Annotated in this window: 197 protein-coding genes, 10 tRNA genes, 12 rRNA genes, 1 other RNA gene, 1 pseudogene and 5 other annotated features (1 of these 226 cut by a window edge); of the genes and pseudogenes, 49 read left to right on the top strand and 172 right to left on the bottom strand. The window is 32.3% G+C overall.

What is annotated here, in order from left to right; translation table 11 throughout:
* From DMR38_RS01115 to DMR38_RS01015, 21 genes are all read right to left on the bottom strand, one after another.
* Positions 1 to 284, bottom strand: partial view of a F0F1 ATP synthase subunit epsilon gene (locus DMR38_RS01115; protein WP_127719612.1) — the 5' portion only. 115 nt of this gene lie to the left of the window's left edge; 284 of the gene's 399 nt are visible here — the first part of the coding sequence; it begins with the start codon at positions 282 to 284; its stop codon lies off the left edge, out of view.
* Positions 285 to 350: 66 nt separating this feature from the next.
* Positions 351 to 1,745 carry a F0F1 ATP synthase subunit beta gene (gene atpD / locus DMR38_RS01110; protein ID WP_127719611.1) on the bottom strand — a complete coding sequence of 465 codons (1,395 nt, stop codon included), beginning with the start codon at positions 1,743 to 1,745 and terminating at the stop codon, positions 351 to 353.
* A 12-nt stretch (positions 1,746 to 1,757) separates the two neighbouring features.
* Positions 1,758 to 2,609, bottom strand: coding sequence for an ATP synthase F1 subunit gamma (gene atpG / locus DMR38_RS01105; protein WP_127719610.1), 852 nt, complete (start codon positions 2,607 to 2,609; stop codon positions 1,758 to 1,760).
* A 22-nt stretch (positions 2,610 to 2,631) separates the two neighbouring features.
* Entirely contained in the window at positions 2,632 to 4,146 is a 1,515-nt protein-coding gene (atpA, locus tag DMR38_RS01100) for a F0F1 ATP synthase subunit alpha (protein ID WP_127719609.1), read from the bottom strand.
* Between the two features lie 4 nt (positions 4,147 to 4,150).
* Entirely contained in the window at positions 4,151 to 4,696 is a 546-nt protein-coding gene (locus DMR38_RS01095; protein ID WP_127719608.1) for a F0F1 ATP synthase subunit delta, read from the bottom strand.
* A 2-nt stretch (positions 4,697 to 4,698) separates the two neighbouring features.
* A complete protein-coding gene (locus DMR38_RS01090; protein WP_175412890.1) occupies positions 4,699 to 5,190 on the bottom strand; it encodes a F0F1 ATP synthase subunit B in 492 nt (163 codons plus the stop codon).
* Between the two features lie 46 nt (positions 5,191 to 5,236).
* On the bottom strand, positions 5,237 to 5,482 hold the full coding sequence (atpE, locus tag DMR38_RS01085) for an ATP synthase F0 subunit C (protein ID WP_127719606.1): 246 nt from the start codon (positions 5,480 to 5,482) through the stop codon (positions 5,237 to 5,239).
* A 42-nt stretch (positions 5,483 to 5,524) separates the two neighbouring features.
* The gene (locus tag DMR38_RS01080) at positions 5,525 to 6,208 is read right to left on the bottom strand and encodes a F0F1 ATP synthase subunit A (RefSeq protein ID WP_127719605.1); all 684 of its coding nucleotides are present in this window, start codon (positions 6,206 to 6,208) and stop codon (positions 5,525 to 5,527) included.
* 28 nt (positions 6,209 to 6,236) lie between these two features.
* Positions 6,237 to 6,599 (bottom strand): ATP synthase subunit I, encoded by a 363-nt coding sequence (locus tag DMR38_RS01075; RefSeq protein ID WP_127719604.1) that lies wholly within the window; start codon positions 6,597 to 6,599, stop codon positions 6,237 to 6,239.
* A gap of 394 nt (positions 6,600 to 6,993) precedes the next feature.
* Positions 6,994 to 8,148 (bottom strand): UDP-N-acetylglucosamine 2-epimerase (non-hydrolyzing), encoded by a 1,155-nt coding sequence (gene wecB / locus DMR38_RS01070; RefSeq protein WP_127719603.1) that lies wholly within the window; start codon positions 8,146 to 8,148, stop codon positions 6,994 to 6,996.
* Between the two features lie 16 nt (positions 8,149 to 8,164).
* On the bottom strand, positions 8,165 to 9,193 hold the full coding sequence (locus tag DMR38_RS01065; RefSeq protein ID WP_127719602.1) for an MraY family glycosyltransferase: 1,029 nt from the start codon (positions 9,191 to 9,193) through the stop codon (positions 8,165 to 8,167).
* Positions 9,194 to 9,242: 49 nt separating this feature from the next.
* A complete protein-coding gene (locus DMR38_RS01060; RefSeq protein ID WP_063555556.1) occupies positions 9,243 to 9,653 on the bottom strand; it encodes a cytidine/deoxycytidylate deaminase family protein in 411 nt (136 codons plus the stop codon).
* A gap of 144 nt (positions 9,654 to 9,797) precedes the next feature.
* A complete protein-coding gene (gene upp, locus DMR38_RS01055) occupies positions 9,798 to 10,427 on the bottom strand; it encodes a uracil phosphoribosyltransferase (RefSeq protein ID WP_127719600.1) in 630 nt (209 codons plus the stop codon).
* 79 nt (positions 10,428 to 10,506) lie between these two features.
* Positions 10,507 to 10,956, bottom strand: coding sequence for a ribose 5-phosphate isomerase B (gene rpiB, locus DMR38_RS01050; protein ID WP_127719599.1), 450 nt, complete (start codon positions 10,954 to 10,956; stop codon positions 10,507 to 10,509).
* A 101-nt stretch (positions 10,957 to 11,057) separates the two neighbouring features.
* Complete coding sequence (locus tag DMR38_RS01045) at positions 11,058 to 11,516, bottom strand: low molecular weight protein arginine phosphatase (protein WP_127719598.1); 459 nt, start codon at positions 11,514 to 11,516, stop codon at positions 11,058 to 11,060.
* A 52-nt stretch (positions 11,517 to 11,568) separates the two neighbouring features.
* Complete coding sequence (locus tag DMR38_RS01040) at positions 11,569 to 12,621, bottom strand: L-threonylcarbamoyladenylate synthase (RefSeq protein WP_127719597.1); 1,053 nt, start codon at positions 12,619 to 12,621, stop codon at positions 11,569 to 11,571.
* A gap of 114 nt (positions 12,622 to 12,735) precedes the next feature.
* Positions 12,736 to 13,458: a ZIP family metal transporter gene (locus DMR38_RS01035; RefSeq protein ID WP_127719596.1), complete on the bottom strand. Its 723-nt coding sequence runs from the start codon at positions 13,456 to 13,458 to the stop codon at positions 12,736 to 12,738.
* Between the two features lie 68 nt (positions 13,459 to 13,526).
* On the bottom strand, positions 13,527 to 14,153 hold the full coding sequence (locus tag DMR38_RS01030) for a hypothetical protein (protein WP_127719595.1): 627 nt from the start codon (positions 14,151 to 14,153) through the stop codon (positions 13,527 to 13,529).
* Positions 14,154 to 14,217: 64 nt separating this feature from the next.
* The gene (gene prfA, locus DMR38_RS01025; RefSeq protein WP_065078960.1) at positions 14,218 to 15,291 is read right to left on the bottom strand and encodes a peptide chain release factor 1; all 1,074 of its coding nucleotides are present in this window, start codon (positions 15,289 to 15,291) and stop codon (positions 14,218 to 14,220) included.
* A 60-nt stretch (positions 15,292 to 15,351) separates the two neighbouring features.
* Complete coding sequence (gene prmC, locus DMR38_RS01020; protein WP_127719594.1) at positions 15,352 to 16,215, bottom strand: peptide chain release factor N(5)-glutamine methyltransferase; 864 nt, start codon at positions 16,213 to 16,215, stop codon at positions 15,352 to 15,354.
* A complete protein-coding gene (locus DMR38_RS01015; RefSeq protein ID WP_127719593.1) occupies positions 16,205 to 17,257 on the bottom strand; it encodes a DUF1385 domain-containing protein in 1,053 nt (350 codons plus the stop codon). Before DMR38_RS01015 ends, prmC begins: the two co-directional genes overlap by 11 nt.
* Positions 17,258 to 17,426: 169 nt before the next feature.
* Between DMR38_RS01015 and rpmE the strand changes: the two genes are divergently transcribed.
* Positions 17,427 to 17,639, top strand: a complete 213-nt coding sequence (gene rpmE, locus DMR38_RS01010; protein ID WP_013236913.1) for a 50S ribosomal protein L31 — start codon at positions 17,427 to 17,429, stop codon at positions 17,637 to 17,639.
* Between the two features lie 64 nt (positions 17,640 to 17,703).
* Here rpmE and rho read toward each other — a convergent pair whose 3' ends face one another.
* The 6 genes from rho to ypeB all read right to left on the bottom strand — a co-directional run bounded on the left by rho (position 17,704) and on the right by ypeB (position 24,158).
* Entirely contained in the window at positions 17,704 to 19,158 is a 1,455-nt protein-coding gene (gene rho / locus DMR38_RS01005; RefSeq protein ID WP_127719592.1) for a transcription termination factor Rho, read from the bottom strand.
* 181 nt (positions 19,159 to 19,339) lie between these two features.
* Positions 19,340 to 19,684, bottom strand: coding sequence for a hypothetical protein (locus tag DMR38_RS01000; RefSeq protein ID WP_127719591.1), 345 nt, complete (start codon positions 19,682 to 19,684; stop codon positions 19,340 to 19,342).
* A gap of 190 nt (positions 19,685 to 19,874) precedes the next feature.
* Positions 19,875 to 21,479 carry a CTP synthase gene (locus DMR38_RS00995; RefSeq protein ID WP_127719590.1) on the bottom strand — a complete coding sequence of 535 codons (1,605 nt, stop codon included), beginning with the start codon at positions 21,477 to 21,479 and terminating at the stop codon, positions 19,875 to 19,877.
* Between the two features lie 278 nt (positions 21,480 to 21,757).
* A complete protein-coding gene (locus DMR38_RS00990) occupies positions 21,758 to 22,063 on the bottom strand; it encodes a ribose-5-phosphate isomerase (protein ID WP_127719589.1) in 306 nt (101 codons plus the stop codon).
* Between the two features lie 81 nt (positions 22,064 to 22,144).
* Entirely contained in the window at positions 22,145 to 22,561 is a 417-nt protein-coding gene (locus tag DMR38_RS00985; protein WP_127719588.1) for a DUF1934 domain-containing protein, read from the bottom strand.
* A gap of 226 nt (positions 22,562 to 22,787) precedes the next feature.
* Positions 22,788 to 24,158, bottom strand: a complete 1,371-nt coding sequence (gene ypeB / locus DMR38_RS00980; protein WP_127719587.1) for a germination protein YpeB — start codon at positions 24,156 to 24,158, stop codon at positions 22,788 to 22,790.
* A 246-nt stretch (positions 24,159 to 24,404) separates the two neighbouring features.
* Here ypeB and DMR38_RS00975 point away from each other — a divergent pair, with 246 nt between their 5' ends.
* Positions 24,405 to 25,640: a glycosyltransferase gene (locus tag DMR38_RS00975; protein WP_127719586.1), complete on the top strand. Its 1,236-nt coding sequence runs from the start codon at positions 24,405 to 24,407 to the stop codon at positions 25,638 to 25,640.
* Positions 25,641 to 25,754: 114 nt separating this feature from the next.
* Here DMR38_RS00975 and spoIIR read toward each other — a convergent pair whose 3' ends face one another.
* The 11 genes from spoIIR to DMR38_RS00920 form a co-directional block, all read right to left on the bottom strand.
* Positions 25,755 to 26,399, bottom strand: coding sequence for a stage II sporulation protein R (gene spoIIR / locus DMR38_RS00970; protein ID WP_127719585.1), 645 nt, complete (start codon positions 26,397 to 26,399; stop codon positions 25,755 to 25,757).
* Positions 26,400 to 26,483: 84 nt separating this feature from the next.
* Positions 26,484 to 28,742, bottom strand: a complete 2,259-nt coding sequence (locus DMR38_RS00965; RefSeq protein WP_127719584.1) for a Ger(x)C family spore germination protein — start codon at positions 28,740 to 28,742, stop codon at positions 26,484 to 26,486.
* A 207-nt stretch (positions 28,743 to 28,949) separates the two neighbouring features.
* Positions 28,950 to 30,407, bottom strand: a complete 1,458-nt coding sequence (locus DMR38_RS00960; RefSeq protein WP_127719583.1) for a spore germination protein — start codon at positions 30,405 to 30,407, stop codon at positions 28,950 to 28,952.
* A 13-nt stretch (positions 30,408 to 30,420) separates the two neighbouring features.
* Positions 30,421 to 30,615 carry a CLC_0170 family protein gene (locus DMR38_RS22610; protein ID WP_127719582.1) on the bottom strand — a complete coding sequence of 65 codons (195 nt, stop codon included), beginning with the start codon at positions 30,613 to 30,615 and terminating at the stop codon, positions 30,421 to 30,423.
* Between the two features lie 396 nt (positions 30,616 to 31,011).
* The gene (gene ispE / locus DMR38_RS00950; protein WP_127719581.1) at positions 31,012 to 31,854 is read right to left on the bottom strand and encodes a 4-(cytidine 5'-diphospho)-2-C-methyl-D-erythritol kinase; all 843 of its coding nucleotides are present in this window, start codon (positions 31,852 to 31,854) and stop codon (positions 31,012 to 31,014) included.
* A 104-nt stretch (positions 31,855 to 31,958) separates the two neighbouring features.
* A complete protein-coding gene (cphA, locus tag DMR38_RS00945) occupies positions 31,959 to 34,583 on the bottom strand; it encodes a cyanophycin synthetase (protein ID WP_127719580.1) in 2,625 nt (874 codons plus the stop codon).
* Positions 34,584 to 34,921: 338 nt separating this feature from the next.
* The gene (locus tag DMR38_RS00940; protein ID WP_127723838.1) at positions 34,922 to 35,728 is read right to left on the bottom strand and encodes a cyanophycinase; all 807 of its coding nucleotides are present in this window, start codon (positions 35,726 to 35,728) and stop codon (positions 34,922 to 34,924) included.
* Between the two features lie 388 nt (positions 35,729 to 36,116).
* Complete coding sequence (locus tag DMR38_RS00935; protein WP_127719579.1) at positions 36,117 to 37,670, bottom strand: SPOCS domain-containing protein; 1,554 nt, start codon at positions 37,668 to 37,670, stop codon at positions 36,117 to 36,119.
* A gap of 394 nt (positions 37,671 to 38,064) precedes the next feature.
* Positions 38,065 to 38,301: a Veg family protein gene (locus DMR38_RS00930; RefSeq protein WP_029170030.1), complete on the bottom strand. Its 237-nt coding sequence runs from the start codon at positions 38,299 to 38,301 to the stop codon at positions 38,065 to 38,067.
* A 208-nt stretch (positions 38,302 to 38,509) separates the two neighbouring features.
* On the bottom strand, positions 38,510 to 39,379 hold the full coding sequence (yabG, locus tag DMR38_RS00925; protein ID WP_127719578.1) for a sporulation peptidase YabG: 870 nt from the start codon (positions 39,377 to 39,379) through the stop codon (positions 38,510 to 38,512).
* Positions 39,380 to 39,511: 132 nt separating this feature from the next.
* Positions 39,512 to 40,513 carry a CotS family spore coat protein gene (locus DMR38_RS00920; RefSeq protein WP_127719577.1) on the bottom strand — a complete coding sequence of 334 codons (1,002 nt, stop codon included), beginning with the start codon at positions 40,511 to 40,513 and terminating at the stop codon, positions 39,512 to 39,514.
* Positions 40,514 to 40,626: 113 nt separating this feature from the next.
* Between DMR38_RS00920 and DMR38_RS00915 the strand changes: the two genes are divergently transcribed.
* Complete coding sequence (locus DMR38_RS00915) at positions 40,627 to 41,751, top strand: glycosyltransferase family 1 protein (RefSeq protein WP_127719576.1); 1,125 nt, start codon at positions 40,627 to 40,629, stop codon at positions 41,749 to 41,751.
* Between the two features lie 108 nt (positions 41,752 to 41,859).
* Here DMR38_RS00915 and DMR38_RS00910 read toward each other — a convergent pair whose 3' ends face one another.
* Genes DMR38_RS00910 through DMR38_RS00895 form a run of 4 tightly spaced genes read right to left on the bottom strand, consistent with a single transcriptional unit; the run spans position 41,860 to position 44,936 of the window.
* Complete coding sequence (locus DMR38_RS00910; RefSeq protein WP_127719575.1) at positions 41,860 to 42,882, bottom strand: CotS family spore coat protein; 1,023 nt, start codon at positions 42,880 to 42,882, stop codon at positions 41,860 to 41,862.
* A 20-nt stretch (positions 42,883 to 42,902) separates the two neighbouring features.
* Positions 42,903 to 43,670: a spore coat protein gene (locus DMR38_RS00905; protein ID WP_127719574.1), complete on the bottom strand. Its 768-nt coding sequence runs from the start codon at positions 43,668 to 43,670 to the stop codon at positions 42,903 to 42,905.
* Positions 43,671 to 43,707: 37 nt separating this feature from the next.
* A complete protein-coding gene (locus tag DMR38_RS00900; protein ID WP_127719573.1) occupies positions 43,708 to 43,905 on the bottom strand; it encodes a hypothetical protein in 198 nt (65 codons plus the stop codon).
* Positions 43,906 to 43,928: 23 nt separating this feature from the next.
* Complete coding sequence (locus tag DMR38_RS00895) at positions 43,929 to 44,936, bottom strand: CotS family spore coat protein (protein WP_127719572.1); 1,008 nt, start codon at positions 44,934 to 44,936, stop codon at positions 43,929 to 43,931.
* Between the two features lie 187 nt (positions 44,937 to 45,123).
* On the opposite strand from DMR38_RS00895, the gene DMR38_RS00890 reads away from it, so the two are divergent.
* Positions 45,124 to 46,242 carry a glycosyltransferase family 1 protein gene (locus tag DMR38_RS00890; RefSeq protein ID WP_127719571.1) on the top strand — a complete coding sequence of 373 codons (1,119 nt, stop codon included), beginning with the start codon at positions 45,124 to 45,126 and terminating at the stop codon, positions 46,240 to 46,242.
* Positions 46,243 to 46,390: 148 nt separating this feature from the next.
* On the opposite strand, the gene DMR38_RS00885 is transcribed toward DMR38_RS00890, so the two are convergent.
* The 3 genes from DMR38_RS00885 to larC all read right to left on the bottom strand — a co-directional run bounded on the left by DMR38_RS00885 (position 46,391) and on the right by larC (position 50,789).
* Positions 46,391 to 47,656 carry an ABC transporter substrate-binding protein gene (locus DMR38_RS00885; RefSeq protein WP_127719570.1) on the bottom strand — a complete coding sequence of 422 codons (1,266 nt, stop codon included), beginning with the start codon at positions 47,654 to 47,656 and terminating at the stop codon, positions 46,391 to 46,393.
* A 139-nt stretch (positions 47,657 to 47,795) separates the two neighbouring features.
* Positions 47,796 to 49,178: a radical SAM protein gene (locus DMR38_RS00880; protein ID WP_127719569.1), complete on the bottom strand. Its 1,383-nt coding sequence runs from the start codon at positions 49,176 to 49,178 to the stop codon at positions 47,796 to 47,798.
* Between the two features lie 330 nt (positions 49,179 to 49,508).
* Positions 49,509 to 50,789, bottom strand: coding sequence for a nickel pincer cofactor biosynthesis protein LarC (gene larC, locus DMR38_RS00875; RefSeq protein ID WP_175413096.1), 1,281 nt, complete (start codon positions 50,787 to 50,789; stop codon positions 49,509 to 49,511).
* A 108-nt stretch (positions 50,790 to 50,897) separates the two neighbouring features.
* Here larC and DMR38_RS00870 point away from each other — a divergent pair, with 108 nt between their 5' ends.
* Positions 50,898 to 51,512 carry a DNA-3-methyladenine glycosylase gene (locus DMR38_RS00870; RefSeq protein ID WP_127719567.1) on the top strand — a complete coding sequence of 205 codons (615 nt, stop codon included), beginning with the start codon at positions 50,898 to 50,900 and terminating at the stop codon, positions 51,510 to 51,512.
* Positions 51,513 to 51,532: 20 nt separating this feature from the next.
* Complete coding sequence (locus DMR38_RS00865; RefSeq protein ID WP_127719566.1) at positions 51,533 to 51,784, top strand: GIY-YIG nuclease family protein; 252 nt, start codon at positions 51,533 to 51,535, stop codon at positions 51,782 to 51,784.
* Between the two features lie 72 nt (positions 51,785 to 51,856).
* On the opposite strand, the gene DMR38_RS00860 is transcribed toward DMR38_RS00865, so the two are convergent.
* The 6 genes from DMR38_RS00860 to DMR38_RS00835 all read right to left on the bottom strand — a co-directional run bounded on the left by DMR38_RS00860 (position 51,857) and on the right by DMR38_RS00835 (position 64,782).
* Complete coding sequence (locus DMR38_RS00860; RefSeq protein WP_127719565.1) at positions 51,857 to 52,924, bottom strand: mannose-1-phosphate guanylyltransferase; 1,068 nt, start codon at positions 52,922 to 52,924, stop codon at positions 51,857 to 51,859.
* A 188-nt stretch (positions 52,925 to 53,112) separates the two neighbouring features.
* Positions 53,113 to 57,198 carry an AAA domain-containing protein gene (locus DMR38_RS00855; RefSeq protein ID WP_127719564.1) on the bottom strand — a complete coding sequence of 1,362 codons (4,086 nt, stop codon included), beginning with the start codon at positions 57,196 to 57,198 and terminating at the stop codon, positions 53,113 to 53,115.
* A gap of 399 nt (positions 57,199 to 57,597) precedes the next feature.
* On the bottom strand, positions 57,598 to 58,206 hold the full coding sequence (locus DMR38_RS00850) for a DedA family protein (protein ID WP_127719563.1): 609 nt from the start codon (positions 58,204 to 58,206) through the stop codon (positions 57,598 to 57,600).
* 106 nt (positions 58,207 to 58,312) lie between these two features.
* Entirely contained in the window at positions 58,313 to 59,311 is a 999-nt protein-coding gene (locus DMR38_RS00845; protein ID WP_127719562.1) for a LacI family DNA-binding transcriptional regulator, read from the bottom strand.
* 157 nt (positions 59,312 to 59,468) lie between these two features.
* Positions 59,469 to 62,576, bottom strand: a complete 3,108-nt coding sequence (ileS, locus tag DMR38_RS00840) for an isoleucine--tRNA ligase (protein WP_127719561.1) — start codon at positions 62,574 to 62,576, stop codon at positions 59,469 to 59,471.
* Between the two features lie 106 nt (positions 62,577 to 62,682).
* Positions 62,683 to 62,917 (bottom strand) — a binding site (T-box leader).
* Between the two features lie 77 nt (positions 62,918 to 62,994).
* A complete protein-coding gene (locus tag DMR38_RS00835) occupies positions 62,995 to 64,782 on the bottom strand; it encodes an N-acetylmuramoyl-L-alanine amidase (RefSeq protein WP_243124406.1) in 1,788 nt (595 codons plus the stop codon).
* Positions 64,783 to 64,959: 177 nt separating this feature from the next.
* Here DMR38_RS00835 and DMR38_RS00830 point away from each other — a divergent pair, with 177 nt between their 5' ends.
* A complete protein-coding gene (locus DMR38_RS00830) occupies positions 64,960 to 65,592 on the top strand; it encodes an MBL fold metallo-hydrolase (RefSeq protein ID WP_127719559.1) in 633 nt (210 codons plus the stop codon).
* A gap of 299 nt (positions 65,593 to 65,891) precedes the next feature.
* Here the strand turns inward: DMR38_RS00830 and DMR38_RS00825 are convergent, their stop codons facing one another.
* From DMR38_RS00825 to DMR38_RS00815, 3 genes are all read right to left on the bottom strand, one after another.
* Positions 65,892 to 66,257, bottom strand: a complete 366-nt coding sequence (locus DMR38_RS00825) for a metalloregulator ArsR/SmtB family transcription factor (RefSeq protein ID WP_127719558.1) — start codon at positions 66,255 to 66,257, stop codon at positions 65,892 to 65,894.
* Positions 66,258 to 66,307: 50 nt separating this feature from the next.
* Positions 66,308 to 66,817 (bottom strand): anaerobic ribonucleoside-triphosphate reductase activating protein, encoded by a 510-nt coding sequence (gene nrdG, locus DMR38_RS00820; RefSeq protein WP_127719557.1) that lies wholly within the window; start codon positions 66,815 to 66,817, stop codon positions 66,308 to 66,310.
* Between the two features lie 254 nt (positions 66,818 to 67,071).
* Positions 67,072 to 69,177 (bottom strand): anaerobic ribonucleoside triphosphate reductase, encoded by a 2,106-nt coding sequence (locus DMR38_RS00815; RefSeq protein WP_127719556.1) that lies wholly within the window; start codon positions 69,175 to 69,177, stop codon positions 67,072 to 67,074.
* Positions 69,178 to 69,412: 235 nt separating this feature from the next.
* On the opposite strand from DMR38_RS00815, the gene DMR38_RS00810 reads away from it, so the two are divergent.
* Positions 69,413 to 69,598 (top strand): hypothetical protein, encoded by a 186-nt coding sequence (locus DMR38_RS00810; RefSeq protein ID WP_127719555.1) that lies wholly within the window; start codon positions 69,413 to 69,415, stop codon positions 69,596 to 69,598.
* Positions 69,599 to 69,701: 103 nt separating this feature from the next.
* Here the strand turns inward: DMR38_RS00810 and DMR38_RS00805 are convergent, their stop codons facing one another.
* From DMR38_RS00805 to DMR38_RS00745, 13 genes are all read right to left on the bottom strand, one after another.
* Positions 69,702 to 69,890: a ferredoxin gene (locus tag DMR38_RS00805; RefSeq protein WP_127719554.1), complete on the bottom strand. Its 189-nt coding sequence runs from the start codon at positions 69,888 to 69,890 to the stop codon at positions 69,702 to 69,704.
* A gap of 111 nt (positions 69,891 to 70,001) precedes the next feature.
* Positions 70,002 to 70,850 carry an Mrp/NBP35 family ATP-binding protein gene (locus DMR38_RS00800; RefSeq protein ID WP_127719553.1) on the bottom strand — a complete coding sequence of 283 codons (849 nt, stop codon included), beginning with the start codon at positions 70,848 to 70,850 and terminating at the stop codon, positions 70,002 to 70,004.
* A 63-nt stretch (positions 70,851 to 70,913) separates the two neighbouring features.
* Positions 70,914 to 71,771 carry a hypothetical protein gene (locus DMR38_RS00795; protein WP_243124404.1) on the bottom strand — a complete coding sequence of 286 codons (858 nt, stop codon included), beginning with the start codon at positions 71,769 to 71,771 and terminating at the stop codon, positions 70,914 to 70,916.
* A 180-nt stretch (positions 71,772 to 71,951) separates the two neighbouring features.
* Positions 71,952 to 72,536, bottom strand: coding sequence for a hypothetical protein (locus DMR38_RS00790; protein ID WP_127719551.1), 585 nt, complete (start codon positions 72,534 to 72,536; stop codon positions 71,952 to 71,954).
* Positions 72,537 to 72,551: 15 nt separating this feature from the next.
* On the bottom strand, positions 72,552 to 73,865 hold the full coding sequence (locus DMR38_RS00785; RefSeq protein WP_127719550.1) for a hypothetical protein: 1,314 nt from the start codon (positions 73,863 to 73,865) through the stop codon (positions 72,552 to 72,554).
* A 98-nt stretch (positions 73,866 to 73,963) separates the two neighbouring features.
* Entirely contained in the window at positions 73,964 to 74,806 is an 843-nt protein-coding gene (gene rsmA, locus DMR38_RS00780) for a 16S rRNA (adenine(1518)-N(6)/adenine(1519)-N(6))-dimethyltransferase RsmA (RefSeq protein ID WP_127719549.1), read from the bottom strand.
* The gene (rnmV, locus tag DMR38_RS00775) at positions 74,799 to 75,362 is read right to left on the bottom strand and encodes a ribonuclease M5 (RefSeq protein WP_127719548.1); all 564 of its coding nucleotides are present in this window, start codon (positions 75,360 to 75,362) and stop codon (positions 74,799 to 74,801) included. The genes rsmA and rnmV overlap by 8 nt, the downstream gene beginning before the upstream one ends.
* A gap of 270 nt (positions 75,363 to 75,632) precedes the next feature.
* Complete coding sequence (locus DMR38_RS00770) at positions 75,633 to 76,673, bottom strand: 3D domain-containing protein (protein ID WP_127719547.1); 1,041 nt, start codon at positions 76,671 to 76,673, stop codon at positions 75,633 to 75,635.
* A 328-nt stretch (positions 76,674 to 77,001) separates the two neighbouring features.
* Positions 77,002 to 77,778, bottom strand: a complete 777-nt coding sequence (locus tag DMR38_RS00765; RefSeq protein ID WP_127719546.1) for a TatD family hydrolase — start codon at positions 77,776 to 77,778, stop codon at positions 77,002 to 77,004.
* A gap of 281 nt (positions 77,779 to 78,059) precedes the next feature.
* Positions 78,060 to 79,994, bottom strand: coding sequence for a methionine--tRNA ligase (gene metG / locus DMR38_RS00760; RefSeq protein ID WP_127719545.1), 1,935 nt, complete (start codon positions 79,992 to 79,994; stop codon positions 78,060 to 78,062).
* 88 nt (positions 79,995 to 80,082) lie between these two features.
* Positions 80,083 to 80,321, bottom strand: a binding site (T-box leader).
* Between the two features lie 22 nt (positions 80,322 to 80,343).
* Positions 80,344 to 80,922 carry a uracil-DNA glycosylase gene (locus DMR38_RS00755; protein ID WP_127719544.1) on the bottom strand — a complete coding sequence of 193 codons (579 nt, stop codon included), beginning with the start codon at positions 80,920 to 80,922 and terminating at the stop codon, positions 80,344 to 80,346.
* 93 nt (positions 80,923 to 81,015) lie between these two features.
* Positions 81,016 to 81,534, bottom strand: coding sequence for a spore maturation protein (locus tag DMR38_RS00750; protein ID WP_127719543.1), 519 nt, complete (start codon positions 81,532 to 81,534; stop codon positions 81,016 to 81,018).
* 26 nt (positions 81,535 to 81,560) lie between these two features.
* Entirely contained in the window at positions 81,561 to 82,136 is a 576-nt protein-coding gene (locus DMR38_RS00745) for a nucleoside recognition domain-containing protein (RefSeq protein WP_127719542.1), read from the bottom strand.
* A 180-nt stretch (positions 82,137 to 82,316) separates the two neighbouring features.
* On the opposite strand from DMR38_RS00745, the gene DMR38_RS00740 reads away from it, so the two are divergent.
* Entirely contained in the window at positions 82,317 to 82,559 is a 243-nt protein-coding gene (locus DMR38_RS00740; protein WP_127719541.1) for a metal-binding protein, read from the top strand.
* A gap of 12 nt (positions 82,560 to 82,571) precedes the next feature.
* The gene (locus DMR38_RS00735; RefSeq protein WP_063555495.1) at positions 82,572 to 82,757 is read left to right on the top strand and encodes a hypothetical protein; all 186 of its coding nucleotides are present in this window, start codon (positions 82,572 to 82,574) and stop codon (positions 82,755 to 82,757) included.
* A gap of 55 nt (positions 82,758 to 82,812) precedes the next feature.
* Here DMR38_RS00735 and DMR38_RS00730 read toward each other — a convergent pair whose 3' ends face one another.
* From DMR38_RS00730 to DMR38_RS00720, 3 genes are all read right to left on the bottom strand, one after another.
* The gene (locus DMR38_RS00730) at positions 82,813 to 84,309 is read right to left on the bottom strand and encodes a glucosaminidase domain-containing protein (protein WP_127719540.1); all 1,497 of its coding nucleotides are present in this window, start codon (positions 84,307 to 84,309) and stop codon (positions 82,813 to 82,815) included.
* 71 nt (positions 84,310 to 84,380) lie between these two features.
* The gene (locus tag DMR38_RS00725) at positions 84,381 to 85,286 is read right to left on the bottom strand and encodes a polysaccharide deacetylase family protein (RefSeq protein ID WP_127719539.1); all 906 of its coding nucleotides are present in this window, start codon (positions 85,284 to 85,286) and stop codon (positions 84,381 to 84,383) included.
* A 169-nt stretch (positions 85,287 to 85,455) separates the two neighbouring features.
* Positions 85,456 to 86,409 carry a polysaccharide deacetylase family protein gene (locus DMR38_RS00720; RefSeq protein WP_127719538.1) on the bottom strand — a complete coding sequence of 318 codons (954 nt, stop codon included), beginning with the start codon at positions 86,407 to 86,409 and terminating at the stop codon, positions 85,456 to 85,458.
* Positions 86,410 to 87,193: 784 nt separating this feature from the next.
* Here DMR38_RS00720 and DMR38_RS21645 point away from each other — a divergent pair.
* On the top strand, positions 87,194 to 87,370 hold the full coding sequence (locus DMR38_RS21645) for a hypothetical protein (protein ID WP_175412889.1): 177 nt from the start codon (positions 87,194 to 87,196) through the stop codon (positions 87,368 to 87,370).
* 67 nt (positions 87,371 to 87,437) lie between these two features.
* A complete protein-coding gene (ispF, locus tag DMR38_RS00715) occupies positions 87,438 to 87,917 on the top strand; it encodes a 2-C-methyl-D-erythritol 2,4-cyclodiphosphate synthase (protein WP_127719537.1) in 480 nt (159 codons plus the stop codon).
* 173 nt (positions 87,918 to 88,090) lie between these two features.
* Here the strand turns inward: ispF and DMR38_RS00710 are convergent, their stop codons facing one another.
* Positions 88,091 to 88,684: a DUF1836 domain-containing protein gene (locus DMR38_RS00710; RefSeq protein ID WP_127719536.1), complete on the bottom strand. Its 594-nt coding sequence runs from the start codon at positions 88,682 to 88,684 to the stop codon at positions 88,091 to 88,093.
* A gap of 325 nt (positions 88,685 to 89,009) precedes the next feature.
* Between DMR38_RS00710 and DMR38_RS00705 the strand changes: the two genes are divergently transcribed.
* From DMR38_RS00705 to DMR38_RS00695, 3 genes are read left to right on the top strand one after another with little or no spacing between them, the layout of a single operon-like run.
* Entirely contained in the window at positions 89,010 to 89,594 is a 585-nt protein-coding gene (locus tag DMR38_RS00705; protein WP_127719535.1) for a hypothetical protein, read from the top strand.
* Positions 89,595 to 89,609: 15 nt separating this feature from the next.
* Positions 89,610 to 90,260, top strand: coding sequence for a PspA/IM30 family protein (locus DMR38_RS00700; protein ID WP_127719534.1), 651 nt, complete (start codon positions 89,610 to 89,612; stop codon positions 90,258 to 90,260).
* Positions 90,261 to 90,268: 8 nt separating this feature from the next.
* Entirely contained in the window at positions 90,269 to 90,922 is a 654-nt protein-coding gene (locus tag DMR38_RS00695) for a DUF1292 domain-containing protein (RefSeq protein WP_127719533.1), read from the top strand.
* 203 nt (positions 90,923 to 91,125) lie between these two features.
* Here the strand turns inward: DMR38_RS00695 and DMR38_RS00690 are convergent, their stop codons facing one another.
* Positions 91,126 to 92,517, bottom strand: a complete 1,392-nt coding sequence (locus DMR38_RS00690) for an HDIG domain-containing metalloprotein (RefSeq protein ID WP_243124554.1) — start codon at positions 92,515 to 92,517, stop codon at positions 91,126 to 91,128.
* Positions 92,518 to 93,069: 552 nt separating this feature from the next.
* On the opposite strand from DMR38_RS00690, the gene DMR38_RS00685 reads away from it, so the two are divergent.
* Entirely contained in the window at positions 93,070 to 93,315 is a 246-nt protein-coding gene (locus tag DMR38_RS00685; protein WP_065078899.1) for an AbrB/MazE/SpoVT family DNA-binding domain-containing protein, read from the top strand.
* Positions 93,316 to 93,495: 180 nt separating this feature from the next.
* On the opposite strand, the gene DMR38_RS00680 is transcribed toward DMR38_RS00685, so the two are convergent.
* The 14 genes from DMR38_RS00680 to DMR38_RS00610 form a co-directional block, all read right to left on the bottom strand.
* The gene (locus DMR38_RS00680) at positions 93,496 to 94,542 is read right to left on the bottom strand and encodes a C40 family peptidase (RefSeq protein ID WP_127719531.1); all 1,047 of its coding nucleotides are present in this window, start codon (positions 94,540 to 94,542) and stop codon (positions 93,496 to 93,498) included.
* 423 nt (positions 94,543 to 94,965) lie between these two features.
* Positions 94,966 to 96,003: a C40 family peptidase gene (locus DMR38_RS00675; RefSeq protein ID WP_127719530.1), complete on the bottom strand. Its 1,038-nt coding sequence runs from the start codon at positions 96,001 to 96,003 to the stop codon at positions 94,966 to 94,968.
* Between the two features lie 263 nt (positions 96,004 to 96,266).
* Positions 96,267 to 97,106 (bottom strand): 16S rRNA (cytidine(1402)-2'-O)-methyltransferase, encoded by an 840-nt coding sequence (rsmI, locus tag DMR38_RS00670; RefSeq protein ID WP_127719529.1) that lies wholly within the window; start codon positions 97,104 to 97,106, stop codon positions 96,267 to 96,269.
* A gap of 15 nt (positions 97,107 to 97,121) precedes the next feature.
* On the bottom strand, positions 97,122 to 97,865 hold the full coding sequence (locus tag DMR38_RS00665; RefSeq protein ID WP_127719528.1) for a tRNA1(Val) (adenine(37)-N6)-methyltransferase: 744 nt from the start codon (positions 97,863 to 97,865) through the stop codon (positions 97,122 to 97,124).
* A gap of 174 nt (positions 97,866 to 98,039) precedes the next feature.
* Positions 98,040 to 98,891 (bottom strand): flagellar motor protein MotB, encoded by an 852-nt coding sequence (locus tag DMR38_RS00660; protein ID WP_127719527.1) that lies wholly within the window; start codon positions 98,889 to 98,891, stop codon positions 98,040 to 98,042.
* Positions 98,888 to 99,682 carry a flagellar motor protein gene (locus DMR38_RS00655; protein ID WP_127719526.1) on the bottom strand — a complete coding sequence of 265 codons (795 nt, stop codon included), beginning with the start codon at positions 99,680 to 99,682 and terminating at the stop codon, positions 98,888 to 98,890. The genes DMR38_RS00660 and DMR38_RS00655 overlap by 4 nt, the downstream gene beginning before the upstream one ends.
* 326 nt (positions 99,683 to 100,008) lie before the next feature.
* Entirely contained in the window at positions 100,009 to 100,182 is a 174-nt protein-coding gene (locus DMR38_RS00645; RefSeq protein ID WP_127719525.1) for a 4Fe-4S binding protein, read from the bottom strand.
* A gap of 245 nt (positions 100,183 to 100,427) precedes the next feature.
* On the bottom strand, positions 100,428 to 100,631 hold the full coding sequence (locus DMR38_RS00640; protein WP_127719524.1) for a heavy-metal-associated domain-containing protein: 204 nt from the start codon (positions 100,629 to 100,631) through the stop codon (positions 100,428 to 100,430).
* 11 nt (positions 100,632 to 100,642) lie between these two features.
* Entirely contained in the window at positions 100,643 to 101,548 is a 906-nt protein-coding gene (locus DMR38_RS00635) for a stage 0 sporulation family protein (protein WP_127719523.1), read from the bottom strand.
* Between the two features lie 4 nt (positions 101,549 to 101,552).
* Positions 101,553 to 102,497 carry a DNA polymerase III subunit delta' gene (locus tag DMR38_RS00630; RefSeq protein ID WP_127719522.1) on the bottom strand — a complete coding sequence of 315 codons (945 nt, stop codon included), beginning with the start codon at positions 102,495 to 102,497 and terminating at the stop codon, positions 101,553 to 101,555.
* Between the two features lie 16 nt (positions 102,498 to 102,513).
* On the bottom strand, positions 102,514 to 102,843 hold the full coding sequence (locus DMR38_RS00625) for a cyclic-di-AMP receptor (protein ID WP_127719521.1): 330 nt from the start codon (positions 102,841 to 102,843) through the stop codon (positions 102,514 to 102,516).
* 132 nt (positions 102,844 to 102,975) lie between these two features.
* Positions 102,976 to 103,659: a deoxynucleoside kinase gene (locus tag DMR38_RS00620; protein ID WP_127719520.1), complete on the bottom strand. Its 684-nt coding sequence runs from the start codon at positions 103,657 to 103,659 to the stop codon at positions 102,976 to 102,978.
* A gap of 17 nt (positions 103,660 to 103,676) precedes the next feature.
* On the bottom strand, positions 103,677 to 105,125 hold the full coding sequence (locus DMR38_RS00615; RefSeq protein ID WP_127719519.1) for an aminotransferase class V-fold PLP-dependent enzyme: 1,449 nt from the start codon (positions 105,123 to 105,125) through the stop codon (positions 103,677 to 103,679).
* Complete coding sequence (locus DMR38_RS00610; protein ID WP_065078888.1) at positions 105,104 to 105,316, bottom strand: sigma factor G inhibitor Gin; 213 nt, start codon at positions 105,314 to 105,316, stop codon at positions 105,104 to 105,106. The genes DMR38_RS00615 and DMR38_RS00610 overlap by 22 nt, the downstream gene beginning before the upstream one ends.
* Positions 105,317 to 105,621: 305 nt before the next feature.
* Between DMR38_RS00610 and DMR38_RS00605 the strand changes: the two genes are divergently transcribed.
* The gene (locus tag DMR38_RS00605; protein ID WP_127719518.1) at positions 105,622 to 106,563 is read left to right on the top strand and encodes a magnesium transporter CorA family protein; all 942 of its coding nucleotides are present in this window, start codon (positions 105,622 to 105,624) and stop codon (positions 106,561 to 106,563) included.
* Positions 106,564 to 106,581: 18 nt separating this feature from the next.
* On the top strand, positions 106,582 to 107,496 hold the full coding sequence (locus DMR38_RS00600; RefSeq protein WP_175412888.1) for an LD-carboxypeptidase: 915 nt from the start codon (positions 106,582 to 106,584) through the stop codon (positions 107,494 to 107,496).
* A 128-nt stretch (positions 107,497 to 107,624) separates the two neighbouring features.
* On the opposite strand, the gene DMR38_RS00595 is transcribed toward DMR38_RS00600, so the two are convergent.
* From DMR38_RS00595 to DMR38_RS00585, 3 genes are all read right to left on the bottom strand, one after another.
* On the bottom strand, positions 107,625 to 108,062 hold the full coding sequence (locus DMR38_RS00595) for a DUF6442 family protein (RefSeq protein WP_127719516.1): 438 nt from the start codon (positions 108,060 to 108,062) through the stop codon (positions 107,625 to 107,627).
* A 297-nt stretch (positions 108,063 to 108,359) separates the two neighbouring features.
* A complete protein-coding gene (locus tag DMR38_RS00590; protein WP_127719515.1) occupies positions 108,360 to 108,671 on the bottom strand; it encodes a hypothetical protein in 312 nt (103 codons plus the stop codon).
* A 144-nt stretch (positions 108,672 to 108,815) separates the two neighbouring features.
* Positions 108,816 to 108,889, bottom strand: a tRNA-Cys gene (locus DMR38_RS00585).
* 176 nt (positions 108,890 to 109,065) lie between these two features.
* Between DMR38_RS00585 and DMR38_RS00580 the strand changes: the two genes are divergently transcribed.
* The gene (locus DMR38_RS00580; RefSeq protein WP_127719514.1) at positions 109,066 to 109,791 is read left to right on the top strand and encodes an NAD-dependent protein deacylase; all 726 of its coding nucleotides are present in this window, start codon (positions 109,066 to 109,068) and stop codon (positions 109,789 to 109,791) included.
* Between the two features lie 249 nt (positions 109,792 to 110,040).
* On the opposite strand, the gene rrf (DMR38_RS00575) is transcribed toward DMR38_RS00580, so the two are convergent.
* The 9 genes from rrf (DMR38_RS00575) to DMR38_RS00535 all read right to left on the bottom strand — a co-directional run bounded on the left by rrf (DMR38_RS00575) (position 110,041) and on the right by DMR38_RS00535 (position 124,117).
* Positions 110,041 to 110,157: ribosomal RNA gene (gene rrf, locus DMR38_RS00575) — 5S ribosomal RNA — on the bottom strand.
* A 241-nt stretch (positions 110,158 to 110,398) separates the two neighbouring features.
* Positions 110,399 to 113,288 (bottom strand): 23S ribosomal RNA (locus tag DMR38_RS00570).
* A 337-nt stretch (positions 113,289 to 113,625) separates the two neighbouring features.
* Positions 113,626 to 115,135: ribosomal RNA gene (locus DMR38_RS00565) — 16S ribosomal RNA — on the bottom strand.
* The 16S, 23S and 5S rRNA genes sit together here, the layout of an rRNA operon.
* 722 nt (positions 115,136 to 115,857) lie before the next feature.
* Positions 115,858 to 116,832, bottom strand: coding sequence for a ribose ABC transporter permease (locus DMR38_RS00560; RefSeq protein ID WP_207670768.1), 975 nt, complete (start codon positions 116,830 to 116,832; stop codon positions 115,858 to 115,860).
* Entirely contained in the window at positions 116,829 to 118,328 is a 1,500-nt protein-coding gene (locus DMR38_RS00555) for a sugar ABC transporter ATP-binding protein (RefSeq protein ID WP_127719513.1), read from the bottom strand. The genes DMR38_RS00560 and DMR38_RS00555 overlap by 4 nt, the downstream gene beginning before the upstream one ends.
* A gap of 90 nt (positions 118,329 to 118,418) precedes the next feature.
* Positions 118,419 to 119,405: a sugar ABC transporter substrate-binding protein gene (locus DMR38_RS00550; protein ID WP_175412887.1), complete on the bottom strand. Its 987-nt coding sequence runs from the start codon at positions 119,403 to 119,405 to the stop codon at positions 118,419 to 118,421.
* 444 nt (positions 119,406 to 119,849) lie between these two features.
* Positions 119,850 to 121,223 (bottom strand): MFS transporter, encoded by a 1,374-nt coding sequence (locus tag DMR38_RS00545; RefSeq protein ID WP_175412886.1) that lies wholly within the window; start codon positions 121,221 to 121,223, stop codon positions 119,850 to 119,852.
* A 39-nt stretch (positions 121,224 to 121,262) separates the two neighbouring features.
* Complete coding sequence (locus DMR38_RS00540; RefSeq protein WP_127719510.1) at positions 121,263 to 122,795, bottom strand: alpha-N-arabinofuranosidase; 1,533 nt, start codon at positions 122,793 to 122,795, stop codon at positions 121,263 to 121,265.
* Between the two features lie 236 nt (positions 122,796 to 123,031).
* Complete coding sequence (locus DMR38_RS00535; RefSeq protein ID WP_127719509.1) at positions 123,032 to 124,117, bottom strand: GntR family transcriptional regulator; 1,086 nt, start codon at positions 124,115 to 124,117, stop codon at positions 123,032 to 123,034.
* 376 nt (positions 124,118 to 124,493) lie between these two features.
* On the opposite strand from DMR38_RS00535, the gene DMR38_RS00530 reads away from it, so the two are divergent.
* From DMR38_RS00530 to DMR38_RS00515, 4 genes are all read left to right on the top strand, one after another.
* Positions 124,494 to 126,098, top strand: coding sequence for an FGGY-family carbohydrate kinase (locus DMR38_RS00530; protein ID WP_127719508.1), 1,605 nt, complete (start codon positions 124,494 to 124,496; stop codon positions 126,096 to 126,098).
* A 124-nt stretch (positions 126,099 to 126,222) separates the two neighbouring features.
* A complete protein-coding gene (locus DMR38_RS00525; RefSeq protein WP_127719507.1) occupies positions 126,223 to 126,924 on the top strand; it encodes an L-ribulose-5-phosphate 4-epimerase in 702 nt (233 codons plus the stop codon).
* A 20-nt stretch (positions 126,925 to 126,944) separates the two neighbouring features.
* Positions 126,945 to 128,411, top strand: a complete 1,467-nt coding sequence (gene araA / locus DMR38_RS00520; protein ID WP_127719506.1) for an L-arabinose isomerase — start codon at positions 126,945 to 126,947, stop codon at positions 128,409 to 128,411.
* A 107-nt stretch (positions 128,412 to 128,518) separates the two neighbouring features.
* Entirely contained in the window at positions 128,519 to 129,553 is a 1,035-nt protein-coding gene (locus DMR38_RS00515; protein ID WP_127719505.1) for an aldose epimerase family protein, read from the top strand.
* 114 nt (positions 129,554 to 129,667) lie between these two features.
* Here DMR38_RS00515 and DMR38_RS00510 read toward each other — a convergent pair whose 3' ends face one another.
* The 6 genes from DMR38_RS00510 to DMR38_RS00485 form a co-directional block, all read right to left on the bottom strand.
* A complete protein-coding gene (locus DMR38_RS00510; protein ID WP_127719504.1) occupies positions 129,668 to 130,411 on the bottom strand; it encodes a peptidylprolyl isomerase in 744 nt (247 codons plus the stop codon).
* A 105-nt stretch (positions 130,412 to 130,516) separates the two neighbouring features.
* Positions 130,517 to 130,592: transfer RNA gene (locus DMR38_RS00505), tRNA-Phe, on the bottom strand.
* 9 nt (positions 130,593 to 130,601) lie between these two features.
* A 5S ribosomal RNA gene (gene rrf / locus DMR38_RS00500) occupies positions 130,602 to 130,718 on the bottom strand.
* A gap of 241 nt (positions 130,719 to 130,959) precedes the next feature.
* Positions 130,960 to 133,849 (bottom strand): 23S ribosomal RNA (locus DMR38_RS00495).
* A 337-nt stretch (positions 133,850 to 134,186) separates the two neighbouring features.
* Positions 134,187 to 135,696, bottom strand: a 16S ribosomal RNA gene (locus DMR38_RS00490).
* Positions 135,697 to 136,261: 565 nt separating this feature from the next.
* The gene (locus DMR38_RS00485; RefSeq protein WP_127719503.1) at positions 136,262 to 137,407 is read right to left on the bottom strand and encodes an alanine--glyoxylate aminotransferase family protein; all 1,146 of its coding nucleotides are present in this window, start codon (positions 137,405 to 137,407) and stop codon (positions 136,262 to 136,264) included.
* A gap of 193 nt (positions 137,408 to 137,600) precedes the next feature.
* On the opposite strand from DMR38_RS00485, the gene DMR38_RS00480 reads away from it, so the two are divergent.
* Positions 137,601 to 138,197, top strand: coding sequence for a uracil-DNA glycosylase (locus tag DMR38_RS00480; RefSeq protein WP_127719502.1), 597 nt, complete (start codon positions 137,601 to 137,603; stop codon positions 138,195 to 138,197).
* Between the two features lie 118 nt (positions 138,198 to 138,315).
* Here the strand turns inward: DMR38_RS00480 and DMR38_RS00475 are convergent, their stop codons facing one another.
* The 7 genes from DMR38_RS00475 to DMR38_RS00445 all read right to left on the bottom strand — a co-directional run bounded on the left by DMR38_RS00475 (position 138,316) and on the right by DMR38_RS00445 (position 146,709).
* Positions 138,316 to 139,275: a M42 family peptidase gene (locus tag DMR38_RS00475; RefSeq protein WP_127719501.1), complete on the bottom strand. Its 960-nt coding sequence runs from the start codon at positions 139,273 to 139,275 to the stop codon at positions 138,316 to 138,318.
* A 34-nt stretch (positions 139,276 to 139,309) separates the two neighbouring features.
* Positions 139,310 to 140,317, bottom strand: coding sequence for a M42 family peptidase (locus DMR38_RS00470; RefSeq protein WP_127719500.1), 1,008 nt, complete (start codon positions 140,315 to 140,317; stop codon positions 139,310 to 139,312).
* Positions 140,308 to 141,339, bottom strand: coding sequence for a M20/M25/M40 family metallo-hydrolase (locus DMR38_RS00465; protein ID WP_127719499.1), 1,032 nt, complete (start codon positions 141,337 to 141,339; stop codon positions 140,308 to 140,310). Before DMR38_RS00465 ends, DMR38_RS00470 begins: the two co-directional genes overlap by 10 nt.
* A gap of 288 nt (positions 141,340 to 141,627) precedes the next feature.
* A complete protein-coding gene (locus DMR38_RS00460; protein ID WP_127719498.1) occupies positions 141,628 to 144,009 on the bottom strand; it encodes an ABC transporter permease in 2,382 nt (793 codons plus the stop codon).
* Positions 144,010 to 144,011: 2 nt separating this feature from the next.
* Positions 144,012 to 144,686 carry an ABC transporter ATP-binding protein gene (locus tag DMR38_RS00455; RefSeq protein ID WP_127719497.1) on the bottom strand — a complete coding sequence of 225 codons (675 nt, stop codon included), beginning with the start codon at positions 144,684 to 144,686 and terminating at the stop codon, positions 144,012 to 144,014.
* 74 nt (positions 144,687 to 144,760) lie between these two features.
* Positions 144,761 to 146,020, bottom strand: a complete 1,260-nt coding sequence (locus DMR38_RS00450) for a HAMP domain-containing sensor histidine kinase (RefSeq protein ID WP_243124402.1) — start codon at positions 146,018 to 146,020, stop codon at positions 144,761 to 144,763.
* Positions 146,017 to 146,709, bottom strand: a complete 693-nt coding sequence (locus DMR38_RS00445; RefSeq protein WP_127719495.1) for a response regulator transcription factor — start codon at positions 146,707 to 146,709, stop codon at positions 146,017 to 146,019. Before DMR38_RS00445 ends, DMR38_RS00450 begins: the two co-directional genes overlap by 4 nt.
* 118 nt (positions 146,710 to 146,827) lie before the next feature.
* Here DMR38_RS00445 and DMR38_RS00440 point away from each other — a divergent pair, with 118 nt between their 5' ends.
* Positions 146,828 to 147,322, top strand: a complete 495-nt coding sequence (locus tag DMR38_RS00440) for an HD domain-containing protein (protein ID WP_127719494.1) — start codon at positions 146,828 to 146,830, stop codon at positions 147,320 to 147,322.
* A 74-nt stretch (positions 147,323 to 147,396) separates the two neighbouring features.
* Here the strand turns inward: DMR38_RS00440 and DMR38_RS00435 are convergent.
* From DMR38_RS00435 to DMR38_RS00335, 21 genes are all read right to left on the bottom strand, one after another.
* A tRNA-Lys gene (locus DMR38_RS00435) sits at positions 147,397 to 147,472 on the bottom strand.
* Between the two features lie 5 nt (positions 147,473 to 147,477).
* Positions 147,478 to 147,594, bottom strand: a 5S ribosomal RNA gene (gene rrf / locus DMR38_RS00430).
* A 241-nt stretch (positions 147,595 to 147,835) separates the two neighbouring features.
* Positions 147,836 to 150,725, bottom strand: a 23S ribosomal RNA gene (locus DMR38_RS00425).
* A gap of 347 nt (positions 150,726 to 151,072) precedes the next feature.
* Positions 151,073 to 152,582: ribosomal RNA gene (locus DMR38_RS00420) — 16S ribosomal RNA — on the bottom strand.
* 423 nt (positions 152,583 to 153,005) lie between these two features.
* Positions 153,006 to 153,950, bottom strand: coding sequence for a GNAT family protein (locus DMR38_RS00415; RefSeq protein ID WP_127719493.1), 945 nt, complete (start codon positions 153,948 to 153,950; stop codon positions 153,006 to 153,008).
* A 227-nt stretch (positions 153,951 to 154,177) separates the two neighbouring features.
* Positions 154,178 to 155,428: a DUF1015 family protein gene (locus tag DMR38_RS00410; RefSeq protein WP_127719492.1), complete on the bottom strand. Its 1,251-nt coding sequence runs from the start codon at positions 155,426 to 155,428 to the stop codon at positions 154,178 to 154,180.
* An 11-nt stretch (positions 155,429 to 155,439) separates the two neighbouring features.
* Complete coding sequence (locus tag DMR38_RS00405; protein ID WP_127719491.1) at positions 155,440 to 156,366, bottom strand: D-2-hydroxyacid dehydrogenase; 927 nt, start codon at positions 156,364 to 156,366, stop codon at positions 155,440 to 155,442.
* A 20-nt stretch (positions 156,367 to 156,386) separates the two neighbouring features.
* Entirely contained in the window at positions 156,387 to 157,457 is a 1,071-nt protein-coding gene (locus DMR38_RS00400; protein ID WP_127719490.1) for an alanine--glyoxylate aminotransferase family protein, read from the bottom strand.
* 111 nt (positions 157,458 to 157,568) lie between these two features.
* Positions 157,569 to 157,764 (bottom strand) — a binding site (T-box leader).
* Between the two features lie 78 nt (positions 157,765 to 157,842).
* Positions 157,843 to 158,037 (bottom strand) — a binding site (T-box leader).
* A 101-nt stretch (positions 158,038 to 158,138) separates the two neighbouring features.
* Positions 158,139 to 158,327 carry a hypothetical protein gene (locus DMR38_RS00395; RefSeq protein WP_127719489.1) on the bottom strand — a complete coding sequence of 63 codons (189 nt, stop codon included), beginning with the start codon at positions 158,325 to 158,327 and terminating at the stop codon, positions 158,139 to 158,141.
* Positions 158,328 to 158,353: 26 nt separating this feature from the next.
* Positions 158,354 to 158,539, bottom strand: a complete 186-nt coding sequence (locus DMR38_RS00390) for a hypothetical protein (protein ID WP_013236796.1) — start codon at positions 158,537 to 158,539, stop codon at positions 158,354 to 158,356.
* Between the two features lie 119 nt (positions 158,540 to 158,658).
* Positions 158,659 to 159,441, bottom strand: coding sequence for an EFR1 family ferrodoxin (locus DMR38_RS00385; RefSeq protein WP_127719488.1), 783 nt, complete (start codon positions 159,439 to 159,441; stop codon positions 158,659 to 158,661).
* A 75-nt stretch (positions 159,442 to 159,516) separates the two neighbouring features.
* Positions 159,517 to 160,200, bottom strand: a complete 684-nt coding sequence (locus DMR38_RS00380) for a hydrolase (RefSeq protein WP_127719487.1) — start codon at positions 160,198 to 160,200, stop codon at positions 159,517 to 159,519.
* 19 nt (positions 160,201 to 160,219) lie between these two features.
* On the bottom strand, positions 160,220 to 160,771 hold the full coding sequence (locus tag DMR38_RS00375; RefSeq protein WP_127719486.1) for an NUDIX domain-containing protein: 552 nt from the start codon (positions 160,769 to 160,771) through the stop codon (positions 160,220 to 160,222).
* A 133-nt stretch (positions 160,772 to 160,904) separates the two neighbouring features.
* Positions 160,905 to 161,597 (bottom strand): DNA/RNA nuclease SfsA, encoded by a 693-nt coding sequence (gene sfsA, locus DMR38_RS00370; RefSeq protein ID WP_127719485.1) that lies wholly within the window; start codon positions 161,595 to 161,597, stop codon positions 160,905 to 160,907.
* An 87-nt stretch (positions 161,598 to 161,684) separates the two neighbouring features.
* Positions 161,685 to 161,942, bottom strand: a complete 258-nt coding sequence (locus DMR38_RS00365) for a pro-sigmaK processing inhibitor BofA family protein (protein ID WP_029170132.1) — start codon at positions 161,940 to 161,942, stop codon at positions 161,685 to 161,687.
* A gap of 124 nt (positions 161,943 to 162,066) precedes the next feature.
* Positions 162,067 to 162,354: a DUF2508 family protein gene (locus tag DMR38_RS00360; RefSeq protein ID WP_127719484.1), complete on the bottom strand. Its 288-nt coding sequence runs from the start codon at positions 162,352 to 162,354 to the stop codon at positions 162,067 to 162,069.
* A gap of 104 nt (positions 162,355 to 162,458) precedes the next feature.
* On the bottom strand, positions 162,459 to 163,055 hold the full coding sequence (gene recR, locus DMR38_RS00355) for a recombination mediator RecR (protein ID WP_013236789.1): 597 nt from the start codon (positions 163,053 to 163,055) through the stop codon (positions 162,459 to 162,461).
* 48 nt (positions 163,056 to 163,103) lie between these two features.
* On the bottom strand, positions 163,104 to 163,448 hold the full coding sequence (locus DMR38_RS00350) for a YbaB/EbfC family nucleoid-associated protein (RefSeq protein ID WP_127719483.1): 345 nt from the start codon (positions 163,446 to 163,448) through the stop codon (positions 163,104 to 163,106).
* Between the two features lie 81 nt (positions 163,449 to 163,529).
* Positions 163,530 to 165,182, bottom strand: coding sequence for a DNA polymerase III subunit gamma/tau (dnaX, locus tag DMR38_RS00345; RefSeq protein WP_127719482.1), 1,653 nt, complete (start codon positions 165,180 to 165,182; stop codon positions 163,530 to 163,532).
* Between the two features lie 94 nt (positions 165,183 to 165,276).
* Positions 165,277 to 165,542: signal recognition particle sRNA large type (ffs, locus tag DMR38_RS00340), an RNA gene on the bottom strand.
* 11 nt (positions 165,543 to 165,553) lie between these two features.
* A tRNA-Ser gene (locus tag DMR38_RS00335) sits at positions 165,554 to 165,643 on the bottom strand.
* A gap of 280 nt (positions 165,644 to 165,923) precedes the next feature.
* Between DMR38_RS00335 and DMR38_RS00330 the strand changes: the two genes are divergently transcribed.
* From DMR38_RS00330 to DMR38_RS00285, 10 genes are all read left to right on the top strand, one after another.
* Entirely contained in the window at positions 165,924 to 166,625 is a 702-nt protein-coding gene (locus tag DMR38_RS00330) for a response regulator transcription factor (protein WP_127719481.1), read from the top strand.
* 7 nt (positions 166,626 to 166,632) lie between these two features.
* Complete coding sequence (locus DMR38_RS00325; protein ID WP_347562544.1) at positions 166,633 to 167,550, top strand: HAMP domain-containing sensor histidine kinase; 918 nt, start codon at positions 166,633 to 166,635, stop codon at positions 167,548 to 167,550.
* 123 nt (positions 167,551 to 167,673) lie between these two features.
* Positions 167,674 to 168,597, top strand: coding sequence for an ABC transporter ATP-binding protein (locus tag DMR38_RS00320; protein WP_127719479.1), 924 nt, complete (start codon positions 167,674 to 167,676; stop codon positions 168,595 to 168,597).
* Positions 168,590 to 169,327 carry an ABC transporter permease gene (locus DMR38_RS00315; protein WP_127719478.1) on the top strand — a complete coding sequence of 246 codons (738 nt, stop codon included), beginning with the start codon at positions 168,590 to 168,592 and terminating at the stop codon, positions 169,325 to 169,327. The genes DMR38_RS00320 and DMR38_RS00315 overlap by 8 nt, the downstream gene beginning before the upstream one ends.
* A gap of 10 nt (positions 169,328 to 169,337) precedes the next feature.
* Complete coding sequence (locus DMR38_RS00310) at positions 169,338 to 170,072, top strand: ABC transporter permease (protein WP_127719477.1); 735 nt, start codon at positions 169,338 to 169,340, stop codon at positions 170,070 to 170,072.
* Between the two features lie 191 nt (positions 170,073 to 170,263).
* Positions 170,264 to 170,512, top strand: coding sequence for a transposase (locus tag DMR38_RS00305; RefSeq protein ID WP_347562536.1), 249 nt, complete (start codon positions 170,264 to 170,266; stop codon positions 170,510 to 170,512).
* A gap of 268 nt (positions 170,513 to 170,780) precedes the next feature.
* Complete coding sequence (locus tag DMR38_RS00300; protein WP_127719476.1) at positions 170,781 to 171,350, top strand: TetR/AcrR family transcriptional regulator; 570 nt, start codon at positions 170,781 to 170,783, stop codon at positions 171,348 to 171,350.
* 13 nt (positions 171,351 to 171,363) lie between these two features.
* Positions 171,364 to 171,564 (top strand): hypothetical protein, encoded by a 201-nt coding sequence (locus tag DMR38_RS00295; RefSeq protein WP_127719475.1) that lies wholly within the window; start codon positions 171,364 to 171,366, stop codon positions 171,562 to 171,564.
* Positions 171,565 to 171,567: 3 nt separating this feature from the next.
* Positions 171,568 to 172,011 (top strand): flavodoxin domain-containing protein, encoded by a 444-nt coding sequence (locus DMR38_RS00290; protein WP_243124398.1) that lies wholly within the window; start codon positions 171,568 to 171,570, stop codon positions 172,009 to 172,011.
* Between the two features lie 6 nt (positions 172,012 to 172,017).
* Entirely contained in the window at positions 172,018 to 172,173 is a 156-nt protein-coding gene (locus tag DMR38_RS00285) for a cysteine-rich KTR domain-containing protein (RefSeq protein ID WP_243124553.1), read from the top strand.
* A gap of 666 nt (positions 172,174 to 172,839) precedes the next feature.
* Here the strand turns inward: DMR38_RS00285 and DMR38_RS00270 are convergent.
* The 3 genes from DMR38_RS00270 to DMR38_RS00260 form a co-directional block, all read right to left on the bottom strand.
* Positions 172,840 to 172,932, bottom strand: a tRNA-Ser gene (locus DMR38_RS00270).
* 3 nt (positions 172,933 to 172,935) lie between these two features.
* Positions 172,936 to 173,373 carry a nucleoside deaminase gene (locus DMR38_RS00265; RefSeq protein ID WP_127719474.1) on the bottom strand — a complete coding sequence of 146 codons (438 nt, stop codon included), beginning with the start codon at positions 173,371 to 173,373 and terminating at the stop codon, positions 172,936 to 172,938.
* A 150-nt stretch (positions 173,374 to 173,523) separates the two neighbouring features.
* Positions 173,524 to 173,600 (bottom strand) — tRNA-Arg (locus DMR38_RS00260).
* 122 nt (positions 173,601 to 173,722) lie between these two features.
* Here DMR38_RS00260 and DMR38_RS00255 point away from each other — a divergent pair.
* A complete protein-coding gene (locus DMR38_RS00255) occupies positions 173,723 to 174,025 on the top strand; it encodes a hypothetical protein (protein ID WP_127719473.1) in 303 nt (100 codons plus the stop codon).
* A 37-nt stretch (positions 174,026 to 174,062) separates the two neighbouring features.
* Entirely contained in the window at positions 174,063 to 175,664 is a 1,602-nt protein-coding gene (locus DMR38_RS00250; RefSeq protein ID WP_127719472.1) for an AarF/ABC1/UbiB kinase family protein, read from the top strand.
* A gap of 8 nt (positions 175,665 to 175,672) precedes the next feature.
* On the opposite strand, the gene DMR38_RS00245 is transcribed toward DMR38_RS00250, so the two are convergent.
* A complete protein-coding gene (locus DMR38_RS00245) occupies positions 175,673 to 176,251 on the bottom strand; it encodes a TetR/AcrR family transcriptional regulator (RefSeq protein WP_127719471.1) in 579 nt (192 codons plus the stop codon).
* 187 nt (positions 176,252 to 176,438) lie between these two features.
* On the opposite strand from DMR38_RS00245, the gene DMR38_RS00240 reads away from it, so the two are divergent.
* The 6 genes from DMR38_RS00240 (at position 176,439) to DMR38_RS00215 (ending at position 182,690) form a co-directional block, all read left to right on the top strand.
* Complete coding sequence (locus DMR38_RS00240; protein ID WP_127719470.1) at positions 176,439 to 177,332, top strand: phosphatidylserine decarboxylase; 894 nt, start codon at positions 176,439 to 176,441, stop codon at positions 177,330 to 177,332.
* Between the two features lie 144 nt (positions 177,333 to 177,476).
* Positions 177,477 to 178,334 (top strand): MurR/RpiR family transcriptional regulator, encoded by an 858-nt coding sequence (locus DMR38_RS00235; RefSeq protein ID WP_127719469.1) that lies wholly within the window; start codon positions 177,477 to 177,479, stop codon positions 178,332 to 178,334.
* A 309-nt stretch (positions 178,335 to 178,643) separates the two neighbouring features.
* A complete protein-coding gene (garR, locus tag DMR38_RS00230; RefSeq protein ID WP_127719468.1) occupies positions 178,644 to 179,537 on the top strand; it encodes a 2-hydroxy-3-oxopropionate reductase in 894 nt (297 codons plus the stop codon).
* Between the two features lie 4 nt (positions 179,538 to 179,541).
* Positions 179,542 to 180,975, top strand: coding sequence for a four-carbon acid sugar kinase family protein (locus DMR38_RS00225; protein WP_127719467.1), 1,434 nt, complete (start codon positions 179,542 to 179,544; stop codon positions 180,973 to 180,975).
* A gap of 25 nt (positions 180,976 to 181,000) precedes the next feature.
* On the top strand, positions 181,001 to 181,837 hold the full coding sequence (locus DMR38_RS00220; protein ID WP_127719466.1) for a class II fructose-bisphosphate aldolase: 837 nt from the start codon (positions 181,001 to 181,003) through the stop codon (positions 181,835 to 181,837).
* Positions 181,838 to 181,865: 28 nt separating this feature from the next.
* The gene (locus DMR38_RS00215; RefSeq protein ID WP_127719465.1) at positions 181,866 to 182,690 is read left to right on the top strand and encodes a Cof-type HAD-IIB family hydrolase; all 825 of its coding nucleotides are present in this window, start codon (positions 181,866 to 181,868) and stop codon (positions 182,688 to 182,690) included.
* 72 nt (positions 182,691 to 182,762) lie between these two features.
* Here DMR38_RS00215 and DMR38_RS00210 read toward each other — a convergent pair whose 3' ends face one another.
* The 5 genes from DMR38_RS00210 to DMR38_RS00190 all read right to left on the bottom strand — a co-directional run bounded on the left by DMR38_RS00210 (position 182,763) and on the right by DMR38_RS00190 (position 188,995).
* A complete protein-coding gene (locus tag DMR38_RS00210) occupies positions 182,763 to 183,656 on the bottom strand; it encodes an AraC family transcriptional regulator (RefSeq protein ID WP_243124393.1) in 894 nt (297 codons plus the stop codon).
* Positions 183,657 to 183,866: 210 nt separating this feature from the next.
* Positions 183,867 to 184,469 (bottom strand): cupin domain-containing protein, encoded by a 603-nt coding sequence (locus tag DMR38_RS00205; protein WP_127719463.1) that lies wholly within the window; start codon positions 184,467 to 184,469, stop codon positions 183,867 to 183,869.
* A 169-nt stretch (positions 184,470 to 184,638) separates the two neighbouring features.
* Complete coding sequence (locus tag DMR38_RS00200) at positions 184,639 to 185,988, bottom strand: GntP family permease (protein ID WP_127719462.1); 1,350 nt, start codon at positions 185,986 to 185,988, stop codon at positions 184,639 to 184,641.
* Positions 185,989 to 186,034: 46 nt separating this feature from the next.
* On the bottom strand, positions 186,035 to 188,008 hold the full coding sequence (locus tag DMR38_RS00195; protein WP_127719461.1) for a YjhG/YagF family D-xylonate dehydratase: 1,974 nt from the start codon (positions 188,006 to 188,008) through the stop codon (positions 186,035 to 186,037).
* 81 nt (positions 188,009 to 188,089) lie between these two features.
* Positions 188,090 to 188,995: a dihydrodipicolinate synthase family protein gene (locus DMR38_RS00190; protein ID WP_127719460.1), complete on the bottom strand. Its 906-nt coding sequence runs from the start codon at positions 188,993 to 188,995 to the stop codon at positions 188,090 to 188,092.
* Between the two features lie 454 nt (positions 188,996 to 189,449).
* Here DMR38_RS00190 and DMR38_RS00185 point away from each other — a divergent pair, with 454 nt between their 5' ends.
* Positions 189,450 to 190,199, top strand: a complete 750-nt coding sequence (locus tag DMR38_RS00185; RefSeq protein WP_127719459.1) for an IclR family transcriptional regulator — start codon at positions 189,450 to 189,452, stop codon at positions 190,197 to 190,199.
* Positions 190,200 to 190,690: 491 nt separating this feature from the next.
* Here DMR38_RS00185 and DMR38_RS00180 read toward each other — a convergent pair whose 3' ends face one another.
* The 8 genes from DMR38_RS00180 to DMR38_RS00145 form a co-directional block, all read right to left on the bottom strand.
* The gene (locus DMR38_RS00180; RefSeq protein WP_127719458.1) at positions 190,691 to 193,279 is read right to left on the bottom strand and encodes an ABC transporter permease; all 2,589 of its coding nucleotides are present in this window, start codon (positions 193,277 to 193,279) and stop codon (positions 190,691 to 190,693) included.
* Positions 193,276 to 193,959 (bottom strand): ABC transporter ATP-binding protein, encoded by a 684-nt coding sequence (locus tag DMR38_RS00175; RefSeq protein ID WP_127719457.1) that lies wholly within the window; start codon positions 193,957 to 193,959, stop codon positions 193,276 to 193,278. Before DMR38_RS00175 ends, DMR38_RS00180 begins: the two co-directional genes overlap by 4 nt.
* Positions 193,960 to 194,041: 82 nt before the next feature.
* Entirely contained in the window at positions 194,042 to 195,031 is a 990-nt protein-coding gene (locus tag DMR38_RS00170; RefSeq protein ID WP_127719456.1) for a HAMP domain-containing sensor histidine kinase, read from the bottom strand.
* Positions 195,018 to 195,704 (bottom strand): response regulator transcription factor, encoded by a 687-nt coding sequence (locus DMR38_RS00165; protein WP_127719455.1) that lies wholly within the window; start codon positions 195,702 to 195,704, stop codon positions 195,018 to 195,020. The genes DMR38_RS00170 and DMR38_RS00165 overlap by 14 nt, the downstream gene beginning before the upstream one ends.
* On the bottom strand, positions 195,701 to 195,895 hold the full coding sequence (locus tag DMR38_RS00160; protein ID WP_127719454.1) for a DNA-binding protein: 195 nt from the start codon (positions 195,893 to 195,895) through the stop codon (positions 195,701 to 195,703). Before DMR38_RS00160 ends, DMR38_RS00165 begins: the two co-directional genes overlap by 4 nt.
* Before the next feature lie 181 nt (positions 195,896 to 196,076).
* Positions 196,077 to 196,811: a hypothetical protein gene (locus DMR38_RS00155; protein ID WP_127719453.1), complete on the bottom strand. Its 735-nt coding sequence runs from the start codon at positions 196,809 to 196,811 to the stop codon at positions 196,077 to 196,079.
* Complete coding sequence (locus DMR38_RS00150) at positions 196,802 to 199,054, bottom strand: hypothetical protein (protein WP_127719452.1); 2,253 nt, start codon at positions 199,052 to 199,054, stop codon at positions 196,802 to 196,804. Before DMR38_RS00150 ends, DMR38_RS00155 begins: the two co-directional genes overlap by 10 nt.
* Positions 199,055 to 199,933, bottom strand: a complete 879-nt coding sequence (locus DMR38_RS00145) for an ATP-binding cassette domain-containing protein (RefSeq protein ID WP_127719451.1) — start codon at positions 199,931 to 199,933, stop codon at positions 199,055 to 199,057.
* Between the two features lie 281 nt (positions 199,934 to 200,214).
* On the opposite strand from DMR38_RS00145, the gene DMR38_RS00140 reads away from it, so the two are divergent.
* The 5 genes from DMR38_RS00140 (at position 200,215) to DMR38_RS00120 (ending at position 205,526) form a co-directional block, all read left to right on the top strand.
* Positions 200,215 to 200,907 (top strand): response regulator transcription factor, encoded by a 693-nt coding sequence (locus DMR38_RS00140; RefSeq protein WP_127719450.1) that lies wholly within the window; start codon positions 200,215 to 200,217, stop codon positions 200,905 to 200,907.
* Between the two features lie 10 nt (positions 200,908 to 200,917).
* Positions 200,918 to 201,898 carry a sensor histidine kinase gene (locus DMR38_RS00135; RefSeq protein WP_127719449.1) on the top strand — a complete coding sequence of 327 codons (981 nt, stop codon included), beginning with the start codon at positions 200,918 to 200,920 and terminating at the stop codon, positions 201,896 to 201,898.
* A 155-nt stretch (positions 201,899 to 202,053) separates the two neighbouring features.
* Complete coding sequence (locus DMR38_RS00130; protein ID WP_127719448.1) at positions 202,054 to 202,905, top strand: undecaprenyl-diphosphate phosphatase; 852 nt, start codon at positions 202,054 to 202,056, stop codon at positions 202,903 to 202,905.
* Positions 202,906 to 202,920: 15 nt separating this feature from the next.
* Positions 202,921 to 203,667, top strand: a complete 747-nt coding sequence (locus DMR38_RS00125) for an ABC transporter ATP-binding protein (protein WP_127719447.1) — start codon at positions 202,921 to 202,923, stop codon at positions 203,665 to 203,667.
* Entirely contained in the window at positions 203,667 to 205,526 is a 1,860-nt protein-coding gene (locus DMR38_RS00120) for an ABC transporter permease (protein ID WP_127719446.1), read from the top strand. Before DMR38_RS00125 ends, DMR38_RS00120 begins: the two co-directional genes overlap by 1 nt.
* A 230-nt stretch (positions 205,527 to 205,756) precedes the next feature.
* Here DMR38_RS00120 and DMR38_RS00115 read toward each other — a convergent pair whose 3' ends face one another.
* From DMR38_RS00115 to dnaA, 23 genes and pseudogenes are all read right to left on the bottom strand, one after another.
* On the bottom strand, positions 205,757 to 206,740 hold the full coding sequence (locus DMR38_RS00115) for a YdcF family protein (protein WP_127719445.1): 984 nt from the start codon (positions 206,738 to 206,740) through the stop codon (positions 205,757 to 205,759).
* Positions 206,741 to 206,844: 104 nt separating this feature from the next.
* Complete coding sequence (locus DMR38_RS00110; RefSeq protein ID WP_175412885.1) at positions 206,845 to 206,991, bottom strand: hypothetical protein; 147 nt, start codon at positions 206,989 to 206,991, stop codon at positions 206,845 to 206,847.
* Positions 206,945 to 207,064 (bottom strand): annotated as a pseudogene (locus tag DMR38_RS22170) (ABC transporter ATP-binding protein); the annotation flags it as partial. The pseudogene DMR38_RS22170 and the gene DMR38_RS00110, both read right to left, overlap by 47 nt.
* 292 nt (positions 207,065 to 207,356) lie before the next feature.
* Positions 207,357 to 207,433: transfer RNA gene (locus DMR38_RS00100), tRNA-Arg, on the bottom strand.
* A gap of 163 nt (positions 207,434 to 207,596) precedes the next feature.
* Positions 207,597 to 207,687: transfer RNA gene (locus DMR38_RS00095), tRNA-Ser, on the bottom strand.
* Positions 207,688 to 207,716: 29 nt separating this feature from the next.
* Positions 207,717 to 207,807 (bottom strand) — tRNA-Ser (locus DMR38_RS00090).
* Between the two features lie 241 nt (positions 207,808 to 208,048).
* Positions 208,049 to 209,329: a serine--tRNA ligase gene (gene serS, locus DMR38_RS00085; protein WP_127719444.1), complete on the bottom strand. Its 1,281-nt coding sequence runs from the start codon at positions 209,327 to 209,329 to the stop codon at positions 208,049 to 208,051.
* A gap of 66 nt (positions 209,330 to 209,395) precedes the next feature.
* Positions 209,396 to 209,594, bottom strand: a binding site (T-box leader).
* 111 nt (positions 209,595 to 209,705) lie between these two features.
* The gene (locus DMR38_RS00080; RefSeq protein ID WP_175412884.1) at positions 209,706 to 210,056 is read right to left on the bottom strand and encodes a DUF1667 domain-containing protein; all 351 of its coding nucleotides are present in this window, start codon (positions 210,054 to 210,056) and stop codon (positions 209,706 to 209,708) included.
* Between the two features lie 15 nt (positions 210,057 to 210,071).
* Entirely contained in the window at positions 210,072 to 211,463 is a 1,392-nt protein-coding gene (locus DMR38_RS00075; RefSeq protein ID WP_127719443.1) for an FAD-dependent oxidoreductase, read from the bottom strand.
* A 76-nt stretch (positions 211,464 to 211,539) separates the two neighbouring features.
* The gene (locus DMR38_RS00070; protein ID WP_127719442.1) at positions 211,540 to 214,257 is read right to left on the bottom strand and encodes a UPF0182 family protein; all 2,718 of its coding nucleotides are present in this window, start codon (positions 214,255 to 214,257) and stop codon (positions 211,540 to 211,542) included.
* 45 nt (positions 214,258 to 214,302) lie between these two features.
* Positions 214,303 to 214,818 (bottom strand): transcription repressor NadR, encoded by a 516-nt coding sequence (locus DMR38_RS00065; RefSeq protein ID WP_127719441.1) that lies wholly within the window; start codon positions 214,816 to 214,818, stop codon positions 214,303 to 214,305.
* Between the two features lie 111 nt (positions 214,819 to 214,929).
* Positions 214,930 to 215,433 (bottom strand): HDIG domain-containing metalloprotein, encoded by a 504-nt coding sequence (locus DMR38_RS00060; protein WP_127719440.1) that lies wholly within the window; start codon positions 215,431 to 215,433, stop codon positions 214,930 to 214,932.
* Between the two features lie 92 nt (positions 215,434 to 215,525).
* Positions 215,526 to 215,602, bottom strand: a tRNA-Ile gene (locus DMR38_RS00055).
* A gap of 5 nt (positions 215,603 to 215,607) precedes the next feature.
* A 5S ribosomal RNA gene (gene rrf, locus DMR38_RS00050) occupies positions 215,608 to 215,724 on the bottom strand.
* Positions 215,725 to 215,932: 208 nt separating this feature from the next.
* Positions 215,933 to 218,822: ribosomal RNA gene (locus tag DMR38_RS00045) — 23S ribosomal RNA — on the bottom strand.
* Between the two features lie 405 nt (positions 218,823 to 219,227).
* Positions 219,228 to 220,737, bottom strand: a 16S ribosomal RNA gene (locus DMR38_RS00040).
* A 537-nt stretch (positions 220,738 to 221,274) separates the two neighbouring features.
* On the bottom strand, positions 221,275 to 223,758 hold the full coding sequence (gyrA, locus tag DMR38_RS00035; RefSeq protein ID WP_127719439.1) for a DNA gyrase subunit A: 2,484 nt from the start codon (positions 223,756 to 223,758) through the stop codon (positions 221,275 to 221,277).
* Between the two features lie 17 nt (positions 223,759 to 223,775).
* Positions 223,776 to 225,686: a DNA topoisomerase (ATP-hydrolyzing) subunit B gene (gyrB, locus tag DMR38_RS00030; protein ID WP_127723832.1), complete on the bottom strand. Its 1,911-nt coding sequence runs from the start codon at positions 225,684 to 225,686 to the stop codon at positions 223,776 to 223,778.
* Between the two features lie 20 nt (positions 225,687 to 225,706).
* Positions 225,707 to 225,970 (bottom strand): extracellular matrix/biofilm biosynthesis regulator RemA family protein, encoded by a 264-nt coding sequence (locus DMR38_RS00025; protein ID WP_013236719.1) that lies wholly within the window; start codon positions 225,968 to 225,970, stop codon positions 225,707 to 225,709.
* Positions 225,971 to 225,988: 18 nt separating this feature from the next.
* A complete protein-coding gene (gene recF, locus DMR38_RS00020) occupies positions 225,989 to 227,089 on the bottom strand; it encodes a DNA replication/repair protein RecF (RefSeq protein ID WP_127719438.1) in 1,101 nt (366 codons plus the stop codon).
* Between the two features lie 69 nt (positions 227,090 to 227,158).
* Entirely contained in the window at positions 227,159 to 227,365 is a 207-nt protein-coding gene (locus tag DMR38_RS00015) for an RNA-binding S4 domain-containing protein (protein WP_127719437.1), read from the bottom strand.
* A gap of 27 nt (positions 227,366 to 227,392) precedes the next feature.
* On the bottom strand, positions 227,393 to 228,496 hold the full coding sequence (gene dnaN / locus DMR38_RS00010; RefSeq protein ID WP_127719436.1) for a DNA polymerase III subunit beta: 1,104 nt from the start codon (positions 228,494 to 228,496) through the stop codon (positions 227,393 to 227,395).
* Between the two features lie 256 nt (positions 228,497 to 228,752).
* Positions 228,753 to 230,105 carry a chromosomal replication initiator protein DnaA gene (dnaA, locus tag DMR38_RS00005; RefSeq protein ID WP_127719435.1) on the bottom strand — a complete coding sequence of 451 codons (1,353 nt, stop codon included), beginning with the start codon at positions 230,103 to 230,105 and terminating at the stop codon, positions 228,753 to 228,755.
* Between the last annotated feature and the right edge of the window lie 581 nt (positions 230,106 to 230,686).

Raw genomic sequence — 230,686 nt, 5'->3', positions numbered from 1 at the left:
GCTCTCTCTATGTCTATTTCATCTGGCCATTCACAAGAATCACATAAAATCTTTAGCTCATTATTTATTACTTCCAGTACTCCGGTTGATGTAAATGCCTTTAATTTTTTGCCATCTTTTTGAACGATTTCGGTATCTGCAGGTTTTAAAGTGGTAACTAAAGGCATATGGTCTGGAAGAATTGCTATGTCGCCTTGAATACTTTCCGTTATTACTTCTACTACTTCTCCTTCATAGAATTCTCTATCGGGAGTAAGGATAGTTAATTTTAAAACTTCTGACATATTAATCTCCTTTAAAATTTACATTAAACAAAATTCTCTCAAACCAATTTTGCTTAATAAATCACTTTAATTTTTTCCCATATTTTTAGCTGCTTCAACCACTTCATCTATACTTCCTTTAAATAAGAAAGCAGTTTCTGGCAAATCATCATATTTACCTTCAAGAATTTCTTTAAAACCTCTTATAGTATCCTTTATTTGAACATATTTACCCTGATATCCTGTAAATTGTTCTGCAACAGAAAATGGTTGTGATAAAAATCTTTGAATTCTTCTAGCTCTAATAACTACTAATCTATCATCTTCTGAAAGCTCATCTACACCAAGTATTGCTATAATATCTTGAAGTTCACTGTATCTTTCAAGTATATGTTTAACATCTGACGCTACTTTATAATGATCCTCTCCTACAATCCTTGGATCCAATATTCTTGAAGTGGATGCCAGTGGATCAACAGCAGGATATATACCAATTTCTGATATAGATCTAGAAAGAACTGTAGTTGCATCAAGATGTGTAAATGTTGTAGCTGGTGCCGGGTCAGTCAAGTCATCTGCTGGAACATATACTGCCTGAACAGATGTAATAGACCCCTGCTTTGTGGATGTTATTCTTTCTTGAAGAGCACCCATTTCAGTTGCAAGAGTTGGCTGGTAACCAACGGCACTAGGTATTCTACCAAGTAACGCTGAAACTTCAGACCCTGCCTGAGTAAATCTGAATATATTATCTATAAATAAAAGTACATCCTGACCTTTATCTCTAAAATATTCTGCCATAGTAAGTCCTGTAAGTGCAACTCTCATTCTTGCTCCAGGTGGCTCATTCATCTGACCAAATACCAAAGCAGTTTTCTTTATAACTCCTGATTCCTGCATTTCATAATACAGGTCATTTCCTTCTCTTGTTCTTTCTCCAACACCCGTAAATACTGATAATCCACCGTGTTCCTTTGCTATATTGTTTATAAGTTCCTGTATAAGAACCGTTTTACCAACACCAGCTCCACCAAACAGTCCTATCTTTCCGCCTCTTTGGTATGGTGCAAGAAGATCTATAACTTTAATACCAGTTTCAAACATTTCAGGCTTAACAGATTGATCTTCAAAACTTGGCGCCGGTCTATGAATAGGATAGTATTGTTCTGCCTTTACTTCTCCATTTTCATCAATTGGCTGTCCTAGCATATTAAAAAGTCTTCCTAAAACTGGCTCACCTACAGGTACAGATATAGGAGCTCCTGTATCTACTGCATCCATACCTCTCACTAATCCATCTGTACTCTCCATGGATATAGTTCTTACTACATCATCGCCCAAATGTTGTGCAACTTCTGTAATAATTTTTTTATCACCTGATTTTATATCTATGGCATTATATATATTAGGAAGGTTTTCTGTATCAAACTTTATATCTACTACAGGTCCTATAACCTGAACAACTTTGCCTATATTTGGCATCAATGTCCCTCCTTACTTAAGAGCTTCTGCTCCTCCAACTATTTCAGTTATTTCCTGTGTAATAGCAGATTGTCTCTCTCTATTGTATTTAAGATTCAATTTATCCAGTAAATCATTTGCGTTTTTAGTCGCCCCATCCATTGCTGTCATTCTGGAAGCCTGTTCACTTACTTTTGAATTTATCATACAGTTAAGTACTTTTTGCTTTAAATGTAAAAGTACCACTTCATCCATCATTTCATCTATTGATGGTTCAAATTTAACAAGATAATTTGCTTTTTCTTTTTTCTCAGCTTCCAATGGAAGTAATTTTTCAACAACTACTCTTTGTCTAACTGTTGAAATAAACTTAGTATATACTATATTAACTTCTCCAACCTCGCCACTTCTATAAAGGTCTAGAGCCTTATATACTATGGTATCTGCTTCATTTATAGTAGGAACATCTGAAATATCTACGTATTCTGCTTCTGTACTATACTTAAGCCTTTTAAAATATGTTCCTCCTTTTTGTCCCACAGATATCAAAAGGCAATTTTCTTTATCTTTTGACATTGCAGCATCTGCTTCATTTACTACACTGCCATTAAAGCCTCCGCATAATCCTGTATCTGAATTTAAAGCTATGTAGAGTTTCTTATTGCTTTTATTACCATGTATATAAATGTTTCTTCCCTCTGCTCCTAAAACAAATTCATTCATAAGTGAACTAAATAGTTCACAATACTTATTATTTGCCTCAAGCTTTTTTCTAACTTTTCTAAGTTTAGAGGTGGCAATGAGTCCCATGGCATTTGTTATTTTTTGAGTACTGGTTATTGATCTAATTCTTCTTTTTATTGTAACAAGTCCTGCCCCTGCCATATTTCACCTCCCGCAGAAGAAACTATACCTCTGCTAAAAATATTTTTTTGAATTCCTCTATAGCATTTCCAAGTTTATCACTTAATTCATCGGATATAATTTTTTTATCTCTTATTTCATCACCTATTTCCTTATGATGAGTACTCATATAATCAAGGAATTCTCCTTCAAATTCTACAACTTTTTCAACCGGTACATCCATTATATACTCTCTACCAGCTGCAAACAGTATCATTACCTGATTTTCTACAGGCATTGGTTTGTATTGAGGTTGTTTTAATATTTCTGTTAACCTCTTACCTTTTTCAAGCCTTCTCATAGACTCTTTATCAAGGTCTGAGCCAAATTGAGCAAACGATGCAAGTTCTCTATATTGTGCTAAATCCAATCTAAGGGTACCTGCTACCTGCTTCATTGCTTTAATTTGTGCATTGCCACCAACTCTGGATACGGATATACCTGCATTTATAGCTGGTCTTTGTCCTGCATAGAAAAGTTCTGATTCAAGGAATATCTGACCATCTGTTATAGAAATAACATTTGTTGGTATATATGCAGTAACATCTCCTGCCATAGTTTCTATTATAGGGAGTGCTGTAAGTGAGCCTCCACCTAACTTATCAGAAAGTTTTGCTGCTCTTTCAAGTAATCTTGAATGCAAATAGAATACATCTCCAGGATATGCTTCTCTTCCTGGTGGTCTACGGAGTAATAATGACATTTCTCTATAAGCAACCGCATGCTTAGATAAGTCATCATACACTATAAGTACATCTTTTCCCTTATTCATAAAATATTCACCCATGGAACATCCTGCATAAGGAGCAATATACTGAAGTGGTGCTGACTCAGATGCTGATGCAGATACTATTATGCTATAGTCCATAGCACCTGCTTCTGTCAAGTCATTTACTATATGAGCTACGGTAGACTGTTTCTGACCTATAGCTACATATATGCATATCACATCTTTTCCTTTTTGATTTATTATAGTATCCATGGCAATTGCAGTCTTACCTGTTTGCCTGTCTCCTATTATTAATTCCCTTTGTCCTTTTCCAATTGGTATCATTGAATCTATAGCCTTTAACCCGGTTTGCAGTGGTTGTTTAACTGACTGTCTTGTTATAACTCCTGGAGCTACAAGATCTACAGGCCTAGTTTCTGATGTCTTTATAGAACCTTTTCCATCAATAGGCTGTCCAAGTGAATTTACAACTCTTCCAATAATAGCTTCACCTACTGGTACTTCTACAACTCTACCTGTTCTTTTAACTGTATCTCCTTCTTTTATTCCCTTCTGGGAACCCAAAAGAACACAACCTACATTATCCTGTTCAAGGTTTAAAGCCATACCATAAACATCATTTGGAAACTCTAAGAGTTCATTTGCCATACATTGATTAAGGCCATAAACTATAGCAATACCATCACCGATTTGAATTATTGTACCTGAATCAACTGTTTCTATTTTTTTTTCATATTTCTGTATTTCATCTTTTATAATTGAAGTTATTTCTTCAGGTTTTATGTTCATAGGCTCACCTCTGTTCTCCCTTAAGCATTATTTTTTTCATTTCAGAAAGCTTTGACCTTATACTACCATCAATAACTTCATTATTTACCTCAACATAAACCCCACCTATTATACTAGGATCTATTTCTTCTTCAATCAAAACTTTCTTATTAAATTTCTTTTCTAGCTTTTCAATTAAAGCGTTTCTCTCATCATCATTCAAAGCAACAACTGTTTTTACTTTTGCCTTAACAGTATTATTACTCTCAAGATATATATTTTCCATTTCTCTAAGTTTTCCATCAATTTCATTAATTCTATCTTTCTCTATAAGAACTAATAAGAATGAAAGTATGTCTTCATTCACCTTATCTTTAAAGATTTTAGTAAACATCTTTTTCTTCTCTGATGTACTTACTTCTGGATGTTCCATAATTTCCAAAAATTTAGAATTACCTTTTATAGCGGCTACAACCTGCCTTAATTCTTCTAGGTATTCTTTAACTTTTCCTTTTTCTTCTCCAATTTTATAGAGTGCAAGGGCATATCTTCTATCTAAATACTCATGCATAGTTAAATACCTACCTTAGCTATAAAGTCCTCAATAAGTTTCCTATGCTGCTGCTCATTAATAGATCCCTCTAAAGCTTTTGATGATACTAAAAGTGCTAAATCTACCACTTGATTTTTTATATCGTCTTTTGCTTTTTCTCTTTCTCTTTCAGCTTCAACTTTTGCCCTATTTAATATTAGTTGAGCTTCTTTCTGGGCATCATTTACTATGTTCTCGGAAACTTTATCAGCTTTATTTTTATAGTCTTCAACAATAGCTTTTCCTTCTTGTTTTGAATTCTTTAACAACTCTTGATGTTGAGTTACTAACTGTTTAGACTTCTTTTCATTTTCATCAGCAGTTCTTATTTTATTGTCAATTTCTTGCTGCCTACTTGTAATAGTATTATTGACAGGTTTAAAAAAGAAATGCTTCAGAATGAAATACAATATGATAAAATTTATTATCGTTATAACGACTGTAGTCCAATCAATTTGCATATTAAATTCCAATCCTCCCCTCTAAATGTATATGTAAATTAGTGAGGTATACATTAGATCAAACTTTAAATACTAAAATAAGAGCTATTAATAGAGAGTAAATAGCTGTTACCTCTGATAAAGCTGCACTTACAAAGAATGTACTTAGTATTTTACCACTTGCTTCTGGCTGTCTTGATACTCCTTCAACTGCCTTACCTGCAGCAGTACCAACTCCAATACCTCCTCCTAAACATCCTATAGCGGCTAAGCCTGCACCTATTGCTGCCATACCTTTTATAAATGATTGTGCATCTAAATTCATAATAAAAAACCTCCTTAAATAAATATTAAAAAGTAACTATTATTAGTCTTCAGCTATAACTTTTATATTCATTATTGTTAACATAACAAATACTATCATTTGGATTGAACCATCAAATAAATCAAAGAAAGCGTGTAAAGGAATTGGTATTAACAATTGAGAAAACCATGCCATATTACCTAATCCTTTATATACCATACTGATAATTACAGCTCCTGCTGTCACATTACCAAAAAGTCGCAGACTTAGCGAAACTGGGAGAACTATCCTTTCAATAATGTTAATTGGCAATAACGGTACTACTGGCTTAGTATATGCACCAAAATAGCGTCCTAAACCATTTTTCTTAATTGAATTAAATTGGACTAATACAAAAGTTATTAATGCCAATCCAACTGCAACACTTAGATCTTCCGTTGGTGCCCTTACTCCTATCATCACTGGAGCAATGTTCATTACTAAAATGTATATGGCAAGTGTTCCTACATATGGTATAAATGATACATACTCTTTTCCCATGTTTTCAGTAACTAAATTTCTTACTGCTTCAACAATAATTTCAATAACACTTTGTTTTTTATCCGGTATTTTCTTCATACTAGATGTAAAAAATTTTGCCAATATAGCTAAAATTATAATAATGGCCCATTGTACAATAACACTAGAAGTTATTGGAATTTGAAATGCTCCCAGATGTATTAAAAACAATGGTGAAAAAGCCTCCACTTCATCACATCCTTTCCTAAATTTATTGTTAATTATTTTCAATAAGTGAATATATATATATCCCTAATAAATGGGATGTATAGCCAATTAAATAAGCAACTACATTGTATTTACTACATACAAATACCCAATATCCTATTCCTGCTGCCATTGCAACTCGTATAATAAAACTTATTATATACAAAGATGCTGATGAATTTCTAAATCTTTCTGATATGAGGGCACCTACAATGGTATTTATAAAAAAATTAAATATTGCTATGGAAACACCTAATAATATAAATAATCCATAGCTCTTAAAAAAAAGCTGTGCTAAACAGGCCAAAATCATGCCAAATAATAAATTAATTACGGATACTTTCTTTACCATGTTCAGAATATGTTTATCCATCAAGTTCCCCCGATATAACTAAAATTATATACCTTAAATAAATAAAAAGATACAGCCAAAAAGTCTTAATTGGTCAATTTTTGCTCAATTTTTGCTCAACTTTAGCCTGTTTATATTACATCTTTTTATGATTTCTCGCTAAATCTATGTATTTCCTTAATAAGGATTCTGATAATTTACAATTTAAAATTTATTTAACTAACTAATTGTACCAAATATTTTTTAAATATACAATACACTCAATGTAATATTATAGTACAAATAATTAAAATGAGAAAAATATACTAATTTTTAATCATATATTATTATATTGTCCGTATAATTATGATAAAATGTGTAATAATTTCCTTTAAAAAGGATAAAGTTTTTAGGCAAAATTCAAAATTGTAACTTTCTAATTTGATTTAAATTCACTATATGTACCTTTTGCTAAATTAAAATATTGTAAAATAGCCTCTGTTATTCTATAAGCTGCATTACCATCTCCGTAAGGATTTATAGCTTTACTCATCACATCATATTCCTTAGAATTTCTTATAAGCTCATTAGCTAACTTTACTATTTTTTCTTCATCTGTTCCCACAAGTCTTACTGTACCTGCCTCTACAGCCTCTGGTCTTTCAGTCACATTTCTAAGCACCAATACAGGCTTTCCAAGATGGGGTGCTTCCTCCTGAAGTCCGCCAGAATCAGTCATAACCATAAAACATTTATTCATTAAATTGTGTGTTTCCTTAGTATCTAGTGGAGACAACAAATGAACTCTAGAAACATTTCCAAGTATCTTATATACCATATCCCTTACTACAGGATTCAAGTGTACTAGATAAACAATTTCTGTATCTTTATTTTCATCTATAATTCTTTTTAATGCATTACAAATATTCTCGATACCTTTTCCCCAATTTTCTCGCCTATGAGCAGTCACCATTATAACTTTTTTATTATCATAATCTATGGTATTTAATTCATCATTACTAAATTTATAATCTTCCTCTACTGTAAACCTCATAGCATCAATTACTGTATTTCCAGTTACAAATATTTGATTTTCAGACACACCTTCTTTTAATAAATTGGACTTTGAGCCAACGGTTGGTGCAAAATGAAGGTCAGCTATAGCACCTGTAAGCTTTCTATTCATTTCTTCTGGAAATGGAAAATATTTATCATATGTCCTAAGCCCTGCTTCCACATGTCCAACCTTTATTTTTTTATAGAAAGCAGCTAATGCTCCTGCAAAAGTAGTAGTCGTATCTCCATGAACAAGTACTAAATCAGGTTTTTCATCTTCAAATATTTCCTCAAGTCCTTGAAGTACCCTATTAGTTATACCTGTCAATGTCTGTTTAGTTTTCATTATATTTAAATCAAAATCGGGAACAATATTAAAAAGCTGCAAAACCTGATCAAGCATCTCCCTATGTTGAGCAGTAACACATATTTTATTATCTATTTCTTTTCTCTTCTCAAGTTCCTTAACTAAAGGAGCCATTTTTATTGCTTCTGGTCTTGTACCAAATATAGTAACACATTTAATTTTGTTCATATTAAAAACCTCCTTTTTACTCTCTATGTTTAAAAAATCCAGCCTTCCAAGCCATAAGAACCAAAATAACCATAACTATTATTAGAAGAAAGTATGATCTTTGTGTATTTATCTCCATGGCTATTATAGAAATACTCCCTAACACTGCACTTATACTATACATTATCATAACAACCTGTTTTTGTGTAAGCCCCATATCAAGAAGTCTATGATGCAAATGGCCTCTATCTGCTTGCATAATAGGTTTTCCATTTATTTTTCTTCTTATCATTGCAAATAAAGTATCATATATTGGTATTCCAAGTGCCAAAATAGGTACAGCTACAGAAAAAGCTGCAGCAGATTTTATTGCACCCTCCATAGATATAGCTGCAAGTAAAAAGCCAAGCAACTGTGCACCAGTATCTCCCATAAATATAGAGGCTGGATTAAAATTGTAAGGTAAAAATCCAAGTATAGCTCCAGATAATATACTGGTAAGCACCGCTGCCTCATATCTATTATTCAACAATGCTATAATAAAAATAGTTATAGAAGATATAAATGCAATACCTGCCGCCAACCCATCTAAACCATCAATTAAATTGAGTGCATTAGTAATTCCAATTACCCATATTATAGTTAAAGGAATGGACATTACTCCTATATTTATAAACTGGTATGCTCCATCAAATGGATTTGTAATTATTTCTATTTTTATTCCATAAATTATCAAAACCCATGCTGCTGCTAATTGAAACAATAGTTTGCACCAAGGCTTTATATCAAATTTATCATCTAAAAGCCCTCCTATTACTATAATAGTAGCTCCTAGTATAAGTCCCGTTTCAGATTCTGTAAGTTTACCCGTTTTCAAAAATAGAGTAATTATAAACGAAAAGTATATGGCCAATCCACCTATAAGTGGTATAGGCTTATTATGTATTCTTCTATTATCCTTAGGCACATCCATAATATCTAGTTTAATGGCGAGCTTTTTAACGAAGGGTGTAAGTATAACTGAAAATATTATTGAAACTATTGCAAATAAATACAAATTATTCATAATAACCTTCCTTAATCACATCTTATGTTTTCTACATATTCTGTTATTCTCATCTTTTTATGCATATCAATTCAATTCCCGATGCTTTTTCAAACCAATTAATTTCTGGAGTATACTCCTCACAATATACAACTCTTTTAATTCCACAGGTAATTATTAATTTTTGACATTCGGGACAAGGCATATGGGTAACATATAATGTTGAGCTTTCTCTATCATCAGGAGCTACCTCTAGTAGACAGTTTACTTCTGCATGAATTGTTCTTACACAATGATTATTCTTCATGTAACACCCTACATCCTCGCAATGCTCTAATCCCCTGGGGCTTCCATTATATCCAGTTCCCTTTATCCTTCTATTTTTAACAAGGACTGCCCCTACATGCAGCCTAGGACATGTGCTTCTTTCTGCAACTTTAAATGCGATGTCTATAAAATAATTATCCCAATCTTTTCTCATAATAAGTATCTCCTTGATATATAATTATTACAACCTATATTATAAACTATTAATCAAAGTTTTAAAACAATTGACAAAGGTTTTAATTCTAAAGTAAAGAGTTCACTTAAATTATAAGTGAACTCACTCCTACTCTTAGTGGTATTATTTTGTTCCGTATAACCTGTCTCCAGCATCTCCAAGTCCTGGTACTATATATCCATTTTCATTTAATTTTTCATCAATTGATGCTATGTATACATCTACATCTGGATGAATTTCTGTTACTGTTTTTATTCCTCCTGGTGCAGCTATTAAACACATAAGTCTTATGTTCTTAGCACCTTTTTTCTTCAATATAGTTATTGCATCGGATGCAGATCCTCCTGTAGCAAGCATTGGATCTGTAACAATTACTTCTCTTTCTCCTATATCCTGTGGTAACTTGCAGAAATATTCTACTGGCTTTAATGTAGCTTCATCTCTATATAACCCTATATGTCCTACTTTTGCTGCAGGAATAAGTTTTATCATTCCTCCTACCATTCCAAGGCCTGCTCTTAGTATAGGTATTATAGCAACTTTTTTACCTGAAAGCATTTTACAAGTTGTTTTACATATAGGTGTCTCTATTTCTACATCCTCTGTTTGAAGATTTCTGGTAACTTCATATGCCATAAGCATGGCTACCTCTTCTACAAGTTCTCTAAAATCCTTAGATCCTGTATGCTTATCCCTTATTAAAGCTAATTTATGCAATATAAGTGGATGTGTTATTTGTGTTACTTTACTCATAAGTATTCCTCCTATTTTTCATTTCATAACGCATTTGAAAGAAAATGCCTTATATCAATTTTAATTATATAATATTCACTTATTTACTATATTTTTTCTCTATTTCTGTAATTTTATCTATCCTTCTTTGATGCCTGTCTCCTTGAAATTTAGCAGATAGAAAAGTATCAACTATATCAATAGCAAGTCCTGCTCCCACAACTCTCTGTCCCATAGTTAATATATTAGCATTATTATGTTCTCTACACGCATGGGCACTGAAAGTATCACTGCAAAGTGCTGCCCTTACACCAGGTATCTTGTTTGCAGCTATACTTATACCAATACCTGTTCCACATATAAGTATCCCAAAATCATAATTCTTGCTTGCAACCTGTTCCCCAACTTTTAATGCATAATCAGGATAATCACAGGAGGATTCTGAAAAAGTTCCAAAATCTTTGAATTCTATATTCTTATCCTGTAAGTGCTCCATCACTTCTTTTTTTAAAGGGAATCCAGCATGGTCACTACCTAAAGCAATTTTCATAAAAAATACCTCCAAAGTTATATTATTTTATTTAAAGCATATATTATTAGGTTAAATTAATTTTTCAAAGGCAATTCCGCAAAAAAAGAAGATACTAACATTTAATTAATGTCTCTATCTTCCTTTAATTTGTTAATTAATAATAAAATACCATTTTTTAATTGTTTATAAGTATATCTGTATTCTTCTATATCTTTTCCAAAAGGATCTGTTATATCCTGCTCTAAAGAAACAAATTCATTTAAAATATATACCCTATTCTTAAATTCAGGGAAATTCTTTTTTATGATATCTCTTATACAACCTGTCATAGTTAAAACAAGCATTGATTTTCTTATCATATTTTCATTTATCTGAACGGCTTTCCTGCTGCTTATATCCAAGTTAATATTTTGTTTGACTACCGCTGCAGAATTTTTAGAAGTTACGCTGTCCTCTACTACTGCAACTCCTGCTGAAATAGCTTTTATATATTCTATATCACACAAATAATTAAATATTGCCTCTGCCATACAACTTCTACAGGTATTACCTGTACAAACAAATAATATATTTTTCATAGATTAAAAAGCCTCCTAAAAATTCTGCATTTAAACTTTCACATTTTAAAAATTACACCATTATAATATCAAACCCAGCAGATTTATTTAATCTATTCATCACAGCTGTCCCTATTCCATTTTCATCAAAAGCTTCAGCTATTATAATATCTACATTTTTGTCGTCAAAACTTCTTAATGTCTCAAATAAATTTTTAGATACACTAATCATATTATTTCTACTTCCCAGTGATATTACTAACCCCTTTTTATAAAAATCTTTTGTTTCATCTGTGGCAAGTATACCTACTACTTTATTTTCACCTATATAATTTTGCACCATTTCATTAATTTTTTCAATAGTTTTTTTTAAATCTCCCTTAACTATTTTTAGGGGTGCCTTTGGAGCATAGTGCCTATACTTCATCCCTGGAGCTTTAGGTCTTAAATTTTTATCCGGCTTTCTCATTACTGCAGGATCAATATATATACTATCATCTATCTCTTTTAATGCCTCTAGAGTTATTCCTCCTGGTCTAAGCACACAAGCAGGAGTTACAGTACAATCTATTATTGTTGATTCTACTCCAACTTCACACATATCCCCGCCTAATATGAAATCAACTTTTCCATTTAAATCTTCTATACATCTTTCTACATCCGTAGGACTAGGTCTTCCAGATATATTTGCAGAAGGTGCAGCAATTGGAACTTTTGATGCTCTTATTAGCTCTCTGGCTATTATATTAGATGGCATTCTAATTCCTATACTTGGAAGAGATGCGCTGGTGATATCCGGTATAACTTGTGATTTAGGAAGAATTATAGTCATGGGACCTGGCCAAAATTTCTTCATAAGTTTCTCAGCTATTTCAGGGACATCAAGTACCAGCTCTTTTATATCTTCCATATCAGATATATGTACAATCAAAGGATTATCCTGTGGTCTTCCCTTAGCTTCAAATATTTTCTTTACTGCAGCAGGATTTAGGGCATTTGCTCCAAGACCATATACAGTTTCAGTAGGGAAAGCCACAATTCCACCATCTTTTATGACTTTTCCTGCTTCTTCAACAATACCCCTATCTAAGTTTTCTTTATCTACGATTTTCACTTTTGTGTTCATCTAACATTCCACCTTTACATTAAGACATTTTCAAAAAATATCCGTCACATCTTTGACCTGCTATTTTCTTTCAAATACCTAAAAACAATAATTCATATTTTAAATTATACAAATCTAAAACACCTGTACTAAAACAAGTCCTAAAACAATTCCACATAAAGTTCCAAGTGTACTCGTAATACCATCCCATAGTTTTGAGGATTCTGGTATCATCTCGCCGCATACCACATACAGCATTATTCCAGATGCAGCAGATAAACATGCTCCCAATACATTTTTAGAAATATTAGCTATGTAAACACCTACAAAAGTACCTATAGCAGTAGGAAAAGCTGTAATGAAAGCATATAAAAGTATCCTTGAAATTTTTACCTTAGATGCCATAAGTGGTGCTGACACAGCAATTCCCTCTGGTATATCATGAATTGCAATTATGAGACTCATCTTTATTCCAAGAGTTCCTCCTGCCGCAAACCCACATCCCATTATTATGCCTTCTGGAAAATTGTGAATCATAAGTCCCAAAGAAGCCATAAATGCAATTTTTAGATGTTTGTTAGTACTGCCTATGTCTACCTTAGAATCAATTATGGCAATAATACCAGCTCCTAAAACTACAAATATTATAGTAAAAACAAAATTCCATTTATTCATAGATTCAGGAATTAAGTCAAATACTACTACGGACAGCATAATTCCACCTGCAAATCCTATTATAGTACCTAGCAGCTTATTAGAGGGCTCTCTCACTATTACGCCAAGTGAAGCTCCTATCATTGTTCCTACAAGTGACACTATGCTTCCTATTATAACTATACAAGTTATATTTGCATTCAAAAAAATCACCTTATATTATTATTTATATATCATGTTTATTTTAAGACTCTTTAATATATGAATACATTTTATTTTTTCTTATTGTCAATGTAATTTTCTGAGTTTTCTCTATAATATTTTATTTTTTCAATGGTTTCCTCAGTAAAGTGGGCATAAACACAACTCTTATAAATAGTGTCCAAAAGAGGATATTTGTTCAATTCCCCTCTTTTTATTATAGTATAGTAAAAGGTATTTTCAGGATGCAAAATTTTCATTTTATTGTACTGATGTGCTACATAAGAATGTCTTTTCAAAAATTCTTTATGTACCAATATCATCCTGTCACTTCTAAACTTGGAAGTTGATAAAATGATTATTCTAAAATTAGGGTTGTCTCTGTACTTTGAAATATAATTTTCTACATGTACCAAAACAATTTTATCACATATTATACTTAATTTAGTCCTTCTAATACCCATTTTTAATTTTAACTTATATCCATCATAAATAAATTTTAAAAATTCATTATTAATTCTAATAACAATAGCTAGAAAAATAAGCATTTCTAGAACTATTAAGTAAATTATGTAAAATATATTAAATTTTCTGGCTAAAATAAGAGCTGTAGGCATTACACAAAAAATAAAGCACATAGACAGCATAAATATCTTGTAAGATTTTTTTTGCTTTCTAATGGCTTTATCTATGTTCATACTTCCCCGTTAGATAGCACTTAACGGTTTTTCAACTCCTCTCCCATTTTCATTGCACTTACTATTAATCGTTTCCCATTTCTTTCATTTTTTCTGCCTGATCTGCAGTTATAAGTGCGTCTATTACTTCATCTATATTTCCATCTAAAAATGAATCTAATTTATATAAAGTTAATCCTATTCTATGATCTGTAACTCTACCCTGTGGATAGTTATAAGTCCTTATTCTTTCACTTCTATCTCCTGTTCCAACCTGACTTTTTCTATCCTCAGCTATGCTGGCACTTCTTTCTTTCTCTGCTCTTTCGTAAAGTCTGGATTTCAAAACTTTCATGCCTTTTTCCTTATTTTTAAGTTGGGACTTTTCGTCCTGACAGGATACTACAAGCCCTGTAGGTAAATGGGTAATTCTAACTGCCGAGTCAGTAGTATTTACACATTGTCCACCATGGCCTGACGCTCTAAATACATCTATTCTTATATCATTTGGATTTATAACTACATCTACATCATCAACTTCGGGAAGTACTGCTACTGTAGCCGTTGAAGTATGAATTCTTCCACTTGACTCAGTATCTGGCACTCTCTGTACTCTATGAGTCCCACTTTCATACTTTAATCTGCTATAGGCTCCCTTTCCCTTTACCATGAATACAATTTCTTTAAATCCACCTATATCTGTGGCATTTATACTCATAGTCTCTATATTCCATGCCTGTCGTTCTGCATATCTTGTATACATTCTAGTGAGATTTGCAGCAAATAAAGCCGCTTCTTCTCCTCCTGCTCCTGCTCTAATTTCCACAAATACATTTTTATCATCATTTGGGTCTTTAGGAAGAAGGAGGACTCTTAGATCATTTTCACTTTCTTCTATAACTTCTGTAAGCCTTTTTATTTCTTCTTGTTCCATTTCCTTCATTTCCCTATCTGTTTCTTCCTTAAGCATTTCTTTGTTGTCTTCCAGCTCCTGCTGAGCTTTTTTATATTCTCTGTATTTTGTGACTATCTCCTCTAACTCTGCATTTTCTTTGCATAACTTTTGCCACTCTTTTTGGTCTGCCATAACTTGCGGATCACTTATCTTAATAGATAACTCCTCATACTTATTTTCTATAAAATTAAGTCTTTCTAACATAATTTTTATCACTCCGTATAAATATTTTCACAATATATTATTATATCATAACATTTTTATTTATAACACTCCTTTAATCACCCTATCTTTCCCTGCTAAATCTTTTATACACATTATATTTTTAAATCCGTTTTGTGCTAATATGTCTGAAACTGACTTTCTTTGGTCATAACCTATTTCAAACATAATAATTCCACTGCTTTCTAAAACCTTCAAACTTTCTTTAGTTATTTCTCTATAAAATTCTAATCCATCTTTGCCTCCAGAAAGTGCTTCCCTAGGCTCATAGTTTTTCACATCTTCCATTAAAATAGGTATACTACTTTCTTTTATATATGGCGGATTAGATACAATCATATGAAATTTTACCTCGTTTTGAATATAATATTCCATTAAATTACTCTTAACTACCTGAACCTTTTCCTCTAAAGAAAGTCTTCTTATATTTTCTGCCGTAACTTCACAAGCTGTAGAGGATATATCACAGCATTTTACATTTATATCTTCTATAAGTTTAGCAATAGATATTCCAATAATCCCTGTTCCACAACATACATCACATATATTATGAAAATTATTACGCTCTACTTGAATCAACGCTTGCTCCACTAAAGTCTCAGTATCAGGCCTAGGGATTAGTACCCCAGGTTTCACTATAAAATCAATGCTCATAAATTCACAATGTCCTAATATATATTTTACAGGCATTTTATTCTCTCTTAATTTTAAGTACTTATAGTATTCTTCAGTTTCCTTTTCTGCGACCTCATAATCACCATTTATAAGCATAAATAATCTGTCCTTGTTTAGTACTTTTCCCAAAAGGAGTTGTGCATCCAAAGCATAGCTTTCTATTTCTCTATTTTTTAAAACTTCATACCCTTTTGTTAAAAGCTCTCTTATACTACTTCCTCTACTTTTCATAAGAATTCTCTGCTTTCATTAAGTTTTCTTCACAATCTGCATCGTGTTCGTTTTTTACGATTTCGTTCCCATCCTTATCCAATTCCATAACTCTCTTTATCTCTCCGCTTTCACTATATCTACTTTCTTCTATTTCTTTTTCAATTCCCTCCGCATACTTTAGAGCTATAATTGCCACTTCCAGTTGGCTATAATCCGGTTCTCTTGTAGTAAGTTTTTGCAGCATAAGTCCAGGATAGGCAAGCACCTTTGAAAAACAACTATTGCTTCTACCCATCCACCTTATAATTTCATAGGTGACCCCAGAAACCAGCGGCAGTAGAATTACTCTGTATAAAATTCTTTGCAAAATATTACCCCAGCCAGTTAAAGAAAAAAGTATTATACTGACTATCATAACTAAAAACAAAAAATTTGTGCCGCACCTTGGATGAAGCCTTTTAAATTTTTTAGCCTTCTCAGGTGTAAGCTCCTCTTCATTTTCATAACAGAAAATGGTCTTGTGTTCTGCACCATGGTACTGAAATACTCTGCTTATATCCGACATATTACCTATTAGGAATATATAACCTAAAAATATAATTACTCTAATTATGCCTTCAATCATATTGAGTTGTACACTTCCATGCACTCCAAACTTTTTAAATATATTTGCCGCAAAAGTAGGAAATATAAAAAACAAGAGTACAGCTATTCCAAGCGATATAAAAATAGTAACTCCCATAAGTACATTATCACTTTTTTCCTTAAATATACTTCTAAAACACCTATCAAACTTAGTAGGTTCCTCTTCATCATCAAAAAATGATGCAGAATAATTAAGTGTACTTATCCCAATTACCATAGCTTCTATCAAAGATACAAATCCCCTTATCACTGGCAGTCCTAAAAAGCTATTTCTTTTGGTATAAGATATACTGTCCTCTCTATTTACAACAATCTCGCCATCTGGTTTTCTAACAGCAGTAGCCATACCATGGCTTCCCCTCATCATAACACCTTCTATCACAGCCTGGCCTCCAACTGATGTTTTTCTTGACATTGTATCACCTCGTATTAAGTGGAATAAATACATTTTAACATAAGCTATACATTAAATCACATTCTATATTGTAACAAATCAGGCTTTATTGACTTACCCATATGCCTATGTTATAATACAGAAGTTATAATTAGAGTTTTGTTATTTAAATTTGAAAGAGGTGACTAATATGAAAAACGGCATACATCCAGAATACTATCATGATGCGGTAGTTAAGTGTGCATGTGGAAACACTTTTACAACTGGTTCAACACAAAAAGAGTTAAAAGTGGAAATATGTTCTAAGTGCCATCCATTCTACACTGGTAAGCAAAAAGCTATTGATGCTGGTGGAAGAGTAGATAAATTCTTAAAGAAATTTAATTTAAAAATCGAAGAGTAGACATATTTTTCTAAATTGTTATTATAAAACCTGTCTTTTATTTAAAAGACAGGTTTTTAATTTTTTACTTTTCGCCTAGTTTGTTCATATTCATCTTGCTTACAATATTCATAAATTCATAATTGTTCCTGGTTTTTGAAAGTAAATTTATCAATTGTTCTGTAACATTTTGATTATTATTTTCATCATACATAACTTTTCTTATATTGAAAGCTGCTTCTTTCTCTAACTGACTTTTAAACAGTAAATCATCTCTTCTTGTTCCAGACTTGTATACATCTATAGCAGGGAATATTCTTCTTTCTTGAAGTTTTCTATCCAAATGTATTTCCATATTTCCAGTGCCTTTAAATTCTTCAAATATCATGTCATCCATTCTGCTTCCAGTTTCAATAAGTGCAGTAGCAAGTATAGTAAGACTTCCACCTTCTTCTATATTTCTAGCCGCACCAAAGAACTTTTTAGGCATTACTAATGCTCCAGGATCTAGTCCTCCTGAAAGAGTCCTCCCTGTAGGAGTTATAGTCAAATTGTATGCTCTAGAAAGTCTAGTAATACTATCTAATAATATCACCACATCCTGTCCTTGTTCTACCATTCTCTTGGTACGTTCAAGTACCATATATGCAACTTTAGTATGATGTTCTGGTTCCTCATCAAAAGTTGAATAAATAACTTCTCCATTTATAGACCTTTGCATATCAGTAACTTCTTCCGGTCTTTCATCTATAAGCACCACTATTAATTTTATTTCTGGATGATTTCTTGAAATACTTTGGGCTATCTTTTTTAGAAGAGTAGTTTTACCTGCTTTAGGAGGAGCAACTATAATTCCTCTTTGTCCTTTTCCTATAGGTGAGATTATATCCATAAGTCTTGTAGATAAGTCCGCACTATTGGTTTCTAACTTTATTCTTTCGTTAGGATATACAGGAGTGAGTGTTTCAAAAGGTTTTCTTCCCACTGCTCTTTCTGGATTCTCTCCATTTACCTTTTCAACATACAATAATGCCTTAAATTTTTCCCCTTCTTTAGGGATCCTAACTTTACCGCAAACTTCATCTCCTGTTTTTAAATTGAATCTTCTTATCTGAGATGGAGACACGTATATATCGTCAGGTCCTGTTAAATAGTTCTTTCCTCTTAAAAATCCATAATTATTATTTTCTATTATTTCAAGTACTCCCCTTGCACTATCTGATTCACTTATCATTTCTTTAAGTTTTTCTCTTTTTTCGTTTCCATTTGTCTTTTGTTCTTCATTTCTATCTTCATGTGCTTTGTTCTCACTATGCCTTACAGTATGCTCTGATTCTTTATGTTTATTTGCAGCTTCATCTTTAGGGCTTATTTTTTCTCTAAGTATAACACCACCCTTTTTGATATGGGCAGGAGATACTTTTTTTATTTCCTCAATCAATTGGCTTTTTTTATATTTTGATATATTTTTTATTTCCAAAGTTTTTGCAATTTGTTTTAATTGCAAAACCGTCATACTATCTATATCTTTATCGTCCAAAAGGTAACACCTCACAATTGTCTAATTTTATATTACAATTAAATTTAGGGAAACATTTAAAATATAATTGAAAATATCATTACTAATTAAGAAAATTCCATATAGAAATGCTTATACACACATAACATTATACCCTTTTTCTATATTTTAATCTACATTATTTTTGATAATTATAAAAAATTTATATCATAGCATATATTTTTTTATTAGCCCGAGTATACCTTAATATTTTTTCTTCTACACTCTTACGATTTCCTATACAAAATATAGGGAACCCTAACAACTCGCATCCTCCAATTATAATATTTTTTTTAACTACTTTATTTATATTATATTTATAATAGTGAATGCTTCCACAAAGTCCACATTTTATTTTTAATGATAATACGCCATTATTTATATAACTTACCTTTAAAGAGGTGAAACTTTCATTAATTTTATTAGTGTCAAATATAGAGAAATCCTTCATACAATATTTTCCTTCCGGATTTATAATAGCAATACTTATATTCGTTTCAAATACCATAAACCTCACCCCCCATAAAATTGGTATTTCTTTAAATATCTTAATACTATATACATTAATATTTCTATAAATATTACTAAAATCCTTCATAAAAGTTGCTTATATTACTTTTATTTATATTATTTTTTCGACAAAAATTGGTATATGCAGTTTTCACTAACACATACCAATTTCTTAATTTAAAAATATACTAATTTTTATTATCCAAAGAAGCTTTTATGAAATCCCTAAACAATGGATGTGGTCTATTAGGTCTTGATTTAAGTTCTGGATGAAATTGTACGCCTACAAACCATGGGTGGTCTTTTATTTCTACAATTTCTACTAACCTTGAATCAGGACTCGTTCCTGAAAGAACAAGGCCTGCCTGTGATAAATTTTTTCTATAATAATTATTAAATTCATATCTATGTCTATGTCTCTCATATATAACTTCTTCTTCATAAGCTTTAAAACAATTACTATCCTTTAAAAGTTTACATGGATATATTCCAAGCCTCATAGTCCCACCTTTTTCATCTATATCCTTTTGATCTGGCATTAAATCTATAACAGGATATTTAGTATCTGGATCTATTTCTGAGCTATGAGCTCCATCATATCCAAGTACATTTCTGGCAAACTCTATTACAGCACACTGCATACCAAGACATATTCCGAAAAAAGGAATTTTATTCTTTCTAGCCCAACCTGCAGCTAATATTTTTCCTTCTATTCCTCTATCACCAAATCCTCCCGGAATCAACACTCCATCCATGTCTTTTAGGTGTTCTCCTACATTTTTACTAGTTACATCTTCAGAGTTTATCCACTTTATATTTACATTAGCATCGTTAGCATATCCTCCATGATTTAATGCCTCAACTACAGATATATATGCATCATGAAGTTCTACATATTTTCCAACTAAAGCTATATTTACATTCTTAGATAATTTCTTAATATCATTTACCATTTTAATCCATTCGGAATTATCTATTTCACTGCATTCCAATTTCAACTTCTTACATACTAATTCATCTAATCCCTCTTTATGAAGCATCAATGGAACTTCATACAAGTTTTCAGCATCTAAGTTTTGAATAACAGAATCTCTCTCTACATTACAAAATAAAGCTATTTTTTCCTTTAAATCATTAGATATAGATGCCTCCGAACGACATACTATTATATCTGGTTGTATTCCTATACCCCTAAGTTCCTTAACTGAATGTTGGGTAGGTTTTGTTTTCAATTCTCCTGACTTTTGTAAATAAGGTACTAAAGTAACATGTATAAAACATACATTTTCTATTCCAACATCATATTTTATCTGTCTTATGGCTTCTAGAAAAGGCTGGGATTCTATATCTCCTACAGTACCTCCTATTTCAGTTATAACTACATCAACATCTTGTTCTTTGGCAACCCTATATACTCTTGATTTTATTTCATTTGTTATGTGTGGAATTACTTGAACCGTACTTCCAAGGTATTCCCCTTTTCTCTCTTTTGATATTACTGACCAATATATTTTTCCTGTAGTAACATTATTATTTTTACTTAAATTTTCATCTATAAATCTTTCATAATGACCTAAATCCAAATCCGTCTCTGCTCCATCATCTGTAACAAAAACCTCACCATGCTGATATGGACTCATGGTTCCTGGATCTACATTTATGTATGGGTCAAATTTTTGAATTGAAACCTTTAATCCTCTATTCTTTAGAAGTCTTCCTAATGAAGCTGCAGTTATTCCTTTTCCTAGTGAAGATACTACTCCTCCGGTTACAAATATATATTTTGTATTCATAAAATTTCTGCTTTTAAAAGCAGTGTCACCCCCTGTTTTTTATCCTATAAAGTTTTAGTATTACAATTTTTAATTTAACTATTTAAAAATATAAATAACATTATAAAAAGGTTAATATAAACTATTTCAATTAATTATTGACAAACTAATTAATTAGTTTTATAATAACAATTACCTTCATAAATAGTAAAATGGTGTATTTTTGTTCAAAACATATTTACTATGATATCACACTTTCTATTTATATTCCATATTTTTTTATTCTTTTCTATAAATATTTATTTTACTTTATTTATTATATCTTCTGCTTCAAAATACATTTCTCTTATTTTTTTATCAAACAATAATTTTTCTTCTGCTCTTTTTATATTCCTTTTTACATTTTTACTGTTCACAGAGGGAAAATCTTTCTTCAATAATTCCATATCACAGCATTCATATTTTTTAATAAGCAAAAAAAATAAGTATCTACAAGATTCGTTTTTTAATATTTTAAACATGTGTTTCCTACTAAGTCCCTTGTATTCACATAATATTTTAATTATTTTAGTGTATACTTCTTCTTTATTTCTAAAATATTTCATTGGAATCAACCTTCTCTTTTCATTACTATATATTTAATTAATTCCCATATGTGAATACTTTAATCAAAACTACCCAAAAATTTATTCATTAATTTTTATATTTACTTTTAGCTTGGTATTTTTTAATGCTTGTCCTGCAGTACTAATCTTATAATTTATCATTATATCCCCACCTTGTTCGTCTACGTTTATATTCAAACTATTTGTTTCTATTCTTAGTTCTATAGTTCCATAAGGTGTTTTATACATGGACACATTTTTTTTATTCTCATCAAAATCCATTTTAGTACTAGTACTCCCCATTCTTATAAGAGAAAACTTATCCTGTTTTATCTTCAATGTAGTAGTAGTTCCTTCCATTCCAGATAATTCAGTTTCTTTATAAACAGCATAATAGGAATCATCTTTTTTATAAAAATTTCCTGGAGTAACAACTTCTATAGGTTCTTCCCCATCAGTTTGTTTACTGGATACAGATATAATAGCTTTTTTTTTCATAATTTCGTTATTAAAACTTTATCAAACCCTATGGATTTTAGTAAAGTTATAACGTGTTTCGCCTCCCTTTTAGTCTAAAATAACTAATATATACATTATATCAGACTAATTTTAATATTAAAATCTATTCCAATCCTGAAATACTTTTTCATGCTTTGGAAACCTCACCAAATAAGTAAGGTTTCCATCACTCTAAACTAGGTATTTAAAAGAAAATAACAATGATTTACACTGCAAGTTTACCATTAGGAGTGTCAATTATTTGAATTATTCTCTCCTCATATCCCGTATTTGTATTTACATAAACTTTAAAGTAATCACCTTTATAATTTCCAGAAAACTCATAACATAGTACTTCCTTATTAGTTTCCGTAGGAATTATAGTGAGCCTCTTACTTGTTACATTTAGTCTCTTGCTAACTCTCTTCTCAGCTTCCCCATAGGTTAACTTAGGAGTTTCTATTTTTCTATTCTCTTCATGGGATATTAAATACTTTTCTGCTTCCACACCTATAATTTCTCCATTATCTAAAGCTATCTTTAGTTTAATCTGATCAGGATAAACAAGTATACCATTTTGACTATACACATAGTTTATAACTGCCACATTATTATATCTTAAGGAATACGTAATGATCATATTTTTATAACCTAAATTATCTAAATATTTGAGTCCAATTTCAGAAGCCTTTTTAACGTCCATAGAACTGTTATTTATGCTCTTATCATTTATTAAGTAGTATACCTTCCCCCCATTTTTACTTATTTCACATACTACTCTACTGTCTTTTTTAGTTCTTCCCTTTAATGCTGCAGTAAATCTATATACACCTATGTTGGATTTTTCATTAACAGAAGATACATCCATATTTTCTATCTTATCTTTTCCAATAACCTGCCTAGCAGTTTTTTCTGCCTCACCTTGAGAAACTTCTTTTTGTAATTTTATTTTAGGGTTTATCTGAAGTGTATTATCTGAAAACGGTCCATCATAAATTAATGTAGGATATTGAAGAACCTGTTTTTGTATTCCCCTAAATTGTTCAGATATTGATATATCGTTACTTTTAGCAAAAACGCCTGTAATCTTTTTTCTTATTTCTCCCCATTTTACTTTCCCCTGATTTATATTGTTAGATACTAATTCTAACTGATTTTCCAGTACATTGGATTGCTTTTTTAATTTTTCTATATCATTATAATCTCTTTCGCTTAACTGTTTTCCTTCTGTAGATGATTTGCCTAAACTATAGCAGAAATCTCCTACCTGAGTTAAAAACTTACTGGTATCTGATATAGTAGATTGGGATACTGGAAGTGAATGCAATTTATCACTAGCTACAGCAGAATACCTAAATATTTCGTCAAAAACTACTATCTGTTGTTCTCTTGATCCAACTATAGCCGATTTGGTTAAATTAGTTCTTATATTTTGAACTGCATCTATTAATTCATACATACTTTTACCATACTCACCCTGCAAATAATTTCTATAATCATTTCTTTCAAGAGTCATTAATACAGCAAATGTGCTAGAAAACACTACAATTAAAGTTACTATGGCAGTATATATTATCCTTTTTTTAGAAAATTTCATAAATTTCCACCTCTTTTTTATGACTAATCTCACCATTTATCCGATCGCTACCATTCCATTTTGCCTCTTTTTATATTGTTTGCATTTACCTAATTGTTATGTATTATTTGTTTAATATAAAATTTAAAAGCCAATACTATATTTATTGCTTATTATTAATTTTTTCTTAAATGTTAGTTAAATGAGTTTATTATTTTCCGTACATTTTATATAATTAAATTACATACTTAACCAGAAGGTGATTAAATGAAAGTTTTAATTCTTTCAATTTCTGCAGGAGGCGGACATGGTAACGCTGCAGAAGCTATAAAAAGTTACATAGCCTTAAAAGCTCCAAAATCAGAAGTAAAGATTATTGATACCATTAAATATATAAATCCTATAATAGACAAAGTAGTAATTGGAAGTTATTTAAAATCTCTAAAAGTATCCCCTTATTTATATGGGAAATTATACACTTACTCAGAAGATGATTATACAATTACAAACACTATAAGTTCTAAGCTTATTGAAGCTATGACTTGTAAATTGATTCCACTTATTCGTGAATTTAGACCTGATATATTAATAGCCACCCATTCATTCTCTACAGAAATGCTGTCGGTGCTAAAGTCAAAATACAATATGAACATACCATGTATGTCCATAATCACTGATTATTACTCTCATAGTTCTTGGCTTCATCCTTATATTGACGCTTATGTGGTTTCTAACGAAGATATGATAAGCAAAATGATTTTTAAAGGGATATCCAAAGACACTATTTATAACTTAGGAATACCTGTTAAACCAGATTTTAATATGAATTATGATAGAAAAGACACATTAGAATCATTAGATTTATGTGAATCCAAATTTACCATACTAGTTATGGGTGGAAGTCTGGGGCTTGGAAAAATAGTTGATATATATAAACAGTTAACTAATATAAATGAAAATATCCAGGTAATCATCATAACAGGTAAAAATAAAAAACTTTATGCAGAGCTTTCAAAGATTAAAGATTCTTCTTCAAAGGAAACTCGAATTATAGGTTTTACTGACCATGTAAATAAGTATATGCAGGCTTGTGACCTTCTTTTAACAAAACCAGGAGGGCTTACTATTACTGAGGCCTTAATATGCAAAATACCCCTTGGTCTATTTTCTCCAATACCAGGTCAAGAAGAAAAAAATGCTCAATTTCTACTAAGGCATAATTTGGCTGTAAATTTAACTGACATAGAAAAATGTGGTGAAAACATAGAAAAACTTCTTCACTCTAAAGATGAACTAAAAAGCATGGTAGAAAATTGCAGTAAATTTTCTAAACCTTATGCTGGGAATGACATATTTAATTTAATAAATTGGCTTGTACAAAATAAATCAAATAAAAGTTCCTTTACAGAAGAGAAAATTTATGAAAAGAACAATCCTAAAACTTTTTTTAAATCTGCAGAAAAATATTTTTTGAAAACAGCTTTAAAATTATTTGAATTGTAAATTAACTTGTGTTAAATATAGATTTCTATTCATATATTACAAGTTAGGGCTAATTGAAGGTATAAAATTCTCAAATTTTGAGAACTTACCATATTCAGCCCACTTGTACTAGATTTATATTCCCAACTTATTTAACACCTCTATTATTTTGAATCTAACTTTTATATTATTTTTGTCACTTATATCAAATTCATTGTTGTTTACCATCTTGTACTCCTCCGGTGTCAAAACCTTTTTCATTTCTTGTTCTGTCTTTTTGTAGGATACTTGTCCTTTTGTAATATCTACGAAACATAATGGAGGAAACATAACACACCACCAGTTTTGGCCTCGTCCTTTTCCTATAATGACCCTATAAGCCTCATACCTTCCCTGAGGAAGAGTTATATTTCCATAAGTCTTTATAGGGAAATTTACTCTGGATAAGGTACTTTTAACTTCATAGTTATAACCCTGCTCACTTATTACTCTACGGGCTACTTTTAATACGTCCTTATCATTTTCCCTTAAAACTTTTCTTGATTCCTCTATATTTTTACAGTCCTTTAGTTTAGGTTGTATATATTTCAATATTTTATCTCTTACTTTTAGTTTAAGTGCCTGATCATTTTTTGAATCACTATTTGCTATAACATGAAATCTTATAATCCTAGATGCCATATCATCCTGCATATTGTTACTTTTTACTTTAAATAAATAGGAACATACAGTAAATATACTTAAAATACATATAATAAATACTAATAAAAATTTTTTCATGATCTCATCCCCACTTTTTAATAACTATTGATTATTTTATTAATAATTATTTACATATATTTCAATTATATTCACTGTATGCTATTATTTTACTACACCAATTCTCCTTATTTTAGTATCTACATTTACATTTACAACTGCATCTTTATAAGAACCCTCCCATTTATCTTTTACTTGCCTCCACATAAGCGGATGATATCTTTTTATATAATCCTTAAATCCTATAGGATCAATTTTAAGATCTCTTTGAGTAACTTTTATAGCATCCTTACATTCCTGTGCTATGGCCTTATTAAAGCTTTGTTCAATATAACTCAATTTACCTACTGATAAAACCTTATCGTTAGTATAATAATTTTTTATCTCACCTTCAATATTTAGTTTTATATTAAACACTAAATTTCCTTTTTCTTGGGAGACTTTTATTCTTCTATTACTCTCATTTATCCTTATATCTACAGGATGACCTTCCAAATATATCATTCTTTTGCCACTTTTCAATTTGCCTTGTAATAATTCTATATTAGAAGTCTGAACTTGATTTAAATCACCATCATATTTAAAACTTTTTATAGCTGCAGTACCTGCTATCTTTATATTCTTTTTGTCCTTATCCATTTCAATTTTTGGTATTATGCTATTTCCATTTTCACTCATACTAACTAAGAAATCATTTAAAGTTACAGTTTTAACTTCATTGTCCTTGGCATCTCCTTCAACTAATCCCAATATATAACCTTCTGTACTTTTTGCCATGGGCATTTTTATTTTTATATACTTATCTGAACTTCCACTAGATATAACTATATACATATTTCTATTTAGTGAAGGTTCTCTTTGCAAATAATCTACGACTTCTTTTACTACATCAGGATATTCCATTAAACTTTTACCTAAAACAAGCAACTTTGTTTGACTAAACTTCACAGTTCTACTGCTTTTAGACATTGCTGTATTTACAGCATCCTCCATTGAATATCCATCTACATCCACATATTTGTCTCCAGATATACCTCCTTTACCGGGTTCTAATTTACTCAAATCTGGTATTCCAAAAGTTACATGGATTTTTTTTAGGTTTATGGAGGTTAGAGGATCTGTTGACTTCACATTTTTTAATTCTTTAGTCTTACCTATATCCTCTCCTGCATCCACTCCTATTACAGATACTAATTGAGTTCTTTCTATCTCAACTTTATCCCAGCATCCAGTTAGCACAGTACAAGCTAAAAATATGCATATAAACTTGCTTGCATTTAAGTTCCTTTTAGGTTTTCTAAACAAAAATATAATTAAAGGAAGAAATATTAAACTGTACGCAGCTGCCCCAGGCATTACTGTGTTAATTATATGGTATAGATCTGCTATATTTTCAGGATACATAGCTGTCAAATATATAAATGGAGCTATTAAAGCTGAGGAAATCCTTATATCGCCTAATCTAAATACGTCTTTTACTATATCTGAAGACAGGTAATATACATTAGAAAAATTACAAAAGTAAAACATAATCCATATAGCCATTGCTATACCTTCCCATCTCTCTATAAAGGCTCCTCTTATATCCACAGATTTTATCATTGTTATAGTAGGCCATAATAAAGTTTTAGTTTGCTCTTCAGAAAAAATAGCTAGAGACAGTATAACTGTAACAACATAAAATAATGTTACAAACAGAATGCTTTTTAACGCTATTTTTTTTATACTTACTTTATTTTTTGCAAAAGGAGCAACTAAGTATATTATCTCTATGCCAACAAAACTATATATTGTATTTTTGAAGGCTTTTAAATAATCATAAACATTACTATTAATAAAGTTAGGTATACTGCTATTAAAGTTTGTTTTGTTTAAAGTAAACAAAAATATTAATCCCATTGATACGAACATTATCCAAAAAGAAACTTCATTAAACTTTATTAAATCTCCTAGTTCATTTCTTATAAGATAGATTCCTGTAAATATCATTACAATTATTAGAAATTCAGAAGGAGTTTTTTCCAGTAAATACATTTTTATAACTTCTATAAATATCCTCATACCCATGGATATAAAAAATATATTATATGCAACAAATATAAGTGCCAAAATACCTCCAAATATCTTTCCAAGGCTATTTTGTAGTATTATGCATAACTTGTTATATCCATTTAATTTTATAACTTTATAGGCAATGTAAATTAAGAAATAAGCTAATATTCCTTCTACTATTGTTCCAATCCATCCATTTGACCCTAAATAGTTTACCACTTCTCCCGGATATGAAAATGCTCCTACACCTATCATAGTTATTACTATAGTACTGAACATTCCAAATTCAGTTATAAAATTTTTTTGTGTCATGTAATAACCATCTCCTTACCAATTCACAGTTCGCAATTCATATAAATTTCAATCTTCAAGTCTATATTTATCCAATGGCTACCATCCGTAATCTCCCCATCGCACACAGTGAAAGCGACTGTCACCAAATCAAAGATTTGGGATATCTGCTTTTCTCATAAAGTGGGGGATAACGGCTGCTACGCCCCTGGATAACGATTTCTAAGTTTATCTTTGTCTTATTTTGTCTTGAGTTTTCATATATCGTGGCCTTCTTTTAAAAAAGCTAAAAGGCAATCTTAGGTACATATCCTTAAAGTCATTAATGTTTTCATTTACCATTGGAGACAGATATGGTACTCCAAAACTCTTAAGTTTAACTAAATGTATCAATGTTAATATAAGTCCAATCATAATTCCATAAAGTCCAGCAATTGCAGAGGCAATTATGAGTAAAAATCTAATCAACCTAAATGCAGCTGTCATCTCATAATTAGGCGTAGTAAAACTTGTTATAGCTGTGATTGCTACTATTATTATCATTATTGGGCTTACTATTCCAGCCTGAACTGCTGCCTGACCTATAATAAGGCCTCCCACTATACCAGTAGTTGCCCCTATGGCCTTTGGCAATCTGGCTATGGATTCTAAAAGCAGTGCCAAACTTATCTCCATAATTATGGCCTCTACAAAAGCTGGGAAAGGTACTCCTTCTCTTGAAGCTGCAATAAAATACGCCAATTTAGTAGGTATTATTCCCGTATGAAAAGAAGTAACAGCAACATAAAGAGCAGGCAATATAAGTGAAAGAATAATAGACATAAACCTTATTATTCTAATTGTGGATCCATATATCCACCTTTGATAATAATCATCTGGTGACTGAAATAAGTTAGGCATTGTAGCTGGAACTATAATTGCAAAAGGAGAATTATCTACTAAAACAGCAATTCTACCTTCATAGAGTGCAGCTGCTACTACATCTGGTTTTTCAGTACTCTGAATCTGAGGAAAAAGAGACCACTTATTGTCTTCTATAAGCTGTTCTACATATCCACTATCTAAAATGGCATCTATTTTAATGTTATCTAATCTTTTCTCAAGTTCCTTTAGAGCTTTAGCATTTACTATATCGTCTATATACATTATTACAACATCGGTTTTAGATCTTACCCCCAGTGGTTTGGGAACAATTTTAAACCTGGTATCCCTTACTCTTCTTCTAACAAGTGCTGTATTGAATCTTATAGTTTCTGTAAATCCATCTCTTGAACCTCTTAAAACAGTTTCCCCTGAAGGTTCCGTTACCCCTCTCGCAGGCCATAATCTAGTAGAAATTACATAAAAACTTTTCATTCCCTCAAGAAACATCAAAGTATCTCCTGATAAAACCAAATCCACCCCTTTTTTTAAATCGTCTAAATCCTTCATATCAGATACACTCATCATTCTATCTTTTATATCATCTACATATTTTACGTATCTTGCTCTAGCCATTAACCCTCTAAGTAGATCATTCAAAAGCATTTTGTCTCCCATTCCGTCTATGTATACTATTGCAGATTTCACAGGTCCTATATAAAATTCTCTAAAAACCACATCTGAATCATCCTTAAACAGATCTTTTAAATATTTTATATTCTCGTCTACACTAGGTAATATCTTACTTCTTACCTCTTCTTTCACTTTTATCACTTCCTTAAAAAGAATATATAGAAAAGGCGTATAACACAACTGAAAAGACTATTAAAATTACGCCAATTATCTTAGATTTAAAAGCAGTTTTTATTAATCTATTTCTTTTAAACTTTTTTGAATCAATGAATGTCAAAGTGATTCCTTCAATTACCATAAGTATAAAAAAATATTTGTCAAACAGATGAACTATTCTCACATTTTTTCCTCTTCCCTTTTGTCAACTTTGTATAAAGTAATTTTAAGTTATTTTTCACCTAATAAACCTTATTTATTCATAAAATTGTTTTTGTTAATTTCTTTAAGATTTATATAAAAAATCCTGTTTGGTTATATACTTTCTAACCAAACAGGATTTTTTTAGTTAAGAATTAATACTGAATAGTGAATAATTATTTTTGTCCAATAAGATTTGAAAAAACTTAAATTCAAAGCTTTAATAACACTATATTTTAGATTTTCTGGAATTTTAACGAAAGAAAATCATCCATAACTATTAATTCCTAACTCTCAATTTTTAATTATATTTTATCAATTATCAGTACAATATCTGGAATTATAAATCTAACTTTCAAATTATAGATTCTATATACCTTTAAATGGTTCTTGTAATAAACACCTCTCTATACCTAGCTTTCATATTATCATAACATTTCTGTGCTTTTAGCATATCATCAAAAAAAGCAAAAATGCTTGGACCGCTCCCACTCATAAGTGAACCTACTGCTCCGAAATTTATCAAATCAGTCTTTATTTTTCTAAGTATAGGATATTTTTTTAAGGTTACATTTTCCAAAACATTTTTCATATTTTTACTCAGCATCTCCAATTTTGATTTATTAACCGCATCTATTAAAATTTCTGTATTAGGATGCCTTTTTATTTTGCTTATGTCTAAATCTTTATATACCTCTGCTGTGCTCACTCCAAAAGGCGGTTTAATCAATATGAGTATATGGTTTCTAAACGGCATGAGTGGTGTAACCTTGTCTCCTATACCCTCACACAAGGCTGTACCTCCTATTATACAATAAGGAACATCTGCTCCTATATTTAAGCCTAATTCACTCAATTCTTTATCACTTACTTCAGGAACATAAATATTTCTCATAGTCTTCAGTATAGCTGCAGCATCTGAACTTCCACCAGCAAGTCCAGCTGATACAGGTATATTTTTACCTATGTTTATACTAATTCCATTCTTTATATTATATTTATCAATAAACAATTTTGCTGCCCTGTAAACCAAATTTCTCCTGTCACAGGGAATATATCTATTATTAGAGCATATATGTATTCCAGTTTTGATCTCATCTATTTTTAAAACATCATATAAGTCTATATTCTGCATTATCATTTTCAAAAGATGATACCCATCTTTTCTTTTTCCCACCACGTCTAATGAGAGATTTATTTTAGCATAAGCTTTTACTAACATTTCAATCCTCCAAAGTAACTTAATAATATTAAGGTATTTAAAATAGTATAATACTATTTTAAAATTAAAGCTATACTTTTAAAATTTAAAAGTATAGCTTTTTCCTATATCATAGCTAGTGAATTTAAATTTGATTTTTCTCTATTTAGCTTCTGATTTAACAGCTTCATTAGAGGATCTATTTTTTCAAAGAATATTATTATGAGGTCTCCTTGTTTTGCAGTATCTATTGCTTTTTCTAGTGCCTCTTTTTCGTCTAAAATAACTTCTACTTTGTTCATGTCAAAGCCTGACTTCGTGACGCCTACTTTTAGTATTTTTGCTATAGCTCCAATTTCTCTACCTCTTCTATCTTTATCTTCTTTAATATATACATAATCGAAGTTCTTTCCCGCAATACTTCCTATTTTTTCAACACTCTCATCTGTTCTATCACCTGGTACCCCAATTATTCCAACTAATCTATTATATTTTAAATTTTTAGCACCTCTTATAACAGCTTTATAACCTTCTATATTGTGTCCATAATCTAAAACTACTTTTACCCCATTTAAATCATAAATATTAAACCTACCTGGGTTAAAAGAAAAATCTCCATAAAAAGTTTTAAACCCTTTCCTTATAATAGAATAGTCTATATTAAGCCCTACTGCAGCCGCACAAGCAGCCATAGCATTTTCTACATTGTAGGTTAATTTTCCATCTAATGATATTCTTATATCTTCCACTTTAGCAATAGGTACTATTTTTTCTGTCTTTTCTACATACATAATATTACCTCTAATATATACTCCATACCCTCCACTATTTATGTTCTTTCTCAAAATTGGGTTATCCTTATTTTTTGAAAACATAATTATAGTACTTTTTATTCTATTAATTATACTTATACTTACTAAGTCATCTGCATTTAAAACTACATACCCATCTTTTTTTACAGCTTCTCCTACAAGAGATTTCACATAAGCTAAATCCTTCATGGTATGTATTCCATCTATACCTAGATGATCTTCCGTTATATTAGTTATAACTGCTACATCTGCTAGGTCATAAGCAAGACCCTTTTTTATTATACCTCCTCTTGCTGTTTCTAATACTGCTGCTTCTACATCTCTATTTGCCAAAACAGTTTGAGCACTATAATATCCTGTAGTATCACCTTTACATATACACTTATTATTTACATATATTCCACCTGTAGTAGTCATTCCAACATTATATCCAGATTTTCCTAAAATATGTGCTATAAGTCTCGTAGTTGTAGTTTTTCCATTAGTTCCTGTAACCGAAACTACAGGTATTGGTTTATATTTATTAAACATCATATCTACTATAGCACTTGCTACATTTCTGCTCTTACCTTGGCTAGGATAGTGGTGCATTCTAATACCTGGTGCTGCATTAACTTCTAATATAGCACCTCCACTTTTGTCTATAGGTTTACCTATGTCTTCACAGCATATATCTATACCACACACATCAAGTCCTATAGCCTTTGCTGCCCTTTCACAAATACTTATGTTATCTTCACATATTATATCAGTGCAATCTACTGCTTTCCCTCCTGTAGATAAATTCCCATTTTCTCTTATTATCAACTTTTTACCTTTAGGTAATATACTATCTAGCCTATAGCTGTGTTTACTTACACACGATTTTAATTCTTCATCTATTTTTATTGTTGTCAAAGGCTTCTCATGTCCATCTCCTCGCGCTGTGTCCTTATTTATATTTTTTATTAATTCAACTACAGTACTTACTCCATCTCCTACAACACAGGGAGGTATTTTTTCCGAAACAGCTATTACCTTTCCATTTATCACACATATTCTAAAATCTTTTCCTGTTATATTTTTTTCTATCATTATATTATCATATTTTTTTGATAGTATATTATAAGCATTTATAGCTTCCTTTTCACTTTTTATATTTATAAATACACCTTTTCCTTGATTACCATAACAGGGTTTTAAAACTATAGGATACCCTATCTCTTTAGCTTCTATAAGCAACTCTAAAGGGCTTCTTACAATTCCACCTTCTGCTACAGGAAGACATTGATTTTTAAGTATCTCTTTAGTCAATATTTTGTCACAGGATATATCTACAGCTACAGCTTTTGTGTTATAAGATATGGTTGCTTCTATAATTTTACTATACTTTCCATACCCCAGTTGAAATATACTGTTGTCTCCAATTCTAGTTACAGGTATTCCTCTCTTTTTAGCTTCCGATATTACAGCTAAAGTACTTGATCCTATTTCTTCTCGTTTTAATATTTTCTTTATATCTTCTATAGCTTCATTAAAATTATAATCTTTTCCTTTTATAAGAGAATTTATTAAGTTTACAGCTATCTTCCCCGCTGCTACTCCTGTATTTTTGTATAAATACTCATATATTATATAATATTTGTCACCACTTATTTCCCTAGCTTTTCCATAGGAAGCATCTACTCCCAGGATATTTTCAATGGAAAGTATAATATGTTCGCATACATGAGCTAAGTAAGTACCCCCTTCTAATCTTTTTCTAAAACCATGCTCTTCATCAATTCCACACCTGTGTTCATTTAGTTCAGGTATAATCTTTAACAATTTATTATTAAATCCAGGTATATCTTTAGTAGGAACTTCGCTGTATCCTTCTAAATCTACAGACATTTTTATGCATTTTTTATGAGCAAATATATTTCTTCCTTGAAAAATTCTAAAATTATCTATTCTCATCTTCGTATATATTGCCCGTTACGTAAGCATAGGCCTTTTAGATTTGTTTAAAAACTCTGCTTACCTCCCTATTCATAGTATCCGATTTTGCTTATTTGCTACTTTCGTTTGGTCCGATACTCCAAGGGCTTAAAATCCCGTTTAACTATAACGGTATCATCAGCACTTATCTTTACGTTAGGCATTTTCAAAAAAATAACTAGTCAGTATGCTAACCTATTTTCTTTCAAATGTCTTATTTACTGATTTAACGGTCTCTTCGGACTCCTCCCTTTATATCTATTTGACCTTTCATTGGTTTTTATTATTTCATTATGAATGACAAAAATCAAAATTTACTAGATATTATAGGCTGATTTATTTAGTAAATTAAAATTATCTCCACATTTAAGAACATGCAATTTTACGTCAAACATGGATAATACTTCATCTGGATGTTGTTCTGAAACATTACTGTAAGTTATATTAGAACCATCTATTATATATACTGCTCCAGAACCAACTACTGTAAATTCTCCATTTTCCTTAACTATAATAGCTGTATCCTCATCAATTCCTATGCCTAGACTCTGAGGATTTTCTGCTATTCCTACAAGCAATCTACCTATCCTGCCTCTCTGTGCAAAATGTTGGTCTATGATAACCCCTTTTATAAATCCAAGTCCCGGAGCCATTTTTAGGGTACACTTTTTAGGGGACTCTTCATCAGGACCTGTTACTATCATAGTATCACTCATAACAGAAGCACCTGCAGAAGTTCCCACAAAAGTACATCCGTTTTTATATAGTCCTTGAATTTTAGAATACAGTGGTGTTCCTCCTATTAAACTTGTTATTCTAAGTTGGTCACCTCCAGTAAAAAATATCATAGAAGCATCTTCTATTAGAGTTATATTGCTTATATTAAATGCATCCTTTCTATCTTTAATATTTAATATTTTTATATTATTTATACCTAATTCTCTAAATATTTTCTCATACTCACATCCTAATTCCTCCGGAATTTCAGAAGCGATAGTTGCAATTACAAGTATATCTTTACTTTTTTCCAACATTCCAGAAACTTTTTTTAATATTTTTTTATCGCCTTTTTTATCCTCTGCTCCTCCTATTATTATCAAGTTTCCCTCTACTTTTTCTTTCAAACTCATACACCTTCTCCTGTGGATATTTTATATTTTTTCCATATTTTTAATTATTATGCGTAAGACAAAAAACTTCAGTACTTTACTACTGAAGCATATAAATTAAGTTATTCATTTTTAACTTAGCTTTCACCTATACGGAACTTTGACTTAATATAAAAATATTGCGAAGCAAAGCTTCGCAAGTTAAGAATTAATAGTGAAAAATTAATAGTGAAGGATGATTTTTAGCTGTCGCAAAAAATCCTTAAATTTATATAAGTCAGTGCTTAGTAATGTTTTGCTTTAGCAAAACGAGCCTTCAAAAACTTAATTAAAGATTCTTTGTAGTGTAACGGAAAAAAATCTACATTAACTATTAATTCTTCATTCTTAACTATTAATTAAGTTATATAACAGCTCTTCCCGGTATAATAAGCTTTTCTCCGGCTTTTATACTATCGGGATCTTCTATACTGTTTAGTTTCACTAAGTTTTCCACTGTAGTATAGTACTTTTTAGCTATCTTCCACAGGGTGTCCCCTTGCTGGACTACATATATAGTTAGGCTAGATTTTTTATCCGGGAACTCTCCCTCTAAGGCATCTATATTTACTAAAAATTCTTTATGCGTAATATAGTTTACTCTAGCATAAACCTCTATAACCGCTTTTACTGCTATGGTATCTACCTCTATTTCTCCCTCTATACTTTCTAAGGACACTTTTGCTATACACTGCATATCAATTTTACTTTCAGGTATATCTACACCACAGTTAAAAGGTATCTCCTCATTAGACCTCCTTATTTGATTTTCTGAATCTTTATACAGTATCTTAGCATTTAAAACTCCTTCTACAATAACTTTATCCTCTACTATTTTCTTATCAGTTATGCACACATCTCCATAAGACATAATTACTTCTGTAGGTTTAATTCCTTCATTTATTTCTATATTGGATTTAACCATACTTTGAGTAGTATTTTGTCCATGCATAACATTCAATTCGTAATCTTCTTTTTCCATTTGCATAAGAGAAGATGGAGAATATGCATCTTCTATTATATCCATATCTTCTTTATACATAACTTTAGTATTGGATTTCACAAGCACTTCTAACTCAACTATTCTGTTTTCCCCTAAGTCATCTTCTCGTATAGTATGTTCTACTTCATCAATGTTAAAATCAGTGTGGCTTTCCATAGAAGGATTAACTCCCTGCATTGGAAGTTCCTTACTTACAAACACATCTTTTTCTATACATACAATATCTCTTGTGTCCTTTCCCCTATAGAGCATTCTAATAAGCACATAAGCTTCTACAGATATTTTATCTTCTAACACCTTTATATCTTTTTTATGAATATTTATATTATATTCTAGTACACTTCCAACCTGCGGTTTGTCCACAGATATCTGAATTTCAGTTTTAGCAACTAAATCTCCTGAAACTGTGCCAACTATTTTATCTACAGTAGCAGGATTTTTTAACATCTGTATGTCCTCAGATCCAGTTACATCTTTTATAACCTCAAATTCATATTTTTTATACACTTCTGCCTTTAATTTTATAATTCCCTCAATAACTATTTTTCTCTCATTTGCTATAGTACAATTCATATGTTCCACATAGCAATCTGAATCACATAACATCATATGTTCTGTGCCGGGCACCTCTACATAATTGGAAAATGTTCCTGTATAATTAACACTGTAAATACCCATGTTTTCGCTTTCTTCTGCTAAATAAAGCAAAGTATATTCTATTTTACCCTCCACAAATACTTTATCCTGCATCACTTCTTTATTAGTTATACTTGGCTTTGCATTAAGAATTAAAATTTCTTTAACATCCGGATTTGTATCAGGTATTACATATTCTGCTTTTATAACAGTATCCGAAAAATCTTCGGCTAGCAACTGTTCACATTCTATATTTTCTTTAATAAAATCTATGCTCATATTTATTACCTCCTCCATAAAAACCTACTATTTATTTATATAAATTTGAGATAAAAAATATGCTACTATTGTAAAGATTTTTATGATGTCTATTAATATTGACATTTAAAGAATTTTGACGTAATATTAAATTGGTTGTTAACCATATAACCTCTCATAAATTCTCAATACCCTTTTATACCATAGTTGAAAGATGGAGTTAGCCATCTTTCTTCTTACCCTATAGAATTAAAAATAGTATATAGAATGATAATCATTTAAAATTATTATTCTATATACTATCCTTAATTCTACTAATTACCACTTAGAAAAGAGTAAAGGTAATGGTTCCTGTAATTTGATTTGATTAATATTGCAAAAATAAATCGGCTATTTAATACCAATTTACGCCGTTTTATACTGGGAAAACTAACTGAACTGTCTTAGTTAAAACATCTGAATAGCTATATGTCACTTTCCTTTGGGTGTCACTTTCTAATCTAATCACAAATATACTAGGATAAGCTTTTTCTATCGTTCCCTTATTAACAAAAACTTTTCTCCTACCACCGTTTGCTTTTAGGGTTACCTTATCTCCCACATGATTTTCAATATTTTTTCTTATAGAAGCTAATACATTAGATCCTTCCATCATTTCAAACACCCTCTTTCAACATTTTATATTATACTCTCTATGTGCTATTATGTCAATTAAACTTTTTAGTATATCAGTTAATAAATCGCTTTGTCAATATTAATTTTTTGTAAACAGAACCAGGATACTTCTATTTATAGCATTTTATATTGTTATTTCTTTAAGTCACTCATATATACAATAATATTTACTATTTTTATGATTTTTATACATAGAGTGATTTTGGAAATCCTTCTCTATACTTTCCTCTTGTTTGTAATCCTCCAATGCCATTAGTTCTTGTTATAGTATTTTCTAATGCATCTTGAATGGATACAACTTTTTCTATATTGGTATATGCTATTTTTTCGCACAAAAATACTGGGTCCAAACAATGAATAAGTACTCTACTAGGTGAGCTTGCAAAATTAGCTCCTGAATCTAAAATTTTCTCGTAGCAGGACTGGCATGCCCCCGCAAATATTACTAAATCATCATAGTTAGATTTGTAATTTCTAAGCTCGGATACTGTTTTTACAAAATACTTGGAATTTTTGTAGTTGTTTAAATCTGTATAGTCCTTAGTACCTTTAACTATAGCATCATGTCCTGTAATCACAACTATATCAGGCTTAATTTCCTTTACTAACTCCACTACCTGACTAGGTTGATCTTTCTCTGGTATATTTTTCCCAACTACATCTAATAAAAGCTGCTTATATACTTTAAGACATACATCTAAATATTCCGAATCTCCATCTATGTGAAGTATCTTCCCTGGTCTTCCAAAAGTCAATTCCTTGCCTGATTTATGGGATAAAAATTTTGTTATATTGTATTCTTGCCTGAACCCTCCCCTGCTTGCTAAAATATCTTTAATAGATCTATTGACTTGTCTACTAAATACTTTTTCACTTTCTGTAAGAGAATCTTTAGATACAGGTTCTAAATCATCTTCAGCTGAATCTGCAATTATTCTCAAATTTATTCCCTTTAGAATATATAATTTTCCTTCTGCTTCTTCCTTCACATCTATTATTTTAAAAGTTATATCTCTATCGTAAGATTTCCTTACCACTACATCTCCTATTTTCATATTTTCATACATCCCCATATAAAAAGTCATGGTATATATTATGAATACAATGCCTTTTAAGTGCAAAAAATAAGGACTATACCGGATTTAATTTAAAATTCCAGGTATAGATCCTAACCTTCTTTGATAATTTTACTTCTGGTTATATATTTTTTTAAATTTCTCAATAAAATCAATATATTTACCCTGCTCAGAAATTAATTCCTGAAGTTTATTATTATAAGTCTTTAAAGGCCAATTGACTTCGTTATAGTAGTATCTATTAGCCAACCTCCAAAACCTTTGAGGAAATAGCAAAAAAGCAAATATCACCCTGTATTCTTCTTCTTTAATAGGGCTAACTTCATTATATGAATTAATTATAAGCTCTGCATTAGCTATATCCCAGTTGGATCTTTTTAAAACCTTACCCATAAAAGACGAAATATCATAAGCCCTAACTTCCCTTTTACAATAGTCGAAGTCTATTACATTTACTTTATTATTATTATCAATTACTATATTGTGATAGGTAAAATCATGATGACAAAAGCCTTCTTCCTTTTCTGTGATATTACATAACTCATCATATTTAGAATCATTCAATACCTCTATGGCCTTTCTTCCAAAATCTTTATAAAACTGAACTTCCTTAGTATAATTTAAGTCAAAATCTCCCTTGTTACTTTTTTTTCTACCCATGTCTCTCATTTTATCAAGAGCTTTAACCCTTTTTTCCATAAGATGGTGCCACCTGCCAAGATCTGTCTTCAATTTGCTGTTTTCCGGCGGCTCATATCCTTTGGAAGCTGCATGTAAATTTGCCAGGCACTTAGAAGCATTTATGACATCATCTCTATTTTTAAAATCACATTCCCTGCCGCTAATCCATTCGGAAAGAGTATATATATCTTCATTTACAAGTGCATATGGATTTCCATCTACATTATTGCAATACTTATCTACATATGGGAACCCATTTTTTATAAGATGCTCCTTTGCTCCATAAACAAACAGAAGTTTTTGAGTTCCATAGTTTACCTTTTTTAAACACTTCATTCCTTTGTCTGTTTTTAGAAGATATACTCCTTTGCTTGGTTTTATATTTTCAATTTTTACATCAAATTGTCTTTCTATTTCAAATTCTCGCATCATGTTAATCACCCCTATATATTTATATGAGGTCTTAAATTAATTTAGAAGAATATTAACATTTTGAGCTTTATTTTAATATAATGAAATATACTAATTTAGAGAGGAATAACTTTATGAAAATAGGCATTGATGGACGTGCCGCAAAATGGTATAGAGGTACTGGTATAGGTACTTATACTTACCAACTACTAAATTGTTTAAATAATATTGATAATATAAATAATTACTTACTTTTCATGCCGGAGGGATTTAGAGATAATATAAATTTTAAAAAAAACTTTAGACTAGATGCACTCCCTCAAGACAATATTCACAACTTTTGGCAAGAAGTCAATGTGCCGAATACAATAAAAGATACTAATATACAATTGTATCATGTTCCTCAAAATGGAGTTGGGCTTCCCATTCACAAAAATTGTAAATTTGTCATAACACTTCACGATGTAATTCCCTATAGAATGCCTTCAACCGTAAGTGATAGATATCTCAAGGTTTTTTCAGATTATATACCTAAAGCAATACCCCAATGTGATGGAATTATTACAGTTTCAAACTTTTCTAAAAAAGACATCATGAAGGCCTTTGATTTCCCTGAAGACAAAATATATGTCACTCATCTAGCCAGTGAAGAGATATATAAACCCATTGATAAAAGAATAAGTAAATATGTTGCTAAAAGATATTACTCTATAACTGGAGATTATATTCTATATGTAGGTGGATTCAGTCCAAGAAAAAATATACTTGGGCTTATTGAAAGCTTCAGCAAATTAGTGTCTTCATATAAAAGTCCTCTGAATTTAGTTATTGCTGGTAATAGAGGAATATCATATAAAATATATAAAAATCGTGCTGAAAAATTAAATATATCGGACAAAGTTATATTCCCAGGTTTTATCTCTATGGATCATCTTCCATATATATACAATGGGGCTGAATTATTTGTATATCCCTCTTTTTATGAAGGATTTGGTCTTCCTCCAATAGAGGCTATGTCCTGTGGAATACCTGTAATAGTATCAAATACAACTTCACTTCCTGAAGTAGTTGAAAATGGTGCTCTTCTCGTAGACCCTACAGACCAAACTAATTTATATGAATCCATGTTAGCCGTACTTTCAGATAATAACCTTAGAAATAAGTTAATATCCTCTGGTATGAAAAGAGCTTCTGAACTAAGTTGGGGTAAAACTACCCAAGATACCTTGGATGCATACAACAAAATTCTAAAAAAATAACCAATTTAAATTATAAGAAACCGCATATATCTTTGAAATACATAGATTCTAAGGATATATGCGGTTTCTTACATACTTTATTTATTTTTTTATAAATATATTATTCACCTAATGTAGAATTTTATCTGTAAATTCTTGTAAAAATTCTTTTCTGTCCTCTTTATATCTAGTTTTTCTCTTCAATCTATCTAGAAATACTTCTTCTTCCCACTCCTTACGCTTACTATAATAATCTCTGGCTATAGTGTAAAAATCATTAGGAAAACTTAACATAGCATATAGTACTTCAAGTTCCCTACGATTTAAAGTATTTTTATTGCAATAACTGTTTATTATAGAATTAGTTTTATCTATATCAAAGGCAAAATTTTTAATAACTTTGTTTATAAAGTTACAAAGATCATGCACTTTAAGGTCTATGATGGCATAATCAAAATCTATAAAATACGCTTGATTTTCATTTATTAATATATTATGATACGCTAAATCATGGTGGCATACTACTATTTTATCCTCTTCACTACACAATTTATAATAGTGAGATTGTTGAAGTAATATTATGCTTTTTTCTATTTCTTCTATATAGTAATTCCAATTTTTTATAAATATTTCGTCAAACTCTGTCTTCTTCTCATGAATATTCGCTATATTTTTAAAAAACTCCATTTCTTGAATTCTTCTCTTAAAAGCATCAATCAATCTTCCATTATTACTCTTATTATATATATCTGTCTTAAATCCTTCAGATGCAAGATGAAATTCGCCTAAGCCTTCTGCTGCAATATCCAATTCTATAGGATTACTAAAATTACATTCCGTTCCATTTACTGTATCCATTATACAGTACATATCTCCATCCCAAATAGTATATATTTCTCCTGCTTTATTTTTCACAAAATTTATTATTCTAGGGAATTTTGTTCTCACATAATTTAAAACATTATATATAAACTTCAGCTCATCTAAAGTATAATCTACTTTTTTTAATATTTTTTCTCCTTTGTCTGTAGAAATCATATATACACGTCTAACCGGTACAACATCATATACTTTTAAATCAAATCTATCAAAAAGCTTTGTACACAAATCATACTTGGTTAAATATTTTTTTTCACCATATCTGTCTACCAATTGTGCCTCCCCCTTACCATCTAAAATTTAATTAGACTCTCTCCATCTTCATCTATAGCTTTATTTAGTTTAAGTATATATTCTTTTTCCGTCCAATTTTTTGTACCATATATATATTTAATGCAGCATTTCATAACCTCATAAGGATAAGATATCATTGATAAAATAAACTGCACACTACTTTTTTTTAAATGTTCGTACTTACAAAATTCCATTATAATTTCATAAAAATTTGCACTCATACCTTTTCTTTTTATTCTACTTAAGAAATATACCGCATCCATTTCTACCATATTATAACAGCACCCTTGTATATCTATAACTTCTATATCTTCTTTTTTTCTCAGATTGTTAAAATATGTGTTTCTAAGACACATTTCCACCCTTTTCATGCTTCTAATTATTAAATTCTTATAACCATTTTTATCTAGATTGTCCATGCAACTTTCTGCTCTTATTAAATACTTTTTTCCTATTTGATTCAGTTTTTCCTGAAATAAAGTCTTGTTTTGTAACTTCTCTATTCTATCTAGATATTTTTTCAATTTCTTCGTATAAACCTTATACTGTTCTACTTCTTTTCCTATATTGTTATATAATCTTTTATTCATAATACCACTGTATTTTAAAGTTCTTCTATGAAATTCACTAATTATAGACATCTGTTCTTTTATGTTATCCAGAGATATATCCTTGTACTTTATTGTATTATCAAATTTTTTTACCTTAAATATTTTTTTTGATTCTAGATAATTAACAAAGCATGATTCAACATCCTCAAAGTACATTTTTAAACCACCTCTTTGCTTTGCCTGTGAGATTGCCCTATCTATGCATTTTTTTCATTTCCTTTAACATTTTTTTCCTCTTCTTTTCTAATTTCATAACTTCCTTTTTTCTTTTATTCATTTTTTCTAGCTGCTTTACAGTCTTCTTTAAACTATCCACTTTACTTTCATAATATCCTAAATCCTTATTTTCAAATTCATCTATATTTTTACTATGTGACTTCTTATGTGACATTAGATGTTCCTCCTTTTAAAATTTCAATTGTATTTGCTCTTCTTAAACTCATCTATGAATTCCAGTCTTTCTCTTGTGTCACCTAAAATTCTTTTTAACTTTCTCATAAACGCCTCTTCTCCCCAAGGCTGCTTTTCCCAATAATACTGTATTCCAAGTTGCCAATATCCTTGAGGGAACTCCATAAACGCCGACATAATAGGTATATGCTCTGTTTTTACAATATTTATAGCATTATATGCATCAATTATAAAAGACGCATTATTCATATTCCATTTGCCGTTTTTCATCCTTCTTATAAGCAAACTAGACAGGTCATGAAGATGGGTATCTAATATACAGTAATCAAAATCTATAATATTTATTTCTCCTTCAGTATCTATTAAAATATTATGATTAGCATAATCATGATGACAAAATCCATTACTTAAGATTTCTTGTTTCATTTCATCTAAATATCTGGTCTTTTTTAAATCTTCTATAGATTTTTCCGCAATACTTATTTCCTTTTCCATAGAATTTAGATACAATATATCAAATTCTTCCTTATGGTCTTTTTTTAATATTCTTTTTTTAAAATCTACTATTTCACTTTCTCTAGTTTTAAAAGTATCTATCCACTTAAACCATCCTATCCTAGGATTCATATTTTTTAGCACTTTAAAATTGCAGCTTTTTTTATGAAGTTCTGCTAACTTAGAAGTTGCAACTAAAACATCCAATGGATTTTCAAAATTACACTGTCTAGAGTCAACCCATCTACATAAATAGGCATAACTTCTTTCTATTTCTATATAATCTTTTCCCTGCTTAGTTTCTATTATTTCAGGTATGCTTTTAAAGTTTCTATTTTGGAGATGCTTTATGGCAGAAATTATAAATAAGAAATGTCCAAAATCGTAATTTATTACCTTTAAGCAATATTTATTGTATTTTGTGTGAACCTTATATATACTTTTAACTTTTTCTATAAATTCAATATGGAGATCATAAGCATCTTCAACATATTTTTTTACTTCTAATATATCCAAAAGCCTTTTCCTCCAAAAATTACTATATATGTAGTATATGAATAAATATATCCGTGTGTGATAAATTAAAATATACACCTAATTATTCATCTGCAATTTTTATTCACCTTTTTATATTAGTATTAATATTATATAATATAACATTTCAACCATTTTAGAATTACTAGAATGTGGAGGTATAAAATCAATGAAAATTGCCATTGACGGAAGAGGAATCAATTGGTATAAAGGTACCGGTATAGGCACTTATACAGCTAAGATCCTAAAATATATGCTTAAAAATCATACAGAGAATTTTTATAATATATACTGGTCTGGGAGCAATTATGAAAAATTTTTATATAAAAATACTAAAATATTGATGAGCTCTAAAAAACACCATAGATTCTTTGAAGAATATTATTTTCCAGAAAATTTAAAAAAAGAAGCTGTAGATATATACCATATTCCCCAAAACGGTATTGGCATATCAAAAAATATAACCTGCAAAAAGGTAGTTACAATTCACGATTTAATACCATATATACTTCCTAATACTGTAGGTAAGGGATATTTATCAAAATTTTTAAAAGAACTTCCTAATATTGTTGAACTGGCAGATGGAATAATAACTGTATCGAATTGTTCAAAAAAGGATATTCTAAAATTTTTTCCTATAGATGAAAATAAAATATTCGTAACTCCTTTAGCTGCAGATAAAAAATATAAACCTTTGGAAAAAGATAAATGCCAATACAATATAAAAGATAAATATAACATAAAAAATTCTTTTATTCTCTATATAGGTGGTTTTAGCTCCAGAAAAAATGTATCTTCACTAATTACTGCTTTTTCTAACATTCATAAAAATTTAGATAAGAATTATGATTTAGTTATTATAGGGTCCAATAAAGATGAATTATGCAAATTGAGAAACTTGAGTACAGATTTGAATATAGATAATAACATTAAGTTTACAGGATTTGTAGAAGAAAACATGCTTCCTATTTTTTATAATGCCTGTGACGTATTTATATATCCATCCTTATATGAAGGTTTTGGACTACCTCCTCTAGAAGCAATGAGCTGCGGTACCCCTGTAATAACCTCACGTATTTCATCTATTCCTGAAATAGTAGAAGATGGTGGTATACTTATAGATCCATTTGACTTAAAAAGCCTTATGTATTCCATGGAAGCATTACTTAATGATGAAAATATAAGAAATGAGTTGAGTACAAAAGCCTTAAAGCAATCCTCTAAATACTCCTGGGAAAAATCTTCTGAAAAAACTATTAAAGTTTATAAAAAAATTTTAGATATGTAAACACTCCTAAATTTTTTTATAAAATAAAACCTCTTAACTACTAACGCTCCTAGTTAAAAGGTTTTATTTATGTTAAAAAATCCCTATGATTAATCCCCTATATTCCTATTATACATCATTTTGCTAATTTTGTAAACGTTTCATGAATTTATTTTAAAATTGCTTCCATCCCTTCTATTATAGATTTGTAATTTTCACCTTTAATGTTTGTTTGATTTAAAACTCCTTTTATTTTTTCTCTTATATCAGGAAAATTTTTTGTATAATTTATACTAAATGATCCTTGTTCTACACTCTCAAAAAGATTCCATATTGTACTATCAAAATACGTTATGTTTTTATTTAAATCTACAAAATTATAAGCATCTGTGTTAACCGGGAATCTTCCATACTTATTTAATAAATCCATTTGAAGCTTTCCATCTGTAAGTGCAAATTTTACAAATTCCTCTGACAAATTTGATTCAGAAGTATTTTTATTTATAACTAAATTAACTCCACCTAAAGACACATCCCTATTACCTCCATCTTCAAAAGCAGGTAATTTCATTACTCCCCACTTACCTTTAGACTGTGGAAACTTGTTCATTAAAGTTACTACATAAGTAGGATCTGCTATAAAGGATACTATCTTGTTTAGCTGTGCCTTGTTTATAACTTCATCTTTAGAAGGAATTTCTTGTATAAGCCCTTCTCCATAAAGGATCTTTGATATTTCAACAACTCTAGCCCATTTTTGCGATTTAAAGTCTAATTTCCCAGATTGATTAAAATAAGATGTTCCCAATTGATTTGAGAGTAGTAGATAAATATCATTATTGTCTTCTGAAGAATTTGCAATAAATATCTTTGCTGTATCCTTACTTATTTTTCTTCCTACTTCTATATAATCGCTCCAGCTTTTAATTCTATTTACATCTATTCCTTCTTTATCAAATATATCTTTTCTATATAGCAAGGCTTTAGGATAGGTGTCCCAAGGTAAAGCATAAATTTTCCCTTTTATAGTATCATTATAAATTTTATTGGTTAATAATTTATCCTTATATCCCTTTACCGAATCTGTCATATTTAAAAATTTTTCTGGATTTCTGATTATAATGTGCTTGATACTGCTATCATCTATTGTAGTTATGTCTGCTTGATACTGCAGTCCATTAAATATCGCTTCAACATTATTATCTGTATCCTTTACTGTAATAACATTTATATTAACTTTCTTATGTAATTTTTCAAATGCCTCTGCTGCAAGTTCAAATTGAGGTCCATGTTCTACATCTGTAACAATTTTAATATTTCCTTTAAGTACTCTTTCATTGTTTTCGCTATCCTGCTTTTTATTACAGGAAACTACCATTAAACATAACGTTACTAACATTATTAAAAGTAATGTTTGTCTTATATATCTTTTCATAAATATTCTCCTATTGATCTCAATCTAATATGTATATTTTATAATAATACCAATCATCTTTCAACTTCAGTGATTAATCATAAATTTCTGATTAAAGTAAAATATCCAGAGAATAAATCTCTCTGGATATTTTAAAGGTTTAGCCTTTAGACATTTTATAATTTCCTTCGGAATTAAAATCTTTTTCCCAAGCCTTTTCTGCATAAGGCTTATATTCCTCTGATACTTTATCAAGTTGCTTTTGAAATTCTAGATTTTCAAGCATCATTCTTGCACCTTCATCTGTAGGCCTCGCACCTGTCTTTTTTGCAATTTCCCTAATTTCATTGGTATTGTCAATCATCATGCAAGGCAATAGCAAATTCTTATTATATGGTTGTCTATTTCTTAATTCCTTAAAAAGATCTGACTTAAATACATCTACAAGTTTTTTGCCTTTTAAATTATCTACTGCAAAATGTGCAAATATACAAGGCTCTACTTCTTCCTCGGAATTTATGTGACAATAGTATTTTCCTGCAATACATCCTCCAACATAAGGTGCATCATTAAAAAAGTCAATAGTAAAATATGGCTTCGTATTTCTTATTTCTCTTATTTTTTCTCCTAATCGTATTCTCTGCTCTGGCGTAAGCATCAAATTTACATCAGGTTCTTTACCTACAGGCATAAATAAGAAATACCACCCCATTTTTGCTCCCTTTTCAACAAGCATGTCTATAAATTCACTTGATGTAACTGTATCTATGTTATACCTACTGGTTGCAGTAGATACTCCAAATAAAACTCCTCTTTCCTTCAAAAGATCCATTGCATGCATAACTTTTTTGAATATACCTTTTCCTCTTCTTTTATCTGTCTCTTCTTCAAATCCCTCCACAGAAAACATAGGAATTACATTTCCCAGCTTTTTTATCTTATCTGCTAATTTTTCATCAAAAAGAGTGCCATTTGAAAATGGTGTAAATATACAATCATTATATTTTTTGTATATATCAAGCATATAGTCATTTATAAACGGTTCTCCACCAAGAATTATAAAATAATAAATTCCAAGTTTTCTAGCTTCACCAATAATTCTATCTACTTCCTCTTTGGGAATATCATCCTCTTTACTATAACTTGAAGCGTAACATCCTGTACACCTCAAATTACATCTCATAGATGGACTAATCAATATTGTAAATGGTGTCTTTATACCTGTATCTTGAAAAAACTGTTCTCTTTTTGGCATTCCATACCAAACTGCATTTGAGAAAAAATTGGTAAAAAGTTTATCCATACACTTTTTATTAGAATTTCTAATAATGCCTATAACAAGTTTATGAATTGCTTGATTAGTTTCGTATAATTCTTGAACCCTTTCTACTCTAGCTAAATTTTCTTCGTCTCTTTTTACTGTTTTCTTAATCAAAGCAAACAGCTTATCAAGGCTTTCTTCTGGGTCTCTATTGAGCAATTCTACACCGGCTTTAGCTAATGCATTCTTAGTTGCCTTTTCCAATATTCCAGTTACCTTCATCTGCTATTCCTCCTGATAAATAATAATATGAAAAACAAGTCTTTAAAAAATAGCCATCTCCTTCTCATTTATGGGAAAATACGCAATAATATAAAAAATGAATTTCTATTAAACAATATGAATTATTTAAACCATATACCATAATTATACCTTTTAGCAGTTATTTGTCAATAAAATAACATTAGATGCATTTATTAGCATAACAACATTTAATAAAATTAATATAATGTAAAATAATATTATATTAATTTTATATGCAAATATTCAATAATTTCCACTTAATATTGCACAATTCATTTTATCCCGCAATTTTTCATCTAAAACACTTTTTCATTTAAATGTTTTAGACATAACCTCCCTATATATTTCATCTATACTTATTTTATTTTTTAAAGCAAGTTTTTTACAATCCTCATATTCAATTTTGCTTTTTATTTTTTTGCCTTTGTAATAAGCATTTTTTACATTTACTTCACCATACTTTGTAACTACCTTTGTAAAATCTCTATATAACATATTCCTTTCTACTTTATATTTTCTAAATCCCAAGGTAGTAGTTTCTGTTAAAATAATATCTCTAATCTCTTTTTCTACTTCATCCTTATAAAGCACACTCAATTTTACTGCTGGCCTTCCCTTCTTCATTATTATGGGAGTCAAGTATGCATCTAAAGCTCCTATTTGTAACGATTTATCTATTATATATTGATATTTTTCAGGATTCATATCATCTATATTGCATTCTATAACCTGTGCTTCTTCTCTAATACATCCTAATTCATCTTTAGAGTTAGATTTATCCATGTTTCTTCTATCTAATATATATTCAGTTTTCTCATCTTTATTCCAATAACAATCTTTATGGCTATTCTTTTCATAAGATATAGGTTCTCCTATAAAAACCCTTAAAACATTTGGAATATCATCATTATCCTTACTTCCTATTCCATATCCTATTTTTGTTACTTTAAAATTTTTATCCGAAGTAAAATTTGAACATATATAAGATAAAATAGCTGCACCTGTTGGTGTAGTGGCTTCAAAATTTACTTTAGATTCTATAGGAACGTTTTTTAATATCTCTGCTGTAGCAGGTGCTGGCACAGGTAATATACCATGAGCACATTTTACAAACCCACTACCAACTTCCACCTTGGAAGCTTCCACTTTATCCACATTCAAATAATCAAAACATATAGCAGCTCCAACAATATCTACTATAGAATCTACTGCCCCAACTTCATGAAAGTGAACTTCATTTATAGGTTTACTGTGCACCTTTGCTTCAGCTTGCGCTACTTTTCTAAAAATTTCCTTACTTATTTCTTTAACTTTAGAACTTAAACAGCTTGAACTTATCATGTTTTCTATATATTCTAAATTTCTATGATGATGTGCACATACAGAATTATTTTTCAAAATTACGTCTACTTTAGTTCCTGATATTCCATTTTTTACATCCTTCTTAATATTAATCTCATAACCATCCACATTAAGCTTTGATAATTCAAAAGTTAAATAGTCCTTATCTACTCCAGCATCTATTAAAGCCCCTAAATTCATGTCTCCACTTATTCCAGAAAAACAATCATAATAAAGTATTTTCATAATTTTAATCTCCCACTCCATAAAGACTTTCTAGTTGAAAATCCCTATAACATAATTATTAGTTTTATATGATATAATAATATCATATAAGGCTAAGGGAGGCTGCATAATTTGTCTAACAAATTAGATAGAGATTTTTACGGAAAAGATACTTTATCCGTAGCAAAAAATCTCTTAGGTAAAATACTAGTTCATGAAATAAACGGTAAAAGATTGTCTGGAAAAATAGTAGAAACAGAAGCCTATAAAGGAATTATAGATAAAGCTGCTCATGCCTATGGAAATAGACGTACTAAACGAACAGAAGCCTTGTATGGTCCATGCGGTTTTTCATACGTATTTATGATATATGGCATGTACTATTGCTTCAATGTAGTAACTGAAAGTGAAGGTATTCCTGAAGGAGTCCTTATAAGAGCATTAGAACCTCTCACTTGTCTAGAAGATATGTCATTAAATAGATATGAAAAAGAATACAACCTATTAAATAAACGTCAAATTAAGAATTTAACCAACGGCCCTGGGAAACTATGCAAAGCATTTCTCATAGACAAAAGCCAAAATAGGAAAGATCTTTGTAAAAGTGACCTGTACATCGAAGGAACTGCTATTGAAAATATCAGCATAAAAAGTTCTAAACGTATAGGCGTAGATTATGCTGAGGAAGCTTCACATTATCTCTGGCGGTTTTATATAGAAAATAATCCTTACGTATCCGTAAAATAAACTATGAAAGAAATTATAAAATGAATTATGTATACATATTAGAATGTAGTGATGGAACGCTTTATACAGGTTACACCAATAATTTAGGCAAAAGAATATCCACTCATAACAAAGGAAAGGGCGCCAAATATACTAGAGGAAGGCTTCCCGTAAAGCTAATTTATTTTGAAGAGTATGTACTAAAAGGTGATGCCTTACATAGAGAGTTCATTATAAAAAAAATGAGTCGACAAAATAAGCTAAATTTAATAAAAAATTGTCAGCGACTTTGATATTTTACAAACTCACTGACATTATCTTTTAAATGGAAACTGGTTCTATATTCCGTAATTACAATCTCTTCATTAGATATATTTTTTTAAATTACTTTTATTTTTTAAAATATCTACTAAATATTTTACCTCCTGATCTCTATTTTTGTCCATAATTAAAAGTACATCTTCAGAGTCTATCACTATCAAATCCTTAACCCCAAATACTATTATAAGTTTATCACCTCCAAATACAGTGCAACTTTCGCTGGACTCTATTACAGTATTCCCCTTTACATTGTTACCCTTTTCGTCCTTAAGAAACCTTCCTAATGCAGTAAAAGTACCTATATCATCCCATAAAAATTCACATTTAATGACATAAGCTTTTCTGGTTTTTTGCATTATCCCAAAATCTACAGATATCCCATCTATACGTTTATATTGTTCCTGTATTACCTTCTCTTCCTGTTTTGTATCCAGACTTTTATATATAAGGTCCATACACTTATACATTTTAGGAAGGTATTTCTGCATTTCTCTTAAAAAAACATCCACCTTCCATACAAACATACCACTGTTCCATAAATAAGTTCCTTTTAATATTAAATCTTTTGCAACTTCTATGTTGGGCTTTTCTAAAAATCTTTCTACTTTAAAAGCATTAACTCCTATATTTATTTTTTCACCCATTTCAATATAACCATATCCTGTTTCAGGTCTTATAGGTTTAACTCCAATGGTTACAAGTCCTTTTTTCTTTTCTGCAATTTCCACCGCTTTATTTATGGTATCTATAAATAATTTTTCACTTTCTATATAATGATCTGAAGGCAAAATTATCATAGTAGCTAAAGGATCCTTTTTTAACAATTTCACCGCTGAAAATCCTATACAGGTGGCTGTTTCCTTATTTTCTGGTTCTGCAAATATATTATTTCTACTTATATCCGGAAGTTCTGCTTGAACTCTATCTATATATTCCTCATTAGTAACCACGTATATATTATTTGTATCAACTAAAGGCTTGATTCTATCTACAGTTTTTCTTAAAAAACTCTTATTATTTACAATTTTTAAAAATTGTTTTGGATTTTTAGCTCTAGATAATGGAAATAATCTTGTTCCTTTACCTCCTGCAAGAATTAGTGCATACAACAATAAATTCACTCCAAATACTACTTGCTATGCTTTATACTATGTATAAATTATTGTAATTGTGAAATACTGTTTAAAATATTGTTATCATTACAAAGTTAAGTAAAGAAGGCTTATACACTAAATAATTTTTTAGATTTTCTGAAGTATTAATGACATACTAATTAATTAGTGCAGCAAGCCTTCTTTTATTATACAACTTGAAGATTTTTATTCTGAATTTCTTCTAGCTTGTACTGTTCAATCCCTATATTATTTAGTTTATTCCAAAGTTTTTCCATAACCCTTTCAGGATTATAATAAAATTCACCTTCTCTTATCTTATAAAATATCCAACCCAATCTTTCTAAATCTAATTGCGTTTCCATAATTTCCTTAGAGCTGTAATTTTTCTGAGACAACTCACTATCACATATAATTGCAACCCTATTCCTCACATCTTCCACAACAAAGTCTATTTTGTACTTACCTATTTTTACCTCAGGCACAATTTTATATCCCTTGTTTTTTATAATGCCATACACATCTTTTTGAAATCTAGATTGAAATGCATATTCCATACTTTTATTTTTAACACTATACTTATTATAATTTAGGAAGTAATTTAACAGAGAATAACGCACACATTCCTCATTTAAATCTTCTAAGTCTATTGAATGGAATAGCCACATCTGATTTCTAGCTCTACTTGCTGCTACATTAAATCTCCTCATGTCATTTTCTTTAGTAAGTGGAGCAAATTTTACATTCTTTGAAATAACCATAGATAAAAACATTATATCCCGTTCGTCACCTTGAAAGGAGTAAGCATCTCCACATATAAGCTTTCTACTTATCATCTCTTCTACACCTATTTTTTCTCTAAGCATATTTTCTATAAGATGACCTTGAGGTTCCCCAAGTAAAGATATAACGCCCATAGACATATTAGAATATCTTTTATCCCTGCAGCAGGAAACCACTTTGTCTACTAAACATTCAGCTTCCTTAACATTTATAGGCTTAGATGCATCTCTAACCCCTCCATTTACTTTAACAGTGTTTATTGCCGGATAAAATTTTTCATATATTTTAGGATATCTAAGAGGCACTATTTCTCCTGAGTAACTTAAATCATTACTAAAATTTATTATTTGCGGTACGCATCTAAAATGTTCCTTCAACATTAATCTGCTTGGAAATACCCTAAGTGCTGTATCATATAAACTAACTTGGAGATCAAACCATTCCCTTTGAGGTATATTTTTCAAATACTTATCTATTAAATCATGCACCACATCCTGATCAATACCTATAGTTTCTGGACTTATTTGTTTGTCATCACCTACTATAACCGCTCTCTTAGCCCTCATAAGTGCACACAATGAGAATATATCGCTCTGACTACTCTCATCAAATATTATTACATCAAACATATTTTTAGATAACTTTATGTTTTCAATAACCCTATTTAAAGGCATAATCCATACAGGTATAACTTTTTTACATTTTTCCATTTCTTTTTGAGCTATCTTCCTATACTGAGGCACCATCTTACCTCTGCCTTTTCCAATTCTCTTTACTGCTTGAGCCCAAGAAAATAAGCTCCTTTTTTCACTTTCCTTAGTTTTAATTATCTGATTATACCAGGTCTTCTTTGACACTATGTCCTTTATAAGCACCTTCTCTCTATTTTTTTCATTTTCTATAAGGTCACCTATGTTATCATCATTGAAATCATACGTGTTCTGCAATAAACTATTCAATTTAGCCCATTTCCATGCTTGTCCCCAGCTGTTGAACTTTTCCTTATCATAAGTCCAATTATCCAATATATTCATGCAAGTTTTAGGGCATACCTTCTTCATTTTTCCTATTAACTCGTCTATCTTAAGTGATTTATTTTTTACACATTTAATTTCTTCAAATTCACTTAATATTTTCTTAACTTCATCTATATTCAAATTGTCCACAGCTTTATAGAGATTTCTCAACTTTTCCGTAGTTTTTATTAACTTTTTCAATATCTCTATATAGGCCTTGTCTTCATTATATTTATTCATATTTTTTATAAAATTCACGCATTTAATTAAATAATCATAAGTCTCTTTCTTATGCCAATCAATATTTTGCGGGACTGATATTTTCCCAAGAGCCCTTAAGATCTCCCTTTTATACTCTATATCCCAATTTATTATAACATCCAAGTAATTTAAATTTTGTTCAATAGCAATAAACTCACTTTCTCTTAAATTAGAGTTTATTGTCTCTCCACCGTAATCTTCCATTACATTGTTCCACATAGTTTTTAATGCAGCAAAAATCCTCTCTTGTTGGGTATAAAGTTTAACTATTAAGGCTTGATCCGTATTTTTTAATAAGTCTCCATTTACCTTACAATATTCCAGTATATATTTACATTCAGGATGAAAAATCATAAATATTTTTCCTACTTTTCCTTTTTCATTAAACGCATCAAATAAAATATCAAAGTCCTCTATAAATTTATTTTTGCTTACATTTTCAGGAATTTCTATTTTGCAATTTCTAATCTGATTATTAATCCTACTCAAGCTCAACATGTATTCACTACTTTTACACAACAAGTCTCTAAATGTTTGCTTTGATATCTTACTATTGTGATAATCCTGAAATACATTCCACCATACATTTTTTTCTTGAAGTTTAGTGATTTTACTTTTACATATATTTGCAAGCTCTAGAACTTTTTCATAATTACATTTATTATCATTAGGTATATGCCACCCTTCTACAGTTTTAATATAATTTTCATATTGACCATTTAATTTTTTGTACTCTGAAATTTTATTACATATTTCATTGAAGTCAGGTAATTTATTTATTATGTTTTTCATGCTATCAAATTTACATTTTTTATCCTTATCTAAATCTCCTAACAGATATATTAACAAGTTGAATTCCTTATCTGATAACGGCATTACTTGATCAATTTTTATTTTATCTTTCATCCAACAATATTTATCTTTATTGTCTTTGACCCACTTTGCTATATATACAATGTCATACTCCTTTCCCTCATAATTTATATTTCTCTTTTCCCTCTCTCGAATATTTTTTAATTTTTCATACAGAAGCTCCTCATTTCTCTTGCATAAGTTTAATTCTTTTTCCAAACTTTTAACTTCTTCATCCATAATTTCAGGATCCATAGAGAGGTTGTCCGTTATTTTTCTTACAGCCTTGTTAAGGTCATTTAAAGAATTGATATCGTTTCCCAAAACACTTATACACAGAGGTCTTATTTCTTCAGGTATTTTTTCTGTCAATACTTTAAGTGCCCTACTTGTCTGACTAGTCACAAGTATCCTTTTGCCATTTGACAGTAAGTGGCATATTAAATTCACTATAGTATGGCTTTTTCCTGTTCCTGGTGGTCCTTGTACAACTACTCCATAATTTTCACATATTTTTTTTACTATGCTTTTTTGTTCTGAATTTGCAGGAAGAGGGAATAACAAATTATCCGACACATCCTTCCATTCGCTTTTATCAGCTCCACTGTAATCTGACCCATCTTCATCCACTAAAGCTTTAATAGTGTCAGGTATTTCACATCCATTATCTATTTCATCAATTATATTAGCTATTTCAACCTGCCATAACTTCATACTATTCTTTCTTACCAATATAACAGAGGAATTGTAAATCACAGGGAACTGCTCGAAATTAATTTTCTTTTTTGAAAACTTACTTTGACTCAACTTACCCTTAACATCTATGTGGGAAATTAGATTTAAAAATACTGACTTAATTTTTTCTATATTTCTAGGATCTAAATTCACACGACTTACTTCATCTGCAAAAGAAATAATATCAGACATATTACATTCTTTCAGTCCTTCAAAAAGCGAAGTCTCTAGCCTAGTCTTGCCTGAAGGTATTAATATAAATGAACCCTTTGCCTTATTAAATTCTATCTTCATTCTAGTAGTCAAAACAGGGTGAAGTATTTTTTTCTTATCTATATTCCATACAATTAAGCCATGTCCAAAAACTATTTCAAAATTCTCTCCATTTTTTTCATTTTCCTGGTATAGATTAAAAAACTCCTGATACAGCTTTCCACACTTTTTGTTCACCTCAATCCAATTTTCACTGGTAACAGTTTTTCCAACAATACATCCAGCCATATGGGAAAATTCTTCTTCCCAGTACAACTTATCATAATCATAAACATTTCTTACGGATTTTTCATTTAGTTTTTTTAATCTTAGCAAATAAGAAAATATCTCTTTTATCTTTTCCCTGTATTCCATAATCCCCCTCCTAATAGTGGTTAACTAATTAATCTATTTACTTTTATGTTAAATTATACCATCATAAGGAAAATACTTCAAAAAAATCGTTAAACAAAATTCAAATATATGTGACGGCATTTTTTTCAATGATTTTATCCGATAAATAGCTGCTCTTTACTCCCACTTCTTTAAAAGTGTACGTTGCGAGCAGCTATGTCCCTAGATAACGATTTTTCCTAAAGGATAACGCCTTCTAAGTGCTAAAGCACTAAGAATCCTGTTAATAAGCATCAGTTGGAGTCAAAATTCCATCTGATGCCAATAACTCTGTTTATGTACCTCATGAAATGCAAATTTCAGCCAAAAAAATTCAGTGAAATATATTTTCACTGAATTTTTTTATCTTTTAAATTGCATCTAAGAGTTTTTCCTCTTTATTTTTTTATACACTAACTTATACAATATAAATAAAACTATAAAGATAACTAATGCTATATCTGCAAAATGGAACCACTGTCTTATAATTGTCCATTTTTCTCCCATTTTATAACCTGCGTATCCTAAAATAATACTCCATATAGAAGATCCAAGTAAAGTGTAAATTATAAATTTTTTAACTTCCATTTTACTTATCCCTGCAGGAAGAGAAATAAAAGTTCTAATTATAGGTAATAGTCGAGAAAAAAACACTATTTTTTCTCCATATTTGCTAAAATAATAATCACTTTTTTCAATATGGGATCTAGATAATCTGAGTTTTTCCGCATATTTTTCAACTAAAGGTCTTCCACCTATTTTTCCAATATAATATGCAGCTAAAGAACCTGCTGTACCTCCTAATGTACCAACTATTATAACAATAGGTAAACTTAACCTTCCCGTATAACTTAGGTATCCTCCAAATGGCAATATAGCTTCACTTGGAATAGGTATACAAGCGCTCTCAAAGGCCATAGCTACAAACGTGCCTATATATCCCGTTTTATCTAAGACAAAAATAACTATTTCAATTATTTTTTCTACCATTATGTTTCCCTTTCCCTATAATATATATTTTTTGATTATAATTATATATTATAATGTAATACTTTTGTGTTAACTTTTTATAAATAAATTTTTGTCCTAAATAAAATTACTTTTTGCAGGAATCCCTCTCAATCAATTTATGTGACAATACATAGTTCTTTTTTTCAAATTCTTGCTTATTTATTAATTTTATAAGCATCCTCATACCAACAGATCCCATATCATAAGTAGGTTGTGCTACAGTTGTTAACTTAGGATAAAATATGGAGGCAGAATATATATTACCAAATCCCATTACATCCACATCTTCAGGTACCCTAATATTATTATCTCTAAGTGCATTTATAGCACCCATAGCCACTTCATCACTGGTGCAAAACACTGAATCTATTGTAGTTTTACTGAGTATTTCACTCATTCCTTTATAACCATCTTTTGCTTTAACACTTCCAAAATAAACCTTACTTTTGTCCAATTTCAGATTATTTTCCTCAAGAGCCTTTCTATACCCCTTATACCTTACAGCACTAGCATTTGCCATATCTGTATTTTCGCCTATGTAAGCTATATTTTTATTCCCATTTTTTATCAAATAAGTTACACCTTCATATGCAGCTTTTTCATTGTCAATGGTTACGCTAGGTATACTTTCTTTTTCATTTGTAGTTTCTACTAAAACCATTGGAAGCTGAAGTTGTTTTATGAGATCCAATATTTTTGGTTCTAAGGAATTACTCATATATAAAACTCCATCTACCATCTTCTCTTTCAGAACCTTTAAATATTCCATTTCTTTTTCTATATCTAAATCAGTATTGCATAACATTATATTATAATCATATATATTTGCTACATCTTCAGCTCCTCTCACAATTTCAGGATAGAACTGATTAGATATATCCGGGATTATTATCCCTATAGTTCTTGTTCTTTGAGTTTTAAGACTTCTTGCTACTATATTTGGCCTATAACCTAGTTTTTCAATAGCTACTAAAACCTTTTTCTTAGTTTCTTCATTTACAACGTCTACATCATTAAGTACCCTAGATACTGTAGCTATTGAAACTCCTGCCTCTCTAGCAACGTCTTTAATTGATGCTGCCACCTTATCACCTACCAATTACTTTTTTAATAATTATACTTATAAAATTAACTTATTACAAGCTAATTTACAATATTTAATATATCCAATTAAAACTAATCACTAATTTAAAAATAAATATCTATTTAAAATCAGTGATTAGCCTATTTTACTAATTGCTCTATTTATTTACTACTTCCATTGCAATATCTAGTTTTTCTCCATTAATGTTACAATTATTATATTCTCTATTGGCATTATAAATAACATCCACAGAAAGAGTTTCCTTTTTTATTCTTTCATCAAATTTTTTCACTACAGCTTCAAGTTTTTCATTACCTGAAATATATAGATTTATCTTATCTGCAACTTCGAAACCACTTTCTTTTCTCATATTTTGAATTTTGCTTAAAATCTCTCTCAAATTTCCTTCTTCTCTAAGTTCTTCTGTAATTGTGGTTTCTAAAACAATTCCAGTACTTCCTTCTCCTGCAAAGGCAAATCCCTCTAAGCCTTCCATTGTAATAAGTAAATTATCTGAATTTAACTCTATTTCTGATTCTGATATATTTATTTTTACAGCTTCCTTGTCATTTATCTTTTGTGCTAATTCCATTTGATTCATGGATGATATTTCATTCTTTATTTTTGGTATTAATTTACCATACTTTTTACCTAGTACAGGTAAATTTGGTTTTATACTAAAGTTAACATACTTTGATAAATCTGCATTGAAAACTATCTTTTTAATATTTAATTCATCTCTTATTATATCTCCATAATATCCAGGAAGAGTATTTACGCTTATAAGCATTTCAGAAAGAGGCTGCCTATTTTTTATATTAGCACTGTTTCTAGCACTTCTTCCAAGTTTAACTATCTTATAAGCTTCCTCCATATCCTTCTCAAGTTTAGCGTCTACTATACTTGAATCATACTCCGGCCATTTACATAAATGGACACTTTCTACTGCATTTTTATCAAGATTTACTACAAGATTTTGATAAATTTCTTCTGTCATAAATGGTACAAATGGTGCAGCTACCAGACATAAAGTATTTAGTACTTTATATAAAGTTAAATATGCTCCTATTTTATCATCTGTTAACTTTTGACTCCAGAATCTTGACCTATTTCTTCTTACATACCAGTTTGAAAGCTCATCCACAAAGTTTCCTATATTCTGAGCAGCTTGAGTAATTCTATAATTATCTAAGTGATCTTCAGTTTGCTTTATAAGAGAATTCAATCTGGATATTATCCATTTATCCATTACATTTTCACTTACAAAATTTTTATAGTCCATAGGGTTAAAATTATCTAAATCAGCATAAAGTACATAAAAAGAATATACATTCCATAAGGTACCTAAGAATTTTCTCTGACTATCCTGTACTGCTTCTTCATAAAATCTAGATGGAAGCCATGGTGCACTTTCAGTATAGAAATACCATCTAGCTGCATCTGCACCTTCATTTTCCAAAATAGTTGAAGGACTTAAAACATTTCCTTTATGCTTTGACATTTTTAATCCATGTTTATCTAAAACGTGTCCTAAAACCACACAGTTTTCAAATGGACTTCTATCAAATAATACTGTAGATATAGCCATAAGAGTATAAAACCATCCTCTAGTCTGGTCTACTGCCTCAGATATAAATTGTGCAGGGAAATTTTTCTCAAAAACTTCTTTATTTTCAAAAGGATAATGATGCTGTGCAAAAGGCATTGAACCTGAATCAAACCAGCAATCAATTACTTCTGATACTCTCTTCATTTCTTTTCCACAATGAGGACACTTTAACTTAACTCTATCTATATACGGTTTATGAAGTTCTATATCCTCTGGTACATTTATTCCTTTTTCCTTTAATTCTTCAATACTTCCTATGCATTCTCTATGACCACACTCACATTCCCATATTGGAAGAGGTGTACCCCAATATCTTTCTCTGCTAAGTCCCCAATCTATTACTCCTTCAACAAAGTTTCCAAATCTACCAGTTCTTATATTATCAGGATACCAGTTTGTATCATTAGTATTTTTAACTAGTTTATCTCTCATTTGAGACATTCTTATAAACCAAGTATCTCTTGGATAATATAAAAGTGGAGTATCACATCTCCAGCAGAATGGATAGGAGTGAGTAAATTTTTCTGCCTTATAAAGTATTCCCTTTTCTTTTAAATATTCTATTATTTTAGGATCAGCATCTTTTACAAAAAGGCCTTTCCATGGAGTAACTTCTTCTTTATATTTTCCTTGAGTATCTACAGAATTTGTCATAGGAATATTATATTTTTTCCCTGTAATACTATCATCTTCACCAAAAGCAGGAGCTGTATGAACTATTCCAGTACCTTCTGTTAGTGTTACATAATCTGCATGAACAACATAATGTGCTCTTCCTTCAAAAGATGCAAAATTGAAAATTGGTTCATAATCAAGTCCAACTAATTCTTCTCCTTTGAACTTTCTTAAGACTTCATATTCGCCCTCTAGTTTTTCTAACATGGCTTCTGCTAGTATTAAATGCTGTTCTTGATTAAGAACTTCTACATAGTCATAGCTTTTATTTACAGCTAATGCCATATTATTAGGAAGTGTCCATGGTGTAGTTGTCCATGCTATCATGTATTTATCTTGATCTTTAATTTTGAATTTAACATATACTGATGTCTCTTTTACATCTTTATATCCTTGAGAAACTTCATGTGAAGAAAGAGCAGTTCCACATCTAGGACAATATGGCACTATTTTATGCCCTTTATATAAAAGACCTTTTTTCCATATTTTTTTCAGTGCCCACCATTCTGATTCTATATAATCATTGTGATATGTTACATATGGATTATCCATGTCTACCCAAAATCCTAATCTGTCAGACATTTCTTTCCACTGGCTTACATAAGTAAATACACTATTCTTACATTTTTTTATAAAATCTTCTACACCATATTTTTCAATTTGTGGTTTTCCAGAAATTCCAAGACTCTTTTCAACTTCTAGTTCAACAGGAAGTCCGTGTGTATCCCAACCTGCTTTTCTCAATACTTTATACCCTCTCATAACTTTATATCTTGGTATGAGGTCTTTCATAACTCTAGTTAGAACGTGTCCTATATGAGGTTTTCCATTTGCAGTTGGAGGCCCATCGTAAAAAGTAAAGTATTCACCATCCTCATTTTCCTTAAAACTTTTTTCAACTACTTTCTTATCTTCCCATAATTTTAAAACATCTTTTTCCATCTGTACAAAAGTTTTATCACTATCAATTTTTTTATACATGGATTTAACCCCTTTCTATTCCTATTGTTAAGTTTTTACTATTTTTCAATGTTTATACACCACATAATCTTTAAACTAAAAAATACGCAATAAAAAAACTTCATCCAAATAGGACGAAGTTTAACTCGCTGTACCACCTATGGTTAATAAATTTAAGCACTACCATACTCTATTCTGTAACGTAGAATTACGTAAGAATTTACTAAAGTGATTATAAAAATACTGTTCAATTCTTCAACTCCCAGGTGATTTTCTTCAAGCTTTTCTATGGGTTTTCAGCACTTCCCCACTCTCTGTAAATAAAAGCAAACTTAAATACTTTTCCTGTTCAATGTTTTTCAATTACTACCTATATAATTTCCTTTTATTATATTATATGAATTTTCTATTGTCAATTTTTTTAGACAATTTTTTTGTATTATATTCCTAAAACCTGTAATATAGCACTTGCTATAGCTTGTGCAGCTTTATTTCTACCCTGGTCAGTTCCTAATATTCCCGCATCATTTTTATTAGTAAGAAACCCTAATTCTGTTAAAACCATTGGTGCAATAGTATGTTTTGCTATATAAAGCCAGCTTCCATCTTTAAGTCCCCTGTTATAGGTTCCAAGAGTACTAGCCAAACTTTTTTGTATAGCCTCTGCCATTTTCTCTCCCTTTACACTTCCTGTATAATACAGTGTTTCAGTTCCTTCTGCAACTGGATCATTAAAAGCATTGGTATGAATTGAAATCATATAGGTTGCACCTGCATTGTTTACAGTATCACATCGTCTTTGAAGACTTTCCGTAACAGTTAAAGGAGTTGTTTTTCGTTCATCTGTAGTCCTGGTATAAATTACTTTGACTCCCTTGGATTCCAGTATCCTCCCAACCTTTAAGCCAACACTTAAAGTTACATCATCCTCTTGAAACCCATTTCCATTTGAACCTACATCACTACCTATACCATGTCCGGGATCTATAACTATTACAGGTGCACCTTCCGATGGTGTTACTGGTGTTGGATCTATTTGTTTTGCTTTCACAGTTAAAGTAAATGTTACATTTTTACTGTATCCTGCTGCAGTTCCTTTATACGTAAATACACCTGCTTTAGAAGTATCAACAGTGCTTGAATTCCATACAATACTTACTTTTTTACTAGTACCATCACTCATGGTAGCTTGTACACTAGTTGGTAAAGAATACTTACTTCCTACAATTATACTATCTGATAAGTTAGATATTGAACTTACGTTTACTGTACTTTGTTCCTGAAGAGATGGTAAAGATTTTAAAATTCCATTTGCAATAGCTGATGCACTTTTATTTTGGAAATCTTCACTTCCAATTAATTGACTTTCCTTAGGATTAGTCATGAATCCAAGTTCAACCATAACAGCTGGTGCTGTAGTCCCCATCAGTATTTTATGCTGGGATGTCCCTTCTTTAATCCCTCTGTTAGAGAGTCCTGTATAACTTATTAAGCTACTTTGAATATTATTTGCTGCATTTTTAGCAGAATCATTTGAAGCTCTATAATAAGTTTCTATTCCATTCACCAAGGCACTTCCCGTATAACAATTAACGTGTAGGCTGACAAATAAATTTGATTTTGCGTTATTTGCTATGTCAAAACGAGCTTGTAAATTTGTACTATCATTCCAGGTTACATTATCATCTTTCCTGGTATAAACCACGTTTACTCCATTTTGCTCTAATATTTTTCCAGTCCTTAGTGCCACATATAAATCTACATCTTTTTCTTTCAATCCTGAGCCACTTACATTTCCTGCATCAGTTCCTCCATGACCAGCATCAATTGTAACAGTATACTTGTTATTAGAACTTGGGTTAGATTTCACTCCAAATTGCACCTTAGCTTCGCTGGACAGATTTTTCCCATTTACAGCTTTTACTCCACTTTTTACAATTAAATTATAGGTTTTACCATATGCATACTGGCTTTTAGGGGTAACTACTACACCCATTCCATCCTTTTCAACCTGCAAAGATATGGGGATAGCATTTCCTGTACTATCTGTTACCACTATGTTTGAATCATTTACTGTACCCTGGTCTAATTTCATGTTGAACTTTATGTTCCATGATTTATTGGTTTCTACATCATTTCCTATAGTAATTCCGCTGTAATTAATTGCACGTACAGTATTTCCTTTTGCAAACACAATTAATAAGAATGTAAGACTTACTAATATCATTATACAAATTCTTGTAATCTTCAAATAATGACCCCCGTTCAACAGAATAATTGCCTTAGTGTAACATATACTATTATAATTATATTATAAAAAATGAGAATTTTGTACTTAAAAATTGTTATGTTAACATATTAATTCAAAATAATCAAAACATATTTTACAAAGGGGCGATATTCTATGAAAATAAAATGGTTTGGTCATTCAAGTTTCTTATTTGAAGATTCAAAAGGTAGAAAACTTTTAACAGATCCTTTTGACAAAACTGTAGGCTATAAAGTTTTTGAAGGAGATGTTGATGTAGTTACAATAAGTCACAATCATTTTGACCACTGTTATACGGAAAAAATAAATTACAAAAATATTATAAATAAAATAGGCGCTTTTAATCCATGCGACATACCTATTTATGGCATACCTTCTTATCACGATAAAGTTAAAGGTGCAAAACGAGGTGAAAATGTAATATTTATCATTGAAATGGATGATTATAGGATATGTCATCTTGGAGATGTTGGATATGTATTATCTCCAGAAGAGATAAAAAGTTTAGGGTCCATAGATGTGCTTTTGATTCCCATAGGAGGAAATTTCACTATAAATGGAAAAGAGGCTGCTGAACTTGCAAAATCCATCCATAGCCACATAGTAATTCCAATGCATTATAAAACTTCTCCGTTAACTTTTGAATTAGATGGATTAGAAAAATTTCTTAAATATATGAAAAATACAGAAAGAATTGAAAGCAATACATTAATTCTAGATCACAAACCTGAAGATTTTAATCTAGTTAAAATTCTTAACTTTAAGTAACTTATTAACATAAATTAACCTTTTGTTTTTACTTAGAAATACTCTAATATGCTTATATTTATCTACACTTGATTTTATATTAAGTTAGTATACTATACAAAGTTCTTAAATCTGTGTTTTTATTATAGTAGTTCATAACTAAAAAAATCAACTTATACGCAGAAATATTTTTACAATAAACAAGCACATTTAAATATTTTCTGTCTAGACTTATCAAAATATTTAACTGAGCTGAAGATTATAAAAGATATCCGGAGTATAAGTTGATTTTTTGTTTATAAACCTTATATAACTACACTCTAATTATGTTTTACATGCTCTAGCCCTGCATCAAACAACTTATTTATATGTTCATCATCTAGGGAATAATACACTGACTTTCCCTCTCTCCTGAATTTTACTAGCCTTGCAGTCTTTAAAATTCTAAGTTGATGAGATATTGCGGACTGACTCATTTGGAGTATTTCTGTAATATCGCAAACACATAATTCCTTTTTAAATAATGCATATATAATCTTAATTCTTGTATAATCCCCCAGCACTTTAAAAAGTGCTGATAAGTCCATAAAAGTCTTTTCATCCAACATACTTTTTCTGACACATTCTATGCAATCCTTATGAATTTCAGTACAAGAGCAAACTTCAATTTCCGAATTGTTATTCATATTATCAACTCCTCGTCATGAAGTATTATAATATATTTAGCTAAAGTTTTTCAACTAAAAGTCAATACTACTACATTATTGGAATCTAAACTTTTCTTTACATCAATAATTCTCTGATTACTAGATCCTTTAAATTTCAATTTTGTATCTTTTTTATTCTCTTGAAATTTTCCATCCACTAGCACATCTACATTATCTAAAAGACGTTTCTTTGCCGTATCTGAGCCTTTAATTATAAACTCAAAAGTGTACCCTGTATAACACCATATATTTAAATTTAATTCTTTAATTTTAGCAGCCATATATGCAAATTCTTCAGGTTGTTCAAATGGGTCACCACCTGAAAATGTAACTCCACTTAACATAGGATTATCTCTAATATCGCAAATCAGTTTATCTATATCTTTTAGCTGCCCGCCTTTTAAATCATGGGTAGATGGGTTAAAACATCCTTTACAATTATGTCTACATCCCTGAGCAAAAAATACCCGTCTCATTCCAGGGCCATTAACTAGGCTCTCATAAGCAATACCTGCCAATCTAATTTTTTTGCCACCCATTGATTTTTCCTCCTTCTTATATATGATCTAGCTACTCAAATTCGCAGTTTAAGAATATTGCGACCTAAATGAATTCACAATTCACAGTTCACAATTCACAATTTCGGTAGATTTTCTGAAGTTTTAACGGAAGAAAATCATCCTTAATTGTAAACTGTGCATCGTGCATTGTGAATTAATTGTTTCGCAAATTTTTTATATTAAGTCAAAATTTCATATGTGTAAAATTTAAGTTAACTACTATTACAGTTACTTTAGCAATATACATGTTTGTTACTTCCCTGGGATATTCTATCTCTTCTTTCTGCTGTCTTGCCTTCTCCAAATCTTTCATCCAAAGACAGATATCCTGTAACCCTTGATATACCCTGTATATTGTTGCTTCCACATTTAGGGCAGACATCTTCCCCATGCATATAGGTTCCACATTCTTTACAATATCTTATGTGAAAGTTTATCCCTATATAACTTATATTTGTATTATCATAGGCGTAGTCAATTATACTTTTAACAACTTCTTCTGATGGATAATCATCAACTTCTATATAACTTATATGACCTCCATTACAAAGTTTGTGATAAGGAGCCTCTATATCAATTTTGTCTTTTATAGATATTGGATATCCTACAGGTATGTGGTAAGAATTAGTATAGTACTCTTTGTCCGTAACCCCAGGTATTTCTCCAAATATCTTCTTATCATGCACTATAAACTTTCCACTTAATCCTTCAGCCGGTGTAGCATAGCAGCTCCAATTTAAATGCGTTTCTCTTATAAGCTTATCTGTATAATTCCTTATATATGTAATTATCTTTAACCCAAGTTCTCTTGAACTCTCATCCTCACCATGGTGTTTCCCAGTTAATGCAATTAATGTTTCCGCAAGTCCTATAAAGCCAATAGCCCAAGTACCTTGCTTCAATATTGGTTCTATTGAATCTTCTGACTTTAAGTTCTCCGCACCCTTCATAAGTTTCTGACCTGCTACAAAAGGTAAATCTTTAACTCGGAGTCTCTTTAAAATGCCATATCTATGCATTAAAGATTCCTTTGCTAACTCTAACTTCCCTTGTAATAATCCAAAAAATTTATTTACATTTCCCTTAGATAAAATTCCAAGCCTAGGTAAATTAATAGTAACAGGAGCTATATTACCTCTACCCTTTACCCCTGGTTCTCCATTTACATTTGAGCAGACATATGTACGGCATCCCATAGTTGCAGGTATTACACCTTTATCATAATATGCTTTATTAAAATCAGCATCTAAATTCATAAAAGTAGGATTCATTCTCTTTGAAGCTACCCTACATGCAATTTTAAATAAATAATAATAAGGATCTTCTTGATTTTTATTTACGCCTTTTTTAACCCTAAATATTATATTAGGAAATATAGGTTGTTCTCCTCTTCCAAGTCCTTTTTCATATTCTGCCAAAAATACTTCACATACAAGAGCTGCATCCTTTGAAGTTGGTATGCCTATATTTAGTGAACTAAAAGGGACCTGTGATCCTGCCCTAGAGTGCATGGTATTAAGATTGTAGATTATTCCCTGCATAGCCTGTTCTATACTTCTTCTTAATTTCTTTTCAGAAACATCTTCTATTTTTTCCTCTTCTACTCCCATTTCCTTGAGGTTCTTCAATATTTCTTTTCTTGTAGGTTCAACAAAAACAGCCATATCATTATCGAAATCCGGATGGGACTGTCCACCAAACATATCATTTTGTGCTGACTGCAGTAATATACAAGAAAGTTCTGCAGCAGATTCTATTCTCTTAGGAGTTCTTATGTTCCCATATCCTGTATTAAATCCACCTAAAAGCATTTCCTTTGTTGGTATGTGAAGGCAATTCACAGTTAAATTATAAGAATCTAAATCATGGTAATATATATCTCCATTTTCATGAGCCTTAGCTAAATGTTTAGGCATAGTAGCTAAATTATGCCACTTGTTAGACTCACTGGCAATTCTCAATAGCTTAGCACTAAAATTATTTCCAACATTTGCATTATCCCTGTCCGTTTGAACTCCTATTTTATCAATAGCCTTCATGAGATCAGACTTTATTTCCCTTATATCATTTCGTTCTCTTCTATAATTTGAATAAGCTAGCCCAATTTTAACATAGCCTTTCTTCATAAGTACTTCTTCAACTATATTCTGTATATCTTCTACATTTACTTCATTAAGATTAAGATTTTCTATATTTTCTGTGACCTTTTGAGTTAAATCAATAAATTCACTTTCTTTTAAATCAAAACCTATTTCATCACAAGATCCTTTTATGGCATTGGTTATCTTAATGGAATCAAAGGGAACCCTTCTACCATCTCTTTTCACAACATGTAGCATATACTTTCCTCCCAACTACTATATATTGTATAAACGACTTGATTATTATACCTTGCCATATATAAAAAAGCAATTTATAAATTGAGCTTTATTTTTACTTTAAACCTATAAAAACCTATAAAGCACACTTTTTAATTGAAATACATCAAATACCTATAAGATAAAATTTCTAGGAATAATATTTAAAAATACAGATAAAAATAACATATATAATCTTATCTTTAGGAGGACTTTCATGATAGGCAAAATAATTGATATGAATATTACAGACGCACTTGTAAGTTTTCAGGATGGTACTACTGCTAGCGTAGGGACTACTCATTTACCACCCGATTCTAGAATAGGTGATACAATAAACATTCATCCCATATCTGAAGTTACATTAAATGACAAGTATAAGCAGCATCAAGTTTTGTTTTAACACTAATTGATATGTTGTATAAAAAACTGTGGTAGACTTTTATCACAAATAGTTTTTGAAAGCTTAGGGTATTATGTAATTTTTTTACATAATACCCTTTTTCCTAACTTACCTTAATAGCACAAACAGGACAACTTTCCTCTGCTTCTTTCGCACCATCCTCTGCATCTTCTGGAACAGTATCTTCAATTACCTTAGCTTTTTCGTTATCATCCATTTCAAAAGCCTCTGGACATATACTTGGACATAACCCACATCCTATACAAATGTCTTTATCAACTACAGCTTTCATACTATTTTCTTGTTATTAATAACAAGTTTTCACTCCTCGCTATATAATTAGTTACTTTAAAGTACACTTTATATTATCCCAAAAATAATGCTTATTATAATAATTTAATTTCTATTTTAATTTTTTTATAAAGTTATTAAGTAAATCATTATATTCCAATGAGTTTGATATGTATTCTTCTGCTTTTTTAGCTTCCATATTTTTTACCAAGTCAGAATTTATTGGCATTTCAGCAAGAAGTTCTAATCCAAGATAATCAGCCTGTTCTTTCGCTGAATTTTCACTAAATAACCTTACTTTTTCACCACATTTTCCACATTTAACATAGGACATATTCTCCACTACACCTAATATATTTACCTTTAGGTCTTCTGCCATTATAACAACCTTTTTTACTATCATAGATACCATGTCCTGAGGAGTAGATACTATTATAACACCTTCCATTGGAATTTCCTGCATCACAGTGAGAGCTACATCTCCGGTACCTGGAGGCATATCTATAAGCAAATAATCTAATTCTCCCCAACTTGTATCCGAATACATCTGTTTTAACACTCCAGTTATCATAGGTGCTCTCCATATAACAGGTTGCTCTTCCTCTTCTGTCAAAAGATTTAAGGATATAACTTTTATTCCTAAAGAAGATTCAACTGGAGAAAACTTTATTTCTTCACTTTCCCCCACTTGTAGTATATCAGCCCTTTTATCGTTTATTCCAAAAAATCTAGGCATAGATGGACCTGTTATATCTCCATCAAGTACTCCCACCTTATATCCAGAATTTCTCAATTTTGATGCCAATATTCCCGTAACTGTAGACTTACCTACTCCACCTTTTCCACTCATAATACCTATTATATGCTTTATATTCCCATACTTAGGCAATATGTATTTGCATCCACCTTTATCCTCTTTACTGCACTTTGATTTACTTGAACAACCATCGCAATTACTCAAATCATTTCTCCTCCTTTTATGTAGTTAATCCACATTAAATTTTAAGCAACATTTCCTACATTTTTAAAAACCATTAGGCTTATTTTCCGATATGCTCTTGTTCCATCCACCACTACTGTACGTATCCTGTACATAATAAACCTTCTCACTTTGATTTTGTCTATCAAAAAATGTAACAGTCATTTTATACAATGTAGATTTATAACCTTCTGTCTTTATTGTTACCCACACATCATAATTATCTTCATCATTATTTCCAATATTTGCATTTTTAAATTTACTAGTAAGATCTGATTTAAATTCTTCTTGTTCAGTGGAAAGTATAAATCTTTGGGCATCTATATCATCTTTTAAATTTATTCCTATTTTCTTAGTTTTGTCTTTTTCACTAAAATATTTATTTAACGTATCCATTATGGACCCATAGTACACAGATTTAAAGTCACTTGGCGGCATCCTTGTGTTCCAAAAATTATTTATCATATCGTTGTCTATTCTATTTGATACTATATATACCTGACCTTTGCTATAGAGATTTCCTGAATCTTTCTTATCAAGTCCTGCTATATAACTAAACTTGTGAACTTTATTGTTTCCTTCATCTATTTCGAATACATAATCAGGATCCAATGATGATTTTTTTGATACTTTTTTAGCAGAAGATAGTATATCGTACAAATTTTTAATGGTACTTTGATCAGTAACTACAAATTTAAACCCCTGATCTCTTGTATTTTGAATAATTATCTGTTTAACTTTTCCCTGTTGTTTCATATATTCAAAATCCGAATTTTTTAAACCTGCTTTAACTTTTAATTGATCCAATTTACTACATCCACACAATAAGGTTACAGGTATTAAAATGCAGGATATTATAAATATATTTAATCTTCTTTTGATAGTCTTATCCAATGTTTTCACCCACTGTAGAATTTTTAAGGATTCAATATGCAAAAATTATATTTACAAGTGTATTCTAATCTACAGCAAAGGATTTTCACCCCTTTCTATATTAATGAAATCTATGATTATTATACCATAATTAGTATAAAAAAATCCCCTTTCATATAATAAACCTGAAGGGGATAAATCTTATATTTTCTAATTGTATTCTAAAGTTTTAACAATAACCTCAAAGATAGTAGGCATATTTTCTTTGAAGTTTGATTCTTTTACAAAAAAAGAAAATCTGCAAAATTGTTTTCCTTCTTCTGTAAAGTATTCTATACATTTATAACTATCTCCGATTTCCTTTGTAATTGTATACTTAAGTAAATATCCTTTCCTACCATTCATATAAATCTGTTTTATAGAATACTCTTTGTACAAATTTTGTTTTTCGGATATACTCCTGCTATTTTGTAAAAATAATTTTAAGTCACCTTTTAAATTCCATACTTCAACAAAACCATTTATGGTGTTATCGTCACTCTTAAAATCACTATGATATAATATTTCATCTCCAAATGTGTCCTGATTTCTACAAATCCATCGTGCTGGCAACTTATATAGCAGCCTGCCTTCCAGTCCTTTATATTGAGTAAGAGATTCCATGTTATTTTGAATAAGAGCTGTAAACTTTAGCCTCATATCAAAATTTTTTTCAAGTCCTAAAAGCACTATCATAAGTCCTATTATAATTATAGTAACGCCAATTTTTTTTTTATTTATCACTATTAATTTCATAATAAGTAACCAATACTACTTTCTAACAGGTATTACTATAGTATTTGCTCTAAAGTCATAAAACATAAGCCAATGACCCATCGTGTCTTTATCCTTTAGAGGTACCCATGTAACAAATCCAGATTTTCCTCCATAAGGCTGATCCGTTCTGCTTTTAGTTCCCGGAATTCCATATATCAAATATTTTACCCTGCCATTTTTATCACATTTATACCCTGCTAAATAATAATTATATTTTTTTATATATGGATAATACCCTACCATAGGATAATATATATAAGAATATTTATTATAATCAGCAATATTATACATGTCATCCATAGAACTTATAGGTACCTTATTCCATACACACCTTTTTAATTCCTTATTGATGTGTTTTACTTCCTTAAAGCCACTCATAAGCTGCATAAAAAATTTCCCTTCTGGACCTTTAGGATACCCTCTAGATACATTATCTTTTTCACATTCTCCCTGACATCTATTCAAGTTTAACTTTTTATGGCATCGTAGTCGGGATTCATCCACATATATTGAGCTATCATTATTTCTGTCTTCTTTAGAATTTATGTTTCTGTCTTCATTTTTTTCTGTAACATTAGATTTTGAGTTATCTTCGATAATCTCTTCTTCCATCACTTCAGTATCTACTTGAATTTCTTTATTTTCTTCTTCACTTTCCGATTCATTAACTTCCTCAGATTCCTCTTGCTCTTCTTTTTCTTCTTCTTGTTCTTCTCTATAAGAATCTTTTTCTTCCATTTCTATATTTTCTTTAACTTCTTCTTTGTGTTCTTTAGCTTTCTCTATAATATCCTCATACTGATCAAATACACTTTTTGCTTCAGTTTTTTCTGACTTTTTTACTTCACTTACTTTGGTTTCTTCTAACTCTTTGCTTTTATTTTGAGATACCGGAAATGCTTTCCACTCAGGTATTTCCGTGCTTGCGAACCCGCTCATTACAGATATTATGTTATCATCCACCATTCTTACTATAGCAGCTCCTGACACCTTATCCATAGCTATGCCACTTCCTGCCACATCATTTGCAGCATACTCATAGCTTATATCTGCCCTTCCATAATCATCTATGTTCATTTCACCAATTTTGATTATATTTTTTATATCTTTTTTATTACATATTAGCATCATGTAATAGGGTGTTTTTTCTTTTTTTAAATTTTGTACATAATAAGATATTTTACACTTATCATTTTTCATCTCCAACTTTGCATATCCTGAAGCAATTTTGTCAGAAGCTAAAGAGTATCCTTTTTCATCTTCTTGTAATATTATAAAATATCTACTATAACTCTTTTTTTGTGCCAACTTCTATACCTCCATATATTATATTCATTATAATATATGAGATAACTTTCAAAAAGTGAACAAATAGTTTTAACTTATCTTCAAAAACATGTCGCATTTTAATGTATACACATATCATATATGCAATCAGATAATCTTCCAAACTCTTCTATAGATAGGGTTTCACCCCTTCTCTTTTCATCAATTTCAGCTTTTTTAAAAGCAGCCTCCATATCTTCTTTAGGAACTTTTAAAGTCTTTACAGCATTCCAAAGGGTTTTTCTCCTCATATTAAATGAACACCTTACTACCTTAAAAAATAATTTTTCATCTTTCACCTTAACTCTAGGTTCATCAAGTTTGGTTAACTTTATAACTATAGATTCTACTTTCGGTCTTGGAATAAATGATAGAGGACTTACTTTTCTTATTACTTCAACATCACAATAATATTGCACTAGAATCGAAAGTGCTCCATATTGTTTGCAATTAGGTTCTGATGAGATCCTCTCACCCACTTCTTTTTGTATCATTATAGTAAGAGTTTTAAAATTGTAATTTCCATTCAACAATCGTGTAATAATAGGAGTTGTAACATAGTAAGGTAAATTTGCAACAATTTTCACATTTTTTTCATCATCTATTATTTTATTAAAGTCTATTTTAAGTGCATCTTTATGTATCAACTCAAAATTTTTAAAATTCTTTAGTTCTTCCTTTAAAATTGGGATTAAATCTGAATCCAATTCAATAGCACATACTTTACCTGCCTTTTTTAAAAGTTCTCTTGTTAAAGTTCCCACTCCAGGTCCTATTTCTATAATAAGATCCTCCTTACTTATGTCAGCACTATTTACTATGTCATCCAATACTGTATTATCCATTAAAAAATTTTGTCCTAAACTTTTTGAAAATTTAAATCCATATTTTTTCACTACATCTGCAGTAGATAAATCATTCATTGTGCTTCTCCTTGTCTATTATATTATTTACTTTACTTATAGCTTCTTTAAATTCCTCTTTTGTTATTCCATAATCATTTAATCTATTTAAAAACTGAGAAGTATTACAATATCCTATTCCAAGTTCTTTTCCCATCATGTCCCTTTTCGCCTTGGAATTTGATTTTCCTGTCAACCCAAAGAACACCATATCACTTATTTCAAATTCCTCTCTTTTTTTCTTTACCTCATACTTGGCATTTTTTAAAGCCTTTATTATAGTTTCTGGTGACGCATTTTCAACCCCAATATCTCCATTTTTTATACCATCTTTCTGAGATATATAAGCATGTTTTATTCCCTTTACCCTTTTAGATATAATTTGTCTTATTTTATTTCCTGCAAAATCTGGATCCGTAAATACTATAACGCCCTGTCTTTTTTGGGCTTCTTTTATTTTATCTATAACCTTTTTATTTATTCCAAAACCTCCTACAGCTATAAGTTGAGCATCAACTGCCCTTTTAACGGCAGTTATATCATCTCTTCCTTCAACCACTATTACTTCCTTAATCATAAATGTCCTCCTATTTTATTAAATCTATTAGGCATTTGAAAGAAAATAACAAGTCAAAGATGCGACGAATATTTTTTATCAGACAAGGAGGCAGGTTCCGCAGATAGTGAATCCTATCTAAGGGTTCTACCGACGCAGTATGATAAAAAATAGGCTAGCATACTGACTAGTTATTTCTTTAAAAATGCCTTATTATAGATAATAGATACCTTATACTTATACTCGAAAATATTCTTATAAAATTAAAAGAAAAAATAGGAGCATGTGCTCCTACCTAATTACATAAACATTAACCCATCTTACACCCCAGTTGTCTACTTCTGAGCTAGAATCAAAAAATAAATCTAATCTATTTCCCTTGATAGCTCCACCCGTATCTTCTGCTATAGCATAACCATAACCTTCTATATAAAGCTTCGTACCAAGTGGTATTACTCTAGGATCAACTGCTACTGAACTATAATCTCCATTATTTCTTCTGGCTACAGTGCCAGATGCAGTTATACCAAACGCTGGATCTCCAGGACTCTTACCTGTACTGGCATAATCTGCAGTATATGCAGTTGCCCTCATTTGCAGTGATTCAACATAATTAAGATTAGTTCCCCTAGACGGAGTATAATTGGTCAATGTTCCTATGGCTATGACTTTCTGTACCGGCTGCTTTTTTATGATTTCGCTAATTACTTTTTTCGAAACCTCTTTACCATTTTGGTATACAACCCTAGTCACAGTCTCCTTCTCTCCATTTTGTCCTTCTTGCACAACCTTTTTAGTTCCATTTTCAACCTGCTCGTCACTTTTCAAAATTGTGTCATAGTTTATAGGTCTGTCCTCTTTTATGTCTTTTGTTTTAACCCTAGTCACTACTACATTCATTCCTTTTTTCAATTCATGCTTTCTGGATGGATATACTATATCAAGTTTTGAAATTCCTATCTTTTCTGCCTTTAACATATCTTCAACATTATCCTCGGCAGACTCTAAATTCAACTTTTTATTGTCAGCTTCTACTTTGATTTTTACTACTCTTTTGATTTTCAACGTGGTGTTATTCTCCACCCTACTGTCTAGACTAGGCTTCACTTTATCCTTAGGCCCTATGCTAATTCCACTATTATCCAGAACTTTTCTATAGGTACTACAAAACGTGGTAATCTTCTTGCTTCTTCCATCTACTGAAACAACTATTGTCTTTCTTGTACTAAATACTACTCCGATTAAAACAGATAAAATTACAACTGCAATAATTTCTACTCTAAGGCCAATTGGAAAATATTTTTTCAAGTAAGTCTTAAACTTTTCCACCATAAAAATACCTCCTCTGGGCGCGAGAGCGACATACTCCATTATAAATGGAACCCAAAATCATGTCAAATATCACTCTGCATTAAGACTGTTATAAAATGTTAAATGCAGCCTTGTGCATAAAACTATAAATAAAATAATTATTTATGATTCCGATATTATACTTCATGAGTAAATAACTTGCATTAAATCTGCTAATTAGAGTTCTCTACTCAACCTACAGTCTATGTTATTTTTTTGGTGGTTTAAAGTGTCTATTATATAAACTATGCTGTTAAATATTTTTTTATTACTAAAAACAGACTTAATAAAACCTCTTTTTAATTTTACACTATTTTACCAAATTAAGCAACTGTTTCATGTTAAAAATTGTTAATTGACTTATTTTACTATCTTCTACACCTTTGATTTCAGCTATCTTAGCTATAATAAATTTTATATATTCAGATCTATTTCTCTTTCCTCTAAAAGGAACCGGAGCCATATAGGGACAATCTGTCTCAACTAAAATTCTATTAAAGGGAACTTCCCTTGCAACTTCAACAGCTTTCTTTGCATTTTTAAAAGTTACTACCCCTGTAAATCCTATGTAATATCCTAATTTTAAAAATTCCCTTGCAATCTCAACACTTCCAGAAAAACAATGTATTTCTCCAATAACATTCTTAAACTGTTTTACTATATTTAAAGTATCTTCATGAGCTTCCCTGTCATGTATAATTACCGGTAATTTCAATTCATCTGCTAATTTCATCTGCTTTATAAATACAGCTTTTTGCACTTCTTTCGCAGGATTTTCTTTGTAATAATAGTCAAGCCCTATCTCCCCAATTGCCTTTACTTTTTTATTTTTAGCTAAAATTTTTAATTCTTCCAATATATCATCAGTAAATATGTCTGAATATTCAGGATGCACTCCTACTGCTGCATAAAACATATCATATTTATCCGCTAATTTAACAGATGCTCTAGCTCCTTCAATAGAAGACCCACAATTTAATACTCCAACTATATTGTTTTTCTTCAACTCTTCTATTACTTTGTCCCTATCTTCGTCAAATTCTTCGTCGTCATAATGCGCATGGGCATCAAATATGTTTAGTTCCATATAACTTTCTCCTAACCTAATTTTAAATTCTTTCACAGTTTTAAAAAATTGCGAAGCAAAGCTTCGCAAGTTAAGAATTAATAATAAAAAATTAATAGTGAAGGATGATTTTTAGCTATCGCAAAAAATCTTTAAATTTATATAAATTAACGCTTATTAATGTTTTGCCTTAGCAAAACGAGTCTTCAAAAATTTAATTAAAGATTTTTTGTAGTGTAACGAAAAAAATCCACATTAACTATTAATTCTTCATTCTTAACTATTAACTAAAAAAATTCACATTATCTTACTGTGCTTCCGCTTGGAACTTCATCAGAAAGTGATAGTATGGATAATTTACTATCATCATCTGAAGCTGCAGATAATATCATTCCTTCTGAAATTTCACCTTTTAATTTTACAGGTTTTAAATTTGCTACAAATACTACATATTTGCCCACAAGCTCTTCTGGTTTATAATACTTTGCAATTCCTGAAACTACCTGTCTCTGTTCCTTTCCCATTTGAAGTTGGAATTTAAGTAGTTTATTGGACCCTTTTATGTTTTCACATTTTAAAACTTTAGCAACTCTTAAATCTATTTTATCAAAATCATCTATAGTTATTTGTTTTTTTAAAGATTTTTCATTAAAACTCTGTGCTGCTTTTTTTTCTTCCTTTAATTTATTTAATTCCTCTATTTTTTTATCTACATCTATTCTAGGAAATAATAATTCTCCCTTACTTATATTTGTTCCAGCCTTAGTTCCATTAAAAGAAGCTATACTGTCCCAGGAAACAACATTTGTGTTAAGTTGTTTATACATTTTAGTGCTTGTTTCAGGTAAATATGGAGAAACACATACAGATATTATTCTAAGTGACTCTAAAAGATTGTAAAGCACTGTTCCAAGCCTATCTTTTTTAGCTTCATCCTTAGCTAGTATCCATGGTGTAGTTTCATCTATATATTTATTTGATCTAGTTATAAGATCCCATATATTATCTAAAGCTTCTGGTATTCTTAAATCATTCATATTCTTTTCTACTTTTTTAGGAGTTTCTAGTGCTAGCTTTATAAGTTCATCATCAATTTGTTCTTTTTTTATTGGTTCTTGCACTACTCCACCAAAATATTTTTCAACCATAGCACAAGTTCTGGATAATAAATTTCCCAAATCATTGGCTAAATCTGAATTAATTCTTTTTATAAATATTTCATTATTAAACAATCCATCTGAACCAAATGGTATTTCTCGCAATAGATAATATCTAACAGCATCTGCACCAAAATTATCTACTAAAACTACAGGATCTACTACATTTCCCTTTGACTTTGACATCTTTCCCCCATCTACCAGAAGCCATCCATGTCCGAATACCTTTTTAGGAACAGGAAGTCCCAATGCCATAAGCATTATAGGCCAATAAATTGTATGAAACCTTAATATGTCTTTACCAACTAGATGTACATCTGCTGGCCAGTATTTATTATATAACTCTTCATTTTCACTACCATATCCAAGAGCTGTTATATAATTTGCAAGAGCATCTATCCAAACATATATCACGTGTTTTTCATCAAAAGTTACAGGTATTCCCCAGTTGAATGATGTTCTAGAAACACATAAATCCTGGAGTCCAGGCCTTAAGAAATTATTTAGCATCTCATTTTTTCTAGATTCAGGCTGTATAAAATCAGGATGATCCTCAATATACTTTATAAGTTTAGGGGCATATTTTGACATTTTAAAGAAATATGCTTCTTCCTTAGTTTTCTCTACTGATCTTCCACAGTCAGGACATTTACCGTCTGCTGCCTGGGTTTCTGTCCAAAAGGATTCACAAGGTGTACAGTATAATCCTTCATAACTTCCCTTATATATATCACCTTGGTCATACAATTTCTTAAATATTTTTTGGACTGCTTTAATATGGTAATCCTCTGTAGTTCGTATAAACTTGTCATAGCTTATATTCATCATATCCCACAGTTTTTTAATTCCAGCAACTATTTCATCTACATATTCTATAGGAGTAACACCCTTTGCCTCAGCTAATCGCTGAATTTTCTGTCCATGTTCATCTGTTCCTGTCAAAAACATAACATCATAGCCTGTAAGCCTTTTAAATCTTGCCAGAGCATCTGCTGCTACAGTAGTATAGGTATTTCCTATATGAAGATTTGCAGATGGATAATAAATTGGCGTAGTAATATAATAAGTTTTCTTGGTCATATCTTTCTCTCCCTTTTTCTTCTAGTTTTATTGTATTTTTAATTGTTTTTTCATATAAAAAAACCCCCATATGGAAAAATCCTTTCCACATAGAGGCGTAAATTACGCTTTACCACTCTACTTTACTTTTACTTCACAATAAAAGCATCATTAAGTAACTATTAATCACCTTGTAATATAACGGTTACTACCGTACCACCCTACTATTATTTCAAGCGATATACTCTAGAGCCATATTCATAAACTTTATTGCATTCGGCTCTCACCAAAATCTGCCGACTCTCTTTGTGCAAACTAATTTACTACTCTTTCCTTCACAGTATTTAACAATATAATATGTCATATAATTTTATGTGTCAACATTTTTTGTTTGAAAAATCTCTTCATTTTTCTCTTTTATACTTTTTAAATCTTCCCAAAATGCAGCTTTTTTATTCGCATCTCTCAAAACCGCTGAAGGATGAAAAGTTGCAGTCATATAAAAGCCTTTTCTTTCAACCCACTTTCCCCTATCTCTTGTAATTCTCCAGTCCTTTCCTAATATGCATCCCATAGCAGTTGCACCAAGGCAAACTATTATTTTAGGCCTTATAAGTGCTACTTGATTTCTCAGATATGGAATACAGGCTTCTTCTTCCTGCTCATAAGGAGTTCTGTTATTTTGGGGCCTGCACTTACAAATGTTACATATGTAATAATCCTTTTCCCTATATAAATCAAGTGCCTCAAGAGCTTTCGTCAAAAGCTGACCTGCCCTACCTACAAAAGGTATTCCCGTTCTATCCTCATCTGCTCCTGGTGCTTCTCCTATAAACATGATATGTGCCTTAGGATTTCCATCTCCAAAAACCATATTAGTTCTGTTATCTCCTAAACTACATTTATGACAATTTAAACATTCTTCATAGAGCTCTTTCCACCTTAACAACTTAACTCACATCCCAAATAATTATGAATTATACTATATATTATACAACTAATTATTATAAGGTAAAATATAAAATTTCATACCAATTTTCAATTAAAACATAATTCTAGTTACTATAACTGCTGTGATTATTGCAGTTATATCTGCCATTACTGCTGCCCAAAGGGTATGCCTTATTTTTTTTATACCAACCGCTCCAAAATAAACTGTAAGAGTATAAAATATAGTTTCCGTAGAGCCCATAATTATAGAGGAAATTCTACCTATGTAACTATCTGGTCCAAATTTGCTTAAGGTTTCAGCGAATATTCCAAGAGCCCCACTGCCTGATAATGGCTTTACAAGCACAAGAGGTACTACTTCAGGAGGAAGTCCTACAAATTTTACTACAGGTTTTACAAATCCTATAAAGTAATCTAAAGCTTTAGATTCTCTAAAAACCCCTACTGCTATTATCATGGCTAATAGGTACGGAAATATCTTAATACATATATCTATCCCTTCCCTGGCTCCTTCTACAAAACATTCATATACCCTAACTTTTTTCATTTGACCATAGGTAACCATAAATATAATAATTATTGGAATTATAGCTTTTATTATGTACTTCACCCTTACCCTACTCCTTTTAAATAAAGTTAAAAATATCTCTGGAGAATTTTACAACATACTACTCCTACTACTGCAGATATAGTAGTTGTAATTATAGCTGGTATTATTGTTTCTGCAGGATTTTTAGATCCCATTGCCGCTCTTATAGATATAACCGTAGTTGGTACAAGCTGTATACAAGCTGCATTTAAAACTAAAAAAAGCGCCATATCATCACTTGCTTCTTCTTTCTTTTTATTGAGATTACTAAGCTGATCCATAGCTTTTATTCCAAAAGGAGTGGCTGCATTAGATAATCCCATCATATTAGCAGTTAAGTTCATAACTATTGGCCCTATAGCTCTTTCATCTTTAGAGGCATCCTTAAACAAAACTTTCAAAACGGGTCTCATTAAGCTTGCGATTTTATTCATAAGCCCACTTTTCTCTGCTATTTTCATTACCCCACACCAGAGACACATTATCCCCAAAAGACTTATCATAAGTTTTACTGAAGCATCTGAAGAAGCTATAATGGACTTGGACACTGCCTCTCCCCTTCCAGATAATATTCCAAACCCTATTCCAAATGCTAAAATAGAAAACCATATAATGTTTATCACAATATAACCACTCCCCCTATAATCCAAAATATACAAATATTTATCATATAACTAATATATGATAATAAGAATATAAAATTACCTATAAGCAGGTGGATTTTATAGAGATTAAATGATTGAAAATCCCTTTTAATAGTGTTACCATTTATGTTGTGATAATTTTTAAATTGGAGGTTAATAATGACCATTAGAGATATAATGAAATATATAGAAAGTGAATATCTAGTTATAAATGATACTCCCTGTGAAATATGTGGAGGAGAATATTTAGCTGAAAATTCAAATGTATCCGTAGTTGATGGTATCCCCTACGATGTTTGTAATTGTGTATGTTCAGAATGCGGCCATGAAAAAACTTTTCAATTTTGTGCACCATTTGTGGAAGATGAAGATTTATCAAAAATAAAAAATATATTAAATTAAGGAGAATTATTAATGAAAGAAAACACTTTAAATTTGGCTCAACGAGATATCGACGAAGCTCTGTCAGTTATTGAAAGTTTGGAAAAGGCCATAGTAAGCGACAACTCACAGAATCAGGTATTGAAAGACAAATTTCATCTTCTTTACGACAAAGTAAACGAATTGGAAAATATATTAAAAAGTGAAGGAATTATTTAAATAAAAAAACACTATCTAATCATCATTGATTTTGATAGTGTTTTTACTATATTTATTATTTATATTTAGGTATTTCAAATTCTAATTCTAAATTGGAACCTGATGTTATATCCTGCATTTCCTTTATTATATTTGGTATTTGTTTATATGCCCAAGATATATCCGTAGCATATTCATGCTGTCCGGGATTCCCAGGATTCCACCTCATTTTATAAATAGTGTTTTGATTTGTTGATGGATTATTTATATACCACTTTCCTATCCACTGTGCTCCACCTGAAATAGCTCTCTCTACAGTAGTCCATCCATTCTCATATGCAGTTTTAGTTCCATTTAAAACAGCATTATCGTCTGTTGCATTTATTCCAAAGAAATTATATACAGGTACTCCATAAATATAATTTCCACTACTATCCGTTGCTCCACCATTTGCCAGCTTAGAAGTACCATTTCCTGTTTCAAGCATAGCATGTGAAACTAAATAAGCTACGCTTATATTATTATTTTTAGCTGCATCTAAAAATGCTTGTCCTTTCCCATCAAAAATTCCTTTTCCTTTTAGAAAATTATTTAGACTATCTGCTGTAACACCATCAGAATACGTAAGCTTTAAAAATTGATATTTACCATAACTGTCAAGAAAATTATTTGGATCAGAATAATATTTTATCTGATTTTTAGTTGCAGCATTGTCCATTACATTAGCTGCTACAAATACAGGTGTACTATCCGAATTTAACTGCGTATTTACCATATCATCTAAAGATATATCATAATTTATAAATTCACTAGACTTACTATCTACATTATCCACACATCTAAAATAATCTACATAATAGTTATCATATTCTGTATTCCCATCTTTATGGGCTCCAGTAACTCCTGTCCTTTTCACATAAATTACTGCTTTGTATTTTTCACCGTTAGTACCTGCACTCAACGTTTTTAAAGATGTTATTTTTCCGCTATCCTCATTAGTATATCCATTTGTAAGCTCAGTATAATTTCCATCCTTGTCATTTTGTCCATTTACAAAAATTCTATACTGTACATCTGATGAGCTATCACATTTTATAAAAAAGCCTTGTTTCTCGGATGACAGAAGTGGTGCATATTCAAATTTGTTGGAAGTTATCTTAGGAAGATCTGTATAACTTGTCCCATCTGAATATTTATTACTTGTAGTAAACTGCATACTTAAAGGGTTGGACAAATTTTTCCCTGAAGCTGATTTCAAGCCTTCCCCTATAACAAGATTATATTTTTCACTTGGATCATATCCTGATACTTTAGGACTTACCAGTACGGTACTTGGATCATTTCCCAAAGTTACTGCCACAGGAACCTGAACATTATTTTTATCAGTAACTTGTATGTTAGTACTATTTACAGTACTTGGTTCCAAATTGCTGCTGAATTTAACAGTCCACTCTTTATTGGTATCAATGTTTATCCTAGGAGCTCCCAGTGAAGAATTTGCAGATACCTTAAATTGAAAAGCAACTAGTGCAAAAGCTGCTGTTATTATAAGTGTCTTTACATTCTTATTCAATTTTTACCCCCCCCAAATATTTGAATTTTAATTATTTTATTACTTGAACGTATTACTCTAGGTAAAAGTTTTTACTTGTTGGTACTTTCATAATTTCCATTCGTAAGCCGTCTTTTAAATTCGTTCATTCCATACTTTTCACTTACATATACTCTGTGTAAAGTATATATTCCCTGGTCTTTATTAGTCCACCCCCCTGCTGTAGTAAAAGCCATACTATATCCTTCTGTCTTTAATGCCTTTATGGCACTTTCATTCCATTTGCCATAAGGATATGCAATATACTTTATTTTTTTATTAAGAAGTTTTTCTAAGAATTCCTTTGAATCTTTTAAAGTCTGTATTTGTTTGTCATAAGTTAACCTATCAAGTTTATCGTGATTTACTGTATGGCTTTCAATATCCATACCATAACTATCCATTTGCTTTAACTCACTGGAAGTTAAAAAATCTTTCTCGTTATTTACACTACTCGTAATCATAAACACGGTAGCTTTAAATCCAAACTCCTTTAAAATAGGAAACGCATTCTCATAGTTATCCTTATATCCATCATCAAGAGTTATCACTACAGATTTATTAGGAACCGGTTTATTATAAGCTAAAAAATTATAAAGTTCATTTAAAGTAAGAGTAGTATATCCATTGTCCTTTAAATACTTCATCTGTTCTCTAAATTTTTCCTTTGGCACCCTTAATTCATTTCCCTTTTCATAATCTATAGAATGATAATATAAAATAGGAATAGACTCAGAGTTATATTTCAAATTATTTCCTGTAAATTCTCTATCTTTAACACGTAGTACCTTTTTTATATTTGTTTGATTTTTTTTATCAGACTTTACATTTGATTTATTATCGACCTTTTTTTGGTCATTTGAAGATACAAGTTTAGTTTTGTAAACACTATGTACACCAATTATAAAGAAAATCAATAAACCTAGAGCAATTAAACCTTTTATATTTTTATTTTTCATATTATCTCTTCTTTCCAAACTAACCTGGATGATGCCTACAATTTTCTTATTAGTTATGTAAATTATAAACCTTCTAGTAAATAAAGTAGACTTTTTCCCAAATTTATTATATCAAACAATCATATACATAAAAAGTTTAATTTCAAAAGCCTATAAGTTGATTTTTGCTTTAAGCTATTGTTTTAAATTCATATCCCTGACCTTTTAGATATTCTATAATTTGAGGTAATGCTCTAGCTGTCTCTTCTTTACCATAAGTATCATGCATAAGTATAACAACTTTTTGTTGTGAACCCACACTCCTTTTTACGTGTTCTAAAAGCTGATCTGCATTTTTTCTTCTTCCTTCTGCATCACAATCATAGGCATTCCAATCTATGCTGTACATATCTTTTTCCTTTAGTCGTGCATTAAATTCATTTAAATTAGGATCATGATAGTATACCCTTGACATATACCCTCCTGGAAGTCTTAGTACCCTAGTATTAAAATCTTGTCCAACAATGTTCCTTATAGCTACATTATCCTGTTCAACTTCTGCCATAACAGTATCTACATCAAGTCTATTTCCAGGATATAGTTTTCTCATGCTGTGTGTATAAGTATGATTTCCAATAGCATGTCCCTCTTTAAATATTTCTTTTACTAGTTCCTTACTTTTTTCATTTTTTTCTACATTTTCTCCTAGCAAACAAAAAGTTGCTTTCACATTATAATTTTTCAAAGTATTCAATATTATTGGTGTCACAGTAGTAGAAGGTCCATCATCAAAAGTTAGAAATGCTATCTTCTTTCCGTCATTTGGAGCTTTATTGTCCAATATATCTTTTACTTTTTGTGCATCATAAGTATATTTCATTCCATCTTCAGATACATTATGTCTAATATTCTTGTCCTTATCTGAACCTTGTTTATTACTACTTTTTACGTTGCTTTTAGATACCTTCTTCTGACTAACTTCACTTCCAGTCTTTTTATCAGTAGATATTACCTTATTGGTTTTTGACTTATTCCCATGAAAATAATTATATCCCCCATAGAACAATCCAAAGACTACAATAAATCCGAGTAACATCAATCCACTATTTTTAAAAATCTTACTAAAGTTGTTCCTTGTTGTCATTATATATTATCTCCCATCCACTTTTATTAAATTAAACTCTGCATAAAAATCCTTTCTCTAACATATTAAAACATGTATCTTCATTTTTGTTAAACAAAATATTAATAAATTGTAAATTATTTTAGTCTTCGTTACATTTATAAGACCTATTGTATGTTTGATCTAAAATAAGAACTATATTCAACATTATCCACAACATTATTACATATTTTGTGGATAACATGTTATTTTTATATAATATAAATTATCCTTTCCCACTAATTTTCTGTCTGGGGTAAAGTTTAAAATCTAATATGTGTACCTTATTACTGTTATATTAGAAAAATATCTCTGAATAATAGTCATAAATACGGTATATCTAATAATATAATAGATACTACTAGTTATAGACTTTTCAACATTATCAACAGGTAATATGTTAATAAGTTGTGTTATTAACATATTATCTATAAAGCAAGATTTGATTATACATAATTTTTATACTATTTATCCACATTATCCACACTTTTGTGGACAACATGTGGATAACATATTATTTAGTAACACATTTAATCCTATATCCATATAATATTATTAACCACATAGTCACAAAGCTCATAAAACACAACTAACATTTTCCAATACAAAACAATATACCTTTTTATCTCATAAATTAAGGGGATTACCTTGTCCCCTTAATTTTATAATTGTGGTTCAATTAAATATTTTTTGTAATTTTCTTAACATACTTTTAAATTTATGTTATTATTATGGTAAGATCTTTTTATGGAGGGTGAGGTTATTTATGAAAGATAACGTTATCAAGGTAGATTTTTCAAGAAATAGAAAAAAAGATCCATTTTCACTTCTATTACTAATAAAGAAAACTTATAGAAAATTCTTTTACTCCATGTTTAAACCCTGCAAAACAAAGGATAAAAATAATAAAAATGTGATTCGAAGTTTTAAAGATATATCTTAAGGTGCCATTAAGTGCACCTTTTTATTATGTGTGTTAAAATATAATAAAAATTGAGGAGGAATTAAATGTGAAAATCGGGCTTGGTTATGATGTCCATAAATTAGGTTATAATAGACCTCTTATTTTAGGAGGCGTAAATATCCCTTTTGAAAAAGGCCTTATGGGACATTCAGATGCAGATGTACTTCTTCACGCAATAATGGATAGTCTTCTTGGAGCCTTATGTTTAGGTGATATTGGCAAACATTTCCCTGATAATGATGATAAATATAAGAACATATCTAGTCTTAGATTGCTCTCACATGTATCATCTTTAATTAGAGAAAAAGGATATAATATAGGAAACATAGATTCTATTATAATAGCCGAAAAACCTAAACTCTCTCCATACATACAAGATATGAGAATAAATATAGCTAAAACTCTAAATATAACTACATCTGTAATAAGTGTAAAAGCCACTACAGAGGAAGGTCTTGGCTTTACCGGCAAAGGAGAAGGTATAGCTGCTCAAAGCATCTGTTTGTTAACAGCTAATTCAAAATAAACTTTCTATGAACAGATTTCCCAAATTCTTTAATTTGGCAATAGTCGCTTTCACAGAATGCATGGGAGTATTGGAGCAGATAATCATCGAATAAAAATAACTTACCTAAATTTGATCTACATAAATCTAGGTAAGTTGCATAAAATATCACAATAAACTCATTTTTATCCCTTCTATTTTCCTTCATAGTTATTTACTATATTTTGAACTAGTTTCTTAATTGCACTCGCCTGGCAAATTAAAGATATTACCACAAAAAAGATACCTATCCTATCTTCATCATCAGATTTTAAGTCCATATCCTTTACCATATCTTGAAATTTTTTTTCATTAAAATGTTCTTTACTCATCAAATCATCAAGGCTATTGTTATGCAAATCCGAAAATATCTTATAGGCATTTTCCCATGATATTATATCATCTTCTCCATTGTTTATCTCATTAAAGGCAAGCCTGAAAACCTTTTTTATTTCCTCTGTGGTTAATATAGGTCTCATATAACTTAATAAAATGAGCTGTGTCAAATGAACTTTTGTATATCCTCTTTTTTTACCATCTTCGGGTTTAGATATGACTTCATTTTTAATATAATTCTGTATTATATTATTCGTATATTTTTCACCTTGAAACTTATCATTTAGATAGTCTGTAACCTGAGATAAAAATAAATCATACCTTGGCAAATCCTCATAAGGTACTATAGTATTATCTGATATATTCTTAGCAGCTTTGTTTATATATTCCATGCCAAATTTGTGTTCTTTCATTATTTACAACCTCCAAAATAACAGTTATTTTAACCTTAAAAAACCATATTAATATTATATGTTATATATATATTCTTTACAAACTAACTATTTATTAAATCAACGGAAATTTGTTACATTTTCTATATAAATCATGATAAACCATAATAAATCCTATTAAACCGTCTTAAATTGCCTAAAACAAGTTAATCTAATACTTGTTATAAGTTATATAATACTGTATAATGCTCTCATACTTAATGTTATAAAAATTTAATATTATTAACATCCACTAGCTATAAATATTATGTTACCATATAAGAAAAGATTCTTTTCTTTAAGGGGGGTGGCTAAAGTTAAATTAAATAAAAAATTCTTTATTATATCATTAGTGATGGCTTTTTTATTCTTATCGGTAGATTTGTTTACACCACAAGGAAATATTTTAAACATAAATAACAATACTGTATATGCAAGAAGCTCTGGTGGATTTAAATCAAGTGGATTTTCACACAGCACAAGTAGCTTTTCACATAGTAGTAGTTCCAAATCTTCCGGTGGTAGTTTTAAATCGGGTAGTTTTTCTTCCCCTAACTCTACCTATAAACAAAAAAATAGCACTAATAGTTCTGGAGGAGATTTTAAGTCAGGCAGTTTTTCTAATACACCTAATTCTTCTTCAAAATCTAGTAATCAAAATACTAATCAAAATAATTCTGGCTCCGGTCAAAATTATAGCAGTGGAAGTCATAGATCCTTTTTTCCTATACCTATACCCATCCCCTGGGGTCACAGCTCCAGTTATTATGGATATAGTGGAGGGCATAGCCTTTTAGCAAGCTTCTTTTGGGGTTTTGTTAAATTTGTAATATTAATTTTAATATTACTATTTATTATAAGAAAAATAAAAAAATTTAAAAACAGAAAATAACGAGGAGGATTTTTTATGGGAGTATTAAAAAGAGTATCAAATATTTTTAGGGCAAAAGTAAACAATACTTTAGATGATATTGAAAACCCTATTGAATTGCTTGATCAAAAACTAAGGGATATGGATGATAGCCTAAACAAAGCTAAATTATCATCAGCACAAATACTAGGTAATGTTCATGAAATTGAAAAGAAAATGGAAGAATCAAAAAGAGTATCTACTGAATTTGATGAGAAAGTAAAACTTGCAATGAGCAAAGGAAATGAAGAATTAGCTAAAAAAGCTCTAGCTAGGAAATTAGAAGCTGATAAAAGTTACAGTTCTTTAGAAGCCAGCTACAAAGATGCTTGTCAAAAAGCTGAAGCAGTTAAACATAAGTTAAAAGAACTAGAAGAAGAAATACACAAAACCAGAGTATATAGAGATGAAGCTGCAGCAAGATTTAATAATGCAGAAGCCACTAAAAAAGTAAATGAAATACTATCTAATGTAGAAACAGGAAGCAATAAAATAAATATTGATGACATCGAAAGAAAAATTCAAAAGAAAGAATCTTTAGCTGAAGGACTGGGAGATTTAAGAGAAGAGGATTCTTTAGAAAAGGAATTTAAAAAATTAGATGAAGTTGATCTTGATAAAGAATTGGAAAAATATAAACAAAATTAGGTGATATCATGAGTAAAGCTGACCAGTTCTTAAAACATGAAAAAGATAAATACGGCAAAATATTTGTAGCTATAAATTATGCTATAGATAACATTTCTCCTTTTTTAGATAAAGATATTTTAAATAGGAGAAAATATGTATCCAAAGTATCAACCTTAAAAAAATATATAGATTTAATTGAAGCTGCACAAGGTGAACTTAATACAGGAGGCTTTTTAAACAAGCTAAAAAGTGATAAATATATTTCTTTACTAGAAGATTATAAAAATGACAATTTAGAATCTTTATCCCAACTTGAGAAATGCAGTATCTGTCAGTGCCTTAACTGTACTTCAGATTGTAAATTTGACAGTTGCCTTGGATGTAAAAGTGGTTCTAAAATCGTAAATTGTGATAAAAAGAAAATAAACATTACAAGGCATGATAGCTTTTTTTTAAATCTTACTAACGACAAAACTGGTGAAAATGATAGGTATACAGTACTAGCCGTTCTTCAAGATGTAGAATTAGACAGAAAATATATAATAATAGAAAATATACACTCTAAAGAAAAGTTCATACTATATTATTATCCTGGAATTTCAGAAGACAGTTATGGAGAAATTTCCGATGCAGAAGAATTTGACTTTATAGTCTCAACTTTTCAAAGTCTAGAAGAATAAACAAAGTTCTTGATAACCGCTCTTTACATCCATTTAAAAAAGTGGATGGATTAGAGCGGCTAGCCATCGGATAAACGAATTTTCAGACACTTGTCCACAAAAATCATGAACTTATCAACATTTTCTGTGGATAAGTTCATGATTTTTGATATTAGTGCCATAAGCAAGAACTTACCCACATTGTGGATAAGTTCTTGCTTAATTTAAATATAGTTGTTATTTATTTTAACTTTTAAATAATTCAATGCTTCTTCTCTAGTTTGTATTTTTCCTAAATATCTAAATCTTGTCACATCTTCAAGAACATTTTTTACTTCAGGCCCCGATACATTTAAAATTTGAATAACATCATTTCCATTTAAAATTTTATATTTGTTTATACTACAATACAACTCATACTCTTTTAACATCTCTTCAATAAACATTTTAAATCTAACTTTTTCATTTTCAACATCCAAAAGCATTCTTGTAGCATAGTTATCACAATATGCAGCAGTTAGTATTTCTATTATATATCCATCATATTTTGAAAAAAACTTATAAAAATCATTCTTCCTATCTTTAGAATTTTGTTTAAAAATCTTCAGTGGATACATATGACCATCTACTATATTTTCTATATAGCTTTCTGCTTTTTGGGGAAATTTCATGTTCCTACAGAAATTCCTAGCTATGGCAGCTCCTTTCATTTCATGCCCCCAAAAACTTACCTTGTCTCCGTCCTTTCTATAAGCTTCATATTTACCTATATCATGCAAAAAACAAGCTAAAGACATATACTCTCTCAACTTAAATTCACCTATTTTATCTTCAAACACATGTAAATTTAATCCCTCAAGACTTACCTTACCATTTAAGATATCCTTAAATACACAATAAGTTAAATTCATATGAGTAAATACATCTTCTATATGATATGCACATTTCCCTATAGTTTTTAATTCTTCTATATAAGGTATAATATTTTTTAGTATTCCATAGTTATCTAAAACTTCAAAAGCCTTTCCCTGATTGTCCTTTTCTAATATAAGCATAAATTCTTTAAAGACTCTTTCCCTGGGCATATCCATTATCCTACAACCTAATTTTTCAATACATTTTTCCGTATCCAAATTAAAATGCATTCCATAAGATATATGAAACCTAACACCTCTAAGTATCCTGATAGGATCATTTTCTAAGCTCATATCAGTTACACTTTTAATTATTCTATTATCAATAGATCTTCTTCCATAAAAGGGATCAATAACTTTAACTTTATCTCCACTAAGCTTTATAGCTATAGCATTCATAGTAAAATCTCTATTCTTCAAATCCTCCTCAATAGAATCCCCCTCCATGAGAGATATATCTATTGAATTATTTCCTAGCATACATCTATATATACCTATTTCCTGCTTTATAGGGAAAAATTTATATTGTCTATTCTCAAGTTCCTCCATAAATTTTTCAATATTTCCATTAAATATAAAATCTATATCTTTAGGTTGAGCTGTTATACCAATCAACCTATCTCTTATATACCCACCAACTAAATAAACTTCTCCTCCTACTTTACTTACTACTTCTCTTGCGCTTTTAATAAAGTCTTTCACATAATCCAAATTAATCACCTACTTACTTATTATTTTATCACATAAAAATACTCTATTTCTATAAATAAAATTTCCTTTTTTTAAAATTATCAACATTATGTGTCTAAATTGCAGATATATTTTGGTAAAAATAATTCTAATACAACCTACTCTACTTCTATTTATTGAACTGTACATCTCTTATTTTAATATAAATGCCCTCTTATATCCATATAGATTATCAATATTAAAATTTCTTATCGAAAATTTCGACTTCAAATATTTAATTATCCATTTAGTTACTATTTTATAAAAAATATTTTTTGAAATTTCCTGATTTTGTACTTAATTCTAATATTAATTTCTTACATTTAAATCCTTGTTTATCATATATTATAAACTTTTATTAATATTGTTATTGACTTTTGAATATTATGGTAGTATATTAACTTTAGATGGAATTTGATTAGAAATTTGTAAAATATTTTATGAAATTATATTGACTTTTAATGTAATTTTTGCTATTATCTAATTGTAATCGTGTCGAATTATGGAATTAGAGGAGGAAAATTAATGAAATCAACAGGTGTTGTAAGAAGAGTAGACGAGCTAGGAAGAATTGTCATTCCTATAGAATTAAGGAGAACTTTAGACATTGCTGAAAAAGATGCCTTAGAAATATACGTAGATGGTGAACAGATTATATTAAAGAAGTATGAGCCTGCATGTATTTTCTGCGGTGACGCAAGAGACGTTGTAAATTATAGAGGTAAAAACATCTGCAAAAGTTGTTTAAATGCATTAAAAGAAGGCAAATAATCATTATTTAAAAGACCTGCATTATAATTATAATGCAGGTCTCTTTTTCTGTGTTGAACTTATCAATGAATCTAACCATTGACAATTTAAGATAAAAAAACATAGCTAAATTTCCTAAATACAAAATGAATTTAACTATGTATGTATGTTTAAACTTTAAAACAATATGTCATTAAATTATTATCTAACTCTTTTTCCACCCGTAAAATCTGATCTATTATCCAAAGATGCTATTTTAACTACATCTCCCGTTTTAGGTGCATTAATAAACTGTCCACCACCTACATATATTCCTACATGATACGCTGGAGAACCAAAGAAAACTAAGTCTCCTGGCTGAAGTTCATCTCTTGATACCGATGTACCTACCCTTTGCTGTTCCTGCGAAGTTCTTGGTAAATTAATTCCAAAGTGAGCATATACATATTGAACCAAACCTGAACAATCAAACCCTGAAGGAGATGTCCCTCCCCATACATACGGAACTCCTAAAAAGTTAGAAGCATATGCTACTACTGCATCAGATGATGCTATAGAACTTCCTCCTCTTGAAGCACTTTGCTGAACGTTACTTGCAGCTGAAGCAACTGCTTTTAAAGTTGCTTGATTGGCAATTTCTAAAGACTTTTCTTTCGCATCTAAGGATGCTATTACATTTTTTGCACTTTCTTTATCACTATTAAGCTTGGCCAACTTTTTTTCATTTTCTGACTTTAGTGCCAATAGCTTATTATTTTCATTATTTAATTTTTCTTTTCCATTAGCTAATTGCTCTTTTTTATCTTTTAAACTTCCTATAACATTCTTATCAAAACCCATTACTTTTTTAACATTATCTACCCTTGATATAAAATCATTTAAATTATCTGCATTCAATATTACTCCTAGGTAACTACTTATACCATTTATATACATAGCCTTTACTCTTTGATTGAACACTTGCTGCTGATTTTCCATATTTTTTTGGGCGGAATCTATATTAGCTTGAGTTTGTTTTATATTATTAGAAATTAAGGCAATACTCTTTTTATTATTTTCTAAGTCATTCATAGTCTGTGTTATCTGGTTGTCCATTTTTTCAGCTTTAACTTCTAATTCCTGCTTTTGTTGTTTAACCTGCTCTAATGAAGTAGATGAACTTGATGCACCTGGCGCGGCTAAAACATTTGCCCCTGTTGACAATGCTAAAGTTAATGCAATTGCAACAGATAAGGTTCTTTTATTCAAAACTTTTCTACCTCCTCATAAAATATTTAGTAGCTTACAAACTTGATCTTCTTATAACCCCAAAAAGCTGAGATTAGCAAGTAACGTATATCTATTATAACATTAAATTGACATATACCTCAACACATGCAAAAAATTTTCAGAAGAAATATTATAAATTTAAAATAAAATCAAATACTATTTTGTCAATTTATTAATCATATTCTATCTTTATTAACGATTTTTTATAAAAAATATGCAAATTTTAAACTTGCCTTTATTTTCTAACTATAGGCCTAAAAATTCTTATAAAATTCACATTTAAAAAGTTTCCTACTCTTTGTTTTTAAATCTGTAAATAAAAACATAGCTAAATCCCAAATCACAAAAATGAATTTAGCTATGTATGTATACTGAAATTTAAAATAATATGTCACTAAATTATTATCTAACTCTTCTTCCACCCGTAAAATCTGATCTGTTATCTAAAGCTGCTATTCTAACTGAAAGTCCAGTACGTGGTGCTTCAATAAACTTTCCATCACCTACATACATTCCTACATGATACGCCGGAGAACCAAAGAAAACTAAGTCTCCCGGTTGAAGCTCATTTCTTGATACAGGTGTACCCACATTTTGCTGTTCCTGTGAAGTTCTTGGCAAATTAATTCCAAAGTTTGCATATACGTATTGAACCAATCCAGAACAATCAAATCCTGAAGGAGATGTTCCTCCCCATACATAAGGAACTCCTAAAAAATTAGAAGCATATGCTACTACTGCATTAGATGATACTATAGTACCTCCTCTTGAAGCACTAACGTTACTTGCAGCTGAGGCAATTGCCTTTAAAGTTGCTTGATCAGCAATTTCTAAAGATTTTTGTTGTGCATCTAAAGATGCTATTACATTTTTTGCACTTTCTTTATCACTATTAAGCTTGGCCAATTTTTTTTCATTTTCTGATTTTAATGCCAACAGCTTATTATTTTCACTATTTAATTTTTCTTTTCCATTAACTAATTGCTCTTTTTTATTTTTTAAATCACCTACAATATTCTTGTCAAAACCCATTACTTTTCCAACATTATCTACTCTAGATATAAAATCGTTTAAATTACTTGCATTTAATATTACCCCCAAGTAACTACCCATGTTATTTGTATACATAGCCTTTGCTCTTTGATTAAATACCTTCTGCTGGCTTTCTATACTAGCTTGCACAGAATCTATGTTAGCTTGAGTTTGTTTTATACTATTAGAAACTGAGGCAATACTTTTTTTGTTATTTTCTAAGTCATTCATAGTTTGTGTTATTTGGTTGTCCGTTTTTTCAGCTTTAACTTCTAATTCCTGCTTTTGTTGTTTAACCTGCTCTAATGAAGTCGATGAACTTGATGCACCTGGCATGGCTAAAACATTTGCCCCTGTTGACAATGCCAAAGTTAATGCAATTGCAACAGATAAGGTTCTTTTATTCAAAACTTTTCTACCTCCTCGTAAAATACTTAACAGCTTACAAATTTCAGCCCTTTATAACCATAAAAAGTTCAAATTTGCAAATAACATGTTTCCATTATACCATTAAATTGGTATATACCTCAACACATATAAGAAATTTATATCAGAGATATTATAAGTTTTTAATAAAACTAGTTTCTTTTTTAAGAATTTATTATTTATATTCTGTATTTATTAACAATGTTTAATAAATGTTATACAAATTTTAAGCTTGCTGTTTTTTATTATAGGTTTAAAGAATGTTTATAAACTTCAGATTTTGAAAGTTTTCTATCTTTAGCTACTTTTTTTATAGCTTCTTTTTTATCTAATCCATCTTCCATATACATTTTTATATGTTTTTCTATAGACAAGTTTACCCATTTTTCACTTTCCTCTCTTAAAAGTTCTTTTTCATCCTTACCTTCTACTACCAGTACAAATTCCCCTTTTGCATCATTACTTTCATAATAATTCATAGCTTCTTCTAGTGTAAATCTCAATATTTCTTCATGAACCTTTGTAAGTTCTCTACAAATTCCTATATGTCTATTACCTAGAACGGTTGCTAATGCTTCTAAGGTATTTGTCAGTCTATGGGGTGCTTCATAAAATATCAATGTTTCAGTTCTATTTTTTACACCTTCTAGTATACTTCTCCTATCTTTATTTTCCCTAGGTAAAAATCCAATGAATATAAACTTTGAAGTATCCAGGCCTGAGTAAACTAAAGCTGTCGTTACTGCAGTGGCACCAGGTAGAACTTCAAATTCTATTCCCTGTTCTATACAATTCTTTACCATGATACTTCCCGGATCTGATATACCTGGTGTCCCAGCATCACTTACTAGAGCTATATCTTTACCATCTTTCAACTTTTGTATTAATAATTTACTTTTCTCATTTTCGTTGTACTTATGACAACTTATAAGTGGTTTTTTTATACTGAAATGATTTAATAGCTTTAAACTCTGTCTGGTATCTTCTGCTGCTATTAAATCTACATTTTTAAGGGTATGAAGAGCTCTTAAAGTTATATCACTCAAATTTCCTATAGGAGTTGCCACTAAAAAAAGTTTTCCCATTACACATTATCTCCTTTAACATCTTCCGTATATTCTATCAATTTCATCTGTATAGCTTCCATCTGATTTATGTACACATATAGGTGCTTCCCATTTTAAAAACGGTTTTCCATTATTTTGTCCCTCTATAAGTACCATATTAGGTGCCTTGTTAACACATGGCTGTACCATTGTCATCAATTTTGGCTCTATATTGTATTTCCTCATAGTACACATTATATCTACAAGCCTATCCGGTCTATGGATCATATATAGCTTTCCATTATCTTTTAATAAAATCTTTGCTGCCTTTATAACATCTTCTAATGTACAGCATATTTCATGCCTTGATATCGCATTTTCGTATTGGGCATTTGTAATTCCTGAATTTTTCAATTTATAAGGTGGATTTACCGTTACTACATCCACTTTTGGTAACTTCTTTAAAAATTCAAAATCTACTAAATTTCTGTGAACAAACTCAATTCTTTTCTCCATTCCATTAAAAATTGCAGAACGAATTGCCATATCTACCATACTCTTTTGAATTTCCATACCTGTTATATGCTGAGCCTTTGTTTTACCAGCTATTATAAACGGTACTATCCCTGTTCCGCTGCATAAATCAATTATATTCATTCTAGGTTTAACTTTGGCAAAATTTGCAAGTAAGACAGCATCCACTCCAAACCTAAAGGTGCTTTTTTTCTGTATAATACATATTCCGTTTATTTGCAAATCATCTAATGTTTCGTCACTTCTCACTAAATTCAATTTCACTTAAACGTCCTCACTTATAAAATTTATTTTACACAAGTTTACACATTAACTTAAATTGTAATTTAAATAAAATATGTTGTCAAATATTAGATACTTAACTATCATTAATTTTTGTAAAAAATAAAATCCCATTAAAATTAAGGGATTTAAAAAATAATATATTTCTAACTATGTTTAATGTTGTTCAGATTGCTTTACCTTTTGTTGATCTGTATTTATCGTGTGTGAAGTACTCTGTGAACTAGTAGTACTGCTGCTTGTACTATTTCCATGCTCAATACTGTTAAATTTATTGCTTTCTATAATTATATCTACTCTCCTATTTTTAGCTCTATTTGCATCTGTCGAGTTATCTGTAACTGGCCTATATTCTCCATAACCTACTGATGTAAGCTTTTCAGGTTTAATACCTACTTTATTTTGTAAAAATTGAGTGACATTAGCTGCTCTAGCACAAGATAACTGCCAATTAGATGCATACTCATTATTGCTAATAGGTACATTGTCTGTATGTCCTTCCACCCTTATGGAATTTCCCATTTGATTTACCATTTTTCCTATTCCTATTAATGTATTTTGGGTTTCAGGTTTTATTTCAGCTTTTCCTGTATCAAAAAACAAAGTATTACTTAAACTAACAACAAGACCTCTTTCATCTATCTGTGAACTTACACTTTGACTTAATCCGTTAGCTGAAAGATATGCGTCCACTTGTTTTTTTAATTGCTTTAATTTATTTGCTTCCATCTTAATCTGTTGGTCAGATTCATCACTTTGAGTTGGCTTATCTACTGTTTTAACACTGTCTTTGACACTAGAAGTATTATCGGCACCTATTATTGTTTTTCCTCCTCCCATTGCTATACTGAGAGATTGAGAAAGTTTATTATATTTAGTTTGGTCTACCTGGCTCATAGCGTACATAACTACAAAAAATATCATAAGAAGTGTCATAAAATCAGCATAACTAAGCATCCATCTTTCTGCACTTGGTCCTTCATCTGGTTTTTTATTTTTCTTCTTCATAATGCAGCCTTACCATCCATTCCTTCATATTTTGCCAATTCCTGCTTGTTCAAAAATCCTTTTAACTTTTCTGCTATGGTATTTGGATTTATACCTTCTTGAATATATAATATTGCTTCTATTATAAGCGTTTTTTCCTTAACTTCCTTTTCATCTTGCTGCTTTAGTCTATTACCTAATGGAAGCCATAATAAATTTGCAGATCCTATACCATATAATGTGGCCAAAAATGCACTTCCTATTTTACCTCCTAAACTAGCTGTATCTGTAAGGCTACCTAAAATATGAACCATTCCCATAACAGTACCTATAATACCCATAGTAGGTCCATATCCTCCTGCACTTTCAAATACACTTGCCCCTTGCTTATGTCTCTCAGATGTGGATTCAAGCTCCAATTCTAGTATATCTCTTACAGCTTGAGGATCTACTCCATCTACTACAAGCTGAAGGCCTTTTTTTATAAAAGGATCCAAATTAGGGTCATTGGATATTTCACCTTCCAAACTTAACAAACCATTTTTTCTAGTTTTATAGGATACATCTTTAAAATATAAAATTAAATCAACTAAACTTGTTTTTCTAGGATTAAAAATCACTTTAAATATTTTAGGTACTCTTTTTAATACGTCTAATGGGAATGATAAAGCTACAGCTCCAAACGTTCCACCAAAAACTATTACTGCTGCTGCACCACCAAAAAGCGCCGTAGGGTTTCCACCATCCATTACAAAACCAGCTGTTACTGCAGCAATTCCAAATATCGTAAATATCATAACAGATATATCCATTTTTACCTCCATCTAGTACATTTTCTGACTATAATTTATTTAATCTCCTATCTATATTAATTATTCGTGTAAAATAACTTACTCTTTATACAGAATTTGATATTTATATAAACAAAGTTCTTGGCATCAGATGGAGTTTTGACTCCACCTGATGCCAAGAAATCGTTATCCAGGGACGTATCTGCTCTTTACTCCCACTTGGAGAAAAGCAGATGTCCCAAATTCTTTGATTTGGTGACAGTCGCTTTCACAGAGTGCGTGGGAGTATTAGAGCAGGTAGTCATCGGATAAATTAAAAAGGCCACCTTATGGTGACCTCCTAACAATTAGTTTTCTTCAACTGGTGCTCCTACTGGACAAACATTAGCACAGTTTCCACATTCTATACATTTTTCTGGATCTATTACAAATTGAGTATCTCCTTGGCTTATAGCATCAGCTGGACATTCTGAAGCACATGAACCACAACTTACACAATCCTCTGTAATTTTATATGCCATCTTATGTAACACCTCCTTAATTTTTAGATAATGTTTTCATCCACTGTATTTTATCACATTTGTTGTAATTTTAAAAGATAATTTTAGGCATTTGAAAGAAAATAACAAGTCAAAGATGTGGCAAATATTTTTTATCAGATAAGGAGCCAGGTTCCGCAGATAGTAAATCCTATCTAAGGGTTATACCGACGCAGTATGATAAAAAATAGATTAGCATACTGACTAGCTATTTCTTTGAAAATACCTTATAATACTGCATAACCTAAATCTTCTATACACTGGATAATTTTACTCTCTGTTATAAAATAATTATCATATACTATGCTTACTTTTCCTTTTTCTTTGTTTATTTGGCAGGCTATTACCCCTTCACTACTGGAAATAACCTTTCTTATTTTATTAACATCCTCAGAAGTACGTATATTAGGAATTTTAAATACCGATTTCATATGTTACCTCCTTAATCCTCCTTAAACAATTGTTTGATCATATCTGCATCTTCTGTTTCTTCATCAATTTTTATCTCATTTTCATTTATACTACCTTCAAATCCTCCCGAAATTACTTTAACTCCACTTATAGGCACTTCTTCTACTATATCATCACCATCTTCAACTTTTATCTTTATTTTAATACTTTCCTTTACTACAGAATTATCTATAACTTCTCCCTTTCCTTCAGGTGTACTAACTACAGACCCTATCTTAGGCAACTTCTGTCTTATTTTTTCATAAGTATCTTGTTCATAATTCAAACAGCACATAAGTCTTCCACATATTCCTGATATTTTAGTAGGATTCAATGATAAATTTTGTTCTTTTGCCATTTTTATGGAAACGGGCACAAAATCTCCCAAAAATGTAGAACAACACATAGCTCTGCCGCAAGGTCCCAGACCCCCTATCATTTTTGCCTCATCTCTTACTCCTATCTGTCTAAGCTCTATTCTTGTTCTAAATATGGATGCAAGATCCTTTACTAATTCTCTAAAATCTACTCGTCCGTCAGCTATAAAATAGAATATAACCTTATTATTGTCAAAAGTATATTCTACATCTATAAGCTTCATATTTAATTCATGTTGTTGTATTTTTTCAATACATATATCAAAAGCCTTTTTTTCTTTTTCTTTATTTTCATTATATTTTTGTATATCTTCTTCCGTAGCTATTCTTAAAACACTTTTAAGCGGTGAAACTATATCACTCTCTCTTATATCTTTTGGTTCTATGACACACTCACCAAATTCTATTCCCCTTGCTGTTTCTACTATTACACTATTTTCTCTTTTTATATTTAAATTACCTGGTGAAAAATAATATATTTTACCGGCCTTTTTAAAACGTACTCCTATAACTGTTACCATATTTTTATACCTCCTGCATTTTCACCAACATAGAATTAAAAACTAAAGTTCTATTTACATTGCTTTCTAATTTTTCTCTAGCATCCTTTACTATATTAATAATATCATTCAACTTATTAAATGAAAACATTTCTCCTATAGTCTTTATATCCTCAAATTTATCAATGTTTATAATAAATTTTCTATTACCTGTTTCTTTGTATACAAGTACATCTCTTATATATGACAAAATACAAGTTAGTACTTCCTGCCATTCATACTTGTCTTTAGATATACAATTTGAAAGTTTTAAACAGGAACTAAAATTCTCATGGCATAATTCTTTAAATATATTTAAAATTATATTTCTCATTTCACTTAAAGATATATCTGAAATAAATTTTTCTGCTCTTCCTGGTATTCCATCACTAAATGCTAAGACAGATCTCAATTCTTCAGTAGATAAGTTAGGAAATTTGGCATTTAAAAAAATCTCCATTTCTTTTTGCCTTAACCTATTAAGTTTATATACTTGACATCTAGACTTTATGGTATCCAATATTCCATCTAGCTTTTCACATAAAAGTAACATAAAACTTCCACTGGGAGGTTCCTCTATAGTTTTTAATAATGCATTTTGAGCTGCTTCTGTCATTTTATCAGAATTATATAGTATTACTACTTTTTTGTCACCCTCATAAGGTTTTTTATTCATTTCTTCTATTATATTTTTTACTTCTTCTATTCCAACGGATTTTTTACCTTTTGCCATTTTAAATTCAATTATATCTACATACTGCTTCATTTGCTTTTTCCCCAATATATCTAAAGCTATTTCTTTAGCAAGAAGACTTTTACCTATCCCATCTTCTCCTACAAAAATATGGGCATGAGAAAATCTATTGGAAGCTATAGAATTTTTTATCTGGAGTTTTATATTCTCATGCCCTATTATATTGCAAAATTCCAACTCAGTATACCTCCTATTAAATCTTTACAAACTTATCTACATCTACTACAAATATATTTGCTCCTCCAACTTCTACCTCAACAGGATAAGGCATATATATCCCTGTAGAACTTGCTTCAGATGAAGGAGCTGTTATAATTTGATTTCTTGTTTTACATACATCTTCTATATGAGCTATTACTTCATCAACATCTTCTTCTTCCACTCCTATAAGCAAAGTTGTATTACCAGCTCTTAAAAATCCACCTGTAGTTGCAAGTTTAGTAACCCTAAATCCACCTTCTGTTAAAATTTCCAAGAGATCCGCAGCATCATCATCCTGAACAATGGCTATAATTAATTTCATAAAACATCACCTCTTGTAATTTATTTTACAAACAATTGCCTAAATTTCTCAAATTAGCTTATATTTATTATACCATAAGTACTTATTATCTCATATAACTGAAACTTAGGTAATTAATACATTAACTTTTTACTATAGTATTCTTTTTATCAAATCATATATATCTTCGTGGATTTTATTCACGGTCTTTATTTCACTACCTTCTATACATGAAATTTTATTCCAATCATATTTATCTACAATATGTATGGCATTTTTATAAGAATTAATCAAATACTCATAATCTCTCTCATGTATGTCCTTTTCTACATTACCCGTAAATTTATTATTTCTCTTAGCCATAAGTTTTTTACTATATTCAGGAGGCATATCCAAAAATATAACACAATCTGGTATAGGAAGTCCCAATATATCAAATTCAAAATTCCAGAGCCATTTTAAAAACTTATTTTTTTCTTCTAAATCATCAATTTTAGAAGCTTGATGTATCATATTAGCTGTCGTATATCTATCTGCAAGTATTATCCCACCATTTTCATAAAACTTTTTCCACTCCATCTTATAAGATGCATATCTATCTACTGCATAAAATGTTGATGCTGCATATGCACTTACATCTTCAGGTTTTTTGCCAAAATCTCCGTTTAAATACATTCTTACTAAAGCTGAAGATTCACTATTATAATTAGGATATTCTATTTTTTCTAAATTATAATTTTCATTTAAAAGCCTTTTATAAAGTTTTTCTGTCTGTGTAGCTTTTCCGCTGCCGTCACATCCTTCTATGACTATAAGTTTTCCTTTTTGTAAACTCATTTGCTTTCCTCCAAAATTCATTTTACAACTTTTATTTTATTGTCTTTTATTCCAATTAAATCCACACCATTTTTTATATAATATTTAATAACTTGAATGACATTTTTATCTATCAGTTCTCCTATAGCTAATATGGGAACTCCTGGTGGATATGGTATCACACTTGCTCCGCTTATCCTTCCACAGGAATCATCTAAATCTACCATTTCTTTTTCTACATCTATAACTTGAAATGGAATCATTTTGGATTGAGGTATTCCATATTCCATCCTATTTGCTTTTTTACATTTAATTTTTTCTAAATCACAATTCTTTAATACAGTATACAATCTTTCAAACTCCTCTTTTTCATTAAATGGAGAAAAAATCAATACTAAATTAGAATTGTCACTCATTTCACACTGTATGTTTAGTTTTCTTAAATAATTTAAAAGTAAATTGCCGCTGTATCCTGGTTCTAGATTTATAGTATATCTTGTTAAATCTATATCTGCTGCACTTGGTACTGCCTCTCTTTCTTTAGAATTAAATTGTATTATATCCTTTCTGCCAATTACCTGCAATCCTCTTATAGAGTTTATCTTATCTCTATAGAATTCAGCTATCTCTATAAGTTTTTCGTAATCACTGCTGCCATACTCCTCAAGGTAAAATCGAGCATAGTCCATAGAACAAAGTGCTATGTATGAAGGACTTGTACTTAAAAACGCATTATAATAAAAGTCTACTTTATTTATATATTTCTCATTATTTACGTGTAAATAAGCAGTTTGAGTTAAACTAGGCAGCGTTTTATGCGAACTAGTAACTACCATGTCTGCACCAAGTGTTACTGCACTTTCCGGTAAATTTTTGTTAACACCAAAATGTGCTCCATGAGCACAATCAACTAATACTTTTATGTTAAGCTTTCTTGCCTCCTTTATTATAAACTTGAGATTGCTGCATATTCCATAATAATTGGGATATGTAACTACTACCCCTTTTATATCCTTATTTCTCTTTAGTGCTTGTAAAAAATGCCCCAAATTTATGCAAATAGGAGCATTTATTTTTTCACTTATAATATTTTCTAAATATATAGGAATCAACTTCCTCATAATTATTCCATTTAGTATAGAGGTATGGCAATTTCTTTCTACTAAAATTTTATCCCCCTCATTAAAACTACTAAACAACATTATCATATTTCCAGATGTACTTCCATTAACTAAAAAATAAGACTTTTTACTTCCATAAAGCTTTGAAAGACGCTTACTTGCATCTAATATTATACTTTTTTGATTATGAAGATTATCTACACCATCTACTTCAGTAATATCAAATTTTAAAATATTAGATATAAATTCTCTTCCTATTGAAGTATTATAAAAACCTCTTCCATTTTTATGACCTGGCATACAAAATGATATATTATTTTCCTTAATGTATTTTAAAACTCCTTCTAAAAGTGGTAATTCTGACAATGAGTTATCTCTCCTCTTATAATAAAACGTGCTATAGTTTTACTTATTCTTTCTTTGTAGTATTCGTAAAAATCTAAATCATTTTCCAATTTTATTAGTCTTTCTTCACAATTTTTACATATTCCTCTACCATATATTATTATACCATCACTTAAAGGTTTTCCACATATGATACAATATTTTTTTTTCATCTACATCCTCCTAGCAGCACTACTTAAAAATTAATACTATTACTTTTGTTATTTAAATTTTTACCCTTAATACATAAAATATTCAATTTGAAAAACTCTTTTTCAGTTTTATATTCTATAATATATACTATTCAGTTTTAACCATAAACTTATTTTGTCCACATAAATAAATTTAAATAGTAGTTATTTATATTTATATTTTATAATGCTATATTCAAAAGTATGTTTTCATAAGATATAATATAAATATAGTATATAAAGGAACTAACTAAGATACACTGCTAATTCTTACAAGGAGGCATTACATGATTTCAATTTACAAAACCATAGATGAATCAAATAATATACAATCTGTAGATACCATAGAACATGGCTGCTGGATTAACGTTGTAGCACCTTCAGATGAAGATTTACTTTTAATATCAAAGAAATCTGGTGTTCCAATGGACTTTTTAAAAGCTGCTCTAGATGAAGAAGAAACGTCACGTATAGATACTGAAGATAATAATCTACTAGTAATAGTTGATATTCCTTTTACAGAAATGGAAGTTAACTCTTTAACTTATGATTCTTATCCATTAGCTATAATTCATACAGAATCTACTTTAATTACAGTCTGTTTAAAAAACAGCAAAATTCTTACTGATTTTATAGATGGTAAAGTTAAATCCTTTTTCACATTTAAACGTTCTAGATTTATTTTACAAATACTTTATAGAATAGCAAGCTATTACCTGCTCTATTTAAGACAAATAGACAAAAAAAGCGTAATGATTGAGCAAAGACTTCATAAATCCATGAAAAATAAAGAGTTTATTCAACTTTTATCTTTGGAAAAATCTCTTGTTTACTTTTCAACCTCCTTAAAAGCTAACGAAATTACTTTAGAAAAAATGCTAAAGTTAGAACTTTTACAGAAGTATCCTGAAGATCAAGATATTCTAGAAGACGTTATAATTGAAAATAAACAAGCTATAGAAATGACAAACATATATAGCAATATTTTAACAGGAACTATGGACGCATTTGCCTCAGTTATATCAAATAACTTAAACATAGTCATGAAACTCCTAGCTTCAGTAACCATAGTCATGGCAATTCCAAATATAATATTTGGTTCTTTTGGCATGAATTTAAACGGAATACCCTTTGCCAAATCTCCAAATGGCTTCTGGATGGTATATGTAATAACAGCTTTAATTTGCCTAGTGTGTATATTATTTTTAAAGAAAAAAAACTTATTTTAATTTTAGGATGTGATGATTTTGATTGGGAAAAGATTAAAAAAAGGAGATACTATAGGCCTTGTATCTCCGGCAAGTGCAGAGAAGCCTGAAAAAATCAAAGAAAAAATCGAGATTTTAAAAAATCTTGGTTTTAATGTTAAAGAAGGAAACCATATATACGACAAATGGGGTTATTTAGCTGGTAAGGATGTAGACAGGGCTTCCGATATTATGGATATGTTCTCAGACAAAAGTGTAAATATGATATTATGCACAAGAGGTGGATACGGCAGCATGAGACTTCTTCCTTTTATTGATTTTAATATTATTGAAGGAAATCCTAAAATATTTGCAGGATTTAGTGACATAACCACTTTATTAAACAATATATACGATAAATGCCATATAATTACCTTTCACTCTCCAATGTGCACTTCTACTTTTGATGATTTTACATTAAAGAGTTTTTTAGATACCCTAACGTGTGGATATGTTCCCTTTACTATAAAAAACCCTAATGACATTCCCACACAGTATTTCAATGGAGAGTATGCATCTGGTACTCTTATAGGTGGTAACCTATGCCTTATATCTAGTCTTCTAGGTACTCCTTATGCTTTGAATACTGAAAATAAAATACTCTTTATAGAAGATGTAGGAGAAGAACCTTATAGAATTGACAGAATGCTTACTCAATTAACACTAAGTGGAGATCTTCAAAAATGTTCAGGCTTTATTCTAGGTCAGTTTACAAATTGTGAACTTCCACATTATGAACGAAGTTTAACTTTAACTGAAATACTTGAAGACAGGATACTTAGCTTAAAAAAACCAACTTTAATTAACTTTCAATCTGGACATTCATATCCAAGAATAACTTTACCGATTGGAAGCAGTGTAGAAGTTAATTTTAAAAAGGGAGAAATACATGTATTAGAATCTGTAGTGAAATAGATCATCTATCTACAAATATAAGACACCCTAATTTTTTATACTATAGAAGCGCCATCCAGATTTGAACTAGGGAAAATATTTTTCCCATCTAATCTAGTTGGCAAACTCCTATTATATCATACTCAGCTTTACATATCTTTATTATATTTACTTATAAAATATATGTTTGAAAATATAACAAACAGATATGCAATAACAATAGCTAAAACTACTGACCAACTAACACCCATCAGTGCAAACGCCATCATCAATGCCCCGAATACCAATATCATAAGATCATATGCCTTAGCTTTAGCTTTATTTCTTATTGTTATATTTCTCTCATCCTTTTCATCAATTTCCCTTTGCTTAGCTACCTCTGGATTTTTTCTCATAGTATAGATGTCAAAGGCAGTACCAAGGTTCTGTCCAAAAATCCCAGCTCCAATTCCAATAAAAATATATGGTAAAGTCTGAATGATACCTTGCTCATTCCTTGTAAGTTTTGCTAATATAGCACCTGCCGCCAAAATCACAAAACCAATGAGCGAAAATACTAAATACCTTGCAGCACTCCTATTTTTCATTTTTTTCCTCCTTATGGCTAATATTTCTTATAAGCTGTTTTTCATATAACAACTATTTTCCTAAACCATATGCAAAGTTAACTTTACATTTTTATATTACTACCATATAGTACAGATGTCAAGTATACTTTCCATAAAAAATTGCACAATAATATTTGTCTGTAGAAAATTTAGAAGTTTTGAAACTGTTTAAGAAAAATAATTATGTGCTGATTTTAGTGAAGAAGATAAAAAGATATTAATAGACGCAGGAGTTTTATGTGTAGAAAGCAACTGGCTACACTGGAGAAAAGCACTTTATAGTCTGTCCTTATTTTTGTCTTTAGATGATAACTTGAATTCAGTATTATATCCATAAGAAATAAACATACAGTTACTCCATACCAAATTTATATTTTCTCTATTATCATGCAAATAATCTATAATCTTTTTCCTGCTTTCAAATTCATGTTCTGCTTCTTGCTGTGTAAGTCCCCTATTAATTAGACTAGAAACAAATTTTTCTCTTTCCTCTGTGGTCATTCTTTTAGAATATGAACCTGACATAAAGGCTTCTAATTGTTCTTTATAATCAGGGTTTAAAGGAGTTATTATACTGAATAAAGTCATTTACTCTTGTATTGATATTTTTAAATCCTACTTTTTCCATAACGCAATAATAATTATACCACAATATGCCAAACTATATAAACAACAAAAAAGAAGCAACCTATCTACTGAAAAATCAGCAATCAGATCACTTCTGTATCTTTTTGGAGGCGCCATCCAGATTTGAACTGGAGATAAAGGTTTTGCAGACCTCTGCCTTACCACTTGGCTATAGCGCCATACTTTTTTTAACAAAATTTATGATATCATTTTAAATACTATTTGTCAACTCCAATTACTAAAAAACCCGTTTCTAAATAAAATAAGTTACTCTTATACATAAAACACGCTAATATTTGCCAAACAATTAAACATATAAAAAGTATATGCTATAATATTAATCAGAGGTGATTTTATGAGTTATGAGAATTTAAAATCCGCTGTAGATTCAAGTACTAATATTGTATTTTTGGGCGGTGCAGGAGTTTCTACAGAATCGCAAATACCTGATTTTAGATCCGAAACAGGATTATATAAAACTAAAAATAATTTTTCATATCCCCCTGAAGTAATGCTAAGTCATAGTTTTTTTATGTCTCATACTGAGGATTTCTTTGATTTTTATAGGGCAAAAATGATATACAAAGATGCAAAACCAAATGACGCCCATTACGCTCTTACAGAATTAGAAAAAATGGGAAAGTTAAAAGCTATAGTAACTCAAAATATAGATGGTCTCCATCAAATGGCAGGATCAAATAATGTATTAGAATTACATGGTTCCATTCACAGAAATCATTGCACTAAATGTGGAAAATCTTTTGATTTAGATTATGTACTAAATACCCCAAGTCTTATACCAAAATGTGATAAATGTAATGGAACAATAAAACCAGACGTAGTTTTATATGAAGAAAGTCTAAACATGGACACATTAAATAAATCCGTAAAATGCATCCAGCAAGCTGATATGTTAATTGTAGGAGGTACTTCCCTAATAGTATATCCTGCTGCAGGGTTAATTAATTATTTTAAGGGAAAATACTTGGTTCTTATAAATAAATCTTCTACTTCTTATGATAATGAGGCTAATATAGTTATACATGATAGTATAGGAAAAGTTCTAAAAAGTGTATTATAAGATTTATTCTTTGTTCTTAACATCAAGAGGAGTTTAAACTCCTCTTGATGCTTATCAACATATTTCTTAGTAATTTAGCATTTAAGTCCTTATCCTTTAGGCGATTATCCAAAAGCCATAGCTACTCCCAATGTACACTTGGAGAAAAGTGACTATCACAAAATATGTTGGAATATTAGAACTAGTAATCATCAGATAAAATTAAATTATGATAAAAAAATTAGAGTACCAATCAGTACTCTAATTTCTACCTGGCAGCGACCTATTCTCCCACAGGGCCTCCCCTGCAGTACCATCGGCACCCTGAAGCTTAACCTTCCTGTTCGGTATGGAAAGGGGTGTTACCTTCACGTCATTACCACCAGATTTTATTATCGAAAATTGTTATTAACTTCGTCCAGCTTCGTCAAACAACTCACTCCGGTGCTCAATTACTTTAGTAAGTTCCGCTCCTCGTTCATCATTTTCCTCGCTGTACTCGTTACTACCAATTTTCTTTTATATTGCTTTTTTAAGGTCATAACAATTGTAAATTGTCAACTATCAATTCTCAATTGTTTCTGTCCTCTCAAAATTGCACAGTAAACTTTTTTCTTTCGCTTTTTATTTGGTCAAGCCCTCGACCTATTAGTATCAGTCAGCTTAGCAAGTTACCCTGCTTACACCTCTGACCTATCTCCTCGTGTTCTTCGAGGGGTCTTACTAGCTTACGCTATGGGAAATCTTATCTTGAGGTGGGCTTCACACTTAGATGCTTTCAGCGTTTATCCCTTCCCAACTTGGCTACCCAGCTATGCTCCTGGCGGAACAACTGGTTCACCAGCGGTCGGTCCATCCCGGTCCTCTCGTACTAAGGACAGCTCCTCTCAAATTTCCTGCGCCCGCGACGGATAGGGACCGAACTGTCTCACGACGTTCTGAACCCAGCTCGCGTGCCGCTTTAATGGGCGAACAGCCCAACCCTTGGGACCTACTTCAGCCCCAGGATGCGACGAGCCGACATCGAGGTGCCAAACCTCCCCGTCGATGTGAACTCTTGGGGGAGATCAGCCTGTTATCCCCGAGGTAGCTTTTATCCGTTGAGCGATGGCCCTCCCACGAGGTACCACCGGATCACTAAGCCCGACTTTCGTCCCTGCTCCACTTGTTTGTGTCGCAGTCAAGCTCCCTTCTGCCTTTGCACTCTTCGAAGAATTTCTAACCCTTCTGAGGGAACCTTTGTACGCCTCCGTTACTTTTTAGGAGGCGACCGCCCCAGTCAAACTGCCCGCCTAACATTGTCCCGTCTCCAGTTTCATGGAGCCCGGTTAGAATCCCAGTACTGTCAGGGTGGTATCCCAACATCGACTCTGTAATGGCTGGCGCCACTACTTCCTAGTCTCCCACCTATCCTGTACAGACAATACCGAAATTCAGTGCTAAACTGCAGTAAAGCTCTACGGGGTCTTTCCGTCCAATCGCGGGTAGCAAGCATCTTCACTTGCACTTCAATTTCGCCGGATTTGTTGTCGAGACAGTGCTCAAATCATTACGCCATTCGTGCGGGTCGGAACTTACCCGACAAGGAATTTCGCTACCTTAGGACCGTTATAGTTACGGCCGCCGTTTACTGGGGCTTAAGTTCTGACCTTCGCTTACGCTTAGTCTTCCCCTTAACCTTCCAGCACCGGGCAGGCGTCAGCTCCTATACTTCAGCTTTCGCTTTAGCAGAAACCTGTGTTTTTGATAAACAGTTGCTTGAGCCTTTTCTCTGCGGCCACTTGCGTGGCTCCCCTTCTCCCTAAGTTACGGGGTTAATTTGCCTAGTTCCTTAACAACAATTCTTCCGATGGTCTTAGGATTCTCTCCTCACCTACCTGTGTCGGTTTGCGGTACGGGCACATAAAAACTCCATAGAGACTTTTCTTGGCAGCGTGAAATCAGGTACTTCCCCTTACGGGTTCCCCATAACACCTCATCATTGATATACCGGATTTTCCTGGTATACCTGACTCGGTGCTTAGACATACATCCAATTGTATGCACACCTTATCCTCCTGCGTCATCCCTTTTGTCAAACGCTTTTATGCGGTATCGGAATTTCAACCGATTGTCCATCACCTACGCCTTTCGGCCTCGGCTTAGGTCCCGACTTACCCTGGGCGGACGAACCTTCCCCAGGAAACCTTAGGTTTTCGACCAATAAGATTCTCACTTATTTCTCGCTACTTATGCCAGCATTCTCTCTCCTGTACAATCCACCGTTCCTTCCGGTACGACTTCTACTCATACAGGATGCTCCTCTACCACTCTTTCGAGTCCACAGCTTCGGTGGTAAGTTTTAGCCCCGGACATTTTCGGCGCATGATCTCTTGACTAGTGAGCTATTACGCACTCTTTAAATGAGTGGCTGCTTCTGAGCCAACATCCTAGTTGTCTTAGAAATCACACATCCTTTCCCACTTAACTTACACTTTGGGACCTTAGCTGGTGGTCTGGGCTGTTTCCCTTTTGACCACGGATCTTATCATTCGCAGTCTGACTGCCGGAATTCAAGTATATGGCATTCGGAGTTTGATAAGGTTCAGTAACTGTTGTCAGCCCCTACCCCATTCAGTGCTCTACCTCCATTACTCATTTCCGACGCTAGCCCTAAAGCTATTTCGAGGAGAACCAGCTATCTCCGAGTTCGATTGGAATTTCTCCGCTATCCACAGCTCATCCCATGGTTTTTCAACACCAACGTGGTTCGGTCCTCCACGGAATTTTACTTCCGCTTCAACCTGGCCATGGATAGGTCACTCGGTTTCGGGTCTACAACATACAACTTCGCGCCCTTTTCAGACTCGGTTTCCCTCCGGCTCCGTACCTTAAGTACTTAACCTTGCTGCACATCGTAACTCGCTGGCTCGTTCTACAAAAAGCACGCCGTCGTACTTTACGTACTTCGACTGTTTGTGGACACACGGTTTCAGGTTCTATTTCACTCCCCTCCCGGGGTTCTTTTCACCTTTCCCTCACGGTACTCCTTCTCTATCGGTCACCAGGTAGTATTTAGCCTTGGGAGGTGGTCCTCCCTGTTTCCCACAAGGTTTCTCGTGTCTCGTGGTACTCTGGATTAGATCTGACTGTTCTTTGCTTTCATTTACAGGGCTTTTACCTTCTCCGGCAGAGCCTTCCAGCTCTCTTCAATTAGCACTTCACAGTATTTATAATCTATCCGCAACCCCAGGAACAAGTTCCTGGTTTGGGCTCTTTCCCTTTCGCTCGCCGCTACTTAGAAAATCGATGTTTCTTTCTCTTCCTCCGGGTACTTAGATGTTTCAGTTCCCCGGGTTTGCCTCTACAAACCTATGTATTCAGTCTGCAGTACCTAGTGTTATCTAGGTGGGTTTCCCCATTCGGATATCTCTGGTTCTCTGGCTATTTGCGCCTACCCAGAGCTTTTCGCAGCTTATCGCGTCCTTCTTAGGCTCCTGGTGCCAAGGCATCCTCCATGCGCCCTTTGTAGCTTGACCTTTCATTATCGAAAATCGTCATTAACTTCGTCCAGCTTCGTCAAATACCTCATTCCGGTGCTCATTTACATAAGTAAACTCCGCTCCTCATTCGGTCTTTTCCTTGCTGTACTCGTTACTGCCAATTTTCTTTGTATCATCTACAAAGGTTATATTATAACCTTAGCTTTACTTTATTTCTTATTTACTGTGCAATTTTCAAAGGACAATTTTTCAATTTACATTGTAAATTGAAAGAAGAATCTATGATCCTTCAAAATTAAACAGAGTAGATTTTCTAACTTACTTAAACCATCAATTTATAAGATAGATTATACTCTATCTTTCGACTCCCTAGAAAGGAGGTGATCCAGCCGCAGGTTCTCCTACGGCTACCTTGTTACGACTTCACCCCAATTACTAACCCCACCTTCGGCCGCGTCCTCCTAAGTTAGACTACGGACTTCGGGTGTTGCCAGCTCTCATGGTGTGACGGGCGGTGTGTACAAGGCCCGGGAACGTATTCACCGCGACATTCTGATTCGCGATTACTAGCAACTCCAACTTCATGCAGGCGAGTTTCAGCCTGCAATCCGAACTGGGGGCAGTTTTTGAGGTTTGCTCCACCTTGCGGTCTTGCTTCTCTCTGTACTGCCCATTGTAGCACGTGTGTTGCCCTGGACATAAGGGGCATGATGATTTGACGTCATCCCCACCTTCCTCCGCGTTAACCGCGGCAGTCTTGCTAGAGTGCTCAACTAAATGTTAGCAACTAACAACAGGGGTTGCGCTCGTTGCAGGACTTAACCTAACATCTCACGACACGAGCTGACGACAACCATGCACCACCTGTATCCCTGCCCCGAAGGGCTTCTCTTATCTCTAAGATATTCAGGGTATGTCAAGTCCAGGTAAGGTTCTTCGCGTTGCTTCGAATTAAACCACATGCTCCGCTGCTTGTGCGGGCCCCCGTCAATTCCTTTGAGTTTTAATCTTGCGATCGTACTTCCCAGGCGGAGTACTTATTGTGTTTACTGCGGCACAGAAGGGGTCGATACCTCCTACACCTAGTACTCATCGTTTACGGCGTGGACTACCAGGGTATCTAATCCTGTTTGCTACCCACGCTTTCGTGCCTCAGCGTCAGTTACGGTCCAGAGAATCGCCTTCGCCACTGGTGTTCTTCCTAATCTCTACGCATTTCACCGCTACACTAGGAATTCCATTCTCCTCTCCCGCACTCCAGATACCCAGTTTGAAATGCAGTGCCCGGGTTAAGCCCGGGTATTTCACATCTCACTTAAATATCCGCCTACGCACTCTTTACGCCCAGTAATTCCGGACAACGCTCGCCACCTACGTATTACCGCGGCTGCTGGCACGTAGTTAGCCGTGGCTTCCTCCTTGGGTACCGTCATTATCGTCCCCAAAGACAGAGCTTTACAATCCGAAAACCTTCTTCACTCACGCGGCGTTGCTGCATCAGGCTTTCGCCCATTGTGCAATATTCCCCACTGCTGCCTCCCGTAGGAGTCTGGACCGTCTCTCAGTTCCAATGTGGCCGATCACCCTCTCAGGTCGGCTACGCATCGTCGCCTTGGTAGGCCGTTACCCTACCAACTAGCTAATGCGCCGCGGGTCCATCTCAAAGCGGATTACTCCTTTAAATCAGCTCTCATGTGAATACTGATTATTATGCGGTATTAATCTCCCTTTCGGGAGGCTATCCCCCTCTTTGAGGTAGGTTACCCACGTGTTACTCACCCGTCCGCCGCTAATCCACTCCCGAAGGAGCTTCATCGCTCGACTTGCATGTGTTAAGCACGCCGCCAGCGTTCGTCCTGAGCCAGGATCAAACTCTTAATTTAAAAGTTTTTATGGCTCTATAGAAAATCAACACTAACTTCGCATTTCTGCGTCAAACCTTTCGCTGTGGTGCTCATTTACTTAAGTAAACTCCGCTCCTCGCTCAAAGCTTTCCTTGAACTACTCGTTATTATTGATTTTAGTATATTACTAAATGTAATACACCAAATTACGAAATTACTTTTTTAGCTGCTCTCGCAGTTCAAAAGAATTGCTGGTTTATTCTAAATAAGTTGTACTTATATCTTCCTCTGTTTAATTTTCAAGGATCATTTTGCTGCCTCACTTCGACAGCTTTTATAGTATATCATGTATTTTTTGCTCTGTCAACACTTTTCATTATTTTAAATAAAAACTATTGATTTAATCTGTTTCTGTAATTTCCATGACAACGAAATCTATTATATCACAGCCTATGTTTAACTCAATTCACTAGCTTCGGTATTTTTATAGCTTAATTTACATTTTCTACTTTATACTACTTATATTCACCATTTTTCTCACATAGATACACATGGATATGTTTATACTTAATTTATATTCTAGCACACCATTATATTACCCATTTTAAATAAATATGATACCTAATTACATATCATTAAATAGCACTAATAAACAAATTTCTTTAAGGTAAAACTACAATATTTAAATGCAAAAAAGTTTCGGATGTAATCTGAAACTTTTTAACAAAAATCGATAGCCATCTTGTGAATTTATGAAAGTATTATTTAGAAGTTCTTTTCTTTCTTATTACATCAATTCCTACAGCTAAAATTATAATTGCACCTTTAGCAAATCTCTGTGGTCCCTGTTGTACATCTAGTAAGTTCATTCCATTTGCAATTACTCCCATAATTAAAGCACCAATAAGTGTCCCAACTATGCCACCTTCTCCACCAGTCATACTTGTTCCACCTATAGCTACGGCTGCTATAGCATCAAGTTCATTCCCATCACCTGCAACTGGTACTGCTGAATCAAGCCTAGCTGTTAAAATTATAGCAGCTATAGCACAGCATATTCCAGAAATCGTATAAACCAACATCTCATATTTATCTACATTTATTCCTGAAAGTTTACTTGCTACTCTATTTCCTCCAATAGCATACATGTATCTTCCAAATTTTGTGTATTTAAGTACATAATAACCTAATGCAAATATTACTGCCATAATAATTGCAGGTATTGGCACAACTCCAATAAATCCAGCAAAGCTTTTAAACCCAGCTGAGAAAGAATATACTGGTTGTCCATTTGTTATAGTATATGCAAGTCCTCTAGCCATAGTCATAGTTCCTAGTGTCGCTATAAAAGGTTGGAGTTTAACCTTTGATATTAAAATTCCATTTAAGAAACCAATAGCTGCACCTAGTATAATACCTACTAAAATAGCTAACCCAACGGACATTCCTGCTTTCATGCATAATGCCATAATAAGTCCTGTAAATGCAATAATTGAACCAACAGATAAGTCGATTCCTCCAAGTAATATTACAAAAGTCATGCCAACAGATATTATTCCAATTTGTGCAATCTGCTGCAATATGTTAAATATATTTTTTACAGTAAGAAAATCTGGAGACAACACAGCCATAACTACAATTAAAACAACTAATGCAATGACAACCCCAAGCTTATCCAATATGTCATTTATACTAATCTTTTTCTTTTTTTCAGTATCTTCTAACTGATTCATCATTCTATACCTCCTGTTGCATAATGCATTATTTTTTCTTGAGTAGCCTCATCTTTACTTAATTCCCCAGTTATTTTTCCTCTGCACATAACTAATATCCTATCGCTCATGCCAAGTACTTCAGGAAGTTCTGAAGAAATCATAATTATTCCTACTCCACTTTTAACTAAATCATTCATAATATTATAAATTTCTATTTTAGCACCTACATCTATTCCACGAGTAGGTTCATCCACAATTAAAACCTTTGAATCAGATAATAGCCACTTTGCTATAACAATCTTTTGTTGGTTTCCACCACTCAGTGTACCTGCAATTTGTCTATATCCTGAAGACTTAATTGCTAATTTAGATATATAATCTTTTATTTCTTTGACTTCTTTTCTAAGATTTAATTTTATAGGATTACTAATATATTTGCGAAGAGATGCTAGTGTTATGTTCTGACCTACACCCATCTGTAAAACAAGTCCTTCATCTCTTCTGTTCTCCGTTACAAATCCTATACCATTTTTTATTGCTTTCATAGGGGAATTTATTTCAACTTTTTTATCTTTTAAATATATTTCACCAGAATCAAATGAATCTATACCAAATATAGTTCTCATTACTTCTGTTCTTCCCGCACCCATAAGGCCAGAAAATCCAAGTATTTCGCCCGATTTCAAACTGAAATTTATATTTTCAAAAACTCCTTTTTTGGTTAATCCTTTAACCCTTAATATTTCTTCTCCTAAATCAACCTTTATTTTAGGAAATTTTTCTTTAATTTCTCTTCCTACCATTAATTTTATAAGTTCATCTATAGATGTATCTTTGATATTAACTGTTTCTATAGTTTCTCCATCCCTCATAACAGTAACTCTATCACCAATTTGAGCAAATTCCTCAAGTCTATGAGAAATGTATATTATAGAAACTCCTTCAGATTTAATTTTTCTCATTATTTTAAATAAATTATCTATTTCTTTTTCTGTCAGAGCTGCTGTTGGCTCATCCATTATTATGATATCAGAATGAACCGATAGTGCTTTTGCTATCTCAACCATTTGCTGCTGGGCAATTCCTAAACTCTTTATTGGTTTATCTACAGGTATATCTACATTTAAGTAATCAATCATCTTTTGTGCATCATTATACATTTTTTTGAAATTAACCTTACCAGGCACCTTGGATTCAGGCTCTCTTCCAAGATATATGTTCTCAGCAACCGTCATATAGGGAACTAAATTAAATTCTTGATAAATTATACTTATTCCAAGTTTCTCAGCATCTTTTGGAGAATTTATCTCTACTTTATTTCCGTTTAGTATAATGTCTCCACTATCTTTTGAATATGCGCCGGAAAGTATCTTCATAAGCGTTGATTTACCTGCACCATTTTCGCCAAGTAAAATATGAACTTCTCCTTTTTTAACTTCAATTCCCGAATTTTTAAGGACTGTAACTCCTGAAAAACTTTTAGTTATGTTCTCCATTTTCAATATAGTTTCTGACAATATTACCCCTCCTTTTGCTACAAATTATGTAACTAAATATTTACTCTTAGAAAATGTTAAAACTAACATTTTCTAAGAGTAAATATAGAATTATTTTGCTTTATAAGTACTAACGTTACTCTTGTCTACTACAAAAGTCTTTGTCTTATCTAATTTATTTGCCATTTTTTCACCTTTTAAAGCTTTAGAACAATCTATTATACTTTCTTTACCAATTTGTTTTGGATCTGTATAAATTGTAGCAGTAGTCTCTCCCTGTGCAATTGAGTCTAAAGTAGCTGGATTTCCATCTATACCAATAGTAACTCCATCCTTAACTCCTGCTGATTTGAAAGCTTGAGCTGCACCTATTGCCATTTCATCACTCAATCCATAAAACATATTTATAGCCTTATTAGCTTGATAAAGGTTAGTTGCAACATTCATACCTTTTTCTCTCTGCCAATCAGCTGGTTGTGTAGCTACAATCTTTACATTTGAATATTTTTTAGCTTCATTTACAAAGCCACCTTTTCTATTGTCTGTAAATACACCAGGAAGACCCTCTAGAACACCCACATTAAATTGTTTATCCTTAAGTTTAGTTCCTAAATAATCTGCAGCTTGAGCTCCTGCTTGTTTTTGGTCATATCCAACATAAGAATAAACATCTGCACCCTTTATTGGACTTAAAGAGTTAAATACAATAACTGGTATCTTTGCATCATTTGCTTTTTTTACAACAGCAGCCATAGTTTTATCATCTGTAGTACATATTGCAATAGCATCAACTTGTTGAGTTATAACATCTTCAACTATTTTTAACAATCCATTGAAATCGTCTTCTGTTTGAGGAGCCAATACTTTTATGTTAAATCCTTCTTTAGCTGCTTCTTGCTTTGCTCCTGTAACAGCCTGAGTATAAAATGGACTTACAAGTGATGGTGGAATAAATGCTATCGTTTTCTTTTTACTGCTTGTACCAGAATTTGAAGTGCTCGTACTTCCACATGCCATGAGACCTATACTTAGAACTAATACAAGTCCACATAATAGAATTGACCTCATGCTTTTTCTAATTGATTTAAATTTAATCATTTTTAAATCCCCTCTCCTTTTAATTAAAAAATCAAGTTTATATTGTAAATTTTTATTACTAGTCTTAGCAATTGTAATTACTGTTAGTGTATTCATTATATCCATATTAGACCCTTATATTCCATTAAATGAAAGCGATTACTTAAATTTATAATAATATTTGTTCGTACAAATGTCAATTGTTTTTTGTGATTATCAGTATTAATTTTTATATTTTGTCATAAAGTTAACTATTCTTTATTAATTACTATCTTTTGAATTTTATTATTACATTTATACCTATAAGTTGAAAAATATAGGGAGTGCCTTTTCTAATGATAAAAAATCATCAGAAAAGGCACTCCCTATTATTTATTTGTTATTCTGTTTAAACTAAAACTTTGTTTCACTTATTCATTTTTATATCTTACTTACAAAATTGTATAAAATTTTCAAATACATTTATTAGTTATTTTCGGTACTCATTTTACTTTTTCTTAATTGCAAATCCTTCATAATGCGTGGATACTCTTTGTCAAGTCCATAACAGAGCAATAATATAATTTGAGCAACATATATTATTATTGGAACATGAATAAACAATGCTTTTATTGAAAATACTGCAGAACTAGCTTGCACTGCTTGTGCACCATTATATCCGCCCCAAGCTAAAATCCATCCTGTTATGGCTGTACCAAAACCTATACCCATCTTTTGTCCTAAACTACCTCCGCTATAAAGCAATCCTTCATTTCTTATGCCTGTTTTCCATTCTCCATATTCTATAGTATCAGGAAATAATGCCCATACTCCTCCTAACAAGAAAGCTTGACCAAAACCTTTGACAATTTGAGAAACCATAACAACTGTTAAACTATACGGATTTATTATTGTAATTAAGTAGCCGCCTATGCTTATTATTGAACCAATGATCATAGCATTTCTTTTTCCATATTTATCATAAACTTTTGAGATCATAAGGAATCCTACTAATACTGGAGCTAAATATGCAATAGTTAATCCTCCAACTAAGGAAGAATTACCAAGAAGATATTTAGCATAATATACCGTACTACCTTGATTTATAGCATATCCAATACTATAAACTATAAAAAATATGGTTGCTATAAACCAATATTTGTTTTGACATAAAGCCTTTAGACTAATTTTCAAAGGAATCTTTTCCTTTTTAATTGGTTTTACTCTTTCTTTTTGCGTTTTAAAAACATAAACAAATAATATTAAAGAAACTACTCCTAAAACTGAATAAGTCAAAGCCCATCCAGGTTGTTTTCCTCCAAATAAGTTTACCAATGGCATTGTAAGATTAGTAACAATTAATACTCCTATTTGTGCCAAAAACATTCTAAAAAGATTTAATACCTCTCTCTGATGTTGGTCTTGAGTAACCAATGAATTTAATGTGCCATAAGGAATAGCAATTGCGGTAAACGCTATCATGAGTAAGTTGTAAGATATTACAATATACACTATCTTCCCAAAAATACTTATGTTTGGTACCATAAATATTGACACCGTTAACACAACGAAAGGAATTGATCCCCATAATATCCAAGGACGAGCTTTACCATACTTTGAATTAGTTTTATCAACAATTGTACCCATTATAACATCTAAGACACCGTCTAAACAACGTGAGAACAGCATAATAGTTCCAATAATAGCAGCAGACATACCAACAACATCAGTATAAAAATATACTACAAACATTCCTAAAGAAGCCCAGGTAAAGTTAATGGCTAAATCTCCACATCCATAACCAAATTTTTCACTAAATTTCAAATTTTCTTTAAAAGCATCTTTATCTTGCATTTTCATATCCACTTATCTTCCCACTCCCCTCATAATTTATTGAAATTACTTTATAATTAAAACGTTCCAAGAAAGTTTTGGAAGAACAACTTCCGTACCATCACAATTTGAAAGATCTTTTTCCTTTACAATAACATTGTTAGGACTTTCAAATGTATTTCTAAGTTCTAAGTCATCTCCAGATAATACAAATTGTTTAGAAATTTTACGATTCCCAAAGCCATTAAATTGAAGGTCTAATTCTGTATCTTCATCCTGATTACAATTTAATGCAAATACTCTAATTTCGTCAGATTCTTTATCATAAACAGTAGCTGCTTCTACTAAAGGTAATTCACCAAAATCACATTTATAAGTTGCACCATTAACAGATGGTTTAAGTACAGATCCTCTACCATAATTACTAACCATACTAAATGGATAATAAGTTGACTGTTTTAAAATTCCTCCATTTCTCTGAGTTGTAATAGGTGCTATTACATTAATTAATTGTGCAAGACATGCAATCTTTACTCTATCAGCATTATTTATTAAAGTTATTGCAAGACCACCAACTGTTAGAGCATCTAAAAGACTATATTTTTCCTCTAAAATTGAAGGAGCTTCTTCCCATTTCTCAGCTGAAGTTACTTCAAAAGTCGTTAATCCCTGTAAATCGTCAAGACTGTCAAGTTTTATATCCTGGAAGTTCCATACATTCCATTCATCTAAACATATTTTTATATCTTTTTCTTCCTTATTTTTTGCCTTTACATAATCAAGAACTCTTTCTGTATTCTTTATATGGTCATCAAGTTGCTTATATGATGCCAGAAAATTTGATGTTCCTTGATTAGTATTCATATTATAATTATGAGTAGATATGTAATCAACATAAGGATAAAGTTCTTTAAGTACAATTCTATCCCAGTCCATGTAAGTAGGAAGCATTTCATAACTACTTCCACAAGCAACTAATTTAATATCCTTGTCTACCCATTTCATAAGTTTAGCAGCTTCACAAGCTTTTTTTGCATAATCTTCTGCTGATAAATGACCTGCTTGCCAGGTACCTTCCATTTCATTTCCAAGACACCAATATTTTATATTATAAGGTTCCTTACTTCCATTTTTAATACGAAGATCACTCCAGTAAGTTCCGCCAGGATGATTACAATACTCTACAAGTTCAGCTGCACTTTTAACACTACCTGTTCCTAAATTAACTGCTATCATTGGTTCAATACCAACTTTTTTTGCCCAACGACAAAAATCATCAATTCCAAATTGATTTGTTTCAACACTTGACCAAGCAAATTCCATCCTTTTAGGCCTGTTCTCCTTTGGTCCAATGCCATCTTTCCAATCATAATTAGAAACAAAGTTTCCACCAGGGTAACGAACCAATCCTAACTTTAAATCCTTTATTACTTTCATAGCATCTGTTCTAAATCCATCTTCATCAGCCTTTTCATGTCCTGGTTCATAAATCCCACTATATACAGCCCTACCTAAATGCTCAATAAATGAGCTATATAAGTTTTCATTAACATCCCCAATCTTAAAATGATTATCATAATAATAACTAACTTTTTTCACTTTATAACAATCTCCTTTCTTAATAAATAAAATATAATTAATATAATTTTTGAAAGCGATTACTTAAATTAATAATAATATTTGTTCGTACAAATGTCAACATTATTTTATTTTTATAGGGATAAGTTTCTATATTTCTTGAAAATTTGATCATTTTATTAGATTTTTTACAAAAATAATCCTCATGCTATTCATAAGGATTATTTTTAAAATTTTATTTTATTATGTACATAAATTTAAATTGATGTTGTAGAACTTCTAATAATAATTTCAGGTTCATATAATATTGAATCACCTTCATTAAAATGATTATTATTATTAATTAATCTGATAATTAATTTGGCAGCATCTATTCCCATCTTTTCTTTTGGATGAGTTATTGATGTTAATTTCGGTTCCATGATTTTTGCCATTGGAGAATCATCGAATCCAATAATCGATAAATCCTCAGGAACCTTTAATTTTAAACTATGTGCAATATTTAACACCATGTATGCAATTTCATCATTATAACAAAATACACCTGTCGGACGTTTTTCCTGTTTTAAAACATTCTTTATCTTTTCAGGTAATAGTGTATTCGTTTCCTCTGACAGATAGGTTAAAATTTTATCTTGTCTTAATAATACATTGCTTTCCTGACACCCAGTAATAAAGCCATTCATCCTATGTACACCTTGTAGGTCATCTACCTTGAAAATACCAGCTATATTTTTATGCCCTAAAGTAATCAAATACTTTGCAGCTATATTGCCCCCTTTTAAATCATCTACACATAAGCTTGGCACTTTAACTTGAGAATAAGATGCATTTATCATAACAAAAGGTATATCTTGCTCTATTAAATTGTTAAAATAGCCCATGTTAGGACTTTGATACGCACTCTTTGTAGGTTCTACAATAAGTCCATCTATTTTATGTGCTAATAAATTTTTTAAATTGCTACTTTCAAGCATTATGTTATTCTTAGTAGAAGATAATAAAAGAGAGTACGATTCATCATATAGTGTATCTTCAATTCCTCTAATTATATCAGGGAATATATAGTTGGAAATATATGTTGTAAGCACCCCAACATTCTTGTTATTTCTCAAGTAAATTTCATTTTGTTTAAAATCAGATACATATATTCCACTTCCCTGCAATCTATACAAGTACTTCTCTGCCGCTAGATCACTTATTGCTCTTCTTATGGTATGTCTACTAACCTTAAATAGCTCCATAAGTTCTGATTCTGTTGGAATTTTTTCATGTGGTTTATATTTTTCATTAACTGCCCAGCTAATAATTTCTTCTTTTACTTTTTCATATTTATGTTTCATGTTTATCTCCTGCATAAAATAATAGTTTATTATATTACACCTAATATTATAATACATATCATATGATATTAAAGCATAAAAATATAAAAAGTAAAATAATTACAAATTCAAAACAATTTGTACTAATAAATTTACAAGTAAAATTAATGTTTAATGGTATAGCAATTGTTTACGAAAAAGTAGCTATATTTGCTTAAAATACTGTAATAAAACCCGATAATATCATTATTAAAAATAATTGCCTAGCAAGTAATTATCTAAATACATTTAAAATACGTACGTATCTTTTTTTATATATTTATTGACATGTACGTATACAAATGATATATTTATCATAAAAAACCGTTTACTATTATTGTAAGGGGAGGTAATTCTATTGACTATAAATAAGAATAAAATAAAAGAAATTCAAAATGGCAAAACATCATTAGGGATAGAATTTGGTTCTACTCGTATTAAAGCTGTTCTCATTGGAAACGATTTTTCTCCATTAGCTAGTGGCAGCTTTGAATGGGAGACAAGCTTAAAAGATGGTATTTGGACCTACTCACTAGAAGAAATCTGGAAAGGATTACAATATAGTTATCAAAAACTTTTTGCTGAAGTAAAAGAAAAATATGGTGTCACACTTTCAAAAATTGGTTCAATTGGTTTTTCAGCAATGATGCATGGATATATGGCCTTCGATAAACAAGGCAACCTACTTGTTCCATTTAGGACATGGCGTAATACCATGACAGAAGAAGCATCGAAGAAGTTAACAGAATCATTTCAGTTCAATATTCCTGAGAGATGGAGCATAGCTCATTTATATCAGGCTATTCTCCGTAAAGAACCTCATATTGAAAAGCTTGATTTTATAACTACTTTAGCTGGTTATATTCATTGGCAATTAACAGGTAAAAAGGTTTTGGGTATTTGTGATGCATCAGGAATGTTTCCAATTGATATGAATACTCATAATTATGATAACCATATGTTAGAAACATTCAATCACTTGCCAGAAGTTGAAAAGTATTCATTGAATGTAGAGAAGCTTTTACCAAAAGTCTTACTAGCCGGGGAAAATGCTGGCGTCTTAATTCCAGAAGGAGCCAATAAACTTGATGTGAGTGGAAATCTTCAAAGTGGTATTCCACTATGTCCACCTGAAGGAGATGCAGGTACAGGAATGGTTGCTACAAATTCAGTTGCACCACGTACAGGAAATATATCTGCAGGCACATCAATTTTTGCAATGGTAGTCCTTGAGAATCCACTTAAGAAGGTTCATCCAGAGATTGATATGGTAACAACACCTACAGGAGACTTAGTTGGAATGGTCCATGCAAATAATGGTTATTCTGATATAGACGCATGGGTTAATATCTTTCATGAATTTGCCGAAGCAATAAATGTCAACATTCCAAGAGATCTTCTTTATATGGGACTCTATACTCAAGCATTTCTAGGTGATCCTGATTGTGGAGGAATTCTTGCATATAACTATTTTGCAGGCGAAAATATCACAGGTGTTTCGGAAGGTAGACCTCTAATTGTACGAAAACCAAAAAGTAATTTCAATCTACCAAACTTTATGAAAGCACATCTCTTTACTTCACTAGGAGCATTGAAAATTGGAATGGACATTCTCCTAAAAGATGAAGGCGTAAAGCTTGACAAGTTACTTGGTCATGGTGGATTATTCAAGACACCTATTGTAGGACAAGAAGCAGTTGCAGCTGCAGTAAATACACCAGTATCAGTTATGGAAACTGCAGGTGAAGGCGGTGCATGGGGAATTGCACTATTAGCTAGTTATTTGAATAATAAGGAAGGCAATTCCACACTAGCAGAGTTTTTATCTAAGAAGGTTTTTGCTGGTTATGTAGCTGATGAAGTAAAACCTGAAGCAAAAGACGTTAAAGGTTTTGAACAATTTATGAAACGTTATAAAAATGGAATTCCTATTGAACAAGCTGCAGTGGATTATTTAATCTAGATGAATAAGTTAGAAACAATTAAGACAATATTTAAAATTAACTTTTAATTATTTATAATTACATTGTTTTAAGAAATTGCTGAAACTAAAACAATTTATCTTATTAGTGAAAGAAGGTTAGCTCATGTTAGAAGATTTAAAAGAAAAAGTACTCGAGGCTAATTTGATGTTACCAAAATACCATATGGTAACATTTACATGGGGCAACGTAAGTGGAATTGACCGCAGTCAAGGTCTTGTAGTTATTAAGCCTAGTGGTGTTGAATATACAAAAATGAAAGCAAATGATATGGTCGTTGTAGATCTTAATGGGAAAGTAATTGAAGGAGATTTAAATCCCTCGAGTGACACAGCAACTCACTTAGTATTATATAGAAACTTCCCTGACATCTTAGGCATTGTACACACCCATTCTCCTTGGGCCGTATCTTTTGCTCAAGCAGGTATTTGCATTCCTGCAGCTGGTACTACACATGGAGATTATTTCTACGGAGATATTCCTGTAACACCAAAGATGACTAAAGATGAAATAGTCACAGATTATGAGAAGCAGACAGGAGATGTAATTGTTAAAATATTCAAGAACAATAGTATTAATCCAAATGATATACCTGGAGTTCTTGTAAATGATCATGGTCCATTTACTTGGGGAACCAATCCTAAAAATGCAGTTCATAACGCAGTTGTTCTAGAGGAAGTTGCAAAGATTGCATATCATGCTATTCAACTAAATCCTCATAACATTAGAATGGATCAAATTTTATTGGACAAACACTTTAAACGTAAGCATGGTAAAAATGCTTATTACGGTCAAAATAATAAGTAAAAATGAGGGGAGTACTTAATATGTTAAAAAATAAAAAAATGGAATTTTGGTTTATTGTAGGCAGCCAACATTTATATGGTGAAGAGGCACTAGCAGAGGTAAAAGAACATTCTATGGAAATTGCAAATACTTTAAATAAGAGTGGCAAATTACCTTATCCTATTGTATTTAAATCTCTTGCAACTTCTGCCAGTCAAATAACAAAACTTATGAAGGAAGTAAACTACAATGATAATGTAGCTGGTGTTATTACATGGATGCATACATTCTCACCAGCTAAAATGTGGATTGCTGGTACTAAATTATTACAAAAACCATTACTTCATCTAGCAACACAATTTTACGAACATATTCCTTGGAAAACAATTGATATGGACTATATGAATTTACATCAAAGTGCTCATGGTGATAGAGAATATGGTTTTATTAATGCTAGATTAAAAAAACATAATAAAATTGTTGTAGGCCATTGGAAAAAGGAAAATGTTCAAAAACAAATTGCAGATTGGATGAATGTAGCTGTAGGCTATATTTTAAGTCAAGATATCAAAGTTGCACGTTTTGGCGATAACATGCGTAACGTTGCTGTTACTGAAGGTGATAAGATTGAAGCTCAAATTCAGTTTGGATGGACAGTAGATTACTTCGGAATTGGTGATTTAGTTGCTGAAATGCATAAAGTTTCCCAAAAAGACATTGATGATACTTATGAAGAATTTAAAAAGATTTATATTATGGATGTAGGAGAAAATGACCCTAAATTCTATGAGAATCAAGTAAAAGAACAAATTAGAATTGAAATTGGACTGCGTCATTTCTTAGAAGCAGGAGACTATACTGCATTTACAACAAATTTCGAAGATTTATATGGTATGAAACAGTTACCTGGACTTGCAGTTCAGCGTTTAAATGCTGAAGGATATGGTTTCGCAGGAGAAGGTGATTGGAAAACTGCTGCTTTAAGTAGACTTATAAAAATCATGACAAACAATAAAAAGACAGGATTTATGGAAGATTATACTTATGAATTAAGTGAAGGTAATGAGGAAATCTTAGGCGCTCATATGTTGGAAGTTGATCCAACATTTGCATCTGACAAGCCTAGAGTTGTGGTAAAACCATTAGGAATAGGTGATCGTGAAGATCCTGCTCGTTTGATATTCAATGGATCTACTGGTAAAGGTACTTCAATGACAATGCTAGATCTTGGAACACATTATCGTTTGATAATCAGTGAAGTAAATGCTGTAGAACCTGCAGAGGATACTCCTGAACTTCCTGTAGCTAAGATGGTATGGAAGCCTGAGCCAAACTTTGATGATGGTGTAAAAGCTTGGATTTATGCTGGTGGTGGTCATCATACTGTTCTTACTCTAGGATTAACAGTTGAACAAGTATATGATTGGGCCCGAATGGTTAATTTAGAATCAGTTATTATAGATCATAATACAAATTTAAGAGATATTATAAGAGAAACTACAAAATAATTAATTAAATAAAGGTGTGCCTATTATTTAATTTTATCATAACACAAATAATTAAGCATATCTAAATTTTTTATCTTATAAAATTTAGTATTAAAGGAGTATATACAATGATAGAAAAAAGTGTTTTTGGTTCTTTCAAAGGAACCAACATTTACAAATATACAATGACTAATAAACATGGTATGAAAGTTTCCTGTATCTCCCACGGAGCTACTTTAACAGAAATTGTTGTACCAGATAAGTTAGGCAACTTTTCAAATGTTTTGTTAGGCTTTGACAACTTAGATAGTTATATAAAAGATAGAAAAATGTTTCTAGGAGCAGCTATAGGGCCAGTAGCTGGTCGCATAGCTAATGGCTCTTTTAAAATTAAAGGTATCTCCTATAATGTTCCTAAAAATGAAGGTGAAAATACACTTCATGGTGGCACTTATGGTTTCAATTCTCTTATATGGAATAGTAACACAGAAGATTCTGAAGAAGCCTCTAGTGTACTTTTTTATAGAACTATATCTACCGAAGAAGATGGATTTCCTGGGACATTAAATGTAGAAGTTAAATATACACTTAATAACAATAATGATTTATTAATCACTTTTAGTGGATTAAGCAATAAAGATACACTTTTTAATCCTACAGTACATTCATACTTCAACTTAAATAATGACATTACAAAGTTGTTCTCAAGTCATACACTACAAATTAGTGCATCCCGTTATGCTGAAATTAATGAAGACTTATTACCAACTGGTACTTTAAAAGAAGTTGCTGGAACACCTTTTGATTTCCAGCAACCTAAAAATTTGGAAGATGCAATTAAATATTTGCAAAATGAATCGGGACTCAATGGCTTTGACCATCCCTTTAATGTAAATGGTAAAAATATTGCTACTTTAATTAATCATGATACATGTAGACGCTTAGACATTGAATCAGACCGTAATGCCCTAATCGTTTATACTCTTAATATTAAAGATGACACTTGGAAAGTGCAAAATCAAAAATTGGTTTCCAATATGGGAATAGCTTTGGAACCGCAGACATTACCTGATGCAATTCATTATAAAAATTTCGGTGACATTATATTACCTGCAAATAAAAGAAAATACTATAATATCACATACCACTTTAGTTTAATTTAAAAGTAATTTCCACTAACTACCAACAAATTGTATAAAAATAATGGACATAGATTTTGTTTTTACACAAACCTATGTCCATTGATACCTTGTGGTATTGTTATTACACTAGTCGTATTACTTCATTTCAACTTTATATTTACTTCTCAATTCTTTATTAAATTTTGAATACTGATATTTCTGTCTTTCTTGTAATAATCCATTCTTAATAGCGTTCTTTACTTCGTCATAAGATGCTATAGAAGGTTCTATTTTCTCTTCCACTTTTATAAGATGGTATCCAAATTGAGTTTTTACAGGTTCACTAACTACGCCTATATCTAAACTAAATGCAGCGTTCTCAAATTCTGGAACCATTTGTCCTCTAGCAAATTCACCTAAGTTGCCACCTTGAGCCTTAGATGGACAAGTTGAATATTTTTGTGCAGCTTCCTCAAAGGACATACCTTCTGAAATTTCTTTTGAAATTTTCTTAGCTTTTTCTACACTATCTACTAATATATGCTTTGCTTTTACTCTTTCAGGCTTTTTATACATATCTTTATTAGCTTCATAATAATCCTGACTTTCTTTATCCGTTACATTAACCTTATTCATAACTTTAGATATAGCTATTTGAGTTAATATTTCTTTTTTAGCAGATTCCAGCATCTTTAAATACTCATCATCTTTTTCTAAGTTTTCGTCTTTAGCGTAACTATATGCTAATTCAAAAAATACCATCTCATTAAGTAAATATTTCTTACCTTCAGCCGTATTTAATTGATTTCTCTTATCTTGTGGAAATCTATTAATTGCTTCTTTAAGATCGCTTTCTTTTATTTCCATTCCATTTACAATTGCTAACACATCATTTTGCATATAAGTTTCTCCTTAATATTTTTATATTTTATACTTAATTATTACATAGTTCAATTATTTTTTCTATATAAAATAAAAAAAGTTTCAGATTATATCTGAAACTTTTGGTGGCCAGACCAGGAATCGAACCAGGGACACGAGGATTTTCAGTCCTCTGCTCTACCGACTGAGCTATCTGGCCAAAAAACTTACCTGGCAGCGACCTATTCTCCCACAGGGCCTCCCCTGCAGTACCATCGGCACCCTGAAGCTTAACCTTCCTGTTCGGTATGGAAAGGGGTGTTACCTTCACGTCATTACCACCAGATTTTATTATCGAAAATTGTTATTAACTTCGTCCAGCTTCGTCAAACAACTCACTCCGGTGCTCAATTACTTTAGTAAGTTCCGCTCCTCGTTCATCATTTTCCTCGCTGTACTCGTTACTACCAATTTTCTTTTATATTGCTTTTTTAAGGTCATAACAATTGTAAATTGTCAACTATCAATTCTCAATTGTTTCTGTCCTCTCAAAATTGCACAGTAAACTTTTTTCTTTCGCTTTTTATTTGGTCAAGCCCTCGACCTATTAGTATCAGTCAGCTTAGCAAGTTACCCTGCTTACACCTCTGACCTATCTCCTCGTGTTCTTCGAGGGGTCTTACTAGCTTACGCTATGGGAAATCTTATCTTGAGGTGGGCTTCACACTTAGATGCTTTCAGCGTTTATCCCTTCCCAACTTGGCTACCCAGCTATGCTCCTGGCGGAACAACTGGTTCACCAGCGGTCGGTCCATCCCGGTCCTCTCGTACTAAGGACAGCTCCTCTCAAATTTCCTGCGCCCGCGACGGATAGGGACCGAACTGTCTCACGACGTTCTGAACCCAGCTCGCGTGCCGCTTTAATGGGCGAACAGCCCAACCCTTGGGACCTACTTCAGCCCCAGGATGCGACGAGCCGACATCGAGGTGCCAAACCTCCCCGTCGATGTGAACTCTTGGGGGAGATCAGCCTGTTATCCCCGAGGTAGCTTTTATCCGTTGAGCGATGGCCCTCCCACGAGGTACCACCGGATCACTAAGCCCGACTTTCGTCCCTGCTCCACTTGTTTGTGTCGCAGTCAAGCTCCCTTCTGCCTTTGCACTCTTCGAAGAATTTCTAACCCTTCTGAGGGAACCTTTGTACGCCTCCGTTACTTTTTAGGAGGCGACCGCCCCAGTCAAACTGCCCGCCTAACATTGTCCCGTCTCCAGTTTCATGGAGCCCGGTTAGAATCCCAGTACTGTCAGGGTGGTATCCCAACATCGACTCTGTAATGGCTGGCGCCACTACTTCCTAGTCTCCCACCTATCCTGTACAGACAATACCGAAATTCAGTGCTAAACTGCAGTAAAGCTCTACGGGGTCTTTCCGTCCAATCGCGGGTAGCAAGCATCTTCACTTGCACTTCAATTTCGCCGGATTTGTTGTCGAGACAGTGCTCAAATCATTACGCCATTCGTGCGGGTCGGAACTTACCCGACAAGGAATTTCGCTACCTTAGGACCGTTATAGTTACGGCCGCCGTTTACTGGGGCTTAAGTTCTGACCTTCGCTTACGCTTAGTCTTCCCCTTAACCTTCCAGCACCGGGCAGGCGTCAGCTCCTATACTTCAGCTTTCGCTTTAGCAGAAACCTGTGTTTTTGATAAACAGTTGCTTGAGCCTTTTCTCTGCGGCCACTTGCGTGGCTCCCCTTCTCCCTAAGTTACGGGGTTAATTTGCCTAGTTCCTTAACAACAATTCTTCCGATGGTCTTAGGATTCTCTCCTCACCTACCTGTGTCGGTTTGCGGTACGGGCACATAAAAACTCCATAGAGACTTTTCTTGGCAGCGTGAAATCAGGTACTTCCCCTTACGGGTTCCCCATAACACCTCATCATTGATATACCGGATTTTCCTGGTATACCTGACTCGGTGCTTAGACATACATCCAATTGTATGCACACCTTATCCTCCTGCGTCATCCCTTTTGTCAAACGCTTTTATGCGGTATCGGAATTTCAACCGATTGTCCATCACCTACGCCTTTCGGCCTCGGCTTAGGTCCCGACTTACCCTGGGCGGACGAACCTTCCCCAGGAAACCTTAGGTTTTCGACCAATAAGATTCTCACTTATTTCTCGCTACTTATGCCAGCATTCTCTCTCCTGTACAATCCACCGTTCCTTCCGGTACGACTTCTACTCATACAGGATGCTCCTCTACCACTCTTTCGAGTCCACAGCTTCGGTGGTAAGTTTTAGCCCCGGACATTTTCGGCGCATGATCTCTTGACTAGTGAGCTATTACGCACTCTTTAAATGAGTGGCTGCTTCTGAGCCAACATCCTAGTTGTCTTAGAAATCACACATCCTTTCCCACTTAACTTACACTTTGGGACCTTAGCTGGTGGTCTGGGCTGTTTCCCTTTTGACCACGGATCTTATCATTCGCAGTCTGACTGCCGGAATTCAAGTATATGGCATTCGGAGTTTGATAAGGTTCAGTAACTGTTGTCAGCCCCTACCCCATTCAGTGCTCTACCTCCATTACTCATTTCCGACGCTAGCCCTAAAGCTATTTCGAGGAGAACCAGCTATCTCCGAGTTCGATTGGAATTTCTCCGCTATCCACAGCTCATCCCATGGTTTTTCAACACCAACGTGGTTCGGTCCTCCACGGAATTTTACTTCCGCTTCAACCTGGCCATGGATAGGTCACTCGGTTTCGGGTCTACAACATACAACTTCGCGCCCTTTTCAGACTCGGTTTCCCTCCGGCTCCGTACCTTAAGTACTTAACCTTGCTGCACATCGTAACTCGCTGGCTCGTTCTACAAAAAGCACGCCGTCGTACTTTACGTACTTCGACTGTTTGTGGACACACGGTTTCAGGTTCTATTTCACTCCCCTCCCGGGGTTCTTTTCACCTTTCCCTCACGGTACTCCTTCTCTATCGGTCACCAGGTAGTATTTAGCCTTGGGAGGTGGTCCTCCCTGTTTCCCACAAGGTTTCTCGTGTCTCGTGGTACTCTGGATTAGATCTGACTGTTCTTTGCTTTCATTTACAGGGCTTTTACCTTCTCCGGCAGAGCCTTCCAGCTCTCTTCAATTAGCACTTCACAGTATTTATAATCTATCCGCAACCCCAGGAACAAGTTCCTGGTTTGGGCTCTTTCCCTTTCGCTCGCCGCTACTTAGAAAATCGATGTTTCTTTCTCTTCCTCCGGGTACTTAGATGTTTCAGTTCCCCGGGTTTGCCTCTACAAACCTATGTATTCAGTCTGCAGTACCTAGTGTTATCTAGGTGGGTTTCCCCATTCGGATATCTCTGGTTCTCTGGCTATTTGCGCCTACCCAGAGCTTTTCGCAGCTTATCGCGTCCTTCTTAGGCTCCTGGTGCCAAGGCATCCTCCATGCGCCCTTTGTAGCTTGACCTTTCATTATCGAAAATCGTCATTAACTTCGTCCAGCTTCGTCAAATACCTCATTCCGGTGCTCATTTACATAAGTAAACTCCGCTCCTCATTCGGTCTTTTCCTTGCTGTACTCGTTACTGCCAATTTTCTTTGTATCATCTACAAAGGTTATATTATAACCTTAGCTTTACTTTATTTCTTATTTACTGTGCAATTTTCAAAGGACAATTTTTCAATTTACATTGTAAATTGAAAGAAGAATCTATGATCCTTCAAAATTAAACAGAGTAGATTTTCTAACTTACTTAAACCATCAATTTATAAGATAGATTATACTCTATCTTTCGACTCCCTAGAAAGGAGGTGATCCAGCCGCAGGTTCTCCTACGGCTACCTTGTTACGACTTCACCCCAATTACTAACCCCACCTTCGGCCGCGTCCTCCTAAGTTAGACTACGGACTTCGGGTGTTGCCAGCTCTCATGGTGTGACGGGCGGTGTGTACAAGGCCCGGGAACGTATTCACCGCGACATTCTGATTCGCGATTACTAGCAACTCCAACTTCATGCAGGCGAGTTTCAGCCTGCAATCCGAACTGGGGGCAGTTTTTGAGGTTTGCTCCACCTTGCGGTCTTGCTTCTCTCTGTACTGCCCATTGTAGCACGTGTGTTGCCCTGGACATAAGGGGCATGATGATTTGACGTCATCCCCACCTTCCTCCGCGTTAACCGCGGCAGTCTTGCTAGAGTGCTCAACTAAATGTTAGCAACTAACAACAGGGGTTGCGCTCGTTGCAGGACTTAACCTAACATCTCACGACACGAGCTGACGACAACCATGCACCACCTGTATCCCTGCCCCGAAGGGCTTCTCTTATCTCTAAGATATTCAGGGTATGTCAAGTCCAGGTAAGGTTCTTCGCGTTGCTTCGAATTAAACCACATGCTCCGCTGCTTGTGCGGGCCCCCGTCAATTCCTTTGAGTTTTAATCTTGCGATCGTACTTCCCAGGCGGAGTACTTATTGTGTTTACTGCGGCACAGAAGGGGTCGATACCTCCTACACCTAGTACTCATCGTTTACGGCGTGGACTACCAGGGTATCTAATCCTGTTTGCTACCCACGCTTTCGTGCCTCAGCGTCAGTTACGGTCCAGAGAATCGCCTTCGCCACTGGTGTTCTTCCTAATCTCTACGCATTTCACCGCTACACTAGGAATTCCATTCTCCTCTCCCGCACTCCAGATACCCAGTTTGAAATGCAGTGCCCGGGTTAAGCCCGGGTATTTCACATCTCACTTAAATATCCGCCTACGCACTCTTTACGCCCAGTAATTCCGGACAACGCTCGCCACCTACGTATTACCGCGGCTGCTGGCACGTAGTTAGCCGTGGCTTCCTCCTTGGGTACCGTCATTATCGTCCCCAAAGACAGAGCTTTACAATCCGAAAACCTTCTTCACTCACGCGGCGTTGCTGCATCAGGCTTTCGCCCATTGTGCAATATTCCCCACTGCTGCCTCCCGTAGGAGTCTGGACCGTCTCTCAGTTCCAATGTGGCCGATCACCCTCTCAGGTCGGCTACGCATCGTCGCCTTGGTAGGCCGTTACCCTACCAACTAGCTAATGCGCCGCGGGTCCATCTCAAAGCGGATTACTCCTTTAAATCAGTTTTCATGTGAAAATTGATTATTATGCGGTATTAATCTCCCTTTCGGGAGGCTATCCCCCTCTTTGAGGTAGGTTACCCACGTGTTACTCACCCGTCCGCCGCTAATCCACTCCCGAAGGAGCTTCATCGCTCGACTTGCATGTGTTAAGCACGCCGCCAGCGTTCGTCCTGAGCCAGGATCAAACTCTTAATTTAAAAGTTTGTATTGACTCTTCTTATTACGAAATTACTTTTTTAGCTGCTCTCGCAGCTCAAAAGAATTGCTGGTTTATTCTAAATAAGTTGTACTTATATCTTCCTCTGTTTAATTTTCAAGGATCATTTTGCCGCCTCACTTCGACAGCTTTTATAGTATATCATCCATTTCTTGTTTTGTCAACATCTTTTTTCAAAACTTAATTTTGAATTGCGTGAGACATTACAATTGATATTCTCAAATTAATGTCTTCGCTTGATGACGACAGTTGCTATTCTAACACATTACCTATATACATAATTGAAAAATATCACCATTATACAAAATTATCTTATAATATATACACCATAATACTTATTTCTTAAGTATTCTTATACTGACACACTAGGTTATGTTGTTTTTTAATATAACAAAATAACCAGAGCTCTTGGTATCACATACCTAATGCTTATTAACGGTCTTCCTAATTTTTTAGCACTTAAAGTACATTATCCAAATATGTAGCCAATCTAATGCTCCCACCTAAATAAAATAGGAGCCACTAGATAAAATTATCATTTTTTATTATTCAAGGTTTTCAACATTCTTTAAAAAGCAATTAGCCATATCACACTGGCAGTAAAATTCAAAATTTTCTAGAGATTTTTGTAAAGAATATAAAGTATAACTCACCATATCTTTCTTTGCATTTTCACCCATATGCCCTATTCTTACTACTCTACCTTGTAAATATCCAAAAGATCCTGCTATTAAAACATTAAAATTATCTACCATATATTTTCTAAGCTTAGATTCATCTATTCCTTCTGGAACTTCAATAGCTGTAACTGTATTTGAATATCCATTTTCATTATAAAGATTTAATCCTGCTTCTTTAACTGCTATCCTAACACTTTTACCTATTTGGCTATGTCTTTTCAAAATATCTTTATCTTCTAAAATATTATCCACCGCCGCTTTAAGCCCAACTATATCACTTATAGGAGGCGTATATGGAAACCACTTTTCTTCATAGTAATTCTCCCAAATTAATAAGTTACAATAAAAAGACCTTATTTGCTTTTTCCTATTTTTCATAGCTTCAAAGGCATCCTGGCTTATACTTATTATTGTAAGTCCTGGAGGTGCAGAAATACACTTTTGTGATCCACCTACCACTATATCTATATTCCAATTATCTACTTCTAACTTTTCCCCTCCCATAGCAGATACACTATCTACTACAGTTAATATTCCTTTTTCCTTAAGCATAGGGCATATTTTTGATATGTTATTTAACATTCCTGAAGGGGTATCGCAATGGACAACTGTAGCATACTTAAAGTTACTATCCTTATCTAAAAATTTCTTCAGTTCATCCACATCTATTTCTCTTTTTCTATTTCCTTTAAAAAACACTACTTCTCCGTCATAAAGTTTTACAAAATCAGCAAACCCTTCACCATATATACCATTATCAATTACAAGTACTCTATCTCCTTCTTCCGTAAGAGAAGCACAAGCTGCTTCAAGACCAAGTATTCCTTCTCCGCTTAATATTCTAACCTGATTTTTAGTATTTAAAAATTTAGCTATATCTTCACAAATATCTTTATAAAAATCATAAAATTGAATATCTAAGTCAGGATTTGTACATCTTTCACTTCTGGCAAACCTAACATTATCTCTAACTTCTGTAGGCCCAGGCGTCATTATATATGGAGCTTCCACAAAAATCACCTCTTAAACAATTTTAGTTAGAATTATATCATCGACTATGTGTTTTTCAAAATGTATGCATACAATTTGAGTATGCACACATTATATCAATAATTTAACCTATACTTAATTGAAAATGTATTTAAAAGTTATTTATATGCTAAAATATAATTGACGTTGATAGTTTAAAGGAGGGACTTCTTTTATGAATGATAAAGAAGAGCTTATAGAAAAAATAAAAAAAATATGTGATGGATATGATGCAACGCCTACTGGCGGATACATTTTTGGTAATGGACCTATTCCCTGTAATATATTATTCATAGGTGAAGCTCCGGGCAAAACTGAGGTAGAACAAGGTAAACCTTTTGTGGGAATGGCAGGAAAGACCTTTGAAAGTTACCTAAACTCCATAGGTTTACAAAGAGAAAATATTAGAATAACTAACACTTGCTTTTTAAGACCAATAAAAATAAACCAAGGTAAAAGTGGGAGGAAAACTATAAGTAACAGGCCTCCTAAAACTTCTGAAATTGAACTATTTAAAGATATACTAAATAGAGAAATTGAACTAGTTAATCCTAAAATAATTGTAACTTTAGGAAATACTCCTTTAAAAAGATTTACTGAATTTAACTCTATAGGTGAATGCCACGGTAAAGTCTATTTTAATGAAGATTTAAAAAAGGATATATTTCCCATGTATCATCCATCTGCGTTAACTTATAATAGAAATGATTCTTTCAAACTTATGTATGAAAATGACTGGGAAAAATTAAAAAACACTCTAAGTAGTATTTAAAGTTCCTTTTTACTAATTATATATTGTAAAAAACTCTATAAAAAATAGCTTTTATGATAATTTATCATAGAAGCTATTTTTTATAAAGGGCGTATCTTTACAAGATAGATTCTTTTTACTATATTATTTCCTTAAAGTTTTCCAGTTGCTTTAATACTTTTATAGTATCTTCTATATCATTTATTGATACCATTTCAGATGTGGAATACTTGTATCTACATGGTACTGCGATTTCTCCGGTTCTTATTCCAATTCTCTCTTTATGTACTAATTCCCCTTCAGATTTACCTGTACTTATGCTGTATTGTAAATTTATTTCTGATCTTTTAGCACAATTTTCTAACATCTCTTTTATATCTTTATGCATTATAAGTGAACTATCCATAATTTTAATTACTGGCCCTTCATCTATATTTATGTTGTTTTTTCTTTCTTCTGCATTTGTAGCATTTTCAGTACCAACTATTATGCAGTAATCAGGATTTATATTATTTGCAACAATTCTGGCACCTATTCCTCCTATTTCACCTTGAGATGCAAATACGAAATCAAGCTCTGCATTTTCTACTTTTACATATTCTATAAGCTTTAAAAGTATATAACATCCTACCTTATTATGTAAAAGTGGGCTTATAACATTATTGTCACCTACACTTAAATACGGTCCTACAAGAGATGCCATATCCCCTTCATTTACCTTTTTTAAAGCATCTTCCTTTTCATTCACGCCTATATCTACAAATTCGCCTTCTTCGGAAGTATATATTTTTCCTAAGGTTCCATTATCAAACCTTATGAAACTATGGGATATATCTTCCTTTTTAAAATTTCCTATGTTGTCCACCCTTATCATGCCATCATCATCTATATGGTTTACTATAAATCCCACAGAGTCCATATGAGTACACAACATTATTTTAGTTTCACCAGAACCTAATTTTACTATTACATTACCTATATCATCTTCATACATATCTTGATTGATTTCATTTAAACGTTCCTTTATTACTTCCCTCACTTCATCTTCTTTACCACTAACTCCAAAAGAATTGATTAATTTTATTAGAAGTTTATCCATAAAAATTTCACCCCTCAATATTTTAAATTATCATCTATAAATCTGACAAATAACTTTTTACCAAAGTTAAAGTACTTTCATAATCCATCAAGCTGCACATTGAAATATTATAATCCATATGTTTGCATGGTATTAATACCGCTGCTGTCTTGCAGTTATTAATAGGTAAACGGACTGGTTTAAGTTTACTTGTATCCTTAGTACTTATGCTCTTTTTATAAGCAATTCCCATAGTATCTGCCTTATTTCTAATAGATTTTACAATGTCTCTATTAAATATAGACTCTTCCATATTAAAAGGTATCACGGGTCCTCCTGTAAGTTCATTTGTTTTTAAATATTCCGGTACACCTTCCCCATCAGTACTATTTATAGTATCTAAATCTATCATTATATCAGGCTTAACATTATAAGCCGCAGTATAAATTCCTCTTTTATCTATATTTCCCTGGACATAAAACACTCCATATAAATTACACTCACATTTTTCCCTTAATAATTCTAAAAGTATAGAACATCCTATCCTATTATCTAAAGCCTTACCTTTTACTAAATTGTCTCCAAAATCAGAAAAACTATTGTCAAATACTACAAAATCTCCAAGTGAAACAGTCTTCTTACACTCATTTTTACTTGAGGCTCCGATATCTATACACATATCATCATAGGATATATTTTTATTTCTTTCACTTTTATCCTGAAGATGTATTGGTTTTATGCCTATAACGCCATGTACTTTTTTGTTTCCAATTAAAACAGTTTTACAAGGCAGTGCTCCTTTTTCCATTTTACCTAAAGTTGAAAACTTTAGAGTTCCATCATCATTATAAGCTGTAATTATAAGACCTCTCTCATCCATGTGAGAAGCTATCATTATTTTAGGTGAAGAATTATCATTATCATCACTATGGACTATAACGTTTCCCATTCTATCTACAGTTACATTATCAGTAAAAGTGTACAACTCCTCTTTTATTACATTCCTAATTTCTTCTTCATAACCAGAAGGTCCTATACAGTTAGATAGTTTTTCTAAAAGCAAAATAATCCCTCCAATTCATCCTCTTTTAACTCTTGAATAAACCTAGCCAAAAGTCTTCCTGTGTTTTTGATATCTTTCAAATTTACCACTTCTACAGAAGTATGCATATACTTTATAGGAATAGATATAAGAAGTGTAGGTATTCCCCCTTCTGCAGTTTGAATATCCCAAGCATCAGTTCCAGTGTTTCCCGGCTCAACTTCAATTTGGTATGGAATGTTATATTTATCTGCAGTTTGTATTATCCTGTTTTTAATTTTAGTATGTATATTAGGGCCTATACATATAACTGGCCCTGCTCCCAGCTTATTTTCCCTATCGCTATCTCCTAAAGTTCCACCATCAAAAGTAACATCAAGTGCTATACCTATATCAGGTTTAACTTCGTAACTTGCCATTTTGGCTCCTCTATGTCCTACTTCCTCCTGACATGAACATACAAAATAAACATTTAAATCTGGATTTACATTTTTAAGTTCTTCCGCACAAACATACATAGCAAAAATGCTAGCTCTGTTATCTATTGACTTACAACTCACATTGTCATTTAAAAGCCCTACCATTTTTCTATCTAAAGTAATATAATCTCCTACCTTAATTAAACTTCTTAATTTTTCTGTGCAAAAACCAGTTTCTATATATAGGTTTTCCACACTAACTTTATTTTTTTGTTTATCACTATAATCATATTTTAACGCCACAACTCCAGATATATTTTCTTTTCCATGAATGATAACTTCTTGAGCAACAAGGCTTTTAGCATCTATTCCCAATCCTTTAAATTTTACAAAGCCTTCTTTTGTTATTTCTTTTACCATTAAAAAAACTTCATCTGCATGAGACATTATCATTAATTTGCTAGAAGTTTTTCCCTCTTTATGTATATACATATTATTTAGCTTGCTTATAGTTATATCTCCAAATTGATTAAAATTATCTTCTATAATAGAATACAGCCAGTCTTCTCTGCCACTTGGTGCATGAGTTTCGCATATTTCTTTGAATAAATCTAAATCCTCCATTTTTACCTCCAATCAAATACACTGATAATTTAATTACACATTAGTTATCATATATTCTGCAGCTAACTTTATGACCTATCATAATCCAATTATAGCATACATATAAACAGAGTTCTTAGCATCAGATGAAGTTTTGACTCCACCTAATGCTTAGAAATCGTTATCCAGGGACGTACCTGCTCTTTACTCCAACTTGGGAAAGTGGGAGTATTAGAGCAGGTAGTCATCGGATAAATAAAAGTTTTCACTTAGAAACTTTACGTAAAATTTCTAGGTGAAAACTTAATTTTATTCACTATATCTTATTCTATCTATAATTGATTCCTTTTTTAACTTATTTTCAATTAAATAAGTTATGAGTATTGTTATTATGGCAAACGCTAAAATCAATACTAGAATTGAACCTAGTGGTAATTTATATTCTGCATAATCTGCTCCGGACTTTTTAAACAATTTAAAACACAGGTATCCTAAAGATGTTCCAAAAATTATAGACATTAAGGAACTTCCAAGAGAATAATATATTCCTTCAATTTGAAGCATTTTGCGAAGCTCTCTGTCTGAAAGTCCAACAGCTTGAAGCATGCCGTACTCTTTTTTTCTAGTAAGTATACTTGTAATCATGGTATTTATAAGATTTAAAATCCCAATAAGGGCTATAATGACAATAAAACTCATTGCAATAATTTGTATCCCCATATACTGACTTTCAATTTCTTTTTTATAATCCGTATGTGAATCATAAAATATTCTATTGTCCTTTTGTGAAACTGACTTAAGCTTACTTTTTATAGATTCAAATTTACTGCTGTCAATGTCTATATATACTCCTGATATCTTGTTGTCATTTGCACTAGCTAACTTGTCCTTAAATTCTCCTCTTGTAAACACATCTTCGTGGGTTATAAGATCATATCCATCTATTTTCCAGCCAAAACTTCCTATATTCTTACTGACTATACCTGCCACAGTAAATTGTTTTTTTATGCTTTCTGTTTGTTTCCCATTTTTATCTACTACAATTGATAAATTTATTTTATCTCCAACTTTATATTTGCAAATCCTGTTATCATTTTTGTCATAATTAGTTGCAACTAAAACTTCATCTTTACTTTTTAATTCCTCAGGAGATATTTTTCCAGCTATTAAATATTTTTTAAATTTACCTAAAAGATAATCATCATATCCATATAGTCCATAGCTCAAATTGTTAACAGATATATTACCGGTATATTTTTCAGTACTAACATTTTTAACACCTTTAATATTTTTTATATTATTTATCATCTTATCATTTAAATGATTGCCCGCTGTTTCTGTGCTTGTTAATGAAAATTCGTGTTTAAAATCTTGTTTTGTTAAATTATCTATATTCATACTTTTAAGTATAGTACAAATTACAATAAATAAAATGCCACTCATAGTAAGAGAAATCATGGTCATAATCGTTCTCTTTTTATTTCGCCAGAGATTTAAATGTGCAATTTTAGATATAGATATTTTTTTAATTGAATTTCTTTCTTTTTTCTTTGAATTTATTTCTACACCACTGTATCTCATTGATTCTACTGGAGATATTCTCGAAGAAAGCTTTTCTGGTTTTCTAAGAGAAATTACAACTGCTAATAAACTTATCAGTGCCGAAATAATTATAATATATGGTGAAGATTTTATTTCTATGGAGTACTTTGAAATTAATAGTTGCCTTACTATATAATATATTGCATGTGCAAATATAATCCCTATTGGAATTGCTATAATTGATAAAGTAAATCCTTCTTTAAATATAACTTTTCTAATTTGCTTTTTAGTTGCACCAATTGCAGAAAGAAGACCAAATTGTTTTATTCTTTCAATAACAGATACATAAAATATATTATAGATAACCACAATAGTTGCAATTACTATAATTAAAGCTATAACAAGAAATGATATTAGTAATGATGGATCTCCTCCTACTGCACTTATATACAGTGAATTTGTCTTTATATTTTCATCCTTTAAACCAATACTATGTCCAATATCAAAAACAGTGCTCATAATATTTCTATGATTTTTAACTCTTACATAACATGCCATCTTTATTTTAGATGAATTTCGAGTTACAAGTTTTTTTGATACTACACCTATGACATTATTTTTCTGCTTACGTATTTTATCATCGCTTAATATTCCACTTAAAATAAAATCCATACTTTTATTGTTTTCATATTTAATATGAATGCTTTCTCCTATTTTAGATTTTACTTTTAATTTGTCAAGTACCCATGATTCTAGTGCTATTTCATTTGATTTTTGAGGCAAGTTTCCTTGTTTTAATTTCACATTCGTCATATCTGCCCCTGCATAATCAGTATAAAATAACTCCATTTGAGAATCACTTAAATCTTTATTTTTTATATTTTTAAATGGAATATATTCCCCTAACTTTTCAATTTTCCTATTATTCTTTAGAGTTTCGATTTGTTTATCATTTACATTAACATACATTCCATGATAGTTTCCCATTGCTTCTTCAGCTCCATTTATCATAGAACTTTGTATACTGTAAAACATTATTCCAGCAGCAGTTATGAGACAAGTAGCTAACGCTATAGTGAGTATGATCAGTATATTCTTGGTTTTAGAAAACTTTAAATTCTTCCTAGCAAGATTGGATATATAATTCATACTTACTCCCTCCCCTGCACTATTTTTCCGTCTTCAATTCTAATCACTCTATCACCCATCTGTGCAATTTTATCATCATGAGTTATCATAATTAGAGTTTGATGATATTTTTTTACTGACATCTTCAAGAGCGCCATAACTTCTTGCGCCGTCTTGGAATCAAGATTTCCTGTAGGTTCATCTGCAAGTATTATAGACGGTTTAGCTGCAAGACCTCTACATATAGCCGTTCTCTGTTGTTGTCCACCTGACAGAGCATTTGGAAGTGAATTTTTCTTATTATATATATTTAAAGTTTCCATAAGTTCTTTAACATAACTTTCATCCACATCTTTACCATCAAGTCCTATTGGGAGTGTTATGTTTTCCCACACGTTTAAGACTGGTATAAGATTGTATGCTTGAAAAACAAAACCTATATTTCTTCTCCTAAATATAGCAAGCTTATCATCCTTCATTGAAAATATATTCTGCCCTACAATATAAACTTCCCCTGATGTTGGTCTATCAAGACCTCCAACCATGTGAAGCAGCGTACTCTTACCTGAACCTGATGTACCAATTATTACAACAAACTCTCCTTCATCTACAAAAAAACTTACATTATCGACTGCTTTAACTAAATTCTCATCTTTCCCATAATATTTTTTTAGAGATTTTACTTCCAATACTTTCATAACATTACCTCTCTTCAACATCCAATTATTATACTTAGAGGATAACATGTTAATATTACAATTCACTTTCAACATCACTTACATTTTTGTAAGAAAAGACTGAACTTACTTCCCTCCCCTAGTTTTGAATCAACCATTATACTTCCACCTTGTTCTTCTAGTATCTTTCTTGTAAGATATAAGCCTACTCCAGAGCCTTCAGATTCTTGAACCATTTTGCAACTCCCTCTAAAGAATCGTTTAAAAATCTTGTTGAAATCCTCACCCAGTATTCCTATACCGGTATCTTCTATATCAATTCTTATAAAAAAGTTCATATCACTCATACTTACATTTATTTTTCCAGTACTATCTGTATACTTTATGGCATTTTCAAGTACATTAATTATTGCTTCTTTAGTCCATCTCACATCATGAAAAATAGAAAATTCATATACATTTTCAGCATTTATCTCTATATTTTTTTGCAGAGCTTTTGAATAAACTCCTTCTATAGCTTTATATATTGTATCCTTTATAGATTTTTTTTCTTTTTTTAGCTCAATCATACTAGCTTCAAGCCTGGACAACTTTATAAGTGAACCTGTAAGCCACTCAAGTTTTAAAACCTCTTCTTTTATTGTATTTAAAAATTCTCTTTTTTCGTTTTTACTTATACTTTCATCTTCTATTAGAATTGAATTAAAGAGTTTAATTGAGGATAGGGGAGTTTTTATTTGATGTGAAATATCTGTAACAAGTGACTTTATATTTTCTTTTTCCCTATATAATTTTTCGATATTTAAATTAAGTATTCTGCTTAAATCGCACAGCTTAGAATATATCTTAGGCAAAATTCCTTCATTGAAGCTATTCATATCCGTCAATAGTTTTCCATTTATTGCCTCATCAACACTATTTAATATATATTCAAGCCTTTTCATAATATATGAACTGCAACTTCTGAAAATCCACATTGATTCAATTAAGATTACTATAAACAATATAAAATTAATTTTTATCATATTATATACATTTTTATTAAATGCATCATCATTCCATGCTGTAACTTCATCATCATAGCCATATTTTTTAGCAATGTTTTTTCCATATTCCAAATTTTTAGCATCATATTTTTTAAGCAGTACAGTTTTTACAATTTCAGTTTCATTTCCAGGATTTAATCTTGTAAGTGTTCCAACTAGTTGAAGTGTAGAATTTATATTTTGCTTATACACTTGTTCAGTTATATAGTAATTTACAAAACAAGTTATCACTAAGGTACTTAATATAGTAATAATCATTATATTAAATACTTTCTTTAATAAGGGATTTTCTTTTAAATATTCAATCATATCTTTACACATCCTTCTGTCCATATATATCCCATTCCCCTAACATTCTTTATATATTTAGGTGTTGAAGGATTGTCCTCTATCTTTTCTCTAAGTCTTCTTATATTTACTGCTATGGTATTTTCATCTACAAATGTGCTATCTATGTCCCATAATTTATTTAAAAGCTGATCTTTGGTTATGATTTGTCCTGCATTATCCATTAAATATTTTAAAAGTTTTATTTCAGTCTTACTTAGAAATAATTCCTCTTCATTTTTTAACACTTTCATATCCGTTATAGAAAAAACTATATCTCCAGATACGATTTTTTTGCTTTGATTTTTATTAGAATTTCTTCGAAGTAGAGCATTTATTTTAGACATTAATACCATAAGACTAAATGGCTTGGCTATATAGTCATCTGCTCCCATATCAAGTCCTGTTACAATATCAATTTCTTGATCACAAGCCGTTAAGAATATAATAAGTAAGTCATTTCTTTTCCTAACTTCCCCACAGAAATCAAATCCATTTCCATCAGGCAATCCTACATCAAGGATCATAAGGTCAACACTATTTTCTTCTAATATTATTTTTGCTTCTTCAATAGTTCTTGATGAAAAAACCTTGTATCCTTCTTTATTCAATTTAAAGCTAATTCCCCTATTTAATGATTTATCATCTTCTACTAATAAAATACTTTTCATTACACCTAATCCCCTATTTTTTAATTAATAAATATATGAATATTTTATCACAGTAAAATTGATATACTAATACAAATTAGATATACTAATACTATAATTTAAATATAAGGAGGTACTCATGTCAGATTTAGCAAGTTACGTTACTAAAAAAATGATACTTTATTTTGGAAATGATATAAAAAGAATAAATCATGCTTTAAAAGTATATGGTTTCAGCAAAACTATAGGCCAATTAGAAGGATTAAACGATAATGAAATGCTTATACTTGAATTAGCTTCTATACTTCATGATATAGGGATTAAAGAAAGTGAAAGGAAGTATAATAGTTCAGCTGGAAATTATCAAGAAATTGAAGGGCCTCCTGTAGCTAAAGAACTGCTTAAAGAAATAGATCTAGATGATACAATAATTAAAAGAGTATGTTTTTTAATAGGTAATCACCATAGTTACAATAAAATTGATAAAATAGACTTACAGATATTGATTGAAAGTGATTTTTTAGTAAATACATATGAGAATAATATTAAAATATCTGATATAGAATACATGAAAAATAAATATTTTAAAACTTCTACGGGAAAAGAGCTGCTTAATTCAATTTACATTAAATAACTAAAGCCATATTTTATGGCTTTTTTCCATATAAAAAAATATATAAAAAAAGAAGTACATTCAAGTACTTCTTTTGGTGGCTCACCGGGGAATCGAACCCCGGACAACATGATTAAAAGTCATGTGCTCTACCAACTGAGCTAGTGAACCATATAACCTGGCAGCGACCTATTCTCCCACAGGGCCTCCCCTGCAGTACCATCGGCACCCTGAAGCTTAACCTTCCTGTTCGGTATGGAAAGGGGTGTTACCTTCACGTCATTACCACCAGATTTTATTATCGAAAATTGTTATTAACTTCGTCCAGCTTCGTCAAACAACTCACTCCGGTGCTCAATTACTTTAGTAAGTTCCGCTCCTCGTTCATCATTTTCCTCGCTGTACTCGTTACTACCAATTTTCTTTTATATTGCTTTTTTAAGGTCATAACAATTGTAAATTGTCAACTATCAATTCTCAATTGTTTCTGTCCTCTCAAAATTGCACAGTAAACTTTTTTCTTTCGCTTTTTATTTGGTCAAGCCCTCGACCTATTAGTATCAGTCAGCTTAGCAAGTTACCCTGCTTACACCTCTGACCTATCTCCTCGTGTTCTTCGAGGGGTCTTACTAGCTTACGCTATGGGAAATCTTATCTTGAGGTGGGCTTCACACTTAGATGCTTTCAGCGTTTATCCCTTCCCAACTTGGCTACCCAGCTATGCTCCTGGCGGAACAACTGGTTCACCAGCGGTCGGTCCATCCCGGTCCTCTCGTACTAAGGACAGCTCCTCTCAAATTTCCTGCGCCCGCGACGGATAGGGACCGAACTGTCTCACGACGTTCTGAACCCAGCTCGCGTGCCGCTTTAATGGGCGAACAGCCCAACCCTTGGGACCTACTTCAGCCCCAGGATGCGACGAGCCGACATCGAGGTGCCAAACCTCCCCGTCGATGTGAACTCTTGGGGGAGATCAGCCTGTTATCCCCGAGGTAGCTTTTATCCGTTGAGCGATGGCCCTCCCACGAGGTACCACCGGATCACTAAGCCCGACTTTCGTCCCTGCTCCACTTGTTTGTGTCGCAGTCAAGCTCCCTTCTGCCTTTGCACTCTTCGAAGAATTTCTAACCCTTCTGAGGGAACCTTTGTACGCCTCCGTTACTTTTTAGGAGGCGACCGCCCCAGTCAAACTGCCCGCCTAACATTGTCCCGTCTCCAGTTTCATGGAGCCCGGTTAGAATCCCAGTACTGTCAGGGTGGTATCCCAACATCGACTCTGTAATGGCTGGCGCCACTACTTCCTAGTCTCCCACCTATCCTGTACAGACAATACCGAAATTCAGTGCTAAACTGCAGTAAAGCTCTACGGGGTCTTTCCGTCCAATCGCGGGTAGCAAGCATCTTCACTTGCACTTCAATTTCGCCGGATTTGTTGTCGAGACAGTGCTCAAATCATTACGCCATTCGTGCGGGTCGGAACTTACCCGACAAGGAATTTCGCTACCTTAGGACCGTTATAGTTACGGCCGCCGTTTACTGGGGCTTAAGTTCTGACCTTCGCTTACGCTTAGTCTTCCCCTTAACCTTCCAGCACCGGGCAGGCGTCAGCTCCTATACTTCAGCTTTCGCTTTAGCAGAAACCTGTGTTTTTGATAAACAGTTGCTTGAGCCTTTTCTCTGCGGCCACTTGCGTGGCTCCCCTTCTCCCTAAGTTACGGGGTTAATTTGCCTAGTTCCTTAACAACAATTCTTCCGATGGTCTTAGGATTCTCTCCTCACCTACCTGTGTCGGTTTGCGGTACGGGCACATAAAAACTCCATAGAGACTTTTCTTGGCAGCGTGAAATCAGGTACTTCCCCTTACGGGTTCCCCATAACACCTCATCATTGATATACCGGATTTTCCTGGTATACCTGACTCGGTGCTTAGACATACATCCAATTGTATGCACACCTTATCCTCCTGCGTCATCCCTTTTGTCAAACGCTTTTATGCGGTATCGGAATTTCAACCGATTGTCCATCACCTACGCCTTTCGGCCTCGGCTTAGGTCCCGACTTACCCTGGGCGGACGAACCTTCCCCAGGAAACCTTAGGTTTTCGACCAATAAGATTCTCACTTATTTCTCGCTACTTATGCCAGCATTCTCTCTCCTGTACAATCCACCGTTCCTTCCGGTACGACTTCTACTCATACAGGATGCTCCTCTACCACTCTTTCGAGTCCACAGCTTCGGTGGTAAGTTTTAGCCCCGGACATTTTCGGCGCATGATCTCTTGACTAGTGAGCTATTACGCACTCTTTAAATGAGTGGCTGCTTCTGAGCCAACATCCTAGTTGTCTTAGAAATCACACATCCTTTCCCACTTAACTTACACTTTGGGACCTTAGCTGGTGGTCTGGGCTGTTTCCCTTTTGACCACGGATCTTATCATTCGCAGTCTGACTGCCGGAATTCAAGTATATGGCATTCGGAGTTTGATAAGGTTCAGTAACTGTTGTCAGCCCCTACCCCATTCAGTGCTCTACCTCCATTACTCATTTCCGACGCTAGCCCTAAAGCTATTTCGAGGAGAACCAGCTATCTCCGAGTTCGATTGGAATTTCTCCGCTATCCACAGCTCATCCCATGGTTTTTCAACACCAACGTGGTTCGGTCCTCCACGGAATTTTACTTCCGCTTCAACCTGGCCATGGATAGGTCACTCGGTTTCGGGTCTACAACATACAACTTCGCGCCCTTTTCAGACTCGGTTTCCCTCCGGCTCCGTACCTTAAGTACTTAACCTTGCTGCACATCGTAACTCGCTGGCTCGTTCTACAAAAAGCACGCCGTCGTACTTTACGTACTTCGACTGTTTGTGGACACACGGTTTCAGGTTCTATTTCACTCCCCTCCCGGGGTTCTTTTCACCTTTCCCTCACGGTACTCCTTCTCTATCGGTCACCAGGTAGTATTTAGCCTTGGGAGGTGGTCCTCCCTGTTTCCCACAAGGTTTCTCGTGTCTCGTGGTACTCTGGATTAGATCTGACTGTTCTTTGCTTTCATTTACAGGGCTTTTACCTTCTCCGGCAGAGCCTTCCAGCTCTCTTCAATTAGCACTTCACAGTATTTATAATCTATCCGCAACCCCAGGAACAAGTTCCTGGTTTGGACTCTTTCCCTTTCGCTCGCCGCTACTTAGGAAATCGATGTTTCTTTCTCTTCCTCCGGGTACTTAGATGTTTCAGTTCCCCGGGTTTGCCTCTACAAACCTATGTATTCAGTTTGCAGTACCTAGTGTTTGCTAGGTGGGTTTCCCCATTCGGATATCTCTGGTTCTCTGGCTATTTGCGCCTACCCAGAGCTTTTCGCAGCTTATCGCGTCCTTCTTAGGCTCCTGGTGCCAAGGCATCCTCCATGCGCCCTTTGTAGCTTGACCTTTCATTATCGAAAATCGTCATTAACTTCGTCCAGCTTCGTCAAATACCTCATTCCGGTGCTCATTTACATAAGTAAACTCCGCTCCTCATTCGGTCTTTTCCTTGCTGTACTCGTTACTGCCAATTTTCTTTGTATCATCTACAAAGGTTATATTATAACCTTAGCTTTACTTTATTTCTTATTTACTGTGCAATTTTCAAAGGACAATTTTTCATTTTACTTTCCTAATTGGTTGCAAAATGAAAGAAGAATCTATGATCCTTCAAAATTAAACAGAGTAGATTGTAAACTTACTTAAACCATCAATTTATAAGATAGATTATACTCTATCTTTCGACTCCCTAGAAAGGAGGTGATCCAGCCGCAGGTTCTCCTACGGCTACCTTGTTACGACTTCACCCCAATTACTAACCCCACCTTCGGCCGCGTCCTCCTAAGTTAGACTACGGACTTCGGGTGTTGCCAGCTCTCATGGTGTGACGGGCGGTGTGTACAAGGCCCGGGAACGTATTCACCGCGACATTCTGATTCGCGATTACTAGCAACTCCAACTTCATGCAGGCGAGTTTCAGCCTGCAATCCGAACTGGGGGCAGTTTTTGAGGTTTGCTCCACCTTGCGGTCTTGCTTCTCTCTGTACTGCCCATTGTAGCACGTGTGTTGCCCTGGACATAAGGGGCATGATGATTTGACGTCATCCCCACCTTCCTCCGCGTTAACCGCGGCAGTCTTGCTAGAGTGCTCAACTAAATGTTAGCAACTAACAACAGGGGTTGCGCTCGTTGCAGGACTTAACCTAACATCTCACGACACGAGCTGACGACAACCATGCACCACCTGTATCCCTGCCCCGAAGGGCTTCTCTTATCTCTAAGATATTCAGGGTATGTCAAGTCCAGGTAAGGTTCTTCGCGTTGCTTCGAATTAAACCACATGCTCCGCTGCTTGTGCGGGCCCCCGTCAATTCCTTTGAGTTTTAATCTTGCGATCGTACTTCCCAGGCGGAGTACTTATTGTGTTTACTGCGGCACAGAAGGGGTCGATACCTCCTACACCTAGTACTCATCGTTTACGGCGTGGACTACCAGGGTATCTAATCCTGTTTGCTACCCACGCTTTCGTGCCTCAGCGTCAGTTACGGTCCAGAGAATCGCCTTCGCCACTGGTGTTCTTCCTAATCTCTACGCATTTCACCGCTACACTAGGAATTCCATTCTCCTCTCCCGCACTCCAGATACCCAGTTTGAAATGCAGTGCCCGGGTTAAGCCCGGGTATTTCACATCTCACTTAAATATCCGCCTACGCACTCTTTACGCCCAGTAATTCCGGACAACGCTCGCCACCTACGTATTACCGCGGCTGCTGGCACGTAGTTAGCCGTGGCTTCCTCCTTGGGTACCGTCATTATCGTCCCCAAAGACAGAGCTTTACAATCCGAAAACCTTCTTCACTCACGCGGCGTTGCTGCATCAGGCTTTCGCCCATTGTGCAATATTCCCCACTGCTGCCTCCCGTAGGAGTCTGGACCGTCTCTCAGTTCCAATGTGGCCGATCACCCTCTCAGGTCGGCTACGCATCGTCGCCTTGGTAGGCCGTTACCCTACCAACTAGCTAATGCGCCGCGGGTCCATCTCAAAGCGGATTACTCCTTTAAATCAGTTTTCATGTGAAAATTGATTATTATGCGGTATTAATCTCCCTTTCGGGAGGCTATCCCCCTCTTTGAGGTAGGTTACCCACGTGTTACTCACCCGTCCGCCGCTAATCCACTCCCGAAGGAGCTTCATCGCTCGACTTGCATGTGTTAAGCACGCCGCCAGCGTTCGTCCTGAGCCAGGATCAAACTCTTAATTTAAAAGTTTGTATTGACTCTTCTTATTACGAAATTACTTTTTTAGCTGCTCTCGCAGCTCAAAAGAATTGCTGGTTTATTCTAAATAAGTTGTACTTATATCTTCCTCTGTTTAATTTTCAAGGATCATTTTGCTGTCTCACTTCGACAGCTTTTATAGTATATCATCTGAGTTCTAATCTGTCAACATGTTTTTTTATTTCTTATAAAATATATTGGCCGAAATCTTTTTTCTCAAGACAACGAAGACTATTATACCACAGGTTAAGGTTCCATAATACATAATAACTTAAAAATTTTAAGTTTACATCACTAATACTTCTATATTCTATTTATTTCTACATTTTTTATATAAAGATACACATGGATATGTTTATGTAATTTATACTTACAAACTCCTGCTTTTAAGGACCAAACCTTACTTTATTATCCTCTTGGATTAATCTTACTAAAAGTTAAATGATCTTGCCATTTTCCATTTATAAATATGTACTTTTCATTCAATCCAATTTCCTTAAACCCACAACTTAAAAGAACTTTCTGAGATCTTATATTATCTACTAATGTAGAAGCTTCTATTCTATGAAGGTCCATTTCATTAAAGGCATACTCAAGAGTTAATTTTAATGCCTCTTTCATATATCCCTTCCCCTGCTCATCTTCATCTATAGAATATCCTACAAATGCGCTTTTAAACACTCCCATAACTATATTAGATATCTGTATCTTTCCTATAAACGTTTTATCTTTATATATTCCAAGATTCACACTTTTGCCGCTCAAAAATTCCCTGTAACTTTCAATTAAAATCCTCTTTTGAATATCTAAAGTATAAAAATTTTTTTCACGATCAGGCTCAAATTTACTCAGATAATCTTTATTCTTTATATAATAATTTAGTACACTTTCTGCATTTTCTGGTGTTAGTACTGAAATATTTATCTTACTACCTTTTATATGTAATCCCCTATTAATGCTTATGTTTTTAAATTTATCCAGTTGTAATCCAAATAATATTTCATTCTTATATCCAGAATCAGACTTAATACTATTTGCTATTATACCTTCAAGTTCAAATCCTAGATCTGTAAATGCAGCTATATTTATATCTTCATCTGCTAATATATTTATTTTATTTAAATTAGCATTTTTAAAAAGTATTTCTACAAATATACTAAGTGAATTTTTAAGCAACCTGTAACTAGACTCCCCCCACTTATAAAATTTTATTCTAAGTATACAGCATTTATTTTTAGAGGAAATTTCAATTATGAATACCCGTCCTAAAGTTATGCCACAGTTATCCCTTATTATATATTCACTATTACTCCCACTAACTAAACTAATGGTTACAAGTTGTTCTTTAAGCATTTCTATCTCTCCCAATTAAATCAATACTATAGAAATTCCAATTTAAAAATTAATTCTTATATTTTTGTATATACTAATTTGAAATTAAACTTTCTTAATTAATTATAACATAAAAAATGGCTATTATTTTATCAGTAAAAATGCTTTTTCTTCCTTAATATTAGTTATAATAGTCTTTCCATTAAATAAAAGCTCCAACCTAACCAGGCTGAAGCTTTATATGATATTTACTTTAATTCATGAATGAATAAACCACTTCTAAGTTTAGGTTCAAACCAGGTGGATTTAGGAGGCATTACTTTTCCCGCGTCAGCAATTCCCATTAGGTCATCTAATGTAGTTGGATACATTGAAAAAGCAACTCCTTGTCTCTCCTTATCTACCCTTTTTTCTAATTCATTAAGTCCCCTTATTCCTCCTACAAAATCAATTCTAGGATTTGTACGCGGATCATCTATCCCAAGAATTGGGTTCAATAAGTTATTTTGAAGTACAGAAGCATCTAGTTTTTCAACAACATCACAAGGATCATAAGTACCCTCTTTTGCTTCAATCTCATACCACTTTCCATCTAAATACATACCATAAGTATGTTTCTTAGAAGGTCTATAAGGATCTTTACCTTCATATTCTTTCACATTAAACTTTTTTGAAATCTTATTCATATATTCATCACGGGTAAGGCCATTCAAATCTTTTACAACTCTGTTATAATCCATGATACTTAACTCTGAATCTGGAAAAAGTACAGACAGAAAGAAATTAAATTCTTCATCTCCCTTGTAACCTGGATTTTCCTTTCTTCTTTTAATACCAACTTTAACTGCAGAAGCTGTCCTATGATGACCATCTGCTATATAAAGACTGTCTATATTATTAAACAACTGACAAATAGTATCTATTACCTTGTCATCATCTATAACCCATACAGTATTTGTAACGCCGTCCTCAGCTACAAAATCATAAACCGGTTTTTTTTCATTAGTCCATTTATCTACTATATTATTAATTTTTTCATTATATCTATATGTCAAAAAAATTGGTCCTGTATTTGCATCACAAGTATCAACATGGTTTATTCTATCCTGTTCCTTGTCTTTTCTTGTAAATTCATGCTTTTTTATTTTATTATCAATATAATCATCTATGGAAGTACATCCTACTATACCTGTCTGTGCCTTTCCATTTCTGATCAGTCTATATATATATAGATTTTTCTTATTATCTTTTATAAGCAAATTATTATTTATCATGTTTTGCAAATTTTCATTTGCCTTTTCATATACTTTTTTATCATAAGGATCTATATTTCTGTCTAAATCAATTTCAGCTTTATCTATATGCAAAAAAGAATATGCATTGTCTTTTGCCATTTCTCTTGCCTCTTCACTATTCATAACATCATAGGGAAGTGCAGCTATTTTACAAGCTGCATCTTCCCTTGGTCTTATGGCTTTGAAGGCTTTTAAAGTTGCCATTTTAGTCCTCCTTATGCATTAACCAAATTTTTATCTAAACATTTTTTAACTATATCTACAATTTCCATTCCAATTCTCTTTTGAGCTTCAACTGTTGAACCACCTATATGAGGTGTTACTGATACTCTATCATTATTTAAGAGTTCTTCACATGGTTTAGGCTCATTTTCAAATACATCTAGTGCAGCTCCTGCTACCTTTCCTGTATTTAATGCCTTTGCTAGAGCTTTCTCATCTATAACTCCACCTCTTGCACAGTTTATTACAAAAACTCCATCTTTCATAATGTTGAATTCTTTTTCTCCTACTACAGCTCCCTGCTCCTTATTAAAAGGTATATGAACAGATATATAATCTGCCTTCTTTAACAAATCGTTGAGTTCACAGAATTCATAATTATTATATCCCTTTGCCATACCAAGAATGTCTGTATATATTATCCTCATTCCCATAGCAGCTGCTCTCTTTGCAACCTCTTTTGCAATTCTTCCAAATCCTATAAGGCCCAATGTTTTTCCATACAATTCTACACCTTTATATTTCTTTTTCTCCCATTTTCCATCTCTCATAGTTACATTTGCTATATTAATATATCTTGATACTGCAAATATGTGCCCCATAGTAAGCTCCGCTACTGACACAGTACTAGCATTTGGAGTATTTCTAACTGTTATTCCATTTTGAGTAGCATACTTTACATCTATATTATCTACTCCAACCCCACCTCTTATTATAAGTCTTAAATTACCTTTTTTAGCTTCATCTATAAGTGGTTTTCTTATTTTAGTAGCAGATCTAACTACTATTACATCAAATTCTTTTATTTTTTCTTTTAATTCATCTTCTTCAAAATGTTTGTCTACAACTTCATAACCATCTTCTATTAATTTATTTAAAGCTTCTTTTTCCATTCCATCACTAACTAATACTTTTATCATTTCCCTAGCCCCCTTAAAACTTATAATCCTAATATGTCATTAATATTTTCCAAAAGTTCTTTTATATCATCCAGAGTACAATCAGCCATATGAGCTATTCTAAATGCTTTTCCTTTTAATTTTCCGTATCCATTTGATATCTGGAATCCTCTTTCGCCCAACTTTTTATTAAGTTCTGCTACATCTATGTCCCTAGTATTCTTTATATTAGTAAGAGTATTTGAAAGATATCTTTCATCTGCAAATAATTCAAAATACTTTTTAGCCCATTCTCTCACATATTTAGCCATTTCCAAATGTCTATTATATCTATTTTCAAGTCCCTCTTCTAAGATCCTATCCAACTGATAATCCATTGCAAACATATGTGAAAGGGATGGAGTAGATGGATATTGATAATCTTTCTTTTGTATATAATTATATATTGAAAGTAAATCCAAATAATATCCTCTAAACTTTACATTTTTTGCTCTTTCTACTGCTTTTTTTGAAAAAGAGCATATAGCCATTCCTGGAGGAAGTCCTAAAGCTTTCTGGCTCGATGTCAAACATATATCGATGCCAAGCTTATCCACTTCTATTTTAGTGCCTCCCATGGAACTAACTGTATCTACACACCATACTATATCCGGATATTTTTTTACTATTTCTGCTATTTCTTCTATTGGATTCATAACTCCTGTAGAAGTTTCATTATGAGTTATACAAAGTGAATCATATTTACCTGTAGCTAAAGCTTTGTCTATTTCATTAACATCTGCTGCTTTACCCCATTCTACTTCATACAAATCTGCTGGTACGTTATTACATTCTGCAATTTGATGCCATCTTTTTCCGAAAGCTCCTATTGAAAAAACTGCTGCCCTCTTAGCTGTACTACATCTTATAGCACCTTCCAGAAGTCCTGTTCCAGATGATGTTGAAAGTAAAATTTCCTCCTTTGTATGAAATACTTTTCTCATTTTGTCACTAATGTCTCTTTGAAGCTTTGAAGCTTCTTTACTCCTATGTCCTATCATAGGTGTAGCCATTTTCTCTAATACATCTTCTCTAACTTCTACTGGTCCAGGAATAAATAATTTCTTATGCATATTTTTACCTCCAAATAAATTTATTTAATTAATAATCTAATGTTATTTAACAATTTAAAGTTCTACACTGATAAAGCGCGTGTTGTAAAAAATAAAAGCCAACCAAATCCCCTTAGGGACGATTGCCTCGCGTTGCCACCCTTGTTGGTTATAATAATATAACCCTCTCATTAAAATAACGGTTTTTCCGTATTATTCATCATAATAATTCTCTGAGGTGGATTCACAAAAGTATCGGTATCAGTTTACACCTTCCACTGACTCTCTACTACCTAACTTACGCTACTATTCTCTTCATAGAATAATATTAAATTTGAAATACTATTAGCAAAACATTTAACATATGAGAATTTACTATAAATAAAAAAGAACCAATCAAATCCCACATAGGGACGATTGGTTCGCGTTGCCACCCTTATTAGTTATATAATATAACTCTCTCATTAAAATAACGGTTTTTCCGTATTATTCATCATAATAATTCTCCGAGGCGGATTCACAAAAGCATCGGTATCAGTTTACACCTTTCACTGACTCTCTATTACCTAACTCATGTTACTATTCTCTTCATAGAATAATATCAAATTTGCTAACGTTTGTCTTTCATTGGTATCATTATATAGTTTATATTTTTATATGTCAATACATATTTTTAAAATTAGAAAAATAATTTTTTAATAACTATGTTTGATCTAAACTGGTTAAGACTTTATCATAAAGATCCTTAATACATATACCATTTTGCAAGTTTCTGCAATTAGTACAGCTTTTGGTGTCAGAATTTCCTATGCCAGAATTAAATGAAATATTTTTTCTTTCATATCCCGGACAAGAATTAGCAACACCTACCATTTGCCCTATACTTTCCATTTTAGCTGCCCCTTTCACTGTTAAATTTAATTCATACTTATCACTTGTTCAATTTTGTAAAGCAAATCTTTACTGCATTTGTTATTTACAAAATTCACACAATTACTGCAACTTCCTGAAATATAGCTTACCTGCAATCCCAGAATACTATTTTTAGATTCATATTCCTTACAATTTTCTGCAACAATTCTTTTATCTTGGGCTGAAATCATAAAACTCACTCCTGAAAAATATTGTATTTTTATTATTCCCAAGCTAAAAAATTTAATTCTAAAATAGCCTCTAACATTAGAATTGTTAGAAGCTACTTGTGTAATTCAGTATCAAAAATTTATTTATTCAGATCTAATACCTGTATAATATTTTTTTGAGTTTGTTCTATTTTCTTACCTCTATATCTTATTGCATTTATTGGGCATATATGTATACATCTTAAGCATAAAATACATTTACTATGAAAAACTGCATGTCCATTTTCAAATGTTATATTACCTTGAGGACAATTTCTAAGACATAATCCACATTTAACACAATCTTTAGTTGATGATATATTTCTAGATAATTTAGGTACCCTACCTTTGAACACGCTGTGCAGTACTTTACTAAATTGAAGCCTTATTAAAGAATTAGATTCTTTTACAATCCTTCCCTTTATAAAACTTTCTACTATATTTGTAATCTTTTTATCAACAGAAACAAGCAAATTTTCTATTTCACTTTCATTATATTTTTTACCTATAAAGAAGTAAAAATTATTAGGCATTTTTATGCTAACCTGTATATCTGGTACATATCCTTTCTTTTTTAAACATCCTGCAACAAAACAAGACGCTGAAGATGATGAAGCACCTTGTGTAGAATATACTATAGCCCTTGTATTTTCTTTTGTATTATTTAGTCTATTTAAAAAATTTGTTACAATTTTAGGTGGTAATTTCCAATGGACAGGAAAGCCAATGATTATGAAATCATATTTTTCTATTTTCCTCTCTTCTACAGATTGAATATATGCTAAGTCTATATCTATGTTATAAAACTGAAATTTTTCTTTAAATCTATCCGCCACCCACTTAGTATTTCCCGTACCACTAAAATAATATAAAATACCCTTCATACTAATTTAATCTTTTATTTTTAAATAATCAAAATAAAAGTAGTTACTCCTCTCCCTATAATATACTGTAAATATTTATTCTGGTCTTCCATTTTTATATTTTTTCCTATGTTCATTCATAATTTTTCTTAAAATTTCACCCGAAGTAGGAGGCGTAAAAGCTATAGCATTAGCTCCTGCAAGTATAGTTTCTCTTATATTTTCCTCTGTAGGTCCTCCTGTAGCTATTATTGGGAAATTAGGATATTGACTTCTAACTTTTTTAACTATTTTAGCAGTTTTCTCAGCTCCAGATACATTTATTATAGTAGCTCCTGCTTCTATTCTCTTTTGTACATCCTCGTATTCAGATACTATAGTTACTATTATTGGTATATCTATGCTATCTCTCATTTGTTCTATGACTTCATTAGATGTAGGACTATTTACAACAACTCCCATGGCACCTTTAAATTCTGCATCTAATGCTAAATTTAAAATTCTTTTGGCTGTTGAAATTCCGCTTCCAACCCCACAAAAAACAGGTATATCTGCGGACAAAATAATTGCATGTGTTATAAGCGGCTGTGGTGTAAACGGGTATACAGCAATAACTGCATCTGCATCAGTATTTTTTATAATAGCTACATCCGTAGTAAATAAAAAAGACTTTAGCCTTTTTCCAAATATTCTTATTCCACTTGCCTCTCTAATAACTTCAGGTACTCTAATCATATGCTTTCTTTCAATTCCATCTACTTGTGGTATATATTTAGCCATGTTTTCCCCCTCCTTGTATTTAACTATCTGTGTGACAATTATTATTATCACATCTATAGGCTTTTTCTCCAGTATAACCTAATTCTTTTAAAACCTTTCTAACTATTCTCTTTCCAATCTCATCCTCTTTCATTTCACACAATGCATCTTCTATATATCCCCAATTTACCCATTCCACTTCTGCGGATTTTTTTATATTTCCACCATCATACTTGGCCATAAAAGTAAGCATTATTATTTCCTTATTGTTATTTTTTACATATTCACTTCCTAAATATTTTAAATCCTTTACCTTAAGCCCTGCTTCTTCAAATACTTCTCTATGTACTGTTTCTTCTACTGTTTCTCCATTTGTAACATATCCGGACAATAAAACTTTAGAATGTTTAAATATATAACTTTGTTTTAATAACAATATTTTATTTTCCTTTATTACAGCAACTATCACACAAGGTCTTGGAGTATCAAAATACATTATATCATCTTTAGGACAATAAGGTACTCCACCTTCATCCCAGCTGTATCTTTCTTCTAACTCTCCTCCACACATAGGACAATATTTAAATTTCATATACACACTGCTTCATAAAGCAGCTACACCTCCTTAACCTGAACAAATAAAATTTTCCAAAATTTATACATTAATTATACTATAAAATTAGGGAGCAAATTATAAAATATATATTAATATAATATTTTTTTATTTATAGGTATACTTTTATTTCATCTTTTAATATTATAAAATTTTCACCTAAAAAACAATCATAGGCAAGAATTTTTACCCCTTCTTTATCAGCATATCTAAGGTTCTCTCCAAACTTTTTGTCAATTTCATCGTAAGGCTTGAAGCACTTAATGCCTTCCATTTGAATTAGAAATAAAACTGCAGCCCCCATATTAGATTTTTTCACTTGCACTAATTCCAATAAATGTTTTCTTCCTCTTTCTGTAGGTGCGTCAGGAAACCTGGCAACTCCATTTTCTTCAAAAGTGACTCCTTTTACTTCAAGATAATATTCCTTATTATCTTTATCCAATAACTTAAAATCAAACCTGCTATTTCCGAAAGTTTTTTCCCGCTCTATGTTTTTACAATCTCTAAAATAACTTATTTTATTCATTTTTAGCGCTTCGTCTACAATTCTGTTTGGAATTTGAGAATCTATATTTATTAATCTTGTTCCTTTGTAAGCAGCTATTAAATCGTATTTTGTCTTTCTATTTGGGTTATTTTCCTCTCTTAAAATTACTGTAGCTCCAGGTATGAGAATTTCCCTGCACCTTCCTGTATTAGGTACATGAATCATCAATTGCACACCATCTATATTTACATAGGCTTGAAATCTATTAGGTCTGCTAATAAACTTAGCCTTTACTATTTGTTTGTTAAATATCAATACACCATCTCCAATAAAACCAAATTTAAGTTAATCAAAATAAAACCACCCTTTTAAAAAATAAAAAGTGGTTTATTAATAAGAATTTTAGAGAAATAGTTTAAATATTATAAGAAATATCACTCCTGGTATTCCAAAAAATCCTGCAATAAGTGCTGTAATTGCATTAATACCTATACTAAATGAAAAGTATTTTCCTATTAAATTCACTATAACTAGCAGTACTACACCAAGTACAGCATTTATAATAAGTTTAAATAAAATTTTTAAAGGCCACGAAAATACTTTTACTAACACATAAAGTCCTAATATGGCAATTAAAAAATATCCTATATACTGAAACATATTGCTTATTCCCCCTATTTTTCTTATAGTAAAATATTGAAATCAAAAAACTAGTACTACTACTTAATTTATATTCTAACAATTAATAAATATTAATACAAAGGAATAAGCTAAAAATTTTTGTTTAAGATGATTTTTTATTTTCCTTTAAATTAGGAAACATGCTATTGTAATTTAAATCTATTCCATTTTTCTTTACTTCATTTAATAAATACATGTATTTTGATTTTGCTGCCTCTTCCATATATATAGCGTAATCAACCAAGTGTGGATCTTTCACTGTATCAAAGTATATAGCACACCTTTCCAACTCTTCCCTAGCTTCATTTATATCATTTAATAATCTTCTTTGATTTTTTGTGTATTTCGAATTTTTTGCCAACAAATATTTGATTATATTATACTTGTTCATAAAATCAGAATCCTCCTAAATTATATGTTATCTTAATAATTGACATAAATTAGCATCAATATACATTATCAAAGAATCCTGATTTAAACGCATTATAATTTCATTTATATCTCTACTCTACCTTCTAGTGCTTTTGACAGAGTAATCTCATCTGCATATTCTAAATTTCCACCAACAGGAATACCATGGGCTATTCTAGTTACCTTCACTCCAAGGTGTTTCAATATTTTAGATATATACATAGCTGTAGCTTCTCCTTCTACATTTGGGTTAGTTGCAACTATGACTTCTTTTACATTCCCATTAATTCTTGTTATAAGTTCCTTAAGCTTTATATCATTAGGCCCTCTTCCTGCCATAGGTGATATGTTGCCGTGCAACACATGATAAACACCATTGTACTCTTTAATTCTCTCCATAGCCATTATATCCTTAGGCTGTTCTACTACACATATTACGCTCTTATCCCTATTTGGATTTGAACATATAGCACAGGGATCTGAATCTGTAAAATTTCCACAAACAGAGCAGTATCTTATAGTACCTCTTGCATTAACTAAAGCTTTTGCAAACTCCTTTACTTCATCACCCGGTAGATTCAATATATAAAGGGTAAGTCTTTGAGCTGTTTTATAGCCTATTCCCGGTAACTTTGCAAACTCTTCTATTAATTTTTCAATAGCTGCAGGATAAAAATCCATAGTATCACCTCAATTTAAAACCCCATCAATAAGATGGGGTCCATAATCTTAAAACATTCCTGGTATATTAAGTCCACCAGTTACTTTTTTCATTTCAGAAGCAGTCTCCTTTTCTGCATTCTTAAGTGCCTCATTACATGCAGCTAAAATTAAATCTTGAAGCATTTCTACATCTTCTGGATCTACAACTTCTGGTTTAATTTTTATATCTACTATTTCCTTTTTACCATTTACTGATACAGTAACTGCTCCACCGCCAGCAGTAGCAGAAAACTCTTTATTTTGAAGTTCTGATTGCATAGTCTCCATTTGTTTTTGAAGTTTCTGGGCTTGCTTCATTAAATTATTCATATTTCCACCGCCACCAAAATTAGGTATTCCGCCTCTTGCCATAGTATATTTCCTCCTCAATCAACTAATTTATATTTAATTATACCATATTTTTATCAAATTTTATCTAAGGTTATTTTACATTTATTCATCAAATATTTCTACTATATCCTCCCCAAAGGTATCCTTTAATAATTTCTCCTTGGATACAGATACATCCTCCACTTCGTCTTCTATAATGTACCTAACCATAACTTTTTCCTTCAACACATCTGAAAAAACCTGCTCAACTATTTTTCTATTTTCATTCTTTTCCAGTCTCTGTTTGTGGAAAGCATATTCTTTACCATACTCTATAGTTATTATACCTTTTTCACATTTAACTACTTTTCCTGTAGTAAGTGCTGCAAATAAAACCATTTGATGCCTACTTTTAAGTGATTCAAGTATATCTTTCCAGCTTTTTTTAACTATATCTAGTGTTATCTTTGAATATATATTTTCTGCCTGTACTTCGTCATTTGATGAACTATTTTTTGTCTTAAGTTCTTCAGTACTACTTTCTCTATAGGTATCTTCTATTTTTTTAGGTACAGTTTCTTTTTCCACCTTGGAATTAATCTTTTCATTTGATATTTTAATTTTTCCTTGCCTGAGGGCTTCTTCCAATCTATTTAATCTTGCAAGTATTACTTCCTTTGACGTATCATATTCTATTTTACACATCTTTATAGCTGAAAGTTCTAAATAAATTCTGCTTTGTTTAGTCCATTTAGATTGTTCCTGGGCATCTTGAAGTATTCTTATATCTCTCATTATTTCTTCTACACGTATTTTCTGTGCTTGATCTTTTAAAAGATTTATATTTTCTTCTGACATATCAAGTACATCTTCCGGATTGTTAGACACCTTTACCATTAAAAGATTTCTTAGATGAATTATCATGTCCTTAATAAAATTAAATATATCTTTTCCACTTAGAACTATATCATCAATTACTCTCATAGAAGATTCTACGTTCTTTTCTATTATGCTGTCTGTAAGTTTTAATAAATTCTCATTAGTAACTAAACCTAACATGTTAACTACATCGTCGTATTCAACTTTACCATTTCCCATAGATATTGCCTGATCCAATATACTAAGTGCATCCCTCATGGCTCCATCGCATATTCTAGCTATTAAATTTAGACTTCTGTCATCTGCAAAAATTCCTTGCTCACTAACTATGCATCTTAATCTATTAAATATCTCAGAACTTTTTATCCTTCTGAAATCAAATTTTTGACATCTGGAAAGTATAGTAACAGGTAATTTTTGGGGATCAGTAGTAGCAAGAATAAATATTACATTCAAAGGTGGTTCTTCTAAAGTTTTTAAAAATGCGTTTACTGCTTCTTGAGTAAGCATATGAACTTCGTCCATTATATAAACTTTGTATTTACCCTCCTGAGGAGGATATTTTACATTTTCTATTACATCTTTAATATCTTCCAATCTTCTTTTGGAAGCAGCATCCATTTCAATTACATCTATTGAAATACCTGCATTTATTTTTTTGCACATCTCACATTCATTGCAAGGTTCTCCATCTTGAAGGTTCAAACAATTTACCGCTTTTGCCAGTATCTTAGCCGTAGAAGTCTTTCCAGTACCCCTTGTTCCAGAAAATAAGTATGCATGGGCTATTCTATGGTTTAATATTTGATTTTTCAATGTAACTGTTATATGATCTTGACCTACCACATCTGAAAAAGTTTTAGGTCTCCATTCTCTATATAATGCAGTATAAGGCATATTATCACCTTCCTTCATATATTATAACCTATCTTTTATCGTATAACAAAAAAGATACCTTATGGTATCTTTTAATTTTCAGTCATTATTAAAGTCGTGCACCTTGCTTCGTCTAGTAAACTATAAGCGTTACCCATACAGTTAACTCAAACCAGGTTTATCCACGGCACACGAAAATATTCACTTACCGCTGCTTCCTTCCGGACCTGACGGGGTTCATGAGTTTCCGTTGCGTGGGATCCAGTTCTCAACGCCACTTTTATGGGCCAGACCTCACATTTTACAGCCTAAGCTAGGAATTCAACCCTGCTATAGCGGATTGCAGGTTACAGGGCACCGCTAACTCCCCATCTAGCACGACAAAGTTAAAATGGCGGAGAGAGGGGGATTCGAACCCCCGGTAGAGTTGCCCCTACACACGCTTTCCAGGCGTGCTCCTTCAACCACTCGGACATCTCTCCACAGGTTTACTCATGAAATAAATTTATATTAAGTTTTGTGGTTTAGAAACCACCACAACAATCAGTATTATACTATGAATATAATAATATTTCAACACTTTTTATAAAAAAATTTATATGTAAATTTCTACCTATGGTTTGATTGAAAACAAATTGAAAAAGTATGATATTACACATATCATTTAATTGACAAGAATAAATCATATTTATCGTATCTGCATATTGGTATCATTCGGCTGTCCGTATATAATATTATTATAAACCAGAAAGGAGCTCCAACATGAATAATGTTTTGATTATAGACGATGACAAAGAGCTTTGCGCTCTTATGAAAAAATGTGTAGAGCAAGAGAATTTATCTGCTATTATTGCACATGGCGGTGTAGAGGGACTACGTCTAGCCGACGAAAACAAAAATAGCTGCTCTCTTGTAATTTTAGACATAATGATGCCGGATATAGACGGTTTTCAAGTTCTCAAAAAAATTAGGGAAACAAGTAATATGCCGGTGCTTATGCTCACTGCTAAAAGTGATGAGGACGATAAGGTTTCCGGGCTGCGGCTAGGTGCTGACGATTACCTAACAAAACCGTTCAGCATTAACGAACTGATGGCTCGTGTAAATTCCCTTATTCGCCGCTACACTACCTTGAACCCGACTTTTGCAACGGACACTGATTATATAATACTAAAAGGCATGGTAATTGATAAAGCAAATCGTATGGTTTCTGTTAATGACGTTCCAGTTGAACTTACAAGCAAAGAATTTGATTTGCTTTCATTTCTGGCTTCCAATAAGGGACGGGTGTTTACCAAAAAACAGATTTATATGCAGGTATGGGAAGAAGAATATGCCTATGATGATAATAACATTATGTCTTTTATCAGTAAATTGCGGAAAAAGATTGAACCAGACCCAGAACATCTATTTTACATTTTGACCGTCCGAGGTGTGGGCTATCGCTTTAATAAGGAGGCTTGACATGAATATGAGTGTTTATCTGCTTTTTGCGTTGGTTTTTACCCTGCTTATTATAGCATACCTTGTTTCTATCTTGTGGCGAGTTCGAACACAGCTTACACTTATAAAAGACGCTTTAGACGATATAAAAAAAGGAAACCTTAATCGACGTATTTTAGCAACGGAGAGCGATATGACAAGGCAAATTTGTTATGGTATTAACGAAATTGCATTAAGCAGCCAATCACGACTTATTCAGCAAAAGCAATCACAGCAGGCATACAAACGGCTAATGGCAAGTCTTTCCCATGATGTGAAAACTCCACTTGCTTCATTGGTTGGTTATTTGGAAGCAATCGAAAGTAAAATTGTTGTAGGAGAAGAAAAGGACGAATATATCCATGTTGCGTCTAATAAAGCCCATCACTTAAAACATTTTGTGGAAAATCTGTTTGAATGGGTTAAATTGGATTCTGGTGAACAGGTTTTTCATTTTGAGATTTTTGATCTGAACGAATTGTCCCGTAATATTATAGCTGATTGGATTCCTATTTTAGAAAACAGCCATTTTGAATATGAATTTGACATACCTGAAACAGAGTATTCCATGCGCATAGATGCAAACGCATATACTCGTATTCTCAATAATCTATTACAAAATATTATTACCCACAGTGGGGGTGATAATATGGCGCTGCGTATTTTTGAAAATAAACAGCAAGTCAAAATTGTAATAACAGACAACGGTAAAGGTATATCTTCTGATAATCTCCCACATATTTTTGAAAGAATGTACCAATGTGACCATTCACGGGCTGCAAAAGGGAATGGTTTAGGCTTGGCCATCACAAAGGAACTTCTTAGTGTTCACAATGGAACTATCACTGCCGGCAGCACTCTCGGTATGGGAACCGTATTTACAATATTGCTTCCTAAGGCCATGTGAAAATGTGGAACTTTCTTGCTGTTAAAGCAAGATAAAAGCAAGGTTACGGCAAGGTTCTGGCAAGGTTAATGTTTTATACTTTTAATTGCGAAAACAAAGTTATTGAAAGTGAGGAATTTTTATATGAATGATTTTATCATTGAAACGAAACAACTGACAAAAATTTATGGAGAACAGACAGCAGTTAACACAGTCAATCTTCATGTAAAAAAAGGCCAGATTTACGGTCTGTTAGGGCGCAACGGAGCTGGGAAAACCACTATTATGAAAATGATTTTAGGGTTGACTCCAATCACTTCTGGCGAGGTAGATGTATTCGGACAGAATATAAAAGGCCGGGAAAAACGAGTATATCCCCGTATCGGCGCTATTATCGAAACACCGGGATTTTATCCAAATTTGACAGGAACGGAAAACTTGGAGATTTTTGCGAAGCTGCGTGGTACAGCTGCCCCACACGCAGTTGAAAACGCATTGAAAGTAGTAGGATTACCCTATAAAGATAAAAAGTTGTTTAGTAAGTATTCCCTTGGAATGAAGCAGCGTCTTGGTATTGCAAATGCTATTTTGCATGACCCTGAACTGCTGATTTTGGATGAACCTACAAACGGTCTTGATCCTATCGGCATTGCAGAAGTAAGAGATTTTATTAAGAATTTGAGCGTTGAGCGTGGAAAGACAATTCTTATTTCCAGTCATATTCTCTCGGAAATCTCATTGCTTGCGGATGATATTGGAATTATCGACCACGGTGTTCTGCTTGAAGAAAGTAGCATGGAGGAACTTAAACGAAAAAATGGTAAGTATATTCTACTTCAAGTTTCTGATGTTTCTAAAGCGACCTTAATTTTAGAACGTCAATTCGGCTTGAAAGAATATTCTGTGCAAGATGAACATACGTTGAAACTCTATGATATCTCTCTGGATATGGCATCTGTCAATAAGGCACTTATGCTTGGTGAGGTGTCGGTTATCAGTTCGGGGCTTTGTAATGATACTTTAGAGGACTATTTCAGAAAAATTACAGGAGGAGATGGCATTGCTTAAACTTATTCAAATAGAATTTTTTAAACTACGACGCAGAAAATTTGTGTGGATTATGATGTTGTCAGCTCTCATAATGCCATTTCTAGCATTCTTATTATCCAAATATGTATGGAAAACAGGTGTTGACCCTGTACAATTTTATAAATGGTCAGCCTTTGGTTATACGATGTTTATTATCTTGCCCTTCGTTTTGGGAGTACTTTGCACCATGCTTATGTATGACGAAAATCAGTATGATATGCTCAAACAACTTTGGATTGTACCTATCAGCAAAATGGGATACTTTTTTAGTAAATTTTTTGTAGTTTTGATTTACTCCATTTGTTTCATGCTAATTACAGCTGTTGCTTCTGTTATGTTCAGTGTACTTCCCGGATATGTCACATTTCAATGGGAAAGCGTTTTATTCTTGCTGAAAAAATGTTTAGACATTGGTGTTATTACTGCTTTTGCAATACTGCCCATTTTGGCAATTGCTTCATCGCAAAAAGGATACATTCTCCCGGTTTGCATAACATTAGTTTATGCCTTTCTTGGCTTTTTTTTAATCTCGGTAAATATGTATCTGCATCCGTTATCCAGTATGTCAGTTATAATCATGCGAAATAGAGATATTCCAGGGATTGCTCTTACACAAGCAGTTAACGTTCCTTTAGCATTTCTTTGCATTTGCGTTTGGGATATTATTTCAGTATTACTTGCAAACATAGCGTTGGAAAGAAGAAAGTGAGGTGTGAATAATGCAAAAATTACTTTGGGCGGAATGTCAAAAGCTTCGCCGTTCAAATATTGTTTGGATTACAGTTTTTGCAACAGTTATGATAGCTATCATTGTTTTTATAGGGGGTCAGACTGAGTATTATGGCTCCCGGGATATGGCCAATGCAGGCTGGTATATGAGTGTGGCTCAACCATGGGCAACTTTTTTTGTTCTTCCTGCAGTCATTACCCTTTTTGGCAGTTATATGATTTGTCGTGAAGAACAGGAGGACACTATAAAATCTCTAAGGCTTATTCCCGTAAATGAAGCAAAATTAACCACTGCAAAAATGATTGTTACTTTTGCGTTCAGTATACTCCTTTACTTGCTGCTCTTTGCTATAACATTTTCGGTTGAGGCCATCTTACATTTTTCTGATTTATCAATAAAAATGGTTCTAAATTTTCTGAAAGCATATTTTCTGGACGGCTTAGGTATATTCCTTGCTATCTCACCCATTATTGCTTTTGTATCGCGTATGAAAAAGGGATATTGGCTTGCACTGTTATTTGCTGAAATTTATTCTTTTGCTGGACTATTTACGAGTATGTCAAATTTTCTAAAAGCTTTGTATCCTATTACGGCTGTATTTGCCATTTCTGGCTACTATGGCGCATGGACATGGCAAATAATACTTAGTTGCATCAGCTTACTGCTTTGCGGGGGGCTTGCCACATTAATACTGAAGGGCCTAAAGCATAGTGAAAGAAGTTGAAATAGGTCATCTCAAAATGAAGAAACTGATTATATTTGTACTGCTCTTTGAATGGAAGTTCAACAATGCCTCCCTAAATGGGTAATAGAACAGATAGATGAGCTTTCGTGTAACGAACTAAAATGAGATGAAACAATATCTTAATCAGAGATTAGCAACTGTAAAAACGGATAAGAAGGATTCAATGGCTATTGCAAATTACGGCATCGATTTCTGGTTTCGTCTTAAAAACCACGACAGGAATAGATGCACCACCATACCAATCAGGACAATTTACAGGAACTAACCGTAAAATTAGCAAACGTGGATCATCAATATTACGGAAAATCGGATATGAGACAATGCAAGTGTTAAAGACACATACGGCGCTAGATGATGATGCAGTATATTGGTATATTCTAAAAAAAGAAACTGAGGGTAAACCAAAACGGATAGCTTAAATAGCAGGTTTTTATATAATAATTTTTATCAAAATTTTCAAAAACACTTGACAAATAGTAGAAAAAATGTTGCGAAAGCCTTAAAATCATATTTGTCGATTTCGCATTTCATATCTAATTCACCCTATTACATTTTACTGTTCAACTTTCTTTTGAAATATGAATATACATATCATAATATTGACAAGAAAGTAACTTTGCTATATACTGAACTTGTTCAGAACTAATTCAGTTTGAACAATCTAAGATAGGTAGTGATAGAACAATCATGACAAAAAAAGAGCAAGATGCAAGAGAACGCATTATTAGTGCTGCAATTGAAATATTGTATGAAGTTTCCGATATTGAGAAAATTACAGTGCGACAAATTGCAAAACGAGCAAATGTTGGTATAGGCACAATCAATTATCATTTCAATTCAAAAGATAATCTTTTAAGTTTTGCCATAGGTAAAGTTATGGCGAATAAGGTAACCGAATTTATGAAACCTCAAAAAAATTCTCATTTAGACCCTGTTGAAAATCTGAAAACTATGCTAAAAGAGGTATGTCATGTAGCAGCTGCCAATAAAAAACTGGTTCAATTTATGCTTGCAAAAATCATTTCAGACGGTGATATGAAAACCCCCCTTTACTTTATACCCTTTCTTAAAGAGGTGTTCAGAAATGAAAAAGAGGAAATTGAATTAAGAATAATTGCATTACAGATTTTGCAGCCTATTCAACTTGCTGGAATTTCCCCGGCCTCATTTCTTATGTATAGCGGGGTGGATTTCTATGATGAAAATGACCGTAATAAATTCATTGATATGCTTGTAAACAATCTAATTAAACATTAGGAGGTAACTTAAAATGAAAATAGCTACTATAATAAGCTCAATTATTACACTTTTGCTTCTGCTTTCAACTATGATTTGCGGATTGTGGCTTAAATCTGGTCATTCGGGAGATATATCTTTTCATATGAATTGTGGTATTGCTTCTCTTGTTTTTTGCTGTATCACTTTTATATTGCTACTCATTACATTTCATCACCAAAAGAAAGGAAAATAAATTATGAAAGCATTGATATTATTTGCAACAAAATCGGCGTCAACTAAAGAATGCGCTGAAATATTAGCTGAAAAATTTAATTGTCCTGCCTATAACCTTGCGGAAAAAATTCCGGATATAATGTCGTTTGATATTCTCATTCTCGGAACAGGGGTGCGCCTGGGAAAAATCTATAAACCAGCTTTGAATTTTATTCGGAGGAACATAGTCAAATTAACCCAAAAAAAGATTGCTATTTTCTTTTGCAACACATACCCAAATACATTTGACAATGCTATTGAAAAGAACTTACCTTTAGAACTTATTCAACAAGCAATTTGTATTAAATCGTTTGGAGGAAAACCACCTTTCACCAACCCGCAGAATATGGATTGGCTAAACAAAGAAAATCTAAATGATTTTATCGCAACAATAGTAAAATATACAGGTGATTATATGCAGGAATAACAATGGATATTATGTCCTATATGTGGAAACAAGACAAGATTAAAAATCTGGGAAAATACGGAGTTAAAAAACTTTCCGCTATTTTGTCCGAAGTGCAAGCAAGAAACGCTAATCACTATTCAACAATTTAATATGTCAGTTATCAAAGAGCCAGATGCATAGACGAGGACATACGCAACCGCTTGCGGTCAAAGCTCATGCTGGCTGTCCTTTCATTCAAGGTCTGAGTTACTCACTCTGCGTCCCCCTTTCCGCAGAGTGTAAGACATTGGATAGGCTATAATAAATTGTACAGAAAACATTCGGTCATGGTATAATAAATAAAAATTAAGAGAGATGATTTAAAAGCATGGCTGGAAAGAAAAAGAATTACACAGAAGAATTCATAGTGCTCTTAACTATATGACTCCAGTAGAATATCGTTTAGCAAAAATGACCGAATAAAAAGTGTTGACAATCCACTGCTGAAAACGGTTGAACAAATGAACTGGATTAGCAGTATAAATGAAAATAAATTGCGTGAGCTTATGGATAACGGAGAACTGGAATATATCCAAAATGGCAACCGCCGTTTGATTGCTGACACTGTTATTTGGAATATGTTGAGGTTCGGATTGAGGAAAAGAAAAGTAGCAAAATGGAGCTATTACAGATGTATCTTTTTATAGATCCACTCTGCTTTTTATATGTTTTTAGGAGTTTCTTGCACCATTAGGACACCACGCTATACATTTTTTATGCATACAACATATATAGAATTATGCGGTTAGCACCACAAAAAGGCATAAGGAAACCCGCGTAAGTCCTTGATTTACGCGGGTTTGTTGTTGGCGGAGAGAGGGGGATTCGAACCCCCGGTGCGGCTTTACACCGCACAATTGATTTCGAGTCAATCACCTTCGACCTCTCGGACATCTCTCCATATTATCTTCTACTTTTAAAAAATTTTTCTAACATTTCACTGCACTGTTCATTGTACATCCACTGAATATCTACCCAACGATTTAAATGCCTGTTTTGTAATATGTTAACCACAGAACCACAAGCCCCCATAGTAGGATCAAAAGTGCCTATATACAGTTTATTTATTCTGCACTGCAATATAGCTCCTGCACACATAGGACACGGCTCTAAAGTAACATACATACTACAGCCAGTTAATCTCCAATTACTTAATATCTCTGATGCATTTTGAATAGCAAGCATTTCTGCATGTGCAGTAACAATTCCAACTGTCTCTTTTAAATTATGACAACTTGATATTATTTCATTATCTTTTACTATAACAGCTCCTACTGGAACTTCACCTAATTTCAACCCTATTTTTGCCTGCCTTATGGCTTCCAACATAAAGTCCTTCATAAAATACTCCAAAAATTTAAGTATTTATTACATTATGACACATATAAATTGAATAAATAAAATATAAATATAAAATAAGGATATACTATAAAGAACAATGAAAATCCTCATAAAATAAACGTCCTGCAAATATAATATTTACAAGACTTATGGTGCGCCCGAGAGGAGTCGAACCTCCGGCACGCGGTTTAGGAAACCGCTGCTCTATCCTACTGAGCTACGAGCGCATATATATAATCGCTACTTAACTATTTTATTATAGTTTATAATAATTGTCAATTTTTTTTAGTTAATAATTGAAAAATTAAATATATTAGTGATTATAACTTAATTATAAGGGAGGAAAAATATGATTAATGAATTAAAAAGTTTATTCTTAGCTGGGGTAGGTTCAGCTGCATATACCTATGAAAAAGCAGTAAATCTAATTTCCGAAATGGTGGAGAAAGGGAAAATAACAGTAGATGAGGGAAAACAATTATCCGAAGAATTAAAGAAAAATGCTTTAGCCAAAAAAGATCAAATAAAGCCATTAACCAAAAATGAAGTTATATCTATATTAAATAACATGAACTTTGCTTCCAAAGAAGATATCGCATCAATAAATGATAGATTAACTAAACTTGAAAATAAAATAAACAATAATAACTAAAGCCAATCTAGGCTTTAGTTATTTGATGAGATAACTTATGAGAAAAATATATTCGCAAAGATTTAAGGAAATAATGAAGGTACTAGCTAAGTATGGTTTTAAATTCTTAAGAGAAACTAAAAGTTCTAATAAAAATAAATCTCCTGAAAACCTAAGAAAAGCTTTTGAAGAACTTGGACCTACTTTTATAAAAATAGGCCAAATACTTAGTTCAAGGCCAGACATATTACCTTCATCTTACATTAAAGAACTTTCAAAGCTCCAAGATGATGTACTTCCAGAGAAGTATGAAGATATAGATATAGTATTTTTCAATGAATTTAATAAAAGTATAAATGAATGCTTTTTATATTTTGAAAGAAATCCTATAGCCTCTGGATCAATTGCACAAGTACATAATGCAACTTTAAAAAATGGGAAAAAAGTCATTGTAAAAGTGCAGAGGCCTGATATAAAACAAAAAATGGAAACAGATATATCCATATTGTATAAAATCATGAAACTTACTAAAAACAAATTTAAAGATGCACTAATAGATCCAGAAGAAGCTTTAAAAGAACTGCTCTCTTCCACTAGAAAAGAGCTGGATTTCAACCTTGAAGCAGACAACATGATGAGATTTAAAGGACTAAACCAAAACGTAAAATTTTGTTACGTTCCCTATATAATAAAGGACTTGTGTGGGAGTAAAGTACTTACCATGGAAAAAGTCTACGGATTTAAAATAAATAATATAGAAAAATTAGAAGAAGAGAAGTACGACTTACAAGACTTAGGCAAAAAATTAGCCTTATGTTTTTTTAAACAGGTTTTCACGGACGGTTTCTTTCATGCAGATCCACATCCAGGTAATTTATTGATACAGGACAAAAAAATATGTTTTATTGATTTTGGAATAATAGGCACTCTTTCTCCTAGATTAAAATTGCTCTTAAACGATGCAATTATGTCCATTGCCTATAAGGACACAGATAAGCTTGTATCTGTAATTATGTCCATAGGTATAAAAAAGGAATTAACTGATAGAAATAAATTGTATGAAGACGTAGAATTATTTCTGTCAAATTATCTGTTCACTTCTCTCAAAAACATAAAAATTTCTGTACTTATAACAGAAATTTTCAAATGTGCAAAAAACAACAATATCACTTTACCTAGGGATTTAATATTATTAGTAAAAAGCTTAATTATAGTAGAAGGCTTAGTAGCTGAAATAGCTCCTGACATAGAAATTTTAGATATAGCAATACCCTTTGTAAAAAACAATAATGAATTTTATTTTTTGAAAAATTTTGATTTAGAAAATATACTTATAGATTCGTGTAACTTCACAAAAAATTTTTTCAAACTTCCCATGAAAACTGTAGAATTAATAGACAGCATATTAAATGGAAGAGCTAAAATTCAACTAAAATTTAATAAAATAGATGATTCATTAAATCAATTAAATAAAATGGTAAATAGACTTTCTATCTCACTTATATTATGTTCTATGATTATAAGTTCTTCCTTAATTTTAAATTCAAATATAGGTCCAAAAATACATGCCATACCTTTACTGAATGTTATAAATTTTTTATTTTTTATAATAATCGGCATTACTCTAATAATTTCAATAATTAAATCTGGAAAACTTTAAAGAGAGATTCAACTTAGGATCTCTCCTTTTATTCCATTTAAAATTCTGTAAATAAGATTATCTATCATTCCATTTAAATCTTTGTTTTTTTCATTTATCAATTCATAAACAGCAACAGAACAAATTGTCCCGAATAAATCATATGCTAAAAATAAGGAATTACATGTTTTTATATATCCTTTCTCCATAGCATCATCTAAGTAGGACTGTATATATACTATGTATTTTCTTATATATTCCCTTAATTCCAATTGTCTTATTTCTTGACCCCAAAGTTGGCTCATAACCACCTTAAAGAAATCCCTATTTTCATAAACTAATCCCCACTGAACTTTACATACAATTTTTATTCTGTTTAAAGGGTTCGTTTCATTTTGGGATTCTTCTTCTATACTTTTTCTTATTACATTCATACCTTCTTCTATAATATATTTAAATATCTCTTCTTTGCTTTTAAAATGATAGTATAATGTTCCCTTTGCTACTCCTGCATCTGCTGCTATAGCATCCATAGTAGCACCACTGTATCCATTCTTGGAAAATACTTTTATAGCAGACTCAAAAATGGTTCTTTTAGTATTACCCATTAATACCACTCCAGATTTTTATTATATAACTGCTGACTGGTCAGTACAATTATATTTATTTACATTATACTTTTGTTGTTAAAATAACTCAATAGTTTTTAATACATTAATTTTACAAAAATTATTTCTATATTAACATTATAGTGTTAAAATAAGCTGTAAATAAAACGTTTTAAGGTAGGAAAAAATGATTAAGTATTTTAATAGAAAAAGTAAAAAATATGAAATAGAAAAAGTAGCAGGAGACACTTATTTAAATTGGACTTATTCTTCCCCTTGTGGAATGAAATTATTAGAACTTATAATTAAGAAAAAAGTTTTTTCAAAATTATATGGGAACTTTTGCAATAGTAAATACAGCAAAAAGAAAATTATTCCATTTATAAAAGATTTCAATATAGATATAAATGAATTTAGGGAAAACTATAAAAATTTTAGATGTTTTAATGACTTTTTTTCAAGATCTCTCAAAGATACTGCAAGACCTATTGATAGTAACAAAAATATATTAATATCTCCCGGAGATGGAAGACTAATTGTATATGAAAATATAGATTTAAACAAAATCGTTCAGATTAAGGGATATACATATAGTCTTTTTGATTTAATAGATAATCCCAAAGTAGCTAAAAAGTTTAAGAATGGTACATGTTTAATATTAAGACTTTGCCCTACAGATTACCATAGATTTCATTTTATAGATTCTGGTATATGTGAATATACACATAAAATTAAAGGTAGTTACTATTCTGTAAATCCAATTGCTTTAAAAAATATTGCTAATCTTTTTTGTAAAAACAAAAGAGAGTGGAGCATATTTCATTCAGACAACTTCGGTGATGTACTCTATGTAGAAGTAGGTGCTACCTGTGTAGGTTCTATAATTCAAACCTATTTACCTGAATCAACTATTAACAAAGGTGATGAAAAAGGTTACTTCAAGTTCGGCGGCTCTACAGTTATATTATTTTTTGAGCAGAACAAAGTAACTATAGATAAAGATTTGCTAAAACAATCAAATCTAGGGTATGAAACCAAAATACTTATGGGCGAGACTATAGGAACCAAGTTTACTTACTAAGAATTATTTTATTTGTAGGCACTATAATTTACAATACTTTCTAATTTTATAATGGACATCATAAAATTAGAAAGTATTGTATTATGTTGAAATTTGAGTTACTATAGCAAATGTGAATAAAATACTATTTAACAAGAGAGTGAGGTGATTATAATAGAAAAAGATGTTTTTTCTTTAATAAGAACTAATTATAATAATTTATCTCCTACTCAAAAAAATATTGCGGATTATATCCTTTCAAATCCTGAAAAGGTTATTTTATATTCAATAAGCGATCTTGCAAGTGAGTGCAATACTAGTGAGCCAACTATATTTAGATTTTTAAAAAAAATTGGCTACGAGTCCTATCAGGTTTTTAGAATTAAAGTAGCTCAGCAAATTTCAGATAATTCAACAAAATCTATATATGGAGAAATACAACCGGATGATGATATAAATACAGTCAAGAGAAAAGTCATAGATTTAACAACTGATTCCATAAATGATTTAAATAACATCGTGGATAAACAGCAGGTTAATTTATTTATTGATACCATCATTAAGTCTAAAGAAATTATTTTTTTTGGTGTAGGGGCCTCAAATATGATTGCTGGAGATGCATATCATAAATTTCTCCAACTTGGTTTTAACGTGAAATTTTGTAACGACCCACATATTATGAACATGATAGCTTCTCACTGCCATAAAGAAGACTTAATAGTTGCTATATCACATTCTGGAGAAAGCCGTGAAATAAAAGATGCTGTTGATTTTGCTAAAGAAAATAATGCTACAATTGCTTCTATAACTAGTTATCCGCATTCGGCTTTAGCTAAAAAATCAGACATACTATTATTGAGCTCTTCTCGTGAAACAGAGTATCGTTCAGATGCTATGATATCTAGAATAAATCAACTTGTAATAATTGATATTTTATACGTATCAGCAGTTTTACGTGTTGGTCAAAAATGTATAGATAGTATAAATAAATCAAGAGTTGCTGTGGCAAAAAACAAAACTTAAACAAAAAACTTATTTTACAATAATTGCCTTTAATTATTGTAAAATAAGTTTTTTTATTGGTAAATTTGGCTCTAAAATTTGATAAAAATTTAACTATTATTGACATAAAAATGTTGAGGTAGTATATTAGCCATAGTAGTAAAAATACTACTATGGCTAATATACTAGTAGTAAAAATACTATCACATTATAAATTTAATTGTTTTTACCATTAAATTTATAAGCTATATTTCTTAGTTTTAAGTAAACGTTTCATTAAAAACAGAATATATTTATAAATCACTTATTATTCAAATTGGAGGGAAAAATATGAAAAAAAGTGTTGGATTTATAGGACTTGGAATAATGGGAAGACCTATGGTATTAAATCTTATGAAGGCAGGACATAAAGTAACTGTATACGATATAAACGAAAGTGCTGTTGAGAAGTTAGTGCATGAAGGCGCAGTCGCTGCCAAATCTCCAAAAGAAACATCAGAAAATAAAGATATAATCTTTACAATGCTTCCAAATTCAAAGCATGTAGAAGAAGTTATTTTAGGTGCAAATGGTGTAATTGAAAGTGCAAAAAAAGGTTCAATTATAGTTGATATGAGTTCAATTTCACCAGTAGTTTCAAAAAAAATTGCAGATGAAGTTAATAAAAAAAGTGTTGAGATGTTAGATGCTCCAGTAAGTGGAGGAGAAACAGGAGCTATAGATGGTACCCTTGCAATAATGGTAGGTGGAAAAGAAGAAGTTTTCGACAAAGTTAAAGATGTACTTCATGATATGGGAAAAACAATTACACTAGTTGGCCACAATGGCTGTGGTTGTACTGCAAAATTAGCTAATCAAATTATGGTAAACTTAAACATTGCTGCAATGAGTGAAGCACTAGTTTTTGCTGCAAAAGCAGGTATTGATATCGAAAAAATGTATAACGCTATACGAGGTGGACTTGCCGGAAGTGCTGTATTAGATCAAAAAGTTCCAAGAATACTTGATAGGAACTTCGTACCCGGTGGGAAAATTTCTATCAATCTTAAAGATATAACTAATGTCATGGAAACTGCCCATGATATAGATGTTCCACTTCCTTTAACAAGTGAATTATTAGAAATATTCCATGCTCTTAAAGCAGACGGAAAACAAAATGATGATCACGGCGGTATAGTTCAGTTTTATGAAAAAATCGCAAATGTTCAAGTTAAAAGGAGCTGAGATTATGAGTGATAATAAAATATTAGCTAAAGAAGCTTTTAATAATATACCTGAAGTAAATACAGAAGTTGTAGATAAAATGCTTAATAAAGAATTAAAAGATTTAAATAAAAAAATAGTAGTACTTGATGATGATCCAACAGGTGTACAAACTGTTCATGATATTTCAGTTTACACTGATTGGTCATTGGACAGCATTGAAAATGGTTTTAAAGAAGAAAATTCAATGTTTTTTATCTTAACAAATTCAAGAGGTTTTACTGCAGCTGAAACAGAAAAAGCACATAAAGAGATATCTTTAAATATTTCAAAAGTGGCTAAAAAACTTAATAAAGATTTTATTATAATTAGCAGATCAGATTCAACCCTTAGAGGACACTATCCTCTTGAAACAGAAATTTTAAAACAAACTGTAGAAGCAAATTCTGATGTTAAATTTGATGGAGAAGTATTAATGCCATTTTTCAAAGAAGGTAGTAGGTTTACCATTAATAACATTCACTATGTTCAAGATGGTGAATACTTAGTACCAGCTGGTGAAACTGAATTTGCAAAAGACAGATCTTTTGGATATACAAAATCTCATTTAGGCGAATATATTGAAGAAAAAACAAAGGGAACTTTTAAAACAAAAGATACAACTTACATATCACTTGAGGATATTAGAGCTTTAAATATAGAAGGTATTACAAAACAATTGCTTGATGTGAAGAATTTCAATAAGGTGGTAGTCAATGCTGTAGATTATATAGATGTTAAAATATTTGTCACAGCTTTAGTAAAAGCAATAAAATTAGGCAAAAACTTCATGTACAGAAGCGCAGCTGCTTTAACCAAAGTACTCGGCGGAGTAAGTGACAAAAGCTTACTAACCAGAGATGAACTTATTAAAGTAGATTCTAAAAATGGAGGATTAATAATAGTTGGTTCTCATGTTAAAAAAACTACTGAACAGTTAGAAGAATTAAAGAAATGCCCATTCATAGAATTTATTGAATTTAACTGTCATCTTGTTTTAGATTCTGAAAAGTTTGAGGCAGAAGTACAAAGAATTATTGAAAAAACTGAAAAACTTATTGCCTCTGGTAAAACTGCAGCAGTTTACACTTCAAGAAAGAGAATAGACCTTGGTGAAAATAAAAAAGAAGAAGAGTTAAAACTTTCTGTTAAAATTTCAGATGCAGTAACAAGTATTGTAGGAAAATTAAATGTAAGGCCTAATTATATTGTCGCTAAAGGTGGAATTACATCAAGCGACGTAGGAACGAAAGGTCTTAAAGTAAAAAGAGCAACCGTAGCCGGACAGATAAAACCAGGAATACCTGTTTGGACTACAGGAGCTGAAAGTAAATTTCCTGGAATATCATATGTTATATTTCCAGGGAACGTAGGAACTAAGACAACTTTAAGAGAAGCAGTTGAAATTTTAAATAAATAAGTTAAAGGGGATTAGGAGAAAAAATATGTTAGTTAATATGAAGCCGCTCCTTGAAGATGCAAGGTTAAAAAAGTATGCTATTGGTTCATTTAATGTATATAACTATGAAACTATAAAAGGTGTAATCCAAGCTATAAAAAAGCAAAAAACACCTGCTGTAATTGCTTTTGGTGAGAAATATTTAAAAAATATGGATGTTGATTCTGTATATAACCTAGTGAACATCTTGTCAAAAAATATTGATGTACCTTTTGCCTTACATTTGGATCACTGTAAAAGTTTAGAAAACATATATAGGTCTATAAAAGCGGGATTTACTTCAGTAATGTATGATGGTTCATCACTACCCTATGAAGAAAATATTGCAAATACTTCAAAAGTAGTTGAAGTAGCTCATGCATGTAATGTATCCATAGAGGCTGAGTTAGGCTCTTTAGCATCAGGTTTAAATTCTCATGAAGGAAAACTAGATGATGAAGAAATTTATACAAGCCCTGATAAAGCACAGGATTTTGTAAGAAGAACAAAAATTGATGCACTTGCAGTGTCTATAGGAACAGTACACGGCATGTATAAAGGTGTGCCAAATATAAGGGTAGATATTTTAAAAAAGATAAAAGAAAAAGTAAATATTCCATTTGTACTTCATGGAGGTTCAGGTACACCTGAAGAAAAATTAAAAAATTGTATAGCAAACGGAATATGTAAGGTAAATGTTAATACTGAAATATCAATGTATACTGTAAAAAAGATAAAACAAGCATTAAATGACGAAAAAAACTATCATTTATCTGATATATCCTTGATGGAGATAAATTTCGTTGAAGATATTGTAAGTAAGTATATGAAAATTTTTAGTTGATATTTAAACATTTAAGGAGAAACTAATTATGCTTAAATATAAATGGTGCATATGTGATATGGATGGAACACTTCTCAATTCCAACGAAGTTATATCAGAAGAAAATGAAGCCGCATTAAAAAAACTTCAACAAAATGGAGTAGAAGTGATTATTGCTTCTGGAAGAATAGATCTTTTAATGAAGCCCTTTATAAAACAATTAAATTTAGAAGGAAATATAATATGTTGTAATGGAGGACTCATTAAGAATATATCGACCGGAGAAATTGTTTATTCAAAAACAATAGATAAAAATATAGTAAAAGAAATAATATTATATTGTTTAAAAAATAATATTGGTTTTCTAGTTTATACTAATAATATGGTATATTCCAGTAAGAAAAATTATAAGGTAAAAAGCTATGAAAATGTAAATAAATCTGCACCTCCTAGCTTGCAGATACCAATAGAATACATAGATAATTCTACAGTTGAATATCTAGAAAAAGTGGACGTGTTTAAAGTTTTATTGATTTCTGATACTGAAGGTGTAAAATTATTAAAGGATTATTTTTCCAAATATAAAAGTCTTACTGCCGTTAGTTCGCTTGATGGCCTGCTAGATGTAATGGCGTCGAGTATTTGTAAAGGTAGTGCATTAAAGATTTTATCTAAAAAATTTGGAATGGATTTAGACAAGGTTATTGTATTTGGTGATAACTATAATGACATTGAGATGTTTGAATGTGCTGAAATGCCTATAGCTATGGGAAATGCTGTAGAAGATATTAAGATGAAGTCAAAATATGTAACTAAATCCAATAATGAATCTGGAATAGCCTATGCTATCAATAATTTTATACTAAACAAATAGTTTTATACAAAGCGGATAGTTAAATTTATCCGCTTTTGTATGCTACAAATTTAGAAAATATATAAAAGAAGTTTACGAATTAGTACATTTTCTTTTTACAGGAATCCATACTTCACACTTATATTCCCCCTGCTTTTTATCATTCCAAAAGTTCTTTTCAATACATGGACCTTCCACTTGTTCAAATCCAGAAGAAGGAAACCATTCGGAATATATACGTCTCCATATATCCTGTATAATCAAGTTATCTGGCGTAGTTCCGTGACCTTCAAATACTGCCCATGTAAGTTTAGGTATCTCAAGTATGGTAAACTCATCTGATATCTCAATTTTAGGCATTTCATGTCCCATCATATATTTTCTTGTACCATCTTCTTTAAAGTCATAATGAAATCCATCCAATAAGGTACCTTTAGGATTACCTAATATTTCATTAATTCTGTCATGTGTTCCATCTTGAAAAATCTTACTGATGAATTTCGGTATTTCTCTATAAGCAGCATCATTAACTTTAGTTGTTATAAAACCTATTCCAAAAACTTTAAAAGCTTCCTTTTCTACTATTCTATAAATCATTTCACATTCTCCTTTTATTGATACTTGAAATGAGATTTTTGGAAAGGCTTTAATTTTTCCATTAAACTTTTTTAAAGCTGATGGAGATATTCCATGAAGCCTTTGAAATGCTTTAGTAAACGCTTCTGGGCTCTCATAACCATATTTTAATGCCACATCAATAACTTTTTTATCTGTTGAAGCTAATTCTTCTGCAGCAAGAGTTAGCCTCCGATTTCTTATATATTGACTTACAGTGAATCCTGTTAATGCATAAAACATACGTTGAAAGTGATATCGTGATGAGCATGCAACCTTTGATATATCTTCTATATTAAGTTCCATATCTAGATTGTTTTCAATATATTCAAGTGTATTATTTAGCATCCTAATTGTCTCCAAAGATCTCATCTCCTTTTAAAATAATTATATAAGAATTAGAGAATATACTCCTGTGTTTTTGTGCTTTACTTTGTCTTATGACATGAGACATACTTTTTCTTATTTATTCTTTATACCATATTCAAGAATATATTTAAAATACAAATATAAAAAACACCGTAAAATTCTTTTGAATAATACGGTGTTAAAATAATTATTTACTTTTTTACGTAATTAGTACTAACCCTTTTCAGCAGCTTCTGCATCCGCTTTAGTGACATGAACAGTATTGCGTGGATGTTGAGGAGGTGCATAAATAGAATATACTTTAAGCGCTTTATCACCTGTATTGATAACATTGTGCCATGTACCAGCAGGTATCATTATAGCAAAGTCATCGTATACTTTTTTCTGAAAGTTCAGATTATATTTACTTTTTCCCATTTTAACAAGTCCCTGTCCTTCTTCAATACGTATGAATTGATCAACATTGGGATGAATTTCCAAACCAATATCATCACCAACATTGATGCTCATTAATGTAACTTGCAGATGTTTTCCTGTCCATAAAACAGTACGAAAAGCATTATTTTGTTTAGTTGCCTTATTAATGTCAACTACAAAGGGTTGTGGTCCATAATCCTTCAGTTGAATTGATCCATCACTCCTTGATAATTGTGAAAATTCAAATCTTGAATCATCCTCAATTTCATCATCAAAAGGAATATATGGATCATTAAATTGTCTCAAATAATTTGGGTCATACAAAGGACACGGATAAGCATTATACTTTTGTGTATTAATGCAATCATCACATGGATACTTTTTATAATTATTATACATATTGTTCCTTTCTTTCATAGTCTTACGAAATTATAATATGTTCTAGGTGTTCAAAATGTGATTAAATGCAAAACTCTTGGAATCACAGGATTTAGATTTCAAGGGTTTTGTGTTATTAGTATTCAGTTTTATTAAATATTCTTAAGTTAATGAAATTGGACGTAAGGTATTAAACAAACATATTCAATATCAAAATACATATTAATCCTGTTACTGATAAAATGGTTGATAACAAAGTCCAGGTTGAAAATGTTTCCTTCATACTGAAACCAAAGTATTCTTTAACCATCCAGAATCCTGCATCGTTTACATGAGAGGCTATTGCACTTCCACATCCAGTTGCAAGTGTTACTAGAGCCAAATTAACATGTCCACAGCTAGCAAGCATTGGAATAACTAAACCTGATGTTGATAAAGCCGCTACAGTTGCAGACCCTAATGAAATACGTAAGATTGCTGCAACTACCCATGCAAGTAGTATAGGCGATATAGAACTTCCACTGAATAATGTAGCTATATATTTACCAACGCCTCCATCAATAAGTACTTGTTTAAAAGCACCACCGCCGCCAATAATTAAAATCATCATTCCAATTGATGCAGCTGCAGCTGAGCAGGAAGCTCCCACTTGTTTAATTGGAATTTTCCTTCCTATTCCCATTGTATATACTGCAACTATTAAAGATATAAGCATTGCAGTGTCTGGATTACCAATAAAACTAACAATAGTAAAAAATGAATTTCCTTTAATTCCTGCTGTTTTTTGTACCATTGAAATTATTGTGGAAATCATCATCAAAATAACAGGAAACATTGCTGTTAATAAACTAATTCCAAAACCAGGTGTTTCTTCCATTTTAAATGTTTTTTGTTTGCCTAAAGATTCAATATTTCCGGTTTTTTCAAAAGCACTTGGTATAATTTTTTTAGCAACTTTAGTGAATACTGGTCCTGCCATAATAACACATGGTATTGCTACAATAATACCATATAATAAAACCGTTCCAATGTCTGCTCCATATGCTCCAGCTATTACTGTTGGTCCTGGATGTGGAGGTAGAAAGCTGTGTGTTACTAATAAAGCAGCAAGCATAGGAATGCCTAAATATATTGGAGGAATTTTTAATTCTCTTGCAATAGAAAATACAATTGGAATTAATAAAACTAATCCTACTTCAAAAAACATTGCTATACCAACAACAAATGAAGCAACTACAACAGCCCACTGAATTCGTTTTACACCAAACTTGTTAATTAAAGTCATAGCAATACGGTGTGCTCCGCCTGAATCAGCAACTAATCTACCAAGCATGGCACCAAGTCCAAATATTAAAGCTATGTGGCCGAGCGTTCCACCCATACCGTTTTCGATGCTTGAAACAATTTTCCCAAGTGGTATCCCCAACCCCAAGGCTACAGCAAATGAAACAATCAACAGTGAAAGAAATGTGTTTAATTTAAATTTAGAAATTAATATAATTAAGAATACTACACCTAACCCTACCATTAGTAATGGCATAATATACTCCCCCTAACCTCTCTAGTTTTTAAACATAAAAGATTTGTTATTTTTTAGTTAACGCTTTCTTACCAGCTTCAATAACCTCAATAATTTTATCTACATCATATACGCTTCCTCTCCAGGTTCCACCGCTGACGGATTGAAGTGCTGCCCACAATCTTGTATCATCCGGAAGATCTTCATCAGGTTCAAGACCTTCATGAGGCTTACGTGATTCTAATACTTTAGCTGCTTCTTCATAAGAAAGTTTGTTATCTTCAGTTCCAATGAAATTAATTGATCCCTCGAGTTTATTAGTATCAACTATAATCTCAATAACATCTTCATCCCTTAATTTTCCGATAGGACCTCCTGCTAATGCTTCAGGACCTACATGTCCAAAACAAGCCCCTGTAGAAACACCAGAAAAACGTGCATCTGTGATTAAAGAAACATGCTTTCCAAAAGATAAATGTTTTAAAGCAGAAGTTAACTGATATGTTTCTTCCATTCCAGTCCCCATTGGGCCTCCGCCCATCACAATCATTATGTCGCCAGCCTTGATCTTTCCCACATCTTTAAGTGCCTTAATAGCTGCTTTTTCGGATGTAAAAACTTTAGCTTTTCCAGTATGTCTAAATACCCCATCGTCACTTATAACTGATGGATCAATAGCTGTTGATTTTACTACGGAACCTTCAGGTGCAATGTTCCCTACAGGAAAAGTTACTGTTGACGTTAATCCTCTTTCTTTTGCCTGGCTTGGGTTCATGATAATTTCATCAGGATTAATTTTATCCACTTCAAGCAGACGTTTTCTACACTCGGCACGTCTTTCGGATTTTTCCCACCAATCAAGGTTATCTCCAAGTGTTTCTCCTGTAACAGTAAGAACATCTTCATGCAGCAGACCAAGCTTTCTTAAATAAAGCATAACTTCTGGAACTCCACCTGCTAAGAATGCACTTACTGTTGGATAATTAACTGGTCCAATAGGAAGAACACTCACTAAACGAGGCACTTTCTTATTAATTCTTGCCCAGTCTTCCACAGTAGGAATTTTGCAATTAGCAGCATGTGCAATTGCTGGAAGATGAAGAAGGAAGTTTGTTGAACCTCCAAAAGCAGCATGAACTACCATGGCATTTTCAATTGCTTTATCTGTAATAATATCCTTTGTGGTTATTTCATTGTCTGCCATATCCCAAACTGCTTTAGCTGATTGTCTAGCAATTTCCTTCCATATTGGCTGACCAGAAGGCGCTAAAGCAGAATGAGGCAATGCTATTCCAAGCGCTTCAGCAATAACTTGAGAAGTACCAGCTGTACCTAAAAATTGACATCCTCCACCAGCAGAAGCACAAGCATTGCATCCACGTCGGCAAGCATCTTCTAATGAAAGTTCATTATTTGCAAATCTGACTCCTATAGTTTGAACAGTTCCTGCATCTTCACCCTCTACGGCTTTAAGTGTTGCACCACCAGGAACAATAACAGTTGGCAAATCATGCATAGATGCTAGTGCCATCATCATTGCAGGCAGTCCTTTGTCACATGAAGCTACTCCCATTACTGCACGACGTGTTGGCAATGAACGAATTAAACGACGGCATACTATTGCCGAATCATTACGATAAGGTAGAGAATCAAACATTCCAGTTGTACCCTGGCTGCGCCCGTCACATGGATCTGTTACATATGCAGCATAAGGAACACCTCCAAGTTTCTTTATTTCTTCAGCTGCTGCTCTCATTTGTAATCCTAATTCAAAGTGACCTGTATGTAACCCTACAGCAATTGGAGTACCATCATTATCACGAATTCCTCCTTGATTACTAAGTATTAACACGTCGCCACCAAGGAGTTCAGATGGTTCCCATCCCATACCAGCATTTAAAGTCATTCCGAATATATTTCCACTAGGTGAATCTTTTAGCAATTCTGGAGTAAGTGGAAGTGAACCTTTTGGTCCTTCTGCATGAGTATGAATTTCATATAAAGATGAGTCTTCTTCACCATAAATTGATTTTAACGACATAATAACCATTCCTCTCTATGATTTAAAAATCTTTTTATATAGCAACTTTTTATATAGCAACTTTTAAAAAACTGCATTAGATTATTTTGATATTATATGATTGATCTCTTTCATAAGCTTTTTAATTGAATTGGTTTGTTCTTCATTAGCTTGAAGAAGAGGAGTTTTGCAGTAGTCTTTAATATCAATACCTTTTAACATCATGGCTTTTTTTACAATTGGAATAAAGCATTTACTAACTTCATATAATTCTGCTAACTTATCAACAGAATTCTGAATTTCAGCTGCTTTATCCATATTTTTCTCATTAACTGCTTTTACCCAATCTACAAAAATCTCCGGATAAAGATTGGAAAGTGCGCTAATACACCCGCTTCCACCAGAAAAAATATTACGAACAAAGTTTTCATCAAACCCTGAGAATATCTCAAAATCAGGGAACTCATTCTGTACAGTTTGGATTAATTTTCTAGTATGTCCCATTTCAGATACTGTATCTTTATAACCAACAATGTTGCTGTGCTTTCTCAGTAAATTAAGTGTTAATTCTGGCGATAAATCATGTCCTGTTCTGTCAGGGTAATTATATAAATAAATATTACCTTTTACAGATTCAGCCACCTTTCCATAGTAAAATTCCAAACTTTCATCTGTTAGACTAAAATAATATGGACTAATAATGATAATATCATCTGCTCCAGCATCAATGGCATAATTGGAAAGTTCAATTGTATCTTCTATTGTCATACAGCCTGTTCCAATAATAACCTTTGTCCTTTTATTTACATAGGAAGTAACAAGATCAATTAATTCCTTCCTTTGTTCAGTAGACATGGCATAGAACTCACCTGAGCTTCCCATAATAAGCAAACCATCTATACCTGCGTTTATAAGATAGTCATAAATGTTTTTATTTGCCTGGATATCTAAGTTTCCATTAGCATCGAATGCAGTAACAACAGGTGTTATAAATCTAGCTTTTTTCATATATGTTTTCCCCCTTAGTAATAATTAACTAAATTCAAAGTCTAATTTGTAATTGTTTACATGTATTCTAAATAATTAGTTTAACTACTTAATAATTCACAAAAATAGTCAAAGCTTTTATGCATACTTAAGTAATAATTTAAAATTTTTAGTGATACCTTAATGACTTATGAAATTGCTCCTCCTCTCATTCTTTCGTATATACAAATCTTATTTGTTTATACGAATATTATAGTTAAATAATATCACAATTTTTTGTCATGTCAAGGTAATATTTGGGCATTATTGTAGAATTAAAAAAATAGAGACATTTTTCTTGATATTTTAATTGAAGTGCTTTTATAGAAATATTTATTTTTATATGTGTAAATGGAGATTGAATATTACTAACAAGGCATTTATAATTGTTATTGTATAACAAAGTTTTATAAAAATTTGAATGGTGGTTGTAAATATGGCACATAAACCAACGGAAAGAGTGCTAAATATATTAAATCTTTTGTCAGTCAAGCCTAAAGGCTTAACATTAACAGAGATTTCTGAAACAATTGATGTACCAAAAAGCACCCTTTATCCTATTATCCAGACAATGTTAGAACGTAATTTTCTTTCTCTTGAAAAAAGCTCTCTAAAGTATTCAATAGGAATTTCCACTTTTTGTATCGGAGCATCCTATTCACGAAATAAAAATATGTTAGATTTTATACAAAAAATAATGAAGAACATTGTCAGTAATATCGATGAAACCTGTCAAATGGGCATTCTTGATGGAAACAATGTACTTTATATATTAAAAGAAGATCCTATAAAAGATATTGATATTCGACTTATTTCATATGTAGGGAAACGAATACCCGCTTATTGTACAGCATTAGGGAAAGCCCTATTAAGCGAATACAATATTGAAGAAATAAAAACGCTTTATCCTGATGGCTTAAAACCCATTACCAAAAATACTATAACGGATTTTTCTGTTTTAGAAGTGGAATTAAAAAGGATTAGAGAAACTCATGTTGCAAAGGAGGTTGAGGAAGTAACAGAATTTTTACGCTGCTACGCTGTTCCCCTGACCTCAAAAGGAAAAACAACCGCAGCCATCAGCATAAGTATTCCAACTTTCCGAGCTACTGATGAAAAAAACAAACTGGCAGTTGAATTATTATTAAAGGCAAAAGAAGAAATTGATGCTGTTAATTTGAATTAAGTCTTATCAGCACTAATAATGCTATTTAAATTAATTTGCTGAAACACCGTATTACTTTGAAAAATTTTACAGTGTTTCAGCAAATTACTCAATTTTTAATGTTAAATTTTAGTTATATATATAAATCCCAGCGTTCTTCTTTAACCAAATGATTTGTCCATGTAGTATTATCCATTGACTCGGTCAATTTAAGAAAATTCAAACGTCCATCACTGGAACATTTTTCTTTAATGATTAGTTCATCAGATTTAAAGCGATTTAAAATTCTGCTTAATTTTCATAAAACCACTCCAATCTAATTTATTTATACTTATATGGCATAGAATATTCTATACAGGTACTTATGGAATTGTATTTCATAAGTACAAACCCTATGTTGATACAAAATAAACACGGCGATATCTCATAAGATAACGCCGTATCCTTAAAACTGGTGACTTTAATACCACCTCCGTATTTTCAATATTTTCAATATCAATATCAGCTTTGAATCAATCCATATCATCCCGAAGTGCATCAATAATATTTTCTTTCTTTATCTTTCTAATAGAATACAGCATTGTAATGAACACTATAAATAGCACACCAAATATGCTAATTCCGATACTGGCCCACGGCATCACAAAACTTCCCATTTCGCTGCCGTTCATTTCTTTGTGCATGAACCATGAGAATATGATTGCCAGGGGAAGCCCAATGACCAGCGCCTTCATGCCATAAAAGACACACTCGAAATTCATCATCTTTTGGAAATCGTGGTCGGACATTCCTACAGAGCGAAGCATGGCAAGCTCACGTCTGCGCATCTTGATGTTCGTGGAAATTGTGTTGAACACATTGGCAACTGCAATCAGCGAAATCATAATTATAAAAGCATAAGAGAACACATCGGCAATGAATATCATATTGCGGCTCTGATCAAGCATTCCAGACATATTCAAAAGGATGTACGGGGTTGTAATTCCCATATCCTGAACTATCTCTTTCATTTTATCCGATGACTTCGATGGATTCTTTGACTGAAATGTCATGCCCTTAGTTATAATATCTGCAGGAGCACCAGTGGCATTAAACTTTTCCTTGAGTGAATATGGGGCAGTCACATAAATTCCATCTGATTTTTGTTTTGTGTCTGTTAAGATAGGAGGTGTATCAAGCGGCACAAAATTGTTCATAAATGTAATACTTACATTATATCCCTGTTTCATCTCCGGTTTGCCATTTGTTTTGGGAAAAATGGTAAAATTGGTGGCAGAACTCTTGAACACATTTGGAATTTGGCTGGCCGTTTTCTGATTGTCGTGGCTGTCCACTTTGGCGACGCCGATTAATTTCGCATTTTGTCCGGTATATTTATCTGTAGGCAAACCTAAACTTTTGACAACCTTCAGATATGTACTGTCATCTAAAAACTGTATTTGCATTGGTAAATTCATCGTTTCCTTCGGCGAATGTGAACTTTCCGATTTCTTGTAAGCGTCTGAAAGATCACTGCCCTTGGCAGCACAGAAATAGTTCATAACAACTTGATACGAGCTTTCGTCAACATCATCGACGTTTTTTAGTTTGCTATAAAGCTGCAGCATTTCGCTGTCTTTCATATCATGTGTGCCAAAACCGACATCACTATTAGTAACCTCTTTTGCACCTGCCGACGCCTGTTTCAAATCTATTACAAGGGAACTGGTCGATATAAACAGCACTACGCTTAGAACAAGTGACAGCACAATGCTGCTGTAGCGCTTTTTGTTCCTCTTAAAGTTCTTTAATGCAAGAGTTCCCTCCAAGCCGTAAATACGCTCCACAAGTTTTGACGTTTTCACAGCTTTTGATTCGACTTTGACATCATTCGTCTGGCGAATACACTCCATAACTGGCATATTGGCAGCCTTGCGAGCTGGAATATCTGCCGAAATCAGGATTGTGATCATGCTGGTCACCACTGCTGCAATGATTGCGGGAGCGGACACCGTCAAGGTCAAAGGTACATTGGCAAAAAGAACGTTTGCGAAGTTTTTGGCGACGATGCCAATCGCAAGTTTGATGCTGACTATGCCAATGATAACTCCAATCGGGATACCAATAGCACCGATACAAAGTCCTTCAAACAGCACTGAATGACGCAGTTGTCTTGGGGTGGCTCCCACAGATGAGAGAATCCCGAATTGGTGTGTGCGCTCATTCAAGGAAATATTGAATGAATTATAAATCAGAAAAATAGAACCAATCATAATGATGATGACTACTATGGCACCGGCTGAGTACAAAAATGCATTGAACACCTTATCGCCTGGATCATTTGAAAGACCAATGAAACGCAGCACATCACTATTAAAGATGTAAGCATGATCTGAAGCTGTATTTTTTGCATAAGTATGAGCCTCAAACGGTTTCTTTAGCGTGACAAACAAGCTTAGATTGTTTGCTGTGTCTGCTGCATCTGCAGTTGTAATTGCAGTATATCCAGGCGCAGAATTTTCATCAAAGTGGGGCGTTTCGCAGAAACCAACTACTGTGTAAGTTTTCTCTGTTTTTGGCACAAGAGTTTCTTTCCCTGAAATATAAGGGTCGTGTTGACCAAAATTTTTGTTCCCACTCATTCGGTTTCCAACAGCAAGGGTAAGCGTGTCACCCACACGTAACTTAACGCCATCTTTTATTACAACTCTCTCAGGAACAACAATCTCTCTGTTGTTTTTTGGCAACCTGCCGGCACACAATGTGAGAGGGAGGTCATTAAATGTTTTCTTGCTGAATCCGGCAATAAAAAAATACGGTTTGTCATGAATTTTTCCACCGTTAAGCTTTGCGTAGCCGATATTTTCAAATGATGTGGTATTTGCAACTTTGTTGTTACTTGCCTGCTTCGCTGCGAAAGAAGAATCCACATCCTCAAATTTGATGTGCCAGCCGCCATATTTGTGAGCCTCACCGTTTGCCATATAGTTCATCAGGGAAACGCCAAAAGTGACAACTGCCGTAATCAGGGCAGCGGACAGTACAACTCCGATCACCGTTACAATCGTTCGTGTACGGCTTTTTTTCATGCTTTGAAGTGTAACTTTATTGAAAATGTTCATGGTCTCACCTTCTCATCTCTCACTACTTTGCCGTCCGATATACCGATAATGCGATCTGCTTGCAGGGCAATATCTTCGTCATGTGTAACAACGATAAGTGTCTGATTGTATTTTTTATTGCTTTCTTTAAGCAACTTTATAATTTCATGTCCATTTCGGCTGTCCAAACTACCTGTTGGCTCGTCGGCAAGCATTACCGCCGGAGCGTTCATCAAAGCACGCCCTATGGAAACACGCTGCTGCTGACCGCCTGAAAGCTGATTTGGTAAATGTGTTTCTCGTCCCTTTAGCCCAAGCAATTCCATCAATTCATTCAGCCTCTTCTTATTGACCTTTCGTTTGTCCATCAATATAGGCAATGTAATATTTTCCACCACATTCAGAGTTGGAATAAGGTTGTGAAATTGGTAAATCAGTCCAACCTGGCGCCTGCGGAAGATAGCAAGTTTTTCATTGTTCTGGGCATATACATCCTGACCCTCTAAATATATCTTTCCGCTTGTTGGCACATCCACACCAGCAATAGCATGCAGCAGAGTGGACTTTCCAGAGCCGGAGGAACCGATAATTGAAGTAAATCCTCCTTTTTCTATTGTAAGCGAAACATGGTCAAGCGCAGTAACCTGACTTTCACCAGTGCCGTAGACCTTGCATAAATTCTCAATTTTTAAAAACTCCATTATATGAGCCTCCCTTTTCATGTTTTACCTATATAGTAGAACTCTCAACTTACATCTCTGTGACTTTAAAGTGAGAGATTCGTCACTTTGGGAAACGAAGGTCAAATATTGCGCCGCCCTGCAGGTGATTTTTGGCGGTAATCGTCCCACCCTGCCGTGTTATAATCATCTTGCAGAGAGCGAGTCCAATCCCGTATCCTGTGGCATTTGAGTTTTTTCCACGATAGAACCTGTCAAACAGGCATGGTAAATCTTCTTTTTCAAAGCCCGCGCCGCTATCATGAATTGTGATCTCGGTAAACAATGGGTTATCCATTCCAATAATCTCAATCTTCCCGTCATCGCCTACACTTTCCATACAATTTTTGATGATGTTTTGAATTGCTTCCGAAAGCCAACCAAAATCGCCCTGAATGATTATCCCTTTCGGCACGTCTATTTGCAAAGAAATATCGTGCAGTTCCACTTGGATCAAAAGTGGGTGAATCGCAGCACTTATCAAAGTATTTACATCTATCTGTTCACATTTAAAAGCCACAATGCCTGCGTCCAGGCGGGATAATTTTAGCAGGGAAGTAAGCAGCCAATCCATCTGCACAAACAATTCCTTTGTTTCCCGTATCAATGCTTTCCGTTCATTTTCGTCAGGGTTATTCTCTAATAATGATAGAATGAGGTTTACAGATGTGAGAGGGGTGCGGAGTTGATGAGCTATGTCAGCCAGCGAATCAGCAAGATGTTCTTTTTCTTTTTTCAGTGCATCATTTTGCTCGCGAATACGCAGCGTCATTTTTGTTATCTCGCTTTGCAAAATGGAAAGTTCACCCTCATCTAATTCACCAATATACAGATGATCAGCATTATGAAGTACAATATCGATTTGATCTGAAATTTGCGCAATGCTTTTATATCGGGCTTTGGTAAATGCAAAAAACGCTATTCCAAAGGCGATAGCAGAAGCAATAGCAAGAATTCCAGCTGCCGCATTAATTGCAAATCCAAACGTAACAGCGGCTGCAGCTATTAAAGAGAACAAAATAGCAAACTTTCTAAACTCTCTATTTCGAAACATACCCCTCCCCCAATCTATATCCAGTCCCGCGAACGGTCAGAATTATTTGCGGGCTTGCTGGATTGTTCTCTATCTTCTCCCGTAGGCGTTTAATGTACACGGTCAATGTATTATCATTAACAAACTCGCCCGCAGCATCCCACAATTCGTCAAGCAGCCTGCTCCTTGTGATAATACTTTTGGGATTGTTAATAAACACCAGAAGCAAGCGGTATTCTAAGGCTGAAAGAAAAACTTCACTGTCGTCCTTTTTCACGACACCGCTTGCCATATCAACATGAAGCCCGCAGATTTCAAAAGTTGATGGAAAACGACCGCTTTTTCGCAGGGCTTTTCTAATTCGTGCAATAAGTTCACGCGGACGAAAAGGCTTAGTTATATAGTCGTCGGCGCCCATGTTTAGCCCGGTAACAACACTTGCCTCATCGCCGGAAGCCGTCAGAAAAATAACAGGGACATCCTGCATTTCTTTGATTTCCGTGCAAACCGTAAAGCCATTTCCATCAGGCAAAGAAATATCTATAAGCGCCAGGTCAAATTTATTCCCAGCAATTGCGTCAAGGGCATCACTACGCGTAGATGCGTGAGTAACTGTAAATCCCTCCGAGCGGAGCAAAAGCACAAGGTTTCTGGCAATTGTCTTATCGTCCTCAACCAAAAATATCCGTTTCATTTATTTTCACCATCCTTTACTTTACTGTTCCTATATCGTCCGTCAGCTGGTTTTTTAGCGTGGGCAGGAACAAGCCATGTATTTCCCATTTTTTCAGCTCCCTTAATCCTCTCAGCAGAGCAATAGTACACTACCATTCTGTCTGTGATTCCCCAATTTCTAGCTGCTTCTTTTGTTGTTATATAATCCACGTATAGCACCTCCATAATTTTATTATATTTCCTTTAACGGAAATATACAAACTAGATATAAAACAACATCAAGATTATTTTGGGTACATACATATAAACTTTCTAATTTCTGCTGTGCGGCAGAGCTAATTTAATGCCGCACAAAAATTAGCTTTTTACTTAGTAGATTTATATTAACTTTTTAAGGTTTTCCAGAAAGCTTCTTAAATGAAGCCACATATAAAACCATTCCTACTAGAGTAAATGTAAGCCTACTCATTATAAAATCTAAAGACAATCTAAAAATAGGTTCACCGAGACTATCAACGGGTAGAACTGTAGGCATATAAGTCACATACCCTTTGGCGAAAATATCAATAAAAGGTGTACTATTAAAACTCATAAGTGACAAAATCAAAACAATTGGAATCCAAGAATAGAGCAAAATTTGGCTTTTGCTGCCTAAAAACATACTCATTCCAAAAACAAACACAAAAGTGGGAAGTAGTATTATTAAGATCGGTAATAAAAAGTTTTGAAAATCTGTAAAGTTAAAAGTTGTCTTGTAAAACACCAAACTTATCAAAATACAGCATACCGCAATAATTAAGTAAGAAATAAACATGGCAAAACTTTTTGTAGCCAGATACTTTTTCTGTGGTAAAGATGTACATGAAGTAATTTCTCTTACTCTTTGTTCGTTTCTAGAAAAAAGTCCTGTACAAGAAAACATTAGAATTAATAACATAATCGTATTTATGTCACACAAAAACTTGCAATAACTCCATTTGGAAAAAGGTGCCGTACCAGAAACACCTTGTATTATTTCTGTATAGAGGTCAATCACTGAAAAAAAAAGTGCAATTATAAAAGTTATCACAAATATTTTTGAAAAAATTATTCTTTTCAGCTCATATTTAAGAATTTTTATATCCATTGACGGCTACCTCCTTGTGTGACACCAGTAATATTTAAAAACTCAGAAAAAGATAGTTTTTTATCTTTTTTATCGTAATATTCTTTGTAAATAACTTTCATAGAATTAAAATAATTTTCTTCACCAATGTGCTTATAGATATTGTAAACTTCAAGTGGTCCCAAACCATAAATTTTACCACCTCTTAAAAATAATGAGACGTAATACTTCGGAAGCATTGATAATTTGTTCATGTATTCAGGATTTCTTCGATAAAAGTTTCGATTTAATTCATTTGTTGCTTCTTTCCATTTTTTAAGCAATAAATTTTCTGCATAGGCTTTTCCAAATTTGTTTTTCAAGAATAAATAAGTGCTAAAATCCGCAAAAGCCTCATCTGACCATTCATCGTGATTTTTATCTATTTGATTATGGCTGTTTGCATTAGAGACATTTATTCCAGTGCCCCACCACTGATGAGCAATTTCATGTGTGAGCAAAGCAAAAGTGTCAGAAGAAGATGCTATCTGTGAATCCACATTGGATTTTTTCTTTAAACAATCTTCGGAAACATAAGAGATATTTCCGTTTTGAAATCCACCTTTGCCCTGTACTCCTGATGTTACAACTACTTTAAGATTATCTTTACCTAGGAGCCCAAATTTTTCCGAAAAGAATGAGAATATATCAAGCGTGTCATTTCCTCTGGATTCAAATTCTTTTCTCGCAGCCAATGGATAGAAAAACTCCACATTTGTACCCCTTACATTTCTTTCAAATATTCCATATCGTCCGGCTGTCAAAGATAAGTCACTTAGTTTATTCCAAGAAAAACTCCAAGTAGTAAAACCATCCTGTTCAGAAATTTTGCGATTTTTTTCTCCCTGAGTTATGACTGTAAACTTTGAGTCCATTTTTATTGTTCCTTCAATAATCCTATCACTTTGTTCAACACAAACAACAGGTGCAATGTCTGTGGTGCCATTTAACCTTACATAATTTTTGCTAATTCCTTGGGAAAAATCTTTAGTTGTACTTTTGGCTTTCGGTGTACCTGAATACCTTATGCTTAATTTAGTTTTAGTGTTTCTTGGAATGCTTATTTCAAAAACGTTGTTAAGTTTTGCGCTGCTCAAAATCTTGGGCGAAACCTGTATACAACTTATGCCTTTGTTGCCTAACTTGATTTCACTAATGTGGTAACCATCTGCTAATTCAAAATATACATTTTGAGGCTTATCAGTGCCATTTTGCAGTTCCTCAAAATAAGCTCCGCTAGCACAATTCTTATCTTTTTCTATCTTAAAATCTACAAACATATTTGAAGTTCCTATGACACTTACGTTTACAGGCGTTTCTTTTTTACCACTAATTAATACTGATGCAACATCCGTAAGCGAAATTGGTTTGAAAATTGGTTCATTTTGAAAAACCAAAAATACCCCAAAAAGAGAAACCAAAAAGCAAATTGGTATGAGCTTATATTTTTTACAGTTTTTAAAGAGAGATTTAAATAGTCCTTTTTCATAACATCTATCGCTTAGTATTCCAAATAAAAATATAGACATAGCTACCGATAACCCAAAGAGCCTATTCCAGAGCATTCCCAAAACAATATTCCCGCTTCCGAAATTTGAGGAAAGTCCACTAGCACCTGTCTGAACCCACATATATTGATAATTGATATTTCCTGCCAAAAAACTAAAGAGTACCGCTAAAATCATAATAATGCAGGTTATATTAACGTTCCTAAATATAAGATAAAATCCTGCGGTAATAAGAATTGTTAGCAAAATCGATCCAAAAATTATTATGGAGTAACTGAGCAAAAAATAACTAAAACTAGTTAGACTACCCACTTTAAATATATAATTGGGAATCATAATTATCATTGAACAGACCGTTGAAATAAGACCGGCACACATTAAGCCTGTAATTTTGGTTAAATGTATCTTTATAGGACTTGATATTGGTTCAATTATATAATTGACTCTAAACCTAAGTATTTTGTCAAACTCAAAAACTGTTAGTGCAGTAAAAGCAAAAGCTACAAGTACTGCTCCTACCTTTGCGGGAAAAAGTATCGTTTGAGATAAAAGAGTAGAGCTATTTATTCCAAATATCAAATTGCTAATATCTTCGCTAATGTAGGTTGAGAGCAGTGCACCAATCAGAGGAGAAACTGAAGTTAGTAAGATTATTATTTGAGTAAATCTGGACTTCAGAATCCGCTTTGTTTCATAGGCAAAAAATGCATTTCTCATTTAATGAACACCCCCATTGTGTATGACGTATGTATACGCATCTTCCAGGGTAGGCTCTATAAGTGAAATAGAGCTTTCTATTTCTTTGCCAATAACACGACAGGATATACCATTGCCGGTAAACAATTTGGATGTGATTTTGTACTTACCTCCAATTCTTTTTTCTAAAGTCTCGTTATCTTTTTCCTCAACAAAACCAACATGTCCGTGTACAGCTTTTATTAAATCCGGCGAAGTTCCGTCAAATAAAATCGTACCGTTATTAATGATTATAATTCTATTGCAAATGGCTTGTATATCATCGATGATGTGAGTAGAAAGTAACACTATCTTGTCATTTGCAGTCTGTGAAAATACATTTCTGAAATTAATTCTTTCTTCTGGATCAAGTCCAACTGTAGGTTCATCTAAAATTATAAGTTCAGGATTTCCAAGTAATACTTGTGCTATACCAACACGCTGCCTCTGACCACCAGAAAGAGTTTTAATTTTAAAATTTCTTTTTTCTTGCAAATCAGTCTTTTCAATAGCTTGCCCAATAATACCTTTCACGTTGTTTTTAATTTCTTTTAATGCACACATGTAATCTAAAAACTCATAAACTGTTAATTCATCATATAAACCAAAGCTTTGGGGCAAATACCCGAGCTGCTTTCTGAGTTCTTTTTCGTACTTTTGGATTGGTTTACCATCAACAATTATTTCACCGGCTGTCGGTATTATCTTCGATATCAATAGTTTCATAAAGGTACTTTTTCCAGCACCATTGGGACCCAAAAGTCCTATAAAATTCGGGCTGTTAACTTCTAAGTTTATGTTACTTAGTGCCTTTTTTCCCGTTTTGTATGTCATACTCACGTTTTTGATACTGATTTTCATAAATGATGTTACACCCCTTTTTCATGTTTTATCTATATAATAGAACCTTCAGCTTACATCTCTGTGACTTTAGGGTGAGAGATTCGTCACTTTGAGAAACGAATAGAAAGATGAAGAAATAGAAGAGATCAAGTGATTCTTAGGTTCAGATGGAATTTGATCGTTGTCCTCACAAAGGGATCAGGTACTTGTTATGTTCCCCAAGAGCAAGCAATAGAATCTTAAAAAAAGAAACTAATTGTGTTAAAATGGGAATAAATCTAGGGTAGGGAGAAAATAATATGAAATACAAAATATACATTATAGAAGATGACATATCAATAAGTACTTTATTAAAAGGACACATAGACAAATATGGTTTTGAAGTAACAGCGGCAGAAAATTTTGAGGATATAATGAAAGAATTTAATGAATATAGCCCAGATTTAGTACTTCTGGATGTTAATTTACCAAAATATGATGGATTTTATTGGTGCAAAAAGATAAGACAGCAATCAAAAATTCCTATAATATTTATATCTGCAAGAGATAGCGGGATGGATCAGGTTATGGCATTAGATAGTGGAGGCGATGATTATATAATTAAGCCTTTTTACTATGATGTTGTTATTGCAAAAATAAAAAGTCATATAAGAAGAGCCTATGGTGATTATGCACCTAAGATTGAGGAAAAAATAGTTGAAGTTGATGGTCTTAAGTTCTATCCAGAAAGGCTGGAAGTTGAATTTAAGGATAAAAGATTAATTATTACTAAAAGGGAAGGCATACTTCTAGAATTCCTTATGAAAAAGTATCCTAAGGTAGTAAGTAGAGATTTTCTTTTAGAACAGATATGGGATGATATTGAGTTTGTGGAGGAAAATACTTTAAGTGTAAACATCAGCAGGATAAGAAAAAGGCTGCAGAGTTTAGGTATAGACGGAGCTATAGAAACTATAAGGGGAGCAGGTTACAGGCTAAATAAAACCTGGTAGTGTGAATTAGATGAAATTATTTTTAAAATATAATAAAGGCTATATTTTTATATATTTATTGAGTTTGGCACTTACAATTATATATTCTAATATTATGAGGTTTATAGAAGTTAATGAAAGTATTTATATAATAATCTTTAATACATTTATTTTAATGTGTTTTTTATCTTTTAGATATTATCAAAACAGGCAATTATACAGAGTTTTAAAGAATGGAGCAACCTCACTAAATGATGCCTTTCTTGAGCTTGGAAGCTCAGATTTGAGCCGGGATATTTCTAATCTATTAAAGGAACAGCATAATTTATATGAAGTTGAAATACAAAAATGTAACAAGCTTCATAATGAACATTTAACTTTTATAAATCAATGGGTACATCAGATGAAGACGCCTCTTTCGATAATGCAGCTGCAGCTTCAAGAATATCAAGGAGAAGAAAAGGCTTTGAGTATGGAAGAGGAAATCAGCAAGTTAAATAAAGGCTTGAATATGGCAATGCACTATGCCAGGATAGATTCTTTTAAAAAGGATTTTTTAGCTCGGCAAATTGCTTTAAAGAACTTAGTTTTTGATGTGGTAAATGAAGAAAAGAAGACTTTTATAAGAAATAGAATAATACCTAAAGTAGAAATTGATGAGAATATAAAAGTATATAGTGATAAGAAGTGGCTAAAGTTTGTATTAGGTCAGCTTATTATTAATGGTGTAAAGTATTCAAAAGGTAAGGGAAAAGAAGTAATTATAAAAGCTTATGAAGAAGAAAAGAAAATTAAATTAAGTGTTATTGATGGAGGAGTGGGAATACCAGATAAAGATATTAAGAGAGTATTTGATCCCTTCTTTACAGGAGAGAATGGGCGAAAATTTGGAGAATCTACAGGTATGGGATTATATATAGCCAAAGAAGTATGCAAAAATTTAGGGCATGAAATAGAAATAGAGTCAAAAATTAGTGAGGGAACAAAGGTTACAATAATGTTTAATAGGTAGCAAATGAATAGGTTGACTATTTGTTTGCTATTTTTATTTGAATTATGAAATCTTACATGGTTGTCACATTCCTGTAAGCTTTGAAGATATCAGATTACAAATTGTTATTATAAACTATATACAAGTAATAAGTAATTCGTAAGGAGTGTTAAGACATGGATATAGTATTTATATTGAAAGCAATTATAATAGCAATTGTGGAGGGAATAACTGAATTTATACCAGTATCCTCCACAGGTCATATGATACTAATTGGATGGGCAATTCATTTTCAAGGAGAATTTGCAAAGATGTTTGAAGTTGTAATTCAACTTGGAGCAATAATGGCAGTAGTTGTTTTGTACTTTAAAAAGATTAAGGATAGTATAATAGAATTTTTCAAATTTATATTTACTAAGGGAAGAGAAGGGAAGACAGGCCTTAGATTTGGGATAAATGTCATTGTATCATCTATTCCAATGGGCATTGCAGGGGTGCTGTTTTACAGTAAAATAAAATCAAAGTTTATACCAGAGGCTGTAATAGTTGGATTTATAGTTGGAGGAATATTGCTTTTAGTAATCGAAAACAGATTCAGAAATAAAAAGCATAAAATAGAAAGTATAGATAGAATAACATATGTTCAGGCTTTTACGATTGGTTTATTTCAACTTCTTTCTATGTGGCCTGGAATGTCAAGAAGTGCTTCCACAATAATGGGTGGATGGATTGCAGGGTTATCAACCTCAATAGCAGCAGAATTCTCATTTTTTATGGCCATTCCAGCTATGATAGGGGCAACAGTAAAGGACTTATTTGAATTTAATTATGCTATAATGACACCAACTTTATGGGTTTCACTAGTAATTGGATTTATTGTGGCATTTATAGTAGCGTTAGTTGTTATGAAGAAGTTTGTTGACTACTTAAAAAAGAAGCCAATGAAAGTTTTTGCAGTTTATAGAATTGCAGCAGGTGTTTTGCTTGGGGTATTAGTATTAACTAAGGTTATTGTTTTAACAGCATAAAAGGGGTGATAGAAGATGAAAGTTTTAGAGGTTATGAATTTAAGCAAGATATACGGTAAAAAGGTGACATTTAATGCTTTAGATAATATAAGTTTTAATATAGAAGAAGGGGAATTTGTAGGTATAATGGGACCCTCGGGAAGTGGAAAAACTACTCTTCTAAATATGGTTTCAACAGTAGATAAACCAACTTCAGGTGAGATAAGAATAAAAGATAAAAATCCTTTGAAGCTTAAGGGAGATGCTTTAGCATTATTTAGAAGAAGGGAATTAGGCTTTGTATTTCAAGATTTTAATTTGTTAGATACCCTAACTGTAGGAGAAAATATAGTGCTGCCCCTTACATTAGATGGAGCACCTGTTAAAGATCAGGATAATGAACTTAATAGAATATCAAAAATACTGGGAATAGAAAGCATAGTTAATAAAAGAAGCTTTGAAATATCGGGTGGGCAGGCACAAAGAACGGCTATTGCAAGAGCATTAATACATAAACCTACATTATTATTGGCAGATGAGCCAACAGGCAATTTGGATTCAAAGGCTGCTAAAGTCGTGATGGAGCTATTTGAAAAAATAAATAGAGAAGAAAAGGTAACTACAATGATGGTAACACATGATCCACTATCTGCAAGTTACTGCAGCAGAATTCTATTTATAAAAGATGGAACTATATATAATGAAATTTATAAGGGAGACAGTAGAACCAAGTTTTATCAAGAAATCATTGATGTGCTTGCTCTGCTTGGAGGTGGAAACTAATGAATTTTAGAGAGTTTGCCACTAAAAATGTATATAGAAATGTAAAAGCATATTTTGCATATTTCTTAAGTAGCAGCATATCAGCAGCACTGTTGTTTTCTTTTACAATGATTATATTTCATCCAAAGTTTGTGGTGCTTAAATTACCTGAGCATATGAGAAATGCACTTCATATTACAATAGTCATTGCATACTTGTTTTTATGTTTCTTCGTCTTTTATTCTGTAAGTATTTTTTTAAAAAGCAGATATAAAGAATTTGGAATACTTTACATCATAGGAGCATCAAAAAGACAAATACAGAGGATGATAAGCATTGAAAATATAATTATTACTTCATTATCAGGAGTAGTTGGTATAATACTTGGAATAGTTTTTTCAAAGATACTTTTAGCAGTTAGTGGAAAGTTATTGGGAGTTAATGCACTTGGCTTTTACATTCCCTTTAAAGCTATGATTATTACTTTTATTGGATTTATAATGATTGGAATAATAATTTCAATATTCTGTTCTTTTATAATAAAAGAAGATATGGTTTTAAAATTGCTTAAAGGAACTAAAAAGCCAAAAGCTGAACCTAGAACATCTATTATTCTTGTGATTTTATGTGTAGTATTACTCACAGTAGGATATTATATGTCAATTACAAGCAGTGAAAAGAATATAGCTTATAGAATAATTCCCGTAACAGTAATGGTTATTATAGCAACTTATCTTCTATTTGCAGAGCTAATTACCTTTATAATAAAGCTTATGAAAAAGAATAGAAGGTTATATATGAAAAAAACTACAGTATTATGGGTATCAAATTTATTATATAGAATAAAAGATAATACAAGGATGTTTTTCTTAATTACAATAACCACAACGGTTGCTCTTTCAGCAGTAGGGTCAGTGTATGCTTATTGGAGAGATAAGGAGAACCAGATAAATAGGGATTTTCCACAGGCATTCTTCTTATCGGACATTTATAATAATAAAAATAAGATTGATTTAAAGGGCAATTTCATAGAAACTTCTCTTAAAAATAAAGACATAGAATATACTAAAGCTAATAGTGAACTGAAGCTTATCATCTATGGGGCAGAGGATAAGGTAGCTGTAATTAAAGAAGACACTTATAAAGAATTAGCATCAACACTAGATTTAAATACTGTTGGGTTTAATAAAAATGAGGCAATAATGATAACCGATTCCACAGCGTACAAAGAAAAAAACGTTGTTTTAAACAATACAGAAATACAAGTTGCAAAAAAAATTAATAAGCGAATAATGCCAGCATTTTATGGAGATGTGTATGTAGTTAAAGATAATGTATATGAAAGGATAAATGGCAGTAAAGTTTACTTTAGTACATTTAATGTAAAGAATTATAAGGATACCTTGAATATATGTAATGGATATGAAAATAAATTTAGTGAAGACAACATGGATAAAATTTGTAAAAGTTTTCTGAAAGCTCATATATTAGAAACGACTAAAATAGCCTATAGTGTAATTTTTTTTAGTGCAATATTTATAGGACTTATTTTCTTTGTAACAACAGCTAGTTTTTTGTATAACAAGTGCTATATGGATATTATAGAGGATAAGAGTAAGTATAAGCAGTTAAATAAAATAGGTTTAACCTATAAGGAAATAAAAAAGGTATTAAACATTGAAATAGGAGTACTATTTTTATTACCATATACAGTTGCTGTGGTACATTTTATTTTTGCTATTAATGCATTAAATGCTTTTCAAATCAAAATAACTGTACCGGCATTTCAGGTAATAGGGATTATGCTAATTGTTCAAATTATGTATTTTCTCATAATAAGAAAAAACTATTTATTAGAGATTAAAAAGAGCTTGATATGAAGAAGGTGCTTGCTTTAGTAGCAAGCTCAGCTAAGGCTTAGATTAATAAGGCTTAGATGTTGAACTTAATATTTCAAAACCGCCGTATGGTCATACTTGGACCTCAAAACATTAACTGCCCACAGCTACAGATTTTTTATTAACTGTAGATGAGCATTTCTTTGTAATTTACATTACTTGTGTAGAATGGATTCTGTATTTTAAATCAAATTATGTCATCACAAAGCACATTAGTAATAAATTTTTGCAACCACCATCCCCCACAACAGTACAATCGCCGCAAATATCCATTTATACCTGAACATAATGGCTATATATTCACGGATAAAGGCGCTTGGCCAGTAATAAGCCGCTGTTACACATCCAACACCGCTCGCCCTTATCTTCAGCTTTTTTGCATAGAGACTTGTTCGAAAAACATGATAATTGTTCGTTACAAATATATAGCGGTGCTTCACACCATTCACATCAAGCATATCTCTTACATTTTTAAGATTTTCAAAGGTAGTCTTAGACTGTTCCTCCAAAATGATATCCTCTTCCGGAAATCCGGTTTCTACAAGATAATTTTTCATTGCTGCCGCTTCCGATATCTTCTCATCGGCTCCCTTACCGCCTGATACCACAACCTTCGGATGCTGCCTGCATTTATGGTAAATACGAACCGCTTTGTCAACTCTGCCTTTCAGCAGCGGAGATACTCTTTCTCCGCCTATCAGGCCACATCCATGGACGATAATATAATTACAATTCAGTCGTTTCGGTAAACAGGTGTAAATCAACGAATAGATCAATAGGGAAGCAAACGTAAAGGCAATATATAGCTCCAAAATCAACACCAGTGAGAATATCGTCCTCATCACCGAATCATCCTGAAGAAAATATATTCCAGCAATGGTTAATATACTTCCCAGGATCATGGCTATTCCCGTCAATAAAGATAGAACATTCTGCAAACGTCGTCCCTCTTTTTTCATCATCTCAAAACCATTCACAATCAGAAAGATGGCAGTAACAACAAAAATCAATGGTATTAAAAGTAACGTTAAAATTCCAAGAATCATTCCCCGAATTCCTGGTGCAGAGCCAAATCCAAGAAGAAAAATGCCAATTGCCATCATCATCAGCAGTGCATTCCAGAAACTTCTTGGTTCATACAACATGCTGATAACAAGGATTAGCATTAAAATACAACCAAGCATTATTAAAGACATTCATACCACCTCTTCTCAATATCATCTACGTCAAAATCGTCCTTAGGACAATTAGAACGCAGATGTTTTTTGATTTTTTCTATTAAGTTAATATTAGTTTTGAATTAAGTCATGTCATCCCTAAGAGCATCAATGATATTTTCTTTTTTTATTTTACAAGTAGCATACATCATTGTAATGAATACTATAAAGAGCACACTAAACAACCTTTTCTCTGAGGAAGATGGCAAGTTTTTCATTGCTTTGGGCATATACATTCTGCCCGCCCAAATACACATTTCCTCTTGTGGGCACGTCTACGCCACCGATGCTGTGAAGTAATGTGGTTTACCTATATAATAGAACCTTCAAATTACATCTGTGTGACTTTTAGGTGACAGATTCGTAACTTTGGGAAACAAAATATCAAAATGCCAATAAATACAGCAGACAATTTAAAATATTTATCCGTCTTACACATCCATAGGACGTCTTTCTATTTATGTTTATATATTTTTCTGCGAATTATGTTACAGTTGTGCTATTTTATAAAAAGCTATAACGGGTAAAAATGGGGACAATTATCTGATTTTAGATAAAATAAAAAACACTGAAAGTCAGTGTTTGGAATGGATTATGGTGCGTCAGAGAGGAGTCGAACCCCCGGCACGCTGGTTCGTAGCCAACTGCTCTATCCAACTGAGCTACTGACGCAAATTAACAGTATTATACTAACACAGATACCAATTAAAATCAAGGCTATTTACTATATCAAGTTAAAATTTATATACCTATCTTAGTAAATAAAAAAAGAAGTAACCATTTTACTGGATAACTTCCTCAAGTAACTATATTTAAACCATCATCAAATGCATAATGGCGGAGAAAGAGGGATTTGAACCCTCGCACCGGTTACCCGATCTACGCCCTTAGCAGGGGCGCCTCTTCAGCCACTTGAGTATTTCTCCATGCCCTACGTTTAAATATAATTATTATATGGCGGAAAGAAAGGGATTCGAACCCTTGGTACGGTCACCCGTACGCCGGTTTTCAAGACCGGTGCCTTAAACCAACTCGACCATCTTTCCTAGACCAACATGACAAGTATTATTATAACAACAGTCTATATATATGTCAACATTTTTTTATCTTTTATATTGAATTTTTATATAAAAAATTCAATATAACTACTTTTTATCTAAAATAAGCCTGACAATTCATATAATTTTCTCTGTATTTAGTATACTAAAGGAGATATAATGAATTATTTCATTATATCTCTCAATATGCCCAAAATACTTTCACAATATCTTATTTTATAATATAATTTTATTTTATTACTTCTTTTCCACCCATATATGGTCTTAATATTTCAGGAATTATAACACTTCCATCTTCTTTCTGATAGTTTTCTAGGATAGCTGCAACTGTTCTTCCTATAGCAACTCCTGATCCATTTAAAGTATGCACATACTTTGGTTTGTCTTTTGGAGTTTCCTTATATTTTATATTAGCACGTCTTGCTTGGAAATCCTCAAAATTACTGCAGCTTGATATTTCTACATATCTATTGTAACTTGGCATCCAAACCTCTATATCATACTTAAGTGCTGCAGTAAAGCCTAGGTCTCCCTTACATATTCTAACTACTCTATATGGAATTTTCAGTCCTTTAAGTACATCTTCCGCATCATTAGTGAGTTTTTCAAGCTCATCATAAGATTCTTCAGGTCTTGTGAATTTAACCATTTCAACTTTGTTAAATTGATGTTGTCTTATTATTCCTCTTGTATCTCTTCCTGCTGATCCTGCCTCCGCTCTAAAACATGCACTATATGCGACATATTTTAATGGCAAATCTTCTCCTTTTAGAACCTCATCTCTATGAAAATTAGTTACTGGTACTTCTGCAGTTGGAATTAAAAAGTAATCATTATTTGATATCCTAAAAGCATCTTCTTCAAATTTAGGAAGCTGGCCTGTACCAGTCATACTAGTCCTATTTACCATATAAGGAGGTAATATTTCTGTATATCCATGCTTTTCTGTATGAAAATCTAAATAATAAGTTATTATAGCTCTTTCAAGTTTAGCTCCTAACCCCTTGTAAAATGTAAATCTAGAACCTGATACCTTTCCACCTCTTTCAAAGTCAAGTATATCAAGATCTGTACCTATATCCCAATGAGCTTTAGGTTTAAAATCAAACTTAGTAGGCTCTGACCATTTTCTAATTTCTACATTGTCTTCGTCTGATTTTCCTTCTGGAACTGCAGGATTAGGAATATTAGGTATCCTAAGCATTATATACTCTATTTTTCCATTTAATTCTGATAATTCAGTATCATACTGTTTTATATTATCTGATACATGTTTCATTTCACCAACTAAATCATCTGCATTTTCACCATTTCTTTTCATTTTAGCTATCTGAGCTGAATCTTGATTTCTTTTATTCTTTAAAGCTTCTACTTCAACTAGAGTTTTTCTTCTCTTCTCATCTAAAGCTATTACTTCATCAATAGTTGCTGGATCAAAATCTTCTCCTCTATTTGAAAGTTGTTTTTTTACTTCCTCTGGATTGTTTCTTATTCTTTTTAAATCTAACATATTTTATAAATCCTCCCTAATCATCTATATAGTTTCCTATAATATAAAAAGAGCCTTTACGTACCCCAAAGGGACGAAAGACTCCGTGTTGCCACCCTATTTAATTAACAAGTTAATGCTAATTCTCTCTAATTTATAACGGTATTACCGAACTGTTTTTATCAGTACTTCCAAGGTGGATTCACAATATTATGATATCAGCTTACACCAAGACACTGACTCTCTTAAATCACTTTAAAGCTACTAACCTCTTCATCAGCTAATTTTTAATTAAATATATATTTTTTATTGTAATGCTAAATTTATATATATACTAAATATATTTCCACTACTTATTATAACCAAGATATTAAAAATAATAAAGGTAAATTTGAAATTATTTTGTAATTTTATTAACATTTTTAGTACAAATTATGTCCACCTTCGTATTTAGTATATTTTTGCAAATTATATCACCAATTTTTATAGGTGCTCCAACATGTATTCTAGCTAAAACTTTTGAACATTCAAGCCACAGGCTTTTATCTAGTGGCTTAGAACTCTTTACTGACACTACATTGCAATTACACCCTTTTATTCTAACTATAGTAGTAAATATATCACACCTATTATCTTCTTTTAATTTCAAATTTTCTTCTCCACTATATAAATTTTCATCAATATCCTCTCTATCTTTACTAGCTATACATTGCCTATCAAATTTAGTACCTGTTCTCTCCTTTATCAATTCTAACTCCCCCAATTACATTTTATCAAACTCCTTTATTCTACCTACCATGATATTGGAATTTTTAGAATCTTTAACTATATCCGTAATTTTTTTATTAGTCTCCCTTGCAAGAATTGATGCCACTTCATAAAGACACCTAGTCCCTCTACAATCTCCAAAAGTTGCACCAGTCCTTCTCTTAATACCTTCTATAGTACGTGCCCCTAATGGTCTACTTATGGCATCTATTATTTCACCCTCTGTTACCTTATTACAATAACATATAACCTTCCCATATTTTCTATTTAGTTTTATTATCTTTTTTCTTTCCTCATTAGAAAGTTCTCTAAATTTATAGAATTCCCTCCTCTTATCCACAAAATCCTTTTTCAAGCGGCAATTTAGTTTGTTTACTACTGTCTTACATACTATATTTGCAATTGCAGGTGTCATTGTAACCTGCCCATAATGTTTTCCTATTATTTTAATATAATCTTCATCAATTAAACTATCGTCTATAATTAAAAAATCATCATAAAAATGTGAATTATAAAAATCATTAATATTTTCCTGTGATAAGTTTTTTATAAAACCACTTATTTTTTGTAGTCCCTCTTCACAACTTATTTTTTCACTATTCTTTAATCCTACTAACAATTTATTTTCTTTTCCAGGGATAATACATGTTTTATTATCCCCCTCCCCTATTGTAGAAATTATATTATTATAGGGTTTGCTTAATTTTTTTTCTACAGAAAAATACTCTAAATATTTTACATTTTGATTTACCCTATTTTCTCTATCTATACTATAATTTTTACCCGGGGTCGTATTTAGTACCATATTACATGTGAATTTATTTTTATTAGTCACTACCTTAAAACCTTTGGATATACTTTCTATATCCAAAACTTCTTCCCCTAATTTAAAATTGACCCCGTTGTCACAAGCAATTTCACCATAAGAAATAGCTAAATCATAAGGTGATATAATCCCCGTATTTTTAGAATAAATAGCTTTCTTTATATTTTTTCCTAAATTTGGCTCTATCTTCCGTACTTCTTCTCCATCTAACAACTGTATGTTTTCCATGCCCCTATTCAAAGCTTTATTATACATACAAATTAGCTTTTTCTCACCTTCTTTAGTATCTGCTAACAGTAAGTATCCCTTCTTCTCAAAGAAAATATTAAACTTAGATGCCAAGCCAGACATAATCTTACTGCCAGCAAATTCAAGTTTTGATAATGATATATCTTCACATTCCAATCCATCATATACTATAGAATAATCTATAGGTGCTACATCATTAGCAATATCATAATCTTTTTCAATCAATGCTATATTTAAATTATACTTTGAAAGTTCATAGGAAACTGCACATCCTATTATTCCCCCTCCTAATATAAGCACATCATAATCCATATTAATCTCCCCTTCAAAGAAATCTTTATTTTAATAATCTAAAAATAGCTCTGTTTCTACTACCTTGTATTAAATTCTATTTACTTAGTGAATTCAATATATCTCCAAGTTTTTTAATATTATCTCCATATCCTGACCAATCACCATTTTTTTGTGCATTTAATGCATTCTCGTACAAACTCTTAGCCTGCTTCATCTTTTCCTGATTGTCATTACTAGTAGGAACCAGCTGACTTTGAGTAGCACTATTTTCTTGTGATTGATTATTTTGCTTATAGTTAAATATCTGCTGCAAAGCATCATCTATACTTTCAGCTAATATTATTTTATCACCATAAGATACTACGACTCTTTTCATCTCTGGTATACTATCTTTGCCACTAGCTCTAAGATACATAGGCTCTATATAAACCAAAGAATTATTTATAGGAACTATCATGGTATCACCAAATTGAACCTTAGACCCATCTTTATTCCAAAGTGACAATTGAGTAGATATAGTCGTATCCTGATTTAATTTTTGTTTAAACAAGTACGGGCTATATATCGTCTTCTCTGGAGGAAATTTATATAGAATCATCTTTCCATAGTTTTTTCCATCCATCCTAGCTCCAAATAAAGCTACCATATTGTCTTTATCTCTCATATTAAAATATTGCAGCAATATCATTTCTTCTTTATTAGCACCTGGAAGTTTCATAACAACATAAGGAGACTCCATTAGATTCTTTTCGCCACTAACATGTTTTTGGTTCTTAGCTACTTCCCACAAATCTTCTCCACTATAAAATACTCCTGGATCTGTTACATGATATTTTCCAAGTACACTACATTGAATATTAAACAAATCCTTTGGATATTTAAAATGCTTAACTATATCAGGTGATAGTTGATTCATATTTTTAAATAAGTTAGGAAATATTTTTGCATAGCTTTTTATTATAGGATCAGTTTTATCCACTATATAAAAATTTACGTCTCCATTTAAAGCATCTATCGTAACCTTCACAGAATTTCTCATATAATTTACATCATTCTGAGGTTGTGAAAAAGGATATCTATTTGAAACAGTGTACCCATCTAATATCCAATATAACTTTCCTCCACTTGCAACTATATAAGGATCTGAGTCATAATTTAAAAAAGGTGCTATTTTATTGACTCTATCAACTATATTTCTATTTATCAATATCTTACTTTCTTTTGATATATCCCTGGATAATAAGAAATTTAAATCCTTCTGATTTATTGCAAATAATAATCTATTTAGAAATCCTAATTTTATTCCATCTGTTCCATTATAAATATTAGTTGCATTATTACTTCCTTTAGGATAATCAAATTCACCTATTTTAGTATTAACTACTGCATAGTTATCCGTTTTTTCACCAAAATATATTCTTGGATTTTGAATTTTTATATCAGTAGAATTGTTAGGTGGCATATCTTTTATGACAAAGTTAGGCTGTCCTTCTGAAGTTACAGAATTAACTTTGTTCATAACTATTCCATAACCATGGGTATATATAAGATGCCTATTTTGCCATGTATTTGGATCTATTGCCTTGCTGTTTATTTCTCTCGCACCTACAAAAACTTGATTAAATTTCCCATTTATATTGTATCTGTCTATATCAATATTATTAAAGTTATAATAATATCTTATAATTTGAACTTGATTATAAAATTCAAGTGTAGGATCAAAAGAATTTATCCTTATATTATTTATCGTATCCATATTATTTTCTATATTCTTTGAAGTTAAATCATCCTTAACTTGAAAAGACCTAGCATCCACATTATCAATATTAAATGCACTACGGGTATAATCTATATTATATTTTATATATGGACTTTCTAAAGTTTTTTGATTGGATTTAACTACAAAATTTTGAACCACAAAAGCCATTAAATTTCCACTTATAATTAAAACTATTATTACAACTATAGATGCCACTATAGGTTTAATTTTAACTCTAATTATACTAATAAATATAACTATAGCAGCAATAAAAGATGCTACTGCAATAATTTTGTAAAACAACAAACTTACATGAGCATCTGTATAACTTGCACCAAATGCTACTCCATTTTGGCTATAAACAAGGTTAATACACTTTAAAATATACCCTATTGATATACACAATATTATAAGAGCAGCTAAAACTGCCAATTGTTTCCCTGCAAATCTAGTAAGCCCACTATCTAATATATTTATTTTACCAAAATTTTTCTTAAAATTTCGTGATACAAATCTATCCTTCATACTTAATATAAAGTATGTAAAAAGAGTTATCAATCCTAATAAAATAAATAGGCTTACAAGTGCACTATATATAGATTGTATAAGCGGTAATTTAAATATATAAAAAGAAATATCTAAATTTAAAATTGGGTCTTTTTTGTTGAAAGATACTGAATTTGTGAATTGTAAAATTCTATACCAATAAGCTGATGCAAATGCATAAGAAGCTAAAAAAGACACAATCAAATCAATAAAAAAAACTATTTTCTTCTCAATTTTAACTTTACTACTTTTTACCTCAACAACTTTTCTATACTTTATAATGCTTATCCTTAGACTTTTATAATATAACCATATTCCTATAAAGCTTATAATAAATAAAGGTATCATAAGCTTACATACCGCTACAAGCTTGGTAAAATAAACAGATAAGTATCCTACTTGTTTAAACCACTGTATATTTATTACGAAATTTACGATATTATTTAAAAATGAAATACACAATACTAAAACTAAAATAAAAATACCTATTGCCATTTTCTTCTTCATAATACAACCACCTCTTTTATAAATATAAAAAATTTTAGCTATGGATCAATCAGAAATAATATACTTTTTCTCTTTCAATTCCCTTTTTATATTTCTAATTATGTCATCGTTTTCTGCAACTATAGTATGTAAATGCACACCTCCTGTTAATATTAATAGTGGTTCTGCTTTATACTGCTTTATTTTATTTATAAAATTTTCAATATCATATAAATTTTTTATCATAAGCATACTTTTTATTTCACCATAAAGGGGATGTTCTACTATTACATCTTGTACTTTACCTCCAAATTTAACTATAATTTTAAGTTCATCCTCTATTTCACTTGTTTCATGTGAAACTGCTATTACAGCCTTAACTAAATTCTTTTCTGCTTTTGGAATCAGATAACCATCTGGGGTTGCTATTATATCTTTACCTTCTGCCCTTAAAATTGCTATATCTTTAACTATTATTTGTCTAGTAACCCCTAACTTTTCTGCCAAAATATAACCCTTTTGAGGTTTGTCATTTTTTTTAAGAATTTCTCTAATATATATTCTTCTTTTTTTTGAATCCATCTTAACCTCCACTAATACACTTATACATTAATTATATCATAAAAATTGGAATAAATTTATACACATAAAATACTAAGATACTTATAAACTAAAAAAATTTAACTTATAATTTTAATTTCTTTTATCGCAATACTTTAATATATTTAACTCCAAATCATTATTATGAGTATCGTTATTATGATGATTTTCTATCAAATAAAATAATTTTTCATTATACTCTATCTTTTTTAATATCTCTACTCCTATTTTACTATGATTGTAATATACATTTATCTTTGGCTTTTGAGAAAATTTTCTTAATTTTCCTTTTGAAATTCTATCCATTGATACTATAAATGATTTGTCTATTAGATTTAGCTTTCTATCTATCTTACCTATATCATGTAAAAGAGCAGCCTTTAGAAGCAATTTCTCATCTACTGTACCTTGCTTACTATTACAAATACGCTCTACATCATATGCTACTTTCACGCAATGCTTTTGTTCATTTATGGACAGTTTATTAAATAATTTTAATTCTTCTATACTTAAAATACTTTTTATAAACCTACTATCCTGTTCATTAATTCTAGAAGTTAATGCCCAATAAAATTGCTTTATTCTATAAAATATCAATATAAATCTCCTCCAGCTAATACACTATTTAAAGTGTACCATAATACAGGCAAAAAATAAAAGAACTACATAAAACTATGTAGTTCTTTTCATGGTGGACCTTCAGGGACTCGAACCCCGGACCCACCGGTTATGAGCCGGTTGCTCTAACCAACTGAGCTAAAGATCCTTATAACCTGGCAGCGACCTATTCTCCCACAGGGCCTCCCCTGCAGTACCATCGGCACTCTGAAGCTTAACCTTCCTGTTCGGTATGGAAAGGGGTGTTACCTTCACGTCATTACCACCAGATTCATTATCAAAAATTGCTATAAGCTTATCATATTTTCGTCAAGGTCTTCCCTGCGGTGCTCATTTACACAAGTAAACTCTGCTCCTCGCTCAAACCTTTCCTCAATCTGCTCGCTTCTACCAATTTTCTTATATATTAACTTTTAAGAGTTCAAATTGCTCTGTCCTCTCAAAATTGCACAGTAAACTTTTTTCTTTCGCTTTTCATTTGGTCAAGCCCTCGACCTATTAGTATCAGTCAGCTTAACAGGTTACCCTGCTTACACCTCTGACCTATCTCCTCGTGTTCTTCGAGGGGTCTTACTAGCTTACGCTATGGGAAATCTTATCTTGAGGTGGGCTTCACACTTAGATGCTTTCAGCGTTTATCCCTTCCCAACTTGGCTACCCAGCTATGCTCCTGGCGGAACAACTGGTTCACCAGCGGTCGGTCCATCCCGGTCCTCTCGTACTAAGGACAGCTCCTCTCAAATTTCCTGCGCCCGCGACGGATAGGGACCGAACTGTCTCACGACGTTCTGAACCCAGCTCGCGTGCCGCTTTAATGGGCGAACAGCCCAACCCTTGGGACCTACTTCAGCCCCAGGATGCGACGAGCCGACATCGAGGTGCCAAACCTCCCCGTCGATGTGAACTCTTGGGGGAGATCAGCCTGTTATCCCCGAGGTAGCTTTTATCCGTTGAGCGATGGCCCTCCCACGAGGTACCACCGGATCACTAAGCCCGACTTTCGTCCCTGCTCCACTTGTTTGTGTCGCAGTCAAGCTCCCTTCTGCCTTTGCACTCTTCGAAGAATTTCTAACCCTTCTGAGGGAACCTTTGTACGCCTCCGTTACTTTTTAGGAGGCGACCGCCCCAGTCAAACTGCCCGCCTAACATTGTCCCGTCTCCAGTTTCATGGAGCCCGGTTAGAATCCCAGTACTGTCAGGGTGGTATCCCAACATCGACTCTGTAATGGCTGGCGCCACTACTTCCTAGTCTCCCACCTATCCTGTACAGACAATACCGAAATTCAGTGCTAAACTGCAGTAAAGCTCTACGGGGTCTTTCCGTCCAATCGCGGGTAGCAAGCATCTTCACTTGCACTTCAATTTCGCCGGATTTGTTGTCGAGACAGTGCTCAAATCATTACGCCATTCGTGCGGGTCGGAACTTACCCGACAAGGAATTTCGCTACCTTAGGACCGTTATAGTTACGGCCGCCGTTTACTGGGGCTTAAGTTCTGACCTTCGCTTACGCTTAGTCTTCCCCTTAACCTTCCAGCACCGGGCAGGCGTCAGCTCCTATACTTCAGCTTTCGCTTTAGCAGAAACCTGTGTTTTTGATAAACAGTTGCTTGAGCCTTTTCTCTGCGGCCACTTGCGTGGCTCCCCTTCTCCCTAAGTTACGGGGTTAATTTGCCTAGTTCCTTAACAACAATTCTTCCGATGGTCTTAGGATTCTCTCCTCACCTACCTGTGTCGGTTTGCGGTACGGGCACATAAAAACTCCATAGAGACTTTTCTTGGCAGCGTGAAATCAGGTACTTCCCCTTACGGGTTCCCCATAACACCTCATCATTGATATACCGGATTTTCCTGGTATACCTGACTCGGTGCTTAGACATACATCCAATTGTATGCACACCTTATCCTCCTGCGTCATCCCTTTTGTCAAACGCTTTTATGCGGTATCGGAATTTCAACCGATTGTCCATCACCTACGCCTTTCGGCCTCGGCTTAGGTCCCGACTTACCCTGGGCGGACGAACCTTCCCCAGGAAACCTTAGGTTTTCGACCAATAAGATTCTCACTTATTTCTCGCTACTTATGCCAGCATTCTCTCTCCTGTACAATCCACCGTTCCTTCCGGTACGACTTCTACTCATACAGGATGCTCCTCTACCACTCTTTCGAGTCCACAGCTTCGGTGGTAAGTTTTAGCCCCGGACATTTTCGGCGCATGATCTCTTGACTAGTGAGCTATTACGCACTCTTTAAATGAGTGGCTGCTTCTGAGCCAACATCCTAGTTGTCTTAGAAATCACACATCCTTTCCCACTTAACTTACACTTTGGGACCTTAGCTGGTGGTCTGGGCTGTTTCCCTTTTGACCACGGATCTTATCATTCGCAGTCTGACTGCCGGAATTCAAGTATATGGCATTCGGAGTTTGATAAGGTTCAGTAACTGTTGTCAGCCCCTACCCCATTCAGTGCTCTACCTCCATTACTCATTTCCGACGCTAGCCCTAAAGCTATTTCGAGGAGAACCAGCTATCTCCGAGTTCGATTGGAATTTCTCCGCTATCCACAGCTCATCCCATGGTTTTTCAACACCAACGTGGTTCGGTCCTCCACGGAATTTTACTTCCGCTTCAACCTGGCCATGGATAGGTCACTCGGTTTCGGGTCTACAACATACAACTTCGCGCCCTTTTCAGACTCGGTTTCCCTCCGGCTCCGTACCTTAAGTACTTAACCTTGCTGCACATCGTAACTCGCTGGCTCGTTCTACAAAAAGCACGCCGTCGTACTTTACGTACTTCGACTGTTTGTGGACACACGGTTTCAGGTTCTATTTCACTCCCCTCCCGGGGTTCTTTTCACCTTTCCCTCACGGTACTCCTTCTCTATCGGTCACCAGGTAGTATTTAGCCTTGGGAGGTGGTCCTCCCTGTTTCCCACAAGGTTTCTCGTGTCTCGTGGTACTCTGGATTAGATCTGACTGTTCTTTGCTTTCATTTACAGGGCTTTTACCTTCTCCGGCAGAGCCTTCCAGCTCTCTTCAATTAGCACTTCACAGTATTTATAATCTATCCGCAACCCCAGGAACAAGTTCCTGGTTTGGGCTCTTTCCCTTTCGCTCGCCGCTACTTAGAAAATCGATGTTTCTTTCTCTTCCTCCGGGTACTTAGATGTTTCAGTTCCCCGGGTTTGCCTCTACAAACCTATGTATTCAGTCTGCAGTACCTAGTGTTTGCTAGGTGGGTTTCCCCATTCGGATATCTCTGGTTCTCTGGCTATTTGCGCCTACCCAGAGCTTTTCGCAGCTTATCGCGTCCTTCTTAGGCTCCTGGTGCCAAGGCATCCTCCATGCGCCCTTTGTAGCTTGACCTTTCATTATCGAAAATTGCTATTTGCAATTTTCTCTGTATCATCTTAAATGTTTAGAATGATACTAAAGTTATTCTACAAAGGTTATATTATAACCTTAGCTTTACTTTTAAAAATTGTTATTAACTTTGCATATCTTCGTCAAAATCATTCGCTGCGGTACTCATTTACATAAGTAAACTCTGTTCCTCGCTCATGTTTTTCCTTGATCTGCTTGTTACTATCAATTTTTTAATTTCTTATTTACTGTGCAATTTTCAAAGGACAATTTTTCATTTTACTTTCCTAATTGGTTGTAAAATGAAAGAAGAATCTATGATCCTTCAAAATTAAACAGAGTAGATTGTAAACTTACTTAAACCATCAATTTATAAGATAGATTATACTCTATCTTTCGACTCCCTAGAAAGGAGGTGATCCAGCCGCAGGTTCTCCTACGGCTACCTTGTTACGACTTCACCCCAATTACTAACCCCACCTTCGGCCGCGTCCTCCTAAGTTAGACTACGGACTTCGGGTGTTGCCAGCTCTCATGGTGTGACGGGCGGTGTGTACAAGGCCCGGGAACGTATTCACCGCGACATTCTGATTCGCGATTACTAGCAACTCCAACTTCATGCAGGCGAGTTTCAGCCTGCAATCCGAACTGGGGGCAGTTTTTGAGGTTTGCTCCACCTTGCGGTCTTGCTTCTCTCTGTACTGCCCATTGTAGCACGTGTGTTGCCCTGGACATAAGGGGCATGATGATTTGACGTCATCCCCACCTTCCTCCGCGTTAACCGCGGCAGTCTTGCTAGAGTGCTCAACTAAATGTTAGCAACTAACAACAGGGGTTGCGCTCGTTGCAGGACTTAACCTAACATCTCACGACACGAGCTGACGACAACCATGCACCACCTGTATCCCTGCCCCGAAGGGCTTCTCTTATCTCTAAGATATTCAGGGTATGTCAAGTCCAGGTAAGGTTCTTCGCGTTGCTTCGAATTAAACCACATGCTCCGCTGCTTGTGCGGGCCCCCGTCAATTCCTTTGAGTTTTAATCTTGCGATCGTACTTCCCAGGCGGAGTACTTATTGTGTTTACTGCGGCACAGAAGGGGTCGATACCTCCTACACCTAGTACTCATCGTTTACGGCGTGGACTACCAGGGTATCTAATCCTGTTTGCTACCCACGCTTTCGTGCCTCAGCGTCAGTTACGGTCCAGAGAATCGCCTTCGCCACTGGTGTTCTTCCTAATCTCTACGCATTTCACCGCTACACTAGGAATTCCATTCTCCTCTCCCGCACTCCAGATACCCAGTTTGAAATGCAGTGCCCGGGTTAAGCCCGGGTATTTCACATCTCACTTAAATATCCGCCTACGCACTCTTTACGCCCAGTAATTCCGGACAACGCTCGCCACCTACGTATTACCGCGGCTGCTGGCACGTAGTTAGCCGTGGCTTCCTCCTTGGGTACCGTCATTATCGTCCCCAAAGACAGAGCTTTACAATCCGAAAACCTTCTTCACTCACGCGGCGTTGCTGCATCAGGCTTTCGCCCATTGTGCAATATTCCCCACTGCTGCCTCCCGTAGGAGTCTGGACCGTCTCTCAGTTCCAATGTGGCCGATCACCCTCTCAGGTCGGCTACGCATCGTCGCCTTGGTAGGCCGTTACCCTACCAACTAGCTAATGCGCCGCGGGTCCATCTCAAAGCGGATTACTCCTTTAAATCAGTTTTCATGTGAAAATTGATTATTATGCGGTATTAATCTCCCTTTCGGGAGGCTATCCCCCTCTTTGAGGTAGGTTACCCACGTGTTACTCACCCGTCCGCCGCTAATCCACTCCCGAAGGAGCTTCATCGCTCGACTTGCATGTGTTAAGCACGCCGCCAGCGTTCGTCCTGAGCCAGGATCAAACTCTTAATTTAAAAGTTTGTATTGACTCTTCTTATTACGAAATTACTTTTTTAGCTGCTCTCGCAGCTCAAAAGAATTGCTGGTTTATTCTAAATAAGTTGTACTTATATCTTCCTCTGTTTAATTTTCAAGGATCATTTTGCTGTCTCACTTTGACAGCTTTTATAGTATATCACCTATTTCTTATTTTGTCAACATCTTTTTTCAAAACTTAATTTTGAATTGCATGAGACATTACAATTGATATTCTCAAATTAATGTCTTCACTTGATGACGACAGTTGCTATTCTAACACATTACCTATATATATAATTCAAAAATATCACCATTATGTAAAACTATCTTATAATACATACACTATAATACTTATTCCTTAAATATTCTTATACTGACACACTAGGTTATGTTGTTTTTTTAATATAACAAAATAAATACTAGTGTTTTGATTAGAACACTAGTATTTATTTTATATAAAATATTTAACATGTTTTATATGTCACACATATAAAATTAAATAGTATTTACTCTACTTAATCTAAATGCACTTATTATTCTTCTACTTTTTTATCATCTATATTATCACTTGTATCATTACTTGTATTATCACTTGTATCATCACTGCAATTTATCTTAGCAATTGCAACAACCATTTGTTCTTCATCTGTTCTCATAAGAGTAACTCCCATAGTATTTCTATTTGTAACAGAAATCTCAGATACATTGAGCCTTATAGCTACATTACTGCTATTTATGAGCATCATTTCATCCTCATCTTTTACAACTCTAGCACCAACTATTAAACCGGTCTTCTCTGTAACTTTATAAGTGATAATTCCTTTTCCACCTCTTCTATGAATAGTGTATTCGGATACTGGAGTTCTTTTACCAAATCCATTCTCACTAATTACAAGAACATCTTGAGACTTATCTACAATATCCATAGCTACAGCTATATCACCAGTTCTTAAAGTTATAGCTCTTACTCCCATAGTATTTCTTCCCGTAGGTCTTACATCATCTTCACTGAATCTTATAGCATATCCATTTTTAGTGAAAATAAGAATTTCACTCTTACCTGTAGTCATTCTAACTCCTATAAGTTCATCTTCATCTTTTAAATTTATAGCATTTAATCCATTTTTTCTTATAGAAGCATATTGACTTATCTTAGTCTTCTTTATCAATCCACATCTAGTAGCCATGATAAAATAATTGTCCTTATCAACTTCCTTAAAGGATATAACTGCTTGAATTTGTTCGTCTCCCTGTAGAGGTATTAAATTAACTAAATTTGTTCCTTTAGCTGTTCTACCAGCATCCGGGATTTCATAACCCTTTAATTTATACACTTTACCTTTATTAGTGAAAAATAAGATATTATTATGGGTTGATGTAATAAATATGTGCTCTACAAAGTCATCCTCTTTTGTAGACATTGCTTGTATTCCCTTTCCCCCTCTTCTTTGGGAAGAATAGGTATCAGCAGAAATTCTTTTTATATATCCTGAATGAGTTAGAGTTATTACTACTTCCTGCTCTTCAATAAGATCTTCAATATTTATATCATCATTACTTATCTGTATTTCAGTTTTTCTTTCATCACCATATTTATCTCTTATCTCAATTAATTCATCTTTAATTATCTTAAGCAGCAATTCTTTATTTTCTAGTATTTCCTTGAGATGTTTTATTGTTTCCATCAATTCATTATATTCATTTTCAATTTTTTCTCTTTCAAGACCTGTAAGTCTTTGAAGTCTCATATCCAAGATAGCTTGAGCCTGTTTTTCTGAAAGACTAAATTCAGACATTAACCCATTCCTTGCATTCTCTGCAGTTTTAGATGATCTTATTAGGTGTATTACCGCATCTATATGATCTAATGCTATTTTTAATCCTTCTAGAATATGCGCTCTAGCCTGAGCCTTATCTAAATCAAATTTAGTTCTTCTTGTTATAATTTCTTCTTGAAATCTTAAATAATATACAAGCATTTGCTTTAAATTCAATACTTTTGGTTCATTATTTACAAGAGAAAGCATTATAATTCCAAAAGTATCCTGCATCCTTGTATGTTTGTATAGCTGATTAAGAGTTACATTAGGATTTGCATCTCTTTTCAATTCTATAACTATTCTCATTCCATCTCTATCTGATTCATCCCTAATATCAGATATTCCATCTATTTTTTTATTCTTAACAAGGTCGGCCATATTTTCTATAAGCTTTGATTTATTAACTTGATATGGAATTTCAGTTATTATTATCCTGTTTCTACCTTTAACTTCTTCAATTTCAGCTTTAGCCCTTACTAATATTTTTCCTCTTCCAGTTTCATAGGCACTTCTTATGCCTGATGTGCCAATTATTATTCCTGCAGTTGGGAAATCAGGACCTTTTATAGATGTCATAAGCTCACTAATTGTTATGTCTGGATTGTCTATTATCATTATGACACCATTTATAACTTCAGTAAGATTATGAGGTGGTATATTCGTAGCCATACCTACAGCTATTCCAGCAGAACCATTTACAAGCAAATTAGGGAACCTTGAAGGTAAAACTGAAGGTTCTTTTTCCTCACCATCAAAGTTTGGAACGAAATCTACTGTATTTTTATTTATTCCCCTTAACATTTCAAGTGTTATCTTATTCATTTTAGCTTCGGTATATCTCATAGCTGCAGCACTATCTCCATCTACTGAACCAAAATTTCCATGACCATCAACTAGAGTATATCTGATAGAGAAGTCTTGTGCCAATCTAACTAGAGCATCATAAACTGCTGTATCTCCATGTGGATGATATTTACCTAAAACATCTCCTACAATTCTTGCACACTTCCTATAGCCTTTTTCAGGGGTAAGTCCTAACTCGTACATAGAGTACAGTATTCTTCTGTGAACTGGCTTTAATCCATCACGTACATCTGGAAGTGCACGACTTACAATAACACTCATAGCATAGTCTATATAACTTTTCTTCATTTCACGGCTTATGTCTACTGGTAAAATTTTTCCTTCATCAAACATCAATTACACCTCTCTACTTATATATCTAAGTTTACAACTTTTTTAGCATTTTCTTGTATAAAATTTCTACGAGGTTCTACCTTGTCACCCATAAGTATAGTAAAGATTTCATCAGCAGCCATAGTGTCCTCTACATTTACTTGAATAAGTGTCCTTGTTTCAGGATTCATTGTAGTATCCCAAAGTTGTTCCGAATCCATTTCTCCAAGTCCTTTATATCTTTGTATATCTACATTACTGTCTTTCCCACCTATTTCAGTAAGCAATACATCTAATTCATCATCTGAATATGCGTAGTATTCCTTCTTTCCTTTAGCTACTCTATATAAAGGTGGTTGAGCTATATAAACATGACATTTTTCAACAAGTTCCTTCATATATCTGAAGAAAAAAGTAAGTAATAATGTTCTTATGTGCGCACCATCTACATCTGCATCTGTCATTATTATTATTTTATTGTATCTTATTTTATTTACATCAAAGTCTTTTCCTATACCTGCTCCAAATGCTGTTATCATGGATCTTATTTCTTCATAGCCAAGTATTTTGTCAAGCCTTTGTTTTTCAACATTCATTATTTTACCACGCAGTGGAAGTATAGCTTGAAATTTTCTATCTCTACCTTGTTTTGCAGATCCACCTGCAGAATCACCCTCGACTAAATATATTTCACATTCAGAAGGATCTTTAGATGAGCAATCTGCTAATTTTCCTGGAAGAGAAGTATTTTCAAGTATAGATTTACGTCTTGTAAGCTCTCTTGCTTTTCTTGCCGCTTCTCTAGCACGTGATGCCATAAGTGATTTATCAAGTATCATCTTTGCTACTTGAGGATTTTCCTGTAAAAAATTATTTAATGACTCTCCCATTATGCTGTCAACTATACCACGCACTTCACTATTTCCTAGTTTTGTTTTCGTCTGGCCCTCAAATTGGGGGTCTACAAGCTTTACAGATATAACTGCAGTAAGCCCTTCCCTTATATCTTCTCCTGATAGATTTTTGTCATTTTCTTTTAATATACCAAATTTCTTTGCATAATCATTAAATACTCTAGTAAGTGCTGACTTAAATCCAGCTAAATGAGTTCCACCTTCTACTGTATCTATGTTATTAGCAAAAGCAAAAATATTTTCAGTATATCCATCATTATATTGAATAGCAATTTCTACAGAGTAGTCATCTTTTTTACCCTCTACGTATATAGGCTCTTTATGAATTGGTTGTTTATTTCTATTAAGATAACTTACAAATGACTTTATTCCACCTTCATAGTGAAATATTTCTTCTTTATCATCTCTCTCATCTTCTAATCTTATTTTTATACCCTTGTTTAAAAATGCCAATTCTCTAAGCCTTTGAGCCAATGTATCATAATCATATTCTATTTCATCAAATATTTCTGCATCCGGTTTAAAATGAATTTTTGTTCCGTGCTCCTCACTATCACCTATTATGTCAAGTCCGCTTGCTACTTTTCCTCTTTTAAATACCTGTCTCCATATATGGCTTTCCCTTTTTACTTCAACTTCACAGATTTCAGATAGAGCATTTACAACTGATGCTCCAACTCCATGAAGTCCGCCGGAAACTTTGTATCCGCCGCCTCCAAATTTTCCTCCTGCATGCAGTATAGTCATTATAACTTCTACAGTTGGTTTTTTCATTTTATGGTGCATTCCAACAGGCATTCCTCTACCATTATCCGTAACTGTTATAGAATTATCTTTATGTATAATTACATTTATTTTATCGCAATATCCTGCCAGTGCCTCATCTATGCTATTATCAACTATCTCATACACTAAATGATGAAGCCCCCTTGAACTAGTACTTCCAATATACATTCCAGGTCTTTTTCTAACAGCTTCAAGACCTTCTAATACTTGTATTTGATTTTCATCATAAGTTTGTTTTTTTTCTTGCATCATACCTATATCCTCCTATTTTAGAGTTCGTAACATAAAATTTCTGACCTTTTAGCTAGTGTGGATGAAGATATAGGTGATAAATAAATTCTACTTTTTTTATTTACTTCCGCAATAATGAATGATTTGGGTTTATCTTTTGTAATTTTTTGAACAAATCCATCTTCTTCAGCCATTCTTAAAAATTGGGTTGTATCAGAATTATATGTTGAAGTTTCAATATCAAATATTCCAATTATATCTTTTATCGGAACAACTATATTTTCACCTAAATGTAAAAACATAACAATCTCCTTTCAAAATTAAATTCTATTCATCTTTCCACTCTTTACAATAAATATTTGATTTCCCTTTTTTACATTTTTTTTAATGTTGCCAATTCCTGTACCTGTTATAAATGTTTGTATTTCATTTATAGAATTTAATATATACTTTTGTCTATTTGCATCTAGTTCAGATAAAACATCATCCAGTAATAAAACGGGATATTCTCCTGTAATTTCTTTTATTATTTCAAGAGACGCGAATTTCATAGTTAGAACTGATGTCCTCTGTTGTCCTTGGGAACCAAAGCTTCTTACATTTATACCATTTATGCTCGTAACAAAATCATCCCTATGTGGACCATAGAGGGTAATACCTTTTTCTATATCCCTTTGTCTATTAGTTTCCAAAACTTTAAACAAGCTGTTTTGTATATTATCTAAGTCTGTTATAGATGTTACATATTTAAATTCTATTTTTTCAGTTTGTGAAGTTATATCTTCATGAATGATCTTACCCATTTTGCTGAGTTTGTTTATGTATTTATTTCTGAGATCTATTATAACTGCACCATATTTAGACAATTGGATATCGTATATATCAAGAATATCTCTATCACTACTACTCCGTTTTCTAAGTAATAAATTTCTTTCACTTAGAACCTTGTTATATTGAACTAAGTTATAATAATATCTTTTACTGAATTTACACAGTTCTATATCTAAAAATTTTCTTCTGAAAGAAGGAGATTCTTTTATTATTTTTAAATCTTCTGGAGAAAACATTACTACATTAAAAATTCCCATAAGTTCAGATAATTTATTTACTCTTATAGAATTTATATTTATTCCCTTTTTACCTTCTTTGAATATCTTTATCTCTATTTTTTTATCGTTTAAGTTGTGTGACGAACTATATACCCCAGCTTTTATATAAGCATATTTTCCATCCCAATTTATTAATTCCTTATCCTTATTTGTTCTTGGTGATTTGCCTATACTGCAATAGTATATACTCTCTAATATATTTGTTTTTCCTTGTGCATTATCTCCTATAAATACATTTAAATTTTTATCAAATTCTACTTCTAGTTCCTTATAGTTTCTAAAATTAATAAGTTTTAAATACTTGATATACATATAAAAACACCTATTTATAATTATATCACAATATATAATACACATTTAATAATAAATTTTTAATTGCATCTATATAATTTTATAAGTTTTTTCTTGAAATTCAACTGTAAATCCTTTTGAAAGTTTTCTTCCTCTCCTTACTTCAACTTCTCCATTTACCTTTACCATTCCATTTTTTATAAATATTTTAGCTTCAGAACCTTGTGAAACAGCCCCACACCACTTTAGAAAAGAATCTAATTTTATTATATCTGTACTAATCTTAATTTCATTCATTTTCTATTATCTCCAATTTTTTTATTTTTAATTGTTTAGAAGCCTTACTGGAAGCACTAAATAAGTACAATTGTCTTTATCTTTATTTTTGATTACACATGGACTTACGCTGCTAGAGAATTTCATAATGATTTCTTCTTCATCCATTATTTTCAAGACATCTATTAAGTATTTTGAATTAAATGCAATTTTTAATGTATCTCCTTGCAATAATATATTTAATTCCTCTCTGACCATTCCCAATTGAGAATTTGAAGTTATTATCATGTTGTTTTCTTCTATTTCTAACTTTATTAAATTGGTATTACTGTCTTTAGCCATTAGAGAAGCTCTTTCTATACAACTTAAAAGTTCTTCTCTTTTAGCTGTTACTTGCAAATTAAATTCATCTGGAATTATAGAATTATATTTTATAAATTCACCTTCCAGTAATCTAGATATAATTTTAGTATTATCTAAATTGAAAAGTATGTGATTAGGTGTAAAAGTTATATTTACATTTTTATCATTATCTTCTAAGATTTTAGAAACTTCACTTAAAGTTTTTTCTGGAATTACAGCATTTATTACGTTTTCTGTATTAAGATATTCTGATTTTAAAGCTAATCTATATCCGTCTAATGCTACTAAATTCAATTTTTTGTCCTTGATTTCAAATAAAATGCCTGTAAGAATAGGTCTTGTTTCATCTTGAGCTGCAGCGAAAATAGTACTTTTTATCATATCTTTTAATATTTTTTGAGGTATTAAAAAAATAATATTTTCATTTATATTAGGTATTTCAGGAAAATCTTCTGCATTCATATGAATTAGATTGAATTTAGATTTTTGACATATTATTTCTATTGAATTATTTTCTGTAGTAGAAATATTTATATTGTCATTAGGTAATTTTCTTATAATTTCTCCAAATATTCTAGAATCAACTACTACAGAACCTTCTTCATTTATCTCTGCATTTATTTTTGTTTCTATACTGAGGTCTATATCTGATCCAGTTAATTTAATTTGATTTTTATAAGTTGTAATAAGTAGACCATTTAATATTGGCATACTGGATTTTCCTGTAATAGCTTTTTGTGCTATTGAAATAGCTTCTTGTAATTCTGTTTTTGTACATATAAAATTCATTTAATGTCCTCCTTTATTCACATTGTAGAAAGATATATAGAATATAGATAATTAATTAAATTTAGTAATAATAGTAGTAGGGGCTGTGATTATGTTGATAACCTTTGAATGCGTTGGTACTGAATAAAAAAATGCGAAAAATAATTGTGGATAAGTAATTGATAAAAATTGACGTTATCCACATAATTAGAAAAAAATATATTAATATTTTTAATGCACAGTGTTATTACTAAATAATATTAACAGTTGTTGATAATTAATTTTGATTTAGTCGTTTTGTTAAATCGCCTATAGCATTTTGAAGACTTTCATCCTGTTTTAAATTAGTTGATATTTTTTCATAGGCATGTATTACTGTAGTATGATCTCTTCCACCAAATTCTTCTCCTATTTTTGGCAAAGACATATCTGTAAGTTTTCTGCACAAGTACATAGCTATCTGTCTTGGAAAAGCTATATTTCTTGTTCTTCTTGCAGATTTTAAATCATCTACTTTTAAGTTATAATAGTTTGCAACTACGTCCTGTATTAAGTCTATGGTAACTTGTTTTGATTGTTTGCTTGAAATTATATCTTTTAATGCCTCTACCGCCAAATCTATACTTATTTCTTTATTTGTAAGTGAGGAGAAAGCAACTATCCTTATTAGAGCACCTTCAAGTTCTCTAATGTTAGATTTAATTTGGGTAGCTATATACACCATTACTTCATTAGGAATATTTAAATTTTCAACATCTGCCTTCTTTTTTAATATAGCCATTCTAGTTTCAAAGTCTGGTGGTTGAATATCTGCTATAAGTCCCCATTCAAATCTAGATCTAAGTCTATCTTCTAATGTAGGTATTTCTTTTGGTGGTCTATCACTAGATAAAATTATTTGTTTATTAGCTTCGTATAGTGCATTGAAGGTATGAAAAAATTCTTCTTGGGTTCTTTCCTTACCTGCTATAAATTGTATATCATCTATTAATAGTACATCTATATTTCTATATTTGTTTCTAAACTCTACATTTTTATCATCTTTTATTGAATTTATAAGTTCATTTGTAAACTTTTCAGATGAAACGTATACTACTTTAGATTTGCTATTATTGTTTAGTATGTAATGTCCTATAGCGTGCATTAAATGAGTTTTGCCTAATCCTACGCCTCCGTATATGAACAAAGGATTATATGCTTTTGAAGGTGATTCAGCTACAGCAAGTGAAGCTGCATGAGCGAATCTATTACTATTACCTATAACGAAGGAATCAAAAGTATATTTTGGATTTAGCATGGTTGACATTTCATCATTTACCAATACAGAATTTTTATTGTGCCTTTTTTTAGAGTTGTCTAATGTTAAAGCTTCTTCTGATTCAGAGGCAATTAAAAATTTAATGTTGTATTTTTTTGAAGTAATTAATTTTAGAGCATTAGCTATTAAATTTTTATATTTACTAGTTAATATGCCTTTAGTAAGGTCATTTGGTACACTTAATATGAAGGTGTCATTTTCAATAGATACAGGAGTAATACTTTTAATCCATGTGTTAAAGCTTACTTCAGTAATTTCACCATTTATTATGTTTAAAGATTGTTCCCATATTTCTTTTGGATGGGCATTCATTTTGTATCCTCCAGTCTTAGAAAAATAATTCACAACATATTTACATGATTATAAACGTCATTATATTTTCTTGACATATGTTTATAAAAATATTCACATGTTTATAAATATGTTTATATCTTTTAAATAAAAAAAGTTATAAACAATAACCGTAAAATAAATATTAACATTATCTACAATGAATAATGTTAGTAAAATAGTTAAAAATGTATAAATGAATAGGAAGTTTATATAAAATTAAACAACTTATACACATTTTTATCCACAGCTGTGGATAAGTTATATATTTTTTAAATTATTAACAGGTCTCTATTTATAATATCAAAACCTAACTACCTATTCAAGAAGTTATCCACAAAAACCGATAAAAAATATTAACAGGTAATGTTTTTATCCATTTTTGTAGTCTTCATTTTGTATTGACATTGTAACTTAGTGAATATATAATTTAATAGTAAAACTTTAGGATTTATAATTAGGTGGATTAATTGCTTTTATAAATGTTAGTTTACATGAGAGTGATGTATTTATTGCGCTCTATATATAATAAGTAAAGAAAAAATAAATGCTAAATTGGAAAG

It is taken from the genome of Clostridium sp. AWRP, assembly GCF_004006395.2.
In the GTDB taxonomy this organism is placed as follows: Bacteria; Bacillota; Clostridia; order Clostridiales; family Clostridiaceae; genus Clostridium_B.
The sequence above is the reverse complement of the archived record's forward strand: the minus strand, read 5'-3'. Positions and strand labels throughout refer to the sequence as shown.

Bases quoted from the DNA above. Each gene is read 5' to 3' on its own strand.
- DMR38_RS00365 (WP_029170132.1), bottom strand. From the start codon at position 161,942: ATGTTTCAGTATATAGGATATTTTTTAATTGCCATATTAGGACTTTAT.
- DMR38_RS00290 (WP_243124398.1), top strand. From the start codon at position 171,568: ATGAAAGCATTGATATTATTTGCAACAAAATCGGCGTCAACTAAAGAA.
- DMR38_RS00395 (WP_127719489.1), bottom strand. From the start codon at position 158,327: ATGGAAAGTATAGGGCAAATGGTAGGTGTTGCTAATTCTTGTCCGGGA.
- DMR38_RS00975 (WP_127719586.1), top strand. From the start codon at position 24,405: ATGAAAGTTTTAATTCTTTCAATTTCTGCAGGAGGCGGACATGGTAAC.
- DMR38_RS00220 (WP_127719466.1), top strand. From the start codon at position 181,001: ATGTTAGTTAATATGAAGCCGCTCCTTGAAGATGCAAGGTTAAAAAAG.
- DMR38_RS00620 (WP_127719520.1), bottom strand. From the start codon at position 103,659: ATGAGTTTACAAAAAGGAAAACTTATAGTCATAGAAGGATGTGACGGC.
- DMR38_RS00635 (WP_127719523.1), bottom strand. From the start codon at position 101,548: ATGGTAACAGTTATAGGAGTACGTTTTAAAAAGGCCGGTAAAATATAT.
- DMR38_RS00625 (WP_127719521.1), bottom strand. From the start codon at position 102,843: ATGAAATTAATTATAGCCATTGTTCAGGATGATGATGCTGCGGATCTC.
- DMR38_RS00985 (WP_127719588.1), bottom strand. From the start codon at position 22,561: ATGAAAAAAAAAGCTATTATATCTGTATCCAGTAAACAAACTGATGGG.
- DMR38_RS00525 (WP_127719507.1), top strand. From the start codon at position 126,223: ATGTTAGAAGATTTAAAAGAAAAAGTACTCGAGGCTAATTTGATGTTA.
- DMR38_RS00360 (WP_127719484.1), bottom strand. From the start codon at position 162,354: ATGAACAAGTATAATATAATCAAATATTTGTTGGCAAAAAATTCGAAA.
- DMR38_RS00460 (WP_127719498.1), bottom strand. From the start codon at position 144,009: ATGAATTATATATCCAATCTTGCTAGGAAGAATTTAAAGTTTTCTAAA.
- DMR38_RS00810 (WP_127719555.1), top strand. From the start codon at position 69,413: ATGATAGGCAAAATAATTGATATGAATATTACAGACGCACTTGTAAGT.
- DMR38_RS00915 (WP_127719576.1), top strand. From the start codon at position 40,627: ATGAAAATAGGCATTGATGGACGTGCCGCAAAATGGTATAGAGGTACT.
- araA (WP_127719506.1), top strand. From the start codon at position 126,945: ATGTTAAAAAATAAAAAAATGGAATTTTGGTTTATTGTAGGCAGCCAA.
- DMR38_RS00605 (WP_127719518.1), top strand. From the start codon at position 105,622: ATGATTTCAATTTACAAAACCATAGATGAATCAAATAATATACAATCT.
- metG (WP_127719545.1), bottom strand. From the start codon at position 79,994: ATGACCAAGAAAACTTATTATATTACTACGCCAATTTATTATCCATCT.
- DMR38_RS00300 (WP_127719476.1), top strand. From the start codon at position 170,781: ATGACAAAAAAAGAGCAAGATGCAAGAGAACGCATTATTAGTGCTGCA.
- DMR38_RS00880 (WP_127719569.1), bottom strand. From the start codon at position 49,178: ATGAAGGTAACTGGAATATTGGAAAAGGCAACTAAGAATGCATTAGCT.
- DMR38_RS01040 (WP_127719597.1), bottom strand. From the start codon at position 12,621: ATGAACACAAAAGTGAAAATCGTAGATAAAGAAAACTTAGATAGGGGT.
- DMR38_RS00995 (WP_127719590.1), bottom strand. From the start codon at position 21,479: ATGAATACAAAATATATATTTGTAACCGGAGGAGTAGTATCTTCACTA.
- DMR38_RS00375 (WP_127719486.1), bottom strand. From the start codon at position 160,771: ATGAAATTTAAATATTGTCCTATGTGTGGAGGAGAGTTAGAAGAAAGA.
- DMR38_RS00330 (WP_127719481.1), top strand. From the start codon at position 165,924: ATGAATAATGTTTTGATTATAGACGATGACAAAGAGCTTTGCGCTCTT.
- DMR38_RS00140 (WP_127719450.1), top strand. From the start codon at position 200,215: ATGAAATACAAAATATACATTATAGAAGATGACATATCAATAAGTACT.
- upp (WP_127719600.1), bottom strand. From the start codon at position 10,427: ATGAGTAAAGTAACACAAATAACACATCCACTTATATTGCATAAATTA.
- DMR38_RS21645 (WP_175412889.1), top strand. From the start codon at position 87,194: ATGAAAGATAACGTTATCAAGGTAGATTTTTCAAGAAATAGAAAAAAA.
- DMR38_RS00440 (WP_127719494.1), top strand. From the start codon at position 146,828: ATGTCAGATTTAGCAAGTTACGTTACTAAAAAAATGATACTTTATTTT.
- DMR38_RS00850 (WP_127719563.1), bottom strand. From the start codon at position 58,206: ATGGTAGAAAAAATAATTGAAATAGTTATTTTTGTCTTAGATAAAACG.
- gyrA (WP_127719439.1), bottom strand. From the start codon at position 223,758: ATGTTTGATGAAGGAAAAATTTTACCAGTAGACATAAGCCGTGAAATG.
- DMR38_RS00185 (WP_127719459.1), top strand. From the start codon at position 189,450: ATGGCACATAAACCAACGGAAAGAGTGCTAAATATATTAAATCTTTTG.
- DMR38_RS00740 (WP_127719541.1), top strand. From the start codon at position 82,317: ATGACCATTAGAGATATAATGAAATATATAGAAAGTGAATATCTAGTT.
- DMR38_RS00320 (WP_127719479.1), top strand. From the start codon at position 167,674: ATGAATGATTTTATCATTGAAACGAAACAACTGACAAAAATTTATGGA.
- DMR38_RS00580 (WP_127719514.1), top strand. From the start codon at position 109,066: ATGAGTTATGAGAATTTAAAATCCGCTGTAGATTCAAGTACTAATATT.
- DMR38_RS00825 (WP_127719558.1), bottom strand. From the start codon at position 66,257: ATGAATAACAATTCGGAAATTGAAGTTTGCTCTTGTACTGAAATTCAT.
- gyrB (WP_127723832.1), bottom strand. From the start codon at position 225,686: ATGCAAGAAAAAAAACAAACTTATGATGAAAATCAAATACAAGTATTA.
- prmC (WP_127719594.1), bottom strand. From the start codon at position 16,215: ATGAAAAGTAGAGGAAGTAGTATAAGAGAGCTTTTAACAAAAGGGTAT.
- DMR38_RS00710 (WP_127719536.1), bottom strand. From the start codon at position 88,684: ATGAAAGAACACAAATTTGGCATGGAATATATAAACAAAGCTGCTAAG.
- DMR38_RS00545 (WP_175412886.1), bottom strand. From the start codon at position 121,223: ATGAAAATGCAAGATAAAGATGCTTTTAAAGAAAATTTGAAATTTAGT.
- DMR38_RS00250 (WP_127719472.1), top strand. From the start codon at position 174,063: ATGAGAAAAATATATTCGCAAAGATTTAAGGAAATAATGAAGGTACTA.
- rpmE (WP_013236913.1), top strand. From the start codon at position 17,427: ATGAAAAACGGCATACATCCAGAATACTATCATGATGCGGTAGTTAAG.
- DMR38_RS00350 (WP_127719483.1), bottom strand. From the start codon at position 163,448: ATGGCAAGAGGCGGAATACCTAATTTTGGTGGCGGTGGAAATATGAAT.
- DMR38_RS00990 (WP_127719589.1), bottom strand. From the start codon at position 22,063: ATGAAATATTTTAGAAATAAAGAAGAAGTATACACTAAAATAATTAAA.
- spoIIR (WP_127719585.1), bottom strand. From the start codon at position 26,399: ATGAAAAAATTTTTATTAGTATTTATTATATGTATTTTAAGTATATTT.
- DMR38_RS00385 (WP_127719488.1), bottom strand. From the start codon at position 159,441: ATGAAGGGTATTTTATATTATTTTAGTGGTACGGGAAATACTAAGTGG.
- wecB (WP_127719603.1), bottom strand. From the start codon at position 8,148: ATGAACAAAATTAAATGTGTTACTATATTTGGTACAAGACCAGAAGCA.
- recF (WP_127719438.1), bottom strand. From the start codon at position 227,089: ATGTATATCAAGTATTTAAAACTTATTAATTTTAGAAACTATAAGGAA.
- DMR38_RS00830 (WP_127719559.1), top strand. From the start codon at position 64,960: ATGAAAATAAAATGGTTTGGTCATTCAAGTTTCTTATTTGAAGATTCA.
- recR (WP_013236789.1), bottom strand. From the start codon at position 163,055: ATGGATTTTTATCCTGCAGCTATTGAAAAATTAATAGAAGAGTTTGCA.
- DMR38_RS00640 (WP_127719524.1), bottom strand. From the start codon at position 100,631: ATGAAATCGGTATTTAAAATTCCTAATATACGTACTTCTGAGGATGTT.
- serS (WP_127719444.1), bottom strand. From the start codon at position 209,329: ATGTTAGATTTAAAAAGAATAAGAAACAATCCAGAGGAAGTAAAAAAA.
- garR (WP_127719468.1), top strand. From the start codon at position 178,644: ATGAAAAAAAGTGTTGGATTTATAGGACTTGGAATAATGGGAAGACCT.
- DMR38_RS00170 (WP_127719456.1), bottom strand. From the start codon at position 195,031: ATGTTTCGAAATAGAGAGTTTAGAAAGTTTGCTATTTTGTTCTCTTTA.
- DMR38_RS00550 (WP_175412887.1), bottom strand. From the start codon at position 119,405: ATGATTAAATTTAAATCAATTAGAAAAAGCATGAGGTCAATTCTATTA.
- DMR38_RS00935 (WP_127719579.1), bottom strand. From the start codon at position 37,670: ATGAGCATAGATTTTATTAAAGAAAATATAGAATGTGAACAGTTGCTA.
- DMR38_RS00865 (WP_127719566.1), top strand. From the start codon at position 51,533: ATGAATTATGTATACATATTAGAATGTAGTGATGGAACGCTTTATACA.
- atpG (WP_127719610.1), bottom strand. From the start codon at position 2,609: ATGGCAGGGGCAGGACTTGTTACAATAAAAAGAAGAATTAGATCAATA.
- atpD (WP_127719611.1), bottom strand. From the start codon at position 1,745: ATGCCAAATATAGGCAAAGTTGTTCAGGTTATAGGACCTGTAGTAGAT.
- DMR38_RS00410 (WP_127719492.1), bottom strand. From the start codon at position 155,428: ATGGCAACTTTAAAAGCCTTCAAAGCCATAAGACCAAGGGAAGATGCA.
- DMR38_RS00515 (WP_127719505.1), top strand. From the start codon at position 128,519: ATGATAGAAAAAAGTGTTTTTGGTTCTTTCAAAGGAACCAACATTTAC.
- DMR38_RS00200 (WP_127719462.1), bottom strand. From the start codon at position 185,988: ATGCCATTACTAATGGTAGGGTTAGGTGTAGTATTCTTAATTATATTA.
- DMR38_RS00905 (WP_127719574.1), bottom strand. From the start codon at position 43,670: ATGTACTTTGAGGATGTTGAATCATGCTTTGTTAATTATCTAGAATCA.
- yabG (WP_127719578.1), bottom strand. From the start codon at position 39,379: ATGAAAATAGGAGATGTAGTGGTAAGGAAATCTTACGATAGAGATATA.
- ileS (WP_127719561.1), bottom strand. From the start codon at position 62,576: ATGTATAAAAAAATTGATAGTGATAAAACTTTTGTACAGATGGAAAAA.
- DMR38_RS00195 (WP_127719461.1), bottom strand. From the start codon at position 188,008: ATGTCGTTAAAATCAATTTATGGTGAAGAAGACTCATCTTTATATGAA.
- DMR38_RS00065 (WP_127719441.1), bottom strand. From the start codon at position 214,818: ATGGATTCAAAAAAAAGAAGAATATATATTAGAGAAATTCTTAAAAAA.
- DMR38_RS00720 (WP_127719538.1), bottom strand. From the start codon at position 86,409: ATGACAACAAGGAACAACTTTAGTAAGATTTTTAAAAATAGTGGATTG.
- DMR38_RS00025 (WP_013236719.1), bottom strand. From the start codon at position 225,970: ATGTTTTTACATTTAGGTGAAAATATAGTTGTTCCGATAAAAGATATA.
- DMR38_RS00070 (WP_127719442.1), bottom strand. From the start codon at position 214,257: ATGAAGAAGAAAATGGCAATAGGTATTTTTATTTTAGTTTTAGTATTG.
- DMR38_RS00590 (WP_127719515.1), bottom strand. From the start codon at position 108,671: ATGACTTTATTCAGTATAATAACTCCTTTAAACCCTGATTATAAAGAA.
- DMR38_RS00130 (WP_127719448.1), top strand. From the start codon at position 202,054: ATGGATATAGTATTTATATTGAAAGCAATTATAATAGCAATTGTGGAG.
- DMR38_RS00655 (WP_127719526.1), bottom strand. From the start codon at position 99,682: ATGGATATATCTGTTATGATATTTACGATATTTGGAATTGCTGCAGTA.
- DMR38_RS00695 (WP_127719533.1), top strand. From the start codon at position 90,269: ATGAGTAAAGCTGACCAGTTCTTAAAACATGAAAAAGATAAATACGGC.
- DMR38_RS01060 (WP_063555556.1), bottom strand. From the start codon at position 9,653: ATGAGAAAAGATTGGGATAATTATTTTATAGACATCGCATTTAAAGTT.
- dnaN (WP_127719436.1), bottom strand. From the start codon at position 228,496: ATGAATTTTATATGTACAAAAACAGAATTACAAGAAGCTATTTCAATA.
- rpiB (WP_127719599.1), bottom strand. From the start codon at position 10,956: ATGAAAATTGCTTTAGGTAGTGACCATGCTGGATTCCCTTTAAAAAAA.
- DMR38_RS00900 (WP_127719573.1), bottom strand. From the start codon at position 43,905: ATGTCACATAAGAAGTCACATAGTAAAAATATAGATGAATTTGAAAAT.
- DMR38_RS00120 (WP_127719446.1), top strand. From the start codon at position 203,667: ATGAATTTTAGAGAGTTTGCCACTAAAAATGTATATAGAAATGTAAAA.
- DMR38_RS00480 (WP_127719502.1), top strand. From the start codon at position 137,601: ATGAATGATAAAGAAGAGCTTATAGAAAAAATAAAAAAAATATGTGAT.
- DMR38_RS00390 (WP_013236796.1), bottom strand. From the start codon at position 158,539: ATGATTTCAGCCCAAGATAAAAGAATTGTTGCAGAAAATTGTAAGGAA.
- DMR38_RS00455 (WP_127719497.1), bottom strand. From the start codon at position 144,686: ATGAAAGTATTGGAAGTAAAATCTCTAAAAAAATATTATGGGAAAGAT.
- DMR38_RS00465 (WP_127719499.1), bottom strand. From the start codon at position 141,339: ATGGAGGATTTAGATTTATTCAAAGAAATATGCGAAACTCATGCACCA.
- ispE (WP_127719581.1), bottom strand. From the start codon at position 31,854: ATGTTAGTAAAAGCTTATGCTAAAATAAATCTCTCATTAGACGTGGTG.
- DMR38_RS00930 (WP_029170030.1), bottom strand. From the start codon at position 38,301: ATGGAAGGATCTAATGTATTAGCTTCTATAAGAAAAAATATTGAAAAT.
- rsmI (WP_127719529.1), bottom strand. From the start codon at position 97,106: ATGGGAAAACTTTTTTTAGTGGCAACTCCTATAGGAAATTTGAGTGAT.
- nrdG (WP_127719557.1), bottom strand. From the start codon at position 66,817: ATGGGTGGCAAAAAAATTAGATTGGCAGGTATTGCTTATGAGAGCCTA.
- DMR38_RS00790 (WP_127719551.1), bottom strand. From the start codon at position 72,536: ATGAAATTAATAGTGATAAATAAAAAAAAAATTGGCGTTACTATAATT.
- DMR38_RS01030 (WP_127719595.1), bottom strand. From the start codon at position 14,153: ATGAACATAGATAAAGCCATTAGAAAGCAAAAAAAATCTTACAAGATA.
- DMR38_RS00310 (WP_127719477.1), top strand. From the start codon at position 169,338: ATGCAAAAATTACTTTGGGCGGAATGTCAAAAGCTTCGCCGTTCAAAT.
- DMR38_RS00610 (WP_065078888.1), bottom strand. From the start codon at position 105,316: ATGAAAAAAAAATATTGTATCATATGTGGAAAACCTTTAAGTGATGGT.
- DMR38_RS00725 (WP_127719539.1), bottom strand. From the start codon at position 85,286: ATGAAAAATAAAAATATAAAAGGTTTAATTGCTCTAGGTTTATTGATT.
- DMR38_RS00815 (WP_127719556.1), bottom strand. From the start codon at position 69,177: ATGCTACATGTTGTGAAAAGAGATGGTAGAAGGGTTCCCTTTGATTCC.
- DMR38_RS00645 (WP_127719525.1), bottom strand. From the start codon at position 100,182: ATGGCATATAAAATTACAGAGGATTGTGTAAGTTGTGGTTCATGTGCT.
- DMR38_RS00205 (WP_127719463.1), bottom strand. From the start codon at position 184,469: ATGTATAATAATTATAAAAAGTATCCATGTGATGATTGCATTAATACA.
- DMR38_RS00770 (WP_127719547.1), bottom strand. From the start codon at position 76,673: ATGGTGGAAAAGTTTAAGACTTACTTGAAAAAATATTTTCCAATTGGC.
- DMR38_RS00015 (WP_127719437.1), bottom strand. From the start codon at position 227,365: ATGAATGAAATTAAGATTAGTACAGATATAATAAAATTAGATTCTTTT.
- DMR38_RS00110 (WP_175412885.1), bottom strand. From the start codon at position 206,991: ATGCCCAAAGCAATGAAAAACTTGCCATCTTCCTCAGAGAAAAGGTTG.
- rnmV (WP_127719548.1), bottom strand. From the start codon at position 75,362: ATGATTAAGGAAGTAATAGTGGTTGAAGGAAGAGATGATATAACTGCC.
- DMR38_RS00325 (WP_347562544.1), top strand. From the start codon at position 166,633: ATGAGTGTTTATCTGCTTTTTGCGTTGGTTTTTACCCTGCTTATTATA.
- DMR38_RS00700 (WP_127719534.1), top strand. From the start codon at position 89,610: ATGGGAGTATTAAAAAGAGTATCAAATATTTTTAGGGCAAAAGTAAAC.
- DMR38_RS00190 (WP_127719460.1), bottom strand. From the start codon at position 188,995: ATGAAAAAAGCTAGATTTATAACACCTGTTGTTACTGCATTCGATGCT.
- atpE (WP_127719606.1), bottom strand. From the start codon at position 5,482: ATGAATTTAGATGCACAATCATTTATAAAAGGTATGGCAGCAATAGGT.
- DMR38_RS01045 (WP_127719598.1), bottom strand. From the start codon at position 11,516: ATGAAAAATATATTATTTGTTTGTACAGGTAATACCTGTAGAAGTTGT.
- DMR38_RS00075 (WP_127719443.1), bottom strand. From the start codon at position 211,463: ATGGATTATGATGTGCTTATATTAGGAGGGGGAATAATAGGATGTGCA.
- DMR38_RS00255 (WP_127719473.1), top strand. From the start codon at position 173,723: ATGATTAATGAATTAAAAAGTTTATTCTTAGCTGGGGTAGGTTCAGCT.
- ypeB (WP_127719587.1), bottom strand. From the start codon at position 24,158: ATGAAATTTTCTAAAAAAAGGATAATATATACTGCCATAGTAACTTTA.
- DMR38_RS00475 (WP_127719501.1), bottom strand. From the start codon at position 139,275: ATGGATAAACTTCTAATAAAATTAATCAATTCTTTTGGAGTTAGTGGT.
- DMR38_RS00145 (WP_127719451.1), bottom strand. From the start codon at position 199,933: ATGAAAATCAGTATCAAAAACGTGAGTATGACATACAAAACGGGAAAA.
- DMR38_RS00135 (WP_127719449.1), top strand. From the start codon at position 200,918: ATGAAATTATTTTTAAAATATAATAAAGGCTATATTTTTATATATTTA.
- DMR38_RS00920 (WP_127719577.1), bottom strand. From the start codon at position 40,513: ATGATGCGAGAATTTGAAATAGAAAGACAATTTGATGTAAAAATTGAA.
- DMR38_RS00245 (WP_127719471.1), bottom strand. From the start codon at position 176,251: ATGGGTAATACTAAAAGAACCATTTTTGAGTCTGCTATAAAAGTATTT.
- DMR38_RS00835 (WP_243124406.1), bottom strand. From the start codon at position 64,782: ATGATATTAGTAAGTCTTACATTCTTATTAATTGTGTTTGCAAAAGGA.
- DMR38_RS00150 (WP_127719452.1), bottom strand. From the start codon at position 199,054: ATGAGAAATGCATTTTTTGCCTATGAAACAAAGCGGATTCTGAAGTCC.
- DMR38_RS00380 (WP_127719487.1), bottom strand. From the start codon at position 160,200: ATGGCTAAATATATACCACAAGTAGATGGAATTGAAAGAAAGCATATG.
- dnaX (WP_127719482.1), bottom strand. From the start codon at position 165,182: ATGCCTTATACTGCATTATATAGAGAATGGAGACCTAAAACTTTTTCA.
- DMR38_RS00215 (WP_127719465.1), top strand. From the start codon at position 181,866: ATGCTTAAATATAAATGGTGCATATGTGATATGGATGGAACACTTCTC.
- DMR38_RS00535 (WP_127719509.1), bottom strand. From the start codon at position 124,117: ATGAAACATAAATATGAAAAAGTAAAAGAAGAAATTATTAGCTGGGCA.
- DMR38_RS01095 (WP_127719608.1), bottom strand. From the start codon at position 4,696: ATGCATGAGTATTTAGATAGAAGATATGCCCTTGCACTCTATAAAATT.
- DMR38_RS00295 (WP_127719475.1), top strand. From the start codon at position 171,364: ATGAAAATAGCTACTATAATAAGCTCAATTATTACACTTTTGCTTCTG.
- DMR38_RS00125 (WP_127719447.1), top strand. From the start codon at position 202,921: ATGAAAGTTTTAGAGGTTATGAATTTAAGCAAGATATACGGTAAAAAG.
- DMR38_RS00265 (WP_127719474.1), bottom strand. From the start codon at position 173,373: ATGAAGGACTTTATGTTGGAAGCCATAAGGCAGGCAAAAATAGGGTTG.
- DMR38_RS00595 (WP_127719516.1), bottom strand. From the start codon at position 108,062: ATGAAAAATAGGAGTGCTGCAAGGTATTTAGTATTTTCGCTCATTGGT.
- DMR38_RS00445 (WP_127719495.1), bottom strand. From the start codon at position 146,709: ATGAAAAGTATTTTATTAGTAGAAGATGATAAATCATTAAATAGGGGA.
- DMR38_RS00965 (WP_127719584.1), bottom strand. From the start codon at position 28,742: ATGACACAAAAAAATTTTATAACTGAATTTGGAATGTTCAGTACTATA.
- atpA (WP_127719609.1), bottom strand. From the start codon at position 4,146: ATGAACATAAAACCTGAAGAAATAACTTCAATTATAAAAGATGAAATA.
- DMR38_RS00210 (WP_243124393.1), bottom strand. From the start codon at position 183,656: ATGAGATCTTTGGAGACAATTAGGATGCTAAATAATACACTTGAATAT.
- DMR38_RS00165 (WP_127719455.1), bottom strand. From the start codon at position 195,704: ATGAAACGGATATTTTTGGTTGAGGACGATAAGACAATTGCCAGAAAC.
- DMR38_RS01015 (WP_127719593.1), bottom strand. From the start codon at position 17,257: ATGTCAAGAAAAACATCAGTTGGAGGCCAGGCTGTGATAGAAGGTGTT.
- DMR38_RS00735 (WP_063555495.1), top strand. From the start codon at position 82,572: ATGAAAGAAAACACTTTAAATTTGGCTCAACGAGATATCGACGAAGCT.
- DMR38_RS00805 (WP_127719554.1), bottom strand. From the start codon at position 69,890: ATGAAAGCTGTAGTTGATAAAGACATTTGTATAGGATGTGGGTTATGT.
- DMR38_RS00155 (WP_127719453.1), bottom strand. From the start codon at position 196,811: ATGGATATAAAAATTCTTAAATATGAGCTGAAAAGAATAATTTTTTCA.
- DMR38_RS00560 (WP_207670768.1), bottom strand. From the start codon at position 116,832: ATGATGAATCAGTTAGAAGATACTGAAAAAAAGAAAAAGATTAGTATA.
- DMR38_RS00175 (WP_127719457.1), bottom strand. From the start codon at position 193,959: ATGGAGTTTTTAAAAATTGAGAATTTATGCAAGGTCTACGGCACTGGT.
- DMR38_RS00400 (WP_127719490.1), bottom strand. From the start codon at position 157,457: ATGCATAAGAAATTATTTATTCCTGGACCAGTAGAAGTTAGAGAAGAT.
- DMR38_RS00450 (WP_243124402.1), bottom strand. From the start codon at position 146,020: ATGATTGAATATTTAAAAGAAAATCCCTTATTAAAGAAAGTATTTAAT.
- DMR38_RS00510 (WP_127719504.1), bottom strand. From the start codon at position 130,411: ATGCAAAATGATGTGTTAGCAATTGTAAATGGAATGGAAATAAAAGAA.
- DMR38_RS00180 (WP_127719458.1), bottom strand. From the start codon at position 193,279: ATGAACATTTTCAATAAAGTTACACTTCAAAGCATGAAAAAAAGCCGT.
- DMR38_RS00890 (WP_127719571.1), top strand. From the start codon at position 45,124: ATGAAAATTGCCATTGACGGAAGAGGAATCAATTGGTATAAAGGTACC.
- DMR38_RS00405 (WP_127719491.1), bottom strand. From the start codon at position 156,366: ATGATAAAAGTATTAGTTAGTGATGGAATGGAAAAAGAAGCTTTAAAT.
- DMR38_RS00115 (WP_127719445.1), bottom strand. From the start codon at position 206,740: ATGTCTTTAATAATGCTTGGTTGTATTTTAATGCTAATCCTTGTTATC.
- DMR38_RS00240 (WP_127719470.1), top strand. From the start codon at position 176,439: ATGATTAAGTATTTTAATAGAAAAAGTAAAAAATATGAAATAGAAAAA.
- prfA (WP_065078960.1), bottom strand. From the start codon at position 15,291: ATGTTAGAAAGACTTAATTTTATAGAAAATAAGTATGAGGAGTTATCT.
- cphA (WP_127719580.1), bottom strand. From the start codon at position 34,583: ATGAGAATAGATAATTTTAGAATTTTTCAAGGAAGAAATATATTTGCT.
- DMR38_RS00225 (WP_127719467.1), top strand. From the start codon at position 179,542: ATGAGTGATAATAAAATATTAGCTAAAGAAGCTTTTAATAATATACCT.
- DMR38_RS00660 (WP_127719527.1), bottom strand. From the start codon at position 98,891: ATGAAGAAGAAAAATAAAAAACCAGATGAAGGACCAAGTGCAGAAAGA.
- DMR38_RS01065 (WP_127719602.1), bottom strand. From the start codon at position 9,193: ATGAATAATTTGTATTTATTTGCAATAGTTTCAATAATATTTTCAGTT.
- DMR38_RS00765 (WP_127719546.1), bottom strand. From the start codon at position 77,778: ATGGAACTAAACATATTTGATGCCCATGCGCATTATGACGACGAAGAA.
- DMR38_RS00855 (WP_127719564.1), bottom strand. From the start codon at position 57,198: ATGGAATACAGGGAAAAGATAAAAGAGATATTTTCTTATTTGCTAAGA.
- dnaA (WP_127719435.1), bottom strand. From the start codon at position 230,105: ATGAATGCCCATCCAAAAGAAATATGGGAACAATCTTTAAACATAATA.
- DMR38_RS00685 (WP_065078899.1), top strand. From the start codon at position 93,070: ATGAAATCAACAGGTGTTGTAAGAAGAGTAGACGAGCTAGGAAGAATT.
- DMR38_RS00415 (WP_127719493.1), bottom strand. From the start codon at position 153,950: ATGCTTAAAGAACAACTTGTAACCATTAGTTTAGTTAGTGGGAGTAAT.
- DMR38_RS01000 (WP_127719591.1), bottom strand. From the start codon at position 19,684: ATGGTATTTGAAACGAATATAAGTATTGCTATTATAAATCCGGAAGGA.
- rsmA (WP_127719549.1), bottom strand. From the start codon at position 74,806: ATGAATGATTTATCTACTGCAGATGTAGTGAAAAAATATGGATTTAAA.
- DMR38_RS00885 (WP_127719570.1), bottom strand. From the start codon at position 47,656: ATGAAAAGATATATAAGACAAACATTACTTTTAATAATGTTAGTAACG.
- DMR38_RS01075 (WP_127719604.1), bottom strand. From the start codon at position 6,599: ATGGATAAACATATTCTGAACATGGTAAAGAAAGTATCCGTAATTAAT.